General features: G+C 64.9%; 182 protein-coding genes, 1 tRNA gene and 1 pseudogene. 95 read left to right on the top strand and 89 right to left on the bottom strand.

The window, feature by feature from the left end:
* The first annotated feature begins 626 nt into the window (after positions 1 to 626).
* Together I6F16_RS30560 and I6F16_RS30555 are read left to right on the top strand one after the other, a co-directional pair.
* Positions 627 to 1,628 carry an ABC transporter substrate-binding protein gene (locus I6F16_RS30560; RefSeq protein WP_345960983.1) on the top strand — a complete coding sequence of 334 codons (1,002 nt, stop codon included), beginning with the start codon at positions 627 to 629 and terminating at the stop codon, positions 1,626 to 1,628.
* Positions 1,629 to 2,121: 493 nt separating this feature from the next.
* Entirely contained in the window at positions 2,122 to 3,096 is a 975-nt protein-coding gene (locus I6F16_RS30555; RefSeq protein WP_225114815.1) for an ABC transporter substrate-binding protein, read from the top strand.
* A 105-nt stretch (positions 3,097 to 3,201) separates the two neighbouring features.
* Here I6F16_RS30555 and I6F16_RS30550 read toward each other — a convergent pair whose 3' ends face one another.
* The 9 genes from I6F16_RS30550 to I6F16_RS30510 form a co-directional block, all read right to left on the bottom strand.
* Positions 3,202 to 4,005 (bottom strand): hypothetical protein, encoded by an 804-nt coding sequence (locus I6F16_RS30550; RefSeq protein WP_225114814.1) that lies wholly within the window; start codon positions 4,003 to 4,005, stop codon positions 3,202 to 3,204.
* A gap of 246 nt (positions 4,006 to 4,251) precedes the next feature.
* A complete protein-coding gene (locus I6F16_RS30545) occupies positions 4,252 to 6,228 on the bottom strand; it encodes an acetyl-CoA carboxylase biotin carboxylase subunit (RefSeq protein WP_225114813.1) in 1,977 nt (658 codons plus the stop codon).
* Positions 6,225 to 7,841, bottom strand: a complete 1,617-nt coding sequence (locus I6F16_RS30540) for an acyl-CoA carboxylase subunit beta (protein ID WP_225114812.1) — start codon at positions 7,839 to 7,841, stop codon at positions 6,225 to 6,227. Before I6F16_RS30540 ends, I6F16_RS30545 begins: the two co-directional genes overlap by 4 nt.
* A gap of 114 nt (positions 7,842 to 7,955) precedes the next feature.
* The gene (locus I6F16_RS30535; protein ID WP_225114811.1) at positions 7,956 to 8,822 is read right to left on the bottom strand and encodes a 3-keto-5-aminohexanoate cleavage protein; all 867 of its coding nucleotides are present in this window, start codon (positions 8,820 to 8,822) and stop codon (positions 7,956 to 7,958) included.
* A gap of 218 nt (positions 8,823 to 9,040) precedes the next feature.
* Positions 9,041 to 9,841, bottom strand: a complete 801-nt coding sequence (locus I6F16_RS30530; protein WP_036023887.1) for an AraC family transcriptional regulator — start codon at positions 9,839 to 9,841, stop codon at positions 9,041 to 9,043.
* A 184-nt stretch (positions 9,842 to 10,025) separates the two neighbouring features.
* On the bottom strand, positions 10,026 to 10,682 hold the full coding sequence (locus I6F16_RS30525; RefSeq protein WP_036023890.1) for a glutathione S-transferase family protein: 657 nt from the start codon (positions 10,680 to 10,682) through the stop codon (positions 10,026 to 10,028).
* A complete protein-coding gene (locus I6F16_RS30520; RefSeq protein WP_225114810.1) occupies positions 10,682 to 11,845 on the bottom strand; it encodes an acyl-CoA dehydrogenase family protein in 1,164 nt (387 codons plus the stop codon). The genes I6F16_RS30525 and I6F16_RS30520 overlap by 1 nt, the downstream gene beginning before the upstream one ends.
* Positions 11,846 to 11,962: 117 nt before the next feature.
* Positions 11,963 to 13,099: an acyl-CoA dehydrogenase family protein gene (locus tag I6F16_RS30515; RefSeq protein WP_225114828.1), complete on the bottom strand. Its 1,137-nt coding sequence runs from the start codon at positions 13,097 to 13,099 to the stop codon at positions 11,963 to 11,965.
* A 109-nt stretch (positions 13,100 to 13,208) separates the two neighbouring features.
* Complete coding sequence (locus I6F16_RS30510; protein WP_225174252.1) at positions 13,209 to 13,979, bottom strand: helix-turn-helix transcriptional regulator; 771 nt, start codon at positions 13,977 to 13,979, stop codon at positions 13,209 to 13,211.
* A gap of 186 nt (positions 13,980 to 14,165) precedes the next feature.
* Here I6F16_RS30510 and I6F16_RS30505 point away from each other — a divergent pair, with 186 nt between their 5' ends.
* The 4 genes from I6F16_RS30505 to I6F16_RS30490 all read left to right on the top strand — a co-directional run bounded on the left by I6F16_RS30505 (position 14,166) and on the right by I6F16_RS30490 (position 20,546).
* Positions 14,166 to 16,430: a marine proteobacterial sortase target protein gene (locus I6F16_RS30505; RefSeq protein ID WP_225114808.1), complete on the top strand. Its 2,265-nt coding sequence runs from the start codon at positions 14,166 to 14,168 to the stop codon at positions 16,428 to 16,430.
* A gap of 215 nt (positions 16,431 to 16,645) precedes the next feature.
* Positions 16,646 to 17,215 (top strand): class GN sortase, encoded by a 570-nt coding sequence (locus I6F16_RS30500; RefSeq protein WP_225114807.1) that lies wholly within the window; start codon positions 16,646 to 16,648, stop codon positions 17,213 to 17,215.
* A 134-nt stretch (positions 17,216 to 17,349) separates the two neighbouring features.
* A complete protein-coding gene (locus I6F16_RS30495; RefSeq protein ID WP_225114806.1) occupies positions 17,350 to 19,566 on the top strand; it encodes an acetate--CoA ligase family protein in 2,217 nt (738 codons plus the stop codon).
* Between the two features lie 158 nt (positions 19,567 to 19,724).
* Positions 19,725 to 20,546, top strand: coding sequence for an MlaD family protein (locus I6F16_RS30490; protein ID WP_036002108.1), 822 nt, complete (start codon positions 19,725 to 19,727; stop codon positions 20,544 to 20,546).
* A 191-nt stretch (positions 20,547 to 20,737) separates the two neighbouring features.
* Here the strand turns inward: I6F16_RS30490 and I6F16_RS30485 are convergent, their stop codons facing one another.
* From I6F16_RS30485 to urtA, 8 genes are all read right to left on the bottom strand, one after another.
* The gene (locus tag I6F16_RS30485; protein WP_225113329.1) at positions 20,738 to 21,778 is read right to left on the bottom strand and encodes an aliphatic amidase; all 1,041 of its coding nucleotides are present in this window, start codon (positions 21,776 to 21,778) and stop codon (positions 20,738 to 20,740) included.
* Positions 21,779 to 21,812: 34 nt separating this feature from the next.
* On the bottom strand, positions 21,813 to 22,190 hold the full coding sequence (locus I6F16_RS30480; RefSeq protein WP_057025956.1) for a zinc ribbon domain-containing protein: 378 nt from the start codon (positions 22,188 to 22,190) through the stop codon (positions 21,813 to 21,815).
* A 110-nt stretch (positions 22,191 to 22,300) separates the two neighbouring features.
* Complete coding sequence (gene fmdA, locus I6F16_RS30475; protein WP_028133835.1) at positions 22,301 to 23,530, bottom strand: formamidase; 1,230 nt, start codon at positions 23,528 to 23,530, stop codon at positions 22,301 to 22,303.
* Between the two features lie 27 nt (positions 23,531 to 23,557).
* Positions 23,558 to 24,247 (bottom strand): urea ABC transporter ATP-binding subunit UrtE, encoded by a 690-nt coding sequence (gene urtE / locus I6F16_RS30470; RefSeq protein ID WP_225113328.1) that lies wholly within the window; start codon positions 24,245 to 24,247, stop codon positions 23,558 to 23,560.
* 68 nt (positions 24,248 to 24,315) lie between these two features.
* Positions 24,316 to 25,071 (bottom strand): urea ABC transporter ATP-binding protein UrtD, encoded by a 756-nt coding sequence (gene urtD / locus I6F16_RS30465; protein ID WP_057025953.1) that lies wholly within the window; start codon positions 25,069 to 25,071, stop codon positions 24,316 to 24,318.
* A 10-nt stretch (positions 25,072 to 25,081) separates the two neighbouring features.
* On the bottom strand, positions 25,082 to 26,224 hold the full coding sequence (gene urtC / locus I6F16_RS30460) for an urea ABC transporter permease subunit UrtC (protein WP_225113327.1): 1,143 nt from the start codon (positions 26,222 to 26,224) through the stop codon (positions 25,082 to 25,084).
* Positions 26,225 to 26,241: 17 nt separating this feature from the next.
* A complete protein-coding gene (urtB, locus tag I6F16_RS30455) occupies positions 26,242 to 27,168 on the bottom strand; it encodes an urea ABC transporter permease subunit UrtB (protein ID WP_225113326.1) in 927 nt (308 codons plus the stop codon).
* Positions 27,169 to 27,314: 146 nt separating this feature from the next.
* Entirely contained in the window at positions 27,315 to 28,574 is a 1,260-nt protein-coding gene (urtA, locus tag I6F16_RS30450; protein WP_036002134.1) for an urea ABC transporter substrate-binding protein, read from the bottom strand.
* 169 nt (positions 28,575 to 28,743) lie between these two features.
* On the opposite strand from urtA, the gene I6F16_RS30445 reads away from it, so the two are divergent.
* Both I6F16_RS30445 and I6F16_RS30440 read left to right on the top strand, forming a co-directional pair.
* A complete protein-coding gene (locus I6F16_RS30445) occupies positions 28,744 to 32,115 on the top strand; it encodes an ATP-binding protein (protein ID WP_225113325.1) in 3,372 nt (1,123 codons plus the stop codon).
* Positions 32,099 to 33,025 (top strand): response regulator, encoded by a 927-nt coding sequence (locus I6F16_RS30440; RefSeq protein WP_225174251.1) that lies wholly within the window; start codon positions 32,099 to 32,101, stop codon positions 33,023 to 33,025. Before I6F16_RS30445 ends, I6F16_RS30440 begins: the two co-directional genes overlap by 17 nt.
* A 230-nt stretch (positions 33,026 to 33,255) precedes the next feature.
* Here I6F16_RS30440 and I6F16_RS30435 read toward each other — a convergent pair whose 3' ends face one another.
* The gene (locus I6F16_RS30435; protein WP_225113323.1) at positions 33,256 to 34,758 is read right to left on the bottom strand and encodes an NAD(P)/FAD-dependent oxidoreductase; all 1,503 of its coding nucleotides are present in this window, start codon (positions 34,756 to 34,758) and stop codon (positions 33,256 to 33,258) included.
* A gap of 125 nt (positions 34,759 to 34,883) precedes the next feature.
* Complete coding sequence (locus tag I6F16_RS30430; protein ID WP_036002143.1) at positions 34,884 to 35,642, bottom strand: trypsin-like serine protease; 759 nt, start codon at positions 35,640 to 35,642, stop codon at positions 34,884 to 34,886.
* A gap of 104 nt (positions 35,643 to 35,746) precedes the next feature.
* On the opposite strand from I6F16_RS30430, the gene I6F16_RS30425 reads away from it, so the two are divergent.
* Complete coding sequence (locus I6F16_RS30425; RefSeq protein ID WP_036002146.1) at positions 35,747 to 36,382, top strand: HAD-IA family hydrolase; 636 nt, start codon at positions 35,747 to 35,749, stop codon at positions 36,380 to 36,382.
* A gap of 120 nt (positions 36,383 to 36,502) precedes the next feature.
* On the opposite strand, the gene mtnA is transcribed toward I6F16_RS30425, so the two are convergent.
* The 3 genes from mtnA to I6F16_RS30410 all read right to left on the bottom strand — a co-directional run bounded on the left by mtnA (position 36,503) and on the right by I6F16_RS30410 (position 38,875).
* Positions 36,503 to 37,609: an S-methyl-5-thioribose-1-phosphate isomerase gene (mtnA, locus tag I6F16_RS30420; RefSeq protein ID WP_109142108.1), complete on the bottom strand. Its 1,107-nt coding sequence runs from the start codon at positions 37,607 to 37,609 to the stop codon at positions 36,503 to 36,505.
* 30 nt (positions 37,610 to 37,639) lie between these two features.
* The gene (locus I6F16_RS30415) at positions 37,640 to 38,515 is read right to left on the bottom strand and encodes an S-methyl-5'-thioadenosine phosphorylase (RefSeq protein ID WP_225113322.1); all 876 of its coding nucleotides are present in this window, start codon (positions 38,513 to 38,515) and stop codon (positions 37,640 to 37,642) included.
* An 87-nt stretch (positions 38,516 to 38,602) separates the two neighbouring features.
* Positions 38,603 to 38,875, bottom strand: coding sequence for a phosphopantetheine-binding protein (locus I6F16_RS30410; protein ID WP_225113321.1), 273 nt, complete (start codon positions 38,873 to 38,875; stop codon positions 38,603 to 38,605).
* A 359-nt stretch (positions 38,876 to 39,234) separates the two neighbouring features.
* Between I6F16_RS30410 and I6F16_RS30405 the strand changes: the two genes are divergently transcribed.
* The 7 genes from I6F16_RS30405 to I6F16_RS30375 all read left to right on the top strand — a co-directional run bounded on the left by I6F16_RS30405 (position 39,235) and on the right by I6F16_RS30375 (position 48,917).
* On the top strand, positions 39,235 to 40,452 hold the full coding sequence (locus I6F16_RS30405) for an acyl-CoA dehydrogenase family protein (protein ID WP_225113320.1): 1,218 nt from the start codon (positions 39,235 to 39,237) through the stop codon (positions 40,450 to 40,452).
* A gap of 56 nt (positions 40,453 to 40,508) precedes the next feature.
* Positions 40,509 to 41,489: an amino acid--[acyl-carrier-protein] ligase gene (locus tag I6F16_RS30400; protein ID WP_225113319.1), complete on the top strand. Its 981-nt coding sequence runs from the start codon at positions 40,509 to 40,511 to the stop codon at positions 41,487 to 41,489.
* 95 nt (positions 41,490 to 41,584) lie between these two features.
* A complete protein-coding gene (locus I6F16_RS30395) occupies positions 41,585 to 42,460 on the top strand; it encodes an acyl-CoA acyltransferase (RefSeq protein ID WP_109142104.1) in 876 nt (291 codons plus the stop codon).
* 228 nt (positions 42,461 to 42,688) lie between these two features.
* Positions 42,689 to 45,556, top strand: coding sequence for a PAS-domain containing protein (locus I6F16_RS30390; RefSeq protein WP_225174250.1), 2,868 nt, complete (start codon positions 42,689 to 42,691; stop codon positions 45,554 to 45,556).
* 201 nt (positions 45,557 to 45,757) lie between these two features.
* Entirely contained in the window at positions 45,758 to 46,735 is a 978-nt protein-coding gene (locus I6F16_RS30385) for a tripartite tricarboxylate transporter substrate binding protein (protein ID WP_225174249.1), read from the top strand.
* 183 nt (positions 46,736 to 46,918) lie between these two features.
* Complete coding sequence (locus I6F16_RS30380) at positions 46,919 to 47,404, top strand: tripartite tricarboxylate transporter TctB family protein (RefSeq protein WP_074447634.1); 486 nt, start codon at positions 46,919 to 46,921, stop codon at positions 47,402 to 47,404.
* Positions 47,405 to 47,408: 4 nt separating this feature from the next.
* On the top strand, positions 47,409 to 48,917 hold the full coding sequence (locus I6F16_RS30375; protein WP_036002213.1) for a tripartite tricarboxylate transporter permease: 1,509 nt from the start codon (positions 47,409 to 47,411) through the stop codon (positions 48,915 to 48,917).
* A 114-nt stretch (positions 48,918 to 49,031) separates the two neighbouring features.
* Here the strand turns inward: I6F16_RS30375 and I6F16_RS30370 are convergent, their stop codons facing one another.
* Complete coding sequence (locus I6F16_RS30370) at positions 49,032 to 50,726, bottom strand: bifunctional diguanylate cyclase/phosphodiesterase (protein ID WP_225113316.1); 1,695 nt, start codon at positions 50,724 to 50,726, stop codon at positions 49,032 to 49,034.
* A gap of 221 nt (positions 50,727 to 50,947) precedes the next feature.
* On the opposite strand from I6F16_RS30370, the gene I6F16_RS30365 reads away from it, so the two are divergent.
* Positions 50,948 to 51,208, top strand: coding sequence for a hypothetical protein (locus I6F16_RS30365; protein WP_036002219.1), 261 nt, complete (start codon positions 50,948 to 50,950; stop codon positions 51,206 to 51,208).
* Positions 51,209 to 51,434: 226 nt separating this feature from the next.
* Here I6F16_RS30365 and I6F16_RS30360 read toward each other — a convergent pair whose 3' ends face one another.
* The 3 genes from I6F16_RS30360 to mtgA all read right to left on the bottom strand — a co-directional run bounded on the left by I6F16_RS30360 (position 51,435) and on the right by mtgA (position 53,243).
* Positions 51,435 to 52,076 carry a hypothetical protein gene (locus I6F16_RS30360; protein WP_057025938.1) on the bottom strand — a complete coding sequence of 214 codons (642 nt, stop codon included), beginning with the start codon at positions 52,074 to 52,076 and terminating at the stop codon, positions 51,435 to 51,437.
* 138 nt (positions 52,077 to 52,214) lie between these two features.
* Positions 52,215 to 52,397 (bottom strand): 50S ribosomal protein L32, encoded by a 183-nt coding sequence (rpmF, locus tag I6F16_RS30355; protein ID WP_007598106.1) that lies wholly within the window; start codon positions 52,395 to 52,397, stop codon positions 52,215 to 52,217.
* A gap of 171 nt (positions 52,398 to 52,568) precedes the next feature.
* Positions 52,569 to 53,243, bottom strand: a complete 675-nt coding sequence (gene mtgA / locus I6F16_RS30350) for a monofunctional biosynthetic peptidoglycan transglycosylase (protein WP_036002223.1) — start codon at positions 53,241 to 53,243, stop codon at positions 52,569 to 52,571.
* A gap of 161 nt (positions 53,244 to 53,404) precedes the next feature.
* On the opposite strand from mtgA, the gene I6F16_RS30345 reads away from it, so the two are divergent.
* Positions 53,405 to 54,328: a polyprenyl synthetase family protein gene (locus I6F16_RS30345; RefSeq protein WP_109142099.1), complete on the top strand. Its 924-nt coding sequence runs from the start codon at positions 53,405 to 53,407 to the stop codon at positions 54,326 to 54,328.
* Between the two features lie 79 nt (positions 54,329 to 54,407).
* Here I6F16_RS30345 and I6F16_RS30340 read toward each other — a convergent pair whose 3' ends face one another.
* Together I6F16_RS30340 and I6F16_RS30335 are read right to left on the bottom strand one after the other, a co-directional pair.
* Positions 54,408 to 56,201 (bottom strand): caspase family protein, encoded by a 1,794-nt coding sequence (locus tag I6F16_RS30340; RefSeq protein ID WP_225113315.1) that lies wholly within the window; start codon positions 56,199 to 56,201, stop codon positions 54,408 to 54,410.
* 182 nt (positions 56,202 to 56,383) lie between these two features.
* On the bottom strand, positions 56,384 to 56,812 hold the full coding sequence (locus I6F16_RS30335) for a GFA family protein (protein WP_192893035.1): 429 nt from the start codon (positions 56,810 to 56,812) through the stop codon (positions 56,384 to 56,386).
* A gap of 94 nt (positions 56,813 to 56,906) precedes the next feature.
* Between I6F16_RS30335 and I6F16_RS30330 the strand changes: the two genes are divergently transcribed.
* The 3 genes from I6F16_RS30330 to I6F16_RS30320 all read left to right on the top strand — a co-directional run bounded on the left by I6F16_RS30330 (position 56,907) and on the right by I6F16_RS30320 (position 59,976).
* Positions 56,907 to 57,281 carry a nuclear transport factor 2 family protein gene (locus tag I6F16_RS30330; RefSeq protein ID WP_036038516.1) on the top strand — a complete coding sequence of 125 codons (375 nt, stop codon included), beginning with the start codon at positions 56,907 to 56,909 and terminating at the stop codon, positions 57,279 to 57,281.
* 183 nt (positions 57,282 to 57,464) lie between these two features.
* The gene (gene bla, locus I6F16_RS30325; protein ID WP_225113314.1) at positions 57,465 to 58,322 is read left to right on the top strand and encodes a class A beta-lactamase; all 858 of its coding nucleotides are present in this window, start codon (positions 57,465 to 57,467) and stop codon (positions 58,320 to 58,322) included.
* Between the two features lie 46 nt (positions 58,323 to 58,368).
* Positions 58,369 to 59,976 (top strand): Na+/H+ antiporter, encoded by a 1,608-nt coding sequence (locus I6F16_RS30320; RefSeq protein ID WP_036023937.1) that lies wholly within the window; start codon positions 58,369 to 58,371, stop codon positions 59,974 to 59,976.
* A 108-nt stretch (positions 59,977 to 60,084) separates the two neighbouring features.
* Here I6F16_RS30320 and I6F16_RS30315 read toward each other — a convergent pair whose 3' ends face one another.
* On the bottom strand, positions 60,085 to 60,897 hold the full coding sequence (locus I6F16_RS30315) for an N-acetylmuramoyl-L-alanine amidase (protein ID WP_225174248.1): 813 nt from the start codon (positions 60,895 to 60,897) through the stop codon (positions 60,085 to 60,087).
* 395 nt (positions 60,898 to 61,292) lie between these two features.
* On the opposite strand from I6F16_RS30315, the gene I6F16_RS30310 reads away from it, so the two are divergent.
* On the top strand, positions 61,293 to 62,048 hold the full coding sequence (locus I6F16_RS30310) for an outer membrane beta-barrel protein (protein ID WP_057025933.1): 756 nt from the start codon (positions 61,293 to 61,295) through the stop codon (positions 62,046 to 62,048).
* Positions 62,049 to 62,147: 99 nt separating this feature from the next.
* Here I6F16_RS30310 and I6F16_RS30305 read toward each other — a convergent pair whose 3' ends face one another.
* The 4 genes from I6F16_RS30305 to I6F16_RS30290 form a co-directional block, all read right to left on the bottom strand.
* Positions 62,148 to 63,044: a TauD/TfdA family dioxygenase gene (locus I6F16_RS30305; protein ID WP_225130541.1), complete on the bottom strand. Its 897-nt coding sequence runs from the start codon at positions 63,042 to 63,044 to the stop codon at positions 62,148 to 62,150.
* A gap of 148 nt (positions 63,045 to 63,192) precedes the next feature.
* On the bottom strand, positions 63,193 to 64,476 hold the full coding sequence (ispG, locus tag I6F16_RS30300) for a flavodoxin-dependent (E)-4-hydroxy-3-methylbut-2-enyl-diphosphate synthase (protein WP_128266114.1): 1,284 nt from the start codon (positions 64,474 to 64,476) through the stop codon (positions 63,193 to 63,195).
* Between the two features lie 13 nt (positions 64,477 to 64,489).
* Entirely contained in the window at positions 64,490 to 65,443 is a 954-nt protein-coding gene (locus tag I6F16_RS30295; protein WP_225174247.1) for a DMT family transporter, read from the bottom strand.
* 36 nt (positions 65,444 to 65,479) lie between these two features.
* On the bottom strand, positions 65,480 to 65,974 hold the full coding sequence (locus I6F16_RS30290; RefSeq protein ID WP_036002259.1) for a transcriptional repressor: 495 nt from the start codon (positions 65,972 to 65,974) through the stop codon (positions 65,480 to 65,482).
* A gap of 155 nt (positions 65,975 to 66,129) precedes the next feature.
* Here I6F16_RS30290 and I6F16_RS30285 point away from each other — a divergent pair, with 155 nt between their 5' ends.
* From I6F16_RS30285 to I6F16_RS30275, 3 genes are read left to right on the top strand one after another with little or no spacing between them, the layout of a single operon-like run.
* On the top strand, positions 66,130 to 66,612 hold the full coding sequence (locus I6F16_RS30285; RefSeq protein WP_036002289.1) for a MarR family transcriptional regulator: 483 nt from the start codon (positions 66,130 to 66,132) through the stop codon (positions 66,610 to 66,612).
* Positions 66,605 to 67,768 (top strand): HlyD family secretion protein, encoded by a 1,164-nt coding sequence (locus I6F16_RS30280; RefSeq protein ID WP_225174246.1) that lies wholly within the window; start codon positions 66,605 to 66,607, stop codon positions 67,766 to 67,768. Before I6F16_RS30285 ends, I6F16_RS30280 begins: the two co-directional genes overlap by 8 nt.
* A gap of 16 nt (positions 67,769 to 67,784) precedes the next feature.
* Positions 67,785 to 69,341 carry an MDR family MFS transporter gene (locus I6F16_RS30275; RefSeq protein WP_249782035.1) on the top strand — a complete coding sequence of 519 codons (1,557 nt, stop codon included), beginning with the start codon at positions 67,785 to 67,787 and terminating at the stop codon, positions 69,339 to 69,341.
* A 64-nt stretch (positions 69,342 to 69,405) separates the two neighbouring features.
* Here the strand turns inward: I6F16_RS30275 and I6F16_RS30270 are convergent, their stop codons facing one another.
* The 6 genes from I6F16_RS30270 to pcaF form a co-directional block, all read right to left on the bottom strand.
* Positions 69,406 to 70,467 (bottom strand): ecdysteroid 22-kinase family protein, encoded by a 1,062-nt coding sequence (locus tag I6F16_RS30270; protein ID WP_225174245.1) that lies wholly within the window; start codon positions 70,465 to 70,467, stop codon positions 69,406 to 69,408.
* A gap of 70 nt (positions 70,468 to 70,537) precedes the next feature.
* Positions 70,538 to 72,226: a methyl-accepting chemotaxis protein gene (locus tag I6F16_RS30265; RefSeq protein ID WP_225174244.1), complete on the bottom strand. Its 1,689-nt coding sequence runs from the start codon at positions 72,224 to 72,226 to the stop codon at positions 70,538 to 70,540.
* A 263-nt stretch (positions 72,227 to 72,489) separates the two neighbouring features.
* On the bottom strand, positions 72,490 to 73,092 hold the full coding sequence (gene pcaG / locus I6F16_RS30260; protein WP_225174243.1) for a protocatechuate 3,4-dioxygenase subunit alpha: 603 nt from the start codon (positions 73,090 to 73,092) through the stop codon (positions 72,490 to 72,492).
* Positions 73,093 to 73,794 (bottom strand): protocatechuate 3,4-dioxygenase subunit beta, encoded by a 702-nt coding sequence (gene pcaH / locus I6F16_RS30255; protein ID WP_036038544.1) that lies wholly within the window; start codon positions 73,792 to 73,794, stop codon positions 73,093 to 73,095.
* 123 nt (positions 73,795 to 73,917) lie between these two features.
* Positions 73,918 to 74,811 (bottom strand): dioxygenase, encoded by an 894-nt coding sequence (locus I6F16_RS30250; protein WP_225113304.1) that lies wholly within the window; start codon positions 74,809 to 74,811, stop codon positions 73,918 to 73,920.
* 99 nt (positions 74,812 to 74,910) lie between these two features.
* On the bottom strand, positions 74,911 to 76,119 hold the full coding sequence (gene pcaF / locus I6F16_RS30245; RefSeq protein WP_225113303.1) for a 3-oxoadipyl-CoA thiolase: 1,209 nt from the start codon (positions 76,117 to 76,119) through the stop codon (positions 74,911 to 74,913).
* A 250-nt stretch (positions 76,120 to 76,369) separates the two neighbouring features.
* Here pcaF and mutS point away from each other — a divergent pair, with 250 nt between their 5' ends.
* Positions 76,370 to 79,108 carry a DNA mismatch repair protein MutS gene (gene mutS / locus I6F16_RS30240; RefSeq protein ID WP_225113302.1) on the top strand — a complete coding sequence of 913 codons (2,739 nt, stop codon included), beginning with the start codon at positions 76,370 to 76,372 and terminating at the stop codon, positions 79,106 to 79,108.
* A gap of 120 nt (positions 79,109 to 79,228) precedes the next feature.
* Here mutS and I6F16_RS30235 read toward each other — a convergent pair whose 3' ends face one another.
* From I6F16_RS30235 to I6F16_RS30225, 3 genes are all read right to left on the bottom strand, one after another.
* Entirely contained in the window at positions 79,229 to 80,905 is a 1,677-nt protein-coding gene (locus I6F16_RS30235; RefSeq protein ID WP_225174242.1) for a PAS domain-containing methyl-accepting chemotaxis protein, read from the bottom strand.
* 366 nt (positions 80,906 to 81,271) lie between these two features.
* Positions 81,272 to 82,081 (bottom strand): hypothetical protein, encoded by an 810-nt coding sequence (locus tag I6F16_RS30230; RefSeq protein ID WP_036002311.1) that lies wholly within the window; start codon positions 82,079 to 82,081, stop codon positions 81,272 to 81,274.
* 184 nt (positions 82,082 to 82,265) lie between these two features.
* A complete protein-coding gene (locus I6F16_RS30225; RefSeq protein WP_225174241.1) occupies positions 82,266 to 82,775 on the bottom strand; it encodes an OsmC family protein in 510 nt (169 codons plus the stop codon).
* Positions 82,776 to 83,017: 242 nt separating this feature from the next.
* Here I6F16_RS30225 and I6F16_RS30220 point away from each other — a divergent pair, with 242 nt between their 5' ends.
* Complete coding sequence (locus I6F16_RS30220; RefSeq protein ID WP_109142080.1) at positions 83,018 to 85,807, top strand: [protein-PII] uridylyltransferase; 2,790 nt, start codon at positions 83,018 to 83,020, stop codon at positions 85,805 to 85,807.
* A gap of 142 nt (positions 85,808 to 85,949) precedes the next feature.
* Here I6F16_RS30220 and I6F16_RS30215 read toward each other — a convergent pair whose 3' ends face one another.
* Positions 85,950 to 86,480 carry a methylated-DNA--[protein]-cysteine S-methyltransferase gene (locus I6F16_RS30215; protein ID WP_225174240.1) on the bottom strand — a complete coding sequence of 177 codons (531 nt, stop codon included), beginning with the start codon at positions 86,478 to 86,480 and terminating at the stop codon, positions 85,950 to 85,952.
* A 72-nt stretch (positions 86,481 to 86,552) separates the two neighbouring features.
* Here I6F16_RS30215 and I6F16_RS30210 point away from each other — a divergent pair, with 72 nt between their 5' ends.
* The gene (locus I6F16_RS30210; RefSeq protein WP_225113299.1) at positions 86,553 to 86,936 is read left to right on the top strand and encodes a DUF1304 domain-containing protein; all 384 of its coding nucleotides are present in this window, start codon (positions 86,553 to 86,555) and stop codon (positions 86,934 to 86,936) included.
* A gap of 134 nt (positions 86,937 to 87,070) precedes the next feature.
* Positions 87,071 to 88,294, top strand: coding sequence for an ABC transporter substrate-binding protein (locus I6F16_RS30205; protein WP_036002328.1), 1,224 nt, complete (start codon positions 87,071 to 87,073; stop codon positions 88,292 to 88,294).
* 129 nt (positions 88,295 to 88,423) lie between these two features.
* Here I6F16_RS30205 and I6F16_RS30200 read toward each other — a convergent pair whose 3' ends face one another.
* Positions 88,424 to 88,849: a DUF1330 domain-containing protein gene (locus I6F16_RS30200; protein ID WP_036002330.1), complete on the bottom strand. Its 426-nt coding sequence runs from the start codon at positions 88,847 to 88,849 to the stop codon at positions 88,424 to 88,426.
* A gap of 170 nt (positions 88,850 to 89,019) precedes the next feature.
* Between I6F16_RS30200 and I6F16_RS30195 the strand changes: the two genes are divergently transcribed.
* A complete protein-coding gene (locus I6F16_RS30195) occupies positions 89,020 to 91,230 on the top strand; it encodes a penicillin-binding protein 1A (protein ID WP_225174239.1) in 2,211 nt (736 codons plus the stop codon).
* Between the two features lie 324 nt (positions 91,231 to 91,554).
* On the opposite strand, the gene I6F16_RS30190 is transcribed toward I6F16_RS30195, so the two are convergent.
* The 4 genes from I6F16_RS30190 to I6F16_RS30175 form a co-directional block, all read right to left on the bottom strand.
* Positions 91,555 to 92,394, bottom strand: a complete 840-nt coding sequence (locus tag I6F16_RS30190) for a SprT family zinc-dependent metalloprotease (protein ID WP_036023974.1) — start codon at positions 92,392 to 92,394, stop codon at positions 91,555 to 91,557.
* Positions 92,395 to 92,611: 217 nt separating this feature from the next.
* Positions 92,612 to 93,940, bottom strand: a complete 1,329-nt coding sequence (gene phaZ / locus I6F16_RS30185) for a polyhydroxyalkanoate depolymerase (protein WP_036023987.1) — start codon at positions 93,938 to 93,940, stop codon at positions 92,612 to 92,614.
* 121 nt (positions 93,941 to 94,061) lie between these two features.
* Positions 94,062 to 94,880, bottom strand: coding sequence for an ABC transporter permease (locus I6F16_RS30180; RefSeq protein WP_036002338.1), 819 nt, complete (start codon positions 94,878 to 94,880; stop codon positions 94,062 to 94,064).
* 211 nt (positions 94,881 to 95,091) lie between these two features.
* Complete coding sequence (locus I6F16_RS30175; RefSeq protein ID WP_036023980.1) at positions 95,092 to 95,895, bottom strand: ABC transporter ATP-binding protein; 804 nt, start codon at positions 95,893 to 95,895, stop codon at positions 95,092 to 95,094.
* Between the two features lie 119 nt (positions 95,896 to 96,014).
* Here I6F16_RS30175 and I6F16_RS30170 point away from each other — a divergent pair, with 119 nt between their 5' ends.
* Both I6F16_RS30170 and I6F16_RS30165 read left to right on the top strand, forming a co-directional pair.
* Positions 96,015 to 97,337: an ActS/PrrB/RegB family redox-sensitive histidine kinase gene (locus tag I6F16_RS30170; protein ID WP_225174238.1), complete on the top strand. Its 1,323-nt coding sequence runs from the start codon at positions 96,015 to 96,017 to the stop codon at positions 97,335 to 97,337.
* Positions 97,338 to 97,439: 102 nt separating this feature from the next.
* Complete coding sequence (locus I6F16_RS30165) at positions 97,440 to 97,994, top strand: ActR/PrrA/RegA family redox response regulator transcription factor (RefSeq protein ID WP_036002403.1); 555 nt, start codon at positions 97,440 to 97,442, stop codon at positions 97,992 to 97,994.
* Positions 97,995 to 98,188: 194 nt separating this feature from the next.
* Here I6F16_RS30165 and I6F16_RS30160 read toward each other — a convergent pair whose 3' ends face one another.
* A complete protein-coding gene (locus I6F16_RS30160; RefSeq protein WP_225174237.1) occupies positions 98,189 to 98,689 on the bottom strand; it encodes an MmcB family DNA repair protein in 501 nt (166 codons plus the stop codon).
* Positions 98,690 to 98,870: 181 nt separating this feature from the next.
* Positions 98,871 to 100,472 carry an alpha-amylase family glycosyl hydrolase gene (locus I6F16_RS30155; RefSeq protein ID WP_225174236.1) on the bottom strand — a complete coding sequence of 534 codons (1,602 nt, stop codon included), beginning with the start codon at positions 100,470 to 100,472 and terminating at the stop codon, positions 98,871 to 98,873.
* Between the two features lie 161 nt (positions 100,473 to 100,633).
* Between I6F16_RS30155 and I6F16_RS30150 the strand changes: the two genes are divergently transcribed.
* Positions 100,634 to 101,326 (top strand): MBL fold metallo-hydrolase, encoded by a 693-nt coding sequence (locus tag I6F16_RS30150; protein ID WP_225113296.1) that lies wholly within the window; start codon positions 100,634 to 100,636, stop codon positions 101,324 to 101,326.
* 2 nt (positions 101,327 to 101,328) lie between these two features.
* Here the strand turns inward: I6F16_RS30150 and I6F16_RS30145 are convergent, their stop codons facing one another.
* Positions 101,329 to 101,697 carry a helix-turn-helix domain-containing protein gene (locus I6F16_RS30145; RefSeq protein WP_036038584.1) on the bottom strand — a complete coding sequence of 123 codons (369 nt, stop codon included), beginning with the start codon at positions 101,695 to 101,697 and terminating at the stop codon, positions 101,329 to 101,331.
* 195 nt (positions 101,698 to 101,892) lie between these two features.
* On the opposite strand from I6F16_RS30145, the gene I6F16_RS30140 reads away from it, so the two are divergent.
* The gene (locus I6F16_RS30140; protein WP_225130141.1) at positions 101,893 to 102,195 is read left to right on the top strand and encodes a hypothetical protein; all 303 of its coding nucleotides are present in this window, start codon (positions 101,893 to 101,895) and stop codon (positions 102,193 to 102,195) included.
* A 31-nt stretch (positions 102,196 to 102,226) separates the two neighbouring features.
* Here I6F16_RS30140 and I6F16_RS30135 read toward each other — a convergent pair whose 3' ends face one another.
* Positions 102,227 to 103,414 (bottom strand): PHB depolymerase family esterase, encoded by a 1,188-nt coding sequence (locus tag I6F16_RS30135; RefSeq protein WP_225174235.1) that lies wholly within the window; start codon positions 103,412 to 103,414, stop codon positions 102,227 to 102,229.
* Positions 103,415 to 103,886: 472 nt separating this feature from the next.
* Between I6F16_RS30135 and I6F16_RS30130 the strand changes: the two genes are divergently transcribed.
* Positions 103,887 to 105,122, top strand: coding sequence for an LLM class flavin-dependent oxidoreductase (locus tag I6F16_RS30130; protein ID WP_109142075.1), 1,236 nt, complete (start codon positions 103,887 to 103,889; stop codon positions 105,120 to 105,122).
* Positions 105,123 to 105,384: 262 nt separating this feature from the next.
* Entirely contained in the window at positions 105,385 to 106,761 is a 1,377-nt protein-coding gene (locus I6F16_RS30125; protein ID WP_225113293.1) for a cytochrome P450, read from the top strand.
* Positions 106,762 to 106,889: 128 nt separating this feature from the next.
* Here the strand turns inward: I6F16_RS30125 and I6F16_RS30120 are convergent, their stop codons facing one another.
* Entirely contained in the window at positions 106,890 to 107,729 is an 840-nt protein-coding gene (locus I6F16_RS30120; protein ID WP_225113292.1) for a glucose 1-dehydrogenase, read from the bottom strand.
* A 179-nt stretch (positions 107,730 to 107,908) separates the two neighbouring features.
* On the opposite strand from I6F16_RS30120, the gene I6F16_RS30115 reads away from it, so the two are divergent.
* The 14 genes from I6F16_RS30115 to I6F16_RS30050 all read left to right on the top strand — a co-directional run bounded on the left by I6F16_RS30115 (position 107,909) and on the right by I6F16_RS30050 (position 126,648).
* A complete protein-coding gene (locus I6F16_RS30115) occupies positions 107,909 to 108,874 on the top strand; it encodes an HWE histidine kinase domain-containing protein (RefSeq protein WP_057025911.1) in 966 nt (321 codons plus the stop codon).
* 432 nt (positions 108,875 to 109,306) lie between these two features.
* Positions 109,307 to 111,043, top strand: a complete 1,737-nt coding sequence (locus I6F16_RS30110; RefSeq protein ID WP_225113291.1) for an EAL domain-containing protein — start codon at positions 109,307 to 109,309, stop codon at positions 111,041 to 111,043.
* 165 nt (positions 111,044 to 111,208) lie between these two features.
* Positions 111,209 to 112,651 (top strand): sigma 54-interacting transcriptional regulator, encoded by a 1,443-nt coding sequence (locus I6F16_RS30105; RefSeq protein WP_225113290.1) that lies wholly within the window; start codon positions 111,209 to 111,211, stop codon positions 112,649 to 112,651.
* A 245-nt stretch (positions 112,652 to 112,896) separates the two neighbouring features.
* Positions 112,897 to 114,930 carry an acyl CoA:acetate/3-ketoacid CoA transferase gene (locus I6F16_RS30100; protein WP_225113289.1) on the top strand — a complete coding sequence of 678 codons (2,034 nt, stop codon included), beginning with the start codon at positions 112,897 to 112,899 and terminating at the stop codon, positions 114,928 to 114,930.
* 104 nt (positions 114,931 to 115,034) lie between these two features.
* Positions 115,035 to 116,219 carry a substrate-binding domain-containing protein gene (locus I6F16_RS30095; RefSeq protein WP_036002387.1) on the top strand — a complete coding sequence of 395 codons (1,185 nt, stop codon included), beginning with the start codon at positions 115,035 to 115,037 and terminating at the stop codon, positions 116,217 to 116,219.
* A gap of 157 nt (positions 116,220 to 116,376) precedes the next feature.
* Entirely contained in the window at positions 116,377 to 117,153 is a 777-nt protein-coding gene (locus I6F16_RS30090) for an ABC transporter ATP-binding protein (RefSeq protein WP_225113288.1), read from the top strand.
* The gene (locus I6F16_RS30085) at positions 117,150 to 117,872 is read left to right on the top strand and encodes an ABC transporter ATP-binding protein (RefSeq protein ID WP_109142068.1); all 723 of its coding nucleotides are present in this window, start codon (positions 117,150 to 117,152) and stop codon (positions 117,870 to 117,872) included. Before I6F16_RS30090 ends, I6F16_RS30085 begins: the two co-directional genes overlap by 4 nt.
* A complete protein-coding gene (locus tag I6F16_RS30080; protein WP_036002397.1) occupies positions 117,869 to 118,879 on the top strand; it encodes a branched-chain amino acid ABC transporter permease in 1,011 nt (336 codons plus the stop codon). The genes I6F16_RS30085 and I6F16_RS30080 overlap by 4 nt, the downstream gene beginning before the upstream one ends.
* Positions 118,876 to 119,961, top strand: coding sequence for a branched-chain amino acid ABC transporter permease (locus I6F16_RS30075; RefSeq protein ID WP_193760773.1), 1,086 nt, complete (start codon positions 118,876 to 118,878; stop codon positions 119,959 to 119,961). The genes I6F16_RS30080 and I6F16_RS30075 overlap by 4 nt, the downstream gene beginning before the upstream one ends.
* A 172-nt stretch (positions 119,962 to 120,133) precedes the next feature.
* A complete protein-coding gene (locus I6F16_RS30070; protein WP_225174234.1) occupies positions 120,134 to 123,244 on the top strand; it encodes an EAL domain-containing protein in 3,111 nt (1,036 codons plus the stop codon).
* Complete coding sequence (locus I6F16_RS30065; RefSeq protein WP_225153645.1) at positions 123,244 to 124,281, top strand: diguanylate cyclase; 1,038 nt, start codon at positions 123,244 to 123,246, stop codon at positions 124,279 to 124,281. Before I6F16_RS30070 ends, I6F16_RS30065 begins: the two co-directional genes overlap by 1 nt.
* Before the next feature lie 63 nt (positions 124,282 to 124,344).
* Positions 124,345 to 124,421, top strand: a tRNA-Arg gene (locus tag I6F16_RS30060).
* Positions 124,422 to 124,809: 388 nt separating this feature from the next.
* The gene (locus tag I6F16_RS30055; RefSeq protein WP_109142064.1) at positions 124,810 to 125,643 is read left to right on the top strand and encodes an AraC family transcriptional regulator; all 834 of its coding nucleotides are present in this window, start codon (positions 124,810 to 124,812) and stop codon (positions 125,641 to 125,643) included.
* Positions 125,644 to 125,772: 129 nt separating this feature from the next.
* On the top strand, positions 125,773 to 126,648 hold the full coding sequence (locus tag I6F16_RS30050; protein ID WP_225130163.1) for an SDR family oxidoreductase: 876 nt from the start codon (positions 125,773 to 125,775) through the stop codon (positions 126,646 to 126,648).
* A gap of 226 nt (positions 126,649 to 126,874) precedes the next feature.
* Here the strand turns inward: I6F16_RS30050 and I6F16_RS30045 are convergent, their stop codons facing one another.
* The gene (locus I6F16_RS30045; protein ID WP_036002484.1) at positions 126,875 to 127,084 is read right to left on the bottom strand and encodes a hypothetical protein; all 210 of its coding nucleotides are present in this window, start codon (positions 127,082 to 127,084) and stop codon (positions 126,875 to 126,877) included.
* Between the two features lie 94 nt (positions 127,085 to 127,178).
* Positions 127,179 to 127,622, bottom strand: a complete 444-nt coding sequence (locus I6F16_RS30040; protein WP_036002487.1) for a TspO/MBR family protein — start codon at positions 127,620 to 127,622, stop codon at positions 127,179 to 127,181.
* Positions 127,623 to 127,929: 307 nt separating this feature from the next.
* Here I6F16_RS30040 and I6F16_RS30035 point away from each other — a divergent pair, with 307 nt between their 5' ends.
* From I6F16_RS30035 to I6F16_RS30020, 4 genes are all read left to right on the top strand, one after another.
* Entirely contained in the window at positions 127,930 to 129,864 is a 1,935-nt protein-coding gene (locus tag I6F16_RS30035; protein WP_225174233.1) for an acyltransferase family protein, read from the top strand.
* 192 nt (positions 129,865 to 130,056) lie between these two features.
* On the top strand, positions 130,057 to 131,157 hold the full coding sequence (gene dinB, locus I6F16_RS30030; protein ID WP_225174232.1) for a DNA polymerase IV: 1,101 nt from the start codon (positions 130,057 to 130,059) through the stop codon (positions 131,155 to 131,157).
* Between the two features lie 103 nt (positions 131,158 to 131,260).
* Entirely contained in the window at positions 131,261 to 132,706 is a 1,446-nt protein-coding gene (locus I6F16_RS30025; protein WP_050995909.1) for a HAMP domain-containing sensor histidine kinase, read from the top strand.
* Positions 132,707 to 133,105: 399 nt separating this feature from the next.
* Complete coding sequence (locus I6F16_RS30020; protein WP_225174231.1) at positions 133,106 to 134,581, top strand: lipopolysaccharide biosynthesis protein; 1,476 nt, start codon at positions 133,106 to 133,108, stop codon at positions 134,579 to 134,581.
* Positions 134,582 to 134,704: 123 nt separating this feature from the next.
* Here the strand turns inward: I6F16_RS30020 and I6F16_RS30015 are convergent, their stop codons facing one another.
* Positions 134,705 to 134,998, bottom strand: a complete 294-nt coding sequence (locus I6F16_RS30015) for a hypothetical protein (protein WP_036024052.1) — start codon at positions 134,996 to 134,998, stop codon at positions 134,705 to 134,707.
* 201 nt (positions 134,999 to 135,199) lie between these two features.
* Complete coding sequence (locus tag I6F16_RS30010; RefSeq protein WP_109142059.1) at positions 135,200 to 135,886, bottom strand: DNA-3-methyladenine glycosylase I; 687 nt, start codon at positions 135,884 to 135,886, stop codon at positions 135,200 to 135,202.
* 207 nt (positions 135,887 to 136,093) lie between these two features.
* Here I6F16_RS30010 and I6F16_RS30005 point away from each other — a divergent pair, with 207 nt between their 5' ends.
* Positions 136,094 to 136,921, top strand: a complete 828-nt coding sequence (locus I6F16_RS30005) for a metallophosphoesterase family protein (RefSeq protein WP_225113279.1) — start codon at positions 136,094 to 136,096, stop codon at positions 136,919 to 136,921.
* Here the strand turns inward: I6F16_RS30005 and I6F16_RS30000 are convergent.
* The 4 genes from I6F16_RS30000 to I6F16_RS29985 form a co-directional block, all read right to left on the bottom strand.
* Positions 136,860 to 137,345 (bottom strand): cyclic nucleotide-binding domain-containing protein, encoded by a 486-nt coding sequence (locus I6F16_RS30000; RefSeq protein ID WP_036002505.1) that lies wholly within the window; start codon positions 137,343 to 137,345, stop codon positions 136,860 to 136,862. The genes I6F16_RS30005 and I6F16_RS30000 overlap by 62 nt on opposite strands.
* A gap of 102 nt (positions 137,346 to 137,447) precedes the next feature.
* The gene (locus I6F16_RS29995; protein WP_036024036.1) at positions 137,448 to 138,188 is read right to left on the bottom strand and encodes a di-trans,poly-cis-decaprenylcistransferase; all 741 of its coding nucleotides are present in this window, start codon (positions 138,186 to 138,188) and stop codon (positions 137,448 to 137,450) included.
* A 29-nt stretch (positions 138,189 to 138,217) separates the two neighbouring features.
* Positions 138,218 to 138,592, bottom strand: a complete 375-nt coding sequence (locus I6F16_RS29990; protein WP_225113278.1) for a transcriptional regulator — start codon at positions 138,590 to 138,592, stop codon at positions 138,218 to 138,220.
* Positions 138,579 to 139,196 (bottom strand): hypothetical protein, encoded by a 618-nt coding sequence (locus I6F16_RS29985; RefSeq protein ID WP_036002509.1) that lies wholly within the window; start codon positions 139,194 to 139,196, stop codon positions 138,579 to 138,581. Before I6F16_RS29985 ends, I6F16_RS29990 begins: the two co-directional genes overlap by 14 nt.
* Positions 139,197 to 139,401: 205 nt before the next feature.
* Between I6F16_RS29985 and I6F16_RS29980 the strand changes: the two genes are divergently transcribed.
* Entirely contained in the window at positions 139,402 to 140,649 is a 1,248-nt protein-coding gene (locus I6F16_RS29980) for a serine protease (RefSeq protein ID WP_225113277.1), read from the top strand.
* A gap of 166 nt (positions 140,650 to 140,815) precedes the next feature.
* On the opposite strand, the gene I6F16_RS29975 is transcribed toward I6F16_RS29980, so the two are convergent.
* The 4 genes and pseudogenes from I6F16_RS29975 to I6F16_RS29960 form a co-directional block, all read right to left on the bottom strand.
* The gene (locus tag I6F16_RS29975) at positions 140,816 to 141,553 is read right to left on the bottom strand and encodes a thioredoxin family protein (protein WP_225113276.1); all 738 of its coding nucleotides are present in this window, start codon (positions 141,551 to 141,553) and stop codon (positions 140,816 to 140,818) included.
* Between the two features lie 17 nt (positions 141,554 to 141,570).
* Positions 141,571 to 141,906, bottom strand: a pseudogene (locus I6F16_RS29970) (SRPBCC domain-containing protein); the annotation flags it as partial.
* An 8-nt stretch (positions 141,907 to 141,914) separates the two neighbouring features.
* The gene (locus tag I6F16_RS29965; protein WP_036002521.1) at positions 141,915 to 142,367 is read right to left on the bottom strand and encodes a metalloregulator ArsR/SmtB family transcription factor; all 453 of its coding nucleotides are present in this window, start codon (positions 142,365 to 142,367) and stop codon (positions 141,915 to 141,917) included.
* A gap of 149 nt (positions 142,368 to 142,516) precedes the next feature.
* Complete coding sequence (locus tag I6F16_RS29960) at positions 142,517 to 143,491, bottom strand: tripartite tricarboxylate transporter substrate binding protein (protein ID WP_036002523.1); 975 nt, start codon at positions 143,489 to 143,491, stop codon at positions 142,517 to 142,519.
* 123 nt (positions 143,492 to 143,614) lie between these two features.
* On the opposite strand from I6F16_RS29960, the gene I6F16_RS29955 reads away from it, so the two are divergent.
* On the top strand, positions 143,615 to 144,025 hold the full coding sequence (locus I6F16_RS29955) for a VOC family protein (RefSeq protein WP_225113275.1): 411 nt from the start codon (positions 143,615 to 143,617) through the stop codon (positions 144,023 to 144,025).
* A gap of 219 nt (positions 144,026 to 144,244) precedes the next feature.
* Positions 144,245 to 145,825 carry an AMP-binding protein gene (locus I6F16_RS29950; RefSeq protein ID WP_225174230.1) on the top strand — a complete coding sequence of 527 codons (1,581 nt, stop codon included), beginning with the start codon at positions 144,245 to 144,247 and terminating at the stop codon, positions 145,823 to 145,825.
* A gap of 135 nt (positions 145,826 to 145,960) precedes the next feature.
* On the opposite strand, the gene I6F16_RS29945 is transcribed toward I6F16_RS29950, so the two are convergent.
* The 3 genes from I6F16_RS29945 to I6F16_RS29935 all read right to left on the bottom strand — a co-directional run bounded on the left by I6F16_RS29945 (position 145,961) and on the right by I6F16_RS29935 (position 150,243).
* On the bottom strand, positions 145,961 to 147,055 hold the full coding sequence (locus I6F16_RS29945) for an HD domain-containing phosphohydrolase (RefSeq protein WP_036002556.1): 1,095 nt from the start codon (positions 147,053 to 147,055) through the stop codon (positions 145,961 to 145,963).
* A gap of 417 nt (positions 147,056 to 147,472) precedes the next feature.
* On the bottom strand, positions 147,473 to 149,755 hold the full coding sequence (locus tag I6F16_RS29940; protein WP_225113273.1) for a molybdopterin cofactor-binding domain-containing protein: 2,283 nt from the start codon (positions 149,753 to 149,755) through the stop codon (positions 147,473 to 147,475).
* Positions 149,752 to 150,243, bottom strand: a complete 492-nt coding sequence (locus tag I6F16_RS29935) for a (2Fe-2S)-binding protein (RefSeq protein ID WP_036002624.1) — start codon at positions 150,241 to 150,243, stop codon at positions 149,752 to 149,754. The genes I6F16_RS29940 and I6F16_RS29935 overlap by 4 nt, the downstream gene beginning before the upstream one ends.
* A gap of 485 nt (positions 150,244 to 150,728) precedes the next feature.
* On the opposite strand from I6F16_RS29935, the gene I6F16_RS29930 reads away from it, so the two are divergent.
* From I6F16_RS29930 to I6F16_RS29920, 3 genes are all read left to right on the top strand, one after another.
* Positions 150,729 to 151,493, top strand: coding sequence for an alpha/beta fold hydrolase (locus tag I6F16_RS29930; protein WP_036002598.1), 765 nt, complete (start codon positions 150,729 to 150,731; stop codon positions 151,491 to 151,493).
* A gap of 24 nt (positions 151,494 to 151,517) precedes the next feature.
* Complete coding sequence (locus I6F16_RS29925) at positions 151,518 to 151,853, top strand: hypothetical protein (RefSeq protein ID WP_036002601.1); 336 nt, start codon at positions 151,518 to 151,520, stop codon at positions 151,851 to 151,853.
* A 165-nt stretch (positions 151,854 to 152,018) separates the two neighbouring features.
* Positions 152,019 to 152,693 carry a dienelactone hydrolase family protein gene (locus I6F16_RS29920; protein ID WP_036002604.1) on the top strand — a complete coding sequence of 225 codons (675 nt, stop codon included), beginning with the start codon at positions 152,019 to 152,021 and terminating at the stop codon, positions 152,691 to 152,693.
* A gap of 147 nt (positions 152,694 to 152,840) precedes the next feature.
* Here the strand turns inward: I6F16_RS29920 and I6F16_RS29915 are convergent, their stop codons facing one another.
* Together I6F16_RS29915 and I6F16_RS29910 are read right to left on the bottom strand one after the other, a co-directional pair.
* On the bottom strand, positions 152,841 to 153,587 hold the full coding sequence (locus I6F16_RS29915; protein WP_036002627.1) for a polysaccharide biosynthesis/export family protein: 747 nt from the start codon (positions 153,585 to 153,587) through the stop codon (positions 152,841 to 152,843).
* A 134-nt stretch (positions 153,588 to 153,721) separates the two neighbouring features.
* A complete protein-coding gene (locus I6F16_RS29910; RefSeq protein WP_025033220.1) occupies positions 153,722 to 154,039 on the bottom strand; it encodes a hypothetical protein in 318 nt (105 codons plus the stop codon).
* Between the two features lie 423 nt (positions 154,040 to 154,462).
* Here I6F16_RS29910 and rpsT point away from each other — a divergent pair, with 423 nt between their 5' ends.
* From rpsT to murA, 9 genes are all read left to right on the top strand, one after another.
* Complete coding sequence (rpsT, locus tag I6F16_RS29905; protein ID WP_036002606.1) at positions 154,463 to 154,729, top strand: 30S ribosomal protein S20; 267 nt, start codon at positions 154,463 to 154,465, stop codon at positions 154,727 to 154,729.
* Between the two features lie 1,274 nt (positions 154,730 to 156,003).
* Complete coding sequence (gene dnaA / locus I6F16_RS29900; RefSeq protein WP_036024069.1) at positions 156,004 to 157,413, top strand: chromosomal replication initiator protein DnaA; 1,410 nt, start codon at positions 156,004 to 156,006, stop codon at positions 157,411 to 157,413.
* Between the two features lie 258 nt (positions 157,414 to 157,671).
* Positions 157,672 to 158,790, top strand: coding sequence for a DNA polymerase III subunit beta (gene dnaN, locus I6F16_RS29895; protein WP_036002613.1), 1,119 nt, complete (start codon positions 157,672 to 157,674; stop codon positions 158,788 to 158,790).
* Between the two features lie 161 nt (positions 158,791 to 158,951).
* Positions 158,952 to 160,088, top strand: a complete 1,137-nt coding sequence (recF, locus tag I6F16_RS29890) for a DNA replication/repair protein RecF (RefSeq protein WP_036002616.1) — start codon at positions 158,952 to 158,954, stop codon at positions 160,086 to 160,088.
* Positions 160,089 to 160,208: 120 nt separating this feature from the next.
* Complete coding sequence (locus I6F16_RS29885) at positions 160,209 to 160,943, top strand: hypothetical protein (RefSeq protein ID WP_225113272.1); 735 nt, start codon at positions 160,209 to 160,211, stop codon at positions 160,941 to 160,943.
* A 120-nt stretch (positions 160,944 to 161,063) separates the two neighbouring features.
* A complete protein-coding gene (locus tag I6F16_RS29880; RefSeq protein ID WP_225113271.1) occupies positions 161,064 to 163,226 on the top strand; it encodes a hypothetical protein in 2,163 nt (720 codons plus the stop codon).
* 387 nt (positions 163,227 to 163,613) lie between these two features.
* Positions 163,614 to 166,049, top strand: a complete 2,436-nt coding sequence (gyrB, locus tag I6F16_RS29875; RefSeq protein ID WP_036024084.1) for a DNA topoisomerase (ATP-hydrolyzing) subunit B — start codon at positions 163,614 to 163,616, stop codon at positions 166,047 to 166,049.
* Between the two features lie 273 nt (positions 166,050 to 166,322).
* Positions 166,323 to 166,790, top strand: a complete 468-nt coding sequence (locus I6F16_RS29870) for a hypothetical protein (protein WP_225115142.1) — start codon at positions 166,323 to 166,325, stop codon at positions 166,788 to 166,790.
* 129 nt (positions 166,791 to 166,919) lie between these two features.
* Complete coding sequence (gene murA / locus I6F16_RS29865) at positions 166,920 to 168,212, top strand: UDP-N-acetylglucosamine 1-carboxyvinyltransferase (protein WP_036024088.1); 1,293 nt, start codon at positions 166,920 to 166,922, stop codon at positions 168,210 to 168,212.
* Positions 168,213 to 168,218: 6 nt separating this feature from the next.
* Here murA and I6F16_RS29860 read toward each other — a convergent pair whose 3' ends face one another.
* The 5 genes from I6F16_RS29860 to I6F16_RS29840 all read right to left on the bottom strand — a co-directional run bounded on the left by I6F16_RS29860 (position 168,219) and on the right by I6F16_RS29840 (position 170,839).
* Positions 168,219 to 168,521, bottom strand: a complete 303-nt coding sequence (locus I6F16_RS29860) for a cysteine rich repeat-containing protein (RefSeq protein WP_225115141.1) — start codon at positions 168,519 to 168,521, stop codon at positions 168,219 to 168,221.
* Positions 168,522 to 168,599: 78 nt separating this feature from the next.
* Entirely contained in the window at positions 168,600 to 169,043 is a 444-nt protein-coding gene (locus I6F16_RS29855) for a periplasmic heavy metal sensor (RefSeq protein WP_225115140.1), read from the bottom strand.
* Positions 169,040 to 169,468, bottom strand: a complete 429-nt coding sequence (locus I6F16_RS29850; RefSeq protein ID WP_225115139.1) for a hypothetical protein — start codon at positions 169,466 to 169,468, stop codon at positions 169,040 to 169,042. Before I6F16_RS29850 ends, I6F16_RS29855 begins: the two co-directional genes overlap by 4 nt.
* Positions 169,465 to 170,031, bottom strand: coding sequence for an RNA polymerase sigma factor (locus tag I6F16_RS29845; protein ID WP_345960994.1), 567 nt, complete (start codon positions 170,029 to 170,031; stop codon positions 169,465 to 169,467). The genes I6F16_RS29850 and I6F16_RS29845 overlap by 4 nt, the downstream gene beginning before the upstream one ends.
* 79 nt (positions 170,032 to 170,110) lie before the next feature.
* Positions 170,111 to 170,839, bottom strand: a complete 729-nt coding sequence (locus I6F16_RS29840; protein WP_225115137.1) for an outer membrane beta-barrel protein — start codon at positions 170,837 to 170,839, stop codon at positions 170,111 to 170,113.
* 159 nt (positions 170,840 to 170,998) lie between these two features.
* Between I6F16_RS29840 and I6F16_RS29835 the strand changes: the two genes are divergently transcribed.
* Positions 170,999 to 172,399 (top strand): MATE family efflux transporter, encoded by a 1,401-nt coding sequence (locus I6F16_RS29835; RefSeq protein WP_225115136.1) that lies wholly within the window; start codon positions 170,999 to 171,001, stop codon positions 172,397 to 172,399.
* Positions 172,396 to 172,884: a DUF2867 domain-containing protein gene (locus I6F16_RS29830; protein WP_225115135.1), complete on the top strand. Its 489-nt coding sequence runs from the start codon at positions 172,396 to 172,398 to the stop codon at positions 172,882 to 172,884. The genes I6F16_RS29835 and I6F16_RS29830 overlap by 4 nt, the downstream gene beginning before the upstream one ends.
* Before the next feature lie 35 nt (positions 172,885 to 172,919).
* On the opposite strand, the gene I6F16_RS29825 is transcribed toward I6F16_RS29830, so the two are convergent.
* Together I6F16_RS29825 and I6F16_RS29820 are read right to left on the bottom strand one after the other, a co-directional pair.
* The gene (locus I6F16_RS29825) at positions 172,920 to 173,414 is read right to left on the bottom strand and encodes a septal ring lytic transglycosylase RlpA family protein (protein WP_192893029.1); all 495 of its coding nucleotides are present in this window, start codon (positions 173,412 to 173,414) and stop codon (positions 172,920 to 172,922) included.
* A 312-nt stretch (positions 173,415 to 173,726) separates the two neighbouring features.
* Positions 173,727 to 174,842: an FUSC family protein gene (locus I6F16_RS29820; protein WP_225144805.1), complete on the bottom strand. Its 1,116-nt coding sequence runs from the start codon at positions 174,840 to 174,842 to the stop codon at positions 173,727 to 173,729.
* Positions 174,843 to 174,959: 117 nt separating this feature from the next.
* Here I6F16_RS29820 and I6F16_RS29815 point away from each other — a divergent pair, with 117 nt between their 5' ends.
* The gene (locus I6F16_RS29815) at positions 174,960 to 176,327 is read left to right on the top strand and encodes an MmgE/PrpD family protein (RefSeq protein WP_225115133.1); all 1,368 of its coding nucleotides are present in this window, start codon (positions 174,960 to 174,962) and stop codon (positions 176,325 to 176,327) included.
* Between the two features lie 44 nt (positions 176,328 to 176,371).
* Here the strand turns inward: I6F16_RS29815 and I6F16_RS29810 are convergent, their stop codons facing one another.
* Both I6F16_RS29810 and I6F16_RS29805 read right to left on the bottom strand, forming a co-directional pair.
* Positions 176,372 to 177,799, bottom strand: a complete 1,428-nt coding sequence (locus I6F16_RS29810) for a serine hydrolase (RefSeq protein WP_225115132.1) — start codon at positions 177,797 to 177,799, stop codon at positions 176,372 to 176,374.
* Between the two features lie 335 nt (positions 177,800 to 178,134).
* Positions 178,135 to 179,190 (bottom strand): helix-turn-helix domain-containing protein, encoded by a 1,056-nt coding sequence (locus tag I6F16_RS29805; protein WP_225114851.1) that lies wholly within the window; start codon positions 179,188 to 179,190, stop codon positions 178,135 to 178,137.
* A gap of 160 nt (positions 179,191 to 179,350) precedes the next feature.
* Between I6F16_RS29805 and I6F16_RS29800 the strand changes: the two genes are divergently transcribed.
* A complete protein-coding gene (locus tag I6F16_RS29800; protein WP_036024106.1) occupies positions 179,351 to 180,268 on the top strand; it encodes a pirin family protein in 918 nt (305 codons plus the stop codon).
* Between the two features lie 63 nt (positions 180,269 to 180,331).
* On the top strand, positions 180,332 to 181,246 hold the full coding sequence (locus I6F16_RS29795; RefSeq protein ID WP_057025866.1) for a phosphoribosylaminoimidazolesuccinocarboxamide synthase: 915 nt from the start codon (positions 180,332 to 180,334) through the stop codon (positions 181,244 to 181,246).
* Between the two features lie 170 nt (positions 181,247 to 181,416).
* On the opposite strand, the gene I6F16_RS29790 is transcribed toward I6F16_RS29795, so the two are convergent.
* Together I6F16_RS29790 and I6F16_RS29785 are read right to left on the bottom strand one after the other, a co-directional pair.
* Positions 181,417 to 182,910 carry an NAD-dependent succinate-semialdehyde dehydrogenase gene (locus I6F16_RS29790; protein ID WP_036024118.1) on the bottom strand — a complete coding sequence of 498 codons (1,494 nt, stop codon included), beginning with the start codon at positions 182,908 to 182,910 and terminating at the stop codon, positions 181,417 to 181,419.
* A 108-nt stretch (positions 182,911 to 183,018) separates the two neighbouring features.
* Positions 183,019 to 183,339 carry a hypothetical protein gene (locus I6F16_RS29785; RefSeq protein WP_027572396.1) on the bottom strand — a complete coding sequence of 107 codons (321 nt, stop codon included), beginning with the start codon at positions 183,337 to 183,339 and terminating at the stop codon, positions 183,019 to 183,021.
* 346 nt (positions 183,340 to 183,685) lie between these two features.
* Here I6F16_RS29785 and I6F16_RS29780 point away from each other — a divergent pair, with 346 nt between their 5' ends.
* The 3 genes from I6F16_RS29780 (at position 183,686) to I6F16_RS29770 (ending at position 188,002) form a co-directional block, all read left to right on the top strand.
* On the top strand, positions 183,686 to 184,882 hold the full coding sequence (locus I6F16_RS29780) for a serine hydrolase domain-containing protein (RefSeq protein ID WP_225114852.1): 1,197 nt from the start codon (positions 183,686 to 183,688) through the stop codon (positions 184,880 to 184,882).
* 148 nt (positions 184,883 to 185,030) lie between these two features.
* On the top strand, positions 185,031 to 186,725 hold the full coding sequence (locus I6F16_RS29775; RefSeq protein WP_225114853.1) for an AMP-binding protein: 1,695 nt from the start codon (positions 185,031 to 185,033) through the stop codon (positions 186,723 to 186,725).
* A 443-nt stretch (positions 186,726 to 187,168) separates the two neighbouring features.
* Positions 187,169 to 188,002, top strand: a complete 834-nt coding sequence (locus I6F16_RS29770; RefSeq protein WP_036024125.1) for an outer membrane protein — start codon at positions 187,169 to 187,171, stop codon at positions 188,000 to 188,002.
* A 150-nt stretch (positions 188,003 to 188,152) separates the two neighbouring features.
* Here I6F16_RS29770 and I6F16_RS29765 read toward each other — a convergent pair whose 3' ends face one another.
* Positions 188,153 to 189,154 carry an adenosine kinase gene (locus I6F16_RS29765; protein ID WP_225114854.1) on the bottom strand — a complete coding sequence of 334 codons (1,002 nt, stop codon included), beginning with the start codon at positions 189,152 to 189,154 and terminating at the stop codon, positions 188,153 to 188,155.
* A 124-nt stretch (positions 189,155 to 189,278) separates the two neighbouring features.
* Here I6F16_RS29765 and murJ point away from each other — a divergent pair, with 124 nt between their 5' ends.
* The 4 genes from murJ to I6F16_RS29745 all read left to right on the top strand — a co-directional run bounded on the left by murJ (position 189,279) and on the right by I6F16_RS29745 (position 193,434).
* Positions 189,279 to 190,811: a murein biosynthesis integral membrane protein MurJ gene (gene murJ, locus I6F16_RS29760; protein ID WP_225114855.1), complete on the top strand. Its 1,533-nt coding sequence runs from the start codon at positions 189,279 to 189,281 to the stop codon at positions 190,809 to 190,811.
* Positions 190,812 to 190,892: 81 nt separating this feature from the next.
* Complete coding sequence (gene trpS, locus I6F16_RS29755) at positions 190,893 to 191,945, top strand: tryptophan--tRNA ligase (RefSeq protein ID WP_036002766.1); 1,053 nt, start codon at positions 190,893 to 190,895, stop codon at positions 191,943 to 191,945.
* Between the two features lie 106 nt (positions 191,946 to 192,051).
* The gene (locus I6F16_RS29750) at positions 192,052 to 192,546 is read left to right on the top strand and encodes a universal stress protein (RefSeq protein ID WP_225114856.1); all 495 of its coding nucleotides are present in this window, start codon (positions 192,052 to 192,054) and stop codon (positions 192,544 to 192,546) included.
* A 318-nt stretch (positions 192,547 to 192,864) separates the two neighbouring features.
* A complete protein-coding gene (locus tag I6F16_RS29745) occupies positions 192,865 to 193,434 on the top strand; it encodes a NifU family protein (RefSeq protein ID WP_036002713.1) in 570 nt (189 codons plus the stop codon).
* 5 nt (positions 193,435 to 193,439) lie between these two features.
* On the opposite strand, the gene I6F16_RS29740 is transcribed toward I6F16_RS29745, so the two are convergent.
* Positions 193,440 to 194,474 carry an aspartate-semialdehyde dehydrogenase gene (locus tag I6F16_RS29740; RefSeq protein ID WP_036038710.1) on the bottom strand — a complete coding sequence of 345 codons (1,035 nt, stop codon included), beginning with the start codon at positions 194,472 to 194,474 and terminating at the stop codon, positions 193,440 to 193,442.
* A gap of 117 nt (positions 194,475 to 194,591) precedes the next feature.
* Here I6F16_RS29740 and I6F16_RS29735 point away from each other — a divergent pair, with 117 nt between their 5' ends.
* Together I6F16_RS29735 and I6F16_RS29730 are read left to right on the top strand one after the other, a co-directional pair.
* Entirely contained in the window at positions 194,592 to 195,380 is a 789-nt protein-coding gene (locus I6F16_RS29735) for a hypothetical protein (RefSeq protein ID WP_225174229.1), read from the top strand.
* Positions 195,381 to 195,550: 170 nt separating this feature from the next.
* On the top strand, positions 195,551 to 195,937 hold the full coding sequence (locus I6F16_RS29730) for a hypothetical protein (protein ID WP_036002720.1): 387 nt from the start codon (positions 195,551 to 195,553) through the stop codon (positions 195,935 to 195,937).
* 76 nt (positions 195,938 to 196,013) lie between these two features.
* Here I6F16_RS29730 and I6F16_RS29725 read toward each other — a convergent pair whose 3' ends face one another.
* Both I6F16_RS29725 and leuB read right to left on the bottom strand, forming a co-directional pair.
* Positions 196,014 to 196,649, bottom strand: coding sequence for a DapH/DapD/GlmU-related protein (locus I6F16_RS29725; protein WP_225114858.1), 636 nt, complete (start codon positions 196,647 to 196,649; stop codon positions 196,014 to 196,016).
* 119 nt (positions 196,650 to 196,768) lie between these two features.
* The gene (leuB, locus tag I6F16_RS29720) at positions 196,769 to 197,881 is read right to left on the bottom strand and encodes a 3-isopropylmalate dehydrogenase (RefSeq protein ID WP_225114859.1); all 1,113 of its coding nucleotides are present in this window, start codon (positions 197,879 to 197,881) and stop codon (positions 196,769 to 196,771) included.
* 232 nt (positions 197,882 to 198,113) lie between these two features.
* Here leuB and I6F16_RS29715 point away from each other — a divergent pair, with 232 nt between their 5' ends.
* Positions 198,114 to 199,316 carry a YbfB/YjiJ family MFS transporter gene (locus I6F16_RS29715; RefSeq protein ID WP_036024151.1) on the top strand — a complete coding sequence of 401 codons (1,203 nt, stop codon included), beginning with the start codon at positions 198,114 to 198,116 and terminating at the stop codon, positions 199,314 to 199,316.
* A 119-nt stretch (positions 199,317 to 199,435) separates the two neighbouring features.
* Here I6F16_RS29715 and I6F16_RS29710 read toward each other — a convergent pair whose 3' ends face one another.
* The 4 genes from I6F16_RS29710 to I6F16_RS29695 all read right to left on the bottom strand — a co-directional run bounded on the left by I6F16_RS29710 (position 199,436) and on the right by I6F16_RS29695 (position 202,755).
* Entirely contained in the window at positions 199,436 to 200,218 is a 783-nt protein-coding gene (locus I6F16_RS29710) for a molybdopterin-binding protein (protein ID WP_225114860.1), read from the bottom strand.
* A gap of 69 nt (positions 200,219 to 200,287) precedes the next feature.
* Positions 200,288 to 200,917, bottom strand: coding sequence for a cytochrome b/b6 domain-containing protein (locus I6F16_RS29705; protein WP_036002769.1), 630 nt, complete (start codon positions 200,915 to 200,917; stop codon positions 200,288 to 200,290).
* 182 nt (positions 200,918 to 201,099) lie between these two features.
* The gene (locus tag I6F16_RS29700) at positions 201,100 to 201,654 is read right to left on the bottom strand and encodes a fasciclin domain-containing protein (protein WP_036024154.1); all 555 of its coding nucleotides are present in this window, start codon (positions 201,652 to 201,654) and stop codon (positions 201,100 to 201,102) included.
* Positions 201,655 to 201,993: 339 nt separating this feature from the next.
* On the bottom strand, positions 201,994 to 202,755 hold the full coding sequence (locus I6F16_RS29695; RefSeq protein ID WP_225114861.1) for an SDR family NAD(P)-dependent oxidoreductase: 762 nt from the start codon (positions 202,753 to 202,755) through the stop codon (positions 201,994 to 201,996).
* An 86-nt stretch (positions 202,756 to 202,841) separates the two neighbouring features.
* Between I6F16_RS29695 and I6F16_RS29690 the strand changes: the two genes are divergently transcribed.
* The 10 genes from I6F16_RS29690 (at position 202,842) to I6F16_RS29645 (ending at position 214,413) form a co-directional block, all read left to right on the top strand.
* Positions 202,842 to 204,371, top strand: coding sequence for a malonyl-CoA synthase (locus I6F16_RS29690; protein ID WP_225114862.1), 1,530 nt, complete (start codon positions 202,842 to 202,844; stop codon positions 204,369 to 204,371).
* 509 nt (positions 204,372 to 204,880) lie between these two features.
* Complete coding sequence (gene sdhC / locus I6F16_RS29685; RefSeq protein ID WP_036002772.1) at positions 204,881 to 205,279, top strand: succinate dehydrogenase, cytochrome b556 subunit; 399 nt, start codon at positions 204,881 to 204,883, stop codon at positions 205,277 to 205,279.
* Positions 205,276 to 205,692, top strand: a complete 417-nt coding sequence (sdhD, locus tag I6F16_RS29680) for a succinate dehydrogenase, hydrophobic membrane anchor protein (protein WP_036002745.1) — start codon at positions 205,276 to 205,278, stop codon at positions 205,690 to 205,692. The genes sdhC and sdhD overlap by 4 nt, the downstream gene beginning before the upstream one ends.
* Positions 205,693 to 205,695: 3 nt before the next feature.
* The gene (sdhA, locus tag I6F16_RS29675; protein ID WP_036002747.1) at positions 205,696 to 207,531 is read left to right on the top strand and encodes a succinate dehydrogenase flavoprotein subunit; all 1,836 of its coding nucleotides are present in this window, start codon (positions 205,696 to 205,698) and stop codon (positions 207,529 to 207,531) included.
* Positions 207,532 to 207,573: 42 nt separating this feature from the next.
* Positions 207,574 to 208,356: a succinate dehydrogenase iron-sulfur subunit gene (locus tag I6F16_RS29670; protein WP_036002750.1), complete on the top strand. Its 783-nt coding sequence runs from the start codon at positions 207,574 to 207,576 to the stop codon at positions 208,354 to 208,356.
* A 186-nt stretch (positions 208,357 to 208,542) separates the two neighbouring features.
* Positions 208,543 to 210,687: a hybrid sensor histidine kinase/response regulator gene (locus I6F16_RS29665; RefSeq protein WP_225114863.1), complete on the top strand. Its 2,145-nt coding sequence runs from the start codon at positions 208,543 to 208,545 to the stop codon at positions 210,685 to 210,687.
* A gap of 52 nt (positions 210,688 to 210,739) precedes the next feature.
* Entirely contained in the window at positions 210,740 to 212,686 is a 1,947-nt protein-coding gene (locus I6F16_RS29660) for an ABC transporter ATP-binding protein/permease (protein ID WP_225114864.1), read from the top strand.
* A gap of 164 nt (positions 212,687 to 212,850) precedes the next feature.
* Positions 212,851 to 213,675 carry an FkbM family methyltransferase gene (locus I6F16_RS29655; protein ID WP_225114865.1) on the top strand — a complete coding sequence of 275 codons (825 nt, stop codon included), beginning with the start codon at positions 212,851 to 212,853 and terminating at the stop codon, positions 213,673 to 213,675.
* Positions 213,676 to 213,700: 25 nt separating this feature from the next.
* The gene (locus I6F16_RS29650; RefSeq protein ID WP_225114866.1) at positions 213,701 to 214,087 is read left to right on the top strand and encodes a VOC family protein; all 387 of its coding nucleotides are present in this window, start codon (positions 213,701 to 213,703) and stop codon (positions 214,085 to 214,087) included.
* A gap of 83 nt (positions 214,088 to 214,170) precedes the next feature.
* Complete coding sequence (locus tag I6F16_RS29645; RefSeq protein ID WP_036002774.1) at positions 214,171 to 214,413, top strand: hypothetical protein; 243 nt, start codon at positions 214,171 to 214,173, stop codon at positions 214,411 to 214,413.
* Positions 214,414 to 215,149: the final 736 nt, after the last annotated feature.

The raw sequence follows: 215,149 nt of genomic DNA, 5'->3' as shown, positions 1-215,149 counted from the left end.
CGGGCGAGCTTTTCTTCCAGTGTCATCATCGTCGTCCTCGACGGTTACAAGCAATCCTTTCCAAAAGAGGTCGGAGGAGCCCTCCGGCGTGAGACTTAGAGAGGCTTGATCTTGTTTCAAGATGGATCAGAAGATTGGACCAATTGCCTCAACCTCAAGCCAGCGTTCTGTACGCTCCGTGCTCCCCAGCGCGGGGCCGGATCATGGCAACCGAAAATCCGCCATGTGCTCTTGCATCGTCCCGTTGATGTCCGCTTGTGGCCCTCAGCCGACCATTGGGACCTCGCCCTCCGAGCACCGCTTTTGACCCGTAGCAGAAGTCTGAGCCTGCACTCCAACCCCTCAACCGCCCGGGTCGAAACTCATTCTTGCGGTTGCACGTGCCTGACGCCGGAACGTGAGCATCGTCAGGGTCCCTGATCTCCTTAACAATGGCATGGTCAGCAATCCCAGCGAGATGTGTAGCAGTAATGCTGTCGCAAATTGGCTTGCCATATTGCAATTCTAGGAGCGGGAACAAATGTTTCTCGCTTCGTGGAGCTGGGGGAGACAGAAGTCTGCGGCGGTTCGCGGATGCAACACTTTTGACCTTGGCCACTTTCAATGAGCTCGCCTGAACGGCTACGATGCCGTCACCAGAGAGCTTAGGAGCGCACATGAGACGGCGGGAGTTCATCACGCTTCTTGTCGGCGCGGCACCTCTGTGGCCGCTGACGGCGAGCGCGCAACGTTCAGCGGTAGCTGTTATCGGTGTGTTGTCCGTGGGTTCCCCTGACATTGCGAGTCCCTATGACGCAGCATTCGAAAGAGGTCTCGCGGAGAGGGGTTTCGTAGTTGGCAAAAACGTTACGATAGAACGTAGGTGGGCACGAGGAAACCACAGTAAGCTTCCGGAGCTCGCTCAGGAGCTCTTGCATTTCAATCCAGCGCTGATCATCGGAGGGGGCAATGTGGTTGCGCTCGCCGCAAGGAAAGTAACTTCAACCATTCCGATCGTATTCGTAATCGCGTCAGACCCCGTGAAGCTCGGACTGGCAAAGAGCTTCGCTCACCCCGGGGGCAACGCCACGGGCATATCTATGATGACAGCGAGGCTTGTCCTAAAGCGCCTCGAACTGATCCAGGAGCTGCTCCAGCAAAAGGCTACCGTCGGATTTTTGGTGAACCCTGACAATCAAGACTTGCTTCAGGAAATTGACGAAGTTGCCCGTTCGACCGGGCGGACCTTGAAAGTAGCCAAGGCGCGCAACCAGGATGAATTAGAGCCAGCTTTCAGGCAGCTTGTTAGCGCCCAAGTCGGTGCGGTCCTCGTCAGCAACGATGCGATATTTTTCAACCTGCGTGCGCAACTTGTCGCCTTGGCCGATCGTCATTCGCTTCCGGCGTCCTATGAATTCCGCGAATTTCCGGCGGCCGGTGGCCTGATGAGCTACGGGCCGAGCCTTGTCGCAAACTTTGAAAAAGCCGGCATCTACGCCGCACGAATCTTGGGAGGTGCTCGGCCGGAGGATTTGCCCATTCAGCAGCCCACGGAGTTCAGTTTGGTTCTCAACTCAGCAACCGCGCGCTCCTTAGGCATCGAAATCCCGCCATCACTGCTCGCCCGTGCGGACGAGGTGATCGAATAAGGCTCTACGCCCGATGTCGGCCCGTAGCGACCCTGCCGCGCGACCGCGACCGTCTGCATTCGATCCATTGCGGACTCATTTCCCTATCCTCGGTCCTGATTGCGCCCCATAATGCTCCGCTGTTTGGAGGCTAGTCATGAGGCGACGCGATTTCATGTCGACCCTCGGCGGACTGGCCGCAATTTGGCCAGTTGCCGCGCGCGCCCGGCAAAAGGAACGTGTCCATCGAATTGTTTATCTAAGTGCTCCGAGCCGGGAGTTGGTACAACGCACGCTCGATGCTTTTCTGCGAAAGCTCCGAGAGCATAGTTGGGTTGAAGGCGAGAACTTCATCACTCGCTCTGACCTAATTCAGCGAGGTTCTTGCTGTGACGTTATTTTCGACTTATTCAACCCAAACGGCCCATCTCAATCCCGCATACCTCCGTCGATCACACGGTCCCATGGCAAAATGCTAATGTAGTCATCCCCAGGCGTGGTCCTTGGAGGGTACATGCAGCGGCGGGAGTTCATTGCACTGATCGGGGCCATCGGTGCCGTTTGGCCGCGCAGCTTGATCGCGCAGCCCGCCCATCAGCTCATGAAGAAGATGCCTCGCATCGGTTTCCTGGCGTCAGTTCCGCACCAACGAATCGAAGCCTTCGATCGCGGACTCCGCGAGATGGGATATGTGGAGGGCGCGAACATCATCATCGAGCGCCGGTTCTGGAAGAATGACCGCGAACAATTGGCGAGATTTGCCGCCGAGCTGGTGGCTCTCGAAGTCGAGGTGATTGTGGCGTCCAGCACGCCCGAGGCAATTGCCGCCAGGGCAGTCACCGGCACGATCCCCATCGTGACTGCCACCGCAGACGCGGTCGGTGTCGGCCTTGCGGCAAGTCTTGCGCGGCCGGGTGGAAACGTGACGGGACTGACCGGGGTCGCAAGCAGCGGCAAGAATTTCGGGCTTCTGTTGGAGTTACTGCCACGGGCGTCGCGGTTCGCGGTGCTCCTCGACCCCGACAACCAATATCATGCACGGCTGATGGCCGACTTCCAGAAAACCGCCGCGGACCGGCAGGTCGAGATACTTCCGGTGATCAAACGCTCGGTGGAGGACATAGGCCCTGCTTTCCAGACCATAGCTTCGAGGGATATTCAAGGCCTGCTCGTGCTTGTGGACCCCATCGGGTTCGCCAACCGGCGCAAGATCATCGAGCTCGCCGCGCAAAACCGCATTCCGGCGGTGTATCACTGGCGTGAAGAAGCGGTCGAAGGTGGCCTTCTCGCGTATGGCCCTGACATCATTGACCTCAATCGCCGCTCCGCCGGTTATGTTGCAAAACTGCTGCGGGGCGCGAAAGCGGCCGAACTCCCGATCCAGCAGCCGGAACGCTTCCGATTGGTGATCAATCTTAAGACTGCTCGCGCTCTCGGTCTGAATATTCCAACCGCGCTACTCGCGACGGCTGACGAGGTGATTGAATGATGCTGCGCTGCATGAATCCGCATGTGGCCCTTCAGCTGCATTGGAACATTGCTGCTTCTCCGCTGGTGTTGGGGCTTAAGCGGACATCAGGCGGCGACCAGCCGCTTAATGCGTACACGGCCTAGATCCCAGTGCCCGGATCACCGGCCAGGCCGCGAGCGCGGCGGCGAGATGTTTGAGCGTATGGCCCGAGACCATGTGGCCGGTCGCTTCGAACACGGTCACGTCGCCGAGTTCGAACAGCTTGGCCAGCACATAGAAGACGATCACGCCGCCGAGCGGCACGCCAAGCGCGCCGGGTCGCGGGCGTGTGAACGCGAGGCCCACGGCCAGCGCCATGCCGCCGAACTGCACGATCACCCAGGGCGTGAGATTCTCGCGTGCGACCCAGGCCGCCAACAGGCCCGCGATCATCGTCAGCACCAGCACCGCCTCGCCTGCGCGCGTGCTGATGCGCTCGCTGGCCGCGATGCCCAGAAAGCCCGCGAACGCGACCGCCATGCCGAGACGATCGGCGATGAGCCGTTGCGGCGCGTCGGGGTCGAGATGATAGAAGCCCGAGCCGAGGCACGTGAGGATCAGGCCGACGAAGAACCAGTTCGCACCCACCGGCGCATCGTGGCGGGCACGCAGCCGCTCCGAGCCCCAGACGCCCATCGCGAGGAAGGCGAGATTGCTCAGCACGTCGCCGGCATTGGGCACGCCGAGGAAGGTGCGGCTATCGACGAAATGCGGGATGTGCCAGGCGGCGGCGGGCATCGTGGGCGCCAGAAGCGCGGTGAGCGTCAGGACGAGGAGCGCACCGATAAGATATTTCTCGCCGGTTTGAAGGGGGGCGTACGAGAGTCGGCGAACGACTGGCGGGACCAGTGCATTGGCCGGTTGAGCTTGGTCGCGCGCGCGCAGCATGAATAGCTCCAGATATTGAACATCGTTCAATATTGGTAGCCCGAAAATGAACTATGTTCAATGGGAAATGTCGCGAGATTTCCGCAACAATCAAGATATTGAAATTGCTTTGTTTTTGGAATGTGAGCGGCCGCCACAGCCGTGGGGTGGGCAAAGCGAAGCGTGCCCACCATTCCGCTTATGATCGACATTCGTGGGCACGGCGCTGCGCGCCTTTGCCCACCCTACGAGACGCCTTTTGTGGCGCTAACCCGCCCCGATCTCCGCGACGATGCGGCCCGTCGTGACCTGCTCGCCTTCGGCGACGTCGATCGCGCCGACCACGCCCGCGATGCCGGCCTTGTGGACGTGCTCCATCTTCATCGCCTCCAGCGTCAGCACCGGCTGGCCGGCGGTGACGCGATCGCCGGGCTTGACCAGCACGGCGACAACGCGACCGTTCATGGCGGCGCGGACTTTGCCGTCGCCGCCATTCGTTGAAGTCGCCTTCGGCGCGGCGAGGGTGAGATCATTCGCCACCAGCGGGATGCCGCGGTGCTGGACGTACAGCCGATCGCCATCCCGCAGGAATTTTGCGCTGTCCATCACGCCGGCGTGGCGGAAGCGGATGGCGTCGAGATCGAGCTGGTCGATCTCGAACCTATGCTGGCGGCCTTCGACGGCGACGGTGTAGCTGCCGTCGCGCTCGCGCACGATGTCGAGCTCGTGCGCATCGCCGCCGATGTCGATTTTCGCCGGCAGCGGAAAGGTGACGGCAAGGCTCCGCCCGCCCTGCCACGACGGCGCGCGCGGGTTGGTGACGTAGAGCAGCAGGCCTGCCAGCGCTCTCGCGAATGCCGCGCCCGCACGCGGCGCAAGCAGCTCGTTGCGATGGGCGCCGATGAACGCCGTCGTCGCTTCCCCCTTGGCAAAGCCGGGATGACGCAGGCAGGACATCAGGAACGCCTGATTGGTCGTCACGCCGAACGCCGTAAGCTGCTCGAGGCCAACGATCAGCCGTCCCCTCGCCTCCTCGCGATTGGCGCCATGGCTGATCAGCTTGGCGATCATGGAATCGTAGAATGGCGGGATCTCCGAGCCGGATTGCAATGCGTGCTCGACGCGGATGCTGTCAGGCACCTGCCAGCGCGCCATGCGACCCGACTGCGGCATGAAATCCTGCGCGGCGTCTTCCGAGCAGAGCCGCACCTCGATGGCGTGCCCGGAGAACTTGATGTCCTGCTGCTTGATCGGCAGCGGCTCGCCGCGCGCGATGCGCAGCTGGAGCTCGACGAGATCGAGCCCGGTGATCGCCTCGGTGACGGGATGCTCGACCTGCAGGCGCGTGTTCATCTCCATGAAGTAGAACGCGCCAGTGGCATCGAGCAGGAATTCCAGCGTGCCGGCGCCTTCATAGCGCAGCGCCTTGACCGCTGACACCGCGACCTCGCCCATTTTCGCGCGCAGCTCCGGCGTGACCGCCGGCGACGGCGCCTCCTCGATCAGCTTCTGGTGCCGCCGCTGCACCGAGCAATCGCGCTCGCCGAGATGGATGGCATTGCCGTGGCTGTCGCCGAACACCTGGATCTCGATGTGGCGCGGATTCTGGATCGCACGCTCGAGGATGACGGCAGCATCGCCGAACGCGGCTTTCGCTTCCGACCGCGCGCTGCGCAGGGCTTCGGGGAAGGATGCCGCGTCAGTGACGAGCCGCATGCCGCGGCCGCCGCCGCCGGCGACCGCCTTGATCATCACGGGAAAGCCGATCTTCCCGGCTTCGGCGAACATGACCTCGTCGCCTTGCTCAGCACCCTGGTAGCCGGGCACGATGGGCACGCCGGCTTTCTTCATGATCTCCTTGGCGCCGGCCTTGTTGCCCATCGCCTCGATCGCCTGCGGCGACGGGCCGATGAAGACGAGGCCGGCATCCTTGCAGGCGCGCGCAAACGCCTCGTTCTCGGCAAGAAAGCCATAGCCGGGATGAACGGCATCCGCGCCGCTGGCCTTGGCCGCTTCGATGATCGCGGGGATGTTGAGATAGGATTGCGCCGGCAAGGCTTCGCCGATGCGCACGGCCTGGTCGGCCTCGCGCACATGGAGCGCATCGCGATCCGCATCGGAATAGACCGCGACGACACCGAGGCCGAGTTTTCGCGCGCTGCGCATCACGCGCAGTGCGATCTCGCCGCGGTTTGCCACCAGGACCTTGAAGAACGGCCGGTGCTGCACTGATCCGTTCCTCATGGGCGGGCCACCGAAAACTGCATGCGCTGGGGCGTGCGCGCATCGCCCTCGCGGCAGATCGCGAGCACCTCCGATAGCACGGCGCGGGTGTCGCGCGGGTCGATCACGCCATCGTCGAGCACGCGGGCGCTGGTGGAGAACACATCCATCTGGCCATCGAACACGCCGATGATTTGCGCCTTCATCGCGTCGAGCTTGTCCTGCTCTATCGGCTTGCCGCGGCGGGCGGCAGCGGCCTCGGTTACGATCGCCATGGTCTCGGCGGCCTGCTCGCCGCCCATCACCGCGGTCTTGGCGTTGGGCCAGGAGAAGCAGAAGCGCGGATGGAAGCCGCGGCCGCACATGCCGTAATTGCCGGCGCCGAACGAGGCGCCGCAATAGATGGTGATCTGCGGCACGGTCGCCGACGTCACCGCCTGGATCATCTTGGAGCCGTGCTTGATCATGCCGGCTTCTTCATAGGCCTTGCCGACCATGTAGCCGGTGGTGTTGTTGAGATAGAGCAGCGGCGTGCGGGTCTGGCAGCAGGCCTGGATGAAATGCGTCGCCTTGTTGGCGCCGGCGGGATCGAGCGGGCCGTTGTTGGTGATGATGCCGATGGCCTGGCCCTCGATGCGGGCGTGGCCGCAAACGGTGGCCGGGCCGTAACTCGGCGCCATCTCGGTGAAGTCGGAATCGTCGACGATGCGCGCGATCACCTGTTTCATGTCGACCGGGCGCTTGTGGTCCATCGGCATGATGCCGAGCAGCTCGTCCTGGTCATAGCGCGGCGGCTTGAATTGCAGCGTCGCCCGGCCCGGCCGCTCCCATTGCAGCGCCGCCATGATCTCGCGCGCGATGCGAAGTGCGTCGCGATCGTCTTCGGCGAGGTAATCGCCGAGGCCGGAGATCTGCGTATGCATCTCGGCGCCGCCGAGCTCTTCCTCGGTCGCGATCTCGCCGGTCGCGGCTTTCAGCAGCGGGGGCCCTGCGAGGAAGGCGCGGGTGCGGCCGCGAACCATGACGATGTAGTCGGAGAGGCCGGTCTGATAAGCGCCGCCCGCGGTGGAGGAGCCGTGCGTGACGGTGACGACCGGCAGACCGGCAGCGGAGAGCCGCGCCAGGTTGCGAAAGATGTTGCCGCCGCGAACGAAATCCTCGACGCGGTAGCGCAGCAGATTGGCGCCGGCGCTTTCGACCAGTTGCACATAGGGCAGCTTGTTCTCCAGCGCGAGCTCCTGCACCCGCAGCGTCTTGTCGAGACCGTAAGGCTGCAGCGCACCGGCGTCGATGCCGGAATCGCTGGCGCTGACCATGCAGCGGATGCCCGAGACGAAGCCGATGCCGGCGATGACGCCGCCGCCCGGCACGCTCTTGTTCGCATCCGGCACGTCGAACATGTAGCCGGCGAGCGTCGACAGCTCGATGAAGGGCGCCCCGGGATCGAGCACCAGCGCGACGCGCTCGCGCGGCAGCAACTGGCCGCGCTTGTGGAAGCGGTCCTTGGCCGCAGCGGACGCCGCGCGCGTGCGCTCCTCGAGCGCGCGCATGCGGTCGATCAGGCCGAGCATGCCGTCGCGGTTGGCTTGGTAGGCGGCGCTGCCGGGGGAGATGGTGTTTTCGATGGTGGACATGACTTGATCCTGCTCGTCATTGCGAGGAGCGAAGCGACGAAGCAATCCAGACTGCATCCGCGGAGAGATTCTGGATTGCTTCGCTTCGCTCGCAATGACGGGTGAGGCGATACCTTACCTGTTCGTCCCAAAGATCTTCCGCGCCTCGGCCGGTGACGCGATCTCGCGGCCGGCGCGCTTTGCGCAGGCGGCGACGGCCTCGATCAGCTGGCCGTTCGACGTCACCTTCTTGCCGTCGGCGAGATAGAAGGTGTCCTCGAGGCCGGTGCGCAGATGACCGCCGAGCTCGGCGCAGCGCTGGTGCAGCGGCCAGATCTCCTCGCGGCCGATGGCGGTGACCTGCCAATGCGCCTCGGGGCGCTTCAGCTTGATCAGGATCGGCAGCAGTTCGGGATCAGCAGGCATGCCGGAGGCGACACCCATCACGAAATTGTACTCGAGCGGGCCGTTGTACATGCCGACCTGGTGGTACATGCCGACGCAGCGGACGATACCGACGTCGAAGCATTCGAACTCGGGGATGGTGCCGGCCGCGTTCATGACGTCGAGATAGTCCTTCACCTTCTCGACCGAATTGTCGAACATCATCGGTGGCCAGGCCCAGCTGTTGTCGGCCTTCACCTTCAGGTAGTTCAGCGAGCCGGCATTGCAGGCGGCAATCTCGGGCTTCGTCTCGCGGATGCAGTCGAGCGCGCCTGAGTAATTCGGCCCCGACACGCCCGAGGTGTGGTTGATGATCACGCCCGGGCAGGCTTCGCGGATCGCCTGCTGGATCTCCTTGCTGACCGCGACCTCCCAGGACGGCAGATGTCCCTTGCCCGGCGCCTGCTGGCGCAGATGGATGTGCATGATGGACGCGCCGGCCTCGAACGCAGCCCTGGCCTCGCGCGCCATCTGCTCGGGCGTCACGGGCACGTTGTGCTGCTTGGGGTCGGTGAGCACGCCATTCAGCGCGCAGGTGATGACGGCCTTGTCGCTCATGCGTTCAATGTCTCGCACGTTGAGAATTCAACGCTTGCGATCATGTGACGCGCGACATGCGGCTTCTTGCGCGGAGAAGCTGGGAAAAGACGAGCTTTCGTAGGGTGGGTTAGCCGAAGGCGTAACCCACCACTGTCTGCCTCCGTGGACATTGAAGAGGTGGGTTACGCCGAGCAGCCGCGCTTCGCGCATCTGATCGGCTAACCCACCCTACGAAGCTACGAAGCCTCCGCCATCCGCACCGTCTCGGTGCTGCGATAGATCGCAAGATCCCGCGAGCCGACGAAGATCGCCCGCGGCTTCAATCCGTAGAAGCGGCGGATCGAGTGGCTGAAATGCGTGGAATCGGGATAGCCGATGTCCTGCGCCAGATGGGCGAGGTTGAGGTCCTGGTTGGCGAAGTGCAGCAGATACCGCGCGCGCTTCCAGGCGCGGAAGGAGCGGAACGAGATGCCGGTCTCCTCCTTGAACAGGTGCAGGAAGCGCGAGGCCGAGAGGCCGGCTTCAGCGGCGCAGGTATCCGCCGTCACCGGCTCGCCGGAGAAGCGCTCGATGCGGGCCACCGCACGCATCACGCGCGGATCCAGCACGCGGCGCGGCAGCGCCTCGCCAAAGCACATCTCGTCGAACTCGGCCGTGGTGATGTCGCCATAGCGGCGCTGACGCAGCAAGGCGTAGGCGGCGAGGATCTTGCGGGCATAGGCGGCCTGATCGGGTCCGGTCAGGCGCGCGGCCAAGGCTTCAATCACGCCATCCGCCATGCTTTCCGGCTCCAGCGTCACGCTGATGACGGTGCGATAGTCGCTGGCGATGGAGTGCCGCTGGTTCGGCAGGGTGACGAACAGCTCGCCGGTGGCGAGAACGTCGTCGATGGTCAGGTGCAGATTGCCCTTCACCGCGACATAGACATGGCAGCAGCCGGGTGTCCGTTTGCGCGGACGGCCGAGCAGGCCCGCATAAAACACCCGCTCCGGCGTGATCAGCATCAGGTGGTCGGATTCGCGACCGTTATATTCCATTGGGTTCCTCCTCGCGCGGCTCTCTGGCCGCTGCGGACGGAGGTCACCTTAGCGGAAATTTGGGCGCTGTCACGGTAGGATGGCGCTGTCAAAAGACATGGCGCGTCGTGGACGCGCAATAACGCGAACCGGGAATCTCGAGGTTCCGGGATCGCGCTTCCGCGCCCCGGAATGACAGCCTCCCTTACGCCCTCACCCTCGGCGCGACATTCTGCTCTTGCCCGGCCTTTTGCTCCGCAGCAACCGCGCGCTTGAAACCCTCGCGCTGCTGCAGACGCGACCAATAGGCTGCGACGTTTGGCCCGAAATCCTTGGCAAGCCCGATATTGCTCGCGAGCCGAAGCGCGTAACCGATGACGATGTCGGCAGCGGTGAAGCGGCCCGCGCACAATGTTTCGGCATTCGCCGTCGCTGCCTCAACGGCGCGCAGTCTTCCCAGAAACCATTTCGCGTAATCGGTGGCGACCTGCGGGTTGCGGCGCTCCTCCGGCTCGAGCTGGGTGTATCTCAGCACCAGCGTTTGCGGGAAGGTTAACGTGGCGTCGCTGAAATACATCCAGTTCAGGAACGTGCCGTAGGCGGGATCTTCAGGGCCGACCATCAACGGCGTCGGGCCGTATGTGATGCCGAGGTAATGGCAGATGCCGGAGGATTCCGTCATCCTGGTCTCGCCGTCGATCATGAAGGGGATGGTGCCGAGCGGATTGAGCGCGAGATAGTCCTTGGCGAAGACGCGCGGCGGGAACGGCAGCATCTTCAATTCATAGGGCAGACCCATCTCCTCCAGCATCCAGAGCGGACGGAACGAGCGCGCAGCGTCGCAATGATAGAGCGTGATCATCAGGCGTTTCCTTTGCTGCCGGGCAGCGTGCCCATCATCTTGCACAGGACCATCAGCATGACCTCGTCGGCGCCGCCGCCGATCGAGGTCAGGCGGCTGTCGCGATAGGCGCGGCTGACCGGCGTCTCGTTGGTAAAGCCCATTCCGCCCCAATATTGCAAGCAAGCGTCGGTGAGCTCGCGGCCGAGCCGCCCGGCCTTCAGCTTGGCCATGGTCGCGAGCCGCGTCACATCCTCGCCGGCGACCAGCTGCTCGCCGGCGCGATAGATCAGCGCGCGCAAGAGCTCGACCTCGGTCTGCATCTCCGCGAGCTTGAAGTGCACGACCTGGTTGTCGAGGATGGACTTGCCGAAGGCTTTGCGGTTGCGGGTGTATTCGATGGTCTGGTCGATGATGTATTCGTGCGCCTTGAGGCAGGCGGCCGCGCCCCACAAGCGCTCCTCCTGGAACTGGATCATCTGGTAGGTAAAACCCTGGCCTTCCTCGCCGATCCGGTTGCGCTTGGGTACGCGGACATTGTCGAAGAAGATCTGCGCGGTGTCGGAGGAGCGCATCCCCATCTTGTCGAGTTTTCGCGCGACAGTGACACCCTTGGCCTTCATGGGCACGCAGATCAGCGACTTGTTGCGGTGAACGGGGCCGTCGCCGGTGTTGGCGAGCAGGCAGATCCAGTCGGCCTGGGTGCCGTTGGTGATCCACATCTTGCCGCCATTGATGACGTAATCGTCGCCGTCAGAGCGCGCCTGGGTCTTGATCGAGGCGACGTCCGACCCCGCACCGGGCTCGGAGACGCCGATGCAGGCGACGTAATCGCCCGAGATCGAGGGCGCCAGGAATTCGCGCCGCACCTCATCCGAGCCGAACCGCGCCAGTGCGGGCGTTGCCATATCGGTCTGCACTCCGATCGCCATCGGCACGCCGCCGCAGGTGATGGCGCCCAGTTCCTCCGCCATCATCAGCGCGTAGGAATAGTCGAGGCCCGAGCCGCCGAATTCGACCGGCTTGTTCAGGCCGAGGAAGCCGAGGCTGCCCATCTTCTTGAACAGCTCGTGCGCCGGGAAGATGTCGGCCTTCTCCCACGCGTCGACGTGCGGATTGATCTCGCCCGCAATGAATTTCTGCAGCGAGCGGCGGATGTCGTCGTGGTCGGCGGTGAATAACATTTTGTCCTCTCGTCATTCCGGGGCGCGCGTAGCGCGAGCCCGGAATCCATTTCTCTACGGTTGTCTGCGGCCCGATGCATTCCGGGCTCGCTTCGCGCCCCGGAATGACGGCCGTAGTCACAACCCCATCTGCCGCGAGGCCAGATCCTTCATGATCTCCTCGGTGCCGCCGCCGATGGCGTTGACCTTGACCTCGCGGTAGATGCGCTCGGCCTTGATGCCGCGCATGAAGCCGGCGCCGCCGAAGATCTGCACGGCCTCCGAGGCGCAGAACGCCATGGTCTGCGTCGCCTGGTTCTTCATCATGCAGATTTCGGCGACCGGGCTCTCGCCCTGCTCCAGCCGCCAGGCCAGCATCTCCAGCATCGCTTGCGAAGCCGCGACCTTCTGCGCCATGTCGACGATCTTGTGGCGGATGACCTGGTGCTGCGCGAGCGGCTTGCCGAAGGTCTGGCGTTCCCTGGCGTAGGCGATCGCCTCGTCGAGGCAGACGCGGGCAAAGGCGGTGCAGCTCGCGGCCATGCCCATGCGCTCGCTGTTGAAGTTCTGCATGATGATCTTGAAGCCCTGGCCCTCCTCGCCGATCAGGTTCGCGGCGGGCACGCGGCATGCGTCGAAATGCAGCGTCGCGGTATCGGAGGCCCACCAGCCCATCTTCTTCAGCTTGGTGCGCGACAGTCCGGGCGTGTCGCCGTCGATCAGGAGCAGGCTGACGCCGCCGGCGCCCTCGCCGCCGGTCCGCACCGCAACCGTCAGGTAATCGGCACGCATCCCTGAGGTGATGAAGGTCTTCTCCCCGCTCACGACGTAGTGATCGCCGTCGCGCCGCGCGCGGGTGCGCAGGTTCGCAACGTCGGAGCCGCCGCCCGGTTCGGTGATCGCGAGCGCCGAGATCTTCTCGCCGGCCAGCACCTGCGGCAGCACGCGCGCCTTCACCTCGGCCCGCGCGGCCCGCGCAATCGGCGGCGAGCCGATGGTGTGGCTCATCAGGCTGGCGCTGACGCCGCCCGCGCCCGCGCGCGCAAGCTCCTGGCTCGCGACGATCTTCATAAACTGGTCGGCGGTGATGCCGCCATATTCTTCCGGGAATCCAAGTCCCAAGAGGCCGATTTCGGCCGCCTTGCGATAGAGCTCGCGCGGAAATTCGCCGGCTTCGTCCCAGTCATGGGCGAACGGCGCGATCTCCTTCTCGACGAAGCGCCGCATCACGTCGCGGAACGCGTCGTGCTCGGCGGTATAGAACGGGCTCTTCATCGCGAGACTTGCCTCGACCGGATTCGTCCCGGCCACCATGGCCGGAACCTCGGCCGCTCACTTGCGCGGAGTGGCTGATCGGCGCGAACGCTTCAAGCAAGGTCCAGGATCACAACGTCAGAAACAGCGCAAACGGCTCTTCCACCGTGCGGCGCAAGTGCTGCCGATACAGGGCATGGTTGGGATCCTCGGGCGCAACCCGGCCCAAGGAGGGTTTTGGAATATTCCTGAGCGGCACATAGGCGATCGGCGCCGCGATCGGCGTGAGCTGCGAGCCGGGCCCGGCGCGCAGCGTCGAGATGATGCCGTACATCTCGCCTGATACCGTCGGCCGCGACACCGTGATCACGCGGTGCTGGCCGTGCTTGATGATGACGAGGTAGATGAAGCCGGACTGATGGGGAACGGCGACCTCGCCGGTATGCTCGTAGGCGGCATCGGTCCGATCGCCCTCGCGGAAGACCAGCGACGAGAGCTTCGGCTCCCAGGCGATCTCGGTGCGATAGGCGAAGATCGCATCCTTGTCGCCGAACGACGGCCGCAGGGTGATGTAGACGTCCTCGAGCCAGGTCACTGCGCGGTGGGCATAAGAGCCGAGGCTGTCGGGCGCGACGTCGTTTGCGGCCGGCGGCGTCGCCACGATGACGCTCTTGCGCAAGGAGACGCCGAGCGCCTGCTCCAGCCGGACGGTCGTCGCCAGCGTGAACGGCCGCCGGCCGCCGAGCACCTTCTCCAGCGTCGACAGGCTGAGCTTGGCTTGCTCGGCCAGCGCCTGCCGGGACATCCGGCGCCGGGCGAGCTCCTCGCGAATGGTCTCGGCGATCTCGCGGCTCTGCTCGTCCGAAAGCTGCTTGTCCGTGAGTTTGTCCTGCATCTGCATCGTCAGCCCCGCTCCAGGCCGGTCACTCTAGCAGGGCGGACAAACCAGCACAAAACCGCACATGACCGCCCCGGCTCAAGCGAGCCTGGGCCGGCCGCGGCGGAACATTGCCGATCATTCTGCTCGCGAAATCCCGCCCCGCCGGCGGATGCTGAGGACCAGCAAACATGCTTCGGAGCAAGCCAAATGAACGCCTACGACACGGCCGATAGCGACGACCACCCGCTGTTGAGCCGCCTCATCAAGGTCGGACTGTTCCTTCTGGCGCAGGGCATCGCCGTGATGCTGGTCGCCTTCCTGGCCCTGCTGGTGAGTTTCGGGGCGAGCTGGTCGGCAACGACCGAACAGGCCAGCCTGCTCCAGCCCGGCGAAGCACGGTCGGGCAGCCTGCTGCTGAAAGAGGACGGCACTACCACGGAGGCGATCCGCCTCGGGACCGATATCGACATCACCGTGTCGGGCCCGACCTTGCGCGCCCGCGTCACGCAAGCATTCCGCAACCCGACCAAGGATTGGGTCGAGGCCACCTACGTCTATCCGCTCGCGGCCGGCGGCGCCGTCGACACACTGAAGATGGTGGTCGGCGACCGCGTCATCATCGGCGACATCAAGGAACGGCAGCAGGCGCGCGTGATCTACGAGGAGGCGCGCCGCGCCGGCCAGAAGGCCGCGCTCACCGAGCAGGAGCGGCCGAACATCTTCACCAACTCGGTCGCCAATATCGGTCCCGGCGAAACCGTGCTGGTGCAGATCGAGTACCAGGAGCCGGTGCATCAAGTCGGCAACGAATATTCGTTGCGCCTGCCGCTCGTGGTCGGGCCGCGCTACAATCCCGCATCGATCATCCAGAGCGTCGATTTCCGCAAGGACGGCTCGGGCTGGGGCGCGACGTCGTTGGACCCGGTGCCGGATCGCGAGCGCATCTCGCCCCCTGTGCTGGATCCCGCCAAACATGCGCCGCTCAATCCGACCAGCATCATTGTGCGCCTGCAGGCCGGCTTTGCGCTCGGCGAGGTCAAGAGCCACCATCACAACGTCAAGACGGAAAGCCCGGATAACATGACGCGCGTGGTGACGCTCGCCGACGGTGCCGTGCCCGCCGACCGTGATTTCGAGCTGACCTGGAAGCCGGCTGCCGAGACAGCGCCGTCGGTCGGACTGTTCCGCGAGCACATCGGCGATGCCGATTACCTGCTCGCTTTCGTCACCCCGCCGAGCGCCGAGCAGGCGGCGCAGAAGCCGCTGCCGCGCGAGGTCGTGTTCGTGATCGACAATTCCGGCTCGATGGGCGGCACGTCCATCGTGCAGGCCAAGGCGAGCCTGCTCTACGCTCTCGGCCGCCTGCAGCCGAATGACCGCTTCAACGTGATCCGCTTCGATGACACCATGGACATGCTGTTTCCGGCCTCCGTGCCGGCCGATGCTGCGCATGTCGGCGAGGCGACCTCCTTCGTCGGCGCCTTGCAGGCGCGCGGCGGCACCGAGATGGTGCCGGCGATGCGCGCGGCACTGGCCGACAGGCTCGGCGACACCGGCATGGTCCGCCAGGTCGTGTTCCTGACCGACGGCGCGATCGGCAACGAGCAGCAATTGTTCGATGCGATCACGACGATGCGCGGCCGCTCGCGCATCTTCATGGTCGGCATCGGGTCCGCGCCCAACACCTATCTGATGACCCGCGCCGCCGAGCTCGGCCGCGGCGCCTTCACCCATATCGGCTCCACCGAGCAGGTGGAGGAGCGCATGCGCGGCCTGTTCGCCAAGCTGGAGAATCCGGCCGTGACCGGCCTCACCGCAACGTTTTCCGAGGCCAAGGCCGACGTCACCCCGGCGATCATTCCCGACGTCTATCGCGACGAGCCCCTGGTGCTGGCGGCGAGGCTCGACAAGCTCGCGGGCTCGCTCGAGATCAAGGGCCGCGTCGGCGGCCGCCCATGGTCGGTGACGCTGCCGCTGCAAAACGCAGCCGAAGGCAAGGGCCTGTCGAAGCTCTGGGCCAGGCGGAAGATCGCCGATGCGGAGGTCGCGCGCACCCTGCGCGAAATGACGCCGGAGGAAGCTGACAAGGCGATCCTGGCGCTGGCGCTCGACCATCAGATCGTCACGCGGCTGACCAGCCTCGTCGCGGTCGACAAGACGCCGAGCCGGCCCGAGGGCGCGCCACTCAAGCTCAGCGAGCTGCCCATCAACCTGCCCGCGGGCTGGGAGTTCGAGAAGGTGTTCGGCGAGCGGCCGCATCTGACGCCGACGCAGCTGCACGAGCGCCATGCCGATGCGCGCAACCAGCCGGCGACGCGACGGCCAGCGCCTGCTGCGCCCGATGCGATCCGCCTGCCCAAGACCGCGACCTCGGCCGAGCTGAAGATGATCGCAGGCTTCATCCTGATCGTGCTCGCCCTGATCCTGTTCGTGTTCAAGCGGCGTCGGACCTTGCTCACCGACGCCGCTTGAGAGAGGAGCTCCCCGAACTCCTCTGTTAGCGCGCGCGGCTGCCCGTCCCCTCCAAACGGCCGCGCGCGCCTTTTTTCACTGTTATTGCGAGGAGCGAAGCGAAGAAGCAATCCAGACTGCCGCCGCGGAGACAGTCTGGATTGCTTCGCGGAGCCTGTCATCGGGCCGCGCTTCGCGCGGACCCGGTGGCTCGCAATGACGGGAGACGAAACACAATGCCCCGCTTCATCTCTCCGCTAATCCTGGCGCTGATCGGCCTCCTCCTGTTCGGCGACGGCGCCTATATCCACGCCAAGGCGTGGCTGGCGCAGGTGCTGCTGGAGCGCGCCTTCGACCGGAGCATTGCCACGGGACAGGCGGTAAAGCCCTGGTCCTGGGCCGACACCTGGCCGGTCGCGCGGATCGAGGTGAAGCGGATCGGCGCGAGCGCCATCGTGCTGGAAGGCACGAGCGGGCAAGCGCTCGCTTTCGGGCCCGGTCATATCCAGCACACGGCTGATGCGGGCGAACGCGGGATCGCCGTCTATGCCGCCCATCGCGACACTCATTTCCGCTTCCTGAAGGATGTTGCCATTGGCGACATCATCGATGTCACGCGCAGTGACGGTCGACACTTTCGCTATCGCGCGGATTCCTCGGCCGTGGTTCGCTTCGATGCATCCGGCATCGATCCCATGGCACAGGGTTTCGAGCTTGTTCTCGCGACCTGCTGGCCATTCGATGCCGTCACATCCGGACCCGAGCGCTACATCCTGCATGCGACATTGATTGGCGCCGACGGATAGATCGCCGATCGGACTGACACGCACTGATGCGCGCTTCATTCCACCACACGGCATACCAGCCACACAGTTGCCAAAGGACTCGCCATAGAACAGAGTGACGCGACATCAATAAGAACAACAGGTGAGGTCACGCCATGGAAGCCCGTGTGTCTGCTGCGCTCGCATCACGTCCATGGTCTCCGCCGCCAGATGCCAGCGACATCGTCAAGGGCATCCATGCCATGCTGCACCCGCACAACATCGTGCTGGTGGGCGCGACCGACAAGCCCGGCAATTATGCCGAGCGCATCTGGAACAATCTGATCAAATATGGTTTCGAAGGCGGGCTCTATCCGGTCAACGCCAAGCGCGACACCGTCTGGGGCGTTCCCTGCTACAAGGACTTTGCGAGTCTTCCGGAGAAGCCCGATCACGTCCTGGTGCTGGTGCCTGCGCGCTTTGCCGTGCAGGTGATCCGCGACGCCGCCGCGGCCGGCGCGCGTTCGGCCACTATCGTCACCTCCGGCTTCAGCGAGCTGCAGGACGACGATAGCCAGAAGCTCGCTGCCGAATTGCAGGCTGCGGTGCGCGAGACGGGGCTCGCGGTCACGGGCCCGAACTGCCTCGGCAATTTGAGCGCCGGCGAAAAGCTCTTCACCAATATCGACGATCGCATCGTCACCATGGAACAGGGCGCGGTGGCGATCGCCGGCCAATCCGGCGCGATCGTCATGGCGATCCGCCAGACGCTGGAAGACCGGGGTGTCGGCGTCGGCTACATGGTGACCACGGGCAACGAGGCCGGGCTCGAGACGCCGGATCTGATGCGCTACTTCGCCGAGGATCCGAGCATCAAGGTGATCGTCGTCTACCTCGAAGGCGTGCGCAACACCAAGGCGTTCCGCGATGCCTGCAAGGCGGCGCGCGCGGCGAGCAAGCCCGTGATCGCGCTCAAGCTCGGCGCCTCCGAAGGCGGCCGCGCCGCGGCGATGGCGCATACCGGCGCACTCGCCGGCTCGATCGAGACGTTCGACGCGATCGCGACGCGCGAAGGGGTGATCCGGGTCGGCGGCCTCGACGAGCTGATCGAGACCACCGAGTGCTTCGTCCACGCTGGCTTGCCCAAAGGCGACCGGCTCGCCGCGGTGACGCTGTCCGGCGGCAAGCGCGGCATGCTAATCGACGCCTTCTACGCCGCGGGCCTCAATTTCGCGCCGCTGAGCCCGCATGTCAGCGCGGAGCTGGCGAAGATGCTCGGCCCCGGCTCGATCGTCGGCAATCCGCTCGATGCCGGCTTCGCCGCGGTGGTCGATCCCTCCGTCTACATGAAGTCGATCAAGCTGATGATCGACGATCCCGATATCGACATCGTCATCGTCGATGCCGAGCTGCCGAAGGCGCCGCATGAGCTGCGCGAGCGCAATTTGCGCATCGTCAACGAGATGGCGAGCCAGGCGGGCAAGCCGGTGATCTACATCAGCGCGATGTCGATCGGCTTCACCGAATACACCAAGGACTTGCGGAAGTCGCTGCCGCATCTCGCGGTGATGCAGGGCATGGACCGCGCGGTGACCGCGATCAAGTCGCTGCTCGCCTATGCGAAGCTGCGCAAGGAGGTGCCCGATATCGTCTCGAGCTCGAAACCCGCCGCCCGCGCCGTGCTGGAGAAGACGTTGACATCGGCGACCGGTGCTGCGCTCGACGAGGTCGCCTCGAAGAAGCTGCTCAAGGCCTATGGGATCCCGATCTCGAAGGAGGCGATCGCGCAGACTGCGGCGGACGCCATCAAGATTGCCAAGCAGATCGGTTTTCCGGTCGTGGCAAAACTCGTCAGTGCGGAGATCCTGCACAAGTCCGACATCGGCGGCGTGGTGCTGAACCTCAACAGCGCAGCCGAGGTGAAGAAGGCGTTCGCCGACATCACCGCGCGCGTGGCGAAGCTCAAGGGCAAGCCGAAGCTCGACGGCATCCTGATCGCACAGCAGGTCAAGGCCGAGCTCGAGCTCGTGGTCGGCGCCTCGCTCGATGCAGAGATGGGGCCGGTCGTGCTGTTCGGCACCGGCGGCATCGATATCGAGCTGATGAAGGACGTCGCGCTCGCCGGCGCGCCGCTGGATGAGAGCGAGGCACGGCTCCTGATCGGCCGCACCAAGGCCGGCGTCAAGATGCGCGGCTATCGCGGCAGGCCGGTCTTGCACGAGGCCTCGGCGGTGAAGGCGCTGGTCGGGCTGTCCAACCTGATCGCGGATGCGGGCGACCGGATCGCCTCGATCGACATCAACCCGTTCCTGATCAACACCAGGACGGGCGTGGCCGTCGATGCCCTGATCGTGCTGAACAATGCTGCGGCAAAGCGGGCGGCCGGGCATTGACGTCGCGCCGTGCCGTAGGGTGGATTAGCGCAGCGTAATCCACCAATTCATCCCCAGGCGTACGAGAGATGGTGGCGGGTTACGCTTCGCTAACCCGCCCTACGTAACATCGCGGGCTCCTTCCAACTTCCCCGCTTTGGCCGTAAAATCGCCCCTGCATGGCACGCGCGAGCAATCTTGTGATCGGAACGGCAACGCTGGCGGCGATCGCCGTGGCGTTCGGCGGCCTGCTCGGCGCGCAGAAATGGCGCACCATCCAGAGCCGCAGCCAGTTGCGTGTGGTGTTCGAGGGCGGCTCCGCCAGCGGGCTGCGCCGCGGCGGGCCGGTCAATTTCGACGGCGTGCCCGCCGGCCAGATCCTGTCGATCAAGCTGGATAGTCCGCGCAGGATCGTGGCACTCGTCATGCTCGACAACACCGCGCCGATTCGCAAGGACACCGTGGCCGGAATCGAGTTCCAGGGCCTCACCGGCATTGCCGCGATCTCACTCATCGGCGGCGCCCCCTCTGCACCGCCGGTGCCGCTGGACGCGGACGGCATCCCGGTGCTGACGGCCGATCTCAGCGACGCCGAAACCATCGTCGAAACCCTGCACAGCGTCGACCGCACCATCGTGAACAACGCCCCCGCAATCAAGGAGGGCCTGCACACGTTCGAGACCTATACCGCCGACCTCAGGAGCAAGGGCGCCGAGATCGATTCGGTCATGGCCAAGGTCGACAGCGCCTTTGCGGGCTTCGACAAGGCGGTCGCCAAGATCGAGGGCGCGGTGCCGGGCTTCGTCGACGGCAAGGCCGACGAGCTGTTCGAGAAGATCCAGGGACTGCACGAGCTTGCCGGCACCATGAAGAAGAAGTCGGCGGCCTATCTCGACGACATTCGCCGCTCGCTGCTCGACGTCAGCGAGGCCGCCAACAAGATGAGCGGCACGCCGGCGCCGCCGCGGCCCCCGCGCAGGCCCACCGAGCAGAAGCGGTAACGCCTCTTTCTTACCCTCCACTGGAGGGGGAGGGTCGGCTCACATGGAGCGTAGCGAAATGTGAGACGGGGTGGGGTGACGGTCTCTCCCCATCCAACAGCGCCCGAGAGGAGGGATCACCCCACCCCGCTCGCGCTACGCGCGATCAACCCTCCCCCTCCAGGGGAGGGTAAGGCGGAATCGGCGACGGCTCAGTAATTGCCGGCCGCCGCCCCGTTCGGAATGCCGTCGATCGGGCATTCCTCGGTGCCGGGCGTCGAGCGGGTCATTGCCTCGACCATGTCGCGCGTGCCTTCGGGATCCCTGATCCAGTTCTTGTAGAAATCATACGGGCACGCGGCGACGCCGCGCGGGCTGTCGCCGGAATTGATCGTGCCGGTGTAGCCGCGGTGAACCAGCTTGTAGAGATGGTTCTGCGACTGGCCGTTGCGGCGCGCGTCGCGGATCAGATGCTTCGACAGCTGCGCGTACTGGATGCCGTAATCCTCCTCGCCGCATTCGCCGAGCGTGCGGCCGTCGAAACCGATGATCGCGGAGTGGCCGAAATAGGAATAGACGCCGTCGAAGCCGGCGGCATTGGCGACCGCGACATAGACGTTGTTGGCCCAGGCCATGGCCTTTGAGATCATGACCTGCTGCTCCTTGGCCGGATACATGTAGCCCTGGCAGCGCACGATCAGCTCCGCGCCCTTCATGGCGCAGTCGCGCCAGATCTCCGGATAATTGCCGTCATCGCAGATGATCAGGCTGACCTTCAGACCCTTGGGGCCCTCGGAGACATAGGTGCAATTGCCGGGGTACCAGCCTTCGATCGGCACCCAGGGCATGATCTTGCGATACTTCTGCACGATCTCGCCCTTGTCGTTCATCAGGATCAGGGTGTTGTAGGGCGCCTTATGCGGATGCTCCTCGTGACGCTCGCCGGTGAGCGAGAAAACGCCCCACACTTTGGCCTTGCGGCAGGCCTCGGCGAAGATCGCGGTCTCCTCGCCCGGCACCATTGACGCCGTCTCGTACATCTCCTTGGCATCGTACATGATGCCTTGTGTGGAATACTCCGGGAAGATCACGAGATCCATGCCGGGCAGCCCGACCTTCATGCCGACGATCATGTCGGCGATCTTGCGGGCGTTGTCGAGCACCTCGGCCTTGGTGTGCAGGCGGGGCATCTTGTAATTGACCACCGCGACGCCGACCGTGTCGTTGCTGCTGGAGATGTCACCGTGAAGCATGTGGAGCGCTCCTGTTGTCTGATGCTGGCGTGGGTTAGTGGCTGATCATCCAGGGGCGCGCGGTTGGAAAGCCCTTGGCGCCGCTCCTGGTCTTGGTCATCAGCCGCGCCGGCTTTGTCCTGTCCGCCGCGCTCTTGTCCTTCACGGTCTTGCCCGAGGAGCAGCAGCCGCAGCCCGGGCCGTGCGAGGCCTTGTATTGCGCCAGCGTCTGCGGCGCGTGCGTGCTGCGTTCGTTGACGGCGTGCGCCTTGCGCTTCTCCGCCGGCATGCAGAAGAAGTTCGGCGCCGTCAGGATGACGCGGGGCGCCATCGTCTCGCAGTGTGGGCAGCTCTGCGGATCGTCGCATTCCGCCATCGGGCGCAGGTCCTTGAAGGGACCGCAATCGTCACAGAGATATTCGTAGACCGGCATCGCATCACCTACGCTCTTGCCTGTTCACACAACTCGCTGCCACCGTGCGTGTGGAGACAGCCCCTCACCCCGGCCCTCTCCCCGTGAGAACGGGGAGAGGGACCGCGGCGTCATTTGTCCGGCGAGATCGGCATCTGGATGTCGCCGGTGATGTGCTTGATGGGTCCGGCCGCCGACGGCATCACGTCGAAGTCGAAGATCTCGGTCGGCAGCCATAGCGTGGCGCAGGCGTTGGGCACGTCGACCACGCCGGAGATGTGGCCCTGGCACGGCGCGGTGCCGAGGATCGAATAGGCCTGGGCGCCGGAATAGCCGAACTTCTTGAGATACTCGATCGCATTCAAGCAGGCCTGGCGATAGGCGATGTGGACGTCGAGATAGTGCTGCTTGCCGGCCTCGTCCACCGAGATGCCCTCGAAGATCAGATAGTCCTTGTAGTTCGGCGTGATCGGCGATGGCTTGAAGATCGGATTCTTGATGCCGTATTTCGACATGCCGTCCTTGATCACCTCGACTTTCAGGTGCAGCCAGCCGGCCATCTCGATCGCGCCGCAGAAGGTGATCTCGCCGTCGCCTTGGCTGAAGTGCAGGTCGCCCATCGAAAGACCCGCGCCGGGGACGTAGACCGGGAAGTAGATCTTCGAGCCGCGCGAGAGATCCTTGATGTCGCAATTGCCGCCATGCTCGCGCGGCGGCACGGTGCGCGCACCCTCGGCGCCGATCTTGGCTTTCACATCGCCCTTGGCGCGGCCGCCATGGGCGGTCGGCGCGAACGGCGGATTGGCAAGGCCGGGCACGCGGGTCGGGTTGGTCGAGATCAGCTCGGCCTCGCGCTTATTCCAGGTGTCCAGCATCTTCGGATCGGGCAGACAGCCGATCAGGCCGGGATGGATCAGACCGGCAAAGTTGACGCCGGGCACGTGACGCGACGAGGTGTAGAGACCTTTGATGTCCCAGATCGACTTCTGCGCCAGCGGGAAATGGTCGGTGAGGAAGCCGCCGCCGTTCTGCTTGGAGAAGAAGCCGTTGAAGCCCCACAGGCTCTCCTTGAGCGGACCGACGTCGAGCAGGTCGACGACGAGAAGGTCGCCGGGCTCGGCGCCCTTGACGCCGATCGGGCCGGAGAGGAAGTGCACGATCGACAGGTCGATGTCGCGCACGTCGTCGGCGGAATCGTTGTTCTTGATGAAGCCGCCGGTCCAGTCATAGGTCTCGATGATGAAATCGTCGCCGGGATTGACCCAGGCCACGATCGGGATGTCGGGGTGCCAGCGGTTGTGCACCATGTCGTTTTCATAGGCCGACTTGGTGAGATCGACCTTGATCAGTGTCTCTGGCATCGAGATGCTCCCCTTTTACACGGTTGGTTAGACGGACAGATATTTCGAGACCTGCGCGGCATCGACGACATCGCGCGGATCATCGCGCACGATCTCGCCGTTCTCGATCACCAGCACGCGGTCGGCGATGTCGAGCGCGAAGCTCAGGACCTGCTCGGAAACGACGATCGACAGCCCCTTCTCGTCGCGGATGCGCTTCAACGTGCGCGCCATCTCCTTGATGATCGAGGGCTGGATGCCTTCGGTCGGCTCGTCCAGCAGCAGCACCTTCGGCTTGGTGGCGAGCGCGCGCGCGATCGCCAATTGTTGCTGTTGCCCGCCGGAGAGATTGCCGCCACGGCGGCCCTTCATCTCCAGCAGCACCGGGAACAGTTCGTAGATGTCGTCAGGCACCTCGGAGCCGCCGGAGACGACGAGCCCGGTCTCGATGTTCTCCTTCACCGTCATGGTGGAGAAGATCATGCGGCCCTGCGGCACGTAGGCGAGACCCTTGGCGACGCGCTCAAAGCTCTTGAGGTTGCCGAGCTCGGCGCCATCCATGTTCACCGAGCCGCTTTTGGCCGGCAGGATGCCCATCAGCGACTTCATCAGCGTGGTCTTGCCCATGCCGTTGCGGCCCATGATCGCAACGATCTCGTTCGCCGCCACCTTGACGTTGAGCCCGTGTAGCACCTCGCTCTGGCCGTAGGCGACGTGGAGATCAGAAATAGCCAGCATCAGCGTGCTCCTTGCTTCTTGCGCATGATCTTGTCCGGAAACCGGACGCCACTTTCCGGGATCATGCGCTAGTGACCGAGGTACACTTCGATGACCTTGGGATCGTTCTTCACCTTCTCCATCGTCCCCTCCGAGAGGATCTGGCCCTGGTGCAGCACGGTGACCTTGTGCGCGATGTCCTCGACGAACTTCATGTCGTGCTCGATCACCAGCACCGAACGGTTCTTGATGATGCGGTTGAGCAATTCGGCGGTCTTGGCGCGCTCGGACACGCTCATGCCGGCGACGGGCTCGTCGAGCATCAAGAGGTCGGGATCCTGGATCAGCAGCATGCCGATCTCGAGCCACTGCTTCTGGCCGTGGCTGAGCTCGTCGGCATAGGTGTTGAGCTTGTCCTTGAGGAAGATCATCTCCGCGACCTCCTCGACCCGCTCCTTCACCAGCTGGTCGCGCTGGAAGGTCAGAGAGCCGAACACGGTGCGGCCGCGCGGAAACGAGATCTCGAGGTTCTCGAATACGGTGAGATCCTCGAACACCGACGGCGTCTGGAACTTGCGCCCGACGCCGGTCTGCACGATCTCATTCTCCTTCATCTTCGTGAGCTCCTTGCCACGAAACTGGATCGAGCCCGAGGTCGCCTTGGTCTTGCCGCAGATCAGATCGAGCACCGTGGTCTTGCCGGCGCCGTTGGGGCCGATGATGACGCGGATCTCGTTCTCCTCGACATAGAAGGAGAGATCGTTGACCGCCTTGAACCCGTCGAACGAGACGGTGAGGCCGGAGACCGCGAGCAGGAAGTCCTTGGGCTGGTGACCGATGAGCATGATCGCCTCCTCACTCTGCCGGCGCGCCGTCGGCGACGGAATTGTCGGTCCAGTTCTCCTTCGCCTTGCGCGAGGCGAACAGCCGGTCGATGCGCGGCTGCACGTAGTCGGCCCAGAGCCCGGACAGGCCGTTGGGGAAAGCGAGCACGACCGCGATGAACAGCGCGCCGAGGCCGAACAGCCAGAGTTGCGGGAAGGATTCCGACAGGCTGGTCTTGGCGAAATTCACCAGGATCGCGCCCCAGACCGCGCCGAAGATCGACATCCGCCCGCCGACCGCGGTGTAGATCACCATCTCGATCGACGGCACGATGCCGACGAAGGACGGCGACATGAAGCCGACGTTGAGCGCGAACATGGCGCCGCCGATCGCGGCGAAGACCGCGGCCATGCAGAAGGCAAAGATCTTGAAATTGGCGACGCTGTAGCCGGAGAAGCGGACGCGGTCCTCCTGCTCGCGCATCGCCACCAGGATGCGGCCGAGCTTGGTCAGGCGGATGAACTGCGCGATGCCGATGCAGGCGAACAGCAGCACCACCTCGACGAAGTACAGGATGATCTTGGCGTGATCGGGCCGGATGTCCCAACCCTTCAGCGTGCGCAGATCGGTCATGCCGTTGATGCCGCCTGTATAGCCCTGCTGTCCCACGATCAGGATGGTGAGGATGGCGGCGACGGCCTGGGTGATGATCGCGAAATAGGTGCCGCCGACGCGGCGCTTGAACATCGCGGTGCCGATGATCAGAGCGAACAGGCCGGGCACCAGGATGATGGCGAGGATGGTGAAGGTGAGGCTGTGGAACGGCTGCCAGAAGAACGGCAGCGCCGTGATCTGATTCCAGTCCATGAAATCGGGGATGCCGGGCGTCGACTGGATCTTGGTGTTCTCGACGCTGGAGGCCTCGAGCTTGAGGAACATCGCCATGCAATAGCCGCCGAGTCCGAAGAACACGCCCTGCCCCAGGCTCAAGATGCCGCCGTAGCCCCAGCACAGCACGAGGCCGATCGCGACGAAGGCATAGGTCAGATATTTCGCGACCAGATTGAGGCGGAAGACATCCAGCGTCAGCGGCAGGATCACGAACAGCACGGCGGCGAGCGCAATGAAGCCCATCAGTTCGGATCGATTGAAGAAGCGTGAGTTGATGATCATGACTTGCCTGCTTCTCGTTATTTGCGGACCTTGAGGGCGAACAGACCCTGCGGCCGCAGCATCAGGATGCCGACGACGGCGAGCAGTGTGAGCACCTTGGCCATCGAGCCCGACATGAAGAACTCGAGCGTCGATTGCGTCTGCGAGATCGAGAAGGCCGAGGCGATGGTGCCGAGCAGGCTGGCGGCGCCGCCGAACACGACGACGAGGAAAGTGTCGACGATGTAGAGCTGGCCCGACGTCGGCCCGGTCGAGCCGATCATGGTGAAGGCGCTGCCGGCGACACCGGCGATGCCGCAGCCGAGGCCGAAGGTGTAGCGGTCGACCTTCTCGGTGTTGATGCCAACCGCGCCGGCCATGATGCGGTTCTGCATGACCGCGCGGACCTGACGGCCCCAGCGCGACATGTAGAGAACGTAGGCGACCGCAATGGTGATCAGCACGGTGAGGCACATCACGAAGACCCCGTTGATCGGCACCTCGATGCTGTCGGTGACGCGGAGCGAGCCCAGCATCCATTGCGGCAGCTCGACTCCGACCTCGCGCGCGCCGAACACCGAGCGATAGGCCTGCTGCAGCATCAGGCTGAGGCCCCAGGTGGCGAGCAGCGTATCGAGCGGGCGCTTGTAGAGGTGCCGTATCAACACCCACTCCACCAACATCCCCAAGGCGCCGGAGGCGAAGAAGGCCAGGATCATCGCGAGGAAGAAGTAGCCGCTGAACAGGCTCGGCAAATAGGCCTGGAAGAGATTGGAGGTCATCCAGGTGACGTAGGCCCCGAGGATCATGAACTCGCCATGGGCCATGTTGATGACGCCCATCTGGCCGAAGATGATCGCAAGGCCGAGCGCCATCAGGACATAGACGGAGAACAGGATCAGTCCGGCAAACCCCTGCATGACGAAGATCGAGCCGAGGTCGCCAATCGAATAGTCGCCGAACATCCATGTCCTCCGTCGGGAAAGGGTCCCGCGTCGCGAGCAGGTTCGCGACGCGGGGGCTTGAGGCATGGACTTGCGATCCACGCCAGGGAGCGGTTTTGCGTTGAGGAGAAAGTGCGGCGGACGCCGCGTCTTAACGGTAACGCTTCTTACTGGTAACCCTTCGGGAACGGATCCGGCTCGACGAGATCGGCGGTCTCGTAGATCAGCTCGAACTGGCCATCGAGCTTGGCGCGCCCCACCCGGGTCTTCGACCAGAGGTGATGGTTCTCGTGGATGCGCACATAGCCCTCCGGCGCGCCCTTGAACTCGACGCCGGTCGAAGCCGTGGCGATCTTGTCGACGTCGAAAGAGCCGGCCTTTTCGACCGTCAGCTTCCACAGCCACGGGCCGAGATAGGCAGCCTGGGTGACGTCTCCGATCACGGTCTTCTCGCCCCACATCTTCTTGAACGCCGAGACGAAAGCCTTGTTGTTCGCATTGTCGAGCGACTGGAAGTACTTCATGCAGGCATAGGCGCCCGCGATGTTCTCGCCGCCGATACCGTCGATCTCGTCCTCGGTCACCGAGATCGTCAGCAGTGCCTGCTTGGAGAGATCGATGCCGGCCGCCTTGAGCTGCTTGTAGAAGGCGACGTTGGAGCCGCCGACGACGTCGGTGAAGATCACGTCCGGCTTGGTCAGCTTGATCTTGTTGATGACAGAGTTGAACTGCGTCGAGCCGAGCGCATAATATTCCTCGCCGACGACCTTGCCCTTGAGCACGTTTTCGACGTGCTTGCGCGCGATCTTGTTGGAAGTGCGCGGCCAGATGTAATCCGAACCGATGAAGAAGAAGGACTTGGCGCCCTTCTCCTTGGCGATCCAGTTCAGGCCGGCGAGAATCTGCTGGGTCGCTTCCTGGCCGGTATAGATGACGTTCTTGGACTGCTCGAGGCCTTCGTAGAAGGTCGGGTAGTAGAGCATGCCGTTATATTGCTCGACGACCGGCAGCACCGCCTTGCGCGAGGCCGAGGTCCAGCAGCCCATGATCGCCGCGACCTTGTCGTTGACGAGGAGCTTCTTCGCCTTCTCGGCGAAGGTCGGCCAGTCCGATGCGCCGTCCTCCTGGATGAACTTGATCTTGCGGCCGAGCACGCCGCCGGCCGCGTTGATCTGCTCGATCGCAAGCTTTTCGGCCTGGATCGAGCCGGTCTCGGAGATCGCCATGGTGCCGGTCGCCGAATGCAGGATGCCGACCGTGACCTCGGTGTCGGTGACGGCCAGACCCGTGGTGTTGACCGCCGAGGTCGCCGGCGCCTGCGCAAATGACCCGCGCGGCAGCATGGTGATGGCCGGGACCGCGGCCATTCCCATCAATAATTTGCGCCGCAGCGGCGACAACAGGCCCTTGTTTGCTTCGTCTGACATGAGCACCCCACTTTTGTTCGAGAACACGCGATTGGTGCCCGTGAGGATGGCTCGAATTTATGCAGCCCACGCATACGCAAGATCGCGTATACTGCACCGCAAAATGCCGACGTAGGCTTCTGGTACGGAATTTGCGAGGGGTCCGGGTCCGTATCGGGAGTGGGGTTAAGTGGCAGGGCGGCAGCGAATAGACCGCGTCAGGCGCCAGTACAATCAATGGGTCGCCAACCAGACGCTGGAAGATTACGCCCTGCGCTTCACCGCCAAGAGCGCGCGGCGCTGGTCCGCCGCCCGCGTCGCCAACACGGCACTGGGCGCGATCTCGTTCCTGGCGATGGAGGCGATCGGCGGGACCATCACGCTGAACTATGGCGTCACCAACGCGACTGCCGCCATCGTCGTGGTTTCCATCATCATCTTCGGCTGCGGGGTGCCTATTGCGTATTATGCCGCCAAATGCGGCATCGACATCGACCTGCTGACGCGGGGGGCCGGCTTCGGTTACATCGGCTCGACCGTCACCTCGCTGATCTACGCCTCCTTCACCTTCATCTTCTTCGCGATCGAGGCCGTGATCCTGGCGTCGGCACTCGAGATGTGCTTCGGGATTCCGCGCCCGGTGGGCTATCTCATCAGCGCCGTCGTCATCATCCCGCTGGTGGCCTACGGCATCACGCTGATCAGCCGCTTCCAATTGTGGACGCAGCCGCTGTGGGTGATCCTTCACATCATTCCGTTTGCCGCGATCGCCTGGCACAACCCGCGCTCCTTTGCGGAGTGGCACAAGTTCTCCGGCGAGCACGGCGACCTCAACGGGCATTTCGATCTCCTGCTGTTCGGCGTTGCGGCATCGGTCGTGTTCTCGCTGGTGGCGCAGATCGGCGAGCAGGTCGACTTCCTGCGGTTCCTGCCGCGCGACCGCCGCGCCTCCAGGGCCTCCTGGTGGATGGCGCTGATGAGCGCGGGGCCGGGCTGGATCGTGCTGGGCGCGCTGAAGCTGCTGGCGGGCTCGTTCCTCGCCTTCTTCGCACTCAGCCACGGCGTGCCGCCCGAAGAAGCCGCCGAGCCGGCGCACATGTATCTCGAAGCATTCCGCTATGTGCTGTCGCAGCCCGACCTCGCTTTGGCCTTGACCGGCACCTTCGTGATCCTGTCGCAGGTCAAGATCAACGTTACCAACGCCTATGCCGGCTCGATCGCTTGGTCGAACTTCTTCTCGCGCTTGACCCACAGCCATCCCGGGCGCGTGGTCTGGCTGGTCTTCAACGTCATCGTGGCCCTGCTGCTGATGGAGATCGGCGTCTACAAGGCCCTGGAGCAGACGCTGGCGCTCTATTCCAACGTCGCGATCGCCTGGGTCGGCGCGCTGGTCGCCGACCTCGTCATCAACAAGCCGCTGGGATTGCGGCCGCAGCAGATCGAGTTCAAGCGCGCGCATCTCTACGACGTCAATCCGGTCGGCGTGGGAGCGATGACGATCGCGACCATCGTCTCGATCAGCGCCTTCTACGGCCTGTTCGGGCCGACCGCGAAGGCGCTGTCGGCCTTCATCGCGCTCGCGGCGGCCTTCCTCACGGCGCCATTGATCGCCTGGGCCACGGGCGGCAAGTACTACATCGCACGCAAGCCGAAGCGAAGCTGGCAGAACATCGAGGCGATCCAGTGCTGCATCTGTGAGCACTCGTTCGAGCCGGAGGACATGGCCTCCTGTCCCGCTTACGCGGGCCCGATCTGTTCGCTGTGCTGTTCGCTGGACGCCCGCTGCCACGATCTGTGCAAGCCGCACGCGCGGATCCAGGCGCAGGTGTCGGAGACGCTGGGCAAGCTGATGCCGCAGCCGATCTATGCCCGGATCAACTCGCAGCTCGGCCACTATATCGGCGTGTTCGTGGTCTCCGCGGGTCTCGTCGCGCTGGTGCTCGGGCTGATCTATCTACAGACGTCGGCGAACGCGCATGGCGACAACGAGTTCGTGTCCGACGTGCTGTGGAGAGTGTTCTTCTCCCTCAGCATCATCATCGGCGTGGTGGCGTGGCTGTTCGTGCTGGCGCAGCAGAGCCGCCGCGCCGCCGAGGCCGAGACGCGGCGACAGACCGCGCTGCTGATCCAGGAGATCGACGCGCACAAGCGCACCGACGCCCAGCTCCAGCGTGCCAAGGAGGTCGCCGAATCCGCCAACCTCGCCAAGAGCCGCTATGTGGTCGGGCTGAGCCACGAGCTGCGCTCGCCGCTCAATGCGATCAGCGGCTATGCGCAACTGCTCGAGCAGGATACGAGCCTTGGTGCCAAGCCGCGCGACCAAGTCCGCGTCGTCCGCCGCAGCGCCGACCATCTCTCCGGCCTGATCGACGGCATCCTGGACATCTCCAAGATCGAGGCGGGGCGGCTGTATCTGTCGCGCGACGAGGTGCGCTTGAGCGAATTCCTCGACCAGCTCGTCGGCATGTTCCGCCTCCAGGCCGCCGCCAAGGGCATCGACTTCGTGTTCAGGCGGCCGCCGACGCTGCCGCGCGTGGTCTATGCCGACGAGAAGCGGCTGCGCCAGGTGCTGATCAACCTGCTCTCGAACGCCATCAAGTTCACCCAGTCCGGCAGCGTGCAGTTCGTGGTGCACTACCGCAGCCCGGTCGCCGAGTTCGAGGTGATCGACACCGGCCCGGGCATCCAGGGCGGCGACCTCGAACGTATCTTCGCACCATTCGAGCGGGGTGCGCTCGGCGCGTCGCAGCCGCAGACCGGCACCGGCCTCGGGCTCACCATCAGCCGCCTGCTCGCCGGCGTGATGGGCGGGGACATCAAGGTCACGAGCACGGTCGGCACCGGCTCGACCTTCAGGGTCAAGATCCTGCTCTCGGAGGTCGCCAATCCCCAGCGGATCGCGCCGGTGGAGGCGCCGGTCTCAGGGTATCACGGCCCGCGCAAGACCATCCTCGTCACCGACGACGATCCCGTGCATCGCGACCTCCTGCGCGAGGTACTGACGCCGCTCGGCTTCATCCTGCTCAGCGCACCCGACGGCGCCGGCTGCCTCGCATTGGCGCAGCATTGCCGGCCCGATCTGTTCCTGCTCGACATCTCGATGCCTGCCATGGACGGCTGGGCGGTCGCCGAGGCCTTGCGCGCCAGCGGCCATCATCAGGCCCGCATCCTGATGGTGTCGGCAAGCGCGCTCGAGGCTCATGGCACGCCGCTGGCGCAGCCCTTCCACGACGGCTACCTGATGAAGCCGATCGACATCCCGCGGCTGCTGGCGACGATTCGCCAGCTTCTCAAGATCGAATGGCAATACGGCTCGCATGAGGTCGCGGTGCCGTTCTGGCATCCGGAGACCGGATCGAAGCCGCCGCTGCGGCACATCGAGGCGCTGATCGGGCTCGGCCAGATCGGCTACGTCAAGGGCATCCAGCTGAAACTGGACGAGATCGGCAGCGAGCATCCCGAGCATGCCGACTTCGTCGCGCAGATGCGGTCGCTGGTCGATCGCTTCGATCTCGACCAGTACATGGACACATTGAAGACGTTGCATGCTTATGAGCATTGAATCGAAGAAGCGCGACGTCGCGCTCGTCGTCGACGATTCCCCGGAGACGCTCCGGCTGCTCACCGACGCGCTCGACGGCGCCGGCATGACGGTGATGGTGGCGCTCGACGGCGCCGCGGCGATGCGCATCATCGACCAGATCACGCCCGACATCATCCTGCTCGATGCCGTGATGCCCGGCATCGACGGCTTCGAGACCTGCCGCCGGCTCAAGCGCGATGCGGGTCTCGCCAATGTCCCGGTCATCTTCATGACGGGTCTGGCCGAAACCGAGCACATCGTGCGTGGATTGGAAGCCGGCGGCGTCGACTACGTGGCCAAGCCGATCGTGATCGAGGAGATGCTGGCGCGCATCCGGGTCCATCTCGGCAATGCCCGGCTGACCCAGAGCGCGCGCGCCGCGCTCGACGTCTCCGGCCGTTTCCTGTTCGCGGTCAATCGCCAGGGCAGCGTGCTGTGGGCGACGCCGCAGGCGCAGAAGCTGCTATCCGATCATCACGGCGCGCAGGCCGACGACTTCGTGCTGCCGCCGACGCTGCTGCAATGGCTCGAGCAGGCGAAGGCCAAGAGCGGCTCGAAATCCCAGGCAGCGTCGCTGCCCGACAATCCGCAGCTCCGCTTCTATTACATGGGCGAGACCGCGCCGAACGAATTCCTGCTGCGGCTGTCCAAGGAAGCCGGCACCGCGCTGCCGCCCGAATTCACCAGCGAGCTCGGCCTCACCACGCGCGAAGGCGAGGTGCTGGCCTGGCTCAGCAAGGGCAAGACCAATCGCGACATCGCGCAAATTCTGGGCCTCAGCCCGCGCACCGTCGACAAGCACCTAGAGCAGATCTACGCCAAGCTCGGCGTCGAGAACCGGACCGCCGCGGCCGCGATCGCCGCGAATGCGACGCGGCGGAATTCTTGAGCGTGGTGTAGATGAGTTGAGGCGCTGCCAACCGAGCAAATGGTGTCGTCCCGGACAAGCGCAGCGAAGCGGAGCGCCGATCCGGGACCCATAACCCCAGGGAGTAGTTTGGCGAAGGCTCGGAGTGACCAGCTCGCTCTATAACCACCGCCTGGGAGTATGGGTCCCGGGCTCGCTTCGCGCCCCGGGACGACAGTGGCGATCGCTAACCTCGCCTTACATCGGCATCGTCAACTGTAGACGAAAGCCTTGTCGTCCAGGTCCGTCTTCGGGATCTCGTCCTTCTCGGTCCAGTAATCCTGGCTGTGCTGCCATTCCGGCTTGTCGCCGCGCTTGGGCAGCAGGTTCATGTTGCGCATCATGTAGCCGGGGTTGAAGTTTTCCGGATCGATCCAGGGCAGGATCGGCATGTTGTGGTCTTCAGGTCGCAGCTTGACCTCGACCTTCTTTGCACCCTTCGCCTTCATGTGCCCGAGCAGCCGGCAAACGAAATCGGCGACGAGATCGACGCGCAGCGTCCAGCTGGCGCGGAAATAGCCGAACACCCAGACCATGTTCGGCACGCCCGTGAACATCATGCCGCGATAGGTAACGGTGTCGCCGAAGGCCAGCGGCTTGCTATCGATCTCGAAGGCGATATCGCCGAGCGCGGCAAGATTGAAGCCGGTCGCTGTGACGACGACATCGGCCTCAAGCAGCTTGCCGGACTTGAGCTGGATGCCATTCTCGACGAAGCATTCGATCTCGTCGGTGACGACGGAGGCCTTGCCGCTGGCGATGCCCTTGAACAAATCGGCATCCGGCACGAAGGCGATGCGCTGCCGCCACGGCCGGTATTTTGGCGTGAAATGGGTCTCGACGTCGTAGTCGGGACCGAGCACGGCGCTGATCTGGCCGATCAGCTCCTTCTTCACCTGCTCGGGCTTGGACACGCAGAGCTTGGTGAACGCATCCTGCTCGAACAGGATCTTGCGCCGCACGATCTCGTGGATCCAGGCTTCATCGACCTGCAACCGGCGCAGCTCTTCCGCGATCTCGATGGCGTTGCGGCCGAGGCGGAAATAGGTCGGCGAGCGCTGCAGCATGGTGACATGGGCGCACTTGTCGGTGATATTCGGCACCAGTGTTGCCGCGGTCGCGCCCGAGCCGATCACGACGACCTTCTTGTTCGTGAGGTCGATATCGTCGGGCCAGGTCTGGGGATGGACGATGCGGCCCTTGAAACGGTCCATGCCCTTCCATTCCGGCGTGTAGCCTTCGGAATGGCGATAATAGCCCTGGCACATCCAGAGGAAGTTCGCCGTGAAGGTCCTGGGCTCGCCGGTGTCGGTCGTCACGGCGTCGATGGTCCAGAGATTCTGCTCGCTCGACCAGCTCGCGGAATTGATCTTGTGCTTGTAGCGAATGTGCCGCGCGATATCGTTGTCGTCGATCACCTCCTTCATATAGGAGAGGATCTCTTCGGCGGTCGCAATCGGCGGGCCGACCCAAGGCTTGAAGCTGTAGCCGAAAGTGTGGAGATCGCTGTCGGAGCGAATACCGGGATAGCGATGTGTGCTCCAGGTGCCGCCGAATGTTTCCTGCGTCTCCAGGATGACGTAGCTCGTGCCCGGCAGCTGCTTCTGGATGTGATAGGCGCTACCGATGCCGGATATGCCGGCGCCGACGATCAGCACGTCGAAATGTTCAGAAGCCTGTTTGGCCGTGGCGTGACTGCGAATAGCGACATTCATTGTTGCTTCTATGCCTTGCTTGTCTTTGTGGCCGTCCTTGATTGGACGGCGCGTTTCCTCCGCGACGGGCATGATCACCCGCCGCGCCTCCGCTTCAAAATGACATAGATCAAGTCGCGGTCAAATCACAGTGCCGCACCCCAGCTCCGCGCGGTCTGCACGATCCAGTCGCGATAGAGCGTCAGCGGCGTCACGCCGGTCAAGCCGCCGCAACCGGCGGCGCCGTTCGGTCCTGTCGACCAGCTGATGAGGCCGACGAGCACGGGACCGTTCGACCTGTCCTCGAACACGGGGCCGCCGGAATCGCCGGTGCAGGCGCCAATTCCGCCGCGAACACCGTTGGTTACGGGATCGACCAGACGAATCTGCAGCGTGCCGGGCTGCCCGGTTGCAACGAGGCCGGCCACGCGCGTGGTGCCGCCGCTCTTGCCATCACCGAGAACCGTGACGCCGATGCCGGCGACGACGAAGCGACTGCCGACCTGAATTGGAATCGTGGGCATGCCGACCGTCACCGTGGATTTTCCCTTCAGTGGAATTTCCAACTGCAGCAGCGCCACGTCGGCGGTGGCGCGATGCGCCTGCATCGCCTGCATGTTGAAGTTCGGATGGATCGCGACGGTGCGCACGTTCAGCAATTGCGGCTGGCCGTCGCCGCCGCGATCGACCACCTTGTAATCCGCGCCCGGCTGCACGCAATGGGCGACCGTCAACACCAGCCTCGGGGCGATCAGGCTGCCGGTGCAGAAATTGCCGCGCGAGCCGACGATGGTGACGACGGCGCGGGCGACGCCATCTGCCTGCGGCGTGCCGCCGCCGACGATGGCGTGAGCGGGCGCAGCGAGCAGCAGCGTAGCTGCGATGAGGGTGGCGAGCTTCTTCATGGGAACACGCATCGGCATCGATGAAGGCGGGCGATTGCTTCGGACTGGCTCTTGCCGATAGCGCATGCTAGCCCTCTTGGAAAGCAATTGACGAGGGCAGGACATTGGCGATCGAGGCGGTGATCTTTGATTTCGGCGGCGTGCTGACGAGCTCGCCCTTCGAGGCGTTCACGCGGTTCGAGACCGAGCGCGGCCTGCCCGCCGATATCATCCGGCGCACCAACGCCGCCAATCATCTGGAAAACGCCTGGGCCAAATTCGAGCGGGCCGAGGTCGACATCGAGACGTTCGACGCATTGTTCGCCGCCGAATCGCTCGCGCTCGGTGCGGAGGTGCGCGGCCGAGACGTGCTGCCGCTGCTGCAGGGCGATCTGCGCCCGGAGATGGTCGAGGCCCTGAAGCGCATCAAGGCGCAATTCAAGACCGGCTGCATCACCAACAATCTGCCGGCCAACGCGATCGGCAGCATGACGGGACGTTCTCTCTACATCGCCGAAGTCATGGTGCTGTTCGATCACGTCATCGAATCCGCCAAGATCGGTCTGCGCAAACCCGATCCACGCATCTACCAGATGATGGTCGAGACGCTGAAGGTCGATCCGAACAATTGCGTCTATCTCGACGATCTCGGCGTCAACCTGAAGCCGGCGCGTCAGATGGGCATGACCACGATCAAGGTGACGAGCGGGGCGCAGGCGATCGCGGAGCTGGAGACGGCGACGGGGCTGAAGCTGGGGTAGTTCGACATACGCCGTCATTGCGAGCGCAGCGAAGCAATCCAGAGTCTTTCCGCGGAGGGAGTCTGGATTGCTTCGCTGCGCTCGCAATGACGGTTGTGGCGAGATATCGCCCAACCAAATCTACTTCGCCGCCGTAGAGATCCGCTCCGGAAATGCCGACGCCAGCGCGGCGCGATCCGGCTTCAGCACGCCGCGCTCGGTGATGAGACCGGTGACGAGCCGCGCCGGCGTCACGTCGAAGGCGTAATTCGCGACCGGCGAGTTTTCGGGCACGATGCGTACCGTCTCCAGCCGGCCGTCCGCGGTGCGGCCGGTCATGTCGGTGACCTCCACGCCGCTGCGCTGTTCGATCGGGATGTCGCGGATGCCGTCATGGACGGCGAAATCGATCGTCGGCGACGGCAGCGCGACGTAGAACGGCACGCCATTGTCATGCGCCGCAAGCGCCTTCAGGTAAGTGCCGATCTTGTTGCAGACGTCGCCATTGGCGGCGACGCGGTCGGTGCCGACGATGGCGAGATCGACCATGCCGTGCTGCATCAGATGTCCGCCGGTATTGTCCGGGATCACCGTGTGCGGCACGCCGTGATGGCCGAGCTCCCAGGCCGTGAGCGAGGCGCCCTGGTTGCGCGGACGGGTCTCGTCGACCCAGACATGGATCTTGATGCCGCGCTCATGCGCAAGATAGATCGGCGCCGTCGCCGTGCCCCAATCGACGGTGGCGAGCCAGCCGGCGTTGCAATGGGTCAGCACGTTGACCACCTCGCCCGGCTTCTTCGCCGCGGTGGCCTCGATCAGCTTCAGGCCGTTGTCGGCAATGCCGCGGTTGATCTCGACGTCCTGCTCTGCGATCTCGTCGGCGCGCCCATAGGCCGCTTCCGCCCGTTCCACCGGATCGATCGGCGCGAGCGCCGCGCGCATCTCGTCCAGCGCCCACTTCAGGTTGATCGCGGTCGGCCGCGCCACGACCAGCGTGTCATAAGCGCGTTGCAGCCCGGCGTCGGAAGCGTCCTCGCGCATCGCGAGCGCCATGCCGTAGGCGGCGGTGGCGCCGATCAGCGGCGCGCCGCGCACAAGCATGTCGCGTATAGCAACGGCCGCATCTTCACACGAAGTCAGCCGCGCAATGACGAATTCATGCGGCAGCCGGCGCTGATCGATCGCGCCGACCGACCAGCCGTCGCGCTCGCGCCAGATGCTGCGGAAATGCTTGCCGTCGACCTTCATGGCATTCTGCCTTTTCGTTTGTCTTGCGTCTCACGCTCGCAGGATGCGCCCGGCCACCGCATCGAGCTTCTTCAGGAGCTCGGGATCGCGCGCCTCGGGCGCCGTGATCAGCGCGGTGTCGAGCGCACGGTCCGAACCGATCGGGCACGGCTCGTGCTCACGCGGAAAATCCTTGGCCAACCGCGCCACCAGCGCCTTCGCCTTGTCGGCGTTCGAATTCAGCACGCGGATGATGTCCTGCACAGTGACCGCATCGTGGTCGGGATGCCAGCAGTCGAAATCCGTCACCATTGCGACGGTGGCGTAACAGATCTCCGCCTCACGGGCGAGCTTGGCTTCGGGCATATTGGTCATGCCGATCACCGAGTAGCCCAGCGTCTTGTAGGTCATGCTTTCGGCGTAAGTGGAGAATTGCGGCCCTTCCATGCAGACATAAGTGCCGCCGCGCGCGATCGCGATGCCTTCGGCTTCCGCGGCGGCCGCCAGATGGATGCGCAGCCGCGGCGAGACCGGGTGCGCCATCGACACATGCGCGACGCAGCCGCGGCCGAAGAACGAACTCTCGCGCTTATGGGTGCGGTCGACGAACTGGTCGACGAGAACGAAGGTGCCCGGCGGCAGTTCCTCCCTGAAGGAACCGCAGGCCGAGAGCGAGATCAAATCGGTGACGCCGACGCGCTTCAGCACGTCGATGTTGGCGCGATAATTGATGTCGGAGGGGGACAGCCGGTGCCCCTTGTCATGCCGGGGCAGGAACACGATCGGCAGGCCGGCGATGGAGCCACGCCTTAAAGGAGCCGACGGCTCGCCCCAGGGGCTCTCGATCACCTCTTCGCGCGCACCCTCTAAGCCGGGCAGGTCATATATGCCCGAGCCGCCGATGATGCCCAATACCGCCTGCGTCATGCCTGCTCCACCCTGTCCGCCAAATGTGACATGGTTAAGCTATGCCAGTTTTGCGGCGGATTTGGAACGGGGGGAGATGCGCCCCTATTAAGCCGCGGTCGCCGGCTGGAGCTGCATCGCGACCATCCGCTCCAGCGTCTCGACGGACTGGAAATTCTCCGGCGTGATCTCGGACTGCGGAATGGTGAAGTCGAATTCGGCCTCGACGCCGAGCATGAGATTGACCATGTCCATCGAGGTCAGGCCGATATCGACGAGCTTGGCCGAAGGTGTGACCTCTGCGGCGAGCGAATTCTGTTCGAGGATGCCCTTCACCAGCTTGGTGATGCGGTTGCGCAAAACGGTATCGAAGGCCTGCATCGGCAAATTTCCATTTGTCTATCGGGGTCGGACCGGACTGCCGGCTACGATGGGTGCGGGCTGCCGGTCCTGCAATGGGCCACACCAATACTTCGCGTTTCTTAGTAAACGATGACTCAGATTGTCGGAAATCCAACCTTCTTCCAGAGTCCTAACGCGATGCCAGAAAATCCGGCGATGCGAACAACCGGACCTTAACTGTTCGTTCGGAATTGGGTTTTGTTTACCCTCTATTTCATCGACGAATTTGAATTAAATCCGTAGCCTCGTCTCACAAGCAAAGATGGCTGGAGGATCGCCTCAAGCGGCATCGCGAATGATGCCGGCGATCTCGAACGGCAAACCGGAGGCGGACGAGCATGAACGTGCGTGAAGCAGTCCTCACTGTCGACGAAATGCAGACGAGCTTTCTCGAGCAGGGTCCCTCCCTGATCGAGCGCGCCGCCCGGACCGCCGCAGCGGCCGCGGCCGACGCCGACGAGGTCGATCGCGACGCCCGCTTCCCGCACCGGGCTTTCGACGTGGCACGCGAGCAGAAGCTGCTCGGCGTGATTATTCCGGTCGAGTTCGGCGGCTTCGGCGCCTCGATCCATGACGTCACCGACATCTGCTACACGCTCGGACGCGCCTGCGCGTCCACGGCGATGATCTACGCGATGCACCAGACCAAGGTCGCCTGCGTCATCAGGCACGGCCATGGCATCCCCTGGATGGAGACCATGATGCGCCGGGTCGCCCGCGACCAGTGGCTGCTCGCCTCCTCCACCACCGAAGGCCAGAACGGCGGCAACATCCGCGCCAGCGCGGCTGCGGTCGACCATGCCGGCGATACCGTCTCGCTGGTGCGCGACGCCACCGTGATCTCCTACGGCGCCGAAGCCGATGGCCTCGTCACCATCGCCCGCCGCGCCACCGAAGCCGCCGCCTCCGACCAGGTGCTGCTGGCGCTCGCCAAGGACGATTATTCGCTGAAGCGGACGCTGGGCTGGGAAACGCTCGGCATGCGCGGCACCTGCTCGACCGGGTTCGAGCTGAAGGTCGACTGCCCCGCCGACCGCATCTTCCCGGAATCCTATGACAAGATCCACGCCCAGACCATGACGCCGTTCGCGCATCTGTGCTGGTCGTCGGCCTGGGCCGGCATCGCCGCTGCGGCGGTGACGCGCGCGCAGGCCTTCATCCGCAAGGCGGCCCGCTCGTCCGGCGGACAGATGCCCCCGGCCGCGGCGCACTTCACCGCCGCCAAGATGTCGCTGGCCAAGCTGCGCGCTCTGATATCAGCCAATATCGACGCTTTCGCCCGCGTCGAGCATGACGAGCGTGCTCTGAGCTCGCTCGACTTCCAGTCCTCGATCACGCTTCTGAAGGTGCAGGCCTCCGAGCTCGCAGTCGAGACCGTGATGCATGCGATGCGCACCGCGGGACTTGCCGGCTATCGCAACGACGGCGAGTTCACGATGGGCCGCCACCTCCGCGACGTGCTGTCGTCGCCGATCATGATCAACAACGACCGGATCCTGGCCAATGCCGCGACGTCGACATTGATGAGCGGGGTGCCGGCGAGCCTTCGCGACTGACGTACCTCCGCGACCGATTCAACAAGAACGATTTTGAGATAGCAGGACATCGAACCATGAATATTGCCGTCCTCCCCGACTCGCCCACCACCGCGCCGCAAATGATCGATCCGCTCGATCATCTCGCCGACCAGCTGTTCCACCGCATGGGCGCCGATGGCGTCTATGCCCGCACCGCCCTCTATGAGGGCATCGTCGAGAAGCTCGCCGCGCTGATCACCGTTCATCGCGAGGCCGGCACCGAGGTAATGCGCTTCCCGCCGGTGATGAGCCGCTCCCAGCTGGAGAAGTCCGGCTATCTCAAGAGCTTTCCCAACCTGCTCGGCTGCGTCTGCGGCCTGCACGGCACCGAACGCGAGATCAACGCCGCAGTGAGCCGCTTCGATGCCGGCGGCGACTGGACGACTTCGCTGTCGCCGGCTGATCTCGTGCTGTCGCCGGCCGCCTGCTATCCGGTCTATCCGATCGCGGCGAGCCGCGGCCAATTGCCGAAGGGTGGCCTGCGCTTCGACGTTGCCGCGGATTGCTTCCGCCGCGAGCCGTCGAAGCATCTCGACCGGCTGCAATCGTTCCGCATGCGCGAATATGTCTGCATCGGCAGCCCCGACGATGTCGCCGATTTCCGCGAGCGCTGGATGGTGCGCGCGCAGAAGATCGCGACCGACCTCGGCCTCAGCTTCCGCGTCGACTATGCCAGCGATCCGTTCTTCGGCCGGGTCGGCCAGATGAAGGCGGTGAGCCAGAAGCAGCAGCAGCTCAAGTTCGAGCTGCTCATCCCGCTGCGCTCGGAAGAGCAGCCGACGGCGTGCATGAGCTTCAACTATCACCGCGAGCATTTCGGCACGACCTGGGGAATCCAGGACGCCGATGGCGAGCCGGCGCACACCGGCTGCGTGGCCTTCGGCATGGACCGCCTGGCCGTCGCCATGTTCCACACCCACGGCACCGATCTTTCCGCCTGGCCCGCCAAGGTGCGGGACATCCTGGCCCTGCAGCCGCCTGTCGCGGCCGAGGCCCATGGCGAAGGCTGGCGCTAGAGCATGATCCGGAAAAGTGCGGAGCGGTTTTCCGAGAAGATCATGCTGAAACGATAGACCTCACGAGGCCGACCATTTCCACGGGCAAGACGAGCGTGATCCATACCAAGGTCCGATGCCGCGAGATCACCGAGTCCGACGTCGATAAGATCGCGGACTTGCTGACGCGCGGCTTCGTCGGCCGTTCACGCGACTACTGGATCCAGGGTCTGCGCCGGCAGGCCTTCCGGGCCGCGCCGGAGGGCTATCCGCGCTTCGGCTACATGCTCGACGACGACGGCACGCCCGTCGGCGTGCTGCTCTTGATCTACAGCGAACGCAAGGAGGGCGACGAGACCGCCATCCGGTGCAATTTGTCGAGCTGGTATGTCGACCCGGCCTACCGCAACTACGCGCCGCTGCTGACCAAGATCGCCCAGCGGCACAAGCACGTCACTTATTTCAACATCAGCCCGGCGCAGTGGACCTGGCCAATCATCGAGACGCAGGGCTTTCGCGCCTATTGCCGCGGCATATTCTTCTCGGTCCCTGCGCTAGCGCGCGTCCCGCGCTGGAACGAGATCGAGGTCATTCCGCCGCACGCCAAGGAGATCAAGGGGCTTTCCGAGGCGGAGACCGAGCTTTTGACGCGACATGCGCGTTACAATTGCCTCAGTCTGGTGTGCCGCACGCCGAAGGGAACCTTCCCCTTCATCCTGCAACCGGTGCGCATCCGCCGCGGTTTCATCGCACCGCCCGCCATGAAGCTGATCTATTGCCGGAGCACCGCAGAATTTGCCGAATGCGCCGGCCGCATCGGACGGCTGCTGCTGCGGCTCGGCAAGATCGCGGTGGCCGTCGATGCCAACGGTCCGGTTCCCGGTCTCGTCGGCATTTACACCGAGCGGCGCGGCCGGAAATACTTCAGGGGCCCGCACCAGCCACAGCTCGGCGACCTCACCGACACGGAGCTCGTGCTGTACGGGCCGTAGAGCAACGCCCGGCTCTGTAAATCTGTACGAGCGGAGCGGGAATATCGCCGCGCTCGTCCGGAGCTACGGCCTATCGCCTTGGCAGCGGGCCGTTTACGCGTGCGCTCACCATCGCCGGTCATCCTCCGTAAACTACAGCGCTTAAGGGAATTTTCCGGCCTGTTCGCTAGCCTCGGCGGCTGAATTAGGTTGCATTAAGTCTATTGCCTGCCGGGGCCCCGCCGACCCATGACGTCGATCCGCGACAGCGAGCTTGGTACAGGCCGCGAGCAGGGCCCAGGCGCCCTCGTCGCGCTGAGCCAGCTTGCGCTCGACCACATGGAACAGGGCGTCTGCGTCTACGATGCCGACAACCGGATCGTGCTGACGAACCAGCGCTATCTCAGACTGTTCGACATGTCGGCCGAAATCGTGCGGGTCGGCACCAGCTATCGCCAGGTGCTCGCGCACAGCGCAAGCCGCGGCAACTTTCCGCAAGACCAGCTCGACGCGTTGTATTCGAGGCGGATGGCGCAGATCGCCGCGGGCAAGCCGTTCCGCACCGAGCAAATGCTGGCGAGCGGCCTCGTCATGTCGCTCGAGCTGAAGCCGCTCCCCGGCGGCGGCTGGATGACGATCTGCGATGACGTCACCCGCCTCGCCCGGCTCGAAGCGGAACTGCGCGTGCAGACCGAGCGCAGCCAGCACGCGCTCGCCAACATGTCGCACGGACTGATCATGTACGACGTCGACAGCCGTGTCGTCGTCTGCAACGAACGGTTCCTGAAGCTCTACAACCTCGACCCCGAGATCGTGAAGCCGGGCGTCGCGCATTCCACGGTGATCGAGCACTGGATGTCGCGCGGCAACCTGCCGGGCATGTCGGGCGACGAATTCTACCAGAACCGGCTGGAGGACGTGCGCACTAGGAAGCCGAAGACGCTGCTGGTGATGCGCTACGACGGACGGATGGTGCAGGCGGTCTCCCGCTTCCTGCCCGACGGCGGCTGGGTGACGGTGCACGAGGACGTCACGGAGCGGCTGCAATACGAGGAAACGCTGCGGCAGCAGAATTTCATCCTCGATGCGGCGCTGGAGAACATGGCCCACGGGCTCGCCTTCTTCGACAGCGACATGCGGCTTCGGGTCTGCAACTCCACCTACCTCAAGATCTACCTGTTGTCGCCGGAGGAGACCCGCCCCGGCACACACCTCGCCGAGCTGATCGAGCGATCCATGGCGAACGGCGCGTTCTCCCCGGAATACAGCCCGCAGCAGATCCTCAAAGCCGCCCGCGCGCGGATCGCAAGCCGTGATTCCTCGCCGATGCGCCGGCGCATGTCGAACGACACGGTGATCTCGGTGCGCTATTGCGCGCTGGCCGAAGGCGGCTTCGTCGCCACCTATGAGGACATTACCGAGCGCGAGCGTGCGATCGAGGAGCTGAGCGAGCAGTACCGCCGGTTCGACGCTGCCCTGAACAACATGAGCCAGGGCCTGTGCATGCTCGACGCCAGCCTGCGCGTGATCGTCTGCAACCGCCGCTACATCGAGATGTATGGATTGTCGCCGGAGACCGTGAAGCCAGGCGTCTCGATGCGCGACATCATGGAGCACGCCTGCGAGCTCGGCATCCATCCGAACATGACCGGCGCCAAGCTCTATGCCGACTACGTCGAGAGGCTGCGCGAGGGCGAGCACACGCTGCACCGCCATTTGAACGACGGCCGCATCATCAAGCTCAACCACAAGCGGATGGAGCATGGTGGCTGGGTCGTGACCTATGAGGACGTCACCGAGCGCCACAAGGCCCAGGCCCGGGTGGCGCACATGGCGCGGCACGATTCGCTCACCGACCTGCCCAACCGCACGCTGTTCCGCGAGAAGATGGGCGAGGGGCTGAACCAGGTCGCGATCGCCGGCGGCGCCATGGCCGTGCTGTGCTTCGACCTCGACAATTTCAAGACCGTCAACGACCGCCTCGGCCACGCCGCCGGCGACCGCCTGCTGCGCTGGGTCGCGGCGCGCCTCAAGGAGAATGTCGGCGAGCACGACACCGTCGCGCGGCTTGGCGGCGACGAGTTCGCCGTGCTCCAGCGCGGGCCGCAGCCGCAATCGGCCGAGGCGCTCGCCCGCCGCCTGGTCGAGATCATCGGTCATCCGCCGCCGCTGGAAAGCCAGTCGATCCATGTCGGCGTCTCCGTCGGCATCGCGATCGCGCCCGACCACGGACTCGATGCCGATGAGCTGATGAAATGCGCCGACCTCGCGCTCTACCAGGCCAAGGCCAAGGGGCGCGGAGCCTATCAGTTGTTCGAGCCCGAGATGGAGGAACAGGCGCGCAGCCGGCACGCGCTGGAGCAGGACCTGGTCGGCGCGCTGGAAGGGCGTGAATTTCACCTGGTGTTTCAACCGCAGATGCGGCTCGATTCCTCCGAGCTCACCGGCTTCGAGGCATTGCTGCGCTGGAAGCATCCCTCGCGCGGCTTCGTCTCTCCGGCCGAGTTCATCCCGATTGCGGAGGAGAACGGGCTGATCGTTCCGATCGGCGAATGGGTGCTGCGCACGGCCTGCGCCACCGCCGCGTCCTGGCCCGGCGTCACCGTCGCGGTGAACCTGTCTCCGGTGCAATTCCGCTCCCGCGGCCTGGTGGCGATGGTCACGAGCGCGCTTGCGGAAGCCGGCCTGCCGCCGCAGCGGCTCGAGCTCGAGGTCACCGAGACGGCGCTGCTCGACGACAGCAAGGCGACCATCGACATCCTGCACCAGCTCCGCGCGCTCGGGGTGCGCGTCAGCCTCGACGATTTCGGGGTCGGCTATTCCTCCCTGAGCTATCTGCGCAAGTTTCCATTCGACCGCATCAAGATCGACCGCTCCTTCGTCGGCACGCTCGGCGAAAGCCCGGAGAGCGTTGCCATCGTCAGAACGATCGCGAGCCTCGGCTCCGTGCTCGGCGTCGAGACCACGGCGGAGGGCGTGGAAACCGAGGAACAGCTCGACTTCGTCCGCGAATGCGGCTGCACCGCGGTCCAAGGCTATTATTTCGGCAAGCCGTGTCTCGCCTCGGAAGTCGGCCGCACCATCGAGACGCTGAACACGGTCCGGCGGGTGGCCTGACCGCTTCGGCCGCTCAAATTCCGCCTCTCGGCACGCGGCCAAACGACGAATTGTCGCAGAGGTCGGCTCTGTCGGCGTTAGCTGACCGACGGCCGCACATCGATGCGCGCAACACGCTTTTCTTCTCCGTCAAATTCAGGAACAATCGCCTCGCAACGAGAGACGGCGCCCCCAGAGAGGCCGCCGCGAGGGAGGCTTTCGATGTCGCGATACGGGCTGAAGACGATTGCATTTGCCGCGGTGCACGCCGTCATGGGCTTATTGCTCTCCACGGCGGTCAATGCGCAGGACTATCCAACGAAGCCGATCACGTTGATCGTGCCTTGGCCGGCCGGCGGATCGACTGATCTCTCGATGCGCGCGATCGCCGACAGCGCCTCGAAGGTGCTGGGCCAGCCGATCGTGATCGACAACAAGGCCGGCGGCAGCGGCACGGTCGGGCCGGCGACGATGGCGGCGGCGGCGAAGCCGGACGGCTATACCATCTCGCAGATCCCGATCACCGTGTTTCGCCTGCCCTTGATGCAGGAGGTGTCGTGGGATCCGGCAAAGGATTTCACCTATATCGTCCATCTCACCGGCTACACCTTCGGCGTGACCACGAGCGCGGAATCGCAGTTCAAGAGCTGGAAGGACGTGGTGGAGTTCGCAAAGGCGAATCCGGGCAAGGTGACCTATGCCACGCCCGGCGCCGGCACCTCGCTGCATATCGGCATGGAGCAGATCGCCGCGATGTCCGGCATCAAGCTGACCCAGGTCCCTTTCAAGGGCGGCGCGGAGACCAACGCCGCCGTGCTGGGGCAGCACACCATGCTGCAGGCGGATTCCACGGGATGGCGGCCGCTGGTCGACGCCGGCAAGCTGCGGCTCCTGATGGTGTGGACCGGCGCACGCTCGCCGAACTATCCCGACGTGCCGACGCTGAAGGAGCTCGGCTATCCCATGGTCTATGATTCCCCGTTCGGCATTGCAGGACCGAAAGGGATGGATCCCAAGATCGTGGCCAAGCTGCACGACGCCTTCAAGAAGGCGGTCGAAGACCCCGCGGTGGTGGCGACGCTCGCCAAATACGACATGGTGCCGAACTACAAGAACACCGAGGATTACAAGAAATTCATCGTCGAGGTCACGGAATCCGAGCGCAAAGTGATCGAAACGCTCGGGCTCGCGAAGAAGTAAGACCGCGCTGCTTGTGTCCCGAACGCGCTGCAGCGTGCAACGCTGCTGCGCAGTGCCGGGACCCATCTTCTTCGCCCACACGCATGGGCCCCGGCTTTGCAGCGCACCTGCCATAGCACGTCGAAGACGTGCGTGAACGCAACTTGCGGTGCTGCGCTGCGTCCGGGGCACGAGAGAGAATCGATGAACGATCCAACCAACGTCAAGCTCCGCCTCAGCAACTCCGAACTCTGGGGCGGGCTGATCGGGCTCGCACTCGGCGGCTTCGTGATCTGGTCGGGCTTGAAGCTCAGGCTCGGCACCATCAACGATCCCGGCTCCGGCTATGTGCTGTTCTACACGGGCATCCTGATGTGCGTGTTCGCGAGCGCGATCATCGTCTCGGCGATCACCGAGGGCGGGCCGACGCTGGCCTCGCGCTGGGAGAACGTGCGCTGGAGCAAGCCGCTTGTCCTCATCGCCTGCCTCACTGCATTCGCGTTCGCGCTGGAGCCGCTGGGATTTCTGCTGTCATCGATCCCGCTGATGCTGCTGCTGTTGCGGCTGATCGATCCGGTGCGCTGGACGCTGGCGATTCCGATCGCGGTGCTGGTGCCCTCGGGCATGTGGTGGGTGCTCAAGCGGCTGCTGTTGATCCAGTTGCCGTCAGGCCTGTTCGGGATCGGCTGACGCCATGGATACGCTTGTCAACGTGGCACATGGATTCGGCGTCGCGCTGCTGCCGGTCAACCTGCTCTATTGCTTCATCGGCGTCTTCATCGGCACGCTGGTCGGCGTGCTGCCCGGCATCGGCCCGATCTCGGCGATGTCGCTGCTGCTACCGGTGACACTGTCGGGAACGCCGGAATCCGGCATCATCATGATGGCCGGCATCTATTACGGCTCGATGTATGGCGGCTCGACCACCTCGATCCTGGTCAACATCCCCGGCGAGGCGGCCTCCGTCGTCACCTGCATCGACGGCCACCAGATGGCGAAGCAGGGCCGCGCGGGCCCCGCGCTCGGCATCGCCGCGTTCGGCTCCTTCGCTGCCGGCACCTTTGCGCTGGTCGCCTTGATGTTGGTGGCGCCGAAGCTCGCCAGTCTCGCCATTGCTTTCGGCCCGGCCGAGTATTTCAGCCTGATGGTGCTCGGCCTCGTCGTGCTCACCTTCCTCACCCAGGGATCGATGCCGAAGGCATTGCTGATGGCGTGCATCGGTGTCGTGCTCGGGCTGATCGGGCTCGACAGCATCACCGCGCAGCCGCGACTGACCTTCGGCCGCATGGAGCTGATCGACGGCATCGGCCTCGTGCCCGTGGTGATGGGCCTGTTCGGCGTCGCCGAGGTGCTGCTCAACACCGAGCAGGCGATCAAGCGCGACGTCATCAACACCAGGATCACCCATCTCCTGCCGAGCAAGGAGGACTGGAAGGCGAGCGCCGGTCCGGTCGGCCGCGGCACCATCCTCGGCTTTTTCCTCGGCATCCTGCCGGGCGGCGGCGCCGTGGTCTCGTCATTCGCGTCCTACGCGCTGGAGAAGCGGCTGTCGAAGACCCCTGAAAGGTTCGGCCACGGCGCGATCGAGGGCGTCGCCGGCCCGGAATCGGCGAACAACGCCGCAGCCGGCGGCGCCTTCATTCCGCTGATGACGCTCGGCATCCCCCCGAACGTGGTGATGGCGCTACTGCTCGGGGCCTTCGTCATTCACGGCCTGCAGCCGGGCCCGCTGATGATCACGCAGAACCCCGGACTGTTCTGGGGCATCGTCGCCAGCATGTATATCGGCAACGTCATGCTGCTGATCCTGAACCTGCCGATGATCGGCATGTGGGTGCAGCTGCTCAAGCTGCCCTACAACATCCTGTTCCCCCTGATCATCCTGTTCACGATCCTCGGCGTCTACTGCTCGAGCAACAACGTGTTCGACGTCTATGTGATGATCGCGTTCGGGATCATCGGCTATTTCATGCGCAAGCTCGGCTACGAGCCGGCGCCACTGGTGCTGGCCTTCGTGCTGGGTCCGATGATGGAGAACAATTTGCGCAAGTCGCTGATCCTGTCGCAGGGCGATCTCTGGACCTTCGTGCAGCGGCCGATCTCGGCAGTGTGTCTTGTGTTTGCCCTGGTGCTGCTGATCGCGCCGCTGCTGCCGTCGCTGCGCAAGAAGCGCGAGCTGGTGGCGCTGGACGAGGGGGCGTGAGAAGATCTCGTAGTCGGTAGGGTGGATTAGCCGAAGGCGTAATCCACCGCTTCTCTCTCGACGCGGAGAGTAAAGTGGTGGGTTACGCCTTCGGCTAACCCACCCTACGCCATCTCAGCCCGCCGCAGGCAGCGCGCTGTCCGGCGGCACGCCCCACGGGCGTTCCGCCGAAGCCAGCCCGATCAGGCGGCCCTGGATGTAGTCGCAGCCCCAGTCGCGCAACATGTTTGCGGCTTCGTCGTCCTGCACCCATTCGGCGACGGTCTTGATGTCGAGGCGGCGGGCGAGGTCGATCAGGGTCTGCACGAAGGCGCGGTCGTCGGCGGAATGGGTGATGTTCTGCACGAAGGCGCCGTCGATCTTGACGATGTCCACGCCGAGCTTGCGCAAATTGCGGAACGAGGTGTAGCCGGCGCCGAAATCGTCGATGGCGATGCGGCTGCCGAAATGCTTGAGGCGGCTGACGAAGGCGCGGACGTCGTCGATGTCCTGGATCGCGACCGTCTCGGTGATCTCGACGATCAGCCGCTCGGCGACGCCGGGATGGGCCAGCATCAGCGATTCGATCCCCGCCCACCAGTCCGGATCCATGGTCGTATCCGGCGAGATGTTGAGGCTGAGGCAGACGTCGGGCGCCGCCGCGAGCTCGGCGACCACGAGCTCGAGCACGCGGTGATCGACCAGGCGGATCAGGCCGAGCCGTTCGGCGACCGGCACGATGTCGGGCGCGAGCAGCACCTGGCCGTCGCCCTGGTCCATCCGCACCAGGCATTCATGGAATGCGCGCTCGCGCGAGACAGCCGAGACGACGGGCTCATAGGCGAGCCTGATGCGGCGCTCGTTGAGCGCGGTGACGATCTCGTCGGTGACGCGGATGTTGACGCGGCGCTGTGCGTCGCGCGCGGCATCCGGACGCCAGGCCGCGAACGAGCCGGAGCGGCGGCGCTTGGCGGCGTCCAGCGTCTCATGGGCGCGGTTGACGGCCTCGTCGGTGTTGCGGGCATAACGCGGCAGGCTGACCGCGCCGATCGAGGCGGTGACCGAGACCGGACCGGATTTGGTCGGCACCACCTCGTCGCGGATGCCGGCGAGGAAGCGCTCGGCGGCCACGTTCATGTCGTCGACGGTGCAGTTCTTCAGGATCAGGCCGAACTTGTTGCCGGAGAAGCGCCCCAGCACGTCGCCGCCGCGCAGGCGCGCGCGAATGCGCTTGGCGACGTCGAGGATCACGGCGTCGGCGACGTCGAAGCCGAAAGCATCGTTGACGCGGGCGAGATGATCGATGCCGACCAGCATGAAGGCCGCTGTCGAGCGGAAGCGCGTGGTCTCCTCGATCGCCTCGGCCAGCGCCGCGATCAGATGCGAGCGGTTGAGCTCGCCGGTCAGCGGATCGAGCCGGGCCAGCTTGCTCAATTCCTCGTCCCGGGCGTGGCGCTCATTGTTGATGCGGACGGAGCCGATCGCTCGCGTGGGACGGCCGTCGGGACCTGCGAACCAGCGGCCGGTCTCCTCGATCCAGATCACGGGATCGGAGGCGCTCATGCGCACGCCGTACTCGATTCGGTAAGGGGTGCCGTCGGCGCCGTGCACCGGGGACGTCAGTGCCAGCGCCGCCGTCCGCAGCGTTTGCGCAGGCTCGATCAGCTTGGCGAATTCGGCGCCGGTCGAAAGCCGCTCGGCGGGAATGCCGGGGAATACGGCGCTGACCTGCTCACCCCAGACGATGGCATCGCTGGCGATGTCCCAGGCGAACACGGCCTGACCGAGCGCGGCCAGGATGTCGGAGGCTTGCGGCAATCCAGGGGTCAAAGTCGCCTCGTTTCGGGACAGTGGAGAAGTCCTGAGCCGGCACAGGATAGAGCCAGATTCGCTGCCGAACCTAGGCAAAGTTGATAAACAATTTGGAAACCACGTTTCCGAAGGCGTTGGAACCAAACCGGCCCGGCCGGCATAGGCCTTGCGAGTACAGGACTCGCGCCGGCCCCCGCGTCTCGAAACGCGACAGTCTCGCCGGATCAACGGTGATTGCGATGTTGAGTACTGATCGATCGGACGCGGCGGACAACGGCACAGGCACGGCCTTGGTGCCGCTGATGCCGACGTTGCGGTGGGTCCATAAGGTGCCCCTGCCCCGCCCCGATCCGAGCTTCGTCACACAATTGATCGCCAATGCCGAGCAGCTGCCGCAAACGAGCCGGCTCCGCCGCGCCTCCTCCGAGGATGCGCTGATGGCCTATGGCAGCAAGCGCCCGCTCGGAACCGTCAGCGCGCGCACGCGTCAGGTGGCTTAAGATTGATTGAAGTGAGAGCGCGCTTCTTACCTCTCGCCGCTTGCGGGGAGAGGTCGGATCGCCTCGGCGATGCGAAGCATCGTCCGGTGCGATCCGGGTGAGGGGGTACAGGTCCCGCGGCTATCGCATCCGCGGAGAGAGGCCCCTCACCCCAACCCACTCCCCGTAAGAACGGGGCAAGGGAGCACACTGCCGCGGCGGTGAGATGAGAGCCAATTCAGAGAAATCAGCGCGGCGGCGTGTCGGAAGACGGCGTGCCGTTCCCCGGCTGCAGCTGCGGCGAGGGAATTTCCGGCGAGGGGGCGCCCTGCACGGGCTTGGGCGCCGGGTGATCCATCAGCACGGATTCGGCGACGGATTGCGCGGTAGGCGCGGCCGGCGCCGGCTGCGGCGCGATCACCGGCTCGAACTTGCGCTCGGACTCCACGTCCTCCGCCGGCGCTTCGGCCCTGCGCTTGGCCTTACGAGGGGCCGGCACCGTGGTCTCGGCGACATAGGTGACGCGGCGGCGCGTGCGCTGGGCGATGCCAGCGAAGAAGTCCGCCATCGCCAGCAGCACCAGCAGAAAGAAGGTGGAGTTGCCGAATTTGGGCCACATCACGAATTCGGCAGCGGCCGCGCCGAAGATGATCAGCGACAGCAAATGATCCATCAGGAATTTCGAGCCCGGCCGCGCACCCTTGACCACCTCGAGCAGCAGCAAGACGACGCCGAGCGCGAGCAGGAGATCGGCGAGCGTGACCGGCCAGACCTCTCCGGACACCATAGGCACCTTGAACAGCACGTCTGTGAAGGACACGGTCGGCATCAGGAAGGCGATGATGTTGTAGACCGCGAGCGGAATCAGGAGCAGCGGGAAACCGACCATCGGCTTGATGCCTTCTCGATCAAGATATCCGGACAGAACAATGCAGCGGCGAAGCATCCGCTCCGCCGCCGTCACCGTCTATCTCATGGGTTGGCCGAATCGGGCGGGTCGATCTCCCGCCCGAGAAAGATCCTGGCTTCAGGACTCTTTCTTCTTCAGGACCTGACGGCCCTTGTACATGCCGGTCTTGAGGTCGAGATGGTGCGGACGACGGAGCTCGCCGGAGTCCTTGTCTTCCACATAGGTCGGCTTCTTGATGGCGTCCGCCGAGCGGCGCATGCCACGGCGCGACGGCGAGGTTTTTCTTCTCGGAACGGCCATTTCAATATCCTCTAGGGATTGGTGTCATCAGGGCATCGTCCGCGAAGGGACGGCTCAGCACCCGCAAATAACGAGGCGAGCTGAATGCCGATCAAGGCCGCGCTTATAGAGGAAGGCTGGCTGTAAAGCTAGGCTCTTGGGCCGGAAAATGCGCCCGGAACGGGCCAAAAATCAGCGATTTTCCCGCCAACAGGTCGCAAGCGAGCTCGCCTGCCCCCGCGCCATATAGGTGGCTGCCAGCCGCCGGACGCCCGGTCCCGGGGTCCGGGCGCTGCGCTTGACCGGATTCGGCAGGATCGAGGCCAGAAGCGCCGCCTCGCGGGGCGAGAGGCTTTCGGCCGATTTGCCGAAGGCATAGGCGCTGGCCGCCTCGACCCCGAACTGCCCCTGCGGGCCGAGCTCGGCGATGTTGAGGTAGATTTCGAGAATCCGCTGCTTGGGCAGGACGAGGTCGATCCAAAGCGCCAGCGGGAATTCGAGCGCCTTGCGAACGAAGTCTCGCCCCTGCCAGAGGAACAGGTTCTTCGCGACCTGCTGGGTGATGGTGGAGGCGCCCCGGAAGGCGGTGCCGTCCTCCCTGGCGTCGTCGATCGCCTCGCGCAGCGCCCCCCAATCGATGCCGTGATGCTTGCAGAAATGGGCATCCTCGGCCGCCACCACCGCGCGCGGCAGAGAGGGCGACATATCAGCGAGATCGATCCACTCCCGCTGCATCGGCGCGCCCCGCAGGCTGCGCCAGGCCATCAGCGTCGAAACTGGGTGGCCGGTGCGGTAGAACGGCGCGATCACATAGGGTGCGAGGACCACGAGCGCGAGCACCACCAGCAGGATTTTGACGATGCGCAAATCGACCTTTCCGGCACGAACTGACGAGCGGCCACGGGCTGGAGCATTAAGTCTGTGATAATTCGGGCCTTTTCCAGCACTTTTTAGGCCTTCCAAACGATTGACTGGCGCGGGCGCATAAAGGATTGTCCCGCCGAATTTTAGTTCTGGAGCCCTTCTTAATGACCGGCACGTCCCCGTCCGATTTCGCCAAACGTCTGGACAAGACCGCTGATGACACCGAAGCCCTGCTCGGGCGCCTGCTGTCGGACGACATCCTGCATGACGAAATCGCCCGGCCCAAGCGACTGATGGACGCAATGCGCTATTCGAGCCTCAACGGCGGCAAGCGCCTGCGGCCGTTCCTGGTGGTCGAGAGCGCCGCCGTGTTCGGCGTGCCGCGCGAGGCGGCCCTGCTCGTGGGCGCCGCGCTCGAATGCATCCATTGCTACTCGCTGATCCATGACGACCTGCCGGCCATGGACAATTCGGACCTGCGCCGCGGCCGCCCCACCCTGCACAAGCAAACCGACGACGCCACCGCGATCCTCGCCGGCGACGGCCTCCTGACGCTCGCCTTCGATATCATCACCCGCGACGAGGTCCATCGCGACGCCAATGTGCGGCTGCTCTTGACGCGTGCACTGGCGCGCTGCGCCGGCATCGGCGGCATGGTCGGTGGCCAGATCCTCGATCTCGCCGGCGAAGGCCGCTTTGGCGGCAACGAGCCGATCGATGTCGCCCGTATCCAGCAGATGAAGACCGGCGCGCTCTTGCGCTACGGCTGCATTGCCGGCGCGATCCTCGGCCAGGCCTCGAAGGCGGAATATCAGGCGCTCGACGATTACGGCCGCGCGCTCGGCGAAGCCTTCCAGATCGCCGACGATCTGCTCGACGTCGAGGGCGATGCGGCCGCGCTCGGCAAGCCGGCCGGCGCCGATGCCGCGCTCGGCAAGACCACCTTCGTGACCCAGCTCGGGATCGAAGGCGCCAAGCAGCGCGTGCGCGACCTGCTCGCGCGCGCCGACAGCGCCGTCTCGATCTTCGGCGACCGCGCCGCAATTTTGCAGGCCGCCGCGCGTTTCGTGGCCGAGCGGAAGAACTGAGCTAAAGCGCGATGCGATCAGGATGAATCGTCATCGCGCTTTAGGTTATTGTTTGAGTGGTCAGGAAAGCCGTGCCATTTCAGTTGCAGACCTCGACATTGGCGTCGACGTGGGGGCCGCCGCCGCCGCGATAAACGAGGCGGCAACCGGGCCTGACCGGCCGGCAGAGCAGAGCGTTGCAAAAGATCTGACCACTGCCGCTCGAGGCACGGCCCGCGCCAGCCGCCGCGGCTGCACCGTAGCCGCCCGCTCCAGCACCGGCCCGCTGCCGCGCGGGGCGGTCCTCGCCGTCGTCGCGCCGCGAGGTCGCGGGCTTTGACGCGGGCTTGGCCGCGCGCTTCTTCTCGCATTCATTGTCGTCGTTCAGGACATAGCCGTTGCCGCAAACGATCCTAGTGCACTTGTCGCCTTCGGCCTTGAAACCGTGCTCGCAGACCAGCGGGCAGACCCGCGACGGCTTGGCCTTGACCGCATCGAGTGCATCGGTGCTCGCCACCTTCACGTCGAGCTTGGTGCCGGCATAGCGGTTGAACTGCGACAGCGACCGCTGCGAGGACGTATTCCAATTGCCGTCGGCCTGCCCGGAGAAGCAGCCGACGCGGCCGAGCTCGCTCTGCACCGAGCGGTTGAGGTCAGCCGGCGCGGTCGCCGGGGTGAGCGCGGCGACGTTGGTGCCGGCGGCGCTCGTGGTGTTGCCCGGCGCAACGCCCGGCGCCGTGGCGGCGAGGTTGACGCGCTGCTGCTCGGCGGCGGCCGCCTGCTGCTGGGCCTGCTCCTTGGCCTTCTGCGCAGCAAGCTGCGCCTGCTCGGCGGCCTTCGCATCGGCCGCGGCCCTGGCTTGCGCATCCTTCTGCGCGCCGAGCGCAGCAAGGCGGTCGCGCTCGGCCTCGGCCTGCTTCGCTTTCGCGATCGCCGCCGCATGCGCCTGCTCCGCGCCGATCTTCTCGAGCTGGAGCTTGGCGAGGCTGGCATAGAACCCGTCGGGATGCTGGGCGAGGAAGGCTTCCCACGCCGGCCGGTTGCCGACCTGGAGCGCGAGCTCGTAGTCGCGGCGGATATCGGCCTGGGGATTGGCTACGGGCGCCGCCGGCGCCAGCTTGACCGGCACCAGCGGCACGTCCTCGCCACCCAGCGAGCCGTAGACGAACGGCTCCTGCTTGTTGCCGGTGGACTTCAGCACATCGTCGCGCACGAAGCCGAAGGCGCGGCGGACGTCGAGGCCCGGCGTCGTCAGATGCTTCGACAGCGCGATGGTGAACGGGCTGTTGGCACCGTCGCCGTCCTGCGCGGTGAAGCCGGCCTTGGCCGAATAGGCGATCAGCGTGTTTGGGCTGGACGGCTCGACCTGGGCGAGGCCGCGGCCGATGCCGCGCGAAGCGACCGTGCGCTTCATCCGCTTGCTGAACGGATTGTCGCGGCAGGCATCGAGGATCACCAGACGCAATTGCTTGGCGGGCTCGACCGCGACTAGGACACGGTCGAGGGAGAGCGCCTCGTCAAAGACGTCAGTGTCCCGCTCGAGCTTGGCATCCACCGGGATCAGATAGTTCGAGCCCTCCACCTCAATGCCGTGGCCGGCGTAGTAGACCACGGCGATTTCGGCGTCGCGGGTCGCGTCGGCGAAGTCGCGGAGCACGCGCCGTGTCTCCAGCGCCGACAGATCGTGCCGGGAGTCGACGACGTCGAAGCCGGCCTCCTTCAGGGTCTTGGCCATCACCGACCCGTCATTGACGGGATTGGCGAGCGAGGGCGCGTGCTGATAAGCCGAATTGGCCAGCACCAGCGCCACCCGCTTTCCGGCAACAGCCGGCCCGGCGCCGAACATCAGGCCGAGGGCGACGAAAAGCGGACAAAGTCTGAGCAAGCTGCGCATGACACGACTTCCGATGGTTCCGGGCCGTTCGGCCCTTTGGGACCGCTTTAGCAACATCCACCGCCGGCGCTTGTGATGGAGGTCACGAAGCGGACCCCGACGGCAGGCCGTACGACCTCTTTTGTTTGTCGCGCCAGCGCTGTCGCGGTTCGCCAACGGACGGCGGTGCGGACCGGGTTCCGTCAGACAACCCCGATGTGCTCCCGATATTGCGGCAGATCGTCCGTAATTTCGTGCCAAGGCGCCTTCGAGCCGACGAAAATATGGGCGCTCGGCCGGATGGAGGGGGCATCGACCAGGGTTCCCATGGCGACGTGGACCCACTCTCCTTCTCGGACCCGGGAATAGAGCAGCGAGCCGCAGCGGCCACAATGCGCGTCATGGGTGGTGTCGTCGCCGAAAATCATCCGGAGGTCGCCACCCCTGACAATACGAAGCCTGTCTTGCCGGATGCCGGCGAAGGGCTTGAAGGCGGCACCGGTGGTGCGCCGGCAGTTCGAGCAGTGGCAGTTCATCGCATAGGCGAATGCGTCGGCCACCTCGAAGCGCACGGCGCGGCAAAAGCATTCGCCGACAAGAATGCGAGCGTTCGAATTTTCTGATTCTGCCATCGTGACGCCTTCGCGCAAATCGCTGACACACCCATAGCGCATTTCAACGTGTACGACTAAGTTGGCCCGAAGCCATCATGCAAAGGAACGACCCATGAGCCAGGACCGGTCGAGCGTCGAAGCCGTCGTGCAATCCTATTTTGACGGACTTTACGAGGGCAACGCCGACAAGCTCGGCGCCATCTTCCATCCCTCCGCCGATCTGCGCTGGGTCGAAAAGGGCGAGCTCCAGGTTCTGACCGTGCCGGACTGGCTCGACCGCGTGCGCAAGCGCGCCTCGGCCAAGGCCGAAGGCAAGCCGCGCGAGGATTTCATCGTCACCATCGACCGGTCGGACGACAAGACCGCGTTCATCAAGGTGCGCTGCCAGCTGCCGCCGCGCTATTTCACCGACTATCTCGTGGCGATGAAGCTCGCCGACGGCTGGCAGATCGTGTCGAAGTCGTACCGATATGATTTGAGGGAGTGACGGGCGCCGTCCTGCTGCCCGAATTCGGACGCACTCGCTATCCAATTCTCCGTCATTGCGAACGCAGCGAAGCAATCCAGAATCTCACCGCGGAGACAGTCTGGATTGTTTCGCTGCGCTCGCAATGACGACGCGGATGCAGCGTCCGCTCCATCTCCCACCCCTGCTCGCCTGGAAATCACCATGCTTGTCGACCGCCGCTCCCTGCTCGCCTCATTCGCCTGGTTGGCCGCCTCCCCTGCGCTCGCCGGGGATGCCCCATCAGAATTCGAATCCTACGAGCGCGAGAGCGGCGGGCGGATCGGGCTCTATGCGGAGAATCTCGCAACCGGCAAGAAGCTCGCCTGGCGCGCCGACGAACGGTTCGTGATGTGCTCGACGTTCAAGGCCTCGCTCGCCGCCAACGTGCTGGCGCGGGTCGATCGCGGCGAGGAGCAGCTCGCGGCCATGATCCCCTATGGCCAGGCGGATCTGCTGGAATACGCGCCGGTGGCGAGGGAAAATCTCGCGGCCGGCAAGATGTCGGTCGGCGAGATGTGCAAGGCCATCGTCGAGCTCAGCGACAACACCTGCGCCAATCTGCTGCTGGCGCGGATCGGCGGCCCCGCCGCGCTGACCGCCTTCTGGCGGTCGCTCGGCGATACCACCTCGCGGCTCGACCACAACGAGCCCGAGCTCAACCGCTCGCAACCCGGCGACCCCCGGGACACCACGACGCCGGCAGCGATGGCGGGAAATTTGCGCCGGCTGGTCGCGGGCGAGGCGCTGTCGCCTGCTTCGCGGGCCCTGCTCACCGACTGGATGGTGAACTGCAAGACCGGCGCAAATCGCCTGCGTGGCGGACTCCCGGCAGGCTGGAAGATCGGCGACAAGACCGGCAACAACGGCAAGGACGCGTCGGGCGACATCGCGGTCGCCTGGCCGAAGCCGGATACGCCGATCCTGATCGCGGCCTATACCCAGGGCGGCACGCCGAGCGCGGCGCAGATCACATCCGCGTTCGCGCGGATTGGGCGGATGGTGGCCGAACGGCTGGCGTGAGCCGCGCATTGACCTAGCCGTCGCTTCCGGGTCAAGACAGACCATCATGGAAGCGAAGTTTCAGACCTTTCTCATCCTGCTGGCCGTGCTGGCAGGCGTGGCACTGGCCGCGCGACGCTTCAACGTCGCCCCTGCCATCCTGCTGATGCTGGCGGGCGTCGGCCTCGCTTTTGTGCCGGGCATGCCGACTGTGGAGCTGCCGCCGGAGCTGGTGCTGCTGGTGGTGCTGCCACCACTGATCTACTCGGCCAGCGTCGCGATGAGCTGGCGCGAATTCAAGAAGAACCTGCGTCCGATCGTGCTGCTCGCGGTCGGCGCCGTGATCTTCACCACGGCGATGGTGGCGGCCGCCACACACTACATGATCGGCCTGCCCTGGACCGTCGGCTTCCTGCTCGGGGCCATCGTCGCGCCGCCCGATGTGGTGGCGCCGCTCGCGATCGCGCGCCGGCTGAACATGCCGCGCCGCATCCTGGTCGTGCTCGAAGGCGAAGGTCTCGCCAACGACGCCACCGCGCTGATCCTCTACCGCTTCGCGCTCGCCGCGATCCTCGTCGGCCATTTCTCACTGCCGCTCGCGGCCGGTGAATTCCTCCTCATCGTCGCCGGCGAGATCGCCTTCGGCATCGGCGTCGGCTGGCTCTCCTTGCGCCTTCGCAAATGGTCTGGAGATCCGCAGGTCGAGCTGACGCTGTCGCTGATCACGCCCTATGTCTCGTACTGGCTGCCCGAGCATATCGGCGGCTCCGGCGTGATCGCAACGGTGGCCTGCGGGCTCTATGTCAGCTGGAACGGCCCATTGCTGATCTCCTCGGCGACGCGCCTGCAAGGCATCTTCTTCTGGGATCTCGTGATCTACCTGATCGAGGGCATGCTGTTCCTGCTCACCGGTTTCCAGATGCGCGCGCTCTACGAGAAATCAAAGACTTTTCCGCTCGACGACATTCTCATCGCAACCGCATTGGTCCTGGTGATCGTCGTGATCGCGCGTTTTGCCTGGCTCTATCCCGCAACTTATCTGCCGCGAATGCTCTCCAGGTCGCTGCGCGAGCGCGATCCTTCGCCGCCATGGCAATGGCCATTCGTGCTCGCCTTCACCGGCGTGCGCGGCGCGGTGTCGCTGGCCGCCGCGCTGGCGCTGCCGTTCACGCTGCCGAATGGTGAGGCGTTTCCGTATCGCGACCTGATCCTGTTCGTCGCCTTCGGTGTCATCTTCGTGACGCTGATCGGCGTCGGCCTGACGCTGCCGCCGATCGTGCGGTGGCTCGGCGTCGCCGAAGCCGGTCGTCACGAGCATGCCGCCGAGCACGAAGCGGAGATCGCCGCGCGCCGTCAGGCGCTGGAGGCCGCGCTGAAATCGCTCGACGCGCTCACGGCGGAAAAAGAGGTTTCCGACGAGGTGATGCGGCTGCTGCGCGCCCGCCACGAGATCCGCTTCAACCAGCTCCCGGACTCGCTCGATCCCAACCGTCACGACATCTCTGCCGCCGGCATCGCTCTGACCCGCGACCTGATCGCCGCCGAGCGCAAATTCATCCACAAGCTGCTGCGCGACGGCCAGATCACCGACGAGACGCGGCGGCGGATCGAGCGCGATCTGGATCTGGAGGAGGCGAGCCTGGCGAATAGGGAATATCGAGCCGGGCCGCTGTAGCTTCTTCGTCATTGCGAGCGTAGCGAAGCAATCCAGACTGCCTCTGCGGAAGGACTCTGGATTGCTTCGCTGCGCTCGCAATGACTGCTGCTGAACCGGCAGGGCCAACTACCGTCTCTCGCAAAACTCCCTCATCGCGGCCGCGACGGCTTGTGCGACCGCCTCGTGTCGCTCCGGCGAGTTCATCTCCATTTCCTCGTCGCGATTGATGATCGAGCCCGCCTCGAGCAGCACGGCGGCGCTTCGCGTGCGCGACAGCACGACCAGCCCGTCATAGCGGTAGACGCCGACATCCTTGTCGAGCAGCTGGCGCCGGTAGCGGCCCATCACCGGCAGCGTGTACTGGCTGGCATAGTGCAGGCCCTGCTGCTTCAATTGCCGGCCGATCATCCTGGCCAGCATCAGGCTGGCGGCAAAGTGCGGATTCTGCCGCGACACGAACAGCGAGTGGCCCGAAAAGCGATCGCTGAAATAGCTCTTTGCGCCGTCGAATTCCCAGGTCTCGAGCAGCTTGTCCGGCACCGAATCATGATGGACCGACAGGAACAGATCGGCGCGGCCTTCGTTTGCAGCGCCGACGCGCTTGAACAGGCTCGGCCGTGCCTTGCCGTCGGTGACGAGCAGGCGGGTTGCGGCAAAGCCCTCGGACTTGAGCTTGGCCGTGATGAGCCGTGCGAGGCGGAAGTTGAAGCCGAACTCCGGATCGTTGCGTGCGCTCAATGCACCGTAGGAGTCCGGCGTGTGGCCGACATCCACGACGATCCGGAATTTGGGCGTCTCGCACTTGAATGAAGGTGAGGGTTTCGGCTCATGTCTCGCACTCTTGCGCGCGATAGCAGCCTCGCCGGCCGTGACGAATGCAAGCGATGACAGAACGATCGAGGCGACCAGCCCGACGATGACGCTCCGCAGGTGCCTCAAGCGCTACTCCGCTGCTGCTCACGCATGCCGGTGCCGGGACCGCTTTCGGTGAGGAAGTTGTAGTCTTTCGGGACGAAAGATGACGCGACCTTCGGCGGTGCTTTTTGCTTTTGATCACCTTGACGCAGGGAGGTCCGAGCGTCAACGCGCGGTCTGACCCAGGGCGCCCCCTGTCTTGGGCGATCAGGCCGACCATCGCGTCGGCAGCTAAGTACTTGAGACGAAATGAAAATGCCGATTGTGTCGTTGCGCGATGCGGCACTGGCAATCGCGCGATTCCCGCGCTCGCGGAGATTGTCGGCGACTGTTGCGGCGGAGCGACGGACGACGCGCAACTAGCCGGTATTTAGGGCGGGTTTGAATTCGAATCGTCCATTGAATGTCTACGGGGTCAAATGAAGAAACTCGCATTCGCAACCGCCGCTCTGATGGCGCTGTTCACAGGCGCGGCGTCGGCCGCTGACCTTGCAGCCCGACCCTACACCAAGGCACCCGCAATCGCCCCCATCTACGATTGGAGCGGCTTCTACGTCGGCATCAACGGCGGTGGCGGCTGGGCCGAAAAGTGCTGGGACATCTACAACGATGCCGGCTTCACCGTTGCACCGCCCTTCCGGGAAGGCTGCCACAATGCGAGCGGCGCCACCGTCGGTGGTCAGATCGGCTATCGCTGGCAGGCCACCAATTGGGTGTTCGGTGTTGAGGCGCAGGGCAACTGGGCGGACTTCACCGGCTCCAATTCCAGCTTGTTCTACGGCAATTTTACCAACCGCTCCAAGGTTGATGCGCTCGGCCTATTCACCGGCCAGGTCGGCTACAGCTGGAACAACGTTCTCTGGTACGTGAAGGGCGGCGCCGCCGTCACCCACGACAAGTACGAGGGCGTGATCACCAGCATCGACTTGGTGTTTGATCGCGCCAACGAGACCCGCTGGGGCGGCGTCGTAGGCACCGGCTTCGAATTCGGTTTTGCGCCGAACTGGTCCCTAGCGCTCGAATACGATCACCTGTTCATGGGGAATCGCGACATCACCTTTAGCTCGTCGATCGTTCCGGGGGTCACGCGCGGTGATACGATCCGCCAGGATGTCGACATTGTCACCGCCCGCATCAATTACCGCTTCGGTGGCCCGATCGTCGCCAAATACTGACTTTGGCACTTCTTCGACAAACGAAGCCCCGGTCTCGCGTCCGGGGCTTTCCTTTGCGCGAAGCCGACTGATTGATGTTGGTCTCCCGAGCCCGGCCCATTAGACCGGCCTCTCTCCCTTCACCGTCACGCGCGTGCCCGAGCGTGTGTGCGGCCAGTAGTCCCACATCGCGCGGTGCTGGGTGCAGCGGTTGTCCCAGAAGGCGATGGCGTTCTCGGTCCAGCGGAAGCGGCACTGGAACAGCGGGTTCTCGGCGTGCTGGTAGAGATAGGCGAGCATCGCATCGCTCTCGTCACGCGGGATGCCGTTGATGTGGCGGGTGAAGCCGCGGTTGACGTAGAGCGCTTTCTTAGCCGTGACCGGATGGGTGCGCACCACGGGATGCTCGGCATGGGGATAGGAGGGACGATCGGCGACGCCATAGTTGGCGTAAAGGCCGCGATAGATCGGCTCGCCATCGTGCAGCGCCGTCAGGCCATCGAGATAGGCTTTCATGCGCTCCGACAGCGCCTCATAGGCCGCGTACATGTTGGCAAACAGCGTGTCGCCGCCGCGGGGCGGGCATTGCTTGATGTAGAGGATCGAGCCCATCGGCGGCTCGAGATCGCAGGACACGTCGGAGTGCCAGCCCTCGCCATTGGCGCGCGGCGAGTTCTTGTCCGCATAGATCTTCATCAAGGCGGGGTCTTCGTCCTCATGCGGGGCGGCGGGATGAAAATGCAGCTCGCCGAACTTGCGGCCAAAGGCGAGATGCTGCTGCGGCGTGATGTGCTGGTCGCGGAAGAAGATAACGAGGTTCTCGGCGAGCGCGCGATGGATCTCGTCCATCTGCCGGTTGGAGCGGGCATCGCCATCGACAAGCTTGCCGATATCGACGCCACTGATTTCCGCGCCGATGATGGGTGTGAGCTTTTCGACGGCGATGGTCTCATAAGGCGCGCCTTCGTCCGCGGTGTGGCGATAGCGCGGACCCTGCTTGCCGGCGAGTGAGCTCATGGCGTGTCTCCCGATCGTTCTTGATTGGGAGCCATCGTAGCAACGTAGGGCGGGTTAGCGAAGCGTAACCCGCCACCTCGCGCCCGCAAAAAAATAGAGCGGGTTAGGCTGTGCTAACCCGCCCTACGATTCCGATGTTGAGGAGCGCCTACTCTGCCGCAGGAGCCGGCACCTTGGCGCCTTGGCCGTAGCGCTGGTCGATGTAGTCGATCACCAGCGCCTTGAAGTCGGCGGAGATGGTCGGGCCGCGCAGCGTGCGGAACTTCTTGCCGTCGACGAAGACGGGCGCGGCCGGCGCTTCGCCCGTGCCGGGCAGCGAGATACCGATATTGGCGTGCTTGGACTCGCCGGGGCCGTTGACGATGCAGCCCATCACCGCGACGTTGAGCTCTTCCACGCCAGGATATTTCGTCTTCCAGGTCGGCATCTCGTCGCGGATGAAATCCTGGATCGAGCGGGCCAGCTCCTGGAACGTGGTCGAGGTGGTGCGGCCGCAGCCGGGGCACGCGGCAACCAGCGGCACGAAAGTGCGGAAGCCCATGGTCTGCAGGAGCTCCTGGCCGACCTGCACCTCGCGGGTGCGGTCGCCGCCGGGCTCGGGCGTCAGCGAGATTCGGATGGTGTCGCCGATGCCCTGCTGCAAGAGGATGCCGAGCGCGGCCGAGGACGCAACGATGCCCTTCGAGCCCATGCCGGCCTCGGTGAGACCGAGATGGATGGCGTAGTCCGAACGGGACGCGAGATCCTGATAGACCGCGATGAGATCCTGCACCGCCGAGACTTTTGCCGAGAGGATGATGCGGTCCTTGGGCATGCCGAGCTCCTCGGCGCGCGCCGCCGAGAGCAGCGCCGACTGCACCATGGCCTCGCGCGTCACCGCGCGCACGTCGCGCGGGTTGGGCGAGGCCGCGTTCTCGTCCATCAGCTTGGTCAAAAGCTCCTGGTCGAGCGAGCCCCAATTGGCGCCGATGCGCACCGGCTTGTTGTTCTTGTTCGCGATCTCGATGATGTCGGCGAACTGGGTGTCGCGCTTGTCCTTGAAGCCGACATTGCCGGGATTGATGCGGTATTTGGCCAGGGCCTCGGCGCAGGCGGGATAGGCCGCGAGCAGCTTGTGGCCGATATAGTGGAAGTCGCCGATCAGGGGCGTAGTGATGCCGCGCTTGGCGAGGCCGTCGCGGATGTGCGGAACGGCGGCCGCAGCCTCCTCGCGGTCCACGGTGATGCGGACCATTTCGGAGCCGGCGCGCGCGAGCGCTGCGACCTGGGCGATGGTGCCTTCGACATCGGCGGTATCGGTGTTGGTCATCGACTGCACGACGATCGGCGCACCGCCGCCCACAGTGACGTTGCCGACCTTGACCTGGGTGGTCCGATGCCGGGGCGCCGGGCCCGCAATGTCTGAATCGAGAGGGTTTTCGAGCTTGTTCATGGCGGTCCAAATATCAGGTTTTGGTGACGTTCAGCAATGCATCACGCGGCGCCGCAGCTGATGGGCTGGGACGGTTAACCAGAAAAAGCCCAGCAATTACAAGGACCGCTGCGGCCCCGAATGTCAGGCTGAGGGTGTCGTGCATGATGAAATAGCTACCCACCACGCCAAACAAAGGGGTGATGAAGGTAAAAGCGGACAATTTGCTGGCCGAATAGGCCTTCACCAGCGCGAACCAAAGCGTGAACGTGGTTCCCACCACCCAGATCGCCTGGAACGCCATCAGGCCGAGCGACAGCGGCGATGGGGTGTGAGTGATGGATTCGCCGAACAGCCAGGCCGCGAGCCCCAGGATCGGGACCGAGGTCGCGACTTGATATCCCAGGGCCTTCTCGGGCGCCGCGAAGCGCAGCCGCGTGCCCTTGGCAACCAGCGTCGTCGCGGCCCAGAGCGCGGCGCCCCCGACGATCATGAGATCGCCGAGCAGAACCTGCGAATCGACATTGGGCTGGGGCACGCCGATCGCAAGCGCCACGCCGGCAAAGCTGATGGCTAGGCCGAGCCATTGCGCGCCACCGAGACGCTCGCCGAGCACCTGGTAGGAGCCGAGCGCCACGAAGAACGGCGCGGTGTAGAGGAACACCACCGCACGAGAAGCAGACGTGAAGTGCAGCCCCTGGAAGATCAACACGAACTCGATGCCGAACATCAGCCCGGCGATCAGGCCGGGCTTCCAGGTGCCGTCACGTTCGAAGAATTTGACGCCGCGAAAGGTGCCGATGAGGAACAGCACCGGCAGCGCGCCCATCGAGCGGATGGTGGCCTGGAGCATCGGCGGAATGTCCGGCAGCACCAGCTTCACCGCGATCTGGTTGAATCCCCAGGTCAGGCATAGCATGAGCATCAGGGCGATGGCGCCGGCACTGAGGGGACGGCCAGCGGACGGTATGGCTTGAGGTGCGGACATTTCTTCCCAAAAATCCGGCTTTGCGCCGTTGTTGCTTCAAGACATTTTCTGACAATGCGTGCAGACGCCCGTGATCTCCACCACAGACAGCTTTGGCGCGAAGCCTGAGCTGCGCGCGGCGGCGTTGAGGTCCTTGGCGAAGGACGCCGAGGAGATCTCGCCGACCAGGCCGCAGCGCTCGCAGATTAGGAACGCCACCGCGGAGGTCGAATCGTGGTCGTGGGCTGCGCAAGCGAGATAGGCGTTGCGGCTTTCGATGCGATGCACGAGGCCGTTGGCCATCAGGAAATCGAGCGCACGATAGATCGTGATCGGTGCCGGCCGCGCCATCGACTTGGCAAGCTCGTCGATGATTTCGTAGGCGCCGAGCGGACGGTGGCTGGAGAGCAAAGCACCCAGCACCTGGCGGCGGATCGGCGTGAATTTCTGCGCACGCTGCTGGCAGACCACCTCGGCATGCGCAAGCGCGTCCGCGGTGCAGCGGCCGTGATCATGGTCGGGCGCGGGGAATGCCGGCTTTGCGAGGCTCATGTCGCCGTCTTCTAGCATTTCGGCGGGGGAACCCAAAGCACGACGAGTCGTCCGGCTGCCAGCCATGCTCCTCCCGCGGGACAGCACCGCGCCACCGGTCCGTGAATTAATCATAAGCTTGCTTATAATATTCAAGCTTATTGGAGACGACGCTCATGAGCCGCGGGTCGGTCGACCAGAATTTCCTGTTCACGCTCGGTGAGCTCTATCGCCTCTTGCGCGTTTATGCCGACAAGGAGGCCTCGCGCTTCGGCATCACCCGGGCGCAATGGGCGGTGCTGGCCAAGGTGGAGCGCAGCGAGGGCATGAAGCAGTCCGAGCTCGCCGAGCTCCTGGAGATGCAGCCGATCACGCTGACACGGCTGATCGACAAGCTCTGCGACAACGACTGGATCGAGCGCCGCAGCGACGCTTCGGATCGCCGGGTCAAGCGCCTGTACCTCAAGAAGGCCGGGCGGCAATTGCTCGGCCGCATGAGCGGCCTGAAGTCGGAGCTGACGGCGAACGCGCTCGACGGCATCAATCCGGCGGACGCGCACCGCCTCCTCACCCAGCTCGAAACCATCAAGGAAAACGTGCGAACCGCGATCCAGGCATCCGGCGCGGAGCAAGCACGCAAGGAGCAGCGCCATGGCTGATCAGGTCGTCAAGTTGCAGCCCGAGCAGAAGAGCGACAGCGGCAAGCCGACCAAGAAGGCCGGCACCGATCCGCGCCGCCGCCTGCTGGCGGGCCTGCGCCGCTATCGCCGTTTCCTGCTCCTGGTCGTGCTGCCTGTCATCGTCGCCATCGGCGGCATCACCTTCTATCTGCATGGGGGCCGCTATGTCGGCACCGACGATGCCTATGTCGGCGCACAGAAGGTGCTGGTGACACCCGACATCTCCGGCAAGATCCTGAAGGTCGTCGTCAAGGAGGGCCAGTCGGTCAAGCGGGGCGACGAGTTGTTCGAGATCGACCCGGTTCCTTTCCGCCTCGCGGTCGAGGAGACCAAGGCGCAGCTCGCGCAGGCGCGCACGACCTATGACAACCTCGTCGCCAACATCAAGATCTACGGCGACATGTTGGGCCTCGCCCAGCAGGGCATCGATCTGAAGCAGCGCGACGTCGAGCGCAAGCAGGCGCTGGTGAAGAACAATTTCGGCTCCCAGCTCGATCTCGACAACGCCTCCAACGCACTGGTCACCGCCGGGGCGCAGGCGCAGTACATCAAGCAGCAGCTCTCCAACGCAAAGACCCAGCTGCTCGGCAACCCTGATCTGCCGCTCGAGCAATTCCCGCCCTACGCTCAGGCAAAAGCCAAGCTGGATGACGCGCAGCGCAACCTCGACCACACCGTGCTGCGCGCGCCGATGGATGGAGTGGCGACGCAGGTCGAGCAGATTCAGCTCGGCCGCTATGTGCCCGCCGGCACGCCGGTGTTCTCCATCATCGACGTCGCCCATCCCTGGGTCGACGCCAATCCGAAGGAGAGCGACCTCACCTATGTCACCGAAGGCCAGTCCGTCACGCTCGAGGTCGACGCGTTCCCGAACCATGTCTTCAAGGGCAAGATCGGCTCGCTCTCGCCCGGCACCGGCGCGCAATTCGCGATCCTGCCGCCGCAGAACGCCATGGGCAATTTCGTCAAGGTGGTGCAGCGTGTGCCGATCCGCATCTATTTTGACGAGACCGACAAATATGTGCGGAAGCTGAAAGCCGGCATGAGCGTCTACGCCACCATCGACACCGGTCATCGGCGGTCGCTTGCCGGCCTGCTCGGCCTGTCCGCGACCGCGGGCCAGGATAAAGAATAAGACAAGGACTGGCGCGATGTCCGGCCCCAATGCCAGCCTAATGGTCCCCGGCCTGCGCCGGAACATGGTGACGATCTGCGCCATGACCGCGACCATCATGCAGGCGCTCGACACGACCATCGCCAATGTCGCCCTCCCCTACATGCAGGGCACGCTGTCGGCCTCGCAGGACCAGATCAACTGGGTGCTGACCTCCTACATCGTCGCCGCCGCGATCATGACGGCGCCGGTGGGCTGGATCGCCAACCGCTTCGGCCGCAAGCGCATCTTCATCATCTGCTCGGCCGGCTTCACCATGGCATCGGTGCTGTGCGGCCTCGCGCAGGACATCAACCAGATGGTGCTGTTCCGCCTGCTGCAGGGCGTGTTCGGCGCAGCGCTGGTACCGCTGTCGCAATCGGTCATGCTCGACTATTACACGCTTCAGGAACGCGCCAAGGCGATGGCGATCTGGGGCATGGGCGTGATGATGGGTCCGATCATGGGACCGTCGCTGGGAGCCTGGCTCACCGAGACCTATTCCTGGCACTGGGTGTTCTTCGTCAACCTGCCGTTCGGCATCATCACCGTGCTCGGGCTGGTCGTCTTCATGGACGAGACCAGGAAGGATTTCAGCCTCAAATTCGACTGGTTCGGCTTCGCCGCGCTGGCGGTCGCGATCGGCGCGCTCCAGCTCGCGCTCGACCGCGGTGAGCAATTGGGCTGGCTGGAATCGAACGAGATCCTCGCCGAGTTCATCGTCTCGGCCGTCGCGTTCTACTTCTTCCTCGCGCATTCCTTCACGACCTCGACCCCGTTCATCCGCTTCGCCCTGTTCCGGGACCGCAACTTCGTCACCGGCTGCCTGTTCATGATCGTGATGGGGCTCGTCCTGTTCTCGACCATGGCACTCGCCTCGCCCTACATGCAGAACGTGATCGGCTATCCCATCATCACCGCCGGCCTGCTGCTGGCGACCCGCGGCATCGGCACCTTCTTCGCCATGATGCTGGTCGGCCGCATGATGCGTTATATCGAGGCGCGCACGCTGATCATCTGCGGCCTGACGCTGACGGCGGGCTCGCTGTTCCAGATGACCGGCTGGACCGATCTGACCCAGGTGCCGGAGATCGTCACCGTCAGCGTCATCCAGGGTTTTGGCTTCGGCCTCGTCTTCGTGCCGCTCTCGACCGTGGCGTTCCTGACACTGTCGAACGAGCTGCGCACCGACGGCACCGCGATGCTGACCCTGATGCGCAACGTCGCGAGCTCGGTCGGCATTTCCGTCGTCATCGCGCAATTGACGCAAGGCACGCGATGGACCTACGCGATCCTGTCCGAGCACATCAACCCGTTCAACCACGCGCTGCAGATGCCCGGCGTCAGCGGCATCATCAATCTGTCGACCGACACCGGCCGCGCCATGGCCGACAGAATGGTCAACGTGCAGGCGCAGATCATCGCCTTCGCGCACGACTACCAGCTGGTGATGCTCTTCATCCTCTGCACCATCCCGCTCGCTTTGCTGATCGGCTCGACCAAGGCGACGCTGCGCAAGCAGGCGGCGGGGCCGGAGCATGCGGTGATGGAGTAGCGGATCTCGGGCCCCGGACGCAGCGCAGCGCTACACGTTGCACCGCGTCCGGGACACAACAGCGCTACAACAGCTCCTCGCAGCCCAAATCATCCACGGCCGCAAACGCCCGCTCCAGATTGTTCCACCAGATCAGCGGCGGGATGTTGAAGCTCCACTGCCAGACCGGCCGCATGATCTGCCAGAGCACCGCCCAGCGGTAGTCGCGATCGAGCGCGCCGCGGGTGTAGCCGGTGATGCCGCTCTCGACCAGCGTGTCGTGGTAGAGATTGAGCAGCAGCCGTTCGAGCGCCTGCCGGCGTTCCGGATACCAATGCATCGCCATCATGTAGGCGAGATCGTGGGTCGGAACGTCGATGCTCCAAAGATCGAAATCGAAGATGCGCACGGTGTCATCGATTCCCGTGCGCGGCAGCAGGAAATTCCAGACATGGGCATCGCCATGCGTGATACTGAGGTGGCGGCGTGAATGGTAACGCTGGGACAGCCGCTCCGACTGATCGATGAGCCGACGATAGAGGATCCGCCGTTCCTCGCTGAGGCGATCGCCGAGAAGATCGGCAAAGCGGTCGTAATGCCCCGCGAACGTCTCCATGCGTTGCGCGCTGTCCTCCACGCTGGCCCAGGTGCCGAGGGTCTCGCCGAGGCTTGGATGGTCCCACCAGGCTGCATGCCAGCGCGCCAGCGTCGTGACGACGGCGAACGTCTGCTCACGCGACGGCGGCACCGGCCAGGCCGTCGCGATCTCGTGGCTGTCGGTGAGATCTTCCAGGAGCAGATGCCAGGCGAAGCTGTCCTCGTCGAAATGCCCATCAAAGCAGCGCGGCACGAGTCCCGGCGGCATCTGCGGCACCAGCTGCGTGTAATAGCCCACCTCGCGCCGGCCGCCATTGGCGAGGCGCTTGGCGAAAGCGGCATTGGGCGTCTTGAGGATCAGCGACTGCGGAGCACCGGCGGACTCGCCGACATAGCGCAGCCCGAGCCTGACGATATGCGACACCACTGTGTCGCGCTGATGCAGCACCTTCACCTCGCGGACGGCGCCTGCATCCAGCGCGCCGCCCCGGCGCAGCGCGGCCGTCAGTCGGGCGGGCTCAACGACCGCCGGCAATTGTGGAGATGCCATGAACCACGATGCCCCTGTCCCGCGTCATACTGCACGATCACATGCCCGGGCACCAGCGGCTGCCGCCGGCTCAGGCTGCGGCGGTCGAGTCGCGCACCGTCCGCACGACGATCGCGCGCAGTTGATCGAGATTGGCCGTCATCCCGGCGATCGCCTGCCTCACATCCGCGGCGCGCTGGTTGACGGAGGCGGCATCGCGGCTGACGTCGCCGATCTTGGCCGAGACCTCCTGTGCGGCGGAGGCCGATTCGGAAATCGACCGCGTGATCTCCCGGGTCGCGGCATCCTGCTCTTCCATTGCGGCAGCGACCGATGTCGCCACGCCGTCGATCTCGATGATGTGGCCTCCCATGGCCTCGACGGCGTCGACCGCGGCCTGCGTCGAGGCCTGGATCTCTGCAATCAGCCGGCCGATCTCCTCGGTGGACTTGGCAGTCTGGTCGGACAGGGACTTCACCTCGGCGGCAACCACCGCGAAGCCGCGGCCGGCCTCGCCGGCGCGCGCCGCCTCGATCGTCGCGTTGAGCGCGAGGAGGTTGGTCTGGCCTGCGATGCCGCCGATGAGGTCGGAGACCTCCGCGATCTTCTTCACCGATCCGGCCAGCGCCTGAATGGTCGAACGCGCCTGCTCGCGGCCGGCGACGGCCGATTTGGTGACGGTGCTGGTCCGCGCGACCTGGCTCGTGATCTCGCGGATCGAGGCGCTCAACTCTTCGGCCGCAGCGGAGACGGCCTGCGAGCTGCCGAGCGCCTGGGTCGAGGCCGCCGCCACCGCCTGCGACTGCGCAGAGAGCGACTTTGCGATCTCAGAGAGGCCGGAGGCGGCTTGCTCCACGCCCAGCGTCGCCGCGGTCGCGGTATCGACCGAGCGGCCGGTCTCGCGCTCGACCGTTTCGGCCATCTGGTGCAGGGCGGAGCGCTTGGCGAGCGCCGCCGCCTGTTCCTGCCGCAACTGCTCCTCGCGCAGACGGGAGTTCTCGACCGCCGCCTGCTTGAACACCACAAGCGCACCCGCCATCGAGCCGACCTCGTCCTGGCGCTGCGCGAACGGAATGTCGGCGGCCAGATCGCCCGTCGCGAGCTTCTGCATCGTGTCCGTCATGCGCACGATCGGGCGCACCACGCCAAGGGCAACACCCAGCAGGCCGGCGGTAACGAAGGCGAGGACGGCGATAGAGACGCCGAGGAGGATATAGAGCATCGCGCTGTCGCGGTCCGCGGCCAGCTTCTCCATGGCGGCATTCCGCTTGTTGGCACTCTCGACGATACTGTCGATGACGGCGCGATGCGCGGTATAGGCCTCCTTGAGCTGCGCATAGACGCGCTCGGAAGCCGCCGCGTCCTTGGCCTTGAGGGCGGGCAGAAGCTGATCCGATGCCTTCCAGAATTTCTGCACCTCCGCATCGGACTTCGACACCAGCGCGGTCTTGAGGTCAGCCGAGAGGCTGGAGGAGACCCAGAACGCCTTGCGCTCGTCGTAGTCCTTGCGGAGCTGGACCAGACGCTCGCCGTGGGCCGCCAGCTGATCCGGCTCGCGCATGGCCAGCGTCGCCTCGAGATAGGCTTCGATGATGTATTCGGGCGGCGGCAGGATGTCGGCGATGAGGTCATTGCCGAGCTTGATGTCGGAATAGAGCGGACCGCCGACCTTGAGCTCTTTTAGGGCGTACAGGCTGGTCGAAACAACGGCGGCGAAACCAATGGCGAGAACGATGCCAAACGCGACGATCGCAGAGGACAAGGACAGACGAAATTTCATGAAACAATCCAGGTCGGCGTCGAAACTGCGGCCACCCTAGACGACTACGGTAAATACGGGATTGATTCGCGCCGGAATTGTATTTCACGAACCCCGCATGAATACGGAGATTAGGCGTCAAGTCATCGGTATTGAGTCAGCGAGGCTGACGCACAACCGCGCAAAATCAACGTTCGAGTCTGATGCGGCAACGCAGCACCGGCTCCGATGCGCCGAATGAGATATGTGTGCCGAGGAGCAGGCCTCCCCGGCACGCCCTGCCCTCATACGTCGAAGAACACCGTCTCGTTGTCGCCCTGCAGGTGCAGGTCGAGCCGGTAGACCGGCTTGCCGGCCTCGCGGACCGCAGTGAGCGTGGCGCGGCGGTCAGCCGGCACCAGCGCCAGCACGGGATCGGCGGCGTTGCCGGCCTCGTCGCTGAAATAGATGCGGGTGTAGAGATGCCTGAGCATGCCGCGGCCAAACACCGCAACCAGGATGTGCGGCGCCTGCGGCTTGCCCGCAGAATCCGGCACCGCGCCCGGCCTGATGGTCTCGAAGGAATAGTTGCCGTCCTTGTCGGTGCCGCAGCGGGCAAAGCCGCGGAAGCTCGCATTCGGCAGCGCGCGCTTGTCCTGGGGATCGGCGAAGCGGCCCTGCGCATCCGCCTGCCAGATCTCCAGCATGCAATCGGGGACGGCAACGCCGTCGCCGTCGAACACCCGGCCCTCGATGCGGATGCGATCGCCGGTGACATTGGGCGTCAGCGTCGAATGGGTGAACGCGTCGTTCCAGGCGTACTCGCCGGTCGGCGTCAGGCCGTATTTGAAGAACGGACCGACCGTCTGCGATGGGGTGATCCCGTCGGGCTTCGCGGACTCTTGCACTTAATGGCTCTCCATGGGGGTGGCGTCTTTGCCGCGCAGCACGATGTCGAAGCGGTAGCACAGCGCCCATTCGGGCTGGGTATTCTCCAAGTCGAACGACGAGACCATCCGCGCTCGCGCCTTCTCGTCCGGCACCGAGTTGAAGATCGGGTCGAACGCGAACAAGGGGTCGTTCGGGAAATACATCTGCGTCACCAGGCGCGTGACGAAGGAATGGCCGAACACCGACAGATGGATGTGCGCTGGACGCCAGGCATTGTGGTGATTGCCCCAAGGGTAGGCGCCAGGCTTGATCGTCACGAAGCGATAATAGCCGGACGCATCGCTCACGGTGCGGCCCGCGCCGGTGAAATTCGGATCGAGCGGCGCCGGATGCTGATCACGGACGTGGACATAACGGCCGCAGGAATTGGCCTGCCAGATCTCGACGAGCGAGTTCGGCACGCCGCGGCCGTCCTCGTCGCGCACATGGCCATGCACGATGATGCGCTCGCCGAGCGGCTCGCCCGCGTGCTGGCGGGTGAGGTCGTTGTCGCCCTCGCGCACGGTCTCGTGGCCGTAGACCGGCCCGGTCAGCTCCGACAGCGTATGGGGCATCGGAATCAAGGGCTTGTTCGGCGCGCGTTTGATCGAGCTCTTGTAGTCGGGCGACAGCGGCAGCGGATGCGCCGCGTTGCTGCCGGTGGGATAGATGAATGTCATTGGCGAACTCCTCCCCGGCCGTTTTCGGTCCGGCCAGTCAACTCTTCCGCCAATCATTATAGGATATAACTAATTTGGGAAAGCCGGTTTGGCGGCGTTCCCGCGCATGGCAGCCGGCCGCTGCTACCTGATCGGCGCACGCGGAAGCACGGCCTCTCCGGCCTCGAGCCGGTAGGTATGGTCGAGCGAATACCAAGGCAACGAGGCGTCCTTCGCCGTCGGATGCGGCGTATCGTGGCGCACGAACTTGCCGATCAGCGCCTGCGTCACACCGAACTGCACGTCGCTGTCGATATGGGGGTCGCTGGGATCATAGACCTGCGAGATCAGCACCTTGAATCCCGGCTTGAAGATCAGGGCGTGCAGATGCGCGGGACGATAGGGGTGGCGGGCCTGCGCCGCGAGCAGGCGGCCGACGACACCATCGGTCGGAATGGGATAGCCGACCATCATCACCGAGCGGAAGGAAAAGCGCCCGTCAGAATCGGTCGTGAACTTGCCGCGCAGGTTCATGTCGGCCTGCTCGGGGTCCTGGTTCTCGTAGAGGCCGACCGGCGAGGCGTGCCAGACATCGACCTCGGCACCCCCGACGGGCCGGCCGTCCTTGCCAGTGACGTGGCCGCTGACGAACAGCGTGGCCCCCGGTGTCTCCGAGCGCACGATCGATCCACCATTCTCGACCCGGGGCGAATTCAACCGCCAGAACGGCCCGAGCAATGATTGATCGGTCTCCGTATTGCCTTGATCGCCGTTGTTGAGCAGGCACACCAGCGAGGAGACGCCGAGCGACCCCGCCATCAGCACGACTTCGTTATGCGTATCGGTGGTCAGCTTGCCGAGTTCGGCCACGATCGCCGCGGCGTCGCGGAACTCCTTCTCGGTCAGCCTGACATCGCGGACGAAGGCGTGCAAATGCTTGACCAGGGAGACCATGATCTCGCGCAGCCGCGGATCGGATGTCCGTTCCATTACCGCCAGGGCCGCGGCCGTGACGTCCTTCTCGCGCTCGATGATCACAGGCTATTTTCTCCCTGTCTTTCCGGAACGCGAGAGAAATGCGCGAGCCCGGGCACTTCGCCTCTCCCGCGAAGAGCGGGGAGAGGCGAAGGAGAGAGTTCAATTCAGCTTCTCGATCGCAACCGCGACGCCCTGACCGACGCCGACGCACATGGTGGCGAGCGCGAGCTTGCCGCCGCGCTTCTCCATGCCGTGCACGGCGGTGAGCGCGAGGCGGGCGCCGCTCATGCCGAGCGGATGGCCGAGCGCGATGGCGCCGCCATGCGGATTGACGAAATCGGCGTCATCGGTGACGCCGAGCTGGCGCATGCAGGCGATGCCTTGCGAGGCGAAGGCTTCGTTCAGCTCGATCAGGTCGAAATCGCTGATCCTCTTGCCGAGGCGCTCCATCAGCTTGCGGGTCGCCGGCACCGGGCCGATGCCCATGATCCGCGGCGGCACACCGGCCGAGGCGAGCCCGAGGATGCGCGCCCGCGGCGTCAGGCCGTGCTTCCTGACCGCGGCTTCCGAGGCCAGGATCATGGCGGCGGCGCCGTCATTGACGCCGGAGGCATTGCCGGCGGTGACGGTGCCGGGATTGCGCACGATCGGCTTCAGCTTGGCGAGACCTTCCAGCGTGGTCTCGGGGCGCGGATGCTCGTCCTTGTCGACCGTAACAGGACCGGCCTTGCCGCCGGGAATGGTGATCGGCGTGATTTCCTCGGCGAAATACCCCGCCGCGATCGCAGCGCCTGCGCGCTGCTGGGAGCGGATGGCGAAGGCGTCCTGATCGGCGCGCGAGACCTGGAACTCCTCGGCGACGTTCTCGCCGGTCTCCGGCATCGCGTCGACGCCGTACTGCGCCTTCAGCAGCGGATTGATGAAGCGCCAGCCGATGGTGGTGTCGAAGATTTCGGCCGAGCGCGAGAAGGCTTCCTGCGCCTTGCCCATCACGAAGGGCGCGCGGGTCATCGATTCGACGCCGCCGGCAATCGCGAGATCGATCTCGCCGGAACGAATGGCGCGGCCCGCGGCGCCGACCGCATCGAGGCCCGAGGCGCAGAGCCGGTTCAGAGTCTGGCCGGGAACCGAATCCGGCAGGCCCGCCAGCAGCAGCGCCATGCGCGCGACGTTGCGATTGTCCTCGCCGGCCTGGTTGGCGCAGCCGAAGAACACCTCGTCCACCTGTGCCCAATCGAGATTGGGGTGCTTGGCCATCAGCGCCTTGATCGGGGCGGCGGCGAGATCGTCGGCGCGCACCTTGGCGAGCGAGCCGCCGAAACGGCCGATCGGGGTCCGCACGGCATCGCAGATAAAGACGTCACGCATCGTTGTTCTCCCTGAATGCCGCGATCCGGCCAAATTCTTCAATGTCGGCGGAGTTTTAGGAGGGCGCCCGCGGCAGGTCAATTGACGGTTTCGCGGGGCAGACGTCATTCCGGGGCGACGAAGTCGCGAGCCCGGAATGACAGCAGAAAATGTGGCAGCCGCTTCCGCTACGCGGACAACGTGGAAAACCTCGCCGCTCCGGCCAAAGCAAATAGGAGCGGGTGCCGAAATTTTGTAGGTTGCGCCGCCCATGACGATGCAACAGCCGATACAAGTTCCGCCCGCCGATGACACGCCCGCGCCGCAGGCCGAGGCTGCCGCGCGCGTCACGCCGATGATGGAGCAGTATCTGGAGATCAAGGCGGCGCATCAGGGCTTGCTGCTGTTCTACCGGATGGGCGACTTCTACGAGCTGTTCTTCGAGGATGCCGAGATCGCCTCGAGGACGCTCGGCATCGTCCTGACCAAGCGCGGCAAGCACCAGGGCGCGGATATCCCGATGTGCGGCGTGCCGGTCGAGCGCTCAGAGGATTATCTGCATCGTCTCATCAGCGCCGGGCATCGGGTCGCGGTCTGCGAGCAGACCGAAGATCCGGCGGCGGCGAAAGCGCGCGGCAACAAGAGCGTGGTACGCCGCGGCGTGGTGCGGCTGGTGACGCCGGGCACGCTGACCGAGGACACGCTGCTGGATGCGCGTGCCAATAATTACCTGCTGGCGATCGCGCGCGCCCGCTCCTCCGCCGGCGGCGACCGCTTCGGCCTTGCCTGGATCGACATCTCGACGGCCGAATTCATGGTCACCGAGGTCTCGGGCGGCGAGCTCGCCGCGACGCTGGCGCGCATCAACCCGAACGAGGCGATCGTCACCGACGCGCTCTTTGGCGACAACGAGCTCGGCCAGACCTTGCGCGAGCTGCCGGCCGTGACGCCGCTGACCCGCGACGTCTTCGACGGCGCCACCGCGGAGAAGCGGCTCTGCGACTACTTTGCCGTCGCGACCATGGACGGGCTCGCGCAGCTGACGCGCCTGGAGGCCACCGCCGCGGCGGCCGCCGTCACCTATGTCGACCGCACCCAGGTCGGCAAGCATCCGCCGCTGTCGCCGCCCGCGCGCGAAGCCTCGGGCGCGACCATGGCGATCGACCCGGCGACGCGCGCCAATCTCGAGCTGACGCGCACGCTCGCCGGCGAACGCCGCGGCTCGCTGCTCGACGCCATCGACTGCACCGTGACTTCGGCAGGCTCCCGCCTGCTGGCGCAGCGTCTGGCGGCGCCGCTGACCGATGCGCCCGCCATCGCCCGGCGGCTGGACGCAGTCAGCACCTTCGTGGCCGATTCCGCCGCGCGCGAGGACATCCGCAGCATCCTGCGCGGCGCGCCCGACATGTCGCGCGCTCTGGCCAGACTCTCGGTCGGCCGCGGCGGGCCGCGCGACCTCGCCGGCATCCGCGACGGCATCATCGCCGCCGACCAGGTGCTGACGCGGCTCGCCGAAATGGATCAGCCGCCGCAGGAAATCGCGGCGGTGATGGCGGCGCTGCAGCGGCCGTCGCGCGCCCTCGCAGCCGAGTTCGCCAGCGCGCTCGACGAGCAGCTGCCGCTGATCAAGCGCGACGGCGGCTTCGTGCGCCAGGGCTACGAGCCGGCGCTCGACGAAGCGCGCAACCTGCGCGATGCCTCGCGCCTCGTGGTCGCCTCGATGCAGGCGCGCTACGCCGATGCGACCTCCGTCAAGGGTCTCAAGATCCGGCACAACAACGTGCTCGGCTATTTCGTCGAGGTCACCGCCCAGCACGGCGACAAGCTGATGTCGCCGCCGCTGAACGCGACCTTCATCCATCGCCAGACGCTGGCGGGACAGGTGCGCTTCACCACCGCCGAGTTAGGGGAGATCGAGGCCAAGATCGCCAATGCCGGCGACCGCGCGCTCGGCCTCGAGCTCGAGATCTTCGAGCGGCTCTGCGGCAAGGCGCTCGCGATTAGCGACGATCTGCGCGCCGCGGCGCAGGGCTTTGCGCTGCTCGACGTCGCGACCTCGCTGGCCAAGCTCGCCGTGGACGAGAACTATGAGCGGCCCGAGGTCGACGGCTCGCTCAGCTTTGCGATCGAGGCCGGCCGCCATCCCGTGGTCGAGCAGGCGCTCAAGCGCAACGGCGAGCCGTTCATCGCCAATGCCTGCGACCTCTCTCCCGCGCCGGCGCAGAAGTCAGGCCAGCTCTGGCTGCTCACCGGTCCCAACATGGCCGGTAAATCGACCTTCCTGCGCCAGAACGCGCTGATCGCCTTGATGGCCCAGATCGGCAGCTTCGTGCCGGCGACGCGGGCGCGGATCGGCATCGTCGACCGCCTGTTCTCGCGCGTCGGCGCCGCCGACGATCTCGCCCGCGGCCGCTCCACCTTCATGGTGGAGATGGTCGAGACCGCGGCGATCCTGAACCAGGCCGGCGAGCGCTCGCTCGTCATCCTCGACGAGATCGGCCGCGGCACCGCGACCTTCGACGGCCTCTCGATCGCCTGGGCCGCGATCGAGCATCTGCACGAGAGCAACCGCTGCCGCACATTGTTCGCGACGCATTATCACGAGCTGACTGCGCTCGCGGCCAAGCTGCCGCGCATGTTCAACGCCACGGTGCGGGTGAAGGAATGGCAGGGTAACGTCGTGTTCCTGCATGAGGTGCTGCCGGGCTCGGCCGACCGCTCCTACGGCATCCAGGTGGCGAAACTCGCCGGCCTGCCGCCGGCGGTGATCACGCGCGCCAAATCGGTGCTGTCCAAGCTGGAGGCGCAGGACCGCGGCCAGACCGCACGAGCCCTGGTGGACGATCTGCCGCTGTTCGCTGTCCCTTCGCGCGCCGCCACTGAAGCCGCGCCGCCGAGCGAAGCGGAGCTGCTCATGGAGGCGGTGAAGGCGCTGCACCCCGACGAGATGTCGCCGCGCGAGGCGCTCGATGCTCTGTATGCGCTGAAGGCGAAGCTGCCGAAGCAGTGATGGTGCCGTAGGGCGGGCGAAGCGGAGCGTGCCCACCGCTCCATGAAGCGATCGGGGAGAGATGGTGGGCACGGCGCGCAAAGAGCGCACCTTTGCCCACCCTACAATTCCGAGCCCGGCCTAGCCCCGCGCCGCGATCGCCGCGGCTTCCGCGGCGGCGCGCTGCATGCTGGTCGACATCTCGTTGGTCACCGTGCTCTGCTCCTCGATCGCGGCGGCGGTCGAGGTCACGTACTCGCTGACATTGTTGATCGCCTGCTTGATCGAGCCGAGCGCGCTGACGACGTCGCCGGAGATGCTGTTGAGGCTGCCGATCTCCTGGCCGATCTTGTCGGTCGCCTGCTTGGCCTGGTTGGCGAGGCTCTTGACCTCGGAAGCGACCACCGCGAAGCCGCGGCCGGCCTCGCCCGCGCGCGCCGATTCGATCGTGGCGTTGAGCGCGAGCAGGTTGATCTGCCCCGTGATGTTGTTGATCATCTCGACGATGCCGCTCATCGCCTGCGCGGCCTCGGTGAGGCGCTGGGCCTGCGCGTCGGCGGCGCCGACCTGCTCGACCGCGCCCATCGCGGTCTCGCGCGACTTGGTCATGGCCTCGGAGATCTCCCGCACCGATGCGTTGAGCTCCTCCGAGCCGGCGGCGACAGATTCCATCATGCCCCGCACGCGCTCGTTGCCCATGCGGACCAGGACCTGCTTGGTGACGTCGGTGGCGTATTTCACGACCTTGAACGGCTTGCCGTTGAGGTCGAGGATCGGATTGTAGGAGGCCTGGATGTAGACCTCCTTGCCGCCCTTGCCGATGCGCTTGTACTCCGCCGCCTGGTACTCGCCACGATTGAGCGCGGCCCAGAACTCGCGATAGCCGGCACCGTCGCGCTCGGAGGGCTCGACGAACATGCTGTGGTGGCGGCCCTTGATCTCGGCCAGCGAATAGCCGAGCGCGCCGAGGAAGTTGGCGTTGGCGGTGATGATCGTGCCGTCCATGTTGAACTCGATCACGGCCTGGGCCTTGTCGATCGCCGCGATCTGGCCGGCGAGATCGGCATTCTTCAGCTTCTCCGCGGTGACGTCGGTCGCGAACTTGACCACGCCGTACGGCTTGCCGTTTTCGTCGAGCAACGGATTGTAGGAGGCAAGGATCCAGACCTCGCGGCCGCCCTTGCCGATCCGCTTGAACTCGCCGGCTTGGTATTCGCCGCGGTTGAGCGCGGCCCAGAATTCGCGATAGGCCGGGCTGTTTCGGTCGGCCTCGGCCACGAACAGGCTGTGATGCTTGCCCTTGATCTCGTCGAGCGAATAGCCGAGCGCCTTGCAGAAATTCTCGTTGGCCGAGAGGATGGTGCCGTCGAGCTTGAACTCGATGACGGCCTGGGCGCGGCTGATGGCAGCGATCTTGGAGGCGTCCGTCATGCTGCGGATCTTCTTCTCGGTGATGTCGGTCGCAATCTTGGCGACCATCACCGTCTTGCCGTTGCCGTCGAGCACCGGATTGTAGGATGCTTCGATCCAGATCTCGCGGCCGTCTTTCGCGATCCGCTTGAACTCGCGCGCCTGATACTCGCCACGGTTCAATGCGGCCCAAAACGCCTTGTACTCGGCGCTGTCGCGCTGGTCGGCCGGCACAAACATCGAGTGATGCTTGCCCTGGATCTCCTCGAGACGGTAGCCGAGTGCGTCGAGAAAATTCTTGTTGGCCGTGATGATCGTCCCATCAAGATTGAACTCGATCATCGCCTGCGAACGGCCGATGGCATCGAGCCGCGATTGTGCATCAGTGTGGGATTTACGGCCGAACATCAGGAAATCTCCATCTCGAATTGAGCCGAAGGGGGATATGCTCGTCAGTATCGGGGAACTGATCGTGCAGCAGTGCTGACATATTCCAATCTGCGTCTCCCCCAGATCCGATTGGAAGGTCCGTCGCGATGGTCGGACAGCAACGAAGCGGGCGAGCAGCCTGATTCATTACGGCAAAAGCTCGAACAAAGTTCTAATTTTACTGTCGGGAATTCGACGGGGGTAATCAGCATGTCAGCGCGAGGAGCCGCTGGAGCTCACACCGGAACAGTACGGCAGGACTTGAAATGATGGCGCTCATTCAACGGTTGATCCGAGCGGGCCACATCGGCTTCTCGCGACGTCGCGTCGCGCATATCCGTAGTCTCACGGCATCGGCCGCGTGCGGCGCAAGGCGCGCCGTCCTATTCTCCACAGCGTCAGATTCCATGCCACGCAGGTTGCGAGCGCGAGGCACAAGCCGGCGGCGGAGCCGAACCACACGACTGCAACGTGCAGGACCGCAATCGCCATGCCAAATCCGAGCAGGCCCCAGGCGGAGTTGGCGAGCACGGCAGCGGTCGGCGGTCCACCGATGCGCGGATGCAGGATGACCATGATGCTGGAGAACACCACGGGAAAGAGTGCAATGATGCCGCTGATGCGCGGGCCGACCCAACTCGATGTCGAAACCACGATGGCGACAAGGGTCGCAACCAGCGCAGCGCGCATCGGCACATCGTACCAGCGGCGCGTCACCAGCGGCATCTTCGCATGGCGATAGCGCGCGAGCAGTGGAATGCAGATGCCGAACGCGATCAGATTGGCGGCGAGCCCCGCGGCGAGCGACCAGTCGAACTGGCGGATGATCGAGGCCATCCCGATCCATACCGCGAAAGCGCTTCCGCAGCTCACCACGAGAGTGTGCCGCTGCGACAGCACAACGTAAGTGAGGCACATCAAGATCGTTGCCGCATTGACCGGCAGGCTCGCCAGCGCGCCCTGGGCGACGAACGCGGCGTCATGATCGATCGCAAGGAAGACGTAGGACGGCCCGGCCGAGACCGGCAGGGTCGCGATCAGCGCGCCGATCACGGGTCCCGAGCGTTCGGTGATGATCGATGCCGTCACCACGAACGCCGCCGCGATCGCCATGCGCAGGAGCAGGAAGAGGAGGAAGTGGAGGTCGAGGGACATTTTATCTGTCATTCCGGGGCGCGCGAAGCGCGAGCCCGGAATCCATAACCACAGGCCATGGTGGCTTAAGAGCTAGGAGCAACGACCGTCCGAAAATCCCGACGGCCGGGGATTATGGGTCCCGGGCTCGCGCCAAGCGGCGCGCCCCGGGACGACACCAATCGGTGGAATGACGACCTGCGTCTTACATCCTTTGCATCGACACCGAAACCTTCGGGCCGTTCTTGATGGTCTGATAGACCACGCAATACCGCTCGGTGAGCTTGAGCAGCAGATCGAGCTTGTCCTGCGGCGCTGACGTGTCGACCTCGAAGCGCAGGCGGATCTCGGCGAAGCCGACCGGGGTCTCCTTGTCGATGCCGAGCGTGCCGCGGAAATCGAGATCGCCCTCGGCATAGACGTTGCCGGACTTCAAGGGCACCTCGATCGCGGTCGCGACCGATTTCAGCGTGACGCCGGCACAGGCGACCAGGGCTTCGAGCAGCATGTCGCCGGAGCAGAGCTCGAGGCCGGAACCGCCTGTGCCCGGATGCAGGCCGGCCATCGCGATAGCGCGGCCGGTCTCGACCTTGCACGCAATGCCTTCGCTATCGGTGGAGCCCTTGGCCTTCAGCGTGATCAGCGCAGCCTTGGGATCGGTCTTGTAGCGCTCCTTGATCGGGGCCTGCATCTGGCGCAGCTCTGCAGCGTCCATCTTGTTCTCTCCCGGGGATATCGACGAGCGGTATAAAGCGCGATTGGTTTTGTGTCAGCCCATGATTGGTGGAGGCAGTCATGACCAGCCGGGATCCAGGAGAAAAATCTGAGCACATTCATGACGTTACCCCAGGCGCCGATATCGGTATCGAAGCCGATTCATCTGCGTGGCGAAACTCGCCGGTCGTCCCTTGCGAATGTCTCGTGACAGCGCCTGTCACCTCTTATATCCGGTAAGACATGGACAGCGTCGCGACTGAGCAGAAGCCACAGGTGGACGAGCGCTTCGATACCGCGCGGATCACCGCCGCGGTCGATGCGCTTGCCGAGAAGCACGAGGGGCGCGAGGACGCGTTCCGCACGGCGATGGCGCTATTGCTCAAGGCGGAGCTGATCGCGGCGCGCGCCGCCGCCCAGGCGATCCTTCTGAAGGACCGCCACGGCCGCCGCTGCGCCGAGCGGCTGTGCCACGTGCAGGACGAGATCATCCGCATCCTGTATTCGGCCGCGACGCGCCATCTCTACCGCTCGCCGATCCCGAGCGGCGCCGAGCGCATGGCGGTGGTGGCGACCGGCGGCTACGGCCGCGGCCTGATGGCGCCGGAATCGGACATCGATCTGCTCTTCATCCTGCCCTACAAGCAGACCGCCTGGGGCGAGCAGGTCGCCGAAGCCATTCTCTATTGCCTCTGGGACATGGGGCTGAAGGTCGGCCACGCCACGCGATCGGTCGATGAATCGATCCGGCAGGCGCGCGGCGACATGACCATCCGGACCGCGATCCTGGAGACGCGCTTTCTCACCGGCGACAAGCCGCTCTATGACGAGCTGGTCGAGCGCTTCGACAAGGAGGTGGTGCAGGGCACCGCGTCCGAATTCGTCACCGCAAAGCTCGCCGAGCGCGAGGAGCGCCACCGCCGCGGCGGCCAGTCGCGTTATCTGGTCGAGCCCAACGTCAAGGACGGCAAGGGGGCCTTGCGCGACCTGCACACACTGTTCTGGATCGCCAAATACGTCTACCGCGTCCGCGACACCCACGAGCTGGTCGGGCGCGGCGTGTTCGACGCGCAGGAATATCGCACCTTCCGCCGCTGCGCCGACTTCCTCTGGTCGGTGCGCTGCAATCTGCATTTCTACTCTGGTCGCGCCGAGGAGCGCCTCTCCTTCGATCTCCAGCGCGAGATCGCGATACGTCTCGGCTACACCTCGCATCCGGGCATGCAGGACGTCGAGCGCTTCATGAAGCACTACTTCCTGGTCGCCAAGGAAGTCGGCAACCTCACCGCCATCCTCTGCGCCAAGCTCGAGGACCAGCAGGCCAAGCCCGCGCCGGTGCTGAGCCGGGTGATGGCGCGGCTGCGACCGAGCGCAGTGAAGCGGCGCGTCCCCGACAGCGACGACTTCATCGTCGACAACAACCGCATCAATGTTGCCGCGCCCGACGTGTTCAAGCACGACCCGGTCAATCTGATCCGCATCTTCCGCCTCGCGCAGAAGAACAACCTTGCCTTCCATCCGGATGCGATGCGCGACGTGACGCGCTCGCTCGGCCTGATCAATGCGGGCTTGCGCGAAAATCCCGAGGCCAACCGGCTGTTCATGGAGATCCTGACCTCGGACAATGCCGAGATCGTGCTGCGGCGGATGAACGAGACCGGCGTGCTCGGTCACTTCATCCGCGCCTTCGGCAAGATCGTCTCGATGATGCAGTTCAACATGTATCATCACTACACCGTCGACGAGCACCTGATCCGCTGCATCGGCTTCCTCCAGGACATCGAGCGCGGCGGCATCGAGGAGTTCGCGCTGGCGAGCGACCTGTTCCGCAAGATCCGGCCCGAGCACCGCGCGGTGATCTACATCGCAACGCTGCTGCACGACGTCGCCAAGGGCCGTCCCGAGGACCACTCCATCGCCGGCGCCAAGGTGGCGCGGCGGCTCTGCCCGCGGCTCGGCTTCAGCCCGGCCGACACCGAGCTCGTGGCCTGGCTGATCGAGGAGCACCTGACGATGTCCACGGTCGCGCAGTCGCGCGACCTCTCCGATCGCAAGACCATCGAGAATTTCGCTGCCGTGGTGCAGTCTGTGGAGCAGATGAAGCTCTTGACCATCCTGACCACCGCCGACATCCGCGGCGTCGGCCCTGGCGTGTGGAACGGCTGGAAGGCGCAGCTCTTGCGCTCGCTATACTACGAGACCGAGCCGGTGCTGACCGGCGGCTTCTCAGAGGTCGACCGCGGCAAGCGCCTCGCCGCTGCGCACGCCGAATTCCGCATGGCCTTCGCCGAATGGCCGAACGACGAGCTCGACGCCTATATCGGCCGGCACTATCCGGCCTACTGGCTCAAGGTCGAGCTGCCGCGCAAGATCCGGCACGCCCGCTTCGTCCGCTCCAGCGAGCAGGCCGGCCACAAGCTCGCGATCAATGTCGGTTTCGACGAGGTGCGCGGCGTCACCGAGCTGACGATCTTCGCTGCCGACCATCCCTGGCTGCTGTCGATCATCGCGGGCGCCTGCGCCTCGGCCGGCGCCAACATCGTCGACGCCCAGATCTACACCACGACCGACGGCCGCGCGCTCGACACCATCTCGATCTCGCGCGAATACGACCGCGACGAGGACGAGGGACGGCGCGCCACGCGCATCGGCGAGATGATCGAGGACGTGCTGGAGGGCAAGCTGCGCCTGCCGGAAGTGGTGGCGCGGCGCACCGTGCGCAGCAAGGCGAAGCCTTTCGTGATCGAACCAGAGGTGACGATCAACAACCAATGGTCCGATCGCTACACCGTGATCGAGGTCTCCGGGCTCGACCGGCCCGGCCTGCTCTACGAGCTGACCACCGCGATCTCCAAGCTCAATCTCAACATCGCCTCGGCCCATGTCGCGACCTTCGGCGAGCGCGCGCGCGACGTGTTCTACGTCACCGACCTGCTGGGCGCCCAGATCAACGCGCCGACGCGCCAGGCCGCGATCAAGAGCGCGCTGACCCATGTGATGGCCGGCGACAAGGCGGTGCAGCCGGCGGCGTAGGACGCTCGGGGGATTCTCTCCACTCGTCATTCCGGGGCGCCGCGTAGCGGCGAACCCGGAATCCATTTATCGGTACCGTCGGTGTCGCCCGATGGATTCCGGGTTCGCGCTACGCGCGCCCCGGAATGACGAGTTGAAAGACCTAAACCTCCACCCCCTCGTGCCGCAGCAGCCATCTCTTCCGCTCGAGGCCACCACCATACTTCACCAGCGAACCGTCCGCTCCGATCAGGCGATGGCACGGGAGCACCACACTGATCGGATTTGAGCCGTTGGCGTGGCCGACGGCTCGTATCGCCCTGGGCATGTCGATCTTCGCGGCGAGCGCGCCGTAACTCATCGTGGTGCCGGCGGGGATCTGCACGAGCGCGGTCCAGACTTTTTGCTGGAACGGCGTGCCGGCGATACGCCATGCGATGCTCTGGAGCTGACCGAGATCACCGTCGAAATAGCGCAACAGTGCGGTCCGCGTGTCCGACGGCGCAGGCTGATCACGCAGATCCACCGCGCGATAGTGCAGGCGCAGCAGATCGCGCATGCGGTGCTCATAGTCTTCCCAGTCGAGCGCGCGCAGCTTGCCCTCGGCATCGGTGACGAGCAGCGCAATCCCGATCGGCGTCGCCAGGTGGTCGAGACCGAAGCGTTCGGGCACCTTGGTTGATCGAGCGGACATTGCGGCACCAGCAATCGAAACACATCGATCACACTTGCCACGGCGGCCGTGCTAACGTCCACCCGAAAGCTGATGCTTTTGGGGGAGCTCACCTTGATCCTGATCGCCAATATCCTGGTGGCGCTGGTCGCGGCGCTGCACGTCTTCTTCCTCGTCCTGGAGATGTTTCTCTGGGACAAGCCGCTGGGCCTGAAGGTGTTTCGGAATTCGCCCGAGAAGGCCGAGATCACCAGGGTGCTGGCCGCCAATCAGGGTCTCTATAACGGCTTCCTCGCGGCCGGCCTGGTCTGGGGCCTGTTCCACGGCAACCCAGCCTTCGCATTCCAGATCAAGGTGTTCTTCCTGCTCTGCGTAATCGTGGCCGGCGCCTATGGCGCGGCGACCGTCACCACGCGGATTCTGATCGTGCAGGCGCTGCCGGCGGCAATCGCGCTGATTGCGATGTTTCTCGCCTGAGACGCTACGGCACAGCGCCGCGATCCTTGCGCTGCGGCGAAGCTTCCTCCACAATCTTCGGCAGCGATGGCGACCGTTGCAATCAACGGAGAAAGACCATCGGCCGATAATTCCGTCAGGAGGAACGTTCCAATATGAACAATCGCAGAGCCTTCTTAGCTGCCACGGCGGCGTTCGCCGTCGCAGTCTCGACCAGCCAGGCCCTCGCCCAGAAGAAATACGACACCGGCGCAAGCGACACCGAGATCAAGATTGGCCAGACCGTGCCGTTCTCCGGCGCCTATTCGGTCTACGCCAATATCGGCAAGACCCAGGCCGCATATTTCAGGATGATCAACGATCAGGGCGGCATCAACGGCCGCAAGATCAACCTGATCCAGTATGACGACGCCTATTCGCCGCCGAAGACCGTCGAGCAGGTGCGCAAGCTGGTCGAGGGCGACGAGGTCCTGTTCACCTTTCAGCTGATCGGCACAGCCGCGAACGCCGCCGTGCAGAAGTACCTCAACGGCAAGAAGGTACCTCAGCTGCTGGCCTCGACCGGCGCCGCGCGCTTCAACGATCCGCAGAACTATCCTTGGACCATCGCTTACAATCCCAACTATGTGTCCGAGGGGCGGATCTACGCAAAATACATTCTCGCCAATCACCCCAACGCCAAGATCGGCGTGCTCTACCAGAACGACGACATGGGCCGCGACTATCTTGCCGGCCTCAAGAGCGGCCTCGGCGACAAGGCGAACATGATCGTCGGCGAGGTGTCGTATGAGGTGACCGACCCCACCGTCGACTCGCAGGTGGTGAAGCTGAAGTCGATGGGCGTCGACCTGTTCTATAACGCCTCGACGCCGAAATTCGCGGCGCAGGCTATCAAGAAGCTTGCCGATCTCGGCTGGACGCCGGTGCACATCCTCGACATCAATGCGAGCCCGATTTCGGCGACGCTGAAGCCGGCAGGCCTCGACATCTCCAAGGGCATCATCTCGACCAATTACGGCAAGGAGCCGAGCGACCCGCAGTGGAAGGACGATCCCGGCGTGAAGGCTTTCTTCGCTTTCATGGACAAGTATTTCCCGGAAGGTGACAAGCTCAACACCATCAACACCTACGCCTACTCGGTCGCCGAGCTCTTGGTGCAGGTCTTGAAGCAATGCGGCGACGATCTGACGCGTGCGAACATCATGAAGCAGGCCGCCAATATCAAGGGCTACACGCCGAGCCTGGCGCTGCCCGGCATCAAGATCAACACCGGGCCGAACGACTACCGCGTCAACAAGCAGATGCAGATGATGAAGTTCAACGGCGAGCGCTGGGAGCTGTTCGGACCGATCATCGAGGACACCGGCCCGTCGGGCTAGAACGCATCTGCCTCTGCGACGTCATGCCCGGGCTTGTCCCGGGCATCCACGTTCTTGGGGCGTCAAGGAAGCCGTGGATGGCCGGGTCAAGCCCGGCCATGACGATCGAGAGAGCCTCCTACTTGGCGTTCAGGTCGGTATCTCTCCAAAGTTCTTCCCGACCGGCAGCACGGCGTGCCGGATCAGCCGCGAATCCTCCACCGCGGCCTGGCGGTGCTTCACCGCCTCACGATAGACGGGGTCGCGGATCATCTCGACGAAGGCGGCGACGGTTGGATATTCGGCGATGAAGCAATGGTCCCAGCGTTCCTCCTGCGGGCCGATCAGCATCAGCTCGAATTTGCCCTGCCAGACGATGCGCCCGCCGAGCCGTTCGAACACCGGGCCGCTTTCTCGGCCATAGGCCGCATAGGCTTCCGCGCCGCTGGCCTTGCGGCCGTCGGGATAGGCCGCCTCTTTGCGCAGGCGCACCAGGTTGAGCATGTGGATCGGGCCCGGCCGATCGTTCTCCCGGAATTGCGCGAAGATCTCCTTGGTCGGATCGATATGGCCCATGGCGCTCCCTCATCTTATTGATACGAGCGATCCTAGCCTTGCGGCCCCGGAAGCGGAACTGCGGCCGGCGAATGCCGCATCTCCTAATCGTGCGTTAACGCCGGGGTAACCCGGCCTTAAACAGCGACCGCTAGCGTCTCGGCGGGGCGGGCTGACCGGGCGTTTTGCGTATGGCGTGGGGAAAGAAAAAGGGTGCGCGGAAGGAGCCGCTGTTCGGCTTGCCCGCGGCGCTTGCCGATCTGCGGCTCACCCCGGCAGACCGCGTTCCCGGCGGCGACGACAAGCCGAAGAAATCCGCGAAACCATCCGCCAAGCGCAAGAGCGAGGATGCCGGCACCGAGCCGCCGCGCGAGCGCAAGGCGCCAGCCGGCCGCAGCGGCGCCAAGCGTCGAGCGAAGTCGCGTGGCGGGTTCGGTCTCGGCCGCCTGGTCTATTGGGGCGCGGTGCTGAGCCTGTGGGGCGTCATCGCGGTGATCGGCGTCGTGATCTATGTCGGCGCGCATCTGCCGCCGATCCAGTCGCTGGAGATCCCGAAGCGCCCGCCAACGATCCAGATCGTCGGCATCGACGGCAGCATTCTGGCCCAGCGCGGCGAGATGGCCGGCGCCAATGTCGCGCTGAAGGATCTGCCGCCGCATTTGCCGAAGGCGTTCATCGCGATCGAGGACCGCCGCTTCTATTCGCATTTCGGCATCGACCCGGTCGGCATCCTGCGCGCGCTCGTCACCAATTTGCTTCATCGCGGCGTCTCGCAGGGCGGCTCGACCTTGACGCAGCAGCTCGCGAAGAACCTGTTCCTGACCCAGGAGCGCACCATCCAGCGCAAGCTCCAGGAGGTGGAGCTCGCGATCTGGCTGGAGCGCAAGCATTCCAAGGACGAGATCCTGGAGCTTTATCTCAACCGGGTCTATTTCGGCTCCGGCGCCTACGGCGTCGAGGCGGCAGCGCAGAAATATTTCGGCAAGTCGGCGAAGGCCGTGACCGTCGCGGAAGCCGCGATGCTGGCCGGCCTCGTCAAGTCGCCATCCCGCCTTGCCCCGAACCGCAATCCGGAAGGTGCCGAAGCGCGGGCCCAGATCGTGCTCGCGGCGATGGCGGATGCGAAGTTCATCACCGACGCGCAGGCGAAGGCCTCGATCGGCCATCCCTCCTACAACGTGAAGCCGGCCGGCGCCGGCACGGTGAACTATGTCGCCGACTGGATCGGCGAGGTGCTGGACGATCTGGTCGGGCAGATCGACGAGAGCATCAAGGTCGAGACCACGATCGATCCGAAACTGCAGAGCGTGGCGGAAGCCGCCATCATCGACGAGCTCGCGGCCAAGAGCGTGAAGTTCAACGTCAGCCAGGGCGCGCTGGTCGCCATGACGCCCGACGGCGCAGTGCGCGCCATGGTGGGCGGGCGGAACTATTCCGACAGCCAGTACAACCGCGCGGTCACCGCAAAACGTCAGCCGGGCTCCTCGTTCAAGCCGTTCGTGTACCTGACCGCGCTCGAGCAGGGGCTGACGCCCGACACCATGCGCCAGGACGCGCCGATCGAGGTCAAGGGCTGGCGTCCTGAGAACTACACCCATGAATATTTCGGCGCGGTGACGCTGACCCAGGCGCTGGCGATGTCGCTCAACACCGTCGCGATCCGTCTTGGCCTCGAGGTCGGGCCGAAGAACGTGGTGCGCACCGCACACCGCCTCGGCATCTCCTCCAAGCTCGAGCCCAACGCCTCGATCGCGCTCGGCACCTCCGAAGTCTCCATGGTCGAGCTGGTCGGCGCCTATGCGCCGTTCGCCAATGGCGGCCTCGCCGTGGCGCCGCATGTCGTCACAAGGATCAGGACAGTCAGCGGCAAGCTGCTCTACATGCGCCAGGCGGAGGAGCGCAACCAGGTCATCGACCCCCGCCATGTCGGCATGATGAACGCGATGATGCGGGAGACGCTTGTTTCGGGCACTGCCAAGAAGGCGGAGATCCCGGGCTGGCCGGCGGCGGGCAAAACCGGCACCAGCCAGGATTATCGCGACGCCTGGTTCATCGGCTACACCGCGAGTCTCGTCACCGGCGTCTGGCTCGGCAACGACGACAACTCGCCGACCAAGAAGGCGACCGGCGGCGGCCTGCCGGTCGAAGTCTGGTCGCGCTTCATGAAGGCCGCGCACGAGGGCGTGCCGGTGGCGGCGTTGCCGAGCTCACCCGGCGGCTGGGGCCTGTCGAACCTCGCGCAGGCGGCCTCGCAGGTGTCGCCGCCGACGCCCGCGGCACCGCCACAACCGAACGCCGGCGGCTATCGCCCGCCGCCTCCGACGCGCGCCAATGTGCGCCCCGAGGCGGCAGCCGGGCTCGATGGCTGGCTGATGGACCGGCTGTTCGGCGGGAATCGGTAGTTGTGGGTTGGGACCCTTCGGGCCTCAAAGCACAAACTGCGAAAACAACCCCATGCACAGTAGAAGACGAGGTCCGGCGCGATGCGCGCTGGATGCTGCGAAGCGGTTGATGCGCCGGGATTAATCAGGCAAGCGGCGCAATCGTCGCGAAGTGTGGCGATAATGGAGCGGTGATGCCTGCCCACTCTCTCCTGTCATTCCCCGCGAAGGCGGGGAATCCAGTACTCCGAGGCATCGAGATTCATAACGGCTGCTGCGGCGTACTGGATCGCCCGCCTTCGCGGGCGATGACAGCGCTGGGAGCGCGGCCTGATCTGCGAGGAACTAATCCTCGACGCCATACCGGTGCAGATCATTCCCGTACGTGTCGAGCCACTTCTTGGCGCGCTCCATCGACGGGCAGACCTTGCCGCAGACGCGCCAGAAGCGCGGCGAGTGGTTCATCTCGACGAGATGGGCGACTTCGTGCGCGGCGAGGTAGTCGAGCACGAAGGGCGGGGCGAGGATCAGCCGCCAGGAGAACGACAGCGAGCCGGCCGAGGTGCAGGAGCCCCAGCGGCTGGACTGATCGCGGATCGAGAGGCGCTTGACCCTGACCCCGAGCTCGGCCGCGTAGACCTCCGCCGAGCGCTGCAGGTCGCGGCGCGCCTCGCGCTTGAGGAAATCGCTGACGCGCCGATCGACATGCTCGAGGCCGCCGGCGACGCAGAGAATGCGCTCACCGCTGTCACGCACCTCGGTCCACACCGTGCCGCGGGTGCCGGCGCGATGAACGATGCGATGCGGCGTCCCGCGCAGCGGTATCACCGTGCCCGGCTGGAACGGTGCGGCCTTCGGCAAGCGGCCGAGGCGCGCTGCGATCCACGCACCGTGACGCTGTGCGAAGTCCTTGGCCTCCGCAAGCGTGCCGCGCGGCGGCATGGTGAGGATGGCTTCGCGGTCGCTCGGATGGATTCGGAGCGTGTAACGGCGCGCGCGGCGGTGCCGGCGCAGCCGAATCGCAAAAAATTGCGATCCGTGGGTGATGACGAGGGTCTTCGGTTCGTGGGGCCTACGATAAAGGAGTGCGCGGGTGGCCATGTCTGTCAGTCCGGGGGGCAGGAGGGCGCCCGGATTCTGCCATAACCGCCGCCATGGGAAGCGCTCGGCGCAAAAACAAATCATTTGCCCAATATACAGCGGTCAGGCGTCCGGGAGACCCTACAGACTGGGGTTGGAACCGGCTTTTTTCGCCCCCGCTGGACGCATGCAACACCCCCAAGGGGTGAGGGCTGACTCACTCCTATAAAGCTACCTAAATACCGCGAATCTGGCGTGGAGTTGCGCCCGCCGGAGGCCGCGACAGGGGCCTAAATTTCGACGGGAAAGCCGAAATTCGAGGTTATTCAGCCGCAAGCGCCTGCAACGAAGCAGGATTCGCAGCCGAAACCATGAAGTCGTGAATCCGTGGCACGATCTCCGATTTGAAACGCGATCCATTGAACACGCCGTAATGTCCGACGCCCTTCTGGACGTAATGAACGCGGCGATGATCGGGAATCGCGCTGCACAATGTGTGCGTCGCCTCGGTCTGACCGAGACCGGAGATGTCGTCGTTCTCGCCTTCGACCGTCATCAACGCGACGCGCTTGACCTTGGAAGGATCGACGCGGGTTCCGCGATGGGTCATCTCGCCCTTCGGCAACGAGTGCTTCACGAACACGGTGTCGACGGTCTGCAGGTAATACTCGGCCGACAGATCCATCACCGCGAGATATTCGTCGTAGAAGTCGCGATGCTTGTCGGCGAGATCGCCGTCGCCCTTCACCAGATGGGCAAACAGCTGCTTGTGGGCATCCATGTGCCGGTCGAGATTCATGCTGATGAAGCCGTTGAGCTGCAAGAATCCTGGATAGACGTCGCGCATCATGCCCGGATGCGGGAACGGCACTTTGGTGATGACGTGGTTGCGGAACCAGTCGATGCCGCGCTCCTGGGCGAGATTGTTCACCGCTGTCGGATTGCGGCGGGTGTCGATCGGGCCGCCCATCAGCGTCATTGAGGTCGGCACGAACGGATCGCGCCGCGCTTCCATGATCGAGACCGCCGCGACGACGGGCACGGAGGGCTGGCACACCGCCATCACGTGGGTGTTGCCGCCAAGCACATGCAGCATCTCGATGACATAGTCGATGTAATCGTCGAGATCGAAGCGGCCTTCGCTCAAGGGCACCATGCGGGCATCGGCCCAGTCGGTGATGTAGACCTCATGCGCCGGCAGGAAGGCTTCGACCGTGCCGCGCAGCAGCGTCGCATAATGGCCGGACATCGGCGCCACGATCAGCACACGCGGTTGCGGACTGCGCAGCGGACGGGCGAACTTGCGGTCGAAGTAGAGCAGCTTGCAGAACGGCTTTTCCCAGACCGAGCGGATCTCGACGGGGACCCGGATGCCGTTGACCTCGGTGTCGTTGAGACCCCATTCCGGCTTGCCGTAGCGGCGCGTGGTGCGCTCGAACAATTCGCAGGCCGCGGCGACCGACTTGCCGACCTCGGTGCGCGACCAGGGATTGAGGGGGTTCTGAAACAGCAGCTTGGTCGCGTCGGTGACCGCACGCGCCGGATTGAGAGAGGCGTGCGCCATCTCGTACATCCAGTACATCGGCGTCGTCAGGGCCGGACTGCCTTCTGCCGCCAGGGGCGGTGCGCCGCCGAACTCACCAATAGGCATCGTCATATTCCTCTTCGCATCGCAGCATACTGCCGAATGCGTAATATTGCGTCAATGCATGGTTCCGTACATCTACGTGCCGAAAACCGCCAAATCAGCCTGAATCCACGGGAAAGTGACTTTATTCACCGCCCGACAGCAGCGAGCCGTGCCGCTTTGCGCTGCGCAAAAGGGCAAGGAATGCCCCAAAAGATGCAACCAAAAGGACGGCGTTGATGAGCAACGCCTCCATCATCAGATCGCTCCTAAAGGTCTGCTCGATCAGCAGCGCGCGCATGCCCTCGAAGGCATAGGTCGGCGGCAACGCCCAGGCGACGTATTGCAGCCAGACCGGCAACACGCTGACGGGGTAGTAGACGCAGGCAAGCGGCAGGATTGCGAACATCAAGGTCCAGACGATGCTCTCGGCGCCGAGGCCGTTACGCACCACGAGGCCCGAGACGAAGATGCCGACCGACCAGCTCGTGAAGATCAGATTGCAGAAGAACGCGATCAGGGGCAGGCCGAGGGCATAGATGTTGAAGTGAAACAGGAACAGCGCGAGCAGGGTCATCGGAATGATGCCGATCGCAAGCCGGATCAGGCTCATGACCATGAGCGCCAACAGAAACTCGATCGGCCTCAAGGGGCTCATCATGAGATTGCCGAGGTTGCGCGCCCACATCTCCTCCAAGAACGAGATGGAGAAGCCGAGCTGGCCGCGGAACAGGATGTCCCAGAGGATGACGGCGCCGATCAGCGTGCCGCCGGCGCGCGCGAAGAAATTGGCGTTCTCGGCGATGTAATACTGGAGAAAGCCCCAGGTGATGACCTGCAGCGCCGGCCAATAGAGCAGCTCGAGCAGCCGCGGCCAGGACGACAGCAGCAGATACCAATAGCGCAGGATCATCGCGCCGATGCGGTGGAGCGAGATGCCGCGGTGGAGGGAGAGCTCGGTCATGGCCGTACCCCGTGGCCGGGATGGAAAGTGTCATCCCGGGGCGCGCCGTAGTCGCGAACCCGGGATCCATAATCACAGGATTGAATTTGGCGAAGACTCGGATTTACCAGTCTCGCCTCACAGCTGCCGCCTGTGGTTATGGATTCCGGGCTCGCGCTCCGCGCGCCCCGGAATGACGTCGCTCCATTGAAGTTACGATTACAGCTCTCCCTCACCTCACCGCCTCCTTCGCCCCGTTTGCCCGGCCGCGGGCGACGTCGAGAAACACCTCCTCCAGCGTGGTGCGGTTGTAGCGGGCCATGATCGCCTCGGGCGTGTCGTCGTCCTCGATGCGGCCGCGCTTCATGATGATGACGCGGTCGCAGAGCCGCTCGACCTCGAGCATGTTGTGCGAGGCGAGGAGAATGGTGGCGTTGTTGTCCCGGCGATACCGCTCCAGATGCGCCCGCACCCAATCGGCGGTATCGGGGTCGAGCGAGGCGGTCGGCTCGTCCAGCAAGAGCAGCTCCGGCTGGTTGATCAGCGCCTTTGCCAGCGCAACGCGGGTCTTCTGCCCGGCGGAGAGCTTGCCGTTGGCGCGGTCGATGAAATCGCCGAGGTCGAGATCGGCGGCGAGCCTGGCAATGCGCTCAGTGAGGTTCTTCACCGCATAGAGCTTGCCGAACACGGTGAGGTTCTGCCGCACCGTGAGCCGCATCGGCATGTCGACATAGGGGCTTTCGAAATTCATCCGCCCCAGCACGGACGCACTCTCGTCCGGCATCTCGTGACCGAGCACCTGCACGCGGCCGGAGGTCGGCAGCACCAAGCCCATGATCATCGCGATGGTCGTGGTCTTGCCGGCGCCGTTGCCGCCGAGCAGCCCGGTGATGCTGCCGCGCGGCAGCGAGAAGGAGATGTCGTCGACGGCGCGGGTCTGCTTGTAGACCTTGACGAGGTGATCGACGGCAATTGCCGCGGACGAATCTCGATCCGCGACAGTCGGCCGACTTGAAGCCTTGCCATTCTCGGTCATGCTGGCCGTTCTTCTGCTATTGCATCGGCGAGCGCAAGGCTCGATGTAAGGGCTCCTCACCGGGCGGTTCCGTCAGCCCGGCGTCCGTGACCTTGGAAGGCGCCGCCACATTGGCCGATATGACCAAAATTGCCGATTCCGACTTCCATAACGCGCAGCGGCATATCCGGCTGGACACGATCCTGCGGCTGCGCTGGCTGGCGGTGCTGGGGCAACTCGCCGCGATCTTCATCGTGGCCCAGGGGCTGGAGTTCAACGTCGAGATCATTCCCTGCGTCAGCATCATCGCGCTCTCGGCGGCGCTCAACCTCGCACTCCAGACCGCAGCCAATCCGATGCAGCGGCTGGAGCCGATGCAGGCGGCCGGCCTGCTCGCGCTGAACATCGTCGAGCTGGCCGGTCTGTTGTTCTTCACCGGCGGACTGCAGAACCCGTTCTCGTTCCTGTTCCTCGCACCCGTGCTGATCTCGGCCACGGCGCTGCCGGCCCGTTTCACCTTCGGCCTCGGCCTGCTCGCGGTGGCCTGCGCGTCGGTCCTGTTCTTCTTCCATTTTCCGCTGCCGTGGGATTCCGAGGATCCCCTGGTGCTGCCGCCGGTCTATCTCGTCGGGGTCTGGCTTTCGATTGCGCTCGCGATCGGCGTCACCAGCCTCTACTCGTTCCAGGTGACCGAGGAGGCGCGCAAGCTTGCGGACGCGCTGGCCGCAACCGAACTGGTGCTGACGCGCGAGCAGCACCTGACCCAGCTCGACGGTCTTGCCGCCGCGGCCGCACACGAGCTCGGCACGCCGCTCGCGACGATCTTCCTGATCTCGCGCGAGCTGGAAAAGACGGTGAAGGAGCCAAGCATCGCCGCCGACCTGAAGACCTTGCGCGAGCAGACCCAGCGCTGCCGCGACATCCTCAGCAAGATCACCCAGCTTTCCCCCACCGGCGCGCCGTTCGACCACATGAAGCTGTCGGAGCTGATCGAGGAGGTGGTGGCGCCGCATCGCGATTTCGGCGTCGAGATCAAGGTGCGGATCGCGGTGGCCGCGGCGGCGGAGCCGGTCGGCTCGCGCAATCCCGCGATCCTCTACGGCATCGGCAACATCGTCGAGAACGCGGTCGATTTCGCCCGCACCACCGTCGAGGTGAACGCCTGGTGGAACCAGGACCATATCGAGCTCGTGATCTCCGACGACGGACCGGGCATTCCACCCGATATTCTCAACCGGATCGGCGAGCCCTATCTGTCGCGGCGACGCCCCCAGGATGATGGTGGCGGCGAACGGCGCGGCCTCGGCCTCGGCGTCTTCATCGCGCGCACCTTGCTGGAGCGCACCGGCGCGAAGGTCTCGTTTACCAACCGCATCTTTCCGGACCATGGTGCGGTGGTTCAGATCACATGGCCGAGACAGCGTTTTGAGGCTATCGAGACGCTCGAAGAAACAATAGGATAGCCGCGACCTTGCGTCGCACAACGGGGCGGGTCGACCATTTGCCGCCTTGGCACCGCGCGATTGCGACGCCATATGTCGATGCGCTGGAGAGAGGAAACAACCTTGAACGCCATTGCCGACCTGAACGAACAGACCGACCGCTCGCTGCTCATCGTTGAAGACGACAAGCCGTTTCTGGAGCGTTTGTCACGGGCCATGGAGAGCCGCGGCTTTTCGGTGACATCATGCGACACGGTCTCGGACGGGCTTGCGCAGATCGGCAAATCGGCGCCGGCGTTCGCGGTGGTGGATCTGCGGCTCGGCGACGGCAACGGCCTCGACGTGGTCTCGGCGCTCAAGAAGAAGCGGCCGGATGCGCGCGCGATCGTGCTGACCGGCTACGGCAACATCGCCACTGCGGTGACCGCGGTGAAGATGGGCGCGATCGATTATCTCTCCAAGCCCGCGGATGCCGACGACGTCGTCGCCGCACTGCTGTCGACCAACACGGACAAATCCGAGCTGCCGGCCAACCCGATGTCGGCCGACCGCGTCCGCTGGGAGCACATCCAGCGCATCTACGAGATGTGCAACCGCAACGTCTCGGAAACGGCGCGCCGGCTCAACATGCACCGGCGTACCTTGCAGCGGATCCTGGCGAAGCGCGCGCCGAGGTAGCGGTCGCATAGGGTGGGCAAAGGCGCGAAGCGCCGTGCCCACGTTCTCTATTTCGATCCTGATTAATTTTAATTGGTGGGCACGCTTCGCTTTGACCACCCTACGACACTGCGTAGCCCGGATGGAGCGCAGCGTAATCCGGGATTGGCGCGACGGGCTGCAATTGTCCCGGATTGCGCTGCGCTCCATCCGGGCTACGAAGTCAGCCTACTCCCAGAATCCGCATGGCCCTGCGGATCGACCAGGCGGTTGATCCGCAAGGCCGCCGCCATCGCGAACCGCACCGTCATCTGCTTGCGGGTGGCGGCGGCGAGCTTGTGCTCGGGCGCCTCGCAATGCAGGTGCGCGCCGTAGGCGTCGGCGACGATCAGGCCAGTGTCATCGGGGAAGATCTCGCACGGCAGATCCTGCGTGAAGGCGAAGAACAGCCGGTCGCAATGGGCGCGGTATTCGTGCCATTTCTGATCGGCGCGCAAATCCTCGACCGACGACTTGATCTCGACGATCCAGATCTCGCCGCGCTCGTTCAGCGCGACGAGATCGGCGCGCCGGCCCGACGGCAGTGGCAATTCGCTGATGCAGGAGAAGCCGAGCGAGCGCAACAGACGCGCGGTGCCGCGCGCGATCGCCAGCGCCGTCTCCGACTGGCGACGATCCGGCGGCGGCACGAGTGTGATGCGGGCGGTGTTGTCCATGGCGGGAGAATAGCCGATTCCATCCCGCCCGTCATTCCGGGACGCGCGTAGCGCGAGCCCGGACGTGTGGGGCAAAGCGGGCAACTCCGAGTCGTCGCAAAACTTCTTCCTGTGGTTATGGGTCCTCAGATGCGCAATTGCGCATCATAGCTCGCGACTTCGTCCCGCCCCGGGACGACAGTTAGGTAGGTGACGCCACCACCACGCCCTCGTTGCCGCGCAGGTCCAGCACGCCTTCGATCTCCTCACCTTCGCGATCCAGGAACGTCGACAGCAAGATGCTGCTGCCGAAACGGATCGCGCTGCTGGTCACCGCGACCGGATCGGGGCCGAGATTGAGCGCGACGATCACGGCCTTGCCGCCGGCCGCGCGGCGATAGATCAGCAGATCGCCTTGCGCGGCGATCGGATGATAATCGCCCGTGACCAGCGGAGGGCAGCTCTTCCGCAAGCCGATCAGGCGCTTGTAGAGGTTGAGGATCGAACGCGGGTCGGCTTCGAGATTGGCGACATTCTCGCGGATGTGGTCCTCCGGCAGCGGCAGCCAGGGCCTTGCTTGCGAAAAACCTGCGAAGTTCGAGGAATCCCATTGCATCGGCGTGCGGCAGCCGTCGCGGCCGACACCGATGCCGGGGACGTTCTTCTCGAAGGGATCGCGCACGTCCTCCGGCGCGATCGCGAGCTGGTGCATGCCGATCTCGTCGCCGTAGTAAAGCGTCGGCGTGCCGCGCAGCGTCAGCAGCAGCATCGCCGCGACGCGGGCCTGCTCGGGCCCGACGCGGCTCGCGACGCGCGGACGATCGTGATTGCCGAGCACCCAGTTGGGCCAGGCGCCGCGCGGCAATGCCTTTTCGTAATCCTCGATGATCTTTTCGATCGAGCGGGCGCTCCAGAAGGTCGAGAGCAGCGCGAAGTTGAACGGCATCTGCGCGCCGGTGAGATCGTTGCCGTAATAGGCCACGAGCCGGTGCAGCGGCAGATAGATTTCGCCGATCAAGACGCGCGCGCCATAGGAATCGGTGACGCGCCGCATCTCGGCGATAACGTCATGCACCTCCGGCTGGTCGGTAGAATATTGCGTGAGGATTTTTTCGTTCGGCGGACGGCCCTCGACGTAGTGCGGGTTGGCCGGGTTGTCGCGGAATTCGGCGTCCTTGATCAGGTGCCAGATCACGTCGACGCGAAAGCCGTCGACGCCCTTGTCCAGCCAGAACCGCATCACGTCGTAGATCGCTTTGCGGACGTCCGGATTGCGCCAGTTGAGATCCGGCTGCTGCGCGAGGAAGGCGTGATAGTAATATTGCCCCGTGGCCTCGTCGAAAGCCCACGCGCTGCCGCCGAACTCGGACAACCAATTGTTCGGAACGCCGCCGCCTGGCGCCGGATCGCGCCAGATGTACCAATCGCGCTTGGGATTGTCGCGCGAGGACCGGCTCTCGGTGAACCAGGGATGCAGGTCGGAGGTGTGGTTCGGCACGAGATCGAGGATCAGCTTCAGGCCATTGTCGTGGGCGGCCGCGAGCAACGCGTCGAAATCGGCCATCGTGCCGAACAGCGGCTCGATGCCGACATAGTCCGAGATGTCGTAGCCGAAATCGGCCATCGGCGAGGGAAAGATCGGCGACAGCCAGATCGCATCGACGCCGAGCGATTTGACGTAAGGCAGCCTCTTGAGGATGCCGGCGAGATCGCCGACGCCGTCACCGTCCGAGTCCTGAAACGAGCGCGGATAGATCTGATAGAAGATGCCGTCGCGCCACCAATTCTCGTTGTCGTGAGCCATGCCGAAGACCACCCAAATCTGACGCCTTGCGCGGGAGAACGCGACAGCAACGCCCCGGTTCAAATTGGCAGGCCAATTGGGACGGCCGTGTGACGGTTGTTCCAGGGCGTGGGGACGAATCTTTTGCTTGGCGGCTCGGCAAAAATCGGCATTGTGAGGCCATGACCGAGCAAAACGACAGCCAAGAATCCCGGCAAGAATCCCGGCAAGCCAAGGCGGGCGCGATCATCGTTCCCGTGACGCTGTTCGAGCAGAACTGCACCATCATCTGGGACGAGCCTTCGAAGAAGGCCGTGGTGATCGATCCCGGCGGCGACGTGCCGAAGATCCTGGATGCGATCAAGCAGACCGGCGTCACCGTGGAGAAGATCTGGCTGACCCATGGCCATATCGACCATGTCGGCGGCGCGGCCGAGTTGCGCGATGCACTCAAGGTGCCGATCGAGGGACCGCATGTCGCGGACAAATTCCTGCTCGACAACGTCGTGGCGAGCGGCGCGCGCTTCGGCATGACGGGAGGACGCGATTTCACGCCCGACCGCTGGCTCGACGAGGGCGACAGCGTGTCGATCGGCGGCTTGCAGTTCGATATCCTGCATTGTCCGGGTCATTCGCCCGGCAGCGTGGTGTTCTTCAACAAGGATCTGCGGTTTGCCCATGTCGGCGACGTCCTGTTCGCCGGCTCGGTCGGACGCACCGACCTGCCCGGCGGCAGTCACGCCACGCTGATCAGTTCGATCAAGACGAAATTGCTGCCGCTCGGCGACGATGTCGGCTTCATCTGCGGCCACGGCGCCGGCTCGAGCATCGGCCAGGAACGGATGACCAATCCGTTCATCACCGGCGAGATGTAGGCTTATTCAGCGGCGTCCGCGAGTGCCGTCGCCTCACCGAGATTGCGCTCGCCCCACTCGCGGATTGCGGCAACGACGGGGACGAAGCTCTTGCCCTTGCGCGTCAGGCGGTACTCGACCTTCGGCGGCACCTCGCCGAAATCCTTGCGGTCGATCAGGCCGCTCATCGTCAACGCCTTCAATTCGCGGCTGAGCACGCGCGGGGTGATCTCGGCGCTGCCTGACGCGCCGCGCAGCAAGCCGCTTCTGATCTCGCCGTAGCGGCGCGGGCCGTCCTTGAGGTCCCAGACGATGCGCAGCTTGTATTTGCCGCTGATCATCTTCTGAAACGCCGCAACCGGACAGGTGCGCGCGGGAGACGTCTTCGCCATGTCGTTTCCTCCACGTGGAAGATTCTTGTTTTGACGCGTTTTCTTTACGCGAACCGGTATCCACTTCGCTCGAAAACGCTATGCGATGAGGATAGGAGCAACGGCGAAAAAGTCCATACTATCAATTTTGTCCATACTTGCGGGATCGTATCAAGCGCGCAGATGATGACGCATAAGACGAACAGGGAGCGTCACATGAAGCACTTCATGATCAGATACGCGTTCAAGAACGGCACGACGGAGGAGTGGCACCGCGAGATCGGCCGCTTCATCAGGGCGATCGACGCCGATGCGGAGCTGAAGGGGAGGATCGGCTATCGTTGCCTGAAGCATCGCGACGACGGCAGCTATCTCCACTTCGCCAGCGTCGCCGACGATGCTGCGCAGAAAACGCTGCAATCGCGCGACTTCTTCAAGCACTACCAGGAGGTGACGCGGAAGGTCGCGGGCGGCGAGATCAGCGTGACGCCGGTCGAGGTGATCGATCAGACGGGGTAGACCTTGCCCTCCGGACGACAGCGGGGTGGAGCTATTTCATCAGCCCCGCAGCCGTGAGCGCGCGCGTGATGATCTGGCCGAGGTCGAAGCCGCGCGCCTTCTCGCCCTGCGGCTCGGCCGGCTCCGCGGCGACCGCGGTGCGGATCGAGCGGGCGAGATGCGGTGCCGGCGACAGTGCCGGTTTCGCGCCAGGCTTCGTCGCGGATTTGGCTTCCGCCTTCGTCGTCGCGGCGTCCGCAATCCAGCCGGTGAGAGCGAAGAACTTTGCGATGTGGTAGGACGAGGAGATGCCGGCCTCGATCAGGAAGGCACCTTCGATGCCGTAGCGCTGATCGTTGTCGGCGAGCCCCAGCGGCGTGCCGTGCGCCATGTCGGTGATGGCATAGGACTCGACCAGCGTCTCGCCGTCCTTGTCCCACCAGGCCTGGCGCGGATAGCCGTCGACATTGGTCTCCGCCATCGGCAGTTCGGGCAGGCCATGCAGGTCGAGCCACTGCTTGACGATCTCGTTGGCATTGCCGGGATTGACGGTGCGGTCGGCGCTGCCGTGCCACACCGAGACCCTCGGCCAGGGCCCGCGATGATCGGAGGCGCTGCGCACGAGATCGCCGAGCTCGCGCGAAGGGCGCGCCGGGGAATGAAACATGCCGTCGAGCGCCTCGCGCAAGTTCGAGGCGATGCCGTAAGGCAGCCCGGCAATGATCGCGCCGGCCGCGAAGACTTCCGGATAGGTCGCGAGCATCACCGAGGTCATGCCGCCGCCGGCCGACAGGCCGGTGATGAAGACGCGCCTGGGATCGATGCGATGCGTCTTCACCATATGCGCGATCATCGCGCGGATCGAACCCGGCTCGCCGCTGTCCCGCGCGGTGTCCTCCGGATTGAACCAGTTGAAGCAGGTGTTGGCATTGTTGATGCGCTGCTGCTCGGGCATCAATAGCGCAAAGCCGTAATGTTGCGCGAGCGTCGACCAGCCCGCGCCGAGATCGTAAGCGGCCGCCGTTTGCCCGCAGCCATGCAGCACGACGACGAGCGCGCGCGGCCGCTGCAATTGCGCCGGCACGAACGCGAACATGCGCAAGGCGCCGGGATTGTCGCCGAAGCCAGAGACCTCCTGCAGCGGGCTCGATCCATCTGCACCGCGGCCGGGCTCGGCGAAGCGCAGTCCGTCCAGCCGGGGCAGACGTCTCAACAGATCGATGTTTCTGGCTAACGACACGGCAAGTTCCTGGTGGGCGACGTTCAACGTCCAGCCCAACCAGATAGTTGCTGCGGCGCAAAATAAAAAGACCGTGCGCTGTCAATCTCGGGAAATTGGCTGAAAATCTGCAAGAATCCGCACGTATTAACCGCAACGTCGCAATCTCGTGCCGATGCGCGGCGTATCCGCGCCGGAAATGCGGCGCCCATCATGACGAATGTCACAAATGACAAGAGCGAGGCGAGGAATTCTGCGCGCGCTGATTGTGAGGCTTCGCGGAGGTGTCGAACGCGAATGAACGAACCGGCCCAGTCGCGCTGCGTGTCGTTATCGTGATGAAGCGCGAAGCGGGCGAGGACTACGCAACGTCTCGCTTGGCACCGCGCATGCCTGCATTCCACCGCGCGGGACATCGCGTGATTGCGTTCGTGCCGTCAGGCACGTAGCCTGACACGACCAACAAACAGAAAATTCAGCCGGAGAGACCGCCATGGCGCGCCTGAAGTTCGGAGCCTTTCTTGCCCCGCATCACCCGATCGGGGAGCATCCGATGCTGCAGTTCCGGCGCGATCTCGACCTGGTCGAGCAGCTGGATGCGCTCGGCTATGACGAGTTCTGGTGCGGCGAGCATCATTCCTCGGGCTGGGAGATGATCGCCTCGCCCGAGATGTTCCTGGCCGCGGCCGGCGAGCGCACCAAGCGGATCAAGCTCGGCACCGGCGTTGTGTCGCTGCCCTATCACCATCCCTTCAACGTTGCCCAGCGCATGGTGCAGCTCGACCATATGACCGGCGGCCGCGCCATTTTCGGCTCCGGACCGGGCGCGCTCGCCTCCGACGCGCACACGCTCGGCATCGATCCGATGACGCAGCGCGACCGCCAGGACGAGGCGATCGGCATCATCCGCCGCCTTTTCAACGGCGAGCGCGTCACCGCCAAAAGCGACTGGTTCACGATGAACGACGCCGCGCTGCAGATCCTGCCCCTGCAGGAGGAGATGCCGTTCGTGGTGGCTTCGCAGATCTCGCCCTCCGGCATGACGCTCGCCGGCAAATACGGCATCGGCATCATCTCGCTGGGCTCGATGACGACGCAGGGCCTGATGTCGCTGCAGCAGCAATGGCAGTTCGCCGAGGATGCCGCCAAAAAGCACGGAACCACGGTGCGCCGCGCCGACTGGCGCGTGCTCTTGACCTGGCACATCGCGGAAACGCGTGAACAAGCCCGCCGCGAGGCCGGCGCCGGGCTGATGCGCTGGCACAACGAATATAATGTCGGCACGCTGCAGCGGCCGGGCCTCACCGCGTTCTCCTCGCCCGACGAGGCCGTCGACAAGACCGCCTTCGTCGAGGGCGCGGCGTCCACCATCGGCACGCCCGACGATCTCGTCAAGACCATCAAGAACGTGATGCAGGTCTCCGGCGGCGTCGGCGCCATCATCGGCTTCGTGCACGACTGGGCCAATCCGGAAAACACCCGCCGGAGCTGGGACATGGTGGCGCGCTACGTTGTGCCCGAGATCAACGGCTATATCGACGGGCTGCGCAGGTCGCAAAAATTCGTGATCGAGAACCGCGCGATCTTCGAGCGTGCGGGTCAGGCCGTGATGGCCAAGATCATGGAGAACGAGAAGGCCGCCGAGGCGCTGAAGGTGACCGGCCCCGGCCGCGTCGCCATTCCCGCCGTCAACGCGCCGGATCTGCAGAAGGAAGCGGCGAAGCGGTAGGCACTCCACTCGTCGTCCCGGGGCGCGCGCAGCGCGAGCTATGATGCGCAATTGCGCATCTGAGGACCCATAACCACAGGATGCGGATTTACGAAGACTCGGAGCTACCAGCCTCGCACCAAAACTCCTCCCTGTGGTTATGGGTCTCCGCCTCCGCGGGGACGACGGCGGTGGGAGTGACGATTTTGTGCGCAAGACGACCGCAGCTCATCGCGGCCGGATCGTGCTATGTTTGCGGGGCCAGCCAACCGGAGCAATCGTCATGTCGATGCAGAATGTGGCCGCCCCTGCGCTTCCGTTCACTCCGCCCAAGCGCAACGAGCTGACCCACATTCCCGGCGACGAAGGCTGGCCGATCATCGGCAAGACCTTTCAGGTGCTCGCCGATCCCAAGGGCCATATCGAGGCGAACGGCGCCAAGTACGGACTGGTCTACCGCACGCACTTTTTCGGCGAGACCAACGTCGTGCTGCTCGGGCCCGAGGCCAACGAGCTCGTGCTGTTCGACCAGCAGAAGCTGTTCTCCTCGACCCATGGCTGGGACAAGGTGCTGGGGCTGTTGTTTCCGCGCGGATTGATGCTGCTCGATTTCGAGGAGCATCGCCTGCATCGCAAGGCGCTCTCGGTCGCGTTCAAGTCCGGGCCGATGAAGTCCTATCTCGGCGATCTCGACCGGGGCATTTCCGCGCGCGTCGCGCAGTGGAAGGCAAAGCCGGGCGAGATGCAGCTTTATCCGGCGATGAAACAGCTTACGCTGGATCTCGCCGCGGCCTCCTTCCTCGGCGCCGATATCGGGCCCGAGGTCGATGAGATCAACCGCGCCTTCGTCGACATGGTGGCCGCCGCCGTCACCCCGATCCGCCGCCCCCTGCCCGGCACCCAGATGGCGCGAGGGGTGAAGGGACGCAAGCGCATCATCGCCTATTTCCGCGAGCAGATTCCGCTGCGGCGCGGCAATCACGGTGGCGACGATCTGTTCTCGCAGCTCTGCCGCGCCACCCATGAGAACGGAGCGCTGCTGTCGGACCAGGACATCATCGACCATATGAGCTTCCTGATGATGGCCGCGCACGACACGCTGACCTCGTCACTGACCTCCTTCATCGGCGAGCTCGCCGCCAATCCGGACTGGCAGGACCGGCTGCGCGCGGAGGTGCTCGCGCTCGGCCTCGCCTCCGGCGCGCCGACCAGCTTCGACGATCTCGAGAAGATGCCGCTGACCGAGATGGCGTTCAAGGAAGCGCTGCGGCTCAAGCCGCCGGTGCCGTCGATGCCGCGCCGCGCGATGCGCGATTTCAGCTTCAAGGGTTTTGCGATCCCCGCCGGCACGGCGATCGGCATCAACCCGCTCTATACCCACCACATGAAGGAGATCTGGCCGGAGCCGGACCGTTTCGATCCCCTGCGCTTCACCGAGGACGCACAGCGTGGCCGTCACCGTTTCGCCTTCGTGCCGTTCGGCGGCGGCGCGCATATGTGCCTCGGTCTGCACTTCGCCTACATGCAGGCGAAATGCTTCGCGCGGCACTTCCTGGAGAATATCGAGGTGTCGCTCGCGCCAGGCTACAAGCCCGACTGGCAGATGTGGCCGATCCCGAAGCCGCGGGACGGGCTGCGGGTGAAGGTGAAGGCGGTTTAGGCGCCGATCTCGTAGGGTGGGCAAAGCGAAGCGTGCCCACCACGTTTCTCCGGGTGCAAACATCGATGGTGGGCACGGCGCGCGAAGGGCGCGCCTTTGCCCACCCTACGGCACCATCGCCGGAGCTGCTACGCCCCCTGATCGAACGCCTTGCGCAAGGCCACATAGCCCTGCTGCTGTTGACTCCAGTTGCGGCCGCCGGTCATGGCGCCGTCGACGACGAGGTCGTGGCCGTTGATGAAGCTGGATTCGTCGCTGGCCAGGAACACTGCGGCCTGGGCGATATCTTCAGGAAGACCCGCGCGGGGGATCGGCTGCGCGGTCTTGTAGACTTCGCGCATCACCGCCGGCGTCTTCTCGGCGGCATCGGTCGAGAGCCCCAGCGCCTTGCCGAAGATGCCGGTCGCGATCGCGCCGGGCGAGATCGAGTTGACGCGAACGTTGGATTCGCCGAGCTCCATCGCCACGCATTTGGTGAGATGGATCACCGCCGCCTTGGCCGCGCCATAGACCATCGACGACGAGAAGCCGGCGAGGCGGCCGGCAATGCTGCCATTGTTGATGATGCTGCCGCCGCCCTGATTCTTCATGTAGGGTGCGGCGTGCTTCATGCCGAGCATGACGCTGCGCACCAGCGTCGCCATCGCCGCATCGAACCGCTCGACCTCGAGGCCTTCGATGCCGCCGGTCTGTGCCGGCCCGCCGGCATTGTTGAACAGGCAATCGATCCTGCCGAACTTGTCGACCGCGAGCGCGATCAGCACCTGCATCTGCGCTTCGACGGTGACGTCGGTCTGACGGAAGACGCAGCTTTCCCCGAGCTGCTTCGCCAGCGCCTCGCCTTCCGGTACGCGCCGGCCTGCGATCACAATTTTGGCACCTTCGGCAACGAAGACTTCCGCAGTGCGCAATCCGATGCCGCTCGTCGCCCCCGTGATCACCGCAACCTTGCCGTCCAGCCTGCCCATGGAATGTTCCTGTTTTCGAGTGATTTGATGCCAAATGGCGAATGCCGGCCGCCGCCGTCGCCGCAGCGGTCACTATTCCTGCCCGCTTCCGACAAGGCAAGCTATGCTTGTATGGGCGGCATGCGTAACATCCTCACGGGCCGCTCGATCGTCGAACGCCTATCGCAACCAGGCAGTGCATGAGGAAGCTGATCGAGGAGTTCCGCAAGGGCTGGCAGGGTGCGGCGCCGCCCTCGCTCGCTCTGAGCATCGGCTTTGCGGTGGTCTGCCTGTTGGCTGCAACCCTGGTCCGCTGGGGCCTCGCTCAGGTTCGTCCCGACATCTATTTCACGCCGTACTTCCCGGCCGTCTTCTTTGCTGCGGCCCTGGGCGGATTCCGGATCGGCATCGTGACGGCGCTCGTCGGCGGCGTGCTCGGCGTCGCGCTGAATTTCGGCGATGCGTTTGCCGATCGCGCGCGGTTTGTCCTGCTGGCGCTTTACTGGACCGTGTGCGCGATCACCATCTGGGGTGTCGAGCACTATCGCACCATGTTGGCCGAGCAGCGCCGAATTTCCAGACGCCTGATCGAGGAAGAAGATTATCGCAAGCTGCTGGTCGAGGAGCTCCAGCATCGGCTGAAGAACAAGCTGTCGACGGTGCATGCCGTGGTGCACCAGGTGTTGCACGACCAGCCGCAGGTCTGGGCCCGGGTCGATCCGCGGCTGCGCTCGCTGGCCGCAACCGATGATTTGATCTCGCGGATCGACAAAGCCGGCTGCGACATCCGCGACCTTCTGATCTCCGAGCTCGGGCCTTACGGCCATGTCCGCTTCACGCTCAACGGCGAGCGGCTGTTCCTGCCGCCCAAGCTCGCGGTCACGCTGTCATTGATGTTTCACGAGCTTGCCACCAATGCAGGCAAGTACGGCGCATTCTCCTCACCGCGCGGTCTGTTGCAGGTGTCATGGACCATCACCGACGACCGCCTGACGATCACCTGGGACGAAACCGAAGGACCGAGCGTGGACAAGGTTTCGGAGCCCGGCTTCGGCACCAAGCTCTTGAAGTCGGCACTGTCGGCTTTCGACGGCAAAACTGAGATCTCGTATCTGAAAACCGGGCTGCATTGCATCATGCAGTGCCGAATTCCACGAAGCGAGTAGACGTCGCAACATGTAAGGTGTGCTCCTTGCTGCCCGCGCGGCGGCGCAATCGCGTGTGGCACTTGCGCGACCTGAGCAAGCGCCTCGTCCTTCGAGACGACCGCTTCGCGGTCTCCTCAGGATGAGGCTAAGCGGCATCGGTGCTCGGGTGATATCGCGCAGCGCACTCCGGCCCTCATCCTGAGGGCCCGCCCACGGCGGGCGTCTCGAAGGATGGCCGCAGGCGAAATCGCTCCCACGCGGATACTTCGCTGTTTCGCCGAGCGCGTTGACGCTCCGTTAATGACGATCGCCAGCGCGCGTCGGATCGTCGCAAGTTTTCTCCAAAACACCCCCGTATTTCTCCTGACCCCTTAACCAAACTTAAGAGGGAACCGCGGAAGATCGCGCCCATTGCAAAGGCGCGCTGAAACAACAAGATTCATGACTTCTATGAACGACAATCAATATTCCGGCGCGACTGAAGCCGAGCTCGGTTTTCTCAAGGAAATCGTTAGAATGCTGCCGGCCGGCCTCACCGTGCAGGACGCGCATGGCGAGTTGCTGCTGGTCAACGATGCCGCCGCCGCGCAGCTCGGCCTGGACGGCAGCCGTCCTTCACCCGATCTGACGCCGCGGCGCGAGGCCTGCCGCCAGGCCCTGAGCGACGGGCAGCCCGTCGTGACCGAGGAAGCGCTTCACGTCGGCGCCGCGCGAAAGGTGCTGCTCACGACCCATCGTCCCGTTCGTCTCGACGGACGCGAGCTCCTGATCTCCGCATCCTCCGACATCACCGAGCAGAAGAATTTCGAGGACCAGCTGTTCCGCTCGGCCTATTTCGACGAGCTGACCGGGCTGCCCTCGCGCCGCGTGATCGAGCACCGCGCCAATGCCCTGCTGGCGCACGACCACAGCGGCGAACGTTTTGCGCTGGCCTTTCTCGACGTCGACAATTTCAAGCACATCAACGACTATTACGGCCACGCCGTGGGCGACGCGCTGCTGGTCGAGCTGTCGAAGCGGCTCGGACGGGACTTGCGCGATTCCGACATGCTCTCGCGCATCTCGGGGGACGAATTCCTGCTGCTGCTGTCACCGATCCAGAGCCAGGAGGAAGTCGCCGAATTCATGCAATCGACGCTGGAGCGGCTGACCGCGCCGTTCTTCATCGACCATTCGGAAGTGTTCGCCTCGACCTCGGTCGGCATCAGCCTCTATCCCGACCATGGACGCAGCTTCGAAACGCTGCGGCAGAACGCGGACATCGCGATGTACCGCATCAAGAACAATGGCAAGGGACTGGCCGCCTTCTTCGATGCCAGCATGGAGCGCGAGGCGCAGGCGCGGATGAAGGTCGAGCAGTCGCTGCGGCTCGCCATCCTGGAAAAGCGCTTCTGCTGCGCCTTCCAGTCCAAGGTCGACATCCGCACCCAGGCCGTGAAGGGCATCGAGGCCCTGGTGCGCCTGCGCGACGACGAAGGCGTGATCCAGGCGCCCGGCTCGTTCATCAATCTTGCCGGCGAGCTCGGCCTGATCGACGAGCTGACCCATCTCGTGCTCGCCGAGATCGTCAAGTCGATCGACCTGATCAACGACACGTTCGGCCCGGAAGCGACCATCAGCATCAACGTTGCCGCCAAGCAGGCCGGCAATCCCGAATTCATGCGCAGCTTTGCGCAGGCGCTGGAGGAGACCGGCTTTCCGCAGCGCTTCATGATCGAGGTGACGGAAGATGCTTTCGTCGCCAAGAATCATTTTCAGGACGAGATCCTGCCGATGTTCCGCAAGCTCGGCGTCGGCGTCTCGATCGACGATTTCGGCACCGGCTATTCCTCGCTCTCGGCGCTGGCCGACATCACCGCCGACGAGATCAAGATCGACCGCTCCTTCATCACCGACATTCATAATCGTCCGCGCAGCCAGGGTATCCTGCGCGCGATCGAATCCTTGAGCGAGGCGCTCGGCATGACGGTGATCGCCGAAGGCCTCGAAACCTACGAGGAGCTGGCCTATCTGCAGGCCGCCACCAAGATCCGCTACGCGCAGGGCTATTATTTCTCCCGGCCGATTTTCCTGGAGGAGCTGAAGCTCGCAACGCCCGCCTCGAGCGATGCGCGGGTCAGCGTGGCAAGCCGCCCGGCGCAACAGAACCGCCAGGGCTATTCGCGGGCGAGCGGGTACCGGCGGTAGGGGCGGCGCGACACATACCGCTGTCGTCCCGGGGCGCGAAGCGAGCCCGGGACGACAGCGGTTGCTGAGCTGGGTTCAGCGCCCATTCCTCCTTTGGCGCCATTTCCCCCTTTGAAATCGCTGGACTTTTGCTAATACACGGGGCGGACCTCCCCGAGGTATCTCATGCCTGCCGCCGCCTCCTCGATCAGCGATCCCGCCTATCTCCGCGCGCGCGCGATGGAGACGCTGTTCGAGCGGCTGGAGAAGCTCTGCGAGGGCGCGATTGCGATCGATCGCGGCGGGCGCGTCGTCTACGTCAACGAGAAATATCTTGCCGCGCTCGGTCTCGACCATGCCAGCGAGGCGATCGGCCGGTCGATCGAGGAGGTCATCCCGAACAGCCTGATGCGGAAGGTGGCCGAGACCGGCGAGCCGATCCTGCTCGACATCATGGAGCTCGGCGGCGAGCAACTCGTCGTCACCCGCATGCCGATCGAGGACGAGAACGGGACGGTGATCGGCGCGATCGGCTTCGTGCTCTATGATCATCTCGAAAGCCTGAAGCCCCTGCTCGCCCGCGTCGCCCAGCTCGAGAGCGATCTGCGGCTGGCTCGGCGGCAATTGTCCAACGCCCGCGCGGCGCGCTTCACCTTCGCCGATTTCGTCGGCACGACGCCGGCGATCGCGCGCGCCAAGGAGATCGCCAGCCGCGCCGCGCGGCAGAGCGTCACCGTCCTGCTCACCGGCGAAACCGGGACGGGCAAGGAGATGCTGGCACAGGCGATCCACAACGCCTCCTCGCGCGCCGATAAGCCGTTCGTCAGCGTCAACGTCGCCGCCATCCCCGAGACCCTGATCGAATCGGAGTTCTTCGGCACTGCGCCGGGGGCCTATACCGGCGCTGACCGACGGGGACGCGAGGGCAAGTTCCGCATTGCCGACGGCGGCACGCTGTTCCTCGACGAGATCGGCGAGATGCCGCTGCAATTGCAGGCCAAGCTGCTGCGGGTGCTGCAGGAGCGCGAGATCGAGCCGCTCGGCTCGGACAAGATCACCAGGGTCGACGTCCGCGTCATCGCCGCGACCAATGTGGACCTGCGCAAGCGTGTCAGCGACGGCGCATTTCGCGCCGATCTCTACTACCGGCTCAACGTGCTTTCAGTCGACCTGCCGCCGCTGCGCCACTGCCTCGACGATCTCCCCGATATCTGCGCCCGGCTGCTCGACGACATCAGCGCGTCCGGCGATTACGTCAAGGCGAAGATCACGCCGAGCGCGCTCGCTGCGCTCGCCCGTTACGATTGGCCGGGCAATGTCCGCGAGCTCCGCAACATCCTCGAGCGCGCGCTGATCCTCAGCGATTCCGGGCGGCTCACCGGCGAGGATGTCGCCCGCATTCTCCCCATCGGCACCGAGGTCAGGCTTGCACCGGCCGAGCGCCCGGCCGGATTGGTGGTGCCCTATGCCGAGGCCGAGGCCGAGTTCGAGAAGCAGACGCTCGAGCAGGCGCTCGCCGCCAGCAACGGCCAGATCACCGAGGCCGCCAGGATGCTGCGGATCTCGCGCGCGACCTTCTACAAGAAGCTCGCCAAGTTCGGCCTCACCTCGGGATCGGCACCCGTCTGAGTTTCGAGACACCGGACTGTCCGGAGTCTCGGATTCCGGTCACCGCACCCGGCTGCTCTTCCGAGGCGAATTGCAGGCAATTGCCGCAGATTTCAGCGGTTTTGCGCGAGGTTGCGGGATCTGGCGCGGACCTTGCTCTCCGCTTTGCCGTCTTTCCTTCGCGAGGAGCAACCTGTTCCGGGGCAGCGCTTCGCGATAAGATCAAGCACAACAAGGCCTACGGTCCAGGGAGCGGGAGGAACACCGTGAGCCATCATCCAGCTCTGCCTTACTTGCGCAATTCCGAGAAGGGCAAGGTCGTCTCGGCGAATGAAGCCGTCATGCTGATCCGCGACGGCGACACGGTGGCGACCGGCGGCTTCGTCGGCATCGGCTTTGCCGAGGAGATCGCCATCGCACTGGAGGAGCTCTATCTGTCCCATGAGGGCGATGCGCCCTATACGCAAGGCAAGCCGCGCAATCTGACGCTGGTCTATGCGGCCGGTCAGGGCGACGGCAAGCAGCGCGGCCTCAATCATTTCGGACATGAAGGCCTGGTGCGGCGCGTGATCGGCGGGCATTGGGGCCTTGTGCCGAAACTGCAGCAGCTCGCGATCGCGAACCAGATCGAGGCCTATAACCTGCCGCAGGGCGTCATCACGCACCTGTTCCGCGACATCGCCGCGCACCGGCCCGGCCACATCACCCGTGTCGGCATGGGCACCTTCGTCGACCCCCGGCACGGCGGCGGCAAGCTGAACGCACGCACCACCGAGGACCTGGTGGAGCTGATCACGCTGCGCGGCGAGGAGTGCCTGCTCTACAAGACCTTCCCGATCGATGTCGGGATCATCCGCGCCACCACCGGCGATCCCGACGGCAATCTCACCATGGAGAAGGAGGCCCTGACGCTGGAGGCGCTTGCCATCGCCATGGCGGCGCATAATTCCGGCGGCATCGTCATCGCCCAGGTCGAGCGCGTCGCCGAGGCCGGCAGCCTCAATCCGCGTCAAGTGAGGATTCCCGGCATCCTCGTCGACTGTGTCGTGGTGTCGAGGCCCGAGAACCACTGGCAGACTTTCGGCACGCAATACAATCCGGCCTTCTCGAGCGAGATCCGGGTCCGCGCCGCCTCGCTGCCGGTGATGCCGATCAGCGAGCGCAAGATCATCGCCCGGCGCGCGGCGCTGGAGCTGAAGGCCAACAGCGTCGTCAATCTCGGCATCGGCATGCCCGAGGGGATCGCCTCGGTCGCCAATGAAGAGCGGATCATCGACCTCATCACGCTGACGGCGGAGCCGGGCGTGATCGGCGGCATCCCGGCGAGCGGCATCGATTTCGGCGCGGCGATCAACACGCAGGCGGTGATCGACCAGCCCTACCAGTTCGACTTCTACGACGGCGGCGGTTTGGACGCCGCCTTCCTTGGGCTTGCCCAGGTCGATCGCGCCGGCAACCTCAACGTCAGCAAGTTCGGGCCGAAGCTCGCAGGCGCTGGCGGCTTCATCAACATCAGCCAGAACGCCAAGGAAGTGATCTTCGTCGGCACGTTCGGTGCGGGCAAGCAACGCATCGCGGTAAAGGGCGGCAAGCTCGTCATCCTGGGCGAGGCCACGTCGCGCAAATTCGTCGAGAATGTCGAGCACGTCACCTTCAGCGGCCCGTTTGCCGCCGCGCGCAAGCAACGCACCCTTTACGTCACCGAGCGCTGCGTGTTCGAGCTCCGGGAGGACGGGCTCGAGCTCGTCGAGGTCGCGCCCGGCATCGACATCGAGCGCGACATCCTGCGCCTGATGGACTTCAAGCCGCTGATCCCGCGCGACCCCGCCCTGATGGACGCGCGCATCTTCGGCGACGGCCTGATGGATCTGCGCGAGCGCCTGCTCACCATCCCGCTCGACCAGCGCTTCACGCTGGACGAGCAGCAGAACCTGTTCTTCGTCAATCTCGAGCGCTATCCGCTGCGCAGCAAGGCGGAGATCGACACCATCGCCGCCATCGTCGAGGCCCGCCTGGCGCCGCTCGGACGCCGCGTCTACGCCATCGTCAATTATGACAATTTTTCTATCCTGCCGGAACTGATGGACGATTATTCGGCCATGGTGCGCAGCCTCGTCGACCGCTTCTATTCCGGCGTGTCGCGCTACACCACGTCGGGTTTCCTGCGCATCAAGCTCGGCGAAGCCCTGGAGAAGCGCGGCGTCGCGCCGCACATCTTCGAGAGCGCGGAGGAAGCGCAGTCGGACTGGCGCCAGGTCGAGGCCGGCGCGGCGCGCAATGCGAGCCAGGCTCAAAAATGATGCATGCTCTCGCTCCGGCGCACGCCGCCGGAAGGATCAATTGCAATGTTCGTGACGTTGTGCAAATCGCTGTCGGCAGAAACTTTACATCAGGAGGGACCATCGTGCGTCGATCACTCATCATAACAACAACCATCCTCGCGCTCGGCGCGGGCACCTCCGCGCTCGCCGACGATCTCAAGATCGCGCTGATCTACGGCAAGACCGGTCCGCTCGAGGCCTACGCCAAGCAGACGGAGACCGGCCTGAAGATGGGATTCGAATACGCCACCAAGGGCAGCATGACGCTCGACGGCCGCAAGATCGTCATCATCACCAAGGACGACCAGGGCAAGCCGGACCTCGCCAAGGCCGCGCTCTCGGAGGCCTATCAGGATGACAAGGTCGATATCGCGATCGGCACGACCTCGTCGGCCGCGGCGCTCGCCATTCTTCCCGTCGCCGAGGAGAACAAGAAGATCCTGATCGTCGAGCCCGCGGTCGCGGACCAGATTACCGGCGAGAAATGGAATCGCTACATCTTCCGCACGGCGCGCAACTCCTCGCAGGACGCGATCTCCAACGCGGTCGCGATCGGCAAGCAGGGCGTCACCGTGGCGACGCTGGCGCAGGACTACGCCTTCGGCCGCGACGGCGTCGCCGCGTTCAAGGAGGCGCTCGCCAAGACCGGCGCGACGCTCGCGGCCGAAGAATATGCCCCGACTTCGACCACCGACTTCACCGCGGTCGGCCAGCGCCTGTTCGACGCGCTGAAGGACAAGCCTGGCCGCAAGGTGATCTGGGTGATCTGGGCCGGCGCCGGCAATCCGCTGGCCAAGCTCCAGGACATGGACCCGAAGCGCTACGGCATCGAGCTCTCCACCGGCGGCAACATCCTGCCGGCGCTCGCCGCCTATAAGGGTCTGCCCGGCATGGAAGGCGCGACCTACTACTTCTATGAGATCCCGAAGAACCCGGTGAACGACTGGCTCGTCGCCGAGCATCAGAAGCGCTTCAACGCGCCGCCGGACTTCTTCACCGCGGGCGGCTTCGCGGCTGCGATGTCCGTCGTCGCCGCCGTCACCAAGGCGAAGTCGACCGACACCGAGAAGCTGATCAGCGCGATGGAGGGCCTGGAGTTCGACACGCCCAAGGGCAAGATGGTGTTCCGGAAAGAGGACCATCAGGCGCTGCAGAGCATGTATCACTTCAAGGTCAAGGTCGATCCGAACGTCGCCTGGGCCGTGCTCGAGCCGGTGCGCGAGCTGAAGATCGAGGACATGAACGTTCCGATCAAGAACAAGCGGTGATGGCGCTCACCTCTCCCGCTTGCGGGAGAGGTCGCGCCGAAGGCGCTGGTGAGGGCTACCGCCCTCTCGTGGGACCTGTGCCCCCTCACCCGATTTGCTGCGCAAATCCTCTCCCCTCCGGGGGAGAGGTGTCACAACCGCCGACACGCTTGAACCCATGCCGCTCACCCTCGAAACCCGCGACCTCACCATCCGCTTCGGCGGCCATGTCGCGGTCAACAATGTCTCCTGCACGTTTCGCCCGGGCGAGCTCACCGCCATCGTCGGGCCGAACGGCGCCGGCAAGACCACCTATTTCAATCTGATCTCGGGCCAGCTGCGGGCATCCGGCGGCAGCATCCTGTTCGACGGCGCCGACATCACCGAGCATTCCGCACCAATGCGCACCCGTGCGGGTCTCGGACGTGCTTTCCAGCTCACCAATCTCTTCCCGAACCTCTCAGTGGAAGAGAATGTCCGCCTCGCGGTGCAGGCGGCAGCGGGCACGCATTACGACATGCTGCGGCCCTGGATGGTGCGCCGCGACCTGATCGCGCGCGCCGACGCCATTCTCGACCAGGTCGCGCTCGGCAATCGCCGCGGCGTCACTGCGACCGCGTTGTCGCATGGCGACCAGCGCAAGCTCGAGGTGGCGCTGATGATCGCGCTCGAGCCAAAAGTCTTCATGTTCGACGAGCCGACCGCCGGCATGAGCATCGACGAGGTGCCGATCGTCCTGAACCTGATCGCGCAGCTCAAGCAGGACAGGAGCAAGATCATCCTCTTGGTCGAGCACAAGATGGACGTGGTGCGCTCGCTCGCCGACCGCATCATCGTGCTGCATAACGGGCAGCTGGTGGCGGACGGCGCACCCGCCGAGGTGATCGCCTCGCCGATCGTGCAGGAAGCCTATCTCGGCATCGCGCCCAAGAACGCTGCAGGGAGCGCAGCATGAGCGATCTCCTCAAGCTTTCCGGCGTGCACACCCATATCGGGCGCTATCACATCCTCCAGGGCATCGATCTCACGGTGCCGGAAGGACAGGTCACGATGCTGCTCGGCCGCAACGGCGCCGGCAAGACCACGACGCTGCGCACCATCATGGGGCTGTGGCAGGCCTCGAAAGGCGAGATCACCCTGGCAGGCCAGCGCATCGAGAGCCTTGCGACGCCCGACATCGCGCGGCTCGGCGTCGGCTACGTGCCGGAGAGCATGGCCGTGTTCTCCGATCTCACGGTGAAGGAGAACCTGGTGCTGGCGGCGCGCGACGCGCCGCTCGACGACAAGCAGCTGGATTGGATCTTCGGCTTCTTCCCGGCGCTGCGCCGCTTCTGGCTGTCGCGCGCGGGAAGCCTGTCGGGCGGGCAGAAGCAGATGCTGTCGATCGCCCGCGCGATCGTCGAGCCGCGCAAGCTGCTCCTGATCGACGAGCCGACCAAGGGCCTCGCGCCCGCCATCGTGATGGCGCTGATCGAGTGCCTGAAGGAGATCAAGCGCAAGGGCGCCACGATCCTGATGGTCGAGCAGAATTTCTTTGCCGCCCGCGAGCTCGGCGACAACGTGCTGGTGATGGACAACGGCACCATCGTTCATCGCGGCGAGATGGCGGCACTCGCCGCCGACGTGCCGCTGCAGGAGCGGCTGCTCGGCCTGAGCCTGGAGGCGCATCAGTGACAGACCTTGCCGCAACCGATCCGCTGCCGAAGCCGAAACGCGATCTCGCGCCGATCCTGCTGCCGCTCGCGCTCGCGCTGCTGATGATCCCGCTGATCGGATCGACCTCGTCCTGGCTGACGCTGACCGTCGCGAGCCTCGCCATGGGCATGATGATCTTCATCATGGCCTCAGGGCTAACGCTGGTGTTCGGCCTGATGGACGTGCTCAATTTCGGCCACGGCGCCTTCATCGCCGTCGGCGCCTATGTCGCGACCCTGGTGCTGGCGCCGTTCGCGGCGTCCATCCAGGCCGATTCGCTCTGGATGAACCTCGCGGTGCTGGGGCCAGCCGCGCTGCTCTCAATGGCGGTGTCGGGTGCGCTCGGCCTCGTCGTCGAGCGCGTGCTGATCCTCCCCGTCTACGGCCAGCACCTGAAGCAGATCCTGATGACCACCGGCGGCCTGATCGTCGCCGAGCAGACGCTCTATGCGCTGTGGGGGCCGCAGATCATCCCGATGCCGCTGCCGGCCTCGCTCCGCGGCTCCTTCATCATCGGCGACGTCGCGATCGCCAAGTACCGCGTGCTGGCGATGCTGATCGGGCTTTCCGTCTTCATCGCGATCCAGCTCGTGCTCAACCGCACCAAGCTCGGCCTCCTGATCCGCGCCGGCGTCGAGAATCGCGAGATGGTGGAGGCGCTCGGCTACCGCATCCGCCGCCTGTTCCTCGGCGTGTTCATGACCGGATCGGCGCTGGCCGGCCTCGGCGGCGTGATGTGGGCGCTTTACCGCGAGCAGGTGCACGCCTCCATGAGCGACGACCTCACCGTCCTGATCTTCATCGTCGTCATCATCGGCGGGTTGGGATCGATCGGCGGCTGCTTCATCGGCGCCATCCTCGTCGCCATGGTCGCCAATTACGGCGGCTTCCTGGTGCCGAAGCTCGCCCTCGTCTCCAACATCCTGCTGATGGTCGCCATTCTGATGTGGCGGCCGCGCGGCCTCTATGCGGTGACCAGCCGATGATGATCCTCTCAGGCGATCCGCCGCGCAGCCGCGTCCTGACGCTCGTTCTCGTCGTCATCATCCTGGCGCTGGCGGCAACGCCATTCCTGTTCCCGGGCGCCAAGGCACTGAACGTCGCGGCCAAGATCTGCATCTTCGCAGCCCTCGTCGCCTCCTACGATCTCCTGCTCGGCTATACCGGCTCGGTGTCGTTCGCCCACACCATGTTCTACGGCATCGGCAGCTACGCGATCGCGATCGCGCTGTACGGCATGGGTCCGAACTGGGCCGCGGTCGCCACCGGCATCGTCGCCGGCCTGCCGCTCGCAGCCCTGCTTGCGCTTGCCATCGGGCTGTTCTCGCTGCGGGTCGCTGCGATCTTCTTCGCCATGATCACGCTCGCGGTCGCCTCGGCCTTCCAGGTGCTGGCCTCGCAGCTGTCCTGGCTGACCGGTGGTGAGGACGGGCGCAGCTTCCAGCTGCCGGAGCTGCTGCGCCCCGGCACGGTGCTGATCTCCAAGAACCTGTTCGGCTTCGAGATCAACGGCCGCATCCTGACCTTCTACCTGGTGTTCGCGATCTCGGCCCTGATGATCCTCGCGCTGCTGCGCGTCGTGAACTCGCCGTTCGGGCGCGTGCTGCAGGCGATCCGCGAGAACCGCTTTCGCGCCGAGGCGCTCGGCTTCCGCACCGTGTTCCACCTGACCTACGCCAACTGCCTCGCCGCCCTCGTCGCGGCCAGCGCCGGCATCCTGAATGCGCTGTGGCTGCGCTATGCAGGTCCCGACACCTCGCTGAGCTTCTCCATCATGCTCGACATCCTGCTGATGGTGGTGATCGGCGGCATGGGCACGATCTACGGCGCGATCATCGGCGCCACCATCTTCATCCTCGCCCAGAACTATCTGCAGTCGCTGATGGGAGTCGCCTCCAAGGCGGCAGACGAAGCCGGGCTGCCGCTGCTGCCGGGGCTGTTGCATCCCGACCGCTGGCTGCTGTGGCTCGGGCTGCTGTTCATCGCCAGCGTCTATTTCTTCCCGACCGGCGTGGTCGGACGGCTGCGCCATGGCGGCGGCAAGAAGACCGCCGGCGCCTCGCATTAACCGATGATTCGTGACGCGGCGCGGCGTTTGCGGCGGGCGCCGCACAACCGGCGCGATACAAGCGCGGCTACATATCGGCGCCATCACGCAACCGGATTAACGCTCAGGTAACTGGTTTTCCTAAGGTTTGCGCCATTTGTGCGGTGTATTCCTGTTCTTCCAGGGAGGGGGAATGCGCCAGGTCTTTGCCAAGGTAGCAGCCGGAATGTCTCTAGCCGCGAGGAACGGCTGGGAGGCCTTGGCGCGCCGCGGTCCTGTCCTGTGGCTGACCTTGTGCGGCGTATTTCTGGTCGCGGGCATTTTCATCGTCACGGCCATGGCGGTCGGCGAATTCCGCGAGCGGACCCTCGCCAACCGCGAACGCGAGCTCGAGAACACGGTGAAGCTGATCGCGCGGCATTTCGATCAGCAATTCGAGGATTCCGACGTCGTCGCCGCCGACCTGATCGGACAGATGAACCTGGCGGAGATCACCTCGCCTGCGATGTTCCGCGAGCGCATGTCCGGGCCTGCGCCAAACCAGATGCTGCGCAGCAAGATCAGCTCCGTGTCGTATCTCGGCGACATCGCGATCTACGATGCCGAGGGCGATCTGATCAACTGGTCGCGGGCCCAGCCGCTGCCCAAGATCAACATCTCCTCGCGCGGCTATTTCCAGTCGTTCAAGTTCAACCCGGCGGCCGAGCCGGTCATCCTGGAATCGGTCCGCAGCCTCATCATCGGCAAATGGACCACGGTCGTCGCACGCCGGCTGCGCGGCGCGGACGGCACATTCCTCGGCGCCATGGTGCGGCGGATCGACCCGAGCAGCTATCAGCAATATTTCGCTTCGGTCGCGCTCGCCGACGGCACGGCCATCTCGCTGTTCGATCGCGAGGGCAAGATGCTGGCGCGCTATCCGCACGCCGAGGAGCTGATCGGGCGGAACTTCAAGGACGGGCCGCTGATGCAGAAAGTGCTGGCCGAAGGCGGTCAGCAGACGCTCCGCGGCAGGAGCCCCGTCACCGGTGAGGAGCGGCTCGGCTCGGCTGCGTCGCTGACGCATTTCCCGCTGGTCATCATCGCCACCAACACCACGGCAGCGGCACTTGCGGACTGGCGGCAGCAAACCGGCTTCATGGTGGCCACGGCAGGCGTCGCGGCCAGCGTGATCGCGCTGATCCTCTATCTGATCATCCGCCAGATCAACCGGCAGAACCGCGAAGCCCAGCAGCGCATCGAAGCGGAGCGGCTGCGGCTCGACACCGCCCTCAACAACATGTCGCAAGGGCTGATCCTGTACGACGCGGGCGGCACCATCGTCACCTGCAACCGCCGCTACGCCGACATGTTCGGCCTGTCCCACGACGTCATCAAGCCCGGCTGCCACATCCGCGAGGCGATGTATCATCGCAAGGAGCGCGGCGCATTCGATGGCGATGTCGAAGCGTTTTGCGCCGACGTCATGAGGGTCGTCGCCGAAGGCACGGTCTCGACGAGAACGCATCAGCTGGCCAACGGCCGCGCCTTCCAGGTCATCAACACGCCGCTCGCGCAGGGCGGCTGGGTCGCCACGATCGAGGACATCACCGAGCAGCGCAATCTGGAGCAGGAGCGCGACCGCAACTACACCTTCCTGCGCGAGATCATCGACCATATCCCGTCACGGATCACCGTGAAGGATGCCCGCACGCGGCGCTACCTGCTGGCCAACCAGGTGGCCGAGCAACAACTCGGCGAAACCAGCAAGACGATCGTCGGCAAGACCGCGTTCGATCTCTATCCGGCAGAAACCGCCGGGATCATCACCCGGGACGACGACAAGCTGCTGCAATCGCCGGACGGGCTGTTCCTGGACGAGCACGTGTGGACCACGCCAAGCATCGGACGGCGCTACATCACGTCCACCCGGATCGGAATCCGCGACAGGTCGGGCGAGCCGCGCTACATCATCAATGTCGTCGAGGACGTCACCGAGCGGCGGCGCGATCACGAGAAGATCGCGCATATGGCGCATTACGACGCGCTGACCGACCTGCCGAACCGGGCCCTGTTCCGCGAGCAGATCGAATGCGAGCTGGAGAAGGTCGCCGAAGGCGGCCAGTTTGCGCTGCTCTACATCGACGTCGACGAGTTCAAGGGCATCAACGATTCGCTCGGTCATCACGTCGGCGACGAGCTGTTGAAGGCGATAGGCGGCCGTCTGCGCGGCTGTCTCAAGCAGGGCGATTTGATCGCGCGGCTCGGGGGCGACGAATTCGCCGTGATCCAGACCGACATCGGGTCTTCCGCCGACGTGCTGTCCTTCGTGAAGCGGATCTACCAGGCGATCCGGCAGCCCTATCATTGCCTCGGCCATCAGCTCTCCACCGATGCCAGCATCGGCATCGCGCTGGCGCCCCAGGACGGCGCCGATCTCGATCAGCTGGTCAAGAACGCCGACCTCGCGATGTACGGGGCCAAGGCCGAGGGGCGGCGCACCCACCGCTTCTTCGAGCCCGCAATGGATGCCTGCGCCAAGGCACGCCTCAGCATGGAGCAGGATTTACGCCAGGCCCTCGTCAACGGCGGCTTCGAGATTCACTATCAGCCGCTGGTCGACCTGCGCTCGGGTGAAGTCTCCGGCTGCGAGGCGCTGCTGCGCTGGCGCCATCCCCAGCGCGGCATGGTGTCGCCGGCGGAGTTCATTCCGGTCGCCGAGGACACCGGCCTCATCACCGAGCTCGGCGACTGGGTGCTGCGCACCGCCTGCAGTGAGGCCGCGACCTGGCCGGCGCATGTGCGCCTCGCGGTCAACGTCTCGCCCGTGCAGCTCAAATGCGACACGCTGGCGCTGCGAATCGCGGGCGCGCTCGCCGCCTCCGGCCTCGACCCGCGCCGGCTCGAGCTCGAGATCACCGAGGCCGTGCTGATCCGCGACGACGAGGCGGCGCTCTCGATCCTGCACCAGTTGCGGTCGATCGGCGTGCGCATCGCGCTCGACGATTTCGGCACCGGCTATTCCTCGCTGAGCTATCTGAAGCGCTTCCCGTTCGACAAGATCAAGATCGACCGCTGCTTCGTCGTCGACATCGCCGAGGCGAGCGGCTCGCCCATCATCGTGCAGGCGGTGGTGAACATCGCGGCCGCCAGCAGCATGACCACGGTCGCCGAGGGCGTCGAGACCGAGGCGCAGCGCGACATGCTGCGCGCGCTCGGCTGCACGCAGATGCAGGGCTATCTGTTCAGTGCACCGAAGCCGGCCAGCGAGGTACGCAAGCTGTTCGGTCCCTCCGATGGCTTGCCCGTGGCTGCGGTGGCCTGATGCCGAAGTCGCGCAAGGCGCTCGATGTCGCCGATTCCTACGCCGTCCGGCTGATGCAGCACCTCGTGGTGCCGACCTTCGTGATTGACCCGAAGCGCCGCGTCGTGATCTGGAACAGAGCCTGCGAGCGGCTGACCGGCGTCGGGGCCGCCGAAGTGATCGGCACCAGCAAGCACTGGCAGGCATTCTACGAGACGAAGCGCCCCTGCCTTGCCGACCTCGTCGCGCTCGACCGGCCCGAGCAGTTGCCGGAGTATTATTCGGAATATGCCGCGCGCGGCCACAACGGGCTCGGCTTCTCCGCGGAGAACTGGTGCGTGATGCCCAAGCTCGGCAGCCAGCTCTATCTCGCCATCGACGCCGGCCCGATCCACGACGAGGCCGGCAACCTGATCGCGGTGGTGGAGACTCTGCGCGACCTCACCGACCAGAAGCGCGCCGAGATGGCGCTGAAGGAGCTCGCGACCAAGGACGGGCTCACTGGCCTCGCGAACCGCCGCGCCTTCGACCAGATGCTGCTCGGCGAATGGGCCCGCGCCCAACGCACGCAGAAGCCGCTGGCCCTGCTGTTCGTCGACGTCGACCATTTCAAGCTGTTCAACGACCAGCACGGCCACCAGAGCGGCGACGAGTGCCTGCGCGCGGTGGCTGACGTCGTCAGCCGGCATGCGGTGCGCCCGCTCGACCTCGCCAGCCGCTATGGCGGCGAGGAGTTTGCGCTGATCCTCCCCGACATGGATTGCGACAGCGCCTGCATGGTGGCCGAGGCGATCCGCTGCGCCGTGATGGCCTTGGCGATCGCCCATGGCGCGATCGGCGCCGGCGACCACGTTACCCTCAGCGTCGGCGTCGCAAGCCATATTCCCGGCGGTGCCGACGGCGGCCCCGACCGGCTGCTCGGCGCGGCCGACGAGGCGCTCTATGTCGCCAAACGCCTCGGCCGCAACCGCGTCATCTGCGCCGACCGGGTTTTGGCCGAATTCGCCGCCCTCGGCGGCAAGCCGGTTCCGGACCCGGTCAAGCGCAAATCGGCCTGAAGCGCGCTTCCATCGAGAAGCGGTTGCCCGCCCCGCGCCAATCGGCTAAATGAACCTCGACTAGCACCCGTAGCTCAGCTGGATAGAGCGTTGCCCTCCGAAGGCAAAGGTCACACGTTCGAATCGTGTCGGGTGCGCCATTTTGTGATTTGCGCGATATTGTCACCGATTGACGCGCAGCTCCCTCGATGCGGCGCGCTACCTCAATTAGCCCTACCTCAACTAGCCCTCGGCAGGCGGCTTCATCTGGCCGGTCGCTTCATCAATCTCCCTGATGGCCTGTATCGCGAAGCACACCCCAGATCAGGATAGAGTGACCAAGCGCGAAGCAGCGGAATGTCGCTCGCGCTACCGAACCGCCCCACATTCACCAGAGCCTTTTCGATCACGTCTTCGATGCAACGGCCTCGGCTCGCGTGAGCCAGTTCTGCCCGCCGGAGCCTCTCTCCCGGAGCGACGAATGTTACCGATTGGCGGCGAGATACCGGGCTTGATGCGACGTACACCGTCCCCCAAATCTCACGTCGGATGTTCAATCGCATCGACATAGCCCGGTTCACATGGGGGAGCGTGCGCGTTGCGCACCTCCGTCTGCCGCCCGCGGCGGACGCAGGTGATGCATCGCTCGCGCTGCCTGGAGCGATCGCGGTGGGGTTTAACGGCCAGAAGAACGCCGCTGTAATGCTGGCGAATGGACGCACGGTCGCTCGCGATGCGCCTGCCGGAACAATCGGTCTGACCGGCGGAGAACCGGTCAAATGGGTGCGAACAACTTCGCCCGCTGAAGTGGTAGAAATTTCAGCGGATGGCTCGCTGCGGAAGCAAATTGCCGAGGAACTTGGTGCTGAGGGCCATGCCGATCTTGCCGATATTCATGGCTGGGAGAACTTTCACGCATGGGCGATCGTTGACCGTTTCCGCGCAGCCGCGCGCGGGAGGCATCATTTGAACGACGTCGAACGCGATTCATTGGTGCGGACCCTCTACGCGATTGTCTTGTGCGGAAAATTCGGAGGGCGGGCGATCGAGCGCTCAAAAGGCTCGCTGGATACTCGGCGCCTGCGCAGAGTGCTGGATTTTGTAGAAGCACACACCGCCACGGATCTGACGCTCGCGCGGCTGGCCGAAGTTGCGGCACTAAGTCCGTTTCACTTTGCCAGGGCGTTCAAGGCCGCCACCGGATCTGCGCCGCATCAATATGTGTCGAGCCGCCGCCTAGAGCACGCGCGCCAACGCCTTCGGAACACGCCCGATAGCGTTGAAGCGATCGCCGCCGACCTCGGCTATTCGAACATCAATCATTTTCGTCGTCAGTTCCGTGCCCGGACAGGTCTGTTGCCGTCTGATATCCGCGCGCGCTGAAGCAAAAGACAGCAAGAATCGACCTGCCGCGCAGCGGCCTCATGCCTCTAGGTTCGCGTGACCGGAGAGCCAAGCCGTTTTTGTGAACGACGGCCTGCTGACATGCTGAAGCGGAGGCGCAGGATAACCATGACTCAAAACGAAAACATTTGGCTATCGCGTCGTTCGATGACACTTGGCATCACCGCGGCGGCGGCTACGGCGGCTGCAGTCGGTCGAACAGACGCCCAAACGAATCAGTCGGGAGACCCAACCCGTGTTCTCGCGGGAAAAGTCGCGCTGATCACCGGAGGGCCGCGCAATCTCGGCCGCGCATATGCAGCAGGACTCGCAGCGGACGGTGCGAGCATCATGATCCACTATCATGACGCGGGCGATCGAGCTGATGCCGAGACTGCAGCGCACCTTGTCCGCGCACAGGGTGCTCGTGCCGCCACTATCGAAGGCGAACTCCACGACATGCCGACGCACTCGCGCCTCGTGGAGGCGACGCTGCGCGAATTCGGTCGCATCGACATACTGATCAACAACGCCGGTCGCATGGTCAAGAAGCCGGTGGCCGAAATCAGCGAGGCCGAATACGACGACGTGTTCGGAGTGAACGCCAAGGCGAGCTTTTTCATAATGAAGGAGGTGAGCCGTCATCTTCCGGACGGTGGGCGAATCATTAATGCATGCTCGTCGCTGATCGACGGCTACCTTCCCAACTATGCGTTATATCAGGGATCGAAAGCAGCTCTCGAACAGTTCACGCGCTCCATGGCGCGCGAACTCGGGGCTCGCGGTGTCACGGTCAATGCCGTTGCGCCCGGCCCAATAGATACACCCTTCTATCGGGCGCCCGAGGACGCGGCCGCCATCGCCTACGCGACGCGTCTTTCTGTAGCGGGGCGCCTCGGCGCGGTCTCCGACGTCGTTCCGCTGATTCGGTTCCTTGCGTCGCCAGCATCGCATTGGGTCACGGGCCAGACTGTCTACATTAACGGCGGCTACACCGGGCGATAAACTACTCGAAAGCGACGCACGAAAGATCTTTCGATCTCATCATTGGCGGCATTGCGTAAGATTTGTCCGGGCGTTCGATATTCCCCGGGCACAATCCGGAGCTGCTCGCGATGATGACCCCGGCGCTGGGCAGCGCACTGGACGAGAGCTCCGCGCGCAGGAAGCAGCGCCTCTCACCCACTGACCCGCAGCACCCGAACCGTGAAGACGAGCACGAGGCCGGCCCTCACGTCAGCATCGCGATGATCGCCTGGAGCTGGTCGGACGCTGCCGTCACCAATCCATCGTATGACGTGTGGCCGTGTGCGGCGGCCTTCAGGATGCATTCGGCGACGGCCGCTTTCAGGCCGAACACCGATTGATGGGCCGGCACACTCGCCATCACGGTCTCCAGCGCTTGACGCATGGTGTGAATGAGCTCGGAGCTGTATTGCATGGGCTGTCCTCCGCGGGCTCATATTGGGTCGCGTGCCCATGCTTGCCACTCACAAGCCTGAGATTGTTTTTTGAATCGGTCGAGACCCAGCGCCTCAATTCAAGCGCCAGATCGCCGCATTGAGCACACCGGCGAACGCGACCCAGGCTGCGTAGGGCACGAACAATGCGGCGGCGAGCCTGTCGCGTGACAGCTCGAGACCGATGTAGGTCACGATCGCGATGAACAGGCCGACGAGAATGACGAGCGCGGCGCCGATCTGGTGCATCGTGAACATGACCGGAGACCAAATGAAGTTGAGCGCCATTTGCGCCGCCCAGGCCAGCATCGCCTTGCCCCTGGGCTCACGGCGAAAGGTTCGCCACCCCGCAACAGCGATCAGAACGTAAAGGATGGTCCAGGCGATCGGGAACGCCCAGTTCGGCGGGACGAAGCTCGGCTTGGCAAGGCCGGCATACCATTCACCGGGGGGATTGGTCGCGCCGATCAACCAGCCGGTGCCGACGACGCCCGCCACGAAGACCAACAACTGAAGCATCCGTCACCTCGCCCTTCTCATCATCCGATTGTAACATCCTTCCATGAGCCAATCCGACTCGATGCCTGGCGCAGCCGCGGCCGTGCGACGAGAAGCGATGCGCTGAGCGCCATGGCAAAGTCCTGCGTCTTCTCGCAGCAGCGTCGGATGGGTTGCCGACGTTGACGGAGACGGCCTGACCGGGGCGAGCCCGATTGGGGGGGAATTCGGCCCGTCCTGCGGTTGAGGAACGCATGCGGGCGCGCTAAAGGCAAGCGGGCGCGCGCGGATCCGCAGTCGGACGAACCGCCGCCAGTGGATTCAGCACTTGGTTACAAAGCTATCCCATCGACGCGACATTGACGGGCTCCGGGCGATCGCCGTCTTGAGCGTATTCCTCTATCATTTGGACGTTCCGCCGTTCGGCGGCGGCTTCGTTGGCGTCGACCTGTTTTTCGTCGTGTCCGGCTATCTGATCTCTCGGATCATTCTCAGCGAGGCTGATCGCGGCGAATTTTCGCTCCAGCGATTTTACGAGCGCCGCATCCGGCGCCTCTTTCCCGCAGCGATCGTCACCATCATCGGCATCTTGGCCGTCGGTGGCCTCTGGTTCTCTCCGGAGCTTTTCAAGGGCCTGACTCAAGACGCCGTGGCTACGCTGGTATCGGTCTCGAATTTCTACTTCTGGCGCGGCAGCCACGCCTATTTCGCCAACTCGACCGATCCCAGCCCCGTGCTTCACTTCTGGTCGCTGGCCGTCGAGGAGCAATTCTATCTGTTTTGGCCCGTGTTCATTCTGCTGGGGCGCCGATTGCTCGGTCGCGCACTGCCTTTGCTCATTCTTGGCATCGCAATTCTTTCCCTCGGCGTCGCGCAAGCGACACTCGCAACCGACAGCTCGGGTGCTTTCTACCTGCCGACCTGTCGCGCCTTCGAATTTGCGATCGGAGCGCTGGTCATCTTTGCTGAGCAGAGGCTGACCTTCCAGGCCGGAGCGCGCTCGCTGTTGGCTGCCGCCGGATTCGGTTTGATCGCTTACGCGGTCGTCAGCTTCGACAGTGCGACCTCCTTCCCTGGCGCGACGGCCCTCATCCCATGCCTGGGTGCAGCCTGCGTGATCTTGGCGGGCGAGCGTCACGTCCTTTCGCCTGTCCTGACCAATCCGCTGAGTGCGGGGATCGGGCTGGTGTCCTACTCGCTCTACCTCGTGCACTGGCCCCTGATCGTCTATGCAAACTACATCCTGGGCGACGACGCCAAGTCGGTTGCGGTGAAAGCGCTGATCGTCGCCCTCGCGATGATGCTGGCTGTGCTGATGTATCGGCTGATCGAACAGCCTTATCGCGCGGGTCGCTCGTCACTGCTGCGAGTCGCCGGCCCCGCCGCCGCGACGATCGTCGCGCTCGCGATTGTTGCATTTGTGGCCAACCGCCAAGATGGCTGGCCATGGCGGCTCCCGGCACAGGCCCGCGAGGTCGCCGATCTGCAGCGATTCGGCTTCTGGCCGTGCGCCAAGAGCGCACAATCGAAATGTGCCTTCGGTTCATTGAGCGACCCCGTTGGCGTGCAAGTGCTCGGCGACTCCTTCGCCGAGCATTATGTCGCAGCGCTGGACCCGGCGGCAAAGCGCGCCGCCGTCCGGGGAGAAGCCTATACGGCCGAAGGTTGTCCGTTGCTCGTCGGCCTCGTGCGAACAGCTTTCGACGGCTCGCAGGACTGCAAACGCCAGCGCGATACCTACCTCGCCGCGATCAGGCAGAACCAGGCTCCAATCGTGCTCAGTCAATCCTGGATGACCTACGGCGATGCGCTCCGCAACGAGCTCGCGCCGGAGGTCAATGCACCGGCCCTGCAGGTCTGGCGGGCCGGCATCGAGAACACGATCCATGAGCTGGGCGGCAGCGGACGACGCATCCTGATCATAGCGCCCGGAGTCGAGCCGGGCTGCCGCAGTCCGATGTCCCGCTTCGCACCGGGACCCCTCTGGCACGCGCCAAGCAAGCCCTGTCCTGCTGTGCCCCTTGATCGCGTGCAGGCCGACAATCGCGAATTCCACGCCATGCTCGAGGAGATCCGGAGCCGCTACCCGAACCAGGTCTTTCTGCTCTATCCAGAACGCTATTTGTGCGGAGAAGCCGAGTGTCCGACCGCCATGGACGGCCTCTGGCTCTATTGGGACGTCAATCACCTCACGGTCGCAGGTGCGCAGCGCGTTGGCGACGGAGCCTCAAGCCAGCTCCTTGAGTTCATCCGTGGCAAGTAGGGGCCTCTGCCTCTCCCAAGCGATCGCGGCCGAGCCGAAGCCATCTCGACTGAACGGAACTGACGAGCGCCTCTCGTCACGAGCCTGAGATGCTTTTGACCCTGCCGCGATTGTGCAGCTCAATTCAGCCGCCGGATCGACGGAAGCATCCCTCGGCTCGCGCATCTCCCCACGCGATTGTATCATCTTTCCATGAGCGAATCCGACCCGACGACCGGCGAGCCCTCGCCTGTCCGCAAGATCATCCATATCGACATGGATGCGTTCTATGCCTCTGTGGAGCAGCGCGACAATCCGGAGCTGCGCGGCAAGCCGGTCGCGGTCGGCGGCTCCGCGGAACGCGGCGTCGTTGCGGCGGCGGGCTACGAGGCTCGAAAGTTCGGCGTTCGCTCGGCCATGCCGTCGGTGACGGCGAAGCGGCAATGTCCCGACCTGATCTTCGTCAGGCCGCGCTTCGAGGTCTACAAGGCGATCTCCAGACAAATCCGCGACATCTTTGCCGAGCACACGCCCGTCATCGAGCCGCTGTCGCTCGATGAAGCCTATCTCGACGTGACGGAGAACCTGCAAGGCATCCCGCTGGCGCGGGACATCGCGCTCGAGATCCGCGCGAAGATCAAGGCGGAGACCGGCCTCACCGCGTCGGCGGGTATCTCCTACAACAAGTTTCTGGCCAAGCTCGCGTCCGATCATCGCAAGCCCAACGGCCAGTTCGTGATCTCGCCGGAGATGGGGCCGGCCTTCGTCGAGCCGCTGCCGGTCGGCAAATTCCACGGCATCGGTCCGGCGACGGCTGCGAAGATGAACGCGCTCGGCCTGTTCACCGGCCGGGACATCCGCAACCAATCGCTGGAGTTCATGAACGCGAATTTCGGCAAGTCAGGCGCGTATTATTATTGGATATCGCGCGGCGTCGACGAGCGGCCGGTCCGCGCCAACCGGATCCGCAAATCCGTCGGCGCGGAGAACACGTTCTCGACCGACCTCGATGCGTTCGACGCGCTTGCCGCCGAGCTAAGGCCGCTCGTCGACAAGGTCTGGCGGCATTGCGAGGCGACGGGCAATCGCGGCCGCACCGTCACCCTGAAGATCAAATTCGCCGATTTCGAGATCATCACGCGCAGCCGATCCGTCGCGGCGGCCGTTGCCGGACGCGACGATCTGGAGCGGCTGGCCTGCGGCCTGCTCGAAGCCGAGATGCCGCTGCCCAAGCGCGTCAGGCTGCTTGGGGTCTCGCTGTCGTCGCTCCACGCCGCCGGCGAGTCGGAGCCGCAGCTGACGCTGGGCATCTGAACGCGGCTTGAGGCCCCTTCGGTGAACGCGGCATCTTTATCCGCGACGCGGCGCCAAACCTGTCGTAGATACACCAGACATGACTTTTCGCGATTGAGTTTGGATGCTTGCCTTATTGATACGCCTCGGACTGCGCTTCGAAGACCGCATCGAGGAACGCCGGTTTGTCGACCAATATGTCCGGGGCAGTCTCGGATGGACGCAGATCGCGATGCTGCTTGGCGCCGCCACCTATGCCAGCTACACGCTCTGGGATTGGGTGCTCTACCCCGAAGTCGTGCCGACCACGCTCGCAATCCGCGGTGGAACCGCCGTGGTCATCCTGCTCCCGCTGACGGCGCTGCTGTCGCGGCGCCGGATGAAGCCATGGGCGGAGACGATCTTTCTCATCTATTGCGTCATCCCGGGCTGCATTCTGCCGAGCATCTATCTCGTGCTTCCCTCGGGCTTCACCTTTGCCGCGCCCGGCATGATGATGATCATACTGTTCGTCTCGACCATGCTGCCCTTGCGGATCGGCTCGCTGGCGATCTTCTGCCTGCTGTCGTGGGTGGCGTTGCTGGTCGCCGAGACATTCGCGTCGACAATGCCGACCGGCCTGAGCTTCATCAACCATTCTCTCGTCGGCAACGCCTACGCATTGTCGCTCTACGCGGTGGCTGCGCGCGAGTACCGGGCGCGAAAGCAGTTCCGGACATCCGAGGCGCTGCAACGGGAAAAGGAACGCTCCGAGAAATCGTTGCGCGATCTGCGCGCGACCCAGGAGCATCTCGTGCAGGCGGAAAAGCTCGCCTCGCTCGGGCAATTGGTGGCAGGTGTCGCTCACGAGGTCAGCACCCCGCTCGGCCTCGCCTTGACGACGTCGACGGCCATGCAGGATGACCTGCAAACGATGAGTGATGCATTGGGCGGAGCATCGGTCCGGCGGTCCGATCTAACCAAGGGCATTGACCGGCTCAAGCAGGGGCTCAACCTGACCTTCGAAAATCTGCACCGCGCATCCGAAATGGTGCACAGCTTCAGGCAGGTCGCGGTCCATCAAGCCGATGAGGACCGGCGCAGTTTCGAGCTCAGGGATTGGCTATCGGAGTTGATGTCCCGGCTCGGGCCATTGCTGTCGCATCATGCCCTGACCGTGGAGGTACACTGCCCGGCGGGAATCAAGCTCAACAGCTATCCCGGAGCGCTTGCTCAGGTGATCAGCAATCTCGCCCTCAACACTGCAGCGCATGCGTATCCTGACAAGAGAGGCGGCCGGTTCGTGATCACGGTAAACCAACCGAATCCGAGATCAGTCCGCCTTGTCTGCGCTGATGAAGGCGTCGGAATCCCTGACCACCTGCAGGCGCACATCTTCGATCCATTCGTCACGACAAGTCGCGAGAAAGGCAATGCCGGTCTGGGACTGCACATCGCGTTCAATCTCGTCACCTCATCGCTCAACGGGCGCTTGCTGCTCGAGAGCAAGGCGAGTCCGGGAACTCAGATCGTCATCGAAATTCCCGTTGAAGAACACGTTGCAAGAGAACCGCGAAGACTAGAGGTTTGACACTATTGCGAGCGGTTCTGTGTCGATCTTGGCACTGCCTGACGTGAAGCTGACAGACCAGCCTCTTTTTCGATTTCGACGCGCTGCTCTGAACAAGATGCACTCCATTGGCTGTTCGTTCGAGCGGATCGACGTAAAGTTTTTTGCGAACGCAGTTTGGTCGCGCCATTCAATTGACACGTACTGACGGATAGTCGTCGGCGTTTCGCGACGCTGCTCACGCGCGATAGCTTCGATGTCTCTCTCGTGCGGTGGTCCGCGCATGAGGGCGTCCGGTTGATCGCACATGAATGAAGCGCCAATCGCATGAAATCGAAAAGATAAACTGTCGTTTGATTCACCGTCTTGCTTTCGAACTGCGCTTGAAATTTTCGTTGTTCGCCGCTCGAGGAGCTGATCGTGACTCAACTCAACATGCGCTTGTCCGAGGACGAGCAGTCCCGGAACGTACGGAAAGGTGCGCTCGCTGCGATCGTCACTCAGGTCGTGCGTGTAGCGACGCAGACCGGATCTGTGATCCTGCTCTCGCGCCTACTGACGCCAGTCGACTTTGGTACTTATGCAATGGCTTCGCCGGTGCTCGCCTTCGCGGTGCTGTTCCAGGATCTCGGTCTTGGACACGCGACCGTGCAGAAGGACGAGTTGACGCACAACGAGCTGAGTGCACTGTTCTGGGTGAACCTCTCGGTCGGCGCGCTACTGGCGGCCACACAGGTGGCGCTATCGCCGCTCGTCGCCAGGTTCTACAGCGCGCCAAATCTCGCCCCACTGACATCCGGTATGAGCGTCACGTTGCTGCTCAGCGGCGCTGACGTCCAGCATTTGTCGTTGCTGACGCGACAGATGAGATTCTGGACGCTGGCAGGCCTGGAGTCCGCGGCCGCACTGACTGGATTACTGACCTCTGCCGCGGTCGCGTACGTCTATCACAGCTATTGGGCCATTCTCGCCGGCAGCCTGACATCAGGTCTGGTGCTCGCGAGCGGCGCGTGGCTGAGTTCGGGATGGTTGCCGTCGAGGCCCGGCTCGATCAAGGCTGCACGCGACATGCTGAACTTCGGGCTCGGCGTGACCGGCTACAATCTTGCCGAATTCCTGTCCCGCAATACCGACGGGGTGTTGATCGGCAAGGTCTGGGGGGCTGCCTCGCTTGGCGCGTATAACCGCGCCTACCGGTTGCTGCTGTTTCCGCTTCAGCAAGTCAGCAATCCGATGGTGCGAATCATGCTGCCGACGCTGTCGGGCCTGCTGAAGGAGCCGGAGCGCTATCGGGATTCGTTCCGTCGCGCGGTGCTGCCGGCGCTCCTGCTCGTGTTGCCTGGCGTCGGCTTCATGATCGCGACCGCCGATACGCTGGTCGAAACCCTGCTCGGCGACCAATGGAGCGAGGCTGCGCCGATCTTCGTCGCCCTCAGCATCGCCGGTCTGCTGCAGACCAGCAACAGCCCCGCCAACTGGCTTTTCCTCAGCCAGGGCCGCACCAAGGAATACATGCGCTGGGGCCTGTTCAATGTCTCAACATCGATTCTCGCTTTCATATGCGGGCTGCCGTTCGGACCAGTCGGCGTCGCCAGCGCATACTCGATCAGCGAGTGCGTGCGCACGCCCATCCTGTGGTGGCTGATTGGGCGATGCGGCCCGGTGCGTCATCGAGACCTCATGGAAGTGGTCGGGCCACATCTCGCCGGAGCCCTCGCTTCAGTGGTGACGGTGTCTCTGCTGCATCGCTGGCTGCTGGCGCGTTCGATCGGAGGGATCCCGGAATTGGCAGCCTGCTTCTGCCTTTCATATGCGGTTTCGCTCACGATCGTTGCGCTGTTTCCGGCCTGTCGCGGAGAAATGTGGCGCTACGCACAGAGCATTCGCGGCAGGTAATGCGACCGGCACCAGACCGTTCGCAAGACGGCGGAGCTGATCACCACGTCACCAGTCACGCCAAAGCCGCGCGCCACGGGAGTGCCGTGGCGCACGTGTCTCCAAAACGTCCCGTCGGGCTGCTCAATGCCTCACATGCTCGAACACCACGATCACGCCGGTCGGTTCGGGCTCATGCGCCATCAGGCGCGTCAGGTCGGAATCGCCCCAATCGGCGAGGCTGACGACCTCGCCGCTCTGGCGGTCGCTGCCCAGCGATCCCGTGGGCTCGAGCACCTTGAGGCCCATCTCGTCGACGAAGAAGGTGTGCTCGCCGAACATGCTGTTGAGCTGCGGCATCGCCGGATGTTCGTCGGGCAGCACCTGAGCGCCGAGCTGGTTGACGGTCTGCTTCACCTGTTCAGATGTGAGCTTCATGAGCTGCTCCGTTGTTGTATCCGGTTTCATCGAGCCAGGCGGGAGCGAGCATTCCCTGCGCCCTTGTGTGCCTGGCTCTGATCCCGAACAGGTGCTGCGGATAAATGTTCCTGCGAAATGTATTTCGTGATCGCGGGTTTCATCGGCCGCGTTCGCGGCACAGGATCGCCACAGGATGCACACGATCTATCGATCGACGCGCTACTCGCTGCTGTTCTCGCCGACCGACAGCGCGCAGATGCGTGACAGATATGTGTACGGCAGGCCGGACTCCTCGGCCCAGGCGTTGAACTGCGCCTGCACCTTGGCGAGATCGCCCTTCGACTTGACCTCCTCGGCGATGTCGAGACCGGCAGCGCGCAGGCAGGCCACGACGTCCTTCGACGTCACGAAGCCGTCCCAGCCGACGAAGCGGAGCAGCATCTGGCCGGTGTTGCCGCCCAGCCGGCTGCCGCGCTTGTTGAGGAGGTCGAGCAGGCCGATCTCGTCGGAGGACGGCCATTTCGTCAGAAACTTGCCGAAGCTGCCGTGCTCCTTCGCGATCTCCTGCACGAAGGCGGCGTTGTCGCGCACCGACATGATCTTGGCACCGTTGCGCACGATGCGCGCGTCGCGCAGCAGGCCTTCCCAATAGTCTTCGGGCTGGAACGTGAGCTTGGCGGGCTGGAAATGCAGGAAGGCCTGTTCGAAGCCGTCCCATTTGGAGTCGATCACGCTCCAGGCAAAGCCGGCGCAGAACACCCGCTTGGTCATTTCGGCGAGGATACGATCGTCGCCGAGCTTGGCGAGCTGCTTGAGGTCCGGCTTGGCCGGCATCAACTTGTCCAGCGCCTTGGGCCCGCCCTTGCGCTTCTCGGCGCGGGCGCGAATGGTCTTGAAGGGGGTCATGTGAACACGGGTGTTGAGGGCAGGCCACGACACCAGAATTCGGCGATCCGGTCCAGCCCCGCGTTGCCGCCCCTTGCGCCCTGCGACGGGACGCAGCATGCTGTCGTTCATTGGATTGATGCAAAGGGGCGGCCGGGCTGGTCTGCTTCTTGCTTTATATCGTTTTGGAATTCCCTGACATTTTGATCTCTGGCCGTCGGATTTTCCATGCGCTGCCTGGTCGTGGCCGACTTGCACTATTCGCTGCCGCAGCTCGACTGGCTGGTCAGCGCGGCGCCGCAATTCGACCTCGTGATCTTCGCCGGCGACGCGCTCGACATCGGCTCGATGGTGGATTTCCGCGCCCAGATCGTGGTGGTGAAGAAGTATCTCGCGCTGCTGGCCGCGACGACCCGCGTGATCCTCTGCTCCGGCAATCACGATCTCGACGAGCGCAACGCCGAAGGTGAGAAGATTTCGCGCTGGATCTCGGAGGTGCGCGAGCTCGGCATCGCCTGCGACGGCGACGGCCTGACGGTCGGCGATACCCTGTTCACCGTGTGCCCGTGGTGGGATGGACCTCAGGTCAAGCAACGCCTCATCGAGCAGTTGCGCTATGCCGCAGCCGTCAGGCCGCAGCGTTGGATCTGGGTGCATCATGCGCCGCCGGCGGATTCACCGACCAGCTGGGGCGGCAAGCGCTTCTTCGGCGACGTCGAGCTGGTGCAGTGGATCATGCAATACCAGCCGTCGATGGTGATCTCGGGCCATGTGCATCAATCGCCCTTCATCAGCAATGGATCGTGGTTCGACCGGCTGGGCCAGACCTGGGTCTTCAACACGGGCCTGCAACCCGGCCGTCCCCCAACCTGCATCGTGCTCGATCTCGACGCCGGCAAGGCGTTCTGGCTGGCGGCCGGCGAGGCGCAATGGATCGACCTGAATGCGCCGCTGCGGCGGCCCGCCGCCCCCATCGAGGCGCCGCCCGACTGGCTCACATTCTTGGATCGGATTGCCGATCAGAGCCGGGCGAAACCTCAGCCGGCGGCAGGTTGATCATGCTCTGGAGCACTTCGCCGACCATGGCCAGATGCGTGCCGTGGCCGGCATATTGCCGCTTCAGATCGGCGAGGTAGGTGTTGGCGACGTTGAGCCTCTGCGCCAGCATTTTTGCGATCAGCAGCGCCACGCCCGGCTCCCTCTCGAGGAACGCGGCGGCATCCTCGAATTCGTAGACGATGGCGTCGGAGCAGGCCCGTACCGTTGCGGTGTGCGGCTGGCCCAGCAGCACGGACATCTCACCCAACACCGCGCCGGGCTCGGTGACGGTGGCGACCACCATCTCGCCCTTGAGCACCTCGAGCCTACCTTGCATCAGCACGTAGAGATGGCCGGAGGTGCCCCCCTCGGCGACGATGATGGTGCCGGCGGCAAGCTGCCGCTCCGTTCCGCCGGTGCAGTAATCGAGGACTGCGCGCATGGTGCGAACGCTCCCGTCGCAGGGGTACACAACGCCGGAAGACTAGAGCACGATCCGTGCCGGGCGGCAATCGGTGGGGGAGCCGGCGGGCGCCGAGGCGCCTCACACCTGCGAGAGCGAGGGCGCCTCTCCGGGCATAATGGCTTGCAGCCCGCCGAAGCGGCGCTCGCGGCCATGGAAGGCGGCGAGCGCCTCGGCAAGATCGCCCGCGTCGAATTCGGGCCACATCCGCTCGGTGAAGTACAGCTCGGCATAGGCGCCTTCCCAAAGCAGGAAGTCCGACAGCCGCTTCTCGCCGGAGGTGCGGATGATGAGGTCGACGTCGCGAAGGCCAGCCTCGCCCGTGACGAGCTGCGAGAAGGCTTCACGCGTCAGGCTGGTCAGCGCGGCCGCCTTGGCCGCGGCATTGAGGATGGCGTCGCGCGCGGAATAATCGACGGCGATGCGCACATGCAGCGCGCGGCCATCGGCGGTGGCCGCCTCGGCGCGCGCGATCGCGGCGGCGATGCCGTCGGGCAGGCGATCGCGACGGCCGATGACGGAGAGACGCACGCCGTTCTTGACGAGGCTCTGCACTTCGTTCGCGAGGTAGAAGCGCAGCAAGGTCATCAGCGCCGCGACCTCGGCCTTCGGCCGCCGCCAATTGTCGGTGGAGAAGGCGTAAAGCGTCAGCGTGCCGATGCCCTGCTTGGGCGCGGCCTCGACGATGCGGCGGATGGTCTCGACGCCGGCCTCGTGGCCGCGCACGCGCGACAGGCCGCGCCGCGTCGCCCATCGGCCGTTGCCGTCCATGATGATGCCGACATGAAGCTTCTCGTTGCGGGACGTGATGTCACTTTGCATTGCAAAGTCTCCGGTCAAAAAAGGGGAGATCAGGTCGAGGCGATGCCGAGATGGCCGAGCGGCGGCGCTTCGCGGCCAGCGGCCTTCGCCGCGTCGCGCACCAGCCGCTCGAGCACGGCGAGATAGTCGAGGAAGCGGCGGCGGCCGGCCTTGGTGAGGCGGCAGGTGGTGTGCGGGCGATTGCCCTCGTAGCCCTTGGTCACCTCGACCAGTCCGGCTTCCTGCAGCACGGCAAGGTGCCGGCTGAGATTGCCGTCGGTGAGGCCGCAGAGCTGCTTGAGATCGCCGAACGCCAGCCCCTTGGGATGCGCCATCAGCGAGGTCAGAAGCCCGAGCCTCGCCTTCTCGTGGATCACGCGGTCGAGGCCTTCATAGGAGAAGGGCGCGCTGTCAGTCTTCGACATCGTTGTCTCCGGACGCGAAATGCAGAATCGCCGCCATCAGCGATTGGCCGATCAGGAAAGGTAGGCCCATGGTCCATGGCGACAGCGTGTGGGTTCGGCTCGCGAGCACCACGACCGCGAAGCCGGACACGAAATACCAGGCGCCGGCGAGCGCCACCGTGCGCGGCAGCGAGCGGACCGAGGCAAAGATGCCGAGCGACACCAGGATCTGCCACAGGCCCGGCAGCAGCCACAGCGTCTCGCTCGCGAACTTCCACATCACCACCGCGAGCAGAACGCCGGCAACGCCCGCCGGCAGGAACTGCTCGACCGCCTGGTGGATCATCGCGTCGGCGAGACCGGAATGATGGCGTCGCGACCGGGCGCGCATCTCGATGCCGATGATCAATCCAGACAGCGCGGCGGCGATGAACCAGCCGATGAAGAAAACGAGCGGCTCGCCGGTGGGATCATCCAACAGCCAGAATTGCAGGACGGCGGTGATGAGCGCAACAGCACCGGTCGCCGCCATCGTCGCCGGGCCGTAACCGCGGAAGGCGGTACCTGCCGCGATCTGGCTGCGGATCGTCACGATGTCGGCCAGCGCCTTGTCGAGATCGCGCATGGGCAACGCCAAAACCTCGTTCCACCCCGGCTTTCGCGGGACACCGGTCCCGTTACTTTGTATTGCAAAGTATATGGCACTGCAAAGTAAATGCAACCCAAATTGTTGCGGTCAGCCGAACCGACTGGTGCGGACAACTGACGGTTGCGCCTCACCTGCCCTCGCGGATAAGATGGATGCGAGTGCGTTTGCCGGGGGCTGGGGTATGTGGTTGAGGTCGTTGGTCGTTGCGTTCGTGTTGCAGATGAGTGTGTTCGGGGCGAACGCGGCGGGGCCGTTCGGCACCGTCAAGGTCGGCAACTGGGCCGGCGGCGCATTCAGCAATGACGAGACGGGTGCGTTCTCCCATTGCGCGGCGACCGCACGTTACGCCAACGGCGTGAGTCTCTTCGTCGCGCAGAATGCGGCCGGCTCCTGGCTGCTGAGCTTTGCCAGCCCCAGCTTTCGCTTCAACAAGGGCGATACCGCGCCCATCGACTTCATCTTCGACGGCCAGGAGCAGGCGAGGTTGTTTGCGACCGCCGGCACCACCAATATGGTGACGACCATCCTGCCCCCCAACGTCGCTCGCACCTTCCAGAAGGCAAGCCTGATGGTGATCACGACCAACGGGAGCAAGCCACTCCAATTTGTGCTGACGTCGACGGCCCCCCTGATCGCGGCGCTGGCGAACTGCGTCACGCGGGTGAAGGCAGACGGGCTCAGCAAGGCCGGCGATTTCACCAAGGGTGCGGCCAAACCGGCGGCGACGGCGGAGAAGCAGACGGCAGCGCCGGCCGGCGGCAAACCCGCCCGAGCCAGGAGCGGCAGCGGCTTCGTCGTCAGCGCGAGCGGGCACGTCGTCACCAACCATCATGTGATCGACGGCTGCGTCGGCGACGTCAGGGGCAATCTCACCGGCGAAGCCGCAATGGTGCTGCGCGTCGTCTCGAGCGATGCCAACAACGACCTCGCCCTGTTGCAGGCGCCGTCGACGACGACCTTCAAGGATTTTGCCCGGATCCGCGACCGCTCGATCCGCTCCGGCGATTCCGTGATCGCGATCGGCTTTCCCTATCACGGCATCCTGACCTCGGACTTCAGCGTGACCACCGGCATCGTGAGCTCGCTCAGCGGCATGCGCAACGACTCGCGCTTCCTGCAAATCAGCGCACCCGTGCAGCCTGGCAACAGCGGCGGGCCGCTGTTCGACAACACGGGTCAGGTCGTGGGCGTGGTCACGGGCAAGATTCCAGCCTTGCGGATCGCGGTGGCGACCGGCAACATCCCTGAAAACATCAATTTCGCCATCAAGACCGGAGTGCTGCGCGATTTCCTCGACAATTCGATCGTGCCCTATCAGACCGCGGAGCCAAAGAGCGAGCTCAAGACCACCGACATCGCCACCAACGCCCGGCCGTACACGATGCTGATCTCGTGCAACGCGGCGGAGCAGGCGGAGGCGAAGCGGTAGCTATCGGGGCAAGGCACACCCTGCACCTCACCCGTAGCTGTCATTCCCCGCGAAGGCGGGGAATCCAGTACGCCGCGGCCTTTCGATTCATCACTGCCGTCTCGGAATACTGGATCGCCCGGTCAAGCCGGGCGATGACACCTTTGATGTGTGTCGAGCGCTCCCCTCACCCGTGGCAGCACGCCGCCTTCGCCGGCTGCGGCTCGTACTGGTCGCGCAGGCGCACCCAGTCCATCGGATAAGGCAGGCCTTCCTCGTGACGGCCGAGCGGGGTGAGATCGAGATATTGATATGCAGCGTTCATCATGTCGAGGCCGCGGGCGAAGCAGGAATAAGTGTGGAAGATCGCGCCGGCCTCGTCGCGGAAGAACACGCTGATGCCGGGCAGTTCGGGGCCGTAGAACGGCGTGGTCCCGAAATTGTACATCGGCTTGCCGGTCGCGACCTCTTCCTGTGAGAACGTCACGCCGTAATCGCGGTTGAAGTCGTTGCGGCCTGAGGAAACCCAGTCGAAGGTCCAGCCCATCCGCTTCTTGAAGGCTTCGAGCTTTGCGCTTGGCGCCAGCGAGACCGCAACCATGGCGGTGTCGCGCGCGGCCAAATGCGGCACCATGCGCTCGAACCCATCGGCCCAGAACGAACAGCTCTTGCAGGCCGCGTCCCAATCGGGTGCGAACATCACGTGCTGCACGATCAGCTGCGGCCGGCCCTTGAACAGATCGCCCAGGGACACAATGCCGTTCGCCCCTTCGAATGCGTACGCCTTGTCGACCTTGACCCAGGGGAGCCGGCGGCGCTCGTCGGCAAGCCGTTCGCGAGCCTGGGTCAATTCCTTCTCGTGGGCCAGAAGGGCCTTGCGCGCGACGATCCATTGCTCGCGCGAAACGATCTGATGTTGCTGCATGGCGTTCTCCTTGGGGATCAGGCGACGAAAGCATCGAGCTTGTCGAAAATCGAGCTCCAGCCGCGCTGGTGGTTGTCGCGCGCGGTCTCGTCGAAGAACTGGGCGTGTTGAAAGATCATCAAGGTGCCGGCAGCGTCCGGCTTCAGCGAGATCGTCACCAGCGATTCACGCTCCGGCGTCGAGTGCCAGGCCCAGGTGAAGACGAGAAGCTCGCTCGGCACCACCTCGCGATAGCAGCCGCCGGCCTCGAAATATTCGCCGTCGTCGCCGGTGAAGCTGATGCGAAACCGGCCGCCAACGCGAACGTCGAGCTCGGCTTGAAGCGTCGCCGGCTTCATGTTTGGCGGCCCGAACCATTGCGCTAGCTGCGCGGCTTGCGTCCAGGCGGCGTAGACCTTTTGCGGCGGCGCGCGGAGCCGGCGCGTGAGCGTGAGGCTTGGTCGTTCTGCCGGGCGTTCGGCGGTGTTGGCGGTTGCGTTGGCCATGTCTCTTCCTCCACGAAGGCGGCAAGGCGATCGAGATTGTGGGACCAGAACTGCGCATAACGATTGAGCCAGTTCATCGCCTGCTCCATCGGCTGCGCGGTCAGCCGGCAGGCGACCGTGCGCCCGGTCTTCTCGCGCACGATCAGCCCGGCATCGGTGAGCACGTCGAGATGCTTCATGATCGCCGGCAGCGATACCGCAAACGGGGCCGCCAGCTCGCTCACCGACAGGCCGTCCTGCTCGCCGAGGCGCGCCAGCAAGGCACGACGCGTCGGGTCTGACAGCGCCGCAAAGGTCCGGTCCAGCGTCTCGTCCTGATACTTAACCATATGGTTTAGTATAGACGCGAGCACGGCAACGTCAAGCCGGAAGGCGCAGGCGCGGATCCGCACGAGAGCGTGATCGGGTTGCTGGCAATGCAGCCAAGAAAAAAGCCCTGCCGAACGGCAGGGCCCTCTTCCTCATCATCACGAGATTTCTACTCGACCTTCAGGCCGGCGAAGTCGACGACCTTCTTCCACTTTTCGGTCTCGGCCTTGATCTCCTCGCCGAACGCCTCGGGCGTCTGCACCCGCGGCTCGCCGCCGAGCTCGACCAGGCGCTTGGCCATGTCAGGCTCCTTGAGCACCGCGTTGACCTCGGCGTTGAGCTTGGCGATGATTTCCTTCGGCGTGTTCTTCGGCGCGCCCATGCCGAACAACGCGCTCGCCTCATAGCCCTTGACGGTGTCGGCGATCGGCTGCACGTCGGGCAGCTGCGGCGAGCGTTCCGTGGTGGTGACGCCGATCGCGCGCAGGCTGCCGGAGCGGATGTGCTGAATGATCGAGGGCATGTTGTCGAAGATCACCTGCACCTGGCCGGCGAGCATGTCGGTGATCGCGGGCGCGGCGCCGCGATAGGGCACGTGCTGCATCTTGCAGCCGGTCATGGCCATGAACATCTCGCCGGACAGATGCACCGAGGTGCCGTTGCCGGACGAGGCCATGTTCACCTTGCCGGGATTGGCCTTCACATACTCGATGAACTCGGCGACGTTCTTGGCCGGCACATCCTTGTTCACGGTCATCACGTTCGGAACGCGCTGGAACGAGGCGACCGGCGCGATATCGTTCACGAAGTTGAACTTGAGATTCTTGTAGAGCGAGGCGTTGATGTAGTTGGCCGGGTTGACCAGCTGCAGCGTGTAGCCGTCGGGCTCGGCATTGATGACCGATTCGGTCGCGATGTTGTTCCCGGCGCCGGGCTTGTTCTCGACCACGAATTGCTGGCCGAGCTTTTCCGACAGGCGCTGGCCGATCAGCCGTGCCAGGATGTCCGTGGCGCCGCCCGGCGGATAGCCCACCACCCATTTCACCGGACGGGCCGGATAATCGGCGGCAAGGGCCTTCGACAGCGGGGTGGCTGCAAGCGGACTGGCGGCGAGCAGGCCCAGCGCGGTACGGCGAGTGATCATCTCAAGGGTTCTCCCAGTGTTGTTCTTGAAGTCGGATGGCTTGAAAGCCGCGTCGCTGCGGTTGTAACAAAGCTTGCCGCGTGCGGAAAGTGCGCGGGGCACATCACGACGAAAGGATGAGACATGCCGGTCAAGGTTCATGCCCTGGATCATCTCGTGATCAATGTCAGCGACGTCGCGGCAAGTGCTGCGTGGTACGGCAAGATTCTCGGCATGGAAGTCAAGGTGTTCGATCCCGGCGGCGGCAAAGCGCCGCGGACTTTCCTTGAATTCGGTAACCAGAGGATCAACGTCCGGCAACGCGATGCCGACAAGGTGGAGTGGTTCACCGCGAACCAACCGACGGCGGGCAGCGAAGATTTGTGCTTTCTCACCTCGGCCACGCCGGACGAGGTGGTGGCGCATTTGCGGGCACATGGCGTCGCGATCGAGGAAGGTCCGGGCCCGAGGCAAGGCGCCCGCGGCACGTTGCGCTCGGTCTATTGCCGGGACCCGGATGGCAGTTTGATCGAGATCTCGTCGTACGAGGATTGAGGCGCGCCCCCAGCCAAACCCGTCATTGCGAGCGCAGCGAAGCAATCCAGAACCCCTCCGCGGAACCAGTCTGGATTGCTTCGTCGCGGGAGCTCCTCGCAATGACGCAGGAGAGAGCTCGGCCCTTCCCCGGATTTGCGTCCCGCGTCGTCCAATGGCAGGAAGACGCAATCATCAAAAGACAGCCGCCGGCAAGATGCGGCTGCACCGGGAGGAGCCATGCCAGTTCAACAGACCACAGCTGGAATCGTGGGCCCGTTCGACGGGCTCGACGTGCCCTGGCTGCTCAAGCTGCGCGCCGAGGTCCGGCGTGATCATCCGTTCCTGATCTGGGCGCCGTTCGACGCGCCGGCGCGGCGCTGGAGCTACGGCGAGTTTCACGAGCGCGTCGGCGCGCTCGCGGCCGGCCTCGCCAGGCGCGGCGTCAAGCCGGGCGAGTATGTGCTCATTCATCTCGACAATTGCATCGAGGCGATGCTGGCCTGGTTCGCCTGCGTCGAGCTCGGGGCCGTCGCCGTCACCACCAACACGCGCTCGGCGCCGGCCGAGATCGCGTATTTCGCCGATCATTGCGGCGCGGTCGCCGCGATCACGCAGCCGGCCTATGCGGAAGCCGTCGCGCAGAACTGCCGCAGCATACGCTGGCTCGCGGTGACCTCGCACGATGCGGGCGCGGCGCCCGCGCGGGGCGTCTCGCGGGGCGACAGCTTCGAATCGCTGTTCGCCGACAGTGCCGATCGTCCCCGGCGCGCGACCGATCCGCTGGCGGCATGCAGCGTGCAATACACCTCGGGCACGACGTCGCGGCCGAAGGCGGTGCTGTGGACCCATGCCAACGCGCTGTGGGGCGCCAAGATCAACGCCGCGCATGAGGACCTTCACGCCGGCGACGTGCACCAGGCCTACCTGCCGCTGTTCCACACCAACGCGCTGGCCTATTCCATGCTGGCGGCGCTGTGGGTCGGCGCCACTTGCGTGATCCAGCCGCGCTTCTCCGCCAGCCGGTTCTGGAGCGTCGCGCGCGAGCACGGCGCGACCTGGACCTCGACGATCCCGTTCTGCATGAAGGCACTGCTCGAGCAGGAGATCCCGAAGGACCATAAGTTCCGCCTGTGGGGCACCGCCATCAACGAGCCGCCGGCCTTTGCCGCCTTCGGCGTCAAGATGATCGGCTGGTGGGGCATGACCGAGACCATCACCCACGGCATCGTCGGCGAGGTGGATCAGCCCAACATCCCGATGTCGATCGGTCGCGCCGCGCCCGAATATCAAATCCGCATCACTGACGACGACGGACGGCCGACGGAGGTCGGCGACACCGGCAATCTCGCGATCAGGGGCATCCCCGGCCTGTCGCTGTTCGCCGAGTACCTGCACAACGAGAAGGCGACGCGCGAGAGTTTTGACGAGCACGGCTTCTTCCTCACCGGCGACCGCGTCGAGCGATTGGAGAACGGCTTCATCAAGTTCGGCGACCGCGCCAAGGACATGCTGAAGGTCGGCGGCGAGAACGTTGCGGCCTCCGAGATCGAGCAGGTGATCGCGCTCGTGCCGGGCGTGCGCGAGGCCGCCGTCGTGGCGAAGACGCATCCGATGCTGGACGAGGTGCCGGTCGTCTTCATCATCCCGCAAGGCGGCGTCGCAGGCGCGGCCCCCGACCTGCAGGACCGCGTCATGGAAGCCTGCCGCAGGGGCCTCGCCGACTTCAAGCTGCCGCGCGAGATCAGGCTCGTCGACGACATGCCGCGCTCGACGCTGGAGAAGGTGGCGAAGGCGGAGCTGCGGAAGCTGGTGGGGTGATCTCGTAGGGTGGGTTAGCCGAAGGCGTAACCCACCAACTTCGTTCGGCAATTGCGGAGGCATGGTGGGTTACGCCTGGCGCCTGCGCTTCGCGCAGCCGTGAGGCTAACCCACCCTACGACTACGGCATCCCGACTAAAACGACCCCAGCGCGACCGGACGGAACGCCTGCAGCAGCTGCTGGTCGAGCTTGCCGCCCATGCCTTCCATCATCGTGAAGGCGCGGGAGTGGGTGAAGGGCATGCGGTAGGCGCGCTTCTCAACGAGCGCGGCGTAGATGTCGACGATTGTCGTCAGGCGCACGATGTCGCTGATCTGGTTCGACGACAGGCCGTTCGGATAGCCGGAGCCGTCGAGGAATTCGTGGTGATGCAGCACCACGTCCAGCATCTCCGGCGGGAAGCCGCCTTGCGCGGCGAGCGCATCATAACCGCGGCGCGGATGCTGGCGGACCTCAGCCATCTCCTCGTCGGTGAGCTTGCCGGGCTTGTCGAGCAGCCAGGCCGGAACGAAGGCCTTGCCGACGTCGTGCAGCAGCGCGGCGCGGGTCAGGCGGCGCTGGTCGTCCTCGCGCATGCCGAGATGCTGGGCGAAGGCGACGGCGAAGCCGGTGACGAACAGGCAATGGCGGTAGCTGCCGACATGGTGACAGCCGACCGTGGTGAGCCATTCGCGCAGCGAGGAATGCTTGATCGCCTTCAGGATCTTGCTCTCGGCGGCGATGACGTCGTCGAAGGTCAGGGCCACGCCGAGCGGCAGCTTCTCGAACATCTTGGTCAGCACCGCATGCGCCGCCTCGACGCCGCGGTTGAGCGTCTTGCCGCGATCGGTCGCGTCATAGGCCGCGGTGTCCGGGAAGGCGGCGCGAATGCGCTGCAGGATGGCCTCGGCCTGGAGCGGCCGTGAGATGGTGTCGGTGGCTCCTAACGCCCAGGCCTGCATGGTGCCGTGATGCAGGGCGTCCGCGAGCACGAACAGCCGCGGCATCGAACGATAGGCATCGCCGCGCAGTTTGTTGCGCACCCGCTGCACGCTGTCGGGCGAGCGCAGATTGATGTCGACCACGAGCCCGGAGAGATCGCGCGAGGGCTGGGCGGGGATCTCGTCCGTCTTCACCGTGGAGACGTCGCCGACCGCCTTCAGGATGCTGGCGAGCTCGCTGCTCCCGTCGCTCCGATCGGAGGCGAGCAGGAGCCGGCGTTTGGCGGCGGATTTGGCTGTGGCGTTCATGGCTTCCCCCACAAGGACCGGAAACTCGGGCGTATTGGCCTATCAGCCTAAGCCGGATCAGGTTCTCTGGCCCTTAAGAGGCGTGCTCAATGGAACCTTGGGGAATCGCACGCAATTTTACGGATTGGGGTTGAGGGGGAATTTCACAACCGGCGAAAACAACCCCATGCACAGTAGAACGGGCATTGATGGATAAGGGGAATTTTGGACGCTATCGCCCCGCCGTCCGTTGTCGTCGCCCGGCTCGACCGGGCGACCCAGTATGCTGAGACGGTCCGGCTGAAACCGAGAAGCCGCGGCGTACTGGATGCCCCGGTCGAGCCGGGGCATGACGGTGAGGGTGTGGAGGCGGCTCAAAAACAATCCGCCGGAGGTTGCCCTCCGGCGGATCAGCTCATTCGGCAATCGCAGCGCGGCTTACGCCTTCATGCTCGCCTTCACGGCTTCCGCGGTGATCGGCAGGGCGCGGACGCGGGCGCCGCTGGCATTGAAGATGGCGTTGCCGATGGCCGGCGCGACCACGGTGACCGCGGGCTCGCCGACGCCGGTGGCCTTCTCGCCATTGGCGATCACGGCGATCGCGACCTCGGGCGTCTGGCTCATGCGCAAGGGCGTGTAACCATCGAAATTGGTCTGCTCGATGCCACCGTCCTTCAGCGTCGCCTTCTCGTACATCGCCAGCGACAGGCCCCACAGCGCCGCGCCCTCGACCTGGGCGCGGACATTGTCGGGATGCACCTGCGTGCCGACGTCGGTTGCGACCGTGAGCTTCTTCACGGTCACCTCCCCCGACGGCGAGACGGCGACGTGAGCCACGCACGCCGTCCAGCTCGCGGTCGCCCGCTCCTGCGAGGAGACGCAGGCCACGCCCATGCCCTCGCCTTTCGGCAATTGCTTGGTGCCGTAGCCGGACAGTCCCATCGCGGCGAGCAGCGTGTTGCGCAAGCGCTGCGCGCCGCCGTCGTTCTTGCCGGCGCCGTCGAGCAGCGAGATGCGGAACTGGGCGGGATCCTTGCCCGTCGCCGCCGCGATCTCGTCGATCATGCTTTCGACCGCCCAGAAGGTCCAGCCCGGCGCCACCGAGCGAAGCTGGCCGGAGGGCGTGGCGTTGTGCGCGAGCTCGTTCTTGATCGCGCGCACATAATGGTTGGGCACGGTGTAGAAGAAGTCCGCCCCGTTCACCGTAAAGGAATCGAGCGGGCCCTTCTTGTCGACCGAGGGCGTCAGGAAATCGGGGATTCCCCAGCGCGCGGTCGGCCAGGCCGAGACCACGTCGTGGCTGATCGCAATGAGCTTGCCATCGCCGTCCACGCCGGCCTTGACCTTCTGGTAGGTGAGGGGACGCGAGAAATCCATCGTCATGTCGTTCTCGCGCGAATAGATCACCTTCACCGGCTTGCCGACGGCCTTGGCCGCCTGCACCGCCGGAATCATCATGTCGGCATCGAGACGCCGGCCGAAGCCGCCGCCCAGCCACATCTGGTGCATGACCACGAATTTCGGATCGATCCCGGCAGCGCCCGCCGCGATCGCGCCGGAGCGCGTCGCAAACTGGTTGCCGGAATAGATGTGCAGGATGTCGCCCTTGAACTCCGCAGTGGCGTTCATCGGCTCCAGCGGCGCGTGGATGTTGATGCTGGTGGTGTATTCCGCTTCCACCACCTTGGCCGCCGAACCGAAGGCCGCATTGGGATCGCCGTCCTTGACGAAGAACTGGCCGGAATCGTCCAGCTTCTGCAGCCGCTTGGCCTCGTCGAGCAGCGACTCGCTCGACAGCTTCGCGTTCGGACCCGCGTCATAGGCGATCTTCAGCGCCTGGGCCGCCTTCTTGGCGTTGGCGTAGGTGCTGGCGACCGCGACGACCCAGCCCGACGTCGTTGCGGTCTTGTCGTCGAGCGTGACGGCCTTGATGAAGCCCGGCACCTTCTTTGCCGCGCTGTCGTCGACCGATTTCACGGTGGCGCCAAAGCGCACCGGCGGCGTGACCAGCGCGCCATAGGCCATGCCCGGCAGCATCACGTCGATGCCGTACTTGGCCGTGCCGTTGGTCTTGGAGGGGATGTCGAGCTGCGGAACCGAGACGCCGATCATGGTGTACTGGTCCGGCGATTTCAGCTTGATCGCCTTCAGCTCGTCGGGCGAGAAGGTTTTCGTCGCCTTGCCGCTTTTCACGACATCGGCAAACGACATCTGCTTCTTCGATTTCGGATGCACGATCATGGAATCGCGCACCACGAGCTCCGATGCCGGCACGCCCATGGCGGCGGCGGCACCTTCGGTCAATGCGATGCGACCGGCGGCGCCGGCCCGGCTCATCGCTTCGAAGTTCATCATGGTCGACCAGCTGCCGCCGGTGATCTGCGCGCCCAGCACGGGATCGTTGAACTTGGGATCGTTGGAGGCGAGCTGCACGCGCATGTCGCTCCATTTCGCGCCCAATTCCTCGCAGACGATCTGCGCCATGGTGGAGGCGATGTGCTGGCCCATATCGGCCTTGCCGCAGGTCACGGTCACCAGCCCGTCCGGCGCGATCGCGTACCACACGCTCGGCTCGAAATTGGCGGGCGCGGCGGCTGCCGATTCGATGCCGGGCACGCCGGCATAGCCGAGCACGAGGCCGGTCGCGGCGGTGCCGACGAGGAAGGAGCGGCGGCTGAGATCCGTCGTCTCGGGCGTCAATTTCTTCACATGCTCGTTCATGTGGGCCTCCGCTCGCTCGAGGTGGCCGAGGCGGTGCGCATCTCGGATGCGGCGCGCATGATCGCCTTCTGGATCCGCGAATAGGTCATGCAGCGGCAGAGATTGCCGTCCATATGGGCGACCACCTCTTCCTTGGTCGGATTGGGATTCTTGGCGAGCAGCGAAGCCGCCTGCATGATCTGGCCGGACTGGCAGTAGCCGCATTGCGGCACCTGCTCGGCGATCCAGGCCTTCTGCAAGGGATGATCGCCCTTGGCGGAGAGACCTTCGATAGTGGTGATCTTCTTGCCGGCGACGTCACCGACCATGGTCTGGCACGAACGCACGGCTTCACCGTTGACGTGCACGGTGCAGGCACCGCACAGCCCGGCACCGCAGCCGAACTTGGTGCCTGTCATCTGCAATTGCTCGCGGATCGCCCAGAGGAGCGGCGTGTCGTTCGCCGCATCCACGGACAGACTCCGCCCGTTGATGGTGAGAGTTGGCATAGGCGTCTTCCCCTGCCGGTGCATGAAGCCGCTTACGGCGGCAATTTGAATGGCGGACGCCCACCGGGCTGGCGTCAGCCTTGCCGGCGAGAATGATCGCGTTCCGACGCGGAGGCAAACGCAATTTGGAACGAGTCGAAAAAACGACCGCCACACTCGCTCGTTGTGCGCCGCGCCAAGAGCGTCGACGCAGCCACTGGACGCAACAGCGCATGCCTCCGGCATGCGTGCTACGCATTCAGGCAGTTTCTTCGAGGTAACTTGGCGAGCTAAGGTGCAGCCGCGGCCGCTTTCTTCCTTCTCCCCTTGTGGGAGACGGTGGCGCGAAGCGCCGGATGAGGGGTTGTATCCGCGCACTCGCATTGAGAGAGTCATGCGCGGATAGAGACCCCTCACCCGGCTTCGCTTTCAGCGAAGTCACCCTCTCCCGCAAGGGGAGAGGGTGCAGCGGTGTCGTGGCGAGGAAAAAGAAAGGGCGGGAAGCAATGCCGGAGATCAATCGCGACGGCGTCAACATCTACTACGAGGTTCATGGCAACGGGCCGCCGCTGCTGCTCACGCACGGCTATTCCTCAACGTCGGCGATGTGGCATGGGCAAATCGACGCGCTGGCGAAGGACCACACGCTGATCCTGTGGGACATGCGCGGCCACGGCCAGTCCGATTACCCTGACGATGCGAGTGCTTATAGCGAAGACCTCACGGTCGGTGACATGGCGGCGATCCTCGATGCGGTCGGCACGAAGCGCGCCATCATCGGCGGGCTTTCGCTCGGCGGCTACATGTCGCTGGCGTTCTACCGCGCACATCCGGAGCGGGCCCGCGCGCTACTGATCATCGACACCGGCCCCGGCTTCAGGAAGGACGATGCGCGCGAAGCCTGGAACGCGCGGGCGCTTGCCACCGCCGACCGGCTCGACCGCGAAGGCCTCGATGTGCTGAAAGCGGCGACGCGCGAGCGCGCCACCGCGAGCCATCGCAACGCCAGGGGCCTGGCGCTCGCCGCGCGCGGCATGCTGACCCAGCGCGATGCGCGCGTGATGGAGCTGTTGCCTGAGATCAAGGTGCCCAGCCTGATCGTGGTCGGCGCCGACGACACCCCGTTCCTCGCCGCGTCCGACTACATGGCCGCAAAAATCCCCGGCGCACAAAAGGCCGTGATCCCCGCGGCCGGACACGCCGTCAACATCGATCAGCCCAAGGCTTTTGTTGACGCGGTCGCGCCTTTCCTGAAGAACTTGCCTGCATAGGCCGATCGAGCAGGGACACAGGCGATGAAGCTGATGATGCTGGCTGCGGGCACGATGTTGCTGTCGCTCTCTGCACAGGCCGAGCCGATCGGCGCCGTGCCGCCGCGCAAGCCCTTCGCCGCGACCTTGTCGAACAACATTCCGCTCGCCTTCGGCATGGATGCCGAGCAAACCGCGCGCGCCCTCGGGCAGCAGCTGCAATATGTGCGGGGACGTCCCGGCCACGAGATCTATCTCGCCTTGCGCAATATCGGCGGCAGCGGCCTGATCCCCTATCGCCATCGCCTGTTCCTGCAATTCCGCCACGGCCGGCTGGCCGGATGGAAGGAGGATTACGGCGAGAACTGGATGTGGGAGTGAGGTGTTACCCCTCATCCTGAGGAGCTTGCACAGCAAGCGTCTCGAAGATGCAGGCCCGGCTGCTGCATCTCGGCCTTTCATCCTTCGAGACGCGCGCAGGTGCGCGCTCCTCAGGATGAGGGAGAGAGCTGAATTTCGGATCGACAACCAAGAAGGACAACCCGCGTGGGACAGGACATCAAGCTGACAGCCTCGGACAATTTCCAGCTCGGCGCCTATCGCGCTGATCCCGCCGGCACGCCGAAGGGCGCGGTGGTGGTGATCCAGGAGATCTTTGGGGTCAATCACCACATCCGCTCGGTCTGCGACCGCCTCGCCGGGGAAGGCTATGTCGCGATCGCGCCGTCGATCTTCGACCGGACGGCGCCGAACTTCCAGTCGGGCTATTCGCCCGACGAGATCGCGGAGGCGCGCAAGTTCGTGGCCAATCCGGACTGGGCCGCGATGCTGCGCGACACGCAGGCTGCGATCGATGCGGTCAGAAGCGTCGGGCCCGTCGGCATCATCGGATTTTGCTTGGGCGGCAGCATCGCCTTCGTCGCGGCGACGCGACTGACCGGCCTGAAGGCGGCGATCGGTTATTACGGCGGCGCCGTCGTGCGCTTCGCCGACGAGACGCCGAAGGTGCCGACCCAGCTGCATTTCGGCGAGAAGGATGCCGGCATTCCGCTGACCGACGTCGAGACCATCAAGTCGAAGCGGCCGGATGTGGAGGTCTTCATCTATCCAGGCGCCCAGCATGGTTTCCATTGCGACGAGCGCGCCAGCTACGACAAGGCCAGCGCAGACATCGCCTGGCCGCGCAGCATGGATTTTTTCGCGAAGCATTTGACGAAGTAGCGCGCGGCTCTTTCCACTGTCATTCCGGGGCGCGCGCAGCGCGAGCCCGGAATCCATCGTGCGTCAGCGTTCGTGGATGAATGGATTCCGGGCTCGCGACTTCGTCGCGCCCCGGAATGACGGGAGGAGAGTGCCTGGGCTTGAGCCCTAGAACCAGCGCTCGCCGACGAACACGGTGTCGCCGGGCGCGAGCGGCGTGCCGAGCGGCACCACGGCGCGCATGGCGCCGCCGTTCTCGGTGTGCGTGACGGTGACCATGTCGCGCTTGGCGCGCGGCGAGAAGCCGCCGGCGATGGCGACCGCGCTCTCGACCGTCATGTTCGGCACGTAGGGATATTGGCCGGGCGCGAGGACCTCGCCGAGGATGAAGAACGGACGATAGGTCTCGATCTCGACCGCCACCGAAGGCTCGCGGATGTAGCCGTTGCGCAGGCGTGCGGCGATCTCGCCGGCCAGCCCCGCCGTGGTGCGGCCGCGGGCGGGCACCGCGCCGATCAGCGGCATGGTGATGGAGCCGCCGGCGTCGATCGCATAGCTGTTGGTGAGACCTTCCTGGCCGTAGACCACGACGCGGAGCTTGTCGCCGGCGTCGAGATGGTAGGAGGGGCCATTGCGCACCGGCACCGCCATCGGCGCGGCGTAGCCGACAGGCATCGGTGCGGGCGAAGCGGCAAAGGAATTGCTGAGCGCTGCGATCGCGCCACCGCCGTTATTGGCGACGACGACCGGCCGCGGCGCATTATAGGGCTGGCCATAGGCCATGGCATCGAGATCGGGACGAGGCTGCACCATCGCGACGGGAGTTGCGGTCTGCATGCAGCCGCCCAAAGCGAGCGCGGCGGACGCTGCCAAGGACGCCAAGTTCGACCATCGAAACGCGCGTGCAACCGGCACCGGACCCATCCTCGAAACGAGACGGCTCCAGTGATGCACCGGTTATGGTTAATAAAGCGTTGAGTGGGGCTCCAACCCTCCCCTGGAGGGGGAGGGTAAGAGGCAGCGCTGTTACGCGGGTGCCAGCTGCAGGCTCAATCCCGGGAATAGCCGATCAGCGGTTTCCGCGGGCGGAACAGGATCATCAGGAGGATGCCGAGAATGCCGAGGACGGCGAAGACCGGCTGCTCCAGCACCAGGCGGATCACCGAGGTCCAGAGCCAGGGCGCCTTGGCCTCGACCCAGGTGCGGAAGGCCGATTGGCTGGCCTGATTGATATCGTTCCAGAACTGGCCGAAGCGGGTGAATTTGAGGGTCTGGTCGGCCACCCAGCGGGCGCCGTCATAGACCATGAAGATGAACCCGCCGGCGAGCAGCAACAGCCCTATCAGTCGGAAAAAGCCGCGGATCATGCCTCACCTACGATGGCCGTCGAAGCGGACGACCTTTTCGGAACGATGCCAGCCAATAGCCGGGCGACGGCAGAAATTCAACCTCTTCAGGGCGTTACGGCACTCATCCAGGCCGCCAAAGGGGCGTTTCCGGCGCCCGAAAGCGTTGACGGTGCGAAAGACCCTCTCTATAAGGGCGCCAACTGGCGGTGGGCGCAATCCCGCCGCCGCTGTTCTTTGAGCAGTTGCAGGCACCCTGGGCTTCAGGACTCATCCGAGCTTGAAGACACCTTGGAGCCTCAGAGACAGCCGCAAGGCGGTCGCTCATGTTCCGGGAACGGCCCAGCAACCGAACACCCTAAATCCGAGCGTCGATTCCGCGGTCAAGCAAGCCGGCGCTACCCGACCAAGACGCGACCGGTACCCGCAAAGGACATTGAGACCATGGCCAATACCACTTCCGCCAAGAAAGCGACGCGCAAGATCGCCCGCCGCACTGCCGTCAACAAGTCGCGCCGCACCCAGATGCGTGGCGCCGTGCGCAACGTCGAGGAAGCCATCGAGAGCGGCGACCGCGCCGCTGCCGTGAAGGCGCTCGCGACGGCCGAGCCCGCCTTGATGCGCGCCGCCCAGCGCAACATCATTCACAAGAACAACGCCAGCCGCAAAGTCTCGCGCCTCACCGCGCAGATCGCCAAGCTCGCGAAGTAAATCTTGCCAAGTCATCTTGGCGACATCGTCTGATCGGTCGATCCGGTCAGCGCGTCAAACAGCCCGGCCTCGCGCCGGGCTTTTTTGTTGACTGTCACATTCACGCAAGCAGTCACGCGAGGCTCACGCCTCGCTTGGATGATTTACATCGTCTGCGTCAGTCTTCATTCCGTAATTCTACCTGCCGATGTTCTGCAACAGAGGAAACTTCACTGCGTTGCAAAAAACCCCTGTGAGGCGGGCGCGAATTGAATCGATGGCCGATGAGAGTTCTGCACACCGTAGATTCACCGGAACGTGTGTCACGGTGGAGTTACCCTGCAAAACGAGTCTCGAAAAGCGATGGCTCGATAATCACTTATCAACATAGCAGCGACAAGCATTTGGAAAATTCGCCCGCACGTCGGGCGCATGACGAATTTATAAAAATAATTTGGCGCTGAACGAGAATTGTCACATGACGCGCGGCCTTCTCGATTCTGTGCACGGATTCAAAAACTTGCTTCGCAGCCTGTGAACAACTCCTGTGCGACGTTAACCGAGGTCAAGTTTTTTGACGGCTCAACTGTGAATCAATTTCGTTGCGAGTCTTTCCGCTTAGTGTATTCCTTAACCCAGTCAGCGGCGCCCACGATCTTCAGACCAGCGCGGTTTAGGAAACGGGGCGAGCGTGCAAATCGGCGGCGGTGTGCACGTAGGCGACGCTTCAAAAAGTGATGTCGGTGCAAAACCCACAGCAATGTGGGAATGGTAGCTCTTTGTCTGAATGTTTCCAAGCGGGACCTTTCCCGCTCGCGCCAGGCGCATCTACTCGCGCCAGGCTCATATGAGAGACATCGCGAAGCTACCCCGGCACGCAAGGTGGCGAAGTCGAGCGGACGACTAGTACATTTGGGCAGGCATCCGCGACAGGAGTACGGCGCGGTTGTCTTTAGGACACGCAGGACCTTGTCGTGAGCGATCACGGCAGGACGGGGAGGTATCATGTCTTACGGACTCAACGCGGTATTGCAGCACGTTTCCTTTTCCAACGATGCCGTTTCAGCCCCGTCGGATTTCCAGCCTCCCGCGCGTGACGGAGCGCCGAGTACGCGCTGACCTCGCGACCCCACCATCTCTGACATCGCTGATCTGACCCGCGGCGTTCGCGCCGAACGGTCGAGCCATGCCCGACGATGGACTCGCTCGAGGTCGCGCCACTTCAGGGACCGTGGCAGGAACCCTGCATGGCGCTCACAAACGCAACTATATCTCTCAAGAGAAGTTTTCTGACGATGACAATGGAACAGGATCGCTGGTCACGCGTGAAGGGTCGGCTGCGCTCGAGCGTTGGCGAGGACGTCTACACAAGCTGGTTTGCGCGCATGGATCTGGAAGGCGTGCAGGACGAGAGCGTGCGGCTCTCGGTGCCGACGCGGTTCCTGAAGAGCTGGATTCAGGCCCATTATGCCGAGCGCGTGCTGTCGTGCTGGCAGGCCGAGATGCCGGAAGTGCATCGCATCGACCTCACGGTGCGGTCCGCCGTGCGCCCCTCGGCGCAGCCGAAGGAAGCGCCCGCGCCGGTCGAGGCGCGCCGCGCGCCGATGCCGGAATTGCGCTCGACCGCGACCGCGCCGGTCTCGGCCAATCACGACGCGCTCGGCGGCTCGCCGCTCGATCCGCGCCTGACCTTCGCGAGCTTCGTCGTCGGCCGCTCCAACACGCTGGCCCATGCGGCCGCGCGCCAGGTCGCCGAAGGGCGTCGTGGCGACCCCGTGATGTTCAACCCGCTCTACATCCATGCCGGCGTCGGCCTCGGCAAGACGCATCTCTTGCAGGCCGTGACCTGGGCCGGCAATTCCGGCAACGAGCGCAAGGTGCTGTATCTCACGGCCGAAAAATTCATGTATGGCTTCGTCGCCGCGCTGAAGACGCAGACGGCGCTGGCCTTCAAGGAAGCGCTGCGCGGCATCGACGTGCTTGTCATCGACGACCTCCAGTTCCTGCAGGGCAAGTCGACGCAGGCCGAGTTCTGCCACACGCTGAACGCGCTGATCGACGCCGGCCGCCAGGTCGTGATCGCGGCCGACCGTCCGCCGTCCGATCTGGAAAGCCTCGACGATCGCGTCCGCTCGCGGCTCGCCGGCGGGCTCGTGGTCGAGATGGGATCGCTCGGCGAGGAGCTGCGCCACGGCATCCTGAAGTCGCGCGTCGCGGCGGCCCGCGCCCATCACGCCACGTTCGAGGTGCCCGAGGAGGTGCTGCATTATCTGGCGCGCACCATCACCCATAACGGCCGCGACCTCGAAGGCGCGATCAACCGGCTGCTGGCGCATTCCAAGCTCAACAACCGGCCGGTGACGCTGGAGATGGCCGAGCACGAGGTGCGCGACCTGGTGCGGCCGCAGGAGCCGAAGCGGATCAAGATCGAGGACATCCAGCGCGTGGTGGCGCGGCAGTATAATGTCAGCCGCTCCGACCTCTTGTCCTCGCGCCGCACCGCAAACGTGGTGCGCCCGCGCCAGGTGGCGATGTATCTCGCCAAGACGCTGACGCTGCGCTCGCTGCCCGAGATCGGCCGCCGCTTCGGCGGACGCGACCACACCACCGTGCTGCACGCGGTGCGCAAGATCGAGGCGCTGGTCTCCAAGGACACCGCGCTGTCGGAGGAAGTGGAATCGCTGAAGCGCCAGCTTCAGGAATAAAGGCCTAGGGCTCCCGCCCTGCTCCCGCCGCCCCGGCTTGCCTGGGCGGCGTCTTCGTTTTGAGGCGGTAAATCGTGGGGAACTGGCCCCAATGCCTTGAATCTGCGGGCTATCCGCGCCACCTTGCGCGACCCAGACGGCTTTGGTCATATCGGCAGGAATGATCCGGCCGGTCGGGGTCTTCGATGCCGTGGCGCGCGTCCCGCCGCCCGGCCTTCTCAACGCTGTGTTTTCCTAAGGGATCGGGCGAGTAGTGCAATGAAGGTTACGGTCGAACGCGCACAACTGCTGAAGTCGCTGGGCCATGTCCACCGCGTGGTCGAGCGCCGCAACACGATCCCGATTCTCGGCAACGTGCTGGTGCGCGCCGAGAACGCGAAATTGTCGCTGAAGGCGACCGACCTCGACCTCGAAGTGACCGAGACGCTGCCGGCGGAAACCGCGACCGCGGGCTCCACCACCGTGCCGGCGCACATGTTCTACGACATCGTGCGCAAGCTGCCGGACGGCTCGCAGATCGTGCTGGAGGCCGACGGCGACCGCGCCGTGCTCGCCATCCGCGCCGGCCGCTCGCGCTTCACGCTGCAGACGCTGCCGGAGAACGATTTCCCGGATCTGGCCGCCGGCGACATGTCGCATTCGTTCTCGCTCGCCGCCAAGGACGTCAAGCGGCTGATCGACCGCACCCAGTTCGCGATCTCGACCGAGGAGACGCGCTATTACCTCAACGGCATCTATCTGCATGCCGCCGGCACGCCAAAGGCCGCCACCCTGCGCGGTGTCGCCACCGACGGTCACCGCCTCGCCCAGCTCGACCTGGTGCAGCCCAAGGGCGCCGAGGGCATGCCCGGCGTGATCGTGCCGCGCAAGACGGTCGGCGAGGTGCAGCGCCTGATCGAGGACACCGAGGCCGAGATGACGATCGAGCTGTCGCAGGCCAAGATCCGCTTCACCATCGGCAACGTCGTGCTGACCTCGAAGCTGATCGACGGCACCTTCCCCGATTACGGCCGCGTCATTCCGCAGAACAACGACAAGGAGCTCGTCGTCGACAAGAAGGATTTCGAGAACGCGGTCGACCGCGTCTCGACGATTTCGAGCGAGCGCGGCCGCGCGGTCAAATTGTCGCTGTCGGCGGGCAAGCTGGTGCTGTCGGTGACCAATCCGGATTCCGGCAGCGCGACCGAAGAGCTCGAGGTCGAATACGCCTCCGACGCGCTCGATATCGGCTTCAACTCCCGCTATCTGCTCGACATCGCCGCCCAGATCGAAGGCGACGTCGCCACGCTCCGCCTCGCCGACCCCGGCTCGCCGACCCTGGTGCAGGACCGCGACGACAAGAGCGCGCTGTACGTGCTGATGCCGATGCGGGTGTGAGACCTACCGGCATCCACACCTGTCACTACATCGTCATGGCCGGCGTAGCCGTCCGAAAGGACGGTGTCGCTTTGCTCCGCCTATGTCCCGGCCATCCACGTCTTCGGAGCCAAGAACGTGGATGCCCGGCACAAGGCCGGGCATGACGGAAAACGGATCTCATGACCCCCTCCCGCATTCATCGGCTGACGCTGACGCATTTTCGCAATTACCGGGCGGCGGGGCTCGAGACGGCGGCTGATCTAGTGGCGCTGGTCGGACCGAACGGGGCGGGCAAGACCAATTGCATCGAGGCGATCTCGTTCCTGTCGCCGGGCCGCGGCCTGCGCCGGGCGACGCTGGAGGATGTCGCCGACAACCAGGGCGACGGCTCCTGGGCGGTGTCGGCGCAGGTCGAGGGCGCGCTGGGGCTGGCGACGCTCGGCACCGGCATCGATGCGCCGCGCGCGGATACCACGGTCAGCCGGCGCTGCCGCATCGACCGCGAGCCGGTGGGCTCGGCCAGCGCCTTCGGCGATCATATCCGCATGGTGTGGCTGACGCCGGCCATGGACGGGCTGTTCATGGGCGCAGCGTCCGAACGGCGGCGCTTCTTCGACCGTCTCGTGCTCGCCATCGACAGCGAGCATTCCAGCCGCATCAACGCGCTCGAGCGCTCGTTGCGCTCGCGTAACCGCCTGCTGGAGACGCGCAATTACGACGACCATTGGTGCGACGCGATCGAGCGCGAGACGGCCGAACTCGCCGTCGCGGTGGCGGCCACGCGCGGCCAGACCGCGGCAAGGCTCACCGGCATGCTCAACGCGCGCGCACAGGCATCCGCATTTCCGTCCGCTCAGATCGCGCTCGACGGCTGGATGGAGAATGCGCTGCTCGAGGAGACCGCGACCTCGGTCGAGGACCGCTACCGCCAGATCCTGCGCGACAACCGCCCGCGCGATGCGATCGCCGGCCGCACCACCGACGGCCCGCATCTCACCGACCTCCAGGTGATCTACGCGCCCAAGAGCATGCCGGCGCGCGATGCCTCCACCGGCGAGCAGAAGGCGCTCTTGATCGGCCTCGTGCTGGCGCATGCGAGCCTGGTCGCCGAGATGACCGGCATCGTGCCGCTGCTGCTGCTCGACGAGGTGGTTGCGCATCTCGATCCGAACCGCCGGGCGGCGCTGTTCGATGAGCTGAAGAAGCTCGGCGCGCAGGTGTGGCTGACCGGTGCGGATCCTGCCGCCTTCGCCGAGATCGGCGCGGGGGGCGAAGTGTTTGACGTCGAGAGCGGACGAGTCTCGGCCCGCAGTTAGGCCGCCGCATTGAACCCGCCTGTTCCAGATCGCGACTAGCTGCTTGAGGCCGCAAGAAGCGGCCATCGCGCAGCACTCGGACATGCGCGACATCCTTCGCGATATTTTTGGAGCATGAGCATGACGGCGGTGAGGCATGGGGCGCAAGCTCCGGCACGATGGCAGTTGTTTGCGTGCGGCTTCGCCCTGTTTGCGATGTGCATGCTCGCGGCCAGCGCCGGTGCCTCGCTGCCGCATCTGTTTCCGACGACGCTCACGCTGGATTCCGATGCCAAGCTGCCCGCACCGACCCGCTATACTTACAGAGGGATCCACACCACGCTGATGCAGGGCGTCGACGCGCCGCTCCGCGTCAGGCTGGAGGCCACCGTGCCCGCGGGGCTCAGCGACGTGCTCGCCTTCTACCGGACCGAGCTTCGCAAGCTCGGCTGGCAAGAGCAGCATGATGGCGCCGTGGTCAACGCCGATCACGTCCGGCTCGCCTTCGTCTCGCCGCTGGGGCCGGCCGCGCTGAAGCTCGACCGCAAGGATTCCGGCACCGCGGTTCATCTGGTGCAGAAGAACGCGGACACGGCGACGAAGGCGAACGTGCTGCCCGAGCCCGGCCAGGCGAAGCTGGTGTTCAGCAATATCGGCGACAAGGAAGCGGTCCTCACCATCAACGAGCGGACCATCCCGCGCCCGGCCGGCGCGAACGCCGTCGCGCTGGACCTCGCGCCGGGCGAATATACGTACAGGCTGGGCGCGCCGGGCCAACCCGCCACCACGAACATCCTCACCGTCGCCGCCGGCGACACCTGGGAGCTCACGGTCGGGCGCGACGGTGACGCCTGGCCGCCGTTGCAGCTGTACTGAGCCTGTTGAACCTCTCCGGTTCCCGGCGCGACTTCTCGTCTGAGGCCGCGCCGACGGCGCCGCAGCCCGCCAATGCGCAAGGGCATGACGACCCGCGCGACATCCAGGAGTTTTTTGACAATGCCGATGATCGGGCGCGGGGCGCAAGTCCCGGCAAGATGGCTGCTGCTTGCCTGCGGCATTCTCGCGATAGTGATCCCCTCGCGTCCCGCCGGCGCGGCAGATGACGGCATCGTCGACGTCCATACGCTGCCGCGGCTCGACGGCGCGGTGGAGGACACTTCGCGTCCCGACCCCTATCGCGTGATCTACACCGTGCCGACCCCGCTTGCCGCCACGTCGGACGCCACCAGGAAGCTGCTGAGCGCCGACGGCTGGGTGCCCTATGTGTATCCGCTGGATGAGAAAAGCGCAGCGTTGACTTTCAAGAAGGGACGGCAGGGGCTGCGCGTTTCCTTCACACAGGCGCGCGGGCGACCCGACCAGTCCGCCGTGTTCTACACGCCGAACCGGATCTATGCGAACGTGCCCTTTCCGGAAGGCGCGATCGATCTCGTGTTCGACGAGACCCGGCCCTATCTCAGCTGCATTGCGCCCGGCGCGCTCGATGCGACCGCAGCATTCTTTACCAAGGACATGGCGGCGATGGGGTGGCGCAAGCTTAACCCCGATACGGCATCGCGCTGGCCGAACGCCGATCTTGCCGGAGCCGTTCCGAACGGCGTTCGCGTCTTCTACGACCACCCCGATCGCGACGCGACGCACATCTACCAGAAGCCGGTGATGCTGACCCTGACGCGCCGCGACGATGGCCGCACCAATGTCGAGATCAGGGTGGCGCCGTTCGCGCTGCCGGAGGTGCTCGAGGCCGACGACGATATGGCCGGCCTGCCGCGGCCGAAGCCAACCAAATCTGCGCGGGGCCTCGGCAGCGCCAGCTCGAACAAGCGCGAGATCTCGGCCGCCGCGATCGCCGAGCTGCCCGCCGTGCGCGCCTTCTATCAGCGCGAGCTCGCCGCGCGCGGCTGGCAGGAGGACGGCCACGCGCCGCTCGCACCCGGCGACGAGATCGCGATCAAGATTTCCAACACTGATGAAACCGGTGTGCTGCGGCTCGGCCGCAAGTATGATTTCACCATGGTCAGCCTGACCGCGCAGGTGAAGGAATCCGCGCTCGCCGCTCGCGCCAAGGCGAAGAAGGAGGCCGACGCGAGGTTCCTGAGCGATGCCTTGGGTACGGCTCAGCAGCTCATTGCGGCCGATGATATCAGGCGCAAGACGCAGGCCGCCTCCCTGTCGGACGCCCCGCTCACCGCGCTCGCTGACGGCAAGACGCCGGTGCCGCTGCCCGAAAACGCCGAAGCCGTGAAGTTCGAAGGCGGCGACGGCCACCTGGAATTCTCCTCGGCGTCGAGCGTGAAGGCGCTCAGCAGCTTCTATCGGACCGCGCTGAAGAGCTCGGGCTGGAAGGAGCAGCCCTCCGTCATCAACCAGCCGAACATGGCGGTGATGGCGTTCTCGAAGGGCGGCAAGTCGATCTCGATGACGGTGATGCAGATGGGCCCGAAGGTGAATGTCCGCGCCGACGGATCGGGCCTGGTGACCGAAGCGGCCAAGGCTGCGGCCGGCGCGGAGGTGGAGGTTCAGGCCAAATCCGCCGAGCCGCTCAAGCCCGATCCTGAGTCCCCGCTGCCGGTGCCGACGCAGCGTTCGTCGAAATCGCTCGCCACCACCAAGATACCCGGAGGTGAAGCGCCGCTCCGCCGCGAGCTCGAGGCCCGCATCCCCGCTTCGCTCGACGAGGTCCTCGCCTTCTACCGGGCCGAGCTTGCAAAGCTGGGCTGGCGGGAGAGAGCCGACGGCGCGACCGTGTCCGCGGAACGCGCGCAGATCGACTTCACCTCGCCGCAAGGTCCCGCCGTGCTCAAGCTCGGCCGCGCCAAGGGCGAGACCACGGTCAGCCTGGCGCAGAAGAATGCCGATGCCGCGGCCAAGGCCGAGATCATGCCGAAGGCGGGACAAGCGCGGCTCATGCTCGGAAACATGGCAGCGAACGAGGTCGCGCTGACGATCAACAAGCAGACGGTGAAGATCGCAGCCGGCGCCGGCGGCCCGCAATCACCGAAAGGCCCGATGCTCGACCTACCGCCCGGCAAATACGTGTACGCGTTGCGCCTGCCCGGCCGCCCTGCGCGTAGCGAGTCCCTGACCGTTGCCGCCGGCGAGGCCTGGGGCCTTCTGGTGGGCCCGAGCGGCGACGTGCTGCCGCTGCAGATGTATTGAGGCTGCACGCTTTCAGATTCGCGGTATCGTCATGGCCGGGCTTGTCCCGGCCATCCACGTCTTCCGCGACGCCAAGAACGTGGATGCCAGGACAAGGCCGGGCATGACGGCGATCGATGAATCAGTTTCAGGTGCCCCAAAACCACTCTTCCTGGCCCCGCAAAATCCACGGCTTTTCGAGGCAAAAAACTGCCCTCGAATCGGGCTTTTTGCGGCGCCCAGAATCGGCCCTCCGGCGCCTTGAAAGCCGGCCGAAAAACCCTATCTGCTCAAAGGGTTGCCGGAGGATACTTTGCGCTAGGCGCAGGCGGTCTTTCATGGCACAAATAGCCCCGCAAATCAGCGCCTTTTGCGCCGCTGATTCGGGCGACATCTCGAAGGCCTCTCATGACAGAACCTGCTCGGCAGCACGCTGCCGAAAACGAGCCCTCCAACGCGAGCGATTACGGCGCGGAATCGATCCGCGTGCTCAAGGGACTCGATGCCGTCCGCAAGCGCCCGGGCATGTATATCGGCGACACCGACGACGGCTCGGGCCTGCACCACATGGTCTACGAAGTCGTCGATAACGCCATCGACGAGGCGCTCGCCGGCCATGCCTCGCGCGTCGAGGTGATCCTCAACGCGGATAATTCCGTCACCGTGCGCGACGACGGCCGCGGCATTCCCGTCGACATCCACAAGGGCGAAGGCATCTCGGCGGCCGAGGTCATCATGACCCAGCTGCACGCCGGCGGTAAGTTCGACCAGAACTCCTACAAGGTCTCCGGCGGCCTGCACGGCGTCGGCGTCTCCGTCGTCAACGCGCTGTCGAGCAAGCTCGGCTTGCGCATCTGGCGCGACAACAAGGAGCACTATATCGAGTTCGCCCACGGCGATGCCGTCGCACCGCTGAAGGTGGTCGGCGATGCCCCGGGCAAGCGCGGCACCGAGGTGACGTTCCTGGCCTCGACCGAGACCTTCAAGAACATCGAATACGACTTCGCCACGCTCGAGCATCGGCTGCGCGAGCTCGCCTTCCTCAATTCCGGCGTCAACATCGTGCTGTCCGACATGCGCCACGCGGTCGAGAAGCGCGAGGAGATGTTCTATTCCGGCGGCGTCGAGGAGTTCGTCAAATATCTCGACCGCAACAAGAAGGCCCTGGTGCCGGCGCCGATCATGGTGCGCTCGGAAGCCAACGGCATCGGCGTCGAGGCCGCTTTGTGGTGGAACGACAGCTACCACGAGAACGTGCTGTGCTTCACCAACAACATCCCGCAACGCGACGGGGGCACCCATCTCGCCGGCTTCCGCGGCGCGCTGACGCGCCAGGTCAACGGCTATGCCGAGGCCAATGCCAAGAAGGAAAAGATCGCGCTGACCGGCGACGATTGCCGCGAAGGGCTCACCGCCGTTCTCTCGGTGAAGGTGCCCGATCCGAAGTTTTCGTCGCAAACCAAGGACAAGCTGGTGTCCTCGGAAGTGCGCCCCGTGGTCGAGAACGTCCTTAACGAGGCGCTTGCCGCCTGGTTCGAGGAGCACCCGAGCGAAGCCAAGATGATCGTCGGCAAGGTGATCCAGGCCGCGGCGGCCCGTGAAGCTGCGCGAAAAGCGCGCGAGCTGACGCGCAAGAGCCCGCTCTCGGTCTCCTCGCTGCCGGGCAAGCTCGCCGACTGCCAGGAAAAGGATCCGGCCAAGTCCGAGCTCTTCATCGTCGAGGGCGACTCGGCAGGCGGCAGCGCCAAGCAGGGCCGCAACCGCGAGTTCCAGGCCGTCTTGCCGCTCCGCGGCAAGATCCTGAACGTCGAGCGCGTGCGTCCCGACAAGATGCTGTCGTCAGAGCAGATCGGCACGCTGATCACCGCGCTCGGCACCGGCATCAGCGACGAGTTCTCGGTCGAGAAGCTGCGCTATCACAAGATCATCGTGATGACGGACGCCGACGTCGACGGCGCCCACATCCGCACGCTGCTGCTGACGTTCTTCTACCGGCAGATGCGCGACATCATCGATGGCGGCTATCTCTATATCGCCCAGCCGCCGCTCTATAAGGTCTCACGCGGCAAGTCCGAGCAGTACCTGAAGGACGAGCGGGCGCTGGAAGACTATCTCATCGACGCCGGCCTCGATGATTGCGTGTACATCCCCGGCACCGGCGGCGACCGCTCCGGGCGCGATCTGCGCGCGCTGGTCGACGACGCCCGCGTAGTCCGCAGCGTCCTGCGCAACCTGCACAGCCGCTATAATCGCAAGGTGGTCGAGCAGGCCGCGATCACCGGCGTGCTGAACAAGGAGATCTACGGCGATCCCGAGAAGGCGGCGGCCGCCGCGCAATACATCGCGAGCCGGCTGGACAACCAGGCCGAGGAGGTCGAGCGCGGCTGGGTCGGACAATTCATCGAGGGTCAAGGCTTCCTGTTCGAGCGCACCGTGCGCGGCGTCAAGGAAGCCGCCGTCATCGACGATGCGCTGCTTGGCTCGGCCGAGGCGCGCAAGCTCGACGAATACACGACCAAGCTCCAGGACGTTTACGCCCGCTCCGGCAAGCTGCGGCGCAAGGATTCCGAGCACGTGGTCCACGGCCCGGTCGATCTGTTCGAGGCCGTGACCGATTCGGGTCGCAAGGGCATCAGCCTGCAGCGCTATAAAGGCCTGGGCGAGATGAACCCGGAGCAGCTCTGGGAAACGACGCTCGACACCGAGGCACGCTCGCTGCTCCAGGTGAAGGTCAAGGAGGTCGACGAGGCCGACGACATCTTCACCAAGCTGATGGGCGACGTCGTCGAGCCGCGCCGCGATTTCATTCAGGAACATTCGCTGAGCGCGACGATCGATATTTGAGGGCGGTTGGCTTTGGATTGATCTGCTGGCCAAGCACTCGCTGCACCTCTCCCGCTTGCGGGAGAGGTCGACACGCTCGCAGAGCGTGGCGGGTGAGGGCTTCCTCCTCTAGGGGATTGTCCCGTGTGGAGAGACCCTCTCCCCCCCCTCCCCCGCAAGCGGGGGAGGGGGCGCACCACCTTCGTGGCAACACCGCCCCTGAACCTCCCCACCCGCCATCGCGACGAAACGGCATGACCCCGCAAGGCCAGTTCCGGCCGGGAAGCTCGCGCCATGACCGCCTCTGCAACGCCCAGTTCCGCTATGCCCTCACGCCGCCTCGGCATCATCGGCAGCATCGTCGGTGTGCTGGCGTTGATGGCGGCAGTGCTGCCGCATTGGGTCGTGCCGATCGTGTTTCCGCCGCCGCCGGCAGACAAGGTGATCGTCGACACCGGACATCGCATCAAGGACCGCATCGTCGCGAAGGTGAAGGGCGTGGAGTTCAAGGCTCCGGACCTCGAGAAATCGGCTGGACGAAGCTGGCGTGATATCGCATCGGTCACGGCGATCTCGCTCGGCCTGCTCGCCATCCTGCTGTCGGTGCTCTCGCTGATCTTTCGGGAGGAACGGCTCCTTGCCGCTGTCGCCGCCGCACTCGGCACCGGCGCCATCGCCATCGAAATCTCCTTCTTCCTGATGGGCGTCCTGATCCTGATCGCGTTCCTCTATGTGGTCGGGAGTATCATCGGGTTGTTCTGAGGGCGGGTCCTGCCACAAGCGACGGACGGACGTGTGCGGGTCCCAGCCGGCACAATTGCTCCCGCGCTCAAATCTCTGTAGTTTCCGCCCGAAACAGGCCCTCCCACTCAACAGGACAGCGAGAACCCCGTGGCGCCCATCCAATACATCGTCGAGGGCGGTCACCGGCTCTCGGGCTCGATCGAGCCGTCCGGCAATAAGAATTCGGCGCTACCGATCATCGCCGCCGCGCTGCTGACCGAGCATCCGGTCGTGCTGGAGAACGTGCCGCGGATCCGCGACACCGAGACGCTGGTCGAGCTGGTCCGCTCGGTCGGCGCGTCGGCCGAATGGTCCGCGCGCAACACGCTTCACATCCATGCCAAGAGCATCCGCGCCGCCGACCTCGACCCCGAGCTGTGCGTGCGCATTCGCGCCTCGATCCTGCTCGCCGGGCCCCTGCTCGCCCGCTGCGGCGAGGTGATGCTGCCGCCGCCGGGCGGCGACGTCATCGGCCGCCGGCGACTGGACACGCATGTGCTCGCGCTGGAGCAGCTCGGCGCCAAGGTCACCGCGACCGATCGGCTCGAATTCCGTGCGCCAAAGCTCGCGGGCGCGGACGTGTTCCTGGACGAGCCGAGCGTCACCGCCACCGAGAACGCGCTGGTCGCGGCGGTCGCCGCCGACGGCATCACCTATTTGCGCAACGCGGCCTCCGAGCCGCATGTGCAGGACCTCGCCAATTTCCTGGTCGCGCTCGGTGCCAGGATCGAAGGCATCGGCACCAACACCATGATCATCCATGGTCAAGCGACGCTCGGCGGGACGACCTACCGGATCCAGCCCGACCACATCGAGGTCGGCTCGCTGATCGGGCTTGCCGCGGTGACGCGCTCGCCCTTGCGCATCGCCCGCGCGGGCGTCGAGCATCTGCGCTCGATCCGCATGGGCTTCGAGCGGCTCGGCATCGTCTGCCGCATCGAGGGCGATGATCTTATCGTGCCCTCCAACCAGACATTGAAGATCCAGGACGATTTCGGCGGCCATGTGCCCAAGCTGGAGGACCAGCCTTGGCCGGCCTTCCCGGCCGACCTGATGTCGATCGCCATTGTCACCGCCACGCAATGCGAGGGCGTGATCCTGATGTTCGAGAAGATGTTCGAATCCAGGATGTTCTTCGTCGACAAGCTGATCGCGATGGGCGCGCGCATCGTGCTGTGCGATCCGCACCGCGCCATCATCGCCGGCCCCAGCCGCCTGCACGGCGCCACAATGACCTCGCCCGACATCCGCGCCGGCATGGCGATGCTGCTCGCGGCCGTCTGCGCCGAGGGCACCTCGACCATCAACAACGCCGACCAGATCGAGCGCGGCTATGAGCGCATCGAGGAGCGGCTGAACGCGCTTGGTGCGAAGATCAAGCGCGTGCCGGAGCGGAGCTAACCTGTTCTATTTTGGCGGATTCGCGTCGAAGGCCTGTTTGCAGGCCGCGGACAAGCTCGCGTAATTGTCGCCGAGGCATTTGCGGATGCGGCCGCTCCCGGGCATGGTGCCGGCGCAGAACCGTGAATAGTCGGCCTTGCAGGCCTGCTTTGCCTCACTCCGCGCATCACCTGCGGAGGCTTGCGAAAGAAACAACACGAGAAGTGCGATCAGACTCGCGGCCGCAAGACCCGCACGCACGTAGACGGCCGTCCGATGCGAGAACCTCACCACCGGTCCGCTTGCCGCCCGGCCAAATCGTTGCACCATGTCACCTCCATCAATTCGCAGACATCGATGTAGGTGATACGTCTGGACGGACCCAATCCCTCGTTCACTCTGCGCGGCTCAGCGAAAATAGCCGCCGACGAGTTGTCGGCGTCCTTTCGCTGAAATTCGTTCCAGCATCTCGACGAAGGTCGAGACGACGAGGTCGCCAATCTTCACGCGCTTGTCGCGGGCATCCTTCACCGCTGCTTCCAGCTCGGCCTTGTCGAGATTCGTCTGCGCCGCCGTTTTCATCGCCTTCATCAGCGCGAGCCGGTACTCGGCCTGGAGCGGGGCCAGCTCCGCCTCCTTGCCGCGATAGATGCTCCACAGGATCTCCGCGTCTTCCGCCGGAAGTCTTTCGGCGACACGCTCGATCATGCGTAGCGGCACGGCTGCGCCCGGTCGAAAGCCGCCGGGTAGCAGCCATTGCGCCGAGACATAGGTAAACATGGCGACGTTGACGCACAGCGACAGCAGCATGAGCGCCCGCCAGGGAGTGGACCATTCTCGCCGGAACTTCATTGCACCGATCCATAGCCGATTGCGTAGATGTCGAAGACGCCGCTCATGACGGACAACGGGTCCGACGCCGAATGGACATAGGGCATCGCCCCCGCCAGCCACACGCCGACGATCGCGGAGCAGGCGAGACTTGCGGCGGGAACGAGCGTGGGCCAGCGCAGCAGGCGTCGATACCATGCCGGCCGATGCTGCTGCGGGACCGCGGCGAGCCGCTGCAGGACGAGCAGGCTCGAACGATCCGCCCTCGCCTCGTCGATCTCCGGGGCCACCGCGAGCAGGCGATCGAGCCGTCCCTGCTCATCCAGGACGGCCGCGCCTTCCGCACTTGCCGCAAATCGCCGCGCGGCCTCGCGCGTTGCCGCGGGCCAACGCTCGACATCGCCTCCCCATGTCTCGGCCAATCGTCTGAACTGATCCGGCGTCATGCGTAGCTCCCTGTCTCCTGTATTTTCTGGACGTTTGCTTTCAGCGCCGCGCGGGCGCGGCCCAGCAGCGATTCGAACGCCTTGGCGCTGAGATTCATCGCGTTCGCCGCCTCCTCGCCGCTCAATCCCTCCATGTGGAAGAGGGCGATCGCGCCGCGCTGCCGGTCCGACAGGCCGGCCATCGCGCGATTGAGAAGACTGAGCTCCTCATCCGCGATCAGCCGCTCGACAGCATGCGGTCCCATGTCGGGTACGTCGCCGGCGTCTTCGAGCGGCAGGAACGTTCGCCGCCGCGTGCGGTCGAACGTCAGGTTGAGGACGATGCGGTAGAGCCAGGTCGTAAACTTCGCAACCTGCGGATCGAACGAGGCTGCGTGCGTCCAGACCCGCATGAACGCCTCCTGGCCGATGTCGTCGGCCTCGGCCGGGTCGCGCACGATCCGCTCCGCGACCCGCAGCGCCCGAGGCATATGGCGCCGCATGAGGACGCGAAACGCATGCTGCCGCTGCGCCGAAACCTCCGCCATCAAGGCCTCGTCCGATGGCTCTTCCATCACATCGATCTGTTGCTCTGGCCTGCGGACATCGTAGCCGAGAATTGCGAACCGATCCTACCAGACGATAGCCGCCTCCAACCGAGCATCAAAAGCGCCAATAGACTCCGGCTCGCACCGTGTGCGTGTCGAGCCGGGACTCGCGCGCGCCGAAGGTCGTCGCGCCGACCGTCTGGGCGGCCAGCGTCTTCGAGCCGTAATTGTCATAGAGATATTCGAGCCGGACCGAGGCCTGCGGTGCGAAGCGGAATTCCCCGCCCGCTCCGATCGACCAGCCGATCCGTGTATCGCTCCAGCTTGCAACGGCCCCGATCCCATTGTCGAACGCCTTGCTCTCGACGCCCGCGACGGCAAGGCCACCGGCGGCGAACAGCAGCGTGCGGTCGAAAGCATAGCCGATCCGTCCACGGAGATGGCTGTTCCAATTGACCGCGGATTGAAGCTGCGTGACCGCGGGGGTAGGCGCAAAGCCGGTATCGATCGTCGTGCGCGCATCGACGAAGTTCACGTCGCCCTCGAGCCCGGCGACGATCCGGCCCCATTGCGCCGAGAAGCCCGCCGTTGCACCGACGATCGCGCCCTTCGGATCGACAAAGTGGAATTCACCCGTCGCGGGCAGCGAGATCTCGGAGCGGCCCGAGACATAGCCGGCCTGAACGCCGAAATAGGGCCCCGCCCAGCTCAGCAGGGCTGCCGACGCCGCCTGCGCCGGCGGTGCTGCGGGCAGCCTCAGGTCGGCCGCTGCAGCGGCGCCGGCCCCCAGGATGGCAGAACCGATGAACAGTGCGGCGAACGTCAGTCTAAATCTCGTTATCATACTCAATTCCCAATGTGAGACCGGCCCAGATTCGCCGCACATGACGAATACGGTGCAACCCGACCTTTCCTTCGCCTGAGCCCGCGCCTTTTTTCAGCGGCACCCGCCCTCACATTTCTTTGCCGTTACTTCGCCGATCGAGGCTGCTATGTCCCCGGCATGACCGAGCTTTTGGATACCAAACGGCGGTACCGGGCACGCCTGGACGCACGGCAGAACCATCTTGCCGAAGAATTCATCGAGACGCTGCGCCTCGCCGTGCCGCTGATGCTGACCCAGCTTGGGCAGATCGCAATGATCACGACCGATCTTGCGATGATCGGGCGGCTCGGCGAGGAGGCGGTGGCCGCGGCGGCGCTGGCACATACGGTCTATTTCGTCAGCTTCACCTTCGGGCTCGGATTGACCTCCGCAGTGTCGCCGCTGGCGGCGCAGGCGTACGGCGCCGGCGACGTCAGGCGCATTCGGCGCTCCTTGCGCGTCGGTCTGTGGGCCGCGCTGCTGATCTCACTGCCGATGATGGCCTCGCCGCTCTATGGCGAGCAGATTTTGCTCGCGCTCGGTCAAACGCCGCACTCGGCCGCGCTGGCGCAGCACTATCTGAACGGCCTTGCCTGGGGCATCGCACCGGCGCTCGGATTCATCGCGCTGCGCAGCATGATGAGTGCGGTGAACCGGCCGCAGGCGCCGCTGTGGATCACGCTGGCGGCGATCCCGGTCAATGCCGCGCTGGTCTATGCCCTGATCCACGGCCTGTTCGGCCTGCCCGAGCTCGGCCTGTTCGGCGCGGGGCTTGCGACCACGCTGGTCAATCTCGGCACCTTCCTCGCCGCGCTCGCGATCGCCGGGCTGCGCAAGCCGTTCGCGGACTATCGTCCGCTCGCCCACCTCTGGCGGATCGACTGGCCCCTGATGCGCCAGCTGATCGCGATCGGCGCGCCGATCTCGTTTTCGCTGCTGCTGGAATATGGCCTGTTCTCCTCGGCCGCGCTGCTGATGGGCCTGATCTCGACCACCGCGATTGCCGCGCACCAGATCGCGCTCCAGGTCACCGCCGTGCTGTTCATGGTGCCGCTCGGCATCGGCATGGCGGCGACCGTGCGGGTCGGTCATGCCTTCGGCCGCAATGATCCGGCGGCGGTGAAGCGCGCAGGGCTCGTCGCAGCCGTGCTCGGCCTCGCGCTGGTCTCCGCGCTGACGATCGCCATCGTGATCGGTCGCTATCAGCTCGGCCGGCTGTTCTTCGGCGCCGGCAGCGAAAGTGCGGCCACCGTCGAGCTGACGGCAACGCTGCTGCTGGTCGGGGCCAGCTTCTTCATCGCCGACGGCCTGCAGACCATCATGGGCGGCGCGCTGCGCGGCATCAACGACACCAAGATGACCCTGCTGTTCGCCGCGATCGGCTATTGGGGCGTCTCTTTTCCCATCGGCTGGTTGCTGGCGTTCCACACAGGGCTGGGCGCGATCGGCGTCTGGATCGGATTCTCGATCGGCACGTTCGTCTATGCCGGGCTCCTGATCTTGCGCTTCCGGATGCTGACGCGCAAAATGGCGGGATGATCGGGACGGTCCGCGAAGTCGCGCCTGAAGTCGATGCCGATGCGCTGCTCGCCGGCGCGCAGTTCATCGACGCGTTTTGCGTGGACATCGGCGCCGCGGCGGTGAATGCCCGCGAAGCCTGCACCAGGATGGTGCTGCACGGGCCGCGCTGGATCGACGCACTGCTGCGCCTGCGCAACATTCTGGTGAGGCCGTTCGGGCTGAAGACATCGGGCGAAGGCGCGCCGGCGCCGTACGGCCTGATCGGCCTGTTTCCGGTGCTGAGCGAGACGCCGGAGCAGCTGGTCGCGGGCTTCGATGATTCGCACCTCGATTTCCGCATCGTAGTCGACGTTTCAGGCAATGCCGCGCGCCGCCATGTGACCTCGACCACGCTGGTGCGCACGCACAACCTGCTCGGCCGGACCTATCTTGCGCTGATCACGCCCTTCCACAAGCTCGTGGTCCGCAACATGATGGGACACATCGTGGAGACGGCCCGATGAACTGTGCGGGCCGACATTGAACGAACACGCCCTGTTCAGCCCACCGGCCCTGCAGTCCAATTGTCGCCAGCGAGCGGACTGACTTTCACGTCAGGAATGACACCGAGGTCCATGCTCGGATCGAAATGGCGCATCGTTCGCTCATTGAGGTCGATGATGCGGCCAGGTCTTAGTGGTCCCACGTCGTTTATCTTGACGATGACCTTCTTGCCCACGGCCTCGACGAGAGCATATTTCGGCCTCGCGCCGAATCCGACCCCACCGAATTTCCGGCGCAGGCTCGTCTTGATGGCAGCCGTCCAGGCGGAGGGATCATAACGTTCGCCGGAAGCCGTCTGCGGACCGCCCTCCTCCTTGCCGGGCTTGAACGGATTGTAGGTGGACGCCGCGCCAATAATCGCATCGCCGGAGGCGGCATCGACGACGGCACTTGAGTGATCCCCACGCGTTTCACTTCGAGCAACGGCAACAGAGAAGGCAAGCGTAACCAGGGCGCCGCAAACTGCGGCGCTCGAGCGGAAGAGCATCATGAGTCCTGTGATTTTTTAGATTGTCCGGTTCCAGAACCGCACACGTGGTCAAGCGAACGCAGCAGCGCTCATGAACTTGCCGATCGTTTTGCGGATTCGAGCCAACCCCTGGCTACGGAACCGTTGTGAGAACCGGAGTGGTCTCACGTCGTGTTTAGCTTCTCGCCGATTAAAACAGAAAATGCGTCAGCAACATGACCCGATGGAACCTCGTGCGTGGAGCGACTCAGAGCCGCAGACCGCCGATCACCGCCGCGCTTCGCACACGCGCATTACTGTCGAAAGCCGACGTTGACGACGACGCGCCCGAACTCACTCCGCAACGCGTGCGGTTTTATCTGTCGAGGCCTCCGACCATTCGCCGACGACGCGGTCGAGGTCGCCGAGATTCTGGTGCATCTGCTCCAGGGAGAAGCCGAGCGCGAAGAAGCGCTCGGCTGTGTCACTCGCGTGGCCGCGGATCAGGCCATCCTGACGGACGGACGCGACCGCCTCGGCATAGTGCTGGAGCGCGACATGGACGGGATGGATCGGCGGCGCGCCGACGCCCTCGCGCAAGGCGCCAGCGGCCGAGCGGAGGAAGCGGGCGATCACGGTCGACACTTCCGACAGGGGCGCTGCCAGCCGCAATTGCACTTCCACCGGCAGCGGCACCACCGTGGCGCGGCCGATCATCACGACGTCATGGCGCAGCCGCAGGATCGTTCGCAGCAATGGGCCGGTGTCCGGACCGCTCGACAAGCGCGCCGCGCGCTCACGCTCGGCTTCGGAGCCGATCGCATTCAGATTGACCATCGCGGTGCCGATGCCGTCCTGGATCCGGTGCAGCGCGTCGTTGTCGCGGCCGCGCGTGAGGCCTGCCAGCAGCTCGGCGAGGGCATCGGCGATCAGCTCGAGCAGAACCGCCGCGCTGGCGCGGATCTGCCGCACCGCGCGCGAGGGCAGCACCAGGAAGGAGACCAGCAATCCCGTGACGGCGCCGACGCCGACCTCGCTGACCCGATCGATCGCCGAGGTCAGGGGATCGGCATGATGCAGGGTCGGAACCAGGAGCACGATCACGGCGGTGACAGTGGCGGCGCTGAGGCTCGGATTGATCGCGGCGATGAAGGCGAGCGGGGCGACGGAGAGGACCAGCAGGCCGAGCAGGCCCGCCTCGCTGGAATAGGGAATCAGGATGGCGATGGCGCCGCCATAGAGGGCTCCGCCGATGGTGCCGAGCATGTAGTCGCGCGTCGCCTTCAGCGAGCGGCCGACGCTCATCTGGGTCACGATCAGCGAGGTCAGCACCGCCCAGAGCGGCAGCAGCAGATGCAGCGCGGTCGCGATCGCATAGGCCGCTGTCGCGGCGACCGTGACCCGGATCGCCAGCCCCAATTGCGTCCGCCGCGCTCGAATCCGGTCGAACAGCTGCCTTGCGCGCGTCATGCGGAATATCCCGATCCTTTTCGCCTAAGCAAAAGCATGGCTGATCCCCGCCGACGCAAGGCCGCTTGAAAGGCCAAATCAGCCCGCCTAACTTGCGCGCCAAATCGAGGAAACACGATGGCTCACGAAACCGCAACGCTCGCCGCCTATGTCTTCAATCTCAAGTACCAGGATATTCCGGCGGAGGTGCTGGAGCGCGCCAAGGTCCTGACGCTGGACTTCCTCGGCAGCGCCATCAGGGCGCGACGCGAGGCGGAATCGACCCCGTCGATGCTGAAGATGCTGGAGGCGCTGGCGCTCGACACCAAGGGCGAGTCCACCGTGTTCGGCGATACCAAGACCTGGACGCCGGCGGTCGCGGCGCTGCTCAACGGCGCGCTCGGCCACTCCCTCGATTTCGACGACACCCATGCCGATTCCTCGCTGCATCCGAGCGCACCGGTGGTGCCGGCCGCCTTCGCCGTCGGCGAGATGGTCGGCGCCTCCGGGCGCGACGTGCTGACGGCGATCGTTGCCGGCTACGAGGTCTGCTGCCGGCTCGGCAATGCGCTCGATCCGACCTCGCATTACGCGCGCGGCTTCCACCCGACGGCGACCGCCGGCACCTATGGCGCGGCTGCGGCGGCGGGCAAGCTGTTCGGTCTGAGCGAAAAGCAGCTGATTGCCGCGTTCGGCGTCTCCGGCAGCCAGGCCGCGGGCTCGCTGCAATTCCTGGTCAACGGCGCCTGGAACAAGCGCTACCAGGTCGGCGCCGCCGCGATGAACGGCGTGATCGCCGCGACGCTGGCGCGTAACGATTTCGTCGGCGCGACCGAGTCGGTCGAGGGCAAGCACGGCCTGCTCGCCGGCTACACCGACGATGCGCATCCCGACAAGGCAGTCGCCGAGCTCGGCAAGACCTATGAGACCATGAAGATCGGCGTGAAGCCCTATCCGAGCTGCCGCTACACCCATGCCGCGATCGACGCGCTGATCGCGATGCGGCGCGAGCACAATCTGACGCCTAGCCAGGTCAAGCGCGTCGAGATCGGCCTGCACCGCAACGGCATCACGCTGACCGGCGACGCCGCGACCAAGCGGCACCCGCGCTCGATCGTCGGCGGCCAGTTCTCGATGTTCTTCACCGGCGCGCTCGCACTCGACCAGGGTTCATTCGGCTGGGATGATTACAACCGGCTCGGCGATGCCGCCATCGACGCGCTCGCCGACAAGTTCGACGTGGTGCAGGACGATCGCCTCGAGATCGGCCGCACCCATCCCTTCGGCGCGCGCGTCAGCATCACGACAGATGATGGCGTGCACGAGCGGCTCTATGCCGATCCGTCCGGAGAGCCGACCTCGTTCCCGGACACGCAGGCGATGCAGCAGAAGTTCTTGACGCTGGCCCGCCCCGTGCTGAACGCGCGCGCGGAGAAGCTTGCGGATGCGATCATGACGCTGGAGCGGTTCGACCGCGTGGCGCAGGCGACGGAATTGGGGAGGTAAGTTCACCGCGGCGCTCCGCTTCCCCCCTGGAGGGTAAGAAGACCTCAATCCCCTCCCGCCAGCCTCCCCTCCGCGCGGGTTGCCGCCACCACATCGCGCACGAGGTCGAACACACCATCGACGTGCGGCGATGCGTTCGGGGAACGTCCGAGCCGCACGATCACCAGCTGCTCCGACGGGATCACGATGGTGTACTGCCCGATCGTGCCCTTGGCGAAGAAGGCATCGCGCGGCCAGCCGTGCTTCACGCGAAAATTTGCGCCAAAGCTGTCGCCCTGGTTGGTCCAGAAGCCGGCGCCGATGCCGACCCACGCATTCGGCGTGGCCGTCGCCGAATAGGTGACCCACCCTTCCGGCAGGATGCGCTTGCCGCCGGCGACGCCGTCATCGAGATAGAGCTGGCCGAAGCGCGCCCAGTCGCGCGCGGAGGCGAGCATCTCGCTCGACCCCTCGATCGTGCCGGCGCCGTCGAGCTGGAGCACGACATGGCGCATGCCGAGCGGGGCGAACAATTCGCGGCGCGCAAAGCGCAGTGCGTCTTGCGGTGTGCCGCCGGCCGCATCGCGGATCAGACGCGAGAGAATGAGGGTGTTGCCGTCGTGATAATTCCATGCGGTGCCGGGCGCGGTTGCGAGCGGCATGCTCTCGGCATAGGCGGCCATGTCCTTCTCGGCGAATTTCATCCTGTTGACCGGCTCGAAGGCGGAGCCCAGCGAGGCCTGCAACGAGCTGCCGAGCGCGAGGCCCGCGGTGTGGCGCAGCAGCTGATCGACATTGATGGCATGGCGCGGATCGTCGGGATCCTTCCAGGCGGCGACCGGTGCGGGGCCGTCGAGCTTCAGCTTGCCCTGGCGCACCAGCACGCCGATCAGCGCCGAGACCACCGACTTGGTCATGGAGAAGCCGAGCAGCGGCGTCTCGGGGCCGATGCCGTCGGCGTAGCGTTCGGCGACGACGCGGCCGGCCTTCATCACGACGATGGCGCGGGTGCGGCGGTAAGGCGGCTGAGCGGGCTCGGCGAAGGCGCGGTCGAGCGCGGCGCCGAGCTCGGGGCTCTGCGGCGGCACGATCGCGGGGCCGGCGATCGCGGGAAGCAACGCGGGCCGCTTGTCGTCAGGCAGCGGCTCGACGGAGGCAATGCCGGCGCCGTGCTCAAGCGTGCAGCCGAGGCCCTCGCGATAGATGGCGTGGCTGCGGCCGAGGCCGAACAGCGTCACCGTGACATCCTTGCGGACGCGGTCGATTCTGTACTCCATCGCCCAGCTGATCAGGCCCGCTCCGGGCATGGCGTCGGTGGTCTCGGCGAAGTTGCGCCCGGGATCGAGGCCGGACACGAACGTCTCGGCGCACAGGATGTCGGCGACGAAGCCGGTCGCGACCTTCGGCACGTCGTGGGCTCGAGCCGCGCCGAGCGCGAGGCCGGCTGCGGCGATGGCGGAGGCGAAAAGGACGATCTTGCGGCGGCGGGTCACGGGCGTTCTCCGGCTGAGGCGTATGCCGGGGAGGAAGCGGGATGCGGGCGGGGGATGCTCGCCGGATTTGGAAAAGGGGTTGGTTGAAATCGGGGCGGGCTGGCCGATTTTGGAATTGTGAAGCCATTCCAAATTCTTAGAGGTACCGTGCCGTCACAGCGGTGGTGCGCTCCCTCTCCCCGTTCTTACGGGGCCGCGACGAGCTTCGCTCGCGCTGAGAGGGTTGGGGTGAGGGGCCTCTCCGCACGCGAGACTGCCGACGGACCCGTACCCCCTCACCCGGATCGCAAGAGCGATCCGACCTCTCCGCGCAAGCGGGGAGAGGTAAAGAAAGATCAAGCCGCACTCGTCTTCAACCGCCGGTACTCGGTCGGCGTTACGCCTGTCACCGCCTTGAAGGCGCGGTTGAATGGTCCCAGCGACTGGAAGCCGGCGTCCATGGCAATGGTGATGACGGGGACCTCGGCCTGGGAGGGATCGGCGAGCGCGGCCTTGGCTTCCTCGATGCGGTGGTTGTTCAGGAACACATTGAAATTGCGATAGCCGAGCCGCTGGTTGATCAGGCGGCGCAGCCTGTATTCGGGAATCCTGAGCCGGCCCGCCAGCACACCGATGGTAATGTTCTCCTGGCGATAGATCCGCTCGTCCGCCATCAGGCGCATCAGGGCATCGATGAGTTTCTGGTCGGAGTCCTCGGCCAAAGGCTGGATCGGCGCGATCGCCGGTGCGGGCTCTGGCGCAATCGGAAACAGATCGGCGCCATCGACTCGCAACATTGCGTAGGCGATCGCGGCAACGATGCAGGCGAGCACGCCTGTATTGACGGTGTCGGCGACATCGCTCGCGCTGAAGGCAACGAGGATCTGGAGCAGCGCATTCAACCCGCCATAGAGTGCGGCGGCGCAGACGATGACGACGCGCAGGCGGCGGCGACGCTCGACCAGATCGGCGGACCACGATCCGATCGTCTGCACCACCGCGAGCGCGATGAAGCCGAGCACGATCAGGTTCACTGCCGTCACGGAGAACCGCGCGTTGCCGCCCGGCGCGATCCAGAGACATCCGACGAAGCTGAAGGCGGTCACCGCGGCCCAGATCAAACCATGCCACCAGCGTAACCGAAACTCGTCGTCGAACAGCGCGCGCGTGAACAGCCAGAACACGACGATGTTGCCGGTCGACAGTGCAATCAGCGGCGCGTGCCAGATTGGAACGAGCGACGACACGCCGATGGAATAGCTCGCGGCATGCGCCGCCGAGCCTAGCGCGAAGGCCACGCCGAGGCGGGCCGCGAGCACATTGCGGAAATCGGAGAGCAATGACGCCGCCAGCACCAATAGCAGCGCGACGCTGGCAGCGCGGAAGGCAAGTTCGGTTGCGGCAAGGGTCATCGGCTGGGGCGAACGGTCGCGGTTGAAGGCAGCCGAACATCGTTCGTTGCGCCCGGTTTTTCAAGGACGATCCGCATGCAAGGGTTAGCGGAGCTTTGTCGCGACGGCGACGCCAAATCCTGCTAGCGTCGCGTTCAACAAAGCCAAAAGGAGTCCCCCCATGAGCTGGCAGCCCTCGAACGATCCCGTGCTCGGCGATCCCATGTCCTGCGATGCGCTCGATCTCGTCATCGTGCCGCGCACGCGCGATCTCGGTGACGGGTTCGCGGTGCGGCGGGCGTTGCCGCACGGCAAGCGGCAGATGGTCGGGCCTTTCATCTTCTTCGATCATTTCGGCCCGGTACAGTTCGTCTCCGGCAAGGGCATGGACGTGCGGCCGCATCCGCATATCGGGCTCGCCACCGTCACCTATCTGTTCGACGGCGCCATCATGCATCGCGACAGCGAGGGCAACGTCCAGGAGATCGCGCCCGGCGCAATGAACCTGATGACGGCCGGGCGCGGCATCGCGCATTCCGAGCGCACGCCGGACGCGCAGCGCGCCTCGGGCCAGAAGATGCTCGGCCTGCAAAGCTGGATCGCGCTGCCGGCGGGCTCCGAAGAGATCGCGCCGTCGTTCCAGCATTATGCGGCAGGCGATTTGCCGATGATTTCCGAGCGCGACTTCACCGCGCGGGTGATCGCGGGCTCCGCCTTCGGCATCGCCTCGCCGGTGTCGATGGTCTCGCCCTGGTTCTACACCGAGGTCACGGCGCTCGCGGGCGCGAGCGTGCCGCTCGACCCCGATCATGAGGAGCGTGCGATCTATGTCGTCGACGGCGAGGTCGAGATCGCCAACGAGCGCTACGAGGGGCCGCGCCTGCTGATCTTCCGGCCCGGCGACCGCATCACCGTGAAGGCGCTGAAGGCGACGCGAATGATGTTTCTCGGCGGCGATGCGCTGGAAGGCCCGCGCCACATCTGGTGGAATTTCGTCTCCTCCAGCAAGGAGCGGATCGAGCAGGCCAAGCAGGACTGGAAAACCGGGCGCTTCGCCGCAGTTCCGCAGGAACACGAGTTCATTCCGCTGCCGGAATAGGCTAATCCGGTGTCCGGCCGCGCCATCAGACGCGGCCGGATGTCCTGTGCGAAGGCTTTGCCGATGACCACCATGCTCTCCAGCGACCTGCCTCTATCCAAGATCGGACGCGGCAAGGTGCGCGATATCTACGCCGTCGACGACGACCGCCTGCTGCTCGTCACCACCGACCGCATCAGCGCCTTCGATGTGGTGATGGGCGAGACCATCCCGATGAAGGGCGCGGTGCTGACCCAGATCAGCGCGTGGTGGTTCAATGAGCTCGAAGGCGTGGTGCCGCATCACATGATCAGCGCCGACACCGACGAGATCATTGCGGCCGTGCCGGCGTTGCAGCCGCACCGCGCCGAGATCCTCGGCCGCGCCATGCTGTGCAAGCGCACCACCGTGTTCCCGATCGAATGCGTGATCCGCGGCTATCTCTCAGGCTCCGCCTGGAAGGAATATGCGGCGAGCGGCACGCTGGCCGGCGAGAAGCTGAAGCCGGGCCTCGTCGAGAGCGAGAAGCTGGAGCCGGCGATCTTTAGCCCCGCGACCAAGGCCGAAAGCGGCCATGACGAGAACATCACCATCGCGAAGATGCGCGCGGTGGTCGGCGACGAGGTCGCCTACACGCTGGAGAGCATGACGCGGGCGATCTACACGCTGGGCGAGGAGCTCGCCCGCGAGCAGGGTATCATCATCGCCGACACCAAGTTCGAGTTCGGCCGCGACAAGGACGGCCGCATCATCCTGATCGACGAGGTGATGACGCCGGATTCGTCGCGGTTCTGGGCGGTCGACGCCTACAGACCGGGCCAGCCGCAGGCGAGCTTCGACAAGCAGCCGCTGCGCGACTATCTCGACGTCGAGCGCCGCGCCGGCCGTTGGAACGGCGACGCCCCGCCGCCGCCGCTGCCGGCCAGCGTGGTGGACGCGACCAGCAAGCGGTACCTGGAAGCGTATCGGCGCGTGACGGGGACAGAGCTGAAGATTTAGGCGCGACTGTCGCGTCTCGCTCCGTCATTGCGAGCGCAGCGAAGCAATCCAGAGTGTTTCCGCGGAGGGATTCTGGATTGCTTCGCTGCGCTCGCAATGACGTGGAGAGGCCGGTCGGCCTCTCCAACATCTCCGCCTGGCTCGCATTCGCGCTGACACGAGCGAGCCGCTCACACCCCCGCCATCATCACGTATTTGATCTCGACATATTCTTCCATGCCGTGACGGGAGCCTTCGCGGCCCAGGCCGCTTTCCTTGACGCCGCCGAAGGGCGCGACTTCGGTGGTGATGAGGCCGGTGTTGACGCCGACCATGCCCGATTCCAGCGCCTCGGCGACACGCCAGACGCGGCCGAGGTCGCGGGAATAGAAGTACGAGGCGAGGCCGAACGGCGAGGCGTTGCACATCGCGATGACGTCGGCCTCGTCCTTGAAGCGGATCACGGGCGCGAGCGGGCCGAAGGTCTCCTCCTGCGACACCAGCGAGTCCGGCTTGACGTCGGCCAGCACCGTCGGCTCGAAGAAGGAGCGACCGAGCTCGCTGCGCTTGCCGCCGGTGACGACCTTGGCGCCGCGCTTGACGGCATCGGCGATGTGGCGCTCGACCTTGTCGACCGCCTTCATGTTGATCAGCGGGCCCTGCGTCACGCCGCTCTCGGTGCCGTCGCCGATCTTCATTGCCGCGACCTTCTTCGACAGCTTCTGCACGAACTCGTCGTAGATCTTGTCCTGGGCGTAGATGCGGTTGGCGCAGACGCAGGTCTGGCCCATGTTGCGATATTTCGAGACGATCGCGCCTTCGACCGCGGCGTCGATGTCGGCGTCGTCGAATACGATGAAGGGGGCGTTGCCGCCGAGCTCGAGGCCGAGCCGCTTCACGCCGACCGAGGCCTGCTGATAGAGGATCTTGCCGACCGCGGTGGAGCCGGTAAAGCCGACGAAGCGCACCGCCGGATGCTCGCACAGCACCTTGCCGATCGGCGGTGCATCGCCGGTGATGATGTTGAGCACGCCCTTGGGGATGCCGGCCCGCTCGGCGAGCACGGCCAGCGCCAGCGCCGACAGCGGCGTCTCATTGGCGGGCTTGAGCACCACCGTGCAGCCGGCCGCCAGCGCCGGCGACACTTTGCGCGTGATCATCGAGTTCGGGAAATTCCACGGCGTGATCGCACCGCAGACGCCGATCGGCTGCTTGATGGCGAGCAGGCGCGCATCGGCGCGCTGGGTCGGGATGGTCTCGCCATAGACGCGCCTCGCTTCCTCGGCGAAGAACTCGATATAGGCCGCGCCGATATCGACCTCGCCCAGCGCCTCGGTGAGCGGCTTGCCCTGCTCTGAGGTGAGGATCAGCGCGAGATCCTCGCGGTTGGCGGTGATCAGCTCGAACCATTTGCGCAGGATGTTGGAGCGCTGTTTTGCAGTGTGCTTGGCCCAGCCCGGAAAGGCGCGCTCGGCAGCTTCCACCGCCCGGGTGGTGTCGTCGGCACCAAGCTGCGGCACCTTTGCGAGCTCGACGCCGGTGGCGGGATTGTTGACGGCGAAGACCGGCGTGCCGACCCAGGCGCCGTCGATGTAGCAGGCCTCCTTCAGCAGCGAGGGGTCCTTCAACCGGTCGCGCAGGGTGGCGGTGGCTTGCGGGGCGCGTGCGGCGGTGGTCTGGGTCATGGCGTTTCTCCCTGGCGGCGATCGGATCGGCCGCAATATAGGGACAGACGGTGCGCAATGCACCGCCCTGCAAACGCACGTCAGATGGCAGCTAAACTGGCAGCGGCCTTAGGCCGCGCCGCTCATATAGGTCTCGCGACGGCCGATCATGCGCTCGGCGGCGGCCTTGGCATCCGCTTTTGTGGACGTCGCGCATGTCCGATATTCGAGATCCGGGACATGAGACGTGTCGCGGCGGCCGAACCATGACTTCGAACCGACCGGCAGCAGCGCCAGCGCCTGCGCCAGATTGTCCACCGCTCCGAAGGAATAGAGGGCGCCGGTGCCGGCGACGCGGACCTCGTAGATGCCCGGCGAAATCGGCGCCTCCAGGTTCTCGCCACGTCCCGGACGGGGATAGCGCTTCCATTCGCTCCAGGTCGAAATCATCTGAGGTCCCCCTCGCCGCCCATCCACGGCCGGCAACATTTGCATCAAGTCTTAACGGCTCGTCGATCGGGCCGGGTGCTGAACGCGGCAGCTCACTAAATGTTTCAGGGGTTCGAAACCACGAAGCATATCGCGAGAAACCCATCCAAGGTGAGGCGAGGCACGTCGATCTACCGTAGATTGTAAAAGAGCGTACGCGCTCAGCCTCGTTGTCGTCTTGCGTTTGATCAAGACCGTCAAGTCACGACATCGCGACCGGTGCAGGTAGATAGATGGCGCTTGCCGCGCCGGAGATCCGGGAAGACAATCGATCACTTCCAACAATAATCAAACCCGAGGAAACGCCATGCAAAGCCAAGCCCAGATCGATGAGATTCTGCGTCAGAAGAGCGAGACCAAGGAGATTCCGGGCGTCGTCGCCATCGCGGCCAGCGGTCAAGACGTGCTGTATCAGGGCGCGTTCGGCAAGCGCGATCTGTCCAAGCCCGATCCGATGAGCGTCGACAGCGTGTTCTGGATCGCATCGATGACGAAGGCGGTGACCACAGCGGGCGCCATGCAGCTGGTCGAGCAGGGCAGGCTGTCGCTGGATGCGCCGATCGGCGATGTCTTGCCGGAGCTCGCCAATCCGCAGGTGCTCGAAGGCTTTGACGCCAAGGGCGAGGCGAAGCTGCGGCCGGCCAAAGGACCGATCACGCTGCGCCAGCTCATGACCCACACCGCCGGCTTCTGCTACAACATGTGGAACGGCGATCTCGCGGTCTATCTGGACAAGAACGGCATTCCCGCCATCACCACCTGCCAGAACGCGGCATTGAAGACGCCGATCATGTCCGACCCCGGCACGCGCTGGGAATACGGCACCAACATCGATTTCGTCGGCAAGGCGGTGGAAGCCGCCAGCGGCAAGCGGCTGGATGCTTACCTGCGCGACAATCTGTTCGCGCCGCTCGGCATGCGCGACACCGCTTTCAAGATCACCGACGACATGCGCAAGCGGCTGGTCGGCATGCATGCGCGCGGCGAGGACGGCCAGCTCGCAGCGATCCCGTTCGAGCTCGAGCAGGAGCCGGAATTCCACATGGGCGGCGGCGGGCTCTATTCGACGGCGGCCGACTACATCAAGTTCACCCAGATGATCCTCAACAAGGGGCGCGGCAACGGCAACCAGGTGCTGAAAGCCGAGACGGTCGCGACGATGGGGCAGAACCACATCGGCGATCTCGCTATGGGCAAGATGACGACGGCGGCGCCGATGTACACCAACGACGTCGATCTCTATCCTGAGCAGGTGAAGAAGTGGGGCCTCAGCTTCATGATCAACACCGCCAAGACCGCCGAGGGCCGCAGCGCCGGCAGCCTCGCCTGGGCTGGCCTTGCCAACACCTATTACTGGATCGATCCGGCGCGCGACGTCACCGGCGTCATCCTGATGCAGCTGCTGCCGTTCGCGGATGCGAAATGCCTGGAGGCGTTCGCGGGCTTTGAGCGCGGCGTTTATGCCGGGCTCGATGCTGCCGGAAGCGGGCAGAAGGCGGCGTGACTCGCAACCTCTCACCTGACGTCATGGCCGGGCTTGTCCCGGCCATCCACGACTTGCCGCGCGGCACAAAGAACGTGGATGCCCGGGACAAGCCCGGGCATGACGACGGGTAGAGTGTGCCGATCATCACTCACGAAAGGATTTCGACTTGGCGGACAAAGCGGACAGCTACGTTTGCGGCATCTCGGACGCGCCGCTGCTCGGCCACACGATCGGCCGGAGTCTCGACCAGGCCGCGCAGCGCTGGTGCAATCGCGAAGCGCTGGTCTCGCCCAGCCACGGGGTGCGATGGACCTGGTCGGAATTCGCCGAACGGGTCGATGCGCTCGCCGCCGGCTTTCTCGCGCTCGGACTCGAGCGGGGCCAGCGGATCGGCATCTGGTCGCTGAACCGACCGGAATGGACGCTGACCCAGTTCGCCGCCGCCAAGGCCGGCCTGATCCTGGTGACGATCAATCCTGCCTATCGCCTGAGCGAGCTGGAATTTGCCCTTCGCAAGGTCGGCTGCGCGGCGATCGTCACCGCGACGGCGTTCAAGACCAGCAACTACATGGAGATGCTCAACACGCTATTGCCGGAGCTGTCATCCGCCAGGCCCGGACAGCTGCAAACGGCACGGCTGCCGGCCCTCCGCAATGTCATCCAGATCGGCGGCCCGGCCGCACCGGGCACAATTGCCTTCGACGAGGTCGCGCAGATGGGTGGCGACCGGCACCGTCAGCAATTGGCCGCGCTCGGCGCCGAGCTGCAGTTCGACGATCCCGTCAACATCCAGTTCACCAGCGGCACGACCGGATCACCGAAGGGCGTGACACTGACCCACCACAACATCCTCAACAACGGCTATTTCGTCGGCCGCGCGATGCGCCTCACCGAGCAGGACCGCATCTGCATTCCGGTGCCGCTCTATCATTGCTTCGGCATGGTGATGGGCAACCTTGCCTCCGTGACGCTCGGCGCCGCAATGGTCTATCCCGGCGAGGGTTTTGACCCGCTCGCGACGCTGCGCACCATCGAGCAGGAGAAATGCACGGCGCTCTACGGCGTGCCGACGATGTTCATCGCCGAACTTGATCACCCCGAATTCGCCGGCTTCGACCTGACATCGCTGCGGACCGGCATCATGGCCGGCGCGCCCTGCCCTATCGAGGTGATGAAGCGCGTCAACACCGAGATGAACATGCGGGAGGTCACCATCGCCTATGGCATGACCGAAACCAGCCCCGTCAGCTTCCAGAGCGCGGTGGACGATCCGCTGGAGCGACGTGTCTCCACGGTCGGACGTATCCATCCGCATGTCGAGGTCAAGATCGTCGATCTCGAGGGCAGGATCGTCAAGCGCGGCGAACGCGGCGAGCTGTGCACCCGCGGCTACAGCATCATGCTGGGCTATTGGGAGGAGAAGGAAAAGACAGCCGACGTGCTCGACGCCAACGGCTGGATGCATACCGGCGATCTCGCCACCGTCGACGACGAAGGCTATTGCAACATCGTCGGCCGCATCAAGGACATGGTGATCCGCGGCGGCGAAAACCTCTATCCGCGCGAGATCGAGGAGTTTCTTTATCGCCATCCCAAGATCCAGGACGTGCAAATCTTTGGCGTCGCCGATACCCGCTACGGCGAGGAGCTCTGCGCCTGGATTCGTGTCAGAGCGGGCGAGCAACTGACGGCTGAGGAAGTACGTGCCTTCTGCGAGGGCCAGATCGCCCACAACAAGATCCCGCGCTACGTCGAGTTCGTCGACGAATTTCCGATGACCGTGACCGGAAAGATCCAGAAATTCCTGATGCGCGAGGCAGTCGAGCAGCGGCTCGGATTGAAGGCGGCGAAGACGGCGTGAAAGTGTTGAACGCTCTCCATATACAACGACCGTCATTCCCCCCGCAGGCGAATCCAGTACGCCGCGGCTTCTCGATCCATCACAGCCGCTCGGAGTACTGGATCGCCCGGTCTTCGCCGGGCGATGACAGTTTTGATTGAGGCCCGCGCCTGCCTACATCGTCATTGCGAGCGCAGCGAAGCAATCCAGCTGTCTCCCCGCAGAGATTCTGGACTGCTTCGCTGCGCTCGCAATGACGGGGATGACGAGCGTTACGCCGCCGGATGCTGCGCGGCACCCTTAGTTCCAGCTATTTGGACAGGTGCGCCATTCATTCTGCTTGTGGCGTCTCCCACGCGCGTTCAATGTCGATCACCTGTGGCAGGCCCGGCACAGCCATCGGCGGCAGTACAATGTTACGGTCGTGTCCTGACTTGATCGATTGTTGATCTAGGGGGAATGCCATGAAATTGGCTTGGAGGACCATCCTGGTTGCAGGAATTGGATTTGCAACCGTCGGCTCGGCAAGCGCTGCAGATCTCGCGGCCCGGCCCTTCAAGGCACCAGCGACCGCCGTAGCCGTCTATAACTGGACCGGTTTTTACGTGGGCGTGAATGCGGGTTACGCTTGGGGGCAGTCGGATCTCGGCACCGTGCTCGATCCCACCAGCAGCTGGGCCGTGGAAGGCGTAGCGTTCAGGAACGAGTTTGTGGCGCTGAGCAATCGCCGCCTCGATCCGGCCGGCGCTATCGGCGGTCTTCAGATCGGCGCGAACTGGCAGACCGGTGCTTGGGTTCTGGGTGTAGAAGCCGACGCCAACGCAACAGATATCGGTGCGCGCACCGTTTTCACCGGAGCGAATCCGCCGGTGATCCGCACATTCGACGAAAGCATCCGCAACGATTGGCTCGTGACCGTTCGCGGCCGCGCCGGCTATGCGGTCGACAAGACCCTGCTGTACGTCACCGGCGGTCTGGCCGTCGGCAGCGTCAAGGGAAGCTGGGATCTCACCTCGTCCAATGGTTATACCAAGACGGGTTCGGTGTCCGAGACGAAGGTCGGCTGGACGGTCGGCGCCGGCGTTGAGCACGCCTTCGTGCCGAATTGGACGGTTAAGCTCGAATATCTCTACACCGATCTCGGCGGCGTGGATTACACATCGACCTACGTGCCCGGCAGCACTTTTGCTCCGCCCGGCTCCAACTACGTCGAACGCATCTCGCAGGACCTCACCTTCCATACCGTGCGGGCCGGCCTGAACTACAAGTTCGGCGGGCCGATGATGGCCAAGTACTGAGAAGCGAAGAAGCCCAAGATCCCGGCTCCGGCCATTCGGCTCGGAGCCGTTTTTTTTGATCAGGAGCCAGAGAGAGCGCCTCGTTCTACGCGGCACGCCGGCAAAGTGCGGTCGCTATGCCGACCGCATCGTGGAGGCAGAGATAATTTCTTACGCCGTCAGCCCGCGCTGCTCGGCCAGCTCCTTCAACGATACCTGAGGCCGCGCGCCGATGTGCTGGATGACTTCGGCCGCGGCGAGCGCGCCGAGCTCGCCGCACTGCTTGTAGCCGAAATTGCGCGCGAGGCCGTAGAGGAAGCCGGCGGCGAAGAGGTCGCCGGCGCCGGTGGTGTCGACCACCTTCTCGACCGGGAACGCCGGCGCGGCGACCGCGTCTTCCGACGACACCACCATGCAGCCCTTCTCGCTGCGGGTGACTACACCGAGATTGACGTCGTTGCGCAGCTGCTTCAGCGCGGTGTCGAAATCCGAGGTCATGTAGAGCGAGTGCAGCTCGGACTCGTTGGCGAACACGATGTCGACGGTGCCGCTCCGCATCAGCGAGAGAAACTCGTCGCGATAGCGATCAACGCAGAAGGAATCGGACAGCGTCAGCGCCACCTTGCGCTTGGCGTCATGGGCGATCTTGGCCGCCTTGACGAAGGCCTCCTTGGCGTTCTTGGGGTCCCAGAGATAGCCCTCGAGGTAGACGATGCCTGCGCCGGCAATCTCGGCCGGATCGATGTCGGCGGGCGACAGGTCCTGCGCCGCGCCGAGATAGGTGTTCATGGTGCGCTCGCCGTCGCCGGTGACCAGGATGTAGGAGCAGCCGGTGGCGGGGCCGTCCTTGGCGGCCGGCGTGTTGAAGGCAACGCCGGCGGCGCGAATGTCGTGCACGTAGAGCTTGCCGATCTGGTCGTCCTTGACCTTGCCGACATAGGCGGCGCGTGCCCCCAGGCTGCCGATGCCGACGATGGTGTTGGCGGCCGAACCGCCCGAGACCTCGGTCGCCGGACCCATGTCCTTGTAGATGGCGGCCGCGCGCGCCTCGTCGATCAGCGACATGCTGCCCTTCGCCATGCCATGCTTGGCCAGAAAGGCCTCGTCGGTCCGAACCAGCACGTCGAACAGCGCGTTGCCGATGCCGAGAACGTCATATTTCACGTCAGCCATTCACCTTGATCCTGTTTGCCGGATTGCGATCTAACCGGAAATCCGCTTCCTGTCGGCCTGAAATCCAAGCTCGCGGCCTATCACGACCGGGCCTTGGCGGGCAAGCAACGGTATTTTCGAGAGCATGATCCGCTCCTTCCTGACCGTCTCGACGGGAACGCTGGCCTCACGCCTGCTGGGTTTCGCCCGCGATTCCCTGATTGCGGCGCTGCTCGGCACCGGCGCCGTGGCGGATGCGTTTCTGGCGGCGTTCCAGCTCGTCAACGTGGTGCGGCGGCTGCTCAGCGAGGGCGCGCTGAACGCGGCGCTGATCCCAGCCTGGCTGCGGGTGCGGGACCGCGACGGGGTGGCGGAAGCCGCGGCGTTCGCCGGGCGCGTGATCGGCACGGTCAGCACGGCCCTGATCGGGATCTCACTCCTGCTCGCATTGTTGATGCCGCTGATCATGACGGTGATCGCGCCGGGATTCCTCGGCAGTGGCACGCTCGATCTCGCGGTTCAGAACGCGCGGCTGATGCTGCCTTACCTCGCCTTCGCCGGTCCCGTCACCGTGCTGATGGGGCTGCTCAATGCGCAGGGACGCTTCGCGCTGACGGCGTTCTCGCCACTGCTGTTCAACATTGCGCTGATCGCCGCGATCGCGATGCTGCTGGTCTGGCATGCAGACGCCGGCTTCGCCGCGTGGATCCTGGCAGCGACCGTCGGCCTCGCCGGCTTGCTGCAACTCTTAATGCTGCTGTCGCAGCGAAGCGCGCGCCTTGCGACACCGCTGCGCGCGAGTTTCGACAAGGAGATGCGCGGCTTCTTCGCTAAGGCGATCCCCGGCATGATCGCAAGCTCGGGGCCGCAATGGCTGATGGTGGCGGGTGCGATCATCGCGTCCGCAACGCCGTCCGCGGTGTCCTGGCTCTATTTCGCCAACCGCTTGATCGAGCTGCCGCTCGGCATCGTCGGCGTCGCCATGGGCACCGTGCTGGTGCCGGAGCTGACGCGCGCCGTCGCGAGCTCCGATCGCGACGCGGTGGCGCATGCCGAATCCCGCGCGCTGGAGCTTTCCGCCGGGCTGGCGCTGCCGGCCACGGTCGGCCTGATCGTGCTCGCCGAGCCGATCGTGGGGCTGCTGTTCGAGCATGGCGCGTTCGGTGCGGCGGATAGCGCGGCCACCGCGCGTGCCCTGATGTGGCTGGCGCTGGGCCTGCCGGCGCATGTGCTGATCAAGGCGCTGTCGCCGGCGTTCTATGCCCGCAGCGACACGATGACGCCGCTGCTCGCGACCGCCAAGGGCTTCGTGGTGACGGTCGTGCTCGCGGTTCTGCTCGGTCATGTCTTTGGCGCAAGCGGAATCGCGGCAAGCATCGCGGCTGGCGCCTGGAGCAGCGCGCTCGCGCTGCTCCGCAAGGGCGCGGGCGAGTTCGGCTTCTCGATCGACGCGGCGGCCCGCACGCGATTGCCGCGGATCGTGCTGGCCGCGATCGCCATGGGCGCCCTGCTCTGGCTGACCGCGGGTCTGGTGCCGGCCGGCGCCCATGGGCTCATCCACTTCATTGTGCTGGGTGTGCAGATCGCAGCCGGGATCGCCGTCTACGGCCTGTTGCTGCAGATCCTCGGTGCCGCCTCCTGGCGCGAGGCGGTTAACGCATTGAAACGGCCCAGCTAGACCACGGCCTCCGCGAAAGACCCTTGACGGGGCAGCGCCGCTGTTGGAAACGACGGCCGAATACCTATGGGAAGGCTGACCATGCCATTCGTTGAACGGGTCTTTTCGGGCGTCCAGCCGACGGGCAATCTGCACCTCGGCAATTACCTCGGCGCCATCGTCAACTTCGTGAAGATGCAGGAAACCCACAATTGCATCTATTGCGTCGTCGACATGCACGCGATCACGCAAGGGGTGGACGTCTGGGGCGGGCCGGTCGAGCTCGCGCGCAACACCCGCGAGGTGACCGCCGCGTTCATCGCGGCCGGCATCGATCCGAAGAAGCACATCGTGTTCAACCAGAGCCAGGTCTCGGGCCATGCCGAGCTCGCCTGGATCTTCAACTGCGTCGCGCGCATGGGCTGGCTGGGACGCATGACCCAGTTCAAGGAGAAGGCCGGCAAGGACCGCGAGAACGCCTCGGTGGGCCTGTTCGACTATCCCGTGCTGATGGCGGCCGACATTCTGCTCTACCGCGCCACCCACGTTCCCGTGGGTGAGGACCAGAAGCAGCATCTCGAACTCTCGCGCGACATCGCGCAGAAGTTCAACAACGACTTCGGCGACTCGATCCGCGCGCAGGGCGTCAATGACGGGCTGTTCTTCCCGCTGCCGGAACCCTTGATTACGGGTCCGGCAACGCGCGTGATGAGCCTGCGCGACGGCACCAAGAAGATGTCGAAGTCGGACGCCTCCGACAATTCGCGCATCAATCTCACCGACGATGCCGACACCATCGCGCAGAAGATCCGCAAGGCGAAGACCGATCCGGAGCCGCTGCCGACGGAAGAGAAGGGCCTGGAAGCGCGGCCCGAGGCCGACAATCTCGTCGGCATCTTCGCCGCGCTGTCCGGCCGCTCCAAGGCGGACGTGCTGCGCGAGTTCGGCGGCGGCCAGTTCTCCAGCTTCAAGAACGCGCTGGCGGAGCTGTGCGTGACCAAGCTCGCGCCGATCGCCGGCGAGATGAAGCGCCTCGTCGCCGACCCTGGCCACATCGAGGCGATCCTGAACGACGGATCCGACCGGGCGCGCGCGATCGCAGACGAGACCATGAAGCTCTCCAAGGACATCGTCGGCTTCATTCGCCGGCGCTAGGGCGCGCTTCGCGATACCGGCTGGCGCCACGGCGCCGGCCGCTTCGCCCCTCCCAAACATCGCGGGAGTGTGGCAGCATGCTCCCCGTGCACAATCCGGGACATGCATGACCAGTAAGCGACTTTGCTACGAGCCGGGTCACAAGCCCAAATGCCTCGTCATCGTCGACGACAGCGCCGAATGGGATCGCGCCGTCTATTACGCCAGCCGCTGGGCGATTCGCGCCGGCGGCGGCGTGGTGATGCTGCGCATCATCGAGCCTGAGCAGCAGAGCCAGGAATGGCTGGGGGTCGCCGACATCATGCGCGCCGAGGCACAGGAAGCCGCCGAAGCCGCGCTCGACCGCGCCGCCGGGCGCGCCAACGGCATCGCCGCCATCACGCCGGAGCGCGTCATTCGCGAAGGCAGCGCGATGGAACAGCTGCTCGCAGTGATCGACGAGGATCCTGATATCGCCATGCTGGTGCTCGCCGCAAATCCCGGCGCGGAAGGGCCCGGGCCTCTGGTCTCGCTGCTCGCGCATGCGCTCGGCACATTCCCGGTGCCGGTGACGATCATCTCGGGTGCCCTGAGCAATGAGAGCGTGGATTCGCTGTCCTAGCGACGATGCATCTTATCCTCCCCTGGAGGGGAGGGTCGGCTCATGTTGAGCGAAGCGAGGCATGAGACGGGGTGGGGTCACGGTCTCTCCACATCCGACACTGCCCGAGTGGAGAGATCACCCCACCCCGCTCGCGCTGCGCGCGATCGACCACGGGCGAGCTACGCTCGTCCCGGACCCCTCCAGGGGAGGGTAAGGCCAACCCACTGATTTTTATGAGCTAATATCCCGCCTCCCCTTGACCGTGCGTTAGCCGTCGCCATCTGCTAGGGGATAGAGCACGCGCCGGCCTTGAACCGGCGACGTCTGGAGAAAACCATGTTCATTCAAACCGAAGCCACCCCCAATCCCGCCACGCTGAAGTTCATTCCCGGCCGCGTCGTGGTCGACGGCAGCCCGATGGAATTTTCGAGCCGCGAATCGGCGGCGCGTTCGCCGCTCGCCGAAAAGCTGTTCGAGGTGCCCGGCGTCACCGGCGTGTTCTACGGATCGGACTTCATCACCGTGACGAAGGCGAGCGGTGAGTGGCAGCAGCTCAAGCCCGCGATTCTCGGCGCCATCATGGAGCACTACATGTCCGGCGCGCCGCTGCTCGCCGGCGGCGAAGCGCACAGCGATGCCGATCTCGACGACGAGGACGAGTTCTTCGATGAGGCCGACGCCGAGACCGTCGACATGATCAAGGACCTGATCGAGACCCGGGTGCGGCCGGCCGTTGCCAATGACGGCGGCGACATCACCTTCCGCGGCTTCAAGGACGGTATCGTCTATCTCAACATGAAGGGCGCCTGCTCCGGCTGCCCGTCATCGACGGCGACGCTCCAGCACGGCATCCAGAACCTGCTCAAGCACTTCGTGCCTGATGTGGTCGAAGTCCGGCCGATGTAAGCCGGTTACGCCGCCTTCTTCTTCGCGCTGATCAGCTTGCGGTTGATCAGCACTTCCGCGATCTGAATCGCGTTGAGGGCGGCGCCTTTACGCAGATTGTCCGACACGCACCAGAGCACGAGACCGTTCTCCACGGTCGCGTCCTCGCGGATGCGGCTGATGTAAGTCGCGTCCTCGCCGGCCGCTTCATAGGGCGTGGCGTAGCCGCCGGGCTCCTGCTTGTCGATGACGAGACAGCCGGGCGCCACGCGCAGGATGTTGCGCGCTTCATCGGCGGTGATCGGATTCTCGAACTCGATGTTGACGGCCTCGGAATGGCCGACGAACACAGGCACGCGCACGCAGGTGGCGGACAGCTTGATCTTGGGATCCAGGATCTTCTTGGTCTCCGCCATCATCTTCCACTCTTCCTTGGTGTAGCCGTCCTCCATGAAGACGTCGATGTGGGGGATGACGTTGAAGGCGATGCGCTTGGGGAATTTCTTCGCGACCAGCTCGTCGTTGGTGTAGACGGCCTTGGTCTGCGAGAACAATTCGTCCATTGCGTCCTTGCCGGCGCCCGACACCGACTGATAGGTCGAGACCACGACGCGCTTGATCGTCGCCTTCTCGTGCAGCGGCTTGAGCGCCACCACGAGCTGTGCGGTCGAGCAGTTCGGGTTGGCGATGATGTTCTTCTTCTTGAAGCCTTCGGTCGCGGCCGCATTCACCTCGGGCACGATCAGCGGCACGTCCGGATCCATGCGCCAAGCGGAGGAATTGTCGATCACCACAGCGCCGGCGGCGCCGATCTTCGGCGACCATTCCTTCGACACCGACCCACCCGCCGACATCAGGCAGATGTCGACGTCGGAGAAGTCGTAATGCTCGAGCGCTTTGACCTTCAGGGTGCGGTCGCCATAGGAGACTTCGACACCGACGCTGCGGCGCGACGCCAGGGCCACGACCTCGTCCGCGGGGAATTTGCGCTCATCCAGGATGTTGAGCATTTCCCGACCGACATTGCCGGTCGCGCCGACGACTGCGACTTTGTAACCCATCGTTCACTCTCCGATGAAAAAGCCCGTTCCCGAAGCTGACGCTTAAACAGGAAGAGCAGCGCTTCTATGCGAGAACCGGACTCAAGACAACGTTAAGACCATGCCTTAGGGACGTGGATGCAGTCGCCTGAGGCCAGCACGGCCGTTAGCCCTACCCAGATCCAGCTGACGCTCTTGGCCTTGGCCGACGAGGTCGTCGGCACGCTGGCGCATCTGGTCGCCTATGTGGGGGCGCTCGCCCTGTTTGCCATCCTCGCCCTCGCAGGCCTGGGACAGCTGCCTGACCTGCGTGGCGATGGTCCGGCGGACAGACCGGGCTGGAGCATCGCCGACCGCTCGCATCCGGCCTTCGCCGTCAGCCGGATCGATTCATCAGAAAAAACAGCCTCTTACGTCATCTTTAGGCATTCCGAGGGCGGCCGCAGGGACGTGCTGCGCTGGATCGATATGGCGGACAAGCCGGTGGCCGAACTCGAAATCTACCGCCAAGGCGCCGAATTCGACGTGACACGGCCGGCGGCCGCGGGTTTGGCCGCCCGGATGGGTTTGGGTGCAGATGCCCCGCTCGAGCAGGCCGGCCTGATTGACAGCAAATTCGGCCCCGTCGCCCTGTTCCGGCCGGTCGGCGCGACAGAGGGGACGCGGGCCTGCCTCGGCTATCTCAAGCGCTACGAGGAGCCCGCCTTGCAGATCTCCGGCTTCTCCTGCCAGGGCGACAGCTTGCCCGCCCGCCGCGCGGCGATCGCCTGCACGCTGAACCGGCTGACGCTGCTGGCCTCGGGCAACGAGCCGAGGCTGGCGGAATTGTTCGCCCATGCCGAGCTCAGGCGCCGCGGCTGTGACCCTCAGGGCTCGCCGGACTGGCTGCTGGGCGCAGCGAACGCGCAATTGCGCGGAGCGCTTTGACTTGCATCAAGGATTCTGCATCAAGCTCAAGTAGCTGGTTTGCATGCAACTTTTGCCGGCGCGCACGATTATTCCGAGCTGGTGTGACCCAATTGACCTAGTTGCGTCCGCCCCGGCCGGGCTAGTATGGGGTGAAATCGACTGGCGGCCTGCCGCCTGAAGGGGACGTGATGAGCTTGAAATTTTCTGCCGCGAACAAACTGGCGACATTGCTTGCGGCGGGCGCCGCAATGGCCGTTGCGTTCGCGACCGCGGCTTCCGCCGACACCAGGACCAAGCAGCGCTATGACGACCGCGGCCGGCCCTATTACGGCCCGAGCGGCCCCAACACGGTCTATCAACAGGGCCGCACCCGCCTCTATGTGAGCAAGCGCTCCTGGCTCGATGGCGGCACCGAGGTCAATCCGGGCGACCGCAAGTTCACCGACTACGCCTTCCCCCCGGCCGTGGGCTATCCGTCCTTCGCCCGCGAGAACCTCAACCGGCCGATCGACCGCCAGCCGCTCTCCCCGCCGCAGGATGTCGGCGGCTATCCGCAGAACTTCCCGCTGTACTGAGGCGGGCGTCACGACCGAATCAAAATGGCCGGTGCTCACGCCCGGCCATTTTTGTTTTTCGCGAGATGCGTCCGTCTTACGCATTGGCTGCCGGATCGTAGCGCCGGCAAAATTCTTCGATGGCCTCGGAGCGGAAATCACTGAGGCGTTCGAAGATCAGCGCATCCGGCCAATCCCACCAGGCGATGCGGCGCAGGCTTGCGGAAACGGTATCGTCAAAGCGCTTGCGGATGGGACGGGCGGGAACGCCAGCGACGATGGTGTACGGCTCGACATCGCGGCTAACGACGGCGCCTGCGGCGATCACTGCGCCATCGCCGACGCTCACGCCCGGCAGCAGGATGGCGGCGTGGCCGATCCAGACGTCGTTGCCGACGATCACCCGGTCGCCGCGCCTACCTGCGAAGAAGTCGCGGTCGCGCGTCGCGCCCGCCTCGTAATATTCGGGGACGTAGGTGAAGCGGTGCTGCGAGGGACGGCCCATCGGGTGGTTTGGCGCACCGATCCGCACCGAGTTGGCGATCGCCGTGAACTTGCCGATCACGGCGTCGGCGACGTCGCAATTCTCGCCGAGATAGGAGTAGTCGCCGAGCGAAGCATATTCGATGCGCGTGCCCGCAAGCACCTCGCAACGCCGCCCGACCTGCGCCTCGCGCAGGCGCACCGTCTCATGGATGACGGTTTCCGCGATCTTGGGGCGGGGTGTATCCATGAGGCGGTTTCCAATGAGGCCGTAGCCCGGATGGAGCGAAGCGCAATCCGGGAAGGTCTGTCCACGGGGTGAGAACCCGGATTTCGCTTCGCTCCATCCAGGCTACGATTCTTCCCGCCTTACGCGTGCAGCTTCTGCAATTCCTTCAGGATCGCTTCGCCCATCTGCGTGGTCGAGGCCGACGTCGTGCCTTCCGACTTGATGTCGGCGGTGCGCAGGCCGCTGGCCAGCACGGCAGCGATTGCCTGGTCGACCTTGTCGGCGAGATCGCCCATGTCGAAAGAATAGCGCAACGCCATGCCGAAGGACGAGATCATCGCGATGGGATTGGCGAGGCCCTTGCCGGCGATATCGGGGGCCGAGCCGTGCACGGGCTCGTACAGCGCCTTGCGCTTCTTGGTCTTGACGTCGACCTCGCCGAGCGAGGCCGAGGGCAGCATGCCGAGCGAGCCGGTGAGCATCGCCGCGATGTCGGAGAGCATGTCGCCGAATAGATTGTCCGTCACGATGACGTCGAACTGCTTCGGCCATTTCACCAGCATCATGCCGCCGGAATCGGCGAGCTGATGCTCGAGCGTGACATCAGGGTATTCGCGCTTGTGGACCTGAGTCATGACCTCGTTCCAGAGCACGCCCGATTTCATGACGTTGCGCTTCTCCATCGACGTCACCTTGTTCTTGCGCTTCCGGGCAAGCTCGAAGGCGACGCGGCCGATGCGCTCGATCTCATAGGTATCGTAGACCTGGGTATCGATGGCGCGCTTCTGGCCGTTGCCGAGATCGGTGATGGTCTTGGGCTCGCCGAAATAGACGCCGCCGGTGAGCTCACGCACGATGACGATGTCGAGGCCCTCGACCGCCTCGCGCTTCAGGCTGGAAGCATCCGCCAGCGCCGGATAGCACACGGCGGGACGGAGGTTGGCGAACAGCGCGAGATCCTTGCGCAGGCGCAAGAGGCCGGCTTCCGGGCGCACCTCGTAAGGCACGGCATCCCATTTCGGGCCGCCGACCGCGCCGAAGATCACGGCGTCGGCGTCTTTGGCCTTGGCCATGTCGCCTTCGGAGATCGACACCTTGTGCGCGTCATAGGCGGAGCCGCCGACGAGGCCGGTGTCGGTCTCGAACTTGGCGATCCCGGCCGAATTGAGCCAGTCGATCAGCCGCTTCACCTCGCCCATCACCTCGGGGCCGATACCGTCGCCGGGAAGCAGCAGCAGTTTGTGGGTCGCCATGGTCGTGTCCTTTTCGATCCTCTCTCGTCATTCCGGGACGCGCCTCTTAGCGCGGGCCCGGAATCCATAGCCACCAGCCGGGGTTATGGATTCCGGGCTCGCGCTTCGCGCGCCCCGGAATGACGGCGCCGGAGTGCTAGAGCGGCGTTGCGCGCTTGGCAAGACACCATTGCCGCGCTGCGGCTGTGCAAGGCCGGCGGGGCCTGCCACACTGGACAGGCCGGAGTACCCCTTGCACGCACCTGATCGCCCCCTGCCCGACGCACACCCCGCGCGGCTGATCCTGACCCTGTCGCTGGCAGCCACCGTGGGGCTCGGCATCGGCCGCTTTGCCTATGCTCTGGTGCTGCCGGACATGCGGGAGGACCTCGGCTGGTCCTACTCGGCGGCCGGTTTCATGAACACGATCAACGCCGTCGGCTATCTCGTGGGCGCGCTGGTGGCGTCCCGCCTGATCCGGCGCGTCGGCTGGGCCGCCGCGATCCGCGGCGGAACAATTGCCTGCGTCGCAGCCCTCGCCACCTGCGCTCTGACGGGGGATTTCGTCGCGCTGAGCCTGGCGCGCCTGGTGCTGGGCCTGGGCGCGGCGGCCGGCTTCGTCGCCGGCGGCGCGCTCGCCGCCACCATCGCCCAGTCGCGGCCCGAACGGGCCAACTTCCTGCTCAGCCTGTTCTATGCCGGACCCGGCATCGGCATTCTGTCCTCGGGGCTGATCGCCCCGTTCACGCTGCAATATTTCGGGCCGGGCTCGTGGTGGATCGTATGGTGGGCGCTGACGCTGCTGTCGGTTGCGATGACGATCCCGCTGTTCCTGATCCGGATCGAGAGCGGCGCGCGCTTCTCTGAAGGCGGTCATGCCTCGTTCGCGATCCTGCCGGTGCTGATTTATCTGGCCGGCTATTTCCTGTTCGGCGCCGGCTACATCGCCTACATGACCTTCATGATCGCCTATGTGCGCGACGGCGGCGGCGGGGCCGCGGCGCAGGCGGCGTTCTGGGGGTTGATCGGTCTATCTGCGTTCGTGACGCCCTGGGCCTGGCGCGGCGTGCTGGCGCTCGACCGCGGCGGGCTCGCCACCGCCATCATCCTCGGCACCAACGCAGCTGGCGCAGCGCTGCCGATGCTCGGGCATTCGCCGGCCTGGCTCGCGGTCTCCGCGATCGTGTTCGGCGTCGCCTTTTTCGCCGTGGTCGGCTCGACCACCGCCTTCGTCCGCTTCAACTATCCGCCAGAGGTGTGGCCGACCGCGATCGCGGCGATGACGATCTCGTTCGGCGTCGGCCAGACGCTCGGGCCGATCGTGGTCGGCGCGATCACCGATGCGCTGGGGAGCTTGAGCTACGCGCTGAATGTGTCGGCGGCGCTATTGGCGCTGGGGGCGGTTGCGGCGTTGTGCCAGCGGAAGGTGGGGCCGGCCAAGCAATCGGTGCCGTAGGGTGGATTAGCGAAGCGTAATCCACCAACTTCGCTCGGCAACTGCGGAAGTATGGTGGATTACGCCCACCGACTGCGCTTCGCGCAGCCGCTCGGCTAATCCACCCTACGACAGCGGAGCTAGCTCCCGCTGAACGAATTATACCCCTGGTCTTCCCAATAGCCGCCCTTGTAATCGTTGGTGACTTCCATCGAGACCACGTATTTGGGGTTCTTGAAGCCGAGCTTGGTCGGCACGCGGATCTTCATCGGAAAGCCGTAGGCGCGCGGCAGGATCTCGTTCGCATATTTGAACGTCATCTGCGTCTGCGGATGCAGCGCGCTACGCATGTCCAAGGGCGAGTTGTAGCCGTCCTTGTCGGCGCACTGGAACCAGACATAGTGAGCGCGCGTGTCGGCGCCGATCAGCTTGAGGAAATCGCGCAAGGGCGTGCCGGTCCAGCTGCCGATCGCGCTCCAGCCCTCGACGCAGATGTGACGCGTGATCTGCGTGACCTGGGGCAGCTTGTAGAGTTCGTCCAGCGTCCAGGACTTTTTGTTGTCGACGAGGCCGCGCACCTCGAGCTTCCAATCCGCGGCCGAGATATCGGGCGCGTCGTCGAGATCGTAATAGGCGTTGAACGGGAAGGGCTTGGTGATCGCGCTTTCGGGGAAGGTCGGCGCCAGCGCGTCGGGATTGAACATCCAGGCCTGCACGGCGTCGTTGAACTTCGAGACCTTCGCCAGCATGGTCTCGGCCGAAGACGAATCGATCACATCGCAACCCGTGAGCAGCGTCAGCGCCCCTAAGCTGGCGCCGCCCGCGATGAAGCGGCGCCGGGCGAGATCAGGCATGGTCTTGATGGAATCCTTGATCAGCAGCCGCTTGTCGACGCCGGGGATCAGGAACGGACGTTTGGCCATGTTCTCCTCACATATCCATTTTGAGCATGATCCTGTCGGAAAACCGCTTCACACTTTCCGGATCATGCTCTAGCGACCGATGATCATCGCGCGCAGACTCTTCGGCACGAGCAGCGCAAGCAAGACGTGGACGACCAGAAACGCGCAGATCGCGGCCATGCAGAAGAAGTGGACATAGCGCGCGGCCGGATAATCGCCGAACAGCATCACGAGATAATAAAGCTGCACGGGCTTCCAAATCGCAAGGCCCGACAGCACGATCAGCACGCCGACCACGATGATGCCGGCATAGAGCAGCCGCTGCACGTAATTGTAGACGGTGAGATCGTCATGGCCGAGCTTGAAGGTCAGCGCCGCCCTGACGTCGTGGAGCACGCCTGATGCCGTGATCGGCAGCAGCTTCTTGCGGAAGCGGCCGGTAGCGATGCCGGTGACGAGATAGGCGAGGCCGTTGATCATCAGCAGCCACATCGCCGCAAAATGCCAGAGCAGGCCGCCGCCGAGCCAGCCGCCCAGCGTGTACTCGCGCGGAAAGCGGAAGTCGAACAGCGGCGAGGCGTTGTAGATCTGCCAGCCCGACAGGATCATCAGGATCATGGCGAGCGCGTTGATCCAATGCATGACCCGCACCCAGGCCGGCTGGATCACTTTGGACTTGGTGGCCGTGACCTGCTCGTCGGTGACTGTGAGGCTCGCCATGGCGGGTTCCATCCTGAGGTCGTGTGACAGCGATTATACGCCGGTGTTTCGGCTTTCGTTACATCCCGTTCGCCATCGAATCGATGTCGTGAGGCTATTGTGGTCACAAAAGAGCGAGCCGGGTATCCCCGGCTCGCGGTCTGAGGACGTCCTGTTCGGGGATGAAACAGGATCGCGCGGTGTTACGTCGCCGGCATCAGCACGGTATCGACCACATGGATCACGCCGTTCGACTGGTTGACGTTGGTGATCGTCACCATCGAGGTGCCGCCCTTGGCGTCGACGATCCAGACCTTGCCGTCCATTTTCTTCACCGTCAGCTCCTCGCCTTCGGCGGTCTTCAGCTTCTTGCCGTCGGTGAGGTCGGAAGCCGCGAGCTTACCGGGCACGACATGGTAGGTGAGGATCTTGGTCAGCGTTGCCTTGTTCTCGGGCTTGACCAGGTTGTCGACGGTGCCGGCCGGCAGCTTGCCGAAGGCGGCGTTGGTCGGCGCGAACACCGTGAACGGGCCCTTGCCTTCGAGCGTCGGCACCAGGCCGGCCGCCTTCACCGCCGCCACCAGCGTGGTGTGATCCTTGGAGTTGACCGCGTTCTGGACGATGTTCTTGGACGGGTACATCGCGGCGCCGCCGACCATGACGGTCTTTTCCTCGGCACTGGCGGGCGCGACGACGGTCGCGGTGAGGGCCAGGGCGCTGAAGGCGGCGGCAGCGAGATAGGCAATGCGCTTCGACATGAGAGAGTCTCCCGATTGAATTGAGACCGGCGATGGCCGGCGTTGAGTTGGGCAACAACGGCGCCTGCGACAGTTGAGGGTGATGCAGCAGTGCCGTCGTTGGACCGAACTACGGGAGGTTTGCGGGGCGGTTTCGAGGAAAAATTCTTTGTGATGGGTGAAACTATCGGCGGGGATGTTCGTGTGCGAACGAGAGCACCCGGACAAGCGTAGCGAAGCAGTAGGTGGGCAAAGCGAAGCGTGCCCACCAAACGCAAATGCGGAGAGAGACGGTGGGCACGGCGCTTCGCGCCTTTGCCCACCCTACGACGGCGTACCCGTTGAGGCAGTGTCCTCGCCTCAATCCCTGTTGTTCGGCGTCTGAATGAACCCGCGATTATGCGTCGGGCTGATCAGCACTTCGTTGATGCAGACCCGCGCCGGCATGCTCGCGATGAAGGCGAGGGTGCGGCCGAGATCTTCCGGTTGCAGCATCTTCGCCTGCTCCGCTTCGCTCGGCACCACCGGACGCAGCTTCAGGATCGGCGTCGCCACCTCGCCCGGCATCAGGCAGCAGGCGCGCAGGCCGTTGACGCATTCGTCCATGTTGAAGGAATGGGTCAGTGCCAGCACCGCGTGCTTGGTGGTGGTGTAGGCCGGGCCCGGCATCTTCGAGACGTGACGGCCGGCCCAGGACGAGACGTTGATGATGGAACCGTCCTGCTGCTGGCGCATCGTCGGCAGCACGGCGCGCATGCAATAAAGCACGCCGTTGAGATTGACCTGGACCAGTCTGTCCCAGCCCTCCAGCTCCATGTCCTTCCAGCTGCGCTTGGGGACATTGATGCCGGCATTGTTGACGAGCAGGTCGATGCGGCCGTGCTTCGCGACAATCTGATCGGCTGCCTTCTGGGCTGCGGCCGCGCTGGCGACGTCGAGCGCAATGGCCTCGGCCGCCCCACCGTCCCCCGTGATCTTCGCCACCACGGCATCGAGGGCTGACTGCCGCCGGCCCGAGACCACCACCGTCCAGCCGTCGGCAGCTAACGCCTCCGCGCCGGCCTCCCCGATCCCGCTGCCACCGCCCGTGACCCAGGCCACGCGTTTCCCGCTTTTTGACATGCAAACTGTCTCCGTTGCTTGATCGGGGCGGTTTTTGCTAATCCAGCCCGCGGTTTTGACCGGCCTATGCCGGTGAGGAATGTTGCATGAACCAAGCTGCCAACGCCAATTTGTTTTCCCGTCTGTTCGAGGACCTCGCCGATCCGAAGCGGCTCGCGATCGAGACGCATGACGGCGCCCATATCAGCTATGGCGATCTGATCGCGCGCGCGGGCCAAATGGCGAACGTGCTGGTCGCGCGCGGCGTGAAGCCGGGCGACCGCGTCGCGGTACAGGTGGAGAAGTCGGTCGCCAATATCGTGCTGTATCTCGGCACGGTTCGCGCCGGCGCGGTCTATCTGCCGCTGAACACGGCCTATACGCTGAACGAGCTCGACTATTTCATCGGCGATGCCGAGCCGTCGCTGGTGGTCTGCGATCCCGCCAAGGCGGAAGGGCTGGCGCCGATCGCAGGCAAGGTGAGGGCGAAGGTCGAGACGCTCGGGGCTGACGGCAAGGGCTCGCTGACGGAGGCCGCCGACAAAGCGAGCCGCGAATTCACGACGGTGCCGCGTGAAAGCGACGATCTTGCCGCGATCCTCTACACCTCGGGCACCACCGGCCGCTCCAAGGGCGCGATGCTGACGCATGACAATCTCGCGTCTAACTCGCTCTCGCTCGTCGACTATTGGCGCTTCACCGACAAGGACGTCCTGATCCACGCGCTGCCGATCTACCACACCCACGGCCTGTTCGTGGCGACCAACGTGACGCTGTTCGCCCGGGCGTCGATGATCTTCCTGCCGAAGCTCGATCCGGACCTGATCATCAAGCTGATGGCGCGCGCCACGGTGTTGATGGGCGTGCCGACCTTCTACACCCGCCTGCTGCAGAACCCTGCGCTGTCGCATGAGACGACGAAGCACATGCGGCTGTTCATCTCGGGCTCGGCGCCGCTGCTCGCCGACACCCATCGCGAATGGTCGGCGCGCACGGGACATGCCGTGCTCGAGCGCTACGGCATGACCGAGACCAACATGAACACGTCGAACCCGTATGACGGCGAGCGCGTGCCCGGCGCAGTCGGCTTTCCGCTGCCGGGCGTCTCCGTGCGCGTGACCGATCCCGAGACAGCGAAAGAGCTGCCGCGCGACGAAATCGGCATGATCGAGGTGAAGGGGCCGAACGTCTTCAAGGGCTATTGGCGCATGCCGGAGAAGACCAAGGCCGAATTCCGGCCCGACGGCTTCTTCATCACCGGCGATCTCGGCAAGATCGACGCCAAAGGTTACGTGCACATCCTCGGACGCGGCAAGGATCTCGTGATCTCCGGCGGCTTCAACGTCTACCCGAAGGAGATCGAGAGCGAGATCGATGCCATGCCTGGCGTGGTGGAGTCGGCCGTGATCGGCGTGCCGCACGCCGATTTCGGCGAGGGCGTCACCGCGGTGCTGGTGCGCCAGCCCGGCGCGAGCATCGATGAAGCGGCCGTGCTGAAGGGCCTCGACGGGCGCCTCGCGAAATTCAAGATGCCGAAGCGGGTCTTCGTGGTCGACGAGCTACCGCGCAATACGATGGGCAAGGTGCAGAAGAACGTGCTGCGCGAAACGTACAAGGATATTTACGCGAAGAAGTGAGAGAGCTCCGCTCTGTCGGCGTCATTGCGAGGAGCTCTTGCGACGAAGCAAGCCGGCGGCCGAGACCAACAGATAGCACCTGACACGTCGCACGGTCAGGCTGGGGTGGAATGCAGGGTGCGCATATCCGCCCGGAGCGCGGGAACCGGTGCGCGTGCCGGGAGTCGCGGTGGGTCGCAGCCGGGACGGTTTACCCTCGGCATCGTCCCCTCGCACGTTGCGGCCGCACGGGCCCAAGGCGGCTTAGAGGCGTTCCAATAGCGATTTCAATGCGCCGTACGCTCGCGCCAAAGAGATGAATTTGGATTCCTATGTTCGTTGGCGGACCGATGGGCTGGTATACCAAGGCCCTGATTGGCCTTGGTTCATCAAGGCCATAGAGCTGAACCACAATTCGGTTTATGGCGATTTGGTGATTGCGCAGGCCAGATCGACTCCGTAAATAGAGCCCACCTTTCGCGATCCCCGCGCGCCCCATGCTGGGCCGCAACAAACATCAAAAGCCGCCCATGACCGCACGGATCGAACGACCGCTTTCGCCGCACATCCAAACCTATCGCTGGACGCTGACGATGGCTCTGTCCATCGTGCACCGCGCCACCGGTATCGCCCTTTACGTCGGAACCCTGCTGCTGGTCTGGTGGCTGGTTGCCGCGGCCTCCGGCCCGGCCGCCTATGCCCATGTCCAGGCCTTCTCCAGCAGCATCCTCGGCCGGCTCATCGTGTTCGGCTACACCTGGGCCCTGATGCACCACATGCTCAGCGGCATCCGGCATTTCGTCTGGGATCTCGGCTACGGCTTCAAGGCCAACGAGCGCGAAGCGCTGACCTGGGGCGCCCTGGTCGGGGGCATCGCACTGACGGTGCTGATCTGGATCATCGCTTATGCGAACGGAGGCGGCCGATGAGCTTTGACGAGTCCCACGGCTCTCCGAAGCGTCCCTCGATGCGCACCCCGCTCGGGCGCGTCCGCAATCTCGGCGCCGCGCATTCCGGCACGTCCGATTTCTGGCGCCAGCGCATCACCGGCGTCGCCATGACGCTGCTGATGATCCCGGCGCTGGTCATCATCATGATGCTGCTCGGCCGCAACCAGGTCTACGCGGCGCAGACCCTGAGCTCCATTCCCGTTGCGGTGATCCTGCTCCTCTTCATCTTCGCCAGCGCCTGGCACATGAAGATCGGCATGCAGGTGGTGATCGAGGACTACGTCCATAACGAGAAGCTCAAGCTCACCGCGATCATGCTCAACAATTTCTTCTCGGTCGCCGTGGCGCTCGCCTCGACCTACGCGATCCTGAAGCTTTCTTCCGGAGTGTAACCCATGGCCGCTGAGACCAATGGCAAGGGCAACGGCGCTCCCGCCACCAACGGAAAAGCCTATCCGATCGAAGACCATACCTACGACGTCGTCGTGGTCGGCGCCGGCGGTGCCGGCCTGCGCGCCGTCGTCGGCTGCAGCGAAGCCGGCCTCCGCACCGCCTGCATCACCAAGGTGTTTCCGACCCGTTCGCACACGGTCGCGGCGCAGGGCGGCATCTCCGCTTCGCTCGGCAACATGCACAAGGACGACTGGCGCTGGCACATGTACGACACCGTGAAGGGGTCGGACTGGCTCGGGGACCAGGACGCGATCGAATACATGGTGCGCAACGCGCCCGACGCGGTCTACGAGCTCGAGCATTGGGGCGTGCCGTTCTCGCGCACCGAGGACGGCAAGATCTACCAGCGTCCGTTCGGCGGCATGACCACCGAGTTCGGCAAGGCCCAGGCGCAGCGCACCTGCGCCGCCGCCGACCGCACCGGCCACGCCATGCTGCACACGATGTACGGTCAGTCGCTGCGCCACGCGGCCGAGTTCTTCATCGAGTTCTTCGCCATCGACCTGATCATGGACGACCAGGGCACCTGCCGCGGCGTCATCGCGCTCAAGCTCGACGACGGCACGCTGCACCGTTTCCGCGCCCAGACCACGATCCTGGCGACCGGCGGCTATGGCCGCGCCTATGCCTCCTGCACCTCGGCGCACACCTGCACCGGCGATGGCGGCGGCATGGTGCTGCGCGCCGGCCTGCCGATGCAGGACATGGAGTTCGTGCAGTTCCATCCGACCGGCATCTACGGCTCGGGCTGTCTCGTCACCGAGGGTGCGCGCGGCGAAGGCGGCTATCTCGTCAACGCCGAAGGCGAGCGGTTCATGGAGCGCTATGCGCCGTCGGCCAAGGACCTCGCTTCGCGCGACGTGGTCTCGCGCGCGATGACCATCGAGATCCGCGAGGGACGCGGCGTCGGCAAGAAGAAGGACCACATCTTCCTGCATCTCGACCATCTCGATCCCGCCGTGCTCGCCGAACGCCTGCCGGGCATCTCGGAATCGGCCAAGATCTTCGCCAATGTCGACGTGACGCGCGAGCCGATCCCGATCGTGCCGACCGTGCATTACAACATGGGCGGCATCCCCACGAATTATCACGGCGAGGTGCTGACCAAGAAGGACGGCGACGACAACGCGGTGATCCCCGGCCTGATGGCAATCGGCGAAGCGGCCTGCGTCTCCGTGCACGGCGCCAACCGCCTCGGCTCCAACTCGCTGATTGACCTCGTCGTGTTCGGCCGCGCCGCCGCCTTGCGCCTCGCCGAAAAGCTCACACCCAACGCCAAGCAGCCCGAGCTGCCGACGAACTCGGCCGAGATGGCGCTCGGTCGCCTCGACCATTACCGCTACGCCTCAGGCGGCACGCCGACCGCGAAGCTGCGCGAAGGCATGCAGCACGTGATGCAGAACAATTGCGCCGTGTTCCGCACCGGCGAAGTGCTGAGCGAAGGCCAGAACCTGATCGCGAAGGTCCACAGCGGCATCACCGACATCGCCGTCTCCGACCGCTCGCTGGTCTGGAATTCGGACCTCGTCGAGACGCTGGAGTTCGACAATCTGATCTCGCAGGCGGTGGTGACGATGAACTCGGCCGCCAACCGCACCGAGAGCCGCGGCGCCCATGCCCGCGAGGACTTCTCCGAGCGCGACGACAAGAACTGGATGAAGCACACGCTGGCCTGGCTGGACGATGCCGGCAAGGTCAGGATCGAGTATCGCCCGGTTCACAACTACACCATGACCAACGACGTGCAGTACATCCCGCCCAAAGCTCGCGTTTACTAAACGTCGCGCGTGTATTGATCGAACAGCGAAGGCCTTAATCGAATGGTTGAATTCGCACTTCCGAAGAACTCCAAGATCACTGGCGGCAAGACCTGGCCGAAGCCCCCGGGCGCGACCGAGCTCCGCGAGTTCAAGGTCTATCGCTGGAATCCGGACGACGGCAAGAATCCAAGCGTCGATACCTATTACATCGACACCAATGATTGCGGCCCGATGGTGCTGGACGGCCTGATCTGGATCAAGAACCACATCGACCCGTCGCTGACCTTCCGCCGCTCCTGCCGTGAAGGCGTCTGCGGCTCCTGCGCGATGAACATCGACGGCCAGAACACGCTGGCCTGCACCAAGTCCATGCACGACGTGAAGGACGGCGCGGTGAAGATCAACCCGCTGCCGCATCAGCCGGTGGTGAAGGACCTCGTCCCCGACCTCACCAATTTCTACGCGCAATACGCCTCGGTCGAGCCCTGGCTGAAGACGACCTCGCCGACGCCGCAGAAGGAATGGCGCCAGAGCCACGAGGACCGCGAGAAGCTCGACGGCCTCTACGAGTGCATCCTCTGCGCCTGCTGCTCGACCTCCTGCCCGAGCTATTGGTGGAACAGCGAGCGCTATCTCGGCCCCGCCGCGCTGCTCCAGGCCAACCGCTGGGTCTCGGATTCGCGCGACGAGGCCACCGGCGAGCGGCTCGACAATCTCGAGGACCCGTTCCGGCTCTATCGCTGCCACACCATCATGAACTGCGCCAAGGCCTGCCCGAAGGGCCTCAACCCGGCCGAAGCCATCGCCGAGCTCAAGCTCAAGATGGTCGAACGCCAGATCTGAGGCGAAGTCCCCCTTCCGCCCCGGCTAAACCGGCCGGGGTGTTCTGCATTTGCCGTTAATTCGAGCAGAATTTTTCTCTGACCCGCTCGACGCGCAAATTTGTGGCTCGCAACCAACGGTTCCAGCACAAGCTGCTTCCTTCCTTGCGCGGGATTCAGTTAAGCTCCCGTCAGGGACGGAGCGACTGTGCAGAGGGCGCAACGCAACTCGCTGAGGCTGTTGCAGTGGATGATGGCGGCATCCCTGGCGCTGCCGATTGGGCTGTTCGTCGTCGCCGCCGCGATCTCCTACACATCGACCAACGATACCGCCGACCGCGAGATCGAGCGCACGGTCGATGTCGCCCATGAGCACGCGCTCAAGGTCTTCGAGACCATCGACCGCAGCCTCGCCGAGCTCAACGAGGTCGTGCGCGGTCTGCCCGACGGCATCATCCGCGAGCGCGAGCCGACGCTGCATCGCCGGCTGAAGCGGCTGACCGATTCGCTGCCGCAGCTCAAATCGGCCTGGATCTTCGACGCGAACGGAAAGGCGCTGGTCAACAGCCTCGTCTCGCCGCCGCCGGACCTGAGCTTTGCCGACCGCGATTACTTCTATTCCCATGTGGACCAGAGCATCGGCACGTTCATCGGCACGGCGCTGACGCCACGACCGCCCTATCAGGGCGCCCGATTCTTCGGCGTCAGCCGCCGCCGCGAGTCCGACGACGGTCGCTTCATCGGCGTGATCCAGGCCTCCGTGTTGCCGGAATATTTCGAAAGCTTCTATGCCAGGATCGGCACCGATCCCGGCAACTTCTTCGCGATGGGGCGCACCGACGGCGCAATGCTCGCGCATTTTCCCCGGCTCGACCACGAGCTTCGGCTCGATCCGACCGGACCGGTGGGCCAGAAGATCGCGACCCAGCCCGTGCACGGCCTCATCACGGTCGCTTGGCCCTCGGACGGTATCGAGCGGCGCATCGCCTACCGGCGCGTCGCCGAATATCCGATCTATGTCAGCGCCGGATTGGAGACCTCTGCGATCCGCGCACGCTGGCTCGCCACCATCGGCCAGCATCTGGTGTTCGGCATTCCCGCCACCGCGCTGCTGTTCCTGCTGCTGGTGCTCGCTCTGCGGCGTACCCAGCACCTTCAGGCCGAAGCTGCAAAGCGGCGCGAGGCCGAGGAGGCGCTCAAGCACAGCCAGCGGCTGGAAGCGCTCGGCCAGCTCACCGGCGGCGTCGCGCACGACTTCAACAACCTCCTGACGGTGATCCGTGCTTCGGTCGATCTCTTGAACCGTCCGCAGCTGACGGAGGAGCGGCGACAACGCTACATCACGGCCATTGCCGATTCGGTGGCGCGTGCGGCCAAGCTGACTTCGCAATTGCTCGCCTTTGCGCGGCGCCAGACCCTCAAGCCGGAGGTGTTCGACGTCGGCGCACGGGTGCAGTCGCTGCACGACATGCTCGCCACGCTACTGGGCCCCGCGATCGAGATCGTCATGCAACTGCCGGCGGAGCCGTGCCTCGTCAATGCCGATGCCAGTCAGTTCGAGACGGCGCTGATCAACATGGCGACCAATGCGCGCGATGCCATGCAAGGCCAGGGGCGAATCGTTTTCAAGGTCGAGGCCACGACGACCGTTCCGGACGCGCTGGTGCAGCTTTCGGCCAGCCCGGACCACGGCTTCGTCCGCGTCACCGTCAGCGATACCGGCGTCGGCATTCCCGCCGCGCGGCTCGGGCGCATCTTCGAGCCGTTCTTCACCACCAAGCAGGTCGGCCGCGGCACCGGCCTCGGCCTGTCCCAGGTGTTCGGATTCGCCCGGCAGTCCGGCGGCGAGGTGACCGTGGCGAGCGAGGTGGGGCACGGCAGCACCTTCTCGCTCTATCTGCCGCGCGTGCCGCCGGGCCTGCTGCCGCAACGCCAAGCGCCCAACACGGCGCCGGCGGTGGCCGGCAGCGGCATGTCGGTGCTGGTGGTCGAGGACAATATCGAGCTGGCCAATTTCGCCGCCGACGGGCTCACCGAGCTCGGCTACAGCATCACGCTGGTCGACAACGCGGCCGACGCGCTCGCCGAGCTCGTCGTGGACGCCGATCGCTTCGATGTCGTGTTCTCGGACGTGGTGATGCCCGGGATGACCGGGCTCGATCTGGCGCAGGCGATCCGCGAGCGCGGACTCGGCGTGCCGGTCGTTCTGACCACCGGCTACAGCCAGGCCCTGTCGCAGGAGGGTACCGGCGGCTGCGACCTCGTGCAAAAGCCTTATTCGATCGAGGAATTGTCGCGCGTTCTGCATCGGGCGGCGCGGATCAGGCACGTCAGGGACGGCGCCGCCGAATAGGGGCTCCGGAACCTCGCGGGAACCGGCCGAGTTCCCTTGGCGTTGTCCGTTCATGTACAAGCCGGCCGCGACGCGTGAACAGGGCAAGAAGCCGCCCATCGTCAATATCGAGGGCGAGAACGGCGACGAAGTGACACCGCCGCCGCCCGAACTGGTCGAACCCGACCCCGAACTGTCACCCGAGGCAGCCGAGCAGGTCCGCAAGGATTATCTGCTGACACGGTTCTGGATCAGCGCCCGCGGCTTCTGGGGCCGCAACGGCGACCGCCTCGCCTGGCCGTTCTCGGTTGGTCTCGGCCTGCTGATCGTGCTGACCGTCGGCTTCCAATACGGCATCAATGTCTGGAATCGCGCGATCTTCGACGCCATCGAGAAGCGCGATGCGGCGAGCGTCTTCCATCTCACCGCAATGTTCTTCCCGCTCGCGATCGGCAGCATCGTGCTCGCAGTCGTGCAGGTGTTCGCGCGCATGGGCATCCAGCGACGCTGGCGCGCCTGGCTGACGGCGAGCGTGCTGACACGGTGGCTCAAGAACGGGCGCTACTATCAGCTCAACCTTGTCGGCGGCGACCACAAGAATCCCGAATACCGGATCGCGGAGGATTTGCGGATTGCGACCGACTCCCCCGTCGACTTCCTCGCCGGCGTGACGTCGGCGCTGCTGTCGGCCGCGACCTTCATCGTCGTGCTCTGGACCATCGGCGGGGCACTTACCGTCACGCTCGGCGGTTCGTCGGTGACCATTCCCGGCTTCCTCGTGATCGCCGCGATGCTGTACGCCGCGATCGCATCCGGATCGATCGTGGTGATCGGCCGGCGCTTCGTGCAGGTCTCCGAGGGCAAGAACCAGGCCGAAGCCGAGTTCCGCTACACCCTGACGCGCGTGCGCGAGAACGGCGAGAGCATCGCCCTGCTCGGCGGCGAGGAGGAGGAGCGCGACGGCATCGATCGCAACTTCACGAGCGTGCTGCGGCAATGGGCGCGCCTTGCCGGCCAGCACATGCGCACCACGCTGGTGTCGCAAGGATCGAGCCTCGTTGCGCCGGTCGTGCCGCTTCTGCTCTGCGCGCCAAAGTTCCTCGACGGCAGCATGACGTTGGGCCAGGTGATGCAGGCCGCGTCCGCCTTCACGATCGTGCAGAGCGCGTTCGGCTGGCTGGTCGACAATTATCCGCGGCTCGCCGACTGGAATGCCTGTGCGCGGCGCATCGCCTCGCTGATGATGTCGCTCGACGGCCTCGAGCGCGCCGAGCAGGGCGACGGCCTCGGCCGCATCAAGCGCGGCGAAACCAGCAACGAGGCCATGCTGGAGCTGAAGGATCTCTCGGTCACGCTCGACGACGGCACCGCCGTGGTCGGCGAGACCGAGGTGGTGATCGAGCCCGGCGAGCGGCTGCTGGTCGCCGGCGAATCCGGCACCGGCAAGAGCACGCTGGTGCGCGCCATCGCCGGGCTGTGGCCGTGGGGCGGCGGCAGCGTGAATTTCCATGCCGATCGCCGGCTGTTCATGCTGCCGCAGCGGCCCTATGTGCCCTCCGGCTCCTTGCGGCGGGCGGTCGCCTATCCCGGCGCGGCCGACCACTGGACTTTGGACGAGATCGGCGCAGCCCTGCACAAGGTCGGCCTCGATCATCTCAAGGAGAAGATCGAGGAGGAGGCACCGTGGGACCAGACCTTGTCGGGCGGCGAGAAGCAGCGCCTCGCCTTTGCGCGGCTGCTCCTGCACAACCCCGACATCGTCGTGCTCGATGAGGCGACCTCGGCGCTCGACGAGAAGAGCCAGGACAAGATGATGCAGATGATCACCGAGGCGCTGCCGAAGGCGACCATCGTCAGCGTCGCGCATCGCGCCGAGCTGGAGGCTTTCCACAGCCGCAAGATCGTGCTGGAGCGACGCAAGGGCGGCGCCAAGCTCGTCAGCGATATCGACCTGATTCCGCGCAAGGGCAGGCGCAGGCTGCTGGGGCGGTTCTTGCGGCAGCGCAAGAAGGCGGCGTAAGGTTCGCGGCGTGTAGCCCGGATGGAGCGCAGCACAATCCGGGAAGATCTATCCGTCAGCAAGAATCCCGGATTTCGCTGCGCTCCATCCGGGCTACGGACCTGAAGTTGGAGTCCTCGTCAAAACCGGTTATGCATGCGCCGCCTGCAACGAGGATCTGCTGCTTGACGTCCGACAATGCCCCTTCGCCCGCGCCGTTCGGTGCGTTTGCGCCCAATGCGGCGCAGGCTGCGATCATCCGCCTCGCTCAACGGTCGGGACTGAAGCGCGGCGCGTTCCGGCCGTGGATGTCGCGGCTGGTCAACCTGCTGCGCAGCGGCCCGGTCGACGTGCAATATCAGGGCGCCTCGTTCCGCTTCCATCACCAGGGCAGCGCGACCGAGCGCGGCGCGCTGTTCAATCCCGACTACAATCTCGACGAGCTCGACTTCCTGCGCCAGCACACCCCTGCGGGCGGCACGTTCGTCGATGTCGGCGCCAATGTCGGCACTTTCGCACTGGTGATGGCGCGGCAGGTCGGGCCATCCGGACAAGTGGTGGCGATCGAGCCGCATCCGCTGACCTTCGGACGGCTCTCGTTCAACCACGCCGCATCGAAGACGCCGCAGGTGCGCCTGGTGCAGGCCGCCGCGGGCGAGCGCGACGGCGAGCTGATGATCGAGAGCGGCGGCGGCAACCTCGGCGCCACCCACGTCGTCACCGGCACGGCCAGTGCCGAGGCCATCAAGGTGCCGTCGCTGCGCCTGGTGCGCATTCTGGAGGAGGCCGGCGTCGGCCAAGTCGATTCGCTGAAGATCGACGTCGAGGGCTTTGAGGACCGCGTGCTGATCGGCTTCTTCCGCGACGCGCCGCAAATGCTGTGGCCGCGCGCGGTGGTGATCGAGCATCTGTCACAAAACGAATGGCAGCAGGATTGTATTGCCGACATGGTCGGGCGCGGCTTTACGATCGCACGCAAGACACGAAGCAATACGTTTTTGTCTCGCTGACGGGTTACGAACAAGGGAGGTTGCGATGATCGATCATCTGGGATTCTCCGTCTCCGACTATGAGCGCGCCAAGGCGTTCTATGCGAAGGCACTGGCGCCGCTCGGCTACAGCCTGATCATGGAGGTCACGGCCGAGCAGACCGGACACGCTGCGGCTGCAGGCTTCGGTGCCGACGGCAAGCCCGATTTCTGGATCGGGGGCGAGGGCGCGATGAACAAGCCGGTGCATGTCGCCATCCACGCCAAGGATCGCACCACAGTCGATGCGTTCTACAAAGCGGCGATGGCGGCCGGCGGCCGCGACAACGGCCCGCCCGGCATCCGCCCGCATTATCACGCGAACTATTACGGCGCCTTCGTGCTCGACCCCGACGGCCACAACATCGAAGCGGTCTGCCACACGCCGGAATAATCCGGTCTTCGAAGCGATGTGACGCGGAACATCGGTGCTGCACCTTCGTTGTTGTTCTCTGGACAACGATTCCGATGATGCCGATGCCGATTGAACCGCCCGAGATTCCGCCGTCGACGCCCGGTACGCCGACTGAGCCGCCGCCCGGAATCCCGCCCGGCAATCCGCAGCCCGAAATCACGCCGCCGGTGCGCGAGCCCGGCTCGCCGCCGCGGCCCGACGAATTGCCGGGCCGCATGCCTGAGGAGATCCCATCGCGCGGACCGAACGGGCCGCTCACGCCCAATCCTGCGACGGATGCGATTCCGCCGCGCGATCACGCGTGAAGCAGCGAAGCAATGTCAGGCGATTGCCACCAGCGTCTGAATGCGCAATGAACGTTGCCATAGTGAGATGATTTGCGTGCAGAAATAAATCGGGTCGCAGTTGCATCGCCCGCCACAATGCGGCCTAACGCTTAGCCGTTCATCCCGACACTTCGACAAAGAACCTTCCGGGGAAGTTCACCACATGACCAACCTTCGTTTCGTGCTGCTTGCGACGACGGCTCTGACCGCGATGCAATTGGCCAACACCGCATCGCATGCGCAAGACGCTGCGCCGTTCGTCGTCGCTCAGGCCCAGCCGCAGGACGCGGGCCCTGACGGAAGACCGAAGCAGCCGCCGAAGGGACCGCCAGGCGCGGCGCCGCCTGCAGCACCCGCACGCCCCGCGGCTCCGCCGCCGGCGGCTGCACCGCCCCAGCCGCCTGCAGCTCCTCCGCCGGCCGCAGCACCGCCGCGCCCGGCAGCGCCGCCACCGCCTCCGCCTCCCCCTGCGGCCCGCCCGGCACCTCCGCCGCCGCCTCCCCCTGCAGCCCGTCCGGCGCCTCCGCCGCCCCCGCCGGCGCCTGCTGCTCCGAAGCAGCCTTCGCCGCCTCCGGCCGCGGCCCCGCAGCAGCAAGCCCCGACACCGCCGCCTCCGGCCGCGCGTCCCGCTGCCCCGCCGCCGCCTGCCGCACGCCCGGCTCCCACGCAGCCCGCACCGCCCCCTGCGGCGGCGCCGCAGCAGCAGGCCCCGACT

The organism is Bradyrhizobium sp. IC4060 (assembly GCF_020193715.1).
In the GTDB taxonomy this organism is placed as follows: Bacteria; Pseudomonadota; Alphaproteobacteria; order Rhizobiales; family Xanthobacteraceae; genus Bradyrhizobium; species Bradyrhizobium yuanmingense.
This window is presented reverse-complemented; position numbering and strand designations above follow the sequence as displayed.

What these genes read in the sequence shown, in the direction of transcription:
- I6F16_RS30560 (WP_345960983.1), top strand. Translation starts at nt 627, where the DNA reads ATGCCGTCACCAGAGAGCTTAGGAGCGCACATGAGACGGCGGGAGTTC.
- I6F16_RS30555 (WP_225114815.1), top strand. Translation starts at nt 2,122, where the DNA reads ATGCAGCGGCGGGAGTTCATTGCACTGATCGGGGCCATCGGTGCCGTT.
- I6F16_RS30550 (WP_225114814.1), bottom strand. Translation starts at nt 4,005, where the DNA reads ATGCTGCGCGCGCGCGACCAAGCTCAACCGGCCAATGCACTGGTCCCG.
- I6F16_RS30545 (WP_225114813.1), bottom strand. Translation starts at nt 6,228, where the DNA reads ATGAGGAACGGATCAGTGCAGCACCGGCCGTTCTTCAAGGTCCTGGTG.
- I6F16_RS30540 (WP_225114812.1), bottom strand. Translation starts at nt 7,841, where the DNA reads ATGTCCACCATCGAAAACACCATCTCCCCCGGCAGCGCCGCCTACCAA.
- I6F16_RS30535 (WP_225114811.1), bottom strand. Translation starts at nt 8,822, where the DNA reads ATGAGCGACAAGGCCGTCATCACCTGCGCGCTGAATGGCGTGCTCACC.
- I6F16_RS30530 (WP_036023887.1), bottom strand. Translation starts at nt 9,841, where the DNA reads ATGGAATATAACGGTCGCGAATCCGACCACCTGATGCTGATCACGCCG.
- I6F16_RS30525 (WP_036023890.1), bottom strand. Translation starts at nt 10,682, where the DNA reads ATGATCACGCTCTATCATTGCGACGCTGCGCGCTCGTTCCGTCCGCTC.
- I6F16_RS30520 (WP_225114810.1), bottom strand. Translation starts at nt 11,845, where the DNA reads ATGTTATTCACCGCCGACCACGACGACATCCGCCGCTCGCTGCAGAAA.
- I6F16_RS30515 (WP_225114828.1), bottom strand. Translation starts at nt 13,099, where the DNA reads ATGAAGAGCCCGTTCTATACCGCCGAGCACGACGCGTTCCGCGACGTG.
- I6F16_RS30510 (WP_225174252.1), bottom strand. Translation starts at nt 13,979, where the DNA reads ATGCAGATGCAGGACAAACTCACGGACAAGCAGCTTTCGGACGAGCAG.
- I6F16_RS30505 (WP_225114808.1), top strand. Translation starts at nt 14,166, where the DNA reads ATGAACGCCTACGACACGGCCGATAGCGACGACCACCCGCTGTTGAGC.
- I6F16_RS30500 (WP_225114807.1), top strand. Translation starts at nt 16,646, where the DNA reads ATGCCCCGCTTCATCTCTCCGCTAATCCTGGCGCTGATCGGCCTCCTC.
- I6F16_RS30495 (WP_225114806.1), top strand. Translation starts at nt 17,350, where the DNA reads ATGGAAGCCCGTGTGTCTGCTGCGCTCGCATCACGTCCATGGTCTCCG.
- I6F16_RS30490 (WP_036002108.1), top strand. Translation starts at nt 19,725, where the DNA reads ATGGCACGCGCGAGCAATCTTGTGATCGGAACGGCAACGCTGGCGGCG.
- I6F16_RS30485 (WP_225113329.1), bottom strand. Translation starts at nt 21,778, where the DNA reads ATGCTTCACGGTGACATCTCCAGCAGCAACGACACGGTCGGCGTCGCG.
- I6F16_RS30480 (WP_057025956.1), bottom strand. Translation starts at nt 22,190, where the DNA reads ATGCCGGTCTACGAATATCTCTGTGACGATTGCGGTCCCTTCAAGGAC.
- fmdA (WP_028133835.1), bottom strand. Translation starts at nt 23,530, where the DNA reads ATGCCAGAGACACTGATCAAGGTCGATCTCACCAAGTCGGCCTATGAA.
- urtE (WP_225113328.1), bottom strand. Translation starts at nt 24,247, where the DNA reads ATGCTGGCTATTTCTGATCTCCACGTCGCCTACGGCCAGAGCGAGGTG.
- urtD (WP_057025953.1), bottom strand. Translation starts at nt 25,071, where the DNA reads ATGCTCATCGGTCACCAGCCCAAGGACTTCCTGCTCGCGGTCTCCGGC.
- urtC (WP_225113327.1), bottom strand. Translation starts at nt 26,224, where the DNA reads ATGATCATCAACTCACGCTTCTTCAATCGATCCGAACTGATGGGCTTC.
- urtB (WP_225113326.1), bottom strand. Translation starts at nt 27,168, where the DNA reads ATGTTCGGCGACTATTCGATTGGCGACCTCGGCTCGATCTTCGTCATG.
- urtA (WP_036002134.1), bottom strand. Translation starts at nt 28,574, where the DNA reads ATGTCAGACGAAGCAAACAAGGGCCTGTTGTCGCCGCTGCGGCGCAAA.
- I6F16_RS30440 (WP_225174251.1), top strand. Translation starts at nt 32,099, where the DNA reads ATGCTTATGAGCATTGAATCGAAGAAGCGCGACGTCGCGCTCGTCGTC.
- I6F16_RS30435 (WP_225113323.1), bottom strand. Translation starts at nt 34,758, where the DNA reads ATGAATGTCGCTATTCGCAGTCACGCCACGGCCAAACAGGCTTCTGAA.
- I6F16_RS30430 (WP_036002143.1), bottom strand. Translation starts at nt 35,642, where the DNA reads ATGAAGAAGCTCGCCACCCTCATCGCAGCTACGCTGCTGCTCGCTGCG.
- mtnA (WP_109142108.1), bottom strand. Translation starts at nt 37,609, where the DNA reads ATGAAGGTCGACGGCAAGCATTTCCGCAGCATCTGGCGCGAGCGCGAC.
- I6F16_RS30415 (WP_225113322.1), bottom strand. Translation starts at nt 38,515, where the DNA reads ATGACGCAGGCGGTATTGGGCATCATCGGCGGCTCGGGCATATATGAC.
- I6F16_RS30410 (WP_225113321.1), bottom strand. Translation starts at nt 38,875, where the DNA reads ATGCAGGCCTTCGATACCGTTTTGCGCAACCGCATCACCAAGCTGGTG.
- I6F16_RS30405 (WP_225113320.1), top strand. Translation starts at nt 39,235, where the DNA reads ATGAACGTGCGTGAAGCAGTCCTCACTGTCGACGAAATGCAGACGAGC.
- I6F16_RS30400 (WP_225113319.1), top strand. Translation starts at nt 40,509, where the DNA reads ATGAATATTGCCGTCCTCCCCGACTCGCCCACCACCGCGCCGCAAATG.
- I6F16_RS30390 (WP_225174250.1), top strand. Translation starts at nt 42,689, where the DNA reads ATGACGTCGATCCGCGACAGCGAGCTTGGTACAGGCCGCGAGCAGGGC.
- I6F16_RS30385 (WP_225174249.1), top strand. Translation starts at nt 45,758, where the DNA reads ATGTCGCGATACGGGCTGAAGACGATTGCATTTGCCGCGGTGCACGCC.
- I6F16_RS30380 (WP_074447634.1), top strand. Translation starts at nt 46,919, where the DNA reads ATGAACGATCCAACCAACGTCAAGCTCCGCCTCAGCAACTCCGAACTC.
- I6F16_RS30375 (WP_036002213.1), top strand. Translation starts at nt 47,409, where the DNA reads ATGGATACGCTTGTCAACGTGGCACATGGATTCGGCGTCGCGCTGCTG.
- I6F16_RS30365 (WP_036002219.1), top strand. Translation starts at nt 50,948, where the DNA reads ATGTTGAGTACTGATCGATCGGACGCGGCGGACAACGGCACAGGCACG.
- I6F16_RS30360 (WP_057025938.1), bottom strand. Translation starts at nt 52,076, where the DNA reads ATGGTCGGTTTCCCGCTGCTCCTGATTCCGCTCGCGGTCTACAACATC.
- rpmF (WP_007598106.1), bottom strand. Translation starts at nt 52,397, where the DNA reads ATGGCCGTTCCGAGAAGAAAAACCTCGCCGTCGCGCCGTGGCATGCGC.
- I6F16_RS30345 (WP_109142099.1), top strand. Translation starts at nt 53,405, where the DNA reads ATGACCGGCACGTCCCCGTCCGATTTCGCCAAACGTCTGGACAAGACC.
- I6F16_RS30340 (WP_225113315.1), bottom strand. Translation starts at nt 56,201, where the DNA reads ATGCGCAGCTTGCTCAGACTTTGTCCGCTTTTCGTCGCCCTCGGCCTG.
- I6F16_RS30335 (WP_192893035.1), bottom strand. Translation starts at nt 56,812, where the DNA reads ATGGCAGAATCAGAAAATTCGAACGCTCGCATTCTTGTCGGCGAATGC.
- I6F16_RS30330 (WP_036038516.1), top strand. Translation starts at nt 56,907, where the DNA reads ATGAGCCAGGACCGGTCGAGCGTCGAAGCCGTCGTGCAATCCTATTTT.
- bla (WP_225113314.1), top strand. Translation starts at nt 57,465, where the DNA reads ATGCTTGTCGACCGCCGCTCCCTGCTCGCCTCATTCGCCTGGTTGGCC.
- I6F16_RS30320 (WP_036023937.1), top strand. Translation starts at nt 58,369, where the DNA reads ATGGAAGCGAAGTTTCAGACCTTTCTCATCCTGCTGGCCGTGCTGGCA.
- I6F16_RS30310 (WP_057025933.1), top strand. Translation starts at nt 61,293, where the DNA reads ATGAAGAAACTCGCATTCGCAACCGCCGCTCTGATGGCGCTGTTCACA.
- I6F16_RS30305 (WP_225130541.1), bottom strand. Translation starts at nt 63,044, where the DNA reads ATGAGCTCACTCGCCGGCAAGCAGGGTCCGCGCTATCGCCACACCGCG.
- ispG (WP_128266114.1), bottom strand. Translation starts at nt 64,476, where the DNA reads ATGAACAAGCTCGAAAACCCTCTCGATTCAGACATTGCGGGCCCGGCG.
- I6F16_RS30295 (WP_225174247.1), bottom strand. Translation starts at nt 65,443, where the DNA reads ATGTCCGCACCTCAAGCCATACCGTCCGCTGGCCGTCCCCTCAGTGCC.
- I6F16_RS30290 (WP_036002259.1), bottom strand. Translation starts at nt 65,974, where the DNA reads ATGAGCCTCGCAAAGCCGGCATTCCCCGCGCCCGACCATGATCACGGC.
- I6F16_RS30285 (WP_036002289.1), top strand. Translation starts at nt 66,130, where the DNA reads ATGAGCCGCGGGTCGGTCGACCAGAATTTCCTGTTCACGCTCGGTGAG.
- I6F16_RS30280 (WP_225174246.1), top strand. Translation starts at nt 66,605, where the DNA reads ATGGCTGATCAGGTCGTCAAGTTGCAGCCCGAGCAGAAGAGCGACAGC.
- I6F16_RS30275 (WP_249782035.1), top strand. Translation starts at nt 67,785, where the DNA reads ATGTCCGGCCCCAATGCCAGCCTAATGGTCCCCGGCCTGCGCCGGAAC.
- I6F16_RS30270 (WP_225174245.1), bottom strand. Translation starts at nt 70,467, where the DNA reads ATGGCATCTCCACAATTGCCGGCGGTCGTTGAGCCCGCCCGACTGACG.
- I6F16_RS30265 (WP_225174244.1), bottom strand. Translation starts at nt 72,226, where the DNA reads ATGAAATTTCGTCTGTCCTTGTCCTCTGCGATCGTCGCGTTTGGCATC.
- pcaH (WP_036038544.1), bottom strand. Translation starts at nt 73,794, where the DNA reads ATGACATTCATCTATCCCACCGGCAGCAACGCGGCGCATCCGCTGCCG.
- pcaF (WP_225113303.1), bottom strand. Translation starts at nt 76,119, where the DNA reads ATGCGTGACGTCTTTATCTGCGATGCCGTGCGGACCCCGATCGGCCGT.
- mutS (WP_225113302.1), top strand. Translation starts at nt 76,370, where the DNA reads ATGACGATGCAACAGCCGATACAAGTTCCGCCCGCCGATGACACGCCC.
- I6F16_RS30235 (WP_225174242.1), bottom strand. Translation starts at nt 80,905, where the DNA reads ATGTTCGGCCGTAAATCCCACACTGATGCACAATCGCGGCTCGATGCC.
- I6F16_RS30230 (WP_036002311.1), bottom strand. Translation starts at nt 82,081, where the DNA reads ATGTCCCTCGACCTCCACTTCCTCCTCTTCCTGCTCCTGCGCATGGCG.
- I6F16_RS30225 (WP_225174241.1), bottom strand. Translation starts at nt 82,775, where the DNA reads ATGGACGCTGCAGAGCTGCGCCAGATGCAGGCCCCGATCAAGGAGCGC.
- I6F16_RS30220 (WP_109142080.1), top strand. Translation starts at nt 83,018, where the DNA reads ATGGACAGCGTCGCGACTGAGCAGAAGCCACAGGTGGACGAGCGCTTC.
- I6F16_RS30215 (WP_225174240.1), bottom strand. Translation starts at nt 86,480, where the DNA reads ATGTCCGCTCGATCAACCAAGGTGCCCGAACGCTTCGGTCTCGACCAC.
- I6F16_RS30210 (WP_225113299.1), top strand. Translation starts at nt 86,553, where the DNA reads ATGCTTTTGGGGGAGCTCACCTTGATCCTGATCGCCAATATCCTGGTG.
- I6F16_RS30205 (WP_036002328.1), top strand. Translation starts at nt 87,071, where the DNA reads ATGAACAATCGCAGAGCCTTCTTAGCTGCCACGGCGGCGTTCGCCGTC.
- I6F16_RS30200 (WP_036002330.1), bottom strand. Translation starts at nt 88,849, where the DNA reads ATGGGCCATATCGATCCGACCAAGGAGATCTTCGCGCAATTCCGGGAG.
- I6F16_RS30195 (WP_225174239.1), top strand. Translation starts at nt 89,020, where the DNA reads ATGGCGTGGGGAAAGAAAAAGGGTGCGCGGAAGGAGCCGCTGTTCGGC.
- I6F16_RS30190 (WP_036023974.1), bottom strand. Translation starts at nt 92,394, where the DNA reads ATGATTTGTTTTTGCGCCGAGCGCTTCCCATGGCGGCGGTTATGGCAG.
- phaZ (WP_036023987.1), bottom strand. Translation starts at nt 93,940, where the DNA reads ATGCCTATTGGTGAGTTCGGCGGCGCACCGCCCCTGGCGGCAGAAGGC.
- I6F16_RS30180 (WP_036002338.1), bottom strand. Translation starts at nt 94,880, where the DNA reads ATGACCGAGCTCTCCCTCCACCGCGGCATCTCGCTCCACCGCATCGGC.
- I6F16_RS30175 (WP_036023980.1), bottom strand. Translation starts at nt 95,895, where the DNA reads ATGACCGAGAATGGCAAGGCTTCAAGTCGGCCGACTGTCGCGGATCGA.
- I6F16_RS30170 (WP_225174238.1), top strand. Translation starts at nt 96,015, where the DNA reads ATGACCAAAATTGCCGATTCCGACTTCCATAACGCGCAGCGGCATATC.
- I6F16_RS30160 (WP_225174237.1), bottom strand. Translation starts at nt 98,689, where the DNA reads ATGGACAACACCGCCCGCATCACACTCGTGCCGCCGCCGGATCGTCGC.
- I6F16_RS30155 (WP_225174236.1), bottom strand. Translation starts at nt 100,472, where the DNA reads ATGGCTCACGACAACGAGAATTGGTGGCGCGACGGCATCTTCTATCAG.
- I6F16_RS30150 (WP_225113296.1), top strand. Translation starts at nt 100,634, where the DNA reads ATGACCGAGCAAAACGACAGCCAAGAATCCCGGCAAGAATCCCGGCAA.
- I6F16_RS30145 (WP_036038584.1), bottom strand. Translation starts at nt 101,697, where the DNA reads ATGGCGAAGACGTCTCCCGCGCGCACCTGTCCGGTTGCGGCGTTTCAG.
- I6F16_RS30140 (WP_225130141.1), top strand. Translation starts at nt 101,893, where the DNA reads ATGAAGCACTTCATGATCAGATACGCGTTCAAGAACGGCACGACGGAG.
- I6F16_RS30130 (WP_109142075.1), top strand. Translation starts at nt 103,887, where the DNA reads ATGGCGCGCCTGAAGTTCGGAGCCTTTCTTGCCCCGCATCACCCGATC.
- I6F16_RS30125 (WP_225113293.1), top strand. Translation starts at nt 105,385, where the DNA reads ATGTCGATGCAGAATGTGGCCGCCCCTGCGCTTCCGTTCACTCCGCCC.
- I6F16_RS30120 (WP_225113292.1), bottom strand. Translation starts at nt 107,729, where the DNA reads ATGGGCAGGCTGGACGGCAAGGTTGCGGTGATCACGGGGGCGACGAGC.
- I6F16_RS30115 (WP_057025911.1), top strand. Translation starts at nt 107,909, where the DNA reads ATGAGGAAGCTGATCGAGGAGTTCCGCAAGGGCTGGCAGGGTGCGGCG.
- I6F16_RS30110 (WP_225113291.1), top strand. Translation starts at nt 109,307, where the DNA reads ATGAACGACAATCAATATTCCGGCGCGACTGAAGCCGAGCTCGGTTTT.
- I6F16_RS30105 (WP_225113290.1), top strand. Translation starts at nt 111,209, where the DNA reads ATGCCTGCCGCCGCCTCCTCGATCAGCGATCCCGCCTATCTCCGCGCG.
- I6F16_RS30090 (WP_225113288.1), top strand. Translation starts at nt 116,377, where the DNA reads ATGCCGCTCACCCTCGAAACCCGCGACCTCACCATCCGCTTCGGCGGC.
- I6F16_RS30085 (WP_109142068.1), top strand. Translation starts at nt 117,150, where the DNA reads ATGAGCGATCTCCTCAAGCTTTCCGGCGTGCACACCCATATCGGGCGC.
- I6F16_RS30075 (WP_193760773.1), top strand. Translation starts at nt 118,876, where the DNA reads ATGATGATCCTCTCAGGCGATCCGCCGCGCAGCCGCGTCCTGACGCTC.
- I6F16_RS30070 (WP_225174234.1), top strand. Translation starts at nt 120,134, where the DNA reads ATGCGCCAGGTCTTTGCCAAGGTAGCAGCCGGAATGTCTCTAGCCGCG.
- I6F16_RS30065 (WP_225153645.1), top strand. Translation starts at nt 123,244, where the DNA reads ATGCCGAAGTCGCGCAAGGCGCTCGATGTCGCCGATTCCTACGCCGTC.
- I6F16_RS30055 (WP_109142064.1), top strand. Translation starts at nt 124,810, where the DNA reads ATGTTCAATCGCATCGACATAGCCCGGTTCACATGGGGGAGCGTGCGC.
- I6F16_RS30050 (WP_225130163.1), top strand. Translation starts at nt 125,773, where the DNA reads ATGACTCAAAACGAAAACATTTGGCTATCGCGTCGTTCGATGACACTT.
- I6F16_RS30045 (WP_036002484.1), bottom strand. Translation starts at nt 127,084, where the DNA reads ATGCAATACAGCTCCGAGCTCATTCACACCATGCGTCAAGCGCTGGAG.
- I6F16_RS30040 (WP_036002487.1), bottom strand. Translation starts at nt 127,622, where the DNA reads ATGCTTCAGTTGTTGGTCTTCGTGGCGGGCGTCGTCGGCACCGGCTGG.
- dinB (WP_225174232.1), top strand. Translation starts at nt 130,057, where the DNA reads ATGAGCGAATCCGACCCGACGACCGGCGAGCCCTCGCCTGTCCGCAAG.
- I6F16_RS30025 (WP_050995909.1), top strand. Translation starts at nt 131,261, where the DNA reads ATGCTTGCCTTATTGATACGCCTCGGACTGCGCTTCGAAGACCGCATC.
- I6F16_RS30015 (WP_036024052.1), bottom strand. Translation starts at nt 134,998, where the DNA reads ATGAAGCTCACATCTGAACAGGTGAAGCAGACCGTCAACCAGCTCGGC.
- I6F16_RS30010 (WP_109142059.1), bottom strand. Translation starts at nt 135,886, where the DNA reads ATGACCCCCTTCAAGACCATTCGCGCCCGCGCCGAGAAGCGCAAGGGC.
- I6F16_RS30005 (WP_225113279.1), top strand. Translation starts at nt 136,094, where the DNA reads ATGCGCTGCCTGGTCGTGGCCGACTTGCACTATTCGCTGCCGCAGCTC.
- I6F16_RS30000 (WP_036002505.1), bottom strand. Translation starts at nt 137,345, where the DNA reads ATGCGCGCAGTCCTCGATTACTGCACCGGCGGAACGGAGCGGCAGCTT.
- I6F16_RS29995 (WP_036024036.1), bottom strand. Translation starts at nt 138,188, where the DNA reads ATGCAAAGTGACATCACGTCCCGCAACGAGAAGCTTCATGTCGGCATC.
- I6F16_RS29990 (WP_225113278.1), bottom strand. Translation starts at nt 138,592, where the DNA reads ATGTCGAAGACTGACAGCGCGCCCTTCTCCTATGAAGGCCTCGACCGC.
- I6F16_RS29985 (WP_036002509.1), bottom strand. Translation starts at nt 139,196, where the DNA reads ATGCGCGATCTCGACAAGGCGCTGGCCGACATCGTGACGATCCGCAGC.
- I6F16_RS29980 (WP_225113277.1), top strand. Translation starts at nt 139,402, where the DNA reads ATGTGGTTGAGGTCGTTGGTCGTTGCGTTCGTGTTGCAGATGAGTGTG.
- I6F16_RS29975 (WP_225113276.1), bottom strand. Translation starts at nt 141,553, where the DNA reads ATGCAGCAACATCAGATCGTTTCGCGCGAGCAATGGATCGTCGCGCGC.
- I6F16_RS29965 (WP_036002521.1), bottom strand. Translation starts at nt 142,367, where the DNA reads ATGGTTAAGTATCAGGACGAGACGCTGGACCGGACCTTTGCGGCGCTG.
- I6F16_RS29960 (WP_036002523.1), bottom strand. Translation starts at nt 143,491, where the DNA reads ATGATCACTCGCCGTACCGCGCTGGGCCTGCTCGCCGCCAGTCCGCTT.
- I6F16_RS29955 (WP_225113275.1), top strand. Translation starts at nt 143,615, where the DNA reads ATGCCGGTCAAGGTTCATGCCCTGGATCATCTCGTGATCAATGTCAGC.
- I6F16_RS29950 (WP_225174230.1), top strand. Translation starts at nt 144,245, where the DNA reads ATGCCAGTTCAACAGACCACAGCTGGAATCGTGGGCCCGTTCGACGGG.
- I6F16_RS29945 (WP_036002556.1), bottom strand. Translation starts at nt 147,055, where the DNA reads ATGAACGCCACAGCCAAATCCGCCGCCAAACGCCGGCTCCTGCTCGCC.
- I6F16_RS29940 (WP_225113273.1), bottom strand. Translation starts at nt 149,755, where the DNA reads ATGAACGAGCATGTGAAGAAATTGACGCCCGAGACGACGGATCTCAGC.
- I6F16_RS29935 (WP_036002624.1), bottom strand. Translation starts at nt 150,243, where the DNA reads ATGCCAACTCTCACCATCAACGGGCGGAGTCTGTCCGTGGATGCGGCG.
- I6F16_RS29930 (WP_036002598.1), top strand. Translation starts at nt 150,729, where the DNA reads ATGCCGGAGATCAATCGCGACGGCGTCAACATCTACTACGAGGTTCAT.
- I6F16_RS29925 (WP_036002601.1), top strand. Translation starts at nt 151,518, where the DNA reads ATGAAGCTGATGATGCTGGCTGCGGGCACGATGTTGCTGTCGCTCTCT.
- I6F16_RS29910 (WP_025033220.1), bottom strand. Translation starts at nt 154,039, where the DNA reads ATGATCCGCGGCTTTTTCCGACTGATAGGGCTGTTGCTGCTCGCCGGC.
- rpsT (WP_036002606.1), top strand. Translation starts at nt 154,463, where the DNA reads ATGGCCAATACCACTTCCGCCAAGAAAGCGACGCGCAAGATCGCCCGC.
- dnaA (WP_036024069.1), top strand. Translation starts at nt 156,004, where the DNA reads ATGACAATGGAACAGGATCGCTGGTCACGCGTGAAGGGTCGGCTGCGC.
- dnaN (WP_036002613.1), top strand. Translation starts at nt 157,672, where the DNA reads ATGAAGGTTACGGTCGAACGCGCACAACTGCTGAAGTCGCTGGGCCAT.
- recF (WP_036002616.1), top strand. Translation starts at nt 158,952, where the DNA reads ATGACCCCCTCCCGCATTCATCGGCTGACGCTGACGCATTTTCGCAAT.
- I6F16_RS29885 (WP_225113272.1), top strand. Translation starts at nt 160,209, where the DNA reads ATGACGGCGGTGAGGCATGGGGCGCAAGCTCCGGCACGATGGCAGTTG.
- I6F16_RS29880 (WP_225113271.1), top strand. Translation starts at nt 161,064, where the DNA reads ATGCCGATGATCGGGCGCGGGGCGCAAGTCCCGGCAAGATGGCTGCTG.
- gyrB (WP_036024084.1), top strand. Translation starts at nt 163,614, where the DNA reads ATGACAGAACCTGCTCGGCAGCACGCTGCCGAAAACGAGCCCTCCAAC.
- I6F16_RS29870 (WP_225115142.1), top strand. Translation starts at nt 166,323, where the DNA reads ATGACCGCCTCTGCAACGCCCAGTTCCGCTATGCCCTCACGCCGCCTC.
- I6F16_RS29860 (WP_225115141.1), bottom strand. Translation starts at nt 168,521, where the DNA reads ATGGTGCAACGATTTGGCCGGGCGGCAAGCGGACCGGTGGTGAGGTTC.
- I6F16_RS29855 (WP_225115140.1), bottom strand. Translation starts at nt 169,043, where the DNA reads ATGAAGTTCCGGCGAGAATGGTCCACTCCCTGGCGGGCGCTCATGCTG.
- I6F16_RS29850 (WP_225115139.1), bottom strand. Translation starts at nt 169,468, where the DNA reads ATGACGCCGGATCAGTTCAGACGATTGGCCGAGACATGGGGAGGCGAT.
- I6F16_RS29840 (WP_225115137.1), bottom strand. Translation starts at nt 170,839, where the DNA reads ATGATAACGAGATTTAGACTGACGTTCGCCGCACTGTTCATCGGTTCT.
- I6F16_RS29835 (WP_225115136.1), top strand. Translation starts at nt 170,999, where the DNA reads ATGACCGAGCTTTTGGATACCAAACGGCGGTACCGGGCACGCCTGGAC.
- I6F16_RS29830 (WP_225115135.1), top strand. Translation starts at nt 172,396, where the DNA reads ATGATCGGGACGGTCCGCGAAGTCGCGCCTGAAGTCGATGCCGATGCG.
- I6F16_RS29825 (WP_192893029.1), bottom strand. Translation starts at nt 173,414, where the DNA reads ATGATGCTCTTCCGCTCGAGCGCCGCAGTTTGCGGCGCCCTGGTTACG.
- I6F16_RS29820 (WP_225144805.1), bottom strand. Translation starts at nt 174,842, where the DNA reads ATGACGCGCGCAAGGCAGCTGTTCGACCGGATTCGAGCGCGGCGGACG.
- I6F16_RS29815 (WP_225115133.1), top strand. Translation starts at nt 174,960, where the DNA reads ATGGCTCACGAAACCGCAACGCTCGCCGCCTATGTCTTCAATCTCAAG.
- I6F16_RS29805 (WP_225114851.1), bottom strand. Translation starts at nt 179,190, where the DNA reads ATGACCCTTGCCGCAACCGAACTTGCCTTCCGCGCTGCCAGCGTCGCG.
- I6F16_RS29800 (WP_036024106.1), top strand. Translation starts at nt 179,351, where the DNA reads ATGAGCTGGCAGCCCTCGAACGATCCCGTGCTCGGCGATCCCATGTCC.
- I6F16_RS29795 (WP_057025866.1), top strand. Translation starts at nt 180,332, where the DNA reads ATGACCACCATGCTCTCCAGCGACCTGCCTCTATCCAAGATCGGACGC.
- I6F16_RS29790 (WP_036024118.1), bottom strand. Translation starts at nt 182,910, where the DNA reads ATGACCCAGACCACCGCCGCACGCGCCCCGCAAGCCACCGCCACCCTG.
- I6F16_RS29785 (WP_027572396.1), bottom strand. Translation starts at nt 183,339, where the DNA reads ATGATTTCGACCTGGAGCGAATGGAAGCGCTATCCCCGTCCGGGACGT.
- I6F16_RS29780 (WP_225114852.1), top strand. Translation starts at nt 183,686, where the DNA reads ATGCAAAGCCAAGCCCAGATCGATGAGATTCTGCGTCAGAAGAGCGAG.
- I6F16_RS29770 (WP_036024125.1), top strand. Translation starts at nt 187,169, where the DNA reads ATGAAATTGGCTTGGAGGACCATCCTGGTTGCAGGAATTGGATTTGCA.
- I6F16_RS29765 (WP_225114854.1), bottom strand. Translation starts at nt 189,154, where the DNA reads ATGGCTGACGTGAAATATGACGTTCTCGGCATCGGCAACGCGCTGTTC.
- murJ (WP_225114855.1), top strand. Translation starts at nt 189,279, where the DNA reads ATGATCCGCTCCTTCCTGACCGTCTCGACGGGAACGCTGGCCTCACGC.
- trpS (WP_036002766.1), top strand. Translation starts at nt 190,893, where the DNA reads ATGCCATTCGTTGAACGGGTCTTTTCGGGCGTCCAGCCGACGGGCAAT.
- I6F16_RS29750 (WP_225114856.1), top strand. Translation starts at nt 192,052, where the DNA reads ATGACCAGTAAGCGACTTTGCTACGAGCCGGGTCACAAGCCCAAATGC.
- I6F16_RS29745 (WP_036002713.1), top strand. Translation starts at nt 192,865, where the DNA reads ATGTTCATTCAAACCGAAGCCACCCCCAATCCCGCCACGCTGAAGTTC.
- I6F16_RS29740 (WP_036038710.1), bottom strand. Translation starts at nt 194,474, where the DNA reads ATGGGTTACAAAGTCGCAGTCGTCGGCGCGACCGGCAATGTCGGTCGG.
- I6F16_RS29735 (WP_225174229.1), top strand. Translation starts at nt 194,592, where the DNA reads ATGCAGTCGCCTGAGGCCAGCACGGCCGTTAGCCCTACCCAGATCCAG.
- I6F16_RS29730 (WP_036002720.1), top strand. Translation starts at nt 195,551, where the DNA reads ATGAGCTTGAAATTTTCTGCCGCGAACAAACTGGCGACATTGCTTGCG.
- I6F16_RS29725 (WP_225114858.1), bottom strand. Translation starts at nt 196,649, where the DNA reads ATGGATACACCCCGCCCCAAGATCGCGGAAACCGTCATCCATGAGACG.
- leuB (WP_225114859.1), bottom strand. Translation starts at nt 197,881, where the DNA reads ATGGCGACCCACAAACTGCTGCTGCTTCCCGGCGACGGTATCGGCCCC.
- I6F16_RS29710 (WP_225114860.1), bottom strand. Translation starts at nt 200,218, where the DNA reads ATGGCCAAACGTCCGTTCCTGATCCCCGGCGTCGACAAGCGGCTGCTG.
- I6F16_RS29705 (WP_036002769.1), bottom strand. Translation starts at nt 200,917, where the DNA reads ATGGCGAGCCTCACAGTCACCGACGAGCAGGTCACGGCCACCAAGTCC.
- I6F16_RS29700 (WP_036024154.1), bottom strand. Translation starts at nt 201,654, where the DNA reads ATGTCGAAGCGCATTGCCTATCTCGCTGCCGCCGCCTTCAGCGCCCTG.
- I6F16_RS29695 (WP_225114861.1), bottom strand. Translation starts at nt 202,755, where the DNA reads ATGTCAAAAAGCGGGAAACGCGTGGCCTGGGTCACGGGCGGTGGCAGC.
- I6F16_RS29690 (WP_225114862.1), top strand. Translation starts at nt 202,842, where the DNA reads ATGAACCAAGCTGCCAACGCCAATTTGTTTTCCCGTCTGTTCGAGGAC.
- sdhC (WP_036002772.1), top strand. Translation starts at nt 204,881, where the DNA reads ATGACCGCACGGATCGAACGACCGCTTTCGCCGCACATCCAAACCTAT.
- sdhD (WP_036002745.1), top strand. Translation starts at nt 205,276, where the DNA reads ATGAGCTTTGACGAGTCCCACGGCTCTCCGAAGCGTCCCTCGATGCGC.
- sdhA (WP_036002747.1), top strand. Translation starts at nt 205,696, where the DNA reads ATGGCCGCTGAGACCAATGGCAAGGGCAACGGCGCTCCCGCCACCAAC.
- I6F16_RS29670 (WP_036002750.1), top strand. Translation starts at nt 207,574, where the DNA reads ATGGTTGAATTCGCACTTCCGAAGAACTCCAAGATCACTGGCGGCAAG.
- I6F16_RS29660 (WP_225114864.1), top strand. Translation starts at nt 210,740, where the DNA reads ATGTACAAGCCGGCCGCGACGCGTGAACAGGGCAAGAAGCCGCCCATC.
- I6F16_RS29650 (WP_225114866.1), top strand. Translation starts at nt 213,701, where the DNA reads ATGATCGATCATCTGGGATTCTCCGTCTCCGACTATGAGCGCGCCAAG.
- I6F16_RS29645 (WP_036002774.1), top strand. Translation starts at nt 214,171, where the DNA reads ATGCCGATTGAACCGCCCGAGATTCCGCCGTCGACGCCCGGTACGCCG.